Here is a 230,686-nt window from a genome sequence, read left to right as displayed (position 1 = left end):
TATGTGGCGCGGGGTGCCGCACACCCCCTATACTACAAGTGACTCCAGTCACCCTAGAATTGGATGGGATCATGATTATTCAGCGCCGCTGCTACGAAAACGACCGCTAATACCCACGGCACACGCACACCCGCGAACACTGACGACGCGGGTTCTACACGTATGCCGTCAACACCCCACAGGTATAAGCACTCGACGTTTTCAAGGAACAAACGCATGACCCCCAATACCCCCACCAGCGCGCCCAAAAACCCGCTACGGGCCAACACAGCATTTCAGCGCACCGCAGCAGCCCTCGCCCTCAACCAGCTCTCAGACGCAATGTCTCTCATCACCATCACCTTCATGGTGATAGCGATGAACGGCTCCCCCGAGCTCGCCTCCCTGGTGCTTTTCTGCTGCAGCTTCACCGCAATCACCGCCGGTATTATTTCCGGCACCATCGTGGACCGCATGACCCCGCGGCGGGCACTCATCCTCTCATGCACCACCCAAACACTGGGCTGGGTGGGCGTGCTTGCCCTCAGCATGAGCGGGTCCCGCTCTATTGTGGCGCTAACACTTATTCTGGTGCTGCTGACCGCCGCATCCCAGCTGGATTACCCCAGCGAGCAGAAAATCATTGCCGCGACCGTTCCCGTCACGGATCTGGGGCGCGCCTCAGCCATAGGGCAAGCACGCGAATCAGCCGCCAACCTATTCGGGGCACCAATCGCAGGATTCATCGCGGGGATATCGCTTCACCTGCTGCTTGCGGCGCAGGGGCTGCTCAACCTGGTGGCCCTCGCCGTGGTTCCCAGCCGCAGAAGCATCGACCAGTACCGGAAGGCGAAAAACAACAGCGACGACCCCGCGCCCGGCGGCAGCACCGTATCGGCCACCGACAGCGCGGCACCTGAAACGACCTCCGGGATACTCGCGGACTTCAAAGACGGGTGGCGGCGAGTACTCGCCGACAAAACCCTACTGGCAATAGCCGCCGTGACCGGAATCGCAAATTTTGCGACCACTGGTATTCCGCTCACTCTCATCTACTACTACCAGTCGGCTGGCTTCTCAGCACTGTGGGTGGGGGTACTCATGGGCGCCTTCGGGGCGGGCGTACTCACCGGCTCCACCCTGGTAGGTTTTCTCACCGACCGGCTGGCGCTGAGCACCCTGGGGATATGCGCCGTGGGTACGATCGCGGCAGGGCAGCTCGCCGCAGTATTCATACACCCCACATTCTGGGCGACAGCCGTTGTGTTCGCGCTCGCCGGGGTGCCGCTACCGGCGTTTAACGCCAGCATTATGGCCTACGTGAACGCCACCACCGACGAGGCCGCAATAGGCAGGGTGCACTCGGCGCTGGGCGTGCCCGTCATGGCGCTAATGCCCGCAGCAACACTCGCCGCCGGGGTGCTTTTCGGTGCCTGGGGTGCTGGCACCACCCTACTGTTCTTCGCCGTATTCATGATGCTTTCGCTGGTGCTTATGCTCGTACAGCCGGGCCTGCGCACCCTTCCCAAGCTCTCCGAACTGGAAGACGTGAACTCATAGTCCGCGCCCCTCACCGGCAGAAAAAAGGGGGGGAACAAATCGCAGCCAGCACAAAGGCGCTTTAGCGGCAGATAACGGTTTCGGGCCGTTGCCTGCCGCTAAAGCGCCTTGAGAAGGAACCAGCAGTAAATAGCTGCGGCTACTGGGCTGCGGCACCAGCAGCCGACTCAGAAGCCGCCGCGGTGCTCGGGGATGCGCCAGGCTGCGCAGGGGCAGTACCGCCGCCCTGCTGCTGGGAGGCTGGGTTGCTCAGCTGTGCAGTAAACTTCACGCCCCCATTAGCCGCCGTGCATTCGGCAGAGCTGGACTGCTCATTCCACGAACACTGAGCATCCTGAATGGTCTGGCTGGCGCGCGACGACGCCGAGGTATTCACGTACTCCTGCATCACCGTCAGCGCACGGTCACACACTACCGCACCGTTCTGTACGGTAACGACCGCACTGCCATTCTGCGCCTGAATATTGCCGCAGCTCTCGCCTGCACGGGCTATTTTCTCGGCAGGAGCCTGGGGGTTCTTGGGGTTATTGTTGGCACCGCCCTGCCCGGAGCCTGTGGCGGCGCTGGCGCTTTCGCCAGCCGCTGCGGTTGTGGGTGCCCCTGCGGCAGCCGAGCTGGTGGTGATAGTGCCCCAGGTGGGTTCGTCAGATACCGTGGCGGGGGCGGTACCAACCGTGGGCTCCTGCGCGGCGGTACTTACCTGCGGGGATGCGCTCGCCACAGAAGCACTCGCAGAGGCGCTGGCGCTTGCACTGCTTGAGGCGGCTGATGAGCTGGGGCTTTCCTGCGCTTTCTGATCTCCTGACGAGCATGCTGTTAGCGCCAGAGCGAGCGCCGCACCAACGGCGAGAACCGGGTAAGCTTTCACGGGGTTTTCTCCTTGATTTATCGGGGTGTAATAAGCCGGGTTTAATTTTACCTCTCCCCGCCGGGGACTCTTACCCCGCACCGGCTGCGCACCAGTGCATACAGCAGCAGGTTCGCCACCGCCGCACCGGTTGCCGTCGCGCCGCCGATCATGACAATAGTGCGCGCATCCCCCAGTATTCCCGGCGTACCGAGTAGGTCACCCACAAGCACCATCGAGCTGAACAGCGAGCCGATAAGAGCCCAAGACTGCCCCTGACGGTGCTCGGGCACCCACGTATACACCATGTCACGAATACCCATGTTGTGGATCGAGTTGAAGAACCCGCCTACCAGGAACCCAGCTCCCACAATCCAAGGATTCGCCACCAGCCCTTCCAGCAGAATCGCGGCACCGATAAAAAATCCGCCCCACAGAATCGCGTTCACCAGCTGCGGCTTGTACCATCCACGCCCATAGAAAACGCTGGCGATGAGCGCGCCGACAGCCCACGATAGTGACCGGATGCGGCAAAAACGCGATGACCGCCACACAGAGAGCGGAGACGGCCAGGGAGCCAGACCAGCAGGTTCGCCCCGAAAAACGATCGGCAACCCAGCCCGTGAAAGGACCGAAGAGTATGCCGGTGAAGAACCCGCCGACGGCCATGACGGTGAGCCACCAGGGCTCGGCAATGCGCGAGATATAAACGATGAGGATCAGCCCGAAGGATGCGTCCTCGAATCCATCGATCAGGGTGATGAGAAGAAGGGGAGTTTTGACGTATTGAGCTAGTTTTTTCATGTTTTCGTTTCGGTTCAACACCAGGGGTGCAAGACATCTATAGACTGTGCCCTGCCGCCTGCGCTTATTACGCTAGTAGTTCTACGCAATACTAATCTCAAACCCTTCTAGGGTTAATGAATTCAAAGTTATATTTTTCTTGTGCGTGCAGATCGTCACCTCAATAAGATTACCCAGCGCGTCTCTTTGGCATTCCACACTGTGAATGACCCCTAAATCCTCATTGGTAATATGCATTAGCGTAAAAATATCGCCCTCTTCAATGTCGAAAAGACAAGTAATCTCATCGGCCAGTTCTACTTCTATATCTCCATCATTGGAGGAAAACACCGCGAAGCCGTCCTCCAGCTCGAAAAAGAGCCACCGGTACATGGGCTGATAAAACTGCTTTCCACCGGTGTTTTCCGTATACCCTGAGACAATAACTCCATGCACTGATTTTTGTAAAATATTTTTAAACATGGCTAGTGTAGAATCCTTTATTCATGAGTTATGTCTTCTCTATTTCGGGGCCACTATTAACTATTAATCCATTCCACCGCGTGCGCCAGTATTTCCTCTAGGTTATTGATGCCACCGTAAGCAACAAAGTTATCGTTACAGGATTTTACTGACATCCATCCTCAAGGAGCTGCCAGAGGGTGTATTTGGGAACGTCACATTTTTAGCCCGCCTTGACGACGGGAGCGCCGTTGAAATTCCTAAAGATCTGGGCCTCATCTTTTCTAGGTTGATCTCGTCCCTCAATGAAGGCCGTGGCGTCACAATTGCGTTTGCTGGGGAGGAGCTTACCAGTACCGTGGCGGCACAGATCCTTGGCGTCTCACGCCCCACGCTCATCAAATGGGCAAATGACGGTCTTCTCCCGTCACATAAAGTAGGAACGCATCATAAGTTTAACCGTGCAGATGTTTTTGCTTTTCGTGATGCACGTCGAGCCGAACAAAACCAGGCATTTAATGCGTTGCGCCAGTTCGACATTGAAAATCCAGAACTTACAAACGATTAAGCCCCCATGAGAGTACTAGTTGATGCCAATATCTTCTACAGCAAAACGCTCACTGATTGGCTGTTCTTTTTGAGACGGGAAAATCCGCAAACTCTCACGATTCTGTGCATAACTAATTACTCCTCTCCAAGAGGAGCCACGCTACTGCATGTAGAAGCCCGCCTGTGAGGCGTTTACTGGGTAATGGCTGTGGCCGACCCGTGACCGAGCATTTTGTGCCCCTCCAGCATGGCGCGCTGAGACGGGTTTAGCCGTGCCAGCTGCTCGGCGGTTGAGTCCCAGAATGCCAGCACCGTAAAAGCACGCACACAGTCGGTGCCGTTGACGGGGTTAAGGATCTTATACCCCACCCGCACCGAGGCGGCTGTAATCTTCTCAATGCGCACCCGCACCGGTATGTTCTCACCGGTATACGGCAGCGGTGCCACGTAGCGGATACCGTGCTCAGCGATGAGCGCCTGCACCCCGTCGGCCATGGTCTCAAACAGCGGGATAGGCGGGGCGGGCAGGTTTTTCGGTTTCTGCCCGGACGATGGTGGCGGGCCGAATAGGGCGATACGTGCCTCTTCCATAATGGACAGGATGGCCACGTTATTTACGTGGCCATAGGCGTCCATATCTCCCCAGCGTGGGGGCACGTATACGGTGATTTCACGGTCGGTGTGGCCTGTGGTTGTTTTGTTCGTGTTTTCTTCGCTCATAGTTCAACTGTACAGCGCGGGTGTGGGAAGCACTAAAGGCTCAGCGGCGCCTTAATCCCGCAGGCGGTGTACAGAAGAGGCACGCACGCTAATTGTGTTCTAACCATAATCATATACGGTGCAACTACACGGCATACCGCACATAAAATTGCTAAAGCTTATATTAAAGGTTTTATATTTACTAAAATACTGCTCCCCGAAGGCTTCAATGCCTTCGGGGAGCAGACAACACACAGACATTTGAACGCATACAAGATCATACGGTTCACTAAATACTATATCTCTGCGGCCCTGGTAAGACCTCATTTTCGCGGGAATATTACATAAAATTCTGAAAATAATTACCACGGGTCGCCAAGCCCCGCACGCTCCTGTGCCAAGGTACGCGCATGGGGCACAGTTCCGGTGATGCAGCGGCGCGGGAATGTGCATACAATAACCGCAACCGTGCCGGAGGCAGGTAGGTTGCCCGTTGTTCGGGCGCCTGGTTTCCTGTGCTCTAGTGCCCAGCCTCAGCGGAGGTTTTAAGGGCCTCAGCTTCCTCGTCAAGGGCCGCAGTGTGCTCGGCGGAAGCCTGCTGCGCCTGGGTGAACGCGTCCTCATCCACGGTGAGCGTGTGCTTGACCCGCGCGAAGTACACAATCGTCAGAACCAGGAAGTACCCCACGCCCACAATCGCGGGGACAAGTGAGCCGCGCACCATGAACAGGGCAACCCACACGGTAAAAAGCACCATGATGCCCGCGCCCGCCGTAACGCGCCCGCCCCACAGGCGGAACGCCGAGCTTTGACCCTCAACCCGCCGGTACACAATGTACGCGAGCAGAATCAGCACCCACACGGTGAGCGCACACACCATAATCAGGAAGATCATGGAGAGGAACGCCTCTTGCGGGCTGAACAACGCCAGCAGAATAGCGATAACAACGCCGCTGGTGGAAACCCATACGGCACGCGAAGGCACCCCGGAGGCGTTCACCGCAGCCAACGCACGGGGCGCCATACGGTCGGTTGCCAGCGAATGCATCAGGCGGGCACCGGCATACAGGTTAGCGTTTGCCGAGGACAGTGCCGCAATGAGCACCACAAAGTTCACGAAATGCGCCGCGCCCGTAATGCCCAACTGGTCAAAAACCAGAACGAACGGGGAGGTTTCGACTTTCTCCCCCAGCTCACCCGCCGAACGCCACGGAATAATCGACACCACAATAAACAGCGCCAGCACGTAGAACGTTGCCAGACGAATCATCATAGCCTTCGCACTGGAACGCACCGACCGGGCGGGGTCCTTGGCTTCTGCGGCGGAGATAGAGATCATCTCAATACCGCCGAAGGAGAACATCACGACCGCCAGCGAAAGCCAGACCGAACCGAACCCGTGGGGCATGAACCCGCCGTCGTTGAAAAGGTTGGCGGTGCCAGCCGCTGCATGCCCGGGAAGCCCGAAGAACACCAGGCACAGGCCCACCAGAATAAAGGCGATCACCGAAATAACTTTAATGGATGAGAGGAAAAATTCGAGCGTACCAAAGGATTTCACGCTCGTAATGTTCAGAATAATAATTGCGACACCGAATACCGCGATGCCCGCCCACAGGGGCAGCTGCGGCCACCAGTAATTCAGGTAGGTGGCTACAGACACCAGCTCCACGCCGGTAATGACCACGGTCGCCGTCCAGTAGGCCACCCGCGTCAGAAAACCGGCGTACGGGCCAAGGTACCTGGTGGCGATGGCACCGAAACCGCCTCGCACCGGGTAACGCACCGCCATTTCGCCGGTGGCCGCGCCTATGACGGAGGCGAGCGCCGAACCGATAGCATACGCGAGAATAACGGCTGGCCCGGCCATGGCGATTGCCCGCCCGGACCCCAGGAATAGGCCGGTGCCAAGCGCTGAGCCCATGACGATCATGGTCATCTGCCCGTGTGAGAGGGAGCGCTTGAGTTCGGCACGGTCGGGGCGCTTGTGCGGGTGCTCGGCACCGGTTCTGGGTGATGCGGAGTGTTGAGGGTCGGAGTCAGTCATGGGGTTAGCCTTCCACGGAGATGCTGGGGAACTATGATGAGCGTGTTTGTGTTTCTAGGGTAGTACACCCGTCGCCATTACTACACCGGCGGGCAGAGGATGAAATATCCTCTGCCCGCAGTTATAGCTCAACAGGCTACGCGTCTTCTTTCTGTGGTTCGGTCAATGCCTCCAGGTCGGCCCGTGGGAAACCGCCGCGTTTTTTCGCCAGCACCACGTAGAAGACGGAGATAATGGCGAAGAACACCACGCCCACCTGCACGGATACTACGGCGCTCGAATCGGGAAGCATGAACAGGGCAACCAAGGTTGCAAGCACCCCGGCAAGCCCCACACCCGCCGTGATGCGCCCACCCCAGACGGTGAACCCCGAAGAGTTCCCCTGGTGCTTCTTGTACGCCTGGTAGGTCAGCAGAATCATGCTCCATACCACCAGAATGCACAGGGTGACCAGGGCCATTAGCAGCTCGAAAATATTACTGATTTCTGCCACCGCCATAACAGATGCGACCACCACACCCAGGAAGGAAAGCAGAAGCGCGGTGACGGGCACACCATTATGGTTCGTGGTGCCCGCGAACTGAGGCGCCATTTTATCGCCCGCAAGCGCGTGGAGCAGGCGGGTTGCCGCATACAGCGAGGCGTTCGCGCCCGAAAGCGCGGCGATCAGAATCACGAAGTTGGTAATGTCTGCCGCATAGGGAATACCCAGTTCAGAGAACACCATCACGAAGGGTGACTGGCCGATGTCTTTGCCGGTCTGCGCCGCCTGCTGCCAGGGCATCAGGCACAGAATGATCAGCATTGAGAGCACGTAGAAGCTGGAGAGCCGCCAGATCATGGCTTTAACACTGGTGCGCACCGAACGCGCAGGGTTCCTCGCTTCTGCGGCGGAGATGGAAAGCATTTCAACGCCGCCGAAGGAGAACATCACAATTGCCATCGAAACCCAGACGGCGCCGACTCCGTTAGGGAGCAGCCCGCCGTCGTTCACGAGATTTGCGGTGCCCGCCGCAGCGTGCCCGGGCAGGCCAACGAACATAAGAAGCAGCCCCAGCACAATAAAGACGATAACCGCAATTACTTTAATGGAGGAGAGGAAAAATTCGAGGGCGCCGAAGGATTTAACGCTCACCAGGTTCAGGATGAGAATCAGGATGCCGGAGGCCGCCACCGTCACCCACAGCGGGATATCGGGGAACCAGTACGAGAAATATTTGCCGACCGCCACGAGTTCGGCGCCGGTCAGCGGCACGGTGGTTGCCCAGTACGCCCAGCGGCCAATATACCCGGCGTAGGGGCTGAGGTATCTGGTGGCGATGGTGCCGAACCCGCCGGGAACGGGGTGGCGAACCGCCATTTCACCCGCGCACGCCGCGATAATAGCGGCGATCATGGAGCCAACAGCGTAGGCGATAATAGCACCGGGTCCCGCAATTTTGATGGCGGAACCAGAGCCCAGAAAAAGGCCGGTTCCCAGGGCGAGGCCCATCGCGATCATGGTCATCTGACCGTGCGAGAGGGAACGTTTCAGTTCGCCGTCGCCGGTTGCGGGGTTATCAGCAGGCTTCACGGGGCCCTGTTCTGCGGTGCTCATAGGTTTCTTTCGGTGGGTTCTTGGTGCGGCACCTCACGCATTGAGTGTGCGCAGGGTACTGAATAACTATTACTCTCTGCGGGGGCAGGCGCAAACCCGCTGGCAGGGGCACAGGCGGGTTTACCGGGTTTTGGGTGGGGTTTTCACGCATCCGACCCCTAAAATCTCAATATGTGAAACATGGGGTGGGGGCTTCGGCCTGCTGCCTGGCGCAGCCGCCCCGCGGCAGGGCCTCTTTGGCGGTACAGAATTTTAAAAGCAGCCGGGGCGGAGAACACGCAATCCTCCACCCCGCCATATGCTAGGCGCCCCGCATGACGTTTTAGCTCTTGTACTCGACTTCGTGGCGTTTGAACCAGCCAATCACCGGGTAGCTGATAGGCATAAGCACAATCTCAACCAAACACTTATACACGTACCCGACCAGGGTGTAGCTAATGAACTGATCCAGGGTGGTAATCCCCAGAATAGGCGAAGCAATCGCACAGAAAATAATAGTGTCCGCCAACTCACCCACAAGGGTTGAGGCGATCATACGCGCCCACATGAACCGCCCGGAGGTGGCCTTCTTCATGGCGACCATCACCCACGCGTTCAGAAGCTGACCCGTCAAATACCCCAGCAGCGACCCGGCAAAAATCTGCCATACGGGACCAAGAATAATGGCGAACGCCTCTTGGTTCGCATAGTAGCTGGCGGGCGGCAGGGCGACGGTCAGCAGGAAGCACCCAGCAGCGAACGCCGCCGCCACAAACGAGGCGATAATAGCCCGGCGAGCGCGCTTAAACCCGTACACCTCAGAGAGCACATCACCGAGCACATAGGCCAGCGGGTACAGGAAGAAACCGCCGTCACTGGGAATGAAGTTGCCGTTCGTGAACGGCGGGAACTCGAACGGCAGCGGCCCGAACTCAATACTCTTCGTGGCCGCAATATTCGAAATAATCAGAATCACGCAGGATGCGCCCAGCAGCAGGTCGAAATAGCGGCGTTTACCCGCCCAAGGGACGGGTACGTTCGTGGTATCGGGGCGCGCCTCATTGGTGGGTGTGGACATTCTTCTCCCTGGTAGGTTCTTTCCGTCACCGCACGCCGCGCCCAATATGCTGCTGCCCGTCACCTCCGCAGGTGGGCGGGGCCCGCAGCCACACGACTGGGATACACGGCGTACACGGTCTTGTGCTGTATTGCCCGTCTGCCACCCGAGCATCACCCATTTTAACCCACGCCGACGCCTCCGCAACGCCACACGCCCGGTCATACCCGGTGCACAGCCCCGGAACGGTTTTACATGGTTTTAGCGCGAGCGGTGGCCTCATCCCGTATCCGCTTCACCTGCTGGATACGCCCTGCATTCTGCTGCACCCACTCGCGGTTAGCTGATAGCACCGCCTGGTCAAGCTTCTCGAAATAGTGCAGCTTCTTATCGCACGCGTAGTCCGCGGCGGCCAGCTGCTGCTCTTTCGCATTGGTGAGAACACCTTCACCCCGGTACAGCCCGGCGATCGCCTCAGCCCGCTCAGCCACCAGCGGCGGCGCGCCCACATTATTAAAACCAGCGTCCTCCAGGCACTGCTGGTAGGCGCCCCGGTTCTCATCGTGCACTTTGCGGGCCGCCTCGGCTGAACGCGCGCCCAGCTGCCTCAGCTCGGGGTACAGTGCCTCATAGGTGGCGTAGTTCTCTAAGGAACCGAATACTTTCTGGATGGCTATACCTTTGCACCCGTACTCAGCCGGGTCGGCGGTGACCGCAATGGGGGTGAACAGGTTCGGGGCGGAGGGGGCCGTCGATTTGCCCCAGTCGTACTTTTGCGGGCGCAGGTTCCTGGAATCCAGTTGCGGGCGGGAACCGTACATGGCCTGCCGCTGCGCTGACGAGAGGTAGCTGAGGGTCGGGTAGGTTTCGGGGATCCACAGGGTGGTGGAGTAGCCGCGGAACTTCGCGTCTTCTTCACTCTCGAAACGGCCACTGATTTCGGAAATACTCTCATGCGCCCGCAGCCGCGCCTCCCACCCGCCAGAGGTGAAACCGGACTCACGCATGCACTGCGCGCCCGCCTTCTGAAGCGCCGTATTAATCTCTGCGGGGCCACTCAGGTACTCAAGCACAGCCTGCTCATCCCCTGAGGTTCCCTCCTGCTGTGTGGCACCCGCCCGCCCGCTATCTATCCCGCCGCACCCGCTCAAAGCAAGCATGAGCGCGGCAGCCGCCAGCAGTGAGCGTTTACCTGTTCGCATGGTCCTACTGTTCCTTTGACGATGTTCACCGGTAGCCACCGTGGCTACCCTCCTCACTATCGTACGTTGAGGGTACGCACCTCATTGTCTTAAAACCACTGTACCTATTCTTTATAAAAGCGGAAGCCACCCGGCGTATTGTTTCGGTGAGCTAAAACTTTTACCCTTGGGCTTTTGACTCTTCTATCAGCCCAAAGGCGGATAGGAGGAAAGGCATAGGTGTGGCTGGGGATTTGGCTAATACGTTCGGCATAGGGTTGTAGTTCCCCGTAAGATGTGCGTTCCCGCATGCTTTTTCGTACTCCTCAAAAGGAAAATCTTGAGGAATAGTTTTCTCATCTTTCTCCAAGACTCCCGATAACTGATGATAGTGCTGTTGCGCATCTTTCTGGTTTTGGTATTTTCTGACCCGTTCGTAATGAGCGTTAAGCCACACTTCAAAGCACGGTGCATTCACAACAACAGTTATCTTTTTGCGCTGACAGTCTTTGATAAAACTCTGCATCTTTTTACTGCTGTGGTCGTCCTGATCTACCACAAGCCATACCTGATCATAGTTTTTAGACGTTCTGCCTATTACTTTTTGAAGTATCCACGTGGGATCTCCCGAAATAGCTTCTACCGTTACTGAATACTTTTCACGCGGTCCGTTGACCTTATCGCGTAACCATTCAAGGTAACGATGCTCCGTCACTTTACCATTGGTTACAACTAGGATAGTGGTCTTTTTGCTGCGTTTCTTGGTGCTCTTAGCGCGACGGCTCATTGTTCCGCCTCTAAGAGAGCACGTAACTCAGACATGTAGGTGGTGGGTATAGCTCCGAAAGCACCGGTGAGATACTGTTTCTGAATATTGCTCTTGGGACGGGTATCAAACTCTTCCAGGGAAAAAATTTCGCTCGCGCCTTCGTCATTTTTCTCGGTGAACCATACTTCAGGAGAATCGAGCAATCGCATGGGGATATTTCCTAACAGTGTTGCATCATGCGAAGTAAAAATGAGCTGAGCTCCGGTACGGTTCATGTCAGGGTTCTTGAACATGCTCACCAATTCAGCCGCCAAAGTGGGGTGCAAGCTGGAGTCCAGTTCATCCACCACCAACATGCCTCCTTGTTGAAGAGCACCTACCGCCTGACTAACGAGAGCAAGCCAGCCGAGAGTACCGTCACTCTGTGCGTTAAGACCCAACCGTGCCTCTTCTGTATTCGCTCCACGATGGTATACAGAAATCGCACGTGCAACATCTAGAAGCTCTTCTTCACTATAAAGAACAGGGAAAATCCCTTTGAATACTTCCCTTGGGCCATATTCATCAATAGCTTTCGCTAATGTCTTCGATAAATCCTCCGGAAGTTCTTTACGATCTATTTCAAGACGGGCAATTCCAGTGTCAGCCACACGCGCCAGAACGCTCAAGTAACGCGACCAAACGGTGCTGATCATATGGAACGTAATTTGTATGATGTTTTCTCGGCGCGATGACATATCGCGTACAAAGTGAATACTCGCGTCAAGGGCACGTACCAGAGGGGCAAGGCTCTCGTGCCCATATTGCCGTGCAACCGCTAAAAACAGCTGATCTGGCTGCGTAATTTTATTGACTTCACGGGTGGCGCCTTTCAGCGAGGGCCCAGCCTTTACGGTAACCGTGGAGTCCTCTTGGGTGCGGCGTTCAAAGAGTAACCGTGCTGTACCTTTTGGGTAGGCGTGCATGGTCTCAAGGGCTATAGCACCACGTTTATCTGCCTGTACCCGATAGTCATAGCGCACCTGCTCGTGCGTGAAACTCAGCGTATAGGTGGTCTGCGGTTCAGGCGGGTTTTGAAGCAGATAGGGGTAGTACAGGCGCTCGCCGGGCCTACGAATAGCCTGATTCAAGCTGACGAGAGCACGAATAATGGTGCTTTTGCCGGATGCATTCGCCCCAAAAATAGCGGCCACTCGGCTCGTGGTCTCCTCCCAAGTCTGCCCATTTTTCGGTACCTGCGTTTTGAGGGAGGGAAGCACCATCGACAGGTATGCTTCATCCCTGAAACATTCATAGTTTTCAACCGAGAATTCAAGAAGCATATACCCATACTAGCAAAATAAAGGCTTTTCTAGGAAAATTTTTCCTAAATACCGCATTATTTTGGTTATATTCTGAAAAAAGACACCCTCCGCGGTGGGGCGCATGGTCCACCACCGGAAGGGCGTCTCAATATGGGGGAAGATTAAAACTTCGTGCCGGTTAGCCGCTCGTAGGCTTCAATGTAGCGGGCGCGGGTTTTCTCCACCACGGCCTCGGGCAGGTGAGGCACATTATCGGAGCCGTCCCAGCCCGCCTCCGGCGAGCGCAGCCAGTCGCGCACATACTGTTTATCGAAGCTCGGCTGGGATTTGCCTGGCTCATACTCGCTCGCGTCCCAGAACCGTGAGGAGTCGGGGGTGAGCAGCTCATCGCCGAGGGTGATTTCGCCGCGGTATGAGTCAGTGCCGAACTCAACTTTGGTATCCGCAAGGATAATGCCCTGCTCGCGGGCGATCTTTTCGGCGGTGGTGTAAATGTACAGGGTCAGCTCTTCAAGCCGCTCGGCCACGGCCTCCCCCACTTCTTCCCACAGTTCTTGGCGGGTGACCATCTCATCATGTTCACCCACCTCAGCCTTGCCAGTGGGGGTGAAGATTGGCGGCTGCAGTCGGGAGCCGTTCACCAGCCCAGCGGGAAGCTCAATCCCCGCAATGGTGCCGCTTTCGCGGTATGTCTCCAGCCCCGACCCTGTCAGGTACCCGCGGGCAATGCACTCCACCGGGAACATATTCAGCGACTTGCAGATCATGGCTCGCCCCGCCACCTCGTCCGGCACGTCCGTGGAAAGCACGTGGTTTGGCACGTCCCCCAGCTGTTTAAACCACCACAGGGAAAGCTGCGTCAGAACCGCGCCTTTGTCGGGGATTTCGGTGGGAAGGATCTTATCGAAAGCACTAATGCGGTCGGAGGCGACCACCATGACGGAGCCTGCGCGTACCTCAGCATCGTCGCTGATAGTTAGCCCGGCAGCGTCGTAACGGCTTTCTTCGGGAACATACAGGTCACGGACTTTACCGGAGTAGACGTGAGTCCAACCTGGAATCTCAATGGGGGCGGGGCGGGAGGTCATGGGCATCTCCTGAGATGTGTTCTGCGGTGGTTGAAGAGCTGTGTACTTTTTAACATACCCGATATGATGCCCCGGCGTGCAATAGTACGCCCTCACGGGTTCTGAGGGTGAGGTGGCACTCTTAAAAAATGAGGTGACCGGCGTTTGGGTGCGTTGCCGGTCACCTTCTGGCGGGCGGGGTAGCGCCCAGTCGGGGGCACCAAGTAGGATGCCGCACCAGATACCGATGCCCCCGCTGCGTTAGACGCGGAGTTCGGGCACGGTAATCGCCCCCTGCACCGCTTTGAGAGCGATATCGGTGCGGTATTGTGCGCCTTCCCAAGTAATAGCATGTACCCCCTCGTAGGCGGCATCGCGCGCCTGGGCAAGGGTATCACCAAGCGCGACGACGGCGAGCACCCGCCCGCCCGCTGTCACAATCTCTTCGCCCGCGACGGCGGTTCCGGCGTGCACCACATGCACACCGGGCACGTTGGATGCGCTCTCAAGCCCCGCTATCGCATCGCCCTTACGCGGGGTTCCCGGGTAGTTTTCTGCTGCCATGACCACGTCTACGGCGGTGCGGGGGTCCCATTCCAGGCGGGTGTCTTCGGCGATCTCGCCGCGGGATGCCGCAAGGAGCAGCTGCCCGAGCGGGGTGCGCAGGCGTGCCAGCACCGCCTGGGTTTCGGGGTCGCCAAAGCGAGCGTTGAATTCGATGACGCGCACGCCGCGGCTGGTAACGGCGAGCCCGCAGAAGAGCACGCCCACGAACGGGGTGCCGCATTCTGCCATGCGAGCGATGGTGGGGCGGGCGATCTTTTCGATCACTTCGTCCACAAATCCTTCGGGCAGCCAGTCAAGCGGGGTGTAGGCGCCCATCCCACCGGTGTTCGGGCCTTCATCGTTGTCAAAGATGCGCTTGAAATCCTGCGCCGGAGAGAGCGGGAGCACGTTCTTTCCGTCGCTGATGACGAAGAGCGATACTTCGGGACCGTCCAAGAATTCTTCGATCACCACGGAACCGCCAGCGGCAAAGCAGGCGTTCGCATGCTCTAAAGCGGCATCCCGGTTCTCGGTGACAACTACGCCCTTACCCGCGGCGAGCCCGTCGTCTTTCACCACATAGGGGGCGCCGAATTCATCAAGAGCCTGCGCCGCTTCGGCCTCGGTTGTGGCGACGAAGGCGCGGGCGGTCGGCACGTTTGCCTCCTCCATCACCTGCTTGGCGAATGCCTTGGACCCCTCAAGCTGTGCCGCAGCCGCAGAGGGCCCGAAGACCGCGAAGCCTGCCTCGCGCAGGGCATCAGAAACACCGGCGACTAGAGGTGCCTCAGGGCCAATAACCACCAGGTCTGCGGCGAGCTCACGGGCGAGCGCAACGGCCTGCTCGGGGTTATTGGCGTCGATGGCGTGTACCGGAACGTCCTGAGCGATGCCCGCGTTGCCGGGTGCGCTGTGAACTTCGGTTACCTGTGGATCGCGCGCAAGCGCACGGATAATTGCGTGTTCGCGGCCGCCGGGGCCCAGTACCAAAACCTTCATGTACATAAGGGTACCGTGTCGGATGCTACCCGGGCGGGGTTTGTAACACCCCATGACTGTGCTTTACCTAGTGATCTTCTGCCCCCATAACGTTTTTACCGTGTAACGTTTTGCCCGCCGAATAGTGCCTTGAACCGTTCATCTGTTTTCCGTGTGTTGTGGGTTCACCGCGTTCGTAGGTTAGCTGCCTCAAGAGGTGCGGCAGCGGACCTCACCCACAAACGTCTCATATGCTTTCTGCTCTGCGGGAGGGAAGATGAAAATATAGGTTTTCTCGCGGCCTTTAACGCGTGCCTGGATTTTCAGTGCCGGTCCGCGCCGCAGGTTACCAAATATCAAACCGGTACCGGGCGCCAAACGCAGCCCGATGCCTACAGTTTCATGCACCACATCGTATTCGGGGAGTACTTGTATATCTGTAACCTCGTCCCAAGCAATACGCCGCCGAAATAGTGGCATGTACAGCAGAATAAAGCCTTCATGAATGACAAGTAATCGTTGGTATGCATTCGCTAGCGAAGCTGTGATAGCGGTAATCAGCAAGGCGATCATGATGAGGTCATACCGCCCAGGGTTCAGCCACGCAACTATGACCACAGGTATCAGAGCGATACTGGTGATCAGAAGCCGAAACTTCGGCGGCAAGTATATTTTGGGATATTTACCCACGATGACGGGCCGTTGAGAGTGAGGGTTGTCCCCAAGGGCTGCAGGGTCTTCGGACATGATGCCTCCGCCGCGTTCTACTGTTCTACCAGTGTACCGGGAGTAGCCTCTCAGACACCCTAGAAGCGCCGCGTATGTACGTCTTCTACTTCCCGCAAATTATCGGCAATATCAATGGTCATAAGGGCGACTGGATTCAGCCGCTCGTCGCCGCCATTAACTGCACGCTGTGAGTGGCATACGGTATCTGGCGCGAGAAGAAAGACTGGCCCATCGTGATTGCAAATGCGCCCGGCATTATTTTTGGCGGTACTGCGGCCATCACCGCGCTCATGTAGCCGCACATCCATCCAACTCAAGCTCCCCGCGCCACGCCCGAGGCGAATAATGCGCACTGAAGCCCGCAAAACCCTTTTAATAGGGTGTATGAATAGCGCACACATCGCAGAGGCCGCCACCCCCGTACGCGACGCCGAGCTGGCGGTTGCCACCCGCGGCGGCATGATCGAATCCCGCCACCGCGGCACCGTGGTGGTGCTCTCCCCCGGCGGCGATGTTATCCTCGCCCTCGGAGACGCCCACCGCCCCATCTTCGCGCGCTCCACTCTCAAACCGTTCCAGGCCATTGGGGCGCTCAAAGCCGGGGCGCCGCTGCGCGGGGCGCAGGTGGCGATCGCGTGCGCATCGCACCGGGGCACTTTCGAGCAGATGCGCGCGGTACAGGAGGCGCTGGCGGCAGCCGGGCTCAGCGCCGACGCACTCCAGTGCCCCGCCGTGTACCCCACCGACTCGGGCACGCGCGCCACCATGCTCCAGGCGGGGCTGTCAAAAACACCACTCGCGTTCGAGTGCTCCGGCAAACACGCCGCGTTCTTGTGGGCGTGCGCGGCCAAAAGTGAACGCGGCGAGCTTGAGCCGGATGCGGCACTGTGGAGCATCGACGCTTATCTTGACCCCCAGCACCCGCTGCAGCGCATGATCGTTGAAGAGGTGGAGGCGTTCACCGGCGAGCAGGTTGCGCACGCCAGCGTCGACGGGTGCGGCGCGCCCGTGTTCGCGTTATCACCGGTGGGTTTGGCCCGCGCCTACGCAACCCTGGGCACGGCGATCCGCAATATGGAGGCGGATGCGCGCGCCTCAACCGTAGCAACCGCGATGGTGGACTACCCCGAACTGATTCAGGGCCCAGACTCCCCCGACACGGTGGTGAGCGAGCGGCTGGACGCTGTGGTGAAAAGCGGCGCGGAGGGGATGCTGTGCATTGGCCTGCGCTCGGGGGCGAGCGCTGTGGTGAAGATTTCTGACGGGTCATCCCGTGCCACGCACCTGGTGGCGCTGCGGGCGCTGCAGGCGGCAGGGTTTTTGACGCAGACGACGGTGGATAGCCTGCTGACTGCGGTGCTTCGCCCCATTACCGGTGGTGTTGAAGACGGGCAGCCGCGTACTGTGGGGGAGCTGGTGCCTGGCACGGATCTTGCGGCGGTACTGGCTGGGGTGGCGCCCGCGGTGGCGGCACGGCACGGCTCAGACGGGGCCTGCCCCACGATGCATGAGGAAAAAGCACACGAAGAGACAACGCAGCGTGAGAAAACACCGGGTGAGCCAGAAGGAGCCGACAGCACAGCCACCGGCAAGGAGGCATCCGGCGCCCAAGCATCCGGGGCCGCTGGCGGTTCTGCGGGGGCCGCACCCGGTCGGGGTGTCAACGGCAGGCCCGTGCGTCATGCGCTCAAGGGCCGCAGGAACGGTAAGAAAGGCAGGCGTTAGTGGCGGTACGGCGCAAGGTGTCGGAGGCTGATGGGGCGGCTGCGCTGGCCACTGTACGCGGTGTTTTTGAGGCGGGCACACCGCTGACGGGCGGGCAGAACCGGGAAGAAATGGAACGGTTGTTCGCGTCCCTGCCGCGTGGGGTGCGCGCCACCGCCGTGCGGTACAGCCTGGAGGAGCTAGGCACTTTAGCCCCCGGCAATAGTGTTGAGGTGCGGGTGCCCCCGTTTGGGGTGACCCAGTGCGTGGCTGGCCCACGGCATACGCGCGGCACCCCGCCGAGTGTGGTTGAGGCGTCCGCTTTCGTGTGGTGTGCGCTCGCGCTTGGGGCGCTGGGGTGGGCTGATGCGTTGGGGTCAGCCCAGCTGAGCGCAAGCGGTGAGCGGTCTGATATTTCCCGCTATTTCCCGTTATTCTAGGCGCCGGATCTAGGCACCAACTGCCTGAATAACGCAGCTTATGGTGTATCACCCACGCCTTAGGGGCAGGTAATACGCCTTAAGCTGCGTTTTCCAAGCTCCCGCCGTTGAGGGAGCCGCTAGGCAGGGCACAGCCCAAAAGCTAGACTTGAAGATATGAGTAGCGCACACACACCTTCTAATTCCCGCCCTGATTCTTCGGGGCATTCCCCCACCCCCGTGCCTGAAGCATCCCCCGAGACCGAGGTCGAGTACTCGCAGGTGCGTATCCGCCGTGCCCCGTCCATTCCGGCGTTTATGATTCTGGGCCTGGTCGTGGGGCTTATTGTGGCGTTTGTTTCGGTGTGGTTCGGCTCGGGTAATCCCTCCTACACGTTTGAGGCGGTGTTCGGGGTGATCGCCGTCATTTTTGGTGCCGTGGGTACGGCCCTGGGGGCGCTTTTGGGGCTGTGGCTTGACCGCCGGTCGGTGAAGAAAGCCCGTATTGCCCGCGTCGAGCCTGAAGACTAAGAGCAGCCAGCCTGTGAGAAATATTCGTATGCCGCACCACTTTTTTCTGTTGGAGGGGGTAGACTGGTTGTGCGTCTTAATCTGGCAATTTTCAGCATCACACGCGAAGGCTGGTTAAGGCGTTCCCACAGTCCCGACGTCGAAAAGAAGTGAATTGATTCGCCCCGACGGAAAACTCACTCACGATCTGGATCCGGTTGATCATGGACCCAAGGACGCCTGCGGCGTATTTGGCGTCTGGGCACCCGGTGAAGACGTGGCAAAGCTCACCTACTACGGCCTGTACGCGATTCAGCACCGCGGCCAGGAATCAGCCGGTATTGCAACCAGCAACGGCAAACGCATTAGCGTGTATAAGGATATGGGGCTGGTCTCCCAGGTCTTTGACGAGGCAACGCTCAGCTCCATGCCCGGCGATCACGCTATCGGCCATGCGCGCTACTCCACCACGGGTGCATCCCACTGGGCGAATGCGCAGCCCACGCTGGGCACCACCCCGCACGGCACGCTCTGCCTAGCACACAACGGCAACCTCACGAACTCGGCTGACCTCTACGACCGTCTGCTGGCGAAGAACGGCGGTAAACCTCCGGCGTTTGGCGAGCTGGCGCAGGGCAACACCACCGATACTGCCCTGGTGACCGCGCTCTTAGCTGAGCACGATTTTGCCTCATTGGAGGAGGCGGTGCTTGATCTGCTGCCCACCCTGCGCGGGGCGTTCTGCCTCACGTTCATGGACGAAACCACCCTGTACGCGGCCCGTGACCCGCAGGGTGTGCGGCCGCTGGTGCTGGGGCGTTTGGAGCGGGGCTGGGTGGTGGCCTCCGAGACGGCGGCGCTCGATATTGTGGGTGCTTCTTTCGTGCGTGAGGTAGAGCCGGGCGAGCTTATCATCATTGATGAGGACGGGCTGCGGTCGCAGCGGTTTGCACCCGCCCAGCCCGCCGGGTGCGTGTTTGAGTTTGTGTACCTGGCCCGGCCTGATACGACCATTTCGGGGCGTTCAGTGTATGAGTCCCGCGTGGAGATGGGGCGGCAGCTGGCGCGTGAGCACCCGGTCGAGGCTGACCTGGTGATGCCCACCCCCGAATCCGGTGTGCCCGCCGCGATCGGTTACGCGGAGCAGTCCGGCATCCCCTTCGGCAATGGCCTAGTGAAGAACGCCTATGTGGGGCGCACCTTCATCCAGCCCTCGCAAACTATCCGCCAGCTGGGTATTCGACTCAAGCTGAACCCGCTCAAGTCTGTGGTGGCGGGCAAACGCCTGATCGTGATTGACGATTCGATTGTGCGCGGCAACACCCAGCGGGCCCTAGTGCGGATGCTCCGTGAGGCGGGTGCGAAGGAGGTACATGTGCGTATCTCGTCCCCACCGGTGAAATGGCCTTGCTTCTACGGTATTGATTTCGCCTCCCGCGCAGAGCTGATTGCGAACGGGCTTTCGGTCAACGAGATTGCCGCGTCCCTGGGGGCTGATTCGCTTGGTTTCATTTCGCAGGATGGCATGATGGCCGCCACCGAGCAGCCCACGAGGAACATGTGCACGGCGTGCTTCACCGGCAACTACCCGATTGAGCTTCCCGCCGAGGAACGGCGCGGCAAGTCCCTGTTCGACGCCTCAGAGAGTAAGGGCGGGCCGCTGTCTGGTATGGCTGCTGAGGTGACGGTTGAGCGCCCTGTCCCCACTAAGCCTGAGCACGCTGAGGCCGTGTCGATTGAGACCCGCGCAGGCACTGATTCACTGGAGCACAAGTTTGAGAGCAGCCCGCTGCCAGCGGCACCTGCGGGCGGGGGTGAGCCTGCACCGGGTCAGCACGCACCAGCCGGTGGGATGTGCAATCCGGGACCCGATGCGGACCTTGAGGCCCTGCTGACCGACGATGATCTTGTTCCGGCATCCGCCACGAAAACTGCTACCGATAAGGACTAACCCGAATGACTGAGAATACCGCCGCCGTCACCTACGCCAGTGCGGGCGTTGATGTTGAGGCGGGCGACCGCGCCGTTGAGCTCATGAAAGACGCGATTCGCGCCACCCACTCCTCCGCCGTGGTAGGTGGTGTGGGCGGGTTCGCGGGCCTGTATGATGCCTCGCAGCTGGTGAAGTACCGCCGCCCGTACTTGGCGACCTCCACGGACGGGGTGGGTACGAAGGTCGCTATTGCGCAGGCGCTTGATGTGCATGACACGATCGGTTATGACCTGGTGGGTATGGTTGTGGACGATATTGTGGTGTGCGGTGCGAAGCCGTTGTTTATGACCGACTATATTGCCACGGGCAAGGTGGTTCCTGAGCGTATTGCCGATATTGTGCGCGGTATTGCGGGGGCGTGTTCTGCGGCGGGTACGGCCCTGGTGGGTGGCGAGACGGCTGAGCATCCGGGTTTGCTGGCCGCGAATGAGTACGATGTTGCCGGTGCCGCCACGGGCGTGGTTGAGGCTGACGAGCTGCTGGGCCCTGAGCGGGTACGTGAGGGCGATGTGCTCATTGGTATGGCTTCTTCCGGCATCCACTCAAATGGTTATTCACTGGTTCGTAAAGTTATTAATGTTGCGGGGTGGGGCCTGGAACGTCAGGTAGACGAGCTGGGGCGCACCCTGGGTGAGGAACTGCTGGAACCCACCCGCGTGTACACTGCGGACTGCCTGGATCTGGCGCAGGCATTCCCCGTCAATGGCCCCGATGGGCAGACCGGCACCGGTATTCGCGGGTTCTCACACGTGACCGGCGGCGGTTTAGCAGCGAACCTGGCGCGCGTGCTGCCGCAGGGCTTGGAGGCCCGCGTGGACCGCTCCAGCTGGCAGATTCCGGCAATTTTCTCGCTGATCGGTTCGCTCGGCAACGTGCCGCTGCCCGATTTGGAACGCACCCTGAACCTGGGTGTGGGTATGGTCGCTATTGTGGACCCGTCAGTTGCCGAGGCCGCCGCACGCCGCCTCAACGACCGGGGTGTTCCCGCCTGGGTCATGGGCGATGTGGTGGCCGCAACCGAGCCCGACACCGACAGCCCCGACTATGTGCAGGGCGCTAAAGGCGTCAATGGCGGCGCGGTGCGCCTCTTCGGCCAGTACGCATAATTATTTACTGCCCGTCGTGTAGCGGGCGCGGCAGAGCACGCGGTGTTCCCGCTTCCCCTTCCGGGGCCGTGGGAACACCGCGTGCATGTGTTTGTATACCCTATGAAGTTCTCCAGTGAGCGTATCGCTCCCGGTGCTGTTCACCGTATACGCATCACCTCCTGAGCTGGTGGGTTTCGTACCAGCCTGCCTGGGGCCACCCGCGAGTAGAGTGGATGAGTAGCAAGGTTCGGGTACCCCGCGCACGCTGTGCACCTGAAAATCTAGTAGCGTCTGCCCGTATATTCTTCTTCGGCGGATGCACCGCTGAGCTTGCTTAGTTGCAGCTCGGGTGCGGTGCGCTCTTCACGCTGGGGCGTGCGGGCGGGCAGGAACACCCAGCGGCGTTGCACCGCGAAGCTCACGGGAATCAGCACGGCCTCGGTGAGTACTTTGGCAGCCACCAGGTGCGCGCCAAGGGTCATGAGTGCCTCCAGCAGGGCCGCGTTTGCCACGAGGATACCCACCGCCAGCGTTGCGTACCGCATCAGTGAGTTCCCGGGTGAGGGCCGGGCCGCCCCGTCACGCATCATTAGCCGGTTCACGCTGAAGTTCGCCAGCGCCGAGATAATGCGTGCGGCAATGACGGCCACCAGCAGGGGCGTACCGAGTGCGACGAGTGTGAAAAGTGCCGCCGCGTCAATCAGGAACCCCGCGAACGAGGAGGCGAGAAACCCAATGAGCGGCGCGTATATAAGTGCCGAGTCACGTACGGGCCGGAAATGACTGGTGGGGTTGCCGGGCTCATACACTTTCACAATGGGCACCTGTACCAGGTTGACGCCCGCACGGGTGGCCCGCAGCAGCATGGTGAATTCGTACTCGTACTTGTCCCCCGGTATGTTCAGCGCCCATTCGATAATCTGCGGGGTGAAGCCGCGCAGCCCGGTTTGGGTGTCTGCTAGCCGGGTGCCGGTGGCGAGGGTGAAAAACCCGATGGTGAGGGCGTTGCCCACTTTTGAGCGCACGGGTACTGTGCCGCTCCCCTGGGCCGTGTTATCGGGGAGGGTGCGCACCCCCAGCACGAGTGAGTGTTTGCCGCTGTCAGCGTGGGTTGCTGTGCGTGCACCGACCCGCAGGATATCCCGCACCAGGTGTTGGCCGTCCGCGTCGGCGGTGACGACTACCTGCCGGGGCTGATAGATGCGTGCCCAGTTCAGGCCGGTGCGTATGGCTGCGCCTTTGCCCAGGTTGACGGGGTGGGTGATAACGGTTGCCCCGGTGAGCGTGAGTTCGGTGAAGATCGGCGCGTATTCGCTGCCGGATCCGTCGTCAATCACGAGCACCTGGATGCTCTCGCCCTGGGCGCTGAGCTGGTGTGTTAGCCGTATGAGTGAGTTGTCGGGTTTGTAGGCGGGAATGAGTACTATCATGCGGCGCTCCCGGCAATGTAGAGAATATCGCTGGTACCGCGTTCTTTGCTGCCCCCTAGGGGTTTATTGACGAGTTTCCCGTTGAAAACCATGACTGAGGAGCCGCCGCCGTCAAGGTTGTAGGCGGTTTCGCATCCGTGTTCTTTGAACATTTGGGCGAATTCGGGCATGGTGACCCCGCGCGAGTACCCGTCGGAGCGGCCGTCTACGACTATGAACAGCAGGTGGTTGTTTCCCAGCACGCCCACGCCGGTGCGTGGCTGGTTGCCTTGGATGGAGTGGTTACCGAAGTTGGTATCGACCTCAACCTGGTCGATGCCGCTCATAACCTCGGAGTTTTTGACGAGCGCAGGCCCGAAGGAGAGGGTGTTCAGCACGCCGGAGTCAATGAGCGCCTGTGCGCTGGTGCTGGTTTCGTCGTAGAGTTTGACGCTGCCGTCCCGGTAGAAGGCGAGCCCTTCACGGGCGGGCGAATCGCGGTAGGTGACGCCGTTGCGGATGACGATGCCGGTGTCGCGGAACCCGTAGTAGTCCCCGTTTATGGCCCAGATACCGTTGTGCTGCGCGGCAATATTGGAGGGGGTGTCGATAATGTTCTGGCCGAATTTGTTATTAGCGAAGGCGGAGCGCAGCAGCGTGGCATTATTGAGTTTCACCTCGGCGGTGAACGAGACGACGGCGTTATTGCCGCTGCCTTCGGTGTAGCTTTTGAGGGTGATAGAGCCTTCCTGCGCGGTGAGCCCGCTGTCGGTGATACTCACCCCGGTGAGCTCGGTGGGGTCTGCGGTGCCGGATGGGTTGTTTTTACTTTGCTGCGCCGCCTCGTAGGCGAGGGTGTCTTCGATTTGGGTGTGTTCGGCGAGGTACCGGTTGTAGGCCCAGCCAGCCCCAACCCCCGCGACGGCGAGGGTACCGATGCCGCCGCCGATGAGTACGCGGCGGGTCATTTTCTTTGCGGGTTTGGTGGTGCTATCCGCCGGGGCAGGGGTGTCTTCGGTGAGAGTATTTGAGCCGGTGATATTCTGTTCGTTCTTCATATTTATAGGTTGAAATACCATCCCATGCATGGGGCATGAAGAACCTTTATTTTAGCTATGCATCATAGCTCATATTTTCTTACTATTTTCTCATCTCGTACCTACCCGCCGCTCACCTTTTCCTGCTACACGCAGAGCACACCTGGGAAACGTCAGTACGCCAAACCGGCCAGCACCACCGGCCCCGTTACCCAAGCTGAAGGCACACAAAAACCGGTTCGGGCATCCCCTGGGGGATGCCCGAACCGGTTGCATAGCAGGCGACATGAGAGCCAGTGCCGCGCCTTATACCCTTAGCGATGCACCTCAGCTATGCCTCGTCGTCGTAGTTTGCATATTTCTCTGCGTACGCCGAGTAATCATCCTCATCATCGTAACGATGCTGGGACGAGTCGGAGGTTTTACTCTTCTTAGCGCTACTGAGCTCACGCTCAAGCGCGCTGTAATCGGTTTCGGGACTGAAGTACTTCATCTCCCGAGCCTGCCGTGTTGCCTTAGCCTTCTGACGGCCGCGCCCCATGGCGTGACCCCCTCTTTCATCCTGTCCGTGACTGCCGCCCGCATGGCGCGCGCAACCGACGGATCGCTTGTACAGTCTTTCCTGCCTTCTAGGGTACCTTGTTTGACCCCTTATTGTCTTCCTGACAGACACATATTCTGCTAGAAATCTCAGAAAAACCAGGGGCAAACACCGCATATTGCGGGTTTGAAGCTTACCGAACACCCTTTTTATTTTGCGCGGGTTATCGGCAGCTTTAGCACCCCAAGAGTGCGGAATAGCCCGTCCCCTCCTACCGACGTATTAGGAGAGGACGGGAAGTTGTATCCGGTACAACAGGCCGCCGGGTTAGGCGGCGGTGAAGCTGCCCAGCTCACTCGCCCCGCTTGCCGCAGTGGTGGATGCAGCATCTACACTGCCGGAGGTCACAGAGACGGTGTAGCTTTGTCCCTTGACGATATTCTTATTCGACACGACCACCAGCTGCACCCCTGACTTGGTGATCTTATAGTTCGCCACCACGGTACCTGAGGAATCGGTGACCTGAATGGTGCTGCCCTGGGTGAGGGCCGACGAATCAGTAATTTTCAAGTACCCGCTGGTCGATGCTGATGAGGGGGCTTCGAACATGTCAGCGGTGCTGCCAGCGGTGACGATTCCCCCGTTCAGCAGCAAATCACCATTGGAGTCAAGGGCGTTATTGCCCCCAGCGGTGGGGCCGTTTACGGTGACGGTGCCGCCGCTGAACGTTGCGGTACCGTTCGAGTCGATCCCATCACCCTCGGCGTTGACCACCACGGTGCCGCCGCTTATGTTAATGGCCGCGTCCACTACCTCGAAGGTGCCGCCGCCACCGCCGGGCATGGCACCGTCAGCGGGAGGCTGCCCCGTGTCGCCAGCGGGAGGCTGGGGCATATTCTGCTGGTTTTGCCCAGTGCTGCTCTGTCCATCGGTATTTTGGCCAGTACTATTTTGGGTGGTGTTAGTAGTGTTCTGCCCTGTTGAGCTGTTCTGCTGCCCGGTGTTACCCGCTTGCCCAGCATTGCCCGATTGGCCAGTGCTGCCCTGGTTGCCGCCGGGTGCGGCTCCCCCGCCCGCCGGGGCCTGCTGTGCCTGACCGTTCTGGTTCTGCTGGGTTTGCTGCCCGGCGGCGGCCGTCCCACTGGTGGTATCGGATGAGGTGTCAGAGGAGCTGTCTTTGAGGGAGGCGTTAATGCCGTCATCCGTGCTATTGACGGTCACCTCGCCGTCAAGAATATTAATGTACTGCGCCTCGATGCCTTCATTGGATTTCTCAATGTTCAGGGTGCCGCCGGAAATTTCGAGGGTGCGCGGGGCCTTGAGCCCGTCGTCCCCAGCCGAGACAGTCACCGACCCGGCGCTCAGCCGGGTGAAGCCCAGGCTTTCATCATCGGTGTTGGTGGATTTAATGCCGTCTTGTGCGGCAGTAACATTGACGATTCCACCGGTAATATCCACATAGTCCTTGCCTTTAATACCGGTGTTCGCGGCGTTGACCTCAAGGGTGCCGCTGGCAATAACCAGCCCGCCAGTCGTGTGGATGCCCTCCTCGTAGGAGCCCTTCACAGACAGGCTGCCCTCCCCGGCGAGGGTCAGGTTCGCAGTGGAGTAGATGGCAGCATCCGGGTCGTCGTCACCGGTGGCAGTGTAGTTAGCCTCATCGGCGACGGTGTTCGTGGTACCCGCAGCAGTGTAGATAATTGCTTCGGCGGCGCTCACCACGTTAATGGCTGCCCCGGTTGAGTTGGTAATCTTCGCGTTATCGAGCACCAGCCGCACCGTGTCGGTCTTGGCCGCTTCGATCTTCACTTGGCCGCTGTACTCACCGGTGAGCCGGTAGGTGCCGCCGGAGGTAATGGTGATGGTGCCGTTCTCGACACTGACCCCATCGGTGGCGGTGGGGTTCGCCAGGTCAATAGTTTTCTCACCTGAGGAGTCCCAGGTGAGGTCCTCATTGGTGTAGTGGGTTTGGGCGTCTAGTGTCTGCCCTGCGGCCGTATTGGAGGTGGACGTTCCGGCGGTGGTTCCTGAGACTGCGCTGTGCACGGTGGAGGTGCCGGAGGTGAGGGTGGTACCGCTGGCGGTGGAGCATCCGGTGAGCCCCAGCGCGGCGATCAGAGTTACGGAGGTTACGGTTTTGAGCATTGAGTTCTTCATACCTCCTATATTTCGGCAGTTAGCTAAGCCTCAGCTGTGTTCGGGCTTTTTCTGCGCAATGTCTTAGGGGCTGCCTCCAGTTGCCGCAGCAGATAACCTGAATCATTGAGAGATGAGCATAAAAAGACACGCGATGCGCCGGTTTGAGCATCGCGTGTTTTCTGATTGTGCATCTTCAGCCCCGTACCGTCACAAGCCAAAAAGATAGCGGCTTCACGCCTTTCCCGTTATTCCGCCTTGCCGCAACGGGTTTATAGGTATTATTGGGCTATTCTGCGGCGTACGTGCCCACTTCAACCGCCCCCGGAGCGAGAGTCGTGCTGCCCTCCTGCACTGGCCCAGACACCGTATATACCGTATAGTTATTGCCCTTTACGAGGGACGGGTTCGAGACGAAGAACAGCTGCACGCCGGTGGTAACCACCGTATAGTTCGCCACCACCGCGCCGGTCTTGGTATCCGTCACCTGCACTGTGCGTCCGGGGGTAAAAACGTCCAGATCAACCACTCGCAGGTACCCGTTCGTTGACTTCTCGGAGGGGACCTTAAACACTTCTGCACCACTACCGGCCGCCGCAATATTCACCCCGTTCAGCAGCAGCTCACCGTTGGCATCCACCGAGTTATTCAGGTAGGTTGGGGGGCCATTAACGATAACAGTGCCGCCGGTGTAGGTCTGGGAGCCGTTCGAGTCGATACCATCACCCTCAACATTCACCGTGACCTGCCCGCCGCTGATATTAATGGCGGCGTCAATAACCTCAGTGGTATCCCGTGCACCTCCCACACTGCCGCTGGGTTCCTGCTGGGGCTGACCGTCGGGTGTGGGGTCGTCCTCGGCTTCCTGCCCGTCAGGCAGGGGGTCTTTGAGGGAGGCGTTAATACCGTCGTCTATGCTGTTGACGGATACCGTGCCGCCGAAAATATTAATGTACTGGCCCTCCACACCTTCTCGGGCCTTTTCAATATTGAGTGTGCCGTCGGCTATTTCAACGGTGCGGATGGCTTTAAGTCCGTCATCGCCTGCGGTAACCGTCACGGTGCCGCCGGTAATACGCGCCCACCCGTACCCTTCCTCTTTGGAGTTGGTGGCTTTAATAGCATCTTTCTGAGAGTTGACAGCCACCTCACCGCCCAGAATGTCCACATAGTTTTTGCCTTTAATCCCGGTTTTTACGGAGTTCACATTCAAGGTTCCGTTGGAGATTACCAGCCCGCCAGTGGTATGCACCCCTTCTTCATGGTTCCCGTTCACCGTCAAAGTGCCTTCCCCGGCGAGGGTCAGGTTCGCGGTGGAGTAGATCGCTGCGTCCGGTTTTTTCTTACCAGCTACCGTGTACTGCTCTCCATCACTGACAGTATTGGTGGTGCCAGCCATCGTATATACGATCGTCGTGCCGCCTCCGGTGGCAGCAATAGCAGGCCCCGTAGAGTTAGTAATAGTCACATTATCTAAGATGAGCCGCACTGTCTCAGGCTCGGCGGTATTAATGCGTACCTGCCCGGTGTAGTCGCCGCTTAGATGGTAGTTCCCGGCTTTGGTAATGACTAGGGCACCATCCTCAACGCTCACCCCGTCAGCGGAAGGTTCATTCGCAAGGTCAAGGCGGATTTCAGATCCAGTATCCCAGGTGAGACTACCGTGGGTGTGGTGGGTTTCAGCATTAATTTTTTCGCCGGTTTTCGTATTCGAACTATATTTGCCCGAGGGGGCTTTTGCCTGTTGAGCGGGTGCGGCATTGGTCGGGCCTAGGGAGTCTTTCGGGGCGGCACTAGATTCATTATTACTACCTGAGCATCCGGCCAGCCCCAAACCCACAATAAGGGGTAGAGAGGCTGCCACGTTTAAAGGGGATTTCTTCACTATGCGTCTTCTTCCTGCCTGCGTATATCGGTGTCTGTATGCGCGTGTCATAACGGTAACGGGTAACCCTTGGCTCCCCATGTACCCTTACCGGTGGTTGGTGTTATTGGCGGTTATTTGCATGTTGTCTGCGCGCTGCACCCTAGAATCCCCCTGGGTGAGGGGGCTCCGTCGAATACGCGCCATGAGTTAGGTGGCGGTAAGCCACGCACTCTACCCTACCATTAGGTGGGTTTAAAAATACTAAATGGGTGACGCCTGACCCTGCGGCATAGCATTCACTGTGGTCTAAAAAGGGTACGGCACCTGCTGCGCTTATTGTGTGAGGCATTGGGCCTTATCACGTTCTGCGCGGCAGGTGCCGTCTCGTACCGGCAATTTAATGTGTTCGTTCTTGTGCCGGTTTTAGTTTAGTGTCGGTTGTGGTTGGTTATTCTCCCTTCTATACGGTGACGCGGGTTGCTTAGACGGCAACTTTAGCTGGCACCAGGTTCATCCACCGCTCAATAATGCGGTGCCACTTATTGGAGGGCAGCTGCGGGTTGAGTGCCGCCAGACCGGTACCGAACTTGGAGATCTTGACGGGCCGGATGCCCGCACGCCACAGGTGCTTGTCTGCGATTGAGGGGGCCGTGCCGGATTTCGTTTCAATAATGACGGTGCCGGGAATCGTGTACTCAATCCCCACCTTATGGCCGTGGTAGTTCTCCCGGGTTACCCCCGCATAGAGCGCATGATCCGACAGGGGCGTCCACGTGAGGTTACGGTCAATGGTCAGGCGGGAATCCACCGGGTTCTGCTCTGAGGCGGGCAGGTAAATGGTGGTGCGTCGATACCCGGTGCTAATAACCGGTTCGAACTCAATGGCCGGGGTGTCAAGAATCCCGTAGAGTGCCTCGTTGACGTACTGTCGGCCCTCTTCAGTGAGCTTGTCACGGTCATTGATGGAGTAAGGAATGCGCTCCTTCACGGTCATGGCACGTTCACCTTCGGTCTTGACCTCCAGGAAGCATGTATTGGTGTCGAGGTAGCTGCGGGTGCGCACCTTGAACCGGTCGGGGCGGTCGGTGGCAGCCGCGTAGTAGCTGACCAGGTTGGGGGTATCAAAATAGACGGAGTCGTAGGCAAATTCGCGCTGCCCCTCAATTTCGAGTACGGATGCCTCGGCGGGCAGCTCTGCCAGCACCGATGCCGCGTAGTCTGCGTCTACGATGTATTTACGGTCCATGCGGGTCTGCATGGCAGCTTTGTTATTAAGATCGTTCAGGGTAATGCTCTGCCAGTAGCTGGGAATAATTTCCATGATGCTGTTCCTTTCGGGCACCGCCCGGTGACTGTGCGGAAGCCGTGCCGGGTCGGTATTGTCGGTTAGAGCTACGAAAGTAGCAGGATATGCGCGAATCCTTTAGATATTGCGGGACGCCTCATGCAGGTGGTGGCCGTAGCCTTGCGGTGAGGAGGCATACCCTTGGGCTTGGTTGCCATAGCCCTGAGTGGCGCCTGCACCCTGCTGTGCTGGGGTGTTCTGCGCTTTGGCAGTTACCGCATAGTTGGGAGTGTTTCCCTGTTCTGCGGTGGTATCTTCTGCCGGTGGGTCAGGGTTGTAGCTAACCTCTGCCCTGGTAGTGTCGTTGACCATGTCGAGCTCCGATACTTTCGCGCTGAGCACTTCGTAGGAGAGCTTCTGGTTCAAGTATGCTTTGAGTTCTTCAGGGTCGCTAATGGCACGATCGACGGTAATGATCTGGGTCTTCTGTTTGTTGTCGAAGAAAGGCAGATCGACGACGGCCATGATAATAACGAGCATCGCCATGAGGGCGTATGCCATATATTCGGGATCCAGCCTGACACCTGCAATGAGGCCTAATGCCAATGAGACAAAATAGTAGGCGACTTCGCGTTGTGCCAGTGGCGTGGAACGCAGGCGGATAATAGATAGCACACCGAATAGCCCAAGCCCCATTCCTGCACTCGTGCCGGAGGCAAATGAGAGTGCTTCTGTGACCACAAAAACGCCGAAGTTAATGATGGTGTATGAGACCACTAGCTCACGGCGGCTGTGGCGGACGAGGTAGATGGTGCACAGAGCGGCAATTGCTATAAGGTCCGCGATTACCATACTCACTAGGTGCATAGGATTCTCCGTCTGTAGTGTAGTGATTCGGATATTTATAGATTCGCGCTTAATCCTGTGTTGTAGCTGTGTCCTACTTAGATCGCAGGTATGTCTTCCAACGGCGCTGGTCTTATCCTGTATCGCCTCTTTTCTGTTGGCGGTTCATGTACTGTGTTCCCACATATTTCATGTGGGTTTTTGAGCGGTAACTTTCAGCGGAATACATCTGTTACCTTTCCCCTCATTTTATCAATCTAAGGCTTAGGTTTTAACGCACCTTCACGTTCTGTGGCTTAAATTCAACCTATACAGATAGAGTGGTCTTGACATTTATGTGCATAAAAATCACACCCATATAACGCCTCTTGCGAACGAAATTGTTTATAGTGTGATCTGTTTTATGGTTTTTTGTGGGGATATCCCCACAAATCCAAAATCCCCCTTTGCATTCCGTGCAAAGGGGGATTTAAGTGAATATTTACGCAACGCGGCAGTATAAAGTACCGACCGGGCGATATTTTATGATTTACGCCGAATATTGAAGAAGATGATGAGCCCAGCGAGTACCACACCGCCGCCGATCAGCCCGTAGCCAAGCCACGGCATCATATTTCCATTCGAGTTATTCGAAGATGCACTGGTCACTGCGGTGGGACTGGCGCTGCTGCTGATCGGGCTTAGCGGCTTTTCATCCGCCTCTGTGGTGGCGCTGCTAGCAGCGGTGCGAGTTTCTTCTTCCTTAGCTGCCGGGCTGCTTTCTTCCTTAGCTGGAGTCTCGGTCTTAGCGCCTTTAGATGGGTCTTCCTTGGGGCTTTCAGACTTGTGCGCATCGGCTGAGGCTGACTCCGACGGTTTAGCATTGCCGGTGCCGCCGTTTTTGTCTACCACGGTCACAGAAGCGGCTATGCCGCCGCGCTTATTATCGTTGGGGTTCAAAGATCCGGTGAGCACGTTAATGGTGGCGGTCGAGCCGGCTGTGTAACGATCCTGCCAGGGAATAGAGCCGCTCACCTTACCGTCGGCGTCAGCTTCGAACTGCAAGTAGTCTGATGAGCCCACAGGCCCACCATTGAGACGCACAGCAAGTACTGAGGGGGTGCCGTCGGTAGCAAAGAAGTTAACGCCCGAAAATTCTAGAGGCTCACCCTCAGTCCAGGTTGAAGGGAAGGTAAGGGTGGCGCCGTCGGTATATTCCTTAACAATAGGCGTTGCAGATGGTTCTGGCGCTGCATAAGCGGCCGGTGCCAAAACCGAGCTGCTTAGTAGACTGCACCCAAGAGCGAGCACAGCGCCGGAAGTAGCGATTTTTTTACGGAATGTCATATCACCAGTCTATCGAAAATGATGTGTACCGTGTGGATAGTATTACCGTATTATTAAAACTCCCTCGTGTAATAATTCACTTTTTGACTGAATTCACCCTGCACTATCAACCTTTAGATCCTCAGTATTTCAATCAAGATGCCTTAAAAGGCTACATCTTGACTACACACTATAAAAGGTATAAAACATAAAAATACACATATCCCCTACAATACTAAGGGTATAGTGTTTATCTATTCATACATTATTATTTTATTGCAGGTTTATGATACGTTCAGCACATCGTCAAGAAATTTTACACTCGGCGTGGCGTATTCTTCTATGAACACTATACCCACGCATAATGCACCGTACTTTTGTACTTCAGAGCACCCTGCACCTCTTGCCGGAGAGCTTCTGCAAGTCTTCCTTCATAGCCTACCCCTCCCGCAAGCTGACAGTGTCCCCCCCCCTACACACAAGTGCAGGCCTCTGCCCCGCTATGCTGCGGTATGCAAGAGGCCTGCACTATTGTTAGTGTCGGTTGGAATACTCCACGGCAGCGCGCATTAGGTAGCGCGCCAGCCAAGGTCTAGGGAGCTAAGGCTTAGGAGCTCTGCTTGCGACGGCGCATCACCACAATTGCGGCAACACCAGCGCCCACAGCAGCCAGGCCCAAGCCCGCGATGGTAACGACACCGGCCGCGCCCGTGCTTGCCAGCCGCCCGGAGATACCGCCGCCATTATTGCTGTCGCTAGCGGCTACCCCGCCATTAGAATCCACGCGGGAGGCGCTGTTCTCATAGTCAGCGTCCTTCTCGCAGCCTTTCCCATCATGGTCGGCGTCAAACTTCTCCTGGAAGTCCGGGTGACCCTTGTGGATGGGGGCCAGACCGGCATCCTGCACCTCTTTGCAGTTCTTAAAACGCGGGGTTGGTGATGCATCTGCACCGGCATTCACCGACGCCTCAGCAGAAGCCGAAGAGGTTTCCCTGGAGGTTGCTGAGGGCTGCTGTGAAGGGGTGGTCTCGCTCGGGGTTGCCGAGGGCGACTCAGCCGGTGATTCAGAGGGTGATTCAGATGGGGTAGCAACGGGTGAGCTCGTGCTGGGAGCAGGAGCTGAAGGAGACTCCGAAGGCACGCTGCTGGGCTTCTCAGAAGGTGAAGGTATCTCAGACGGGGTGTCCTTCGGTACGGACGAATCAGACGGGGCGGAGGAATCGTCCACCACGGTCACCGTAGCCGCCACGCCGCCGCGCTGCAGGTCCTTCTTATTCAACGAGCCGGTGAGCACATTAATTTCGACGCTTTCCCCGGCCTTGAGGTTCTCCTGCCAAGGGATAGAGCCGGAAATATTGCCGTCCGCATCCGCTTTAACCTCTAGGTAGCGGGCGCCGCTGACGGGGCCACCATTGATCTTAATCGCCAAAATAGAAGGGGAACCATCGGTTGCTTTAAAACCGGTACCTGTAAAGTGCAGGGGTTGGCCTACGGTCCAGGTGCCCGGAAATTGCAGGCTCGCCCCGTCTTCGTAAACGTGAGCGGCTGCAGCTGCAGCAGGAACCGAACCAGGTGCTGCAAAAGCAGCGGGAACAGTTGCACCGACCATGCCACACCCCAGTGCGGCAACGATGCTGAACGTAGTAAATTTAGTGCGAATACTCATGACTTAATTTTATCTGTACGCACAGTATTAAATGCAGTTATTGCACGCAGAAGGCTATGGTGTTCGTCAATATGGTTAACCTTCCTTAGACGTAAAACCCACCCTTAAATCAGTGGTGCTATATCCCTGAGTTGGCAGGCTTTGAGGAACATATTACCGGTATAAGACACAGCCTCTGTGGCGGGCGGCTCATCGTATAGGTGCTCTAAATTGACCCGCAATACACTCTTGCATTCTTATAGATACGCTCTTGAATATATTGAAAATAATTCACTCACAGCGGGTTATACGCGAGAGTGGCATCACTCTTTACGCATTTTGCGCACGGCCAGGAATATTGCTCCACCAATTCCGCCCACAATCAGCACATAACCGGCAGCCAACAAAACCCCGTTTTTGCCGGGGTCCGCAAGATCTGCCGGGCTAAACCCCTGCCCGGAAGAACCCTGCTCACCCGAGGCCTCCGTAGAGGCAGAAGAATCCCCGGTCGCAGCACCCGTGGTAATTGTCACAGGCTCGTTACCGAAGTCTGCTGGCTTATCGCACCCCACACCGTCATGGTCAGAGTCAAAGCCCTCCTGAAAATCCGGGTGGTCCTTATGAATAGGGGCCAGCCCGGCGTCCTTCACTTCTTTACAGTTATGAAAACGCTTATTCCCGCTGGCAGAGGCTGAGGCTGACGCACTGGGGCTGGACTCGCTGGCACTAGCCGAAACCTTATCGGAAGGACCATCCGGTTCGGAGGAATCTATAGCACCACCGGAGGCCCCGCTACTATCCTGCTGCCCACCCTGTGGGGAGGCTGACGGGTCGCTGCCGCCGCCGCTTTGGGCACCACCAGCATTATTATTATTGCCGCCAGGGTTACTGTCACCGCTGCTACCGCCCTGGTTCTTATTGTCACCAGAGCCGCCGTTACCGTCCTTATTATTCTTATCCCCGGAATTGCTGCCGCCGCCAGAGCCCCCACCGTTCTTATTTTCACCAGACTTATCTTTTTCCGCCGGTTTCTGGGCTGCACCGGTGGTGGTCTTCGGCTGCGGGGCAGGGTTCTGCCGTGCCGGGGCGGCCACGACCCGCACATCAACCTCGCTGCCCTCGTAGAAACCACCCCGGGTCAACGCGAAAGTCTCAAACTCAATGCTCTGCCCGGCCTGTAAACTATTCGACCACGGGATAGAAGTAGTGAATTTTCCATTAGCATCCGGACGCACCTCGTGGTAAATCTCGCCCTCATCGCCACGCAATACAACAGTCACCGACCGACCGCTTCTGGTTCTAAACCCCTGCCCGGTAACAGTTAGCGGCTGTCCAGCCGTCCAGGTGGTGGGGAAATTAACGGTTGCTCCCGCTCTGAAATAACTGGTGGCGGTGGGGGCAGCCACCGGCGCGGCCGAGGCGATGGGAGTGGATGTGCCTACCATGCCGCCCGCAAGCGCGGCTATGATACCGAAAGTGGCAATCTTGGTGCGAATTGTCATGCCTTATATTCTATCGGCGAAGCAATAATATTACATGGCCTACGATTATGGTGTGGGTCAAATAGCGGCGATAGGATGCGCACTATTTTGCACCAATTTACGCCCTCATTAGGGAAAATGCTCTAACCCGGTGTTCGGCGCACTTCACGTATTTCTTTATTATTCCTCTCATCGTGTGTGGTGGCGTCTTGGGCCACGGCGCTCACAGCTGCAACCGGTCAAGCAGCTGGCCCAGCGCATCCCCCACATTAGTGCGCCACAGATAGGTGGCGCGCGCATCCGCCCGGCCCGGCCCACCGTTCAACACGGCAACCGGCTTATTGGCCCTGAGCGTATCCAACACAATCTTGTAACTGCTCATCACCGCCACCGACGAGCCAACCACCAGCAGAGCAGTCGAATCAGCCAGCATGTGCCGCAGCCGCTCCTTCCGCTCGGCGGGTACAGATTCGCCGAAGTACACCACATCCGGTTTAAGGCGCTGGGAGCCGCACGCAATGCACCCGATCATCACAAAATCACGGATGAAATCGTTATCCAGCTCAACATCGCCATCAGGGTTAACCCGCAAATTGGTGCCCGCAAGACGCGCCAAATAGCCGGGGTTTGCGGCATCCAAACGAATATCCAGGCTCGCCCGCCCCTCACGGTGCCCGCAGGTGAGGCATATGATCGTTGAGAGATCACCGTGCAGGGCCAGTATATTTCTGCTCCCCGCTTGGGCGTGAAGCCCATCAACGTTCTGGGTGATCACCCCAGAAACAGCACCGTGCTGCTCAAGCTCAACCAGCGCATAGTGGGCACGGTTAGGTTTGGCCTCCTTCATGCGCCGCCACCCCACATAGGAACGCGCCCAGTAGCGCTGGCGGGCAGCGTCATCATACCGGAATTCCTGGTAGGTCATGGGGCGGTGCTCACGCAGGGAACCGGCGGGGCCACGGTAATCAGGGATACCGGATTCGGTACTAACCCCCGCCCCGGTGAGCGCAAGCACCCGGCCTGCACGAAGCATACCAGCCACCCCTTCGAGGGCAACCTCAGGCTGGTGCGGCTGGGCGGTCTCGGCAACAACACGCTGGATAGAACGGATCGCGGCACGGTGCACGGCGGCAATCTCGTGATTATCGAAACCGGTCGTGTCAGTCCATTTATCCATTGCGTCCCAGTGTGCCGTCGTTCAAGAATGTACTGCACCCATTGTAGGATGCACCCCGCTATGCCCGTGCACACTGCGGGTATCCGTACCGAAAGTGACTGTGTGGCGGTTCGGGGCCGCACTGCTCACCCGCGCACGGAAAGAGTTTCTGGGGGTAAACCTCAACTAACAGCTTAAAGATAGGGTATCCATACTGTTGTACACCACAGTCCCGAAGCGTCTTTTCGGGCATTTTACCCTACACAGTAGCTTAGAATTTAGGTATGACTACTCATCGCAAATTCACAACTATTGGCGCCGTCGCCACGCTCAGCCTCAGCCTCGTAGGCACGACCGCCATCCCCGCCGCATTCGCGGCACCCGCAACCAACACCACCGCCGTAGCGCCCGCAGCAAACGCGAGCCACACCTACGACGACGGGGCAACCATCACCTTCCCCAGCTCCTGGACTGTGGGGCAGGGTCTAAGCTTCACCGGCACCGGGTTCAAAGCCAAAGACGGCTCACCCTCGGTACTCGCCCTCAAAATTGATGGCGGTGGCGTGAGCGGACAGCCCTACCTGCGTGTTGAGGCCGACGCAAACGGCAACGTGGCGGGCACCATCCCCTGGCAGGAGGGCTTCAAACCCGGGCAGACCGTGACCCTCACGGTGCTCACCGGGTCGATCAACAAGCAGGATCACCGTCGCGGCGGTGACGCTGCGACCGTGACAATCCAGGCGGCAGCAGCGCCGAGTGCATCCCCCACCGATACGGCTGCTGCTTCTGCTGCGCCCGCACCGACCGAAGCAGCCCCCAGCCCCTCGTCCCCCGCTGCGCAGAACACCACCGAGGCGCCCGCTGCTTCCCCAAGCACCTCCGCAGCGGTGACGAGCAAACCGCAGCCTCCGGCGCAGCCTTCCGCTGCCCCCAGCCAGAGCGAGCAGGCAGCAGATAATTCGGCGCAGGATTCTTCATCCGCCGAGCATAACGTGCCGAACGCATCCGCAAACGCGGAGCACCTGGCCGCTGCCGCTCAGGGCTCGGCCGTAGCTGGTGAGATCCCCAAGAACTGCACTGAAGCATCGGCGCGCGGGCTCAGCAATATTGATGCGAACAGCCCGCACTACGGTGAGCACCTTGACCGTGACAAGGACGGGGTGGGGTGCGAGACTAAAGCACCCGGTACCCACGGTACCGCCAGCACCACCGGAGGCAAGCAGGCAGCAGCCGCTGACACCTCCACCGATGACAAGCTTGATAACTGCACCGAGGCCCGCGCCCGCGGCCTGAACAATATTAAGGCAGGCAGCGAACACTACAGCGGCCACCTTGACCGCGACAAAGACGGGGTAGCGTGCGAGTCTAGGGTATCCGGCAGCTACTCGGGTGGCTCCGCATCGCGCGTCTCTTCCTCCGGGACTGTCGCCTCAACCGGCAGCACGGGCAGCTACTCGGCGGCTTCAACCACTCGCGGCAGGCTGGCAAGCACCGGCGCTTCGGGTGCGCTAACCATTGCCGGGGTTGGCCTATTCACCCTCGTAGCGGGTACCGCCGTCGTACTGGTGGCACGCCGCCGCAAGCAGGCATAACACCTTTCATCTACTAACAAGAATGCGCGCCGTACCGGGAAGTACCCCGGTGCGGCGCGCATTATCTGTACCAGCTGCACTACTCGTTACCACTCGGCGGTCACCGTCAGGCCGTTCATTTTTCTCGCCCGCGTCTGCGAAGTCTGCATAACACATAGCGATCCGCTTGCCCATGCGTCTAGTGTATGCCGAGGTTGCTCCCAGTTAGGGACGGGCAACCTACTCGCCTACCCAGGTTCTCTTGGTCCTAAACTCCTGTATACAAGACTACTATTAATGATAGTATTATTAGCGACAGCAATAGTGAAAGGAAGCATCATGGCAACCCCAACTATCGACGCTATGATCCTGGGGGCTCTGCATGAGCGCCCGATGAGCGCCTACGAAATGAACAAAATGATGGATCAGCGCGGAGTGCGCGGTTGGGCGCGCATCAGCTCACCCTCCGTATACCGCAACCTGGTACAGCTCTACAAGCAGGGATATGTGGAGAGCACCACCGTCAAAGACAGTGCTATGCCTGAGCGCACGGTCTACTCCATTACTCTCGAAGGCAAGGAGCGTCTTCATGAGCTTCTCTACGATATTGCCTCCAGCCCGGCGCGCGTAGACTTCAACTTCGTCTCCGTCATCGCGAATATCCGCATGGTGGATGAGAAGATGGGGCACGAGCTGTTGCAGTCTATTGCCGATACCTACAGCGAGTGGGCAGATCGGCTGGAACAGGCTGCCGCATCCATCGACGATCAGATAGAGGCGAAGGCAACCCTAGAGCTGTGCTCCGACACCTACCGACTCATTGCGGACTGGGCACGCAAATTCGAGAAGGATTTTTATCAGAATCGTAAGAAGTAAGGGCTGATTCCGCGCTCTTGAGTCGGCAATAACGGCTACCTCGCCGGCCTTGCATTTCCGGGGAGCGGTTATGTGCAAGGTAATAGTGCGTTCTCGTTTGGCGGCGGCGCATTGATCAGAGATGAGTTAGGGGGCCAGTAATATACCCTAACTAGATACCTCTATGGCGCTTTATGGCACACTGCCTCGATCTTATGCCCGTTAGGGTCAATAAGAAAGGCAGCATAGTAGTTCGGGTGATAGTCAGCATGCACACTTGGCGCGATATGATCCTGCCCTCCCGCTGCCAAGCCCGCTTCGTAGAATGCATCTACCGCCGCCCGCGATGGCGCAGCAAAAGCGAAATGCAACGGTGATGACGGCTCACCTTTACCAAGCCAAAACATTCCCGTGTGCTGCGTGCGGTCTGGGTTGCTAAAGCCCATGCCATATGGCTCTTCATCTATTGTCTTGGCGTAGCCCAGCGGCGCCAGCACTGCCTCATAAAATGCTTTGTTTACTTCGATATCTTTAACGTTGATGCCGAAATGATCGATCACTGGTCCGCCTCCTTATGGCTTTGATAATGGTTCGTTTGCCGTCATTTCATGAGTAACATATCTAGGACGTTATTCCGAGCGCATGAAGAAATAAATAGCATTCTAATTGGAGAAACTATTCCATGAAGAAAGTTGCAACGGGAGCGTAATTTACGCTCCCGCTGCAACTTAGCATTCTGTTTCGCGTCGTGATGATTTAGTCGTCACGCTTGGAGGTCACTGACAGACCGTCCATTGCAACATCCGGGTTCACATCCACCTCTACGGTATCGCCATCGTGGATAGCGCCCGAGAGGATGCCCTTCGCCAGACGGTCGCCGATCTCGCGCTGTACCAGGCGGCGCAGCGGGCGGGCACCGAAGGCCGGATCGTACCCTGCCAAGCCCAGCCACTCCAGGGCGGCGGGGGTAACATCCAGGGTCAGGCGGCGGTCGGTCAGACGCTTGCCCATGCCCTGAATCTGCAGATTCACAATCTGTCCCAGATGCTCGGAAGAGAGCGGCTCGAACATGATGATGTCGTCCAGACGGTTCAGGAACTCGGGACGGAACGCCTGGTGAACCACTTGCATCGCCTTTTCGCTGCGCTCCTCAAACGGCATCTCCTGATCGACCAGGTACTGCGAACCCAGGTTCGAGGTCAGAATCAGAATCACGTTACGGAAGTCCACGGTGCGGCCCTGACCGTCAGTCAGACGACCGTCATCAAGCACCTGCAGCAGAATATCGAAGACCTCGGGATGAGCCTTCTCAACCTCGTCCAGCAGCACCACGGAGTATGGGCGACGGCGCACGGCCTCGGTCAGTTGACCGCCCTCTTCGTGGCCCACATATCCGGGAGGCGCACCCACCAGGCGGGAAACACTGTGCTTCTCGCCGTACTCACTCATGTCGATGCGCACCAGGGCGTGCTCGTCATCAAACTGGAACTCCGCGAGAGCCTTCGCGAGCTCGGTCTTACCCACACCGGTCGGCCCCAGGAACAGGAAGGAACCAATCGGGCGGTTCGGGTCGGAAATTCCGGCGCGGGCGCGGCGAACCGCATCCGCCACAGCAACCACGGCGGCTTCCTGACCGATCAGGCGTTCGCCGATACGTTTCTCCATCTCCAGCAGCTTCTCAGATTCGCCCTGAAGCATGCGCCCGGCGGGAATGCCCGTCCAGGAAGAGATAACCTCGGCAATGTCGTCAGCCGTGACCTCTTCAGAGACCATAGCCTCGCCATGAGCCTCAGTTTCGGCGCGCTGAGCTTCTTCCAGTTCCTTCTCCTTGGCGGGAATTTCGCCGTAGAGCAGGCGGGATGCATCCGCTAGGTTGCCCTCGCGCTGTGCCACCTCGGCACGCGAGCGCAGCTCATCGATTTCACTCTTCAAATCGCCCACGCGGTTCAGACCGGCCTTTTCGGCTTCCCAGCGGGCGTTGAGCGCATCCAGCTGTTCTTTCTTGTCAGCCATGTCTTTACGCAGCGCCGCCAAGCGTTCCTTCGACGCCGGATCGGTCTCGTTCTTGAGGGCCAGTTCTTCCATAGTCAGACGGTCTACGGCACGGCGCAGCTGGTCGATTTCCTCGGGAGCCGAGTCGATCTCCATGCGCAGGCGCGATGCGGCCTCATCCACCAGGTCGATCGCCTTATCGGGCAGCTGACGTGAGGGAATGTACCTATTTGAAAGTGCTGCGGCGGCGACCAGGGCGGCGTCGGAAATCTGCACCTTGTGGTGCGCCTCGTAGCGTTCCTTGAGCCCACGCAGAATACCGATAGTGTCATCAACGCTCGGCTCACCCACATACACCTGCTGGAAGCGACGTTCCAGGGCGGGGTCTTTCTCAATATTCTCGCGGAACTCGTCAAGTGTGGTGGCACCAATCATGCGCAGCTCACCGCGTGCCAGCATGGGCTTGAGCATATTGCCCGCATCCATGGAACCTTCGGATGCGCCCGCACCAACCACGGTGTGCATCTCGTCGATAAAGGTGACGATCTGGCCTTCGGATTTCTTGATTTCTTCGAGCACGGCCTTGAGGCGTTCCTCGAATTCTCCGCGGTATTTAGCGCCCGCAACCATGGATCCAAGGTCAAGGCTGATCAGGGTTTTACCGCGCAGGGATTCGGGAACATCGCCGGAGACCATGCGCTGAGCCAGCCCTTCAACCACGGCGGTTTTGCCGACGCCGGGTTCACCAATAAGTACGGGGTTGTTCTTGGTGCGCCGTGAGAGCACCTGCACCACGCGGCGAATTTCGGAGTCTCGGCCAATCACGGGGTCGAGTTTACCTTCGCGGGCGAGCGCGGTCAGGTCGGTTCCGTACTTTTCAAGGGCCTGGAAGGTGCCTTCGGGGTCCGGGGTATCCACGGTGCGGTCTCCTCGTACTTGGGGAATGGTCTCTTCAATGACTTTGGCAGTTGCGCCCAGGTTTTCAAGTGCGCGAGCGGTATCGCTATCGCCGCTTGCGATGCCCAGCAGCAGCATTTCGGTGGAGATATAGGTATCACCGAATTTCTGGGCGTGGGTCTGCGCGCTCTGAATAGCGGCGAGGGCGCTGCGGCTGAAGTTTGCGTTCTGCACCGATGCGCCAGATGCCTTCGGCAGCTTCTTAATCTCTGCGGATGCGGCTTCCGAAATGGCATCAATGTCGAGCCCTGCGGCCTTGAGAACCGCTACGGCAACGCCTTCTCGCTGATCCATCAGTGCTTTGAGGATGTGCGCAGGTTCAATGCTGGGGTTACCCGCTGTCTGCGCGTTCATATTAGCGGCGGAGAGCGCTTCTTGGCTCTTGGTGGTGAATTTTGCGTCCATAAATCTTATCCTTTCGCGTCTTGTGCGGGGCGCATCCTGCGCCTTCTTTTTACAGCTAACTTGAGTCTACTACACTCAAGGTTTGGATGCAAGGGGCTACTGCCGATTTTCGGGACCAAAATTCAGTGCTAAAAAAGGCTCTTTATACGAATAAAGCGTAGTTTTCGCCGCTTTATTCGTATAAAGAGCCTTTTTAGGGCGCGGGTGAGAGGATCAGGCTAGGTCTCAGTCCAGGAAGTCATACGGGCTTTGTTGTCGCGCCTGCTCCTCCAAAACCTCGTCGGTAACACCCTGCTGCAGGCGCGCCCCACGTCGGTTCGCACTGTACGCCAACGCGGCGGCAGTAATAGCGGCCGAGAACGTCAGAATACCGAAGGTGTTACCAAACCCTGCCGCATATCCCACGTACTCGCCGCCCACAAGCGCACCCATTCCTGAAACCGGCATCCCGGCGCGGTAGTCCGGAATAAACATGCCGAATAAAAACGCCAGCACCCAGCAGGCAGACTGCGCAATCGCCACACCCCAGCGGCAGGCGGGGCGGGTGAGCTCTGCGGCCGCGACAGCGCGGCGCGCATCCGCAAAGGCCCAGCGGGCCGCCAGGCACAGTATGAGTGCGAGCGCCGGGCCGAATGAGATAGCAAAAATAGGTACGAGGTCACCGGCTGCACCGAAGAGGGCACGGCCTACGGTAATCCAGGCGGCAGAGACAAGCGCCATGGGATAGGCGGCGTAGAGGGCTGCGACCTGTATGACGGCAGGTGTGCGTGCAGCCAATGAGTTTACGTGCGGGTGCGATCCGGAGCGCTCTGATTTTTCGTTCACTGTGCCATCCTAAACGGTTTGCGCCCCGGGTTGGGGCAGCACTCACCATGTCAGTGGTTTTTCCGCGGTAAAACCCACATAAACCTAAGCTTTAGCCAAAAACTTTATTGTTATACTGAGCACATTGGGTGCTTGCGGGTGCCCACACCAACCACGTTAAACCCATACCAACCACACCGATAAATAATGGGAGCCTACATGAAAATACTGGTTTTAGGAGCGAGCGGTCGCACCGGAAGCCTTTTCACCCGCAAAGCGTTAGAGGAGGGACACACGGTCACCGCCTATGTGCGTAACCCCGATAAGGCGGTGGCGCTTTTGGGGGCGCACCAGAACCTCATTATTGTTCCCGGTGCCCTGAACGATTCCGAGCAGCTTGCCACGATTTCTTCCGGGCAGGATGTGATGGTTAGCATCCTGGGGCAGAAAGCTACGGTACGGGAGTTTCTATCGACCAAGTTCATGCAGAAGCGCCTGCCGCTCATTATGGAGGCGGTGGTGGGTGCGGGTGTACCGCACTGCGTTCTTATGAGCGCCTACGGGGTGGGTGACACGGTGCGGAGTGCATCTTTTTTAATGCGTGTGGCGTGCAAGACCATTATGCGCAGTATTTTTAGGGACCGTGCGAAGGCCGACGCTATGGTTGCTAAGTATCAGCCGTATATTTCGCGGGCGTTGCCGGGCAGGCTCACAGATGAGCCTGGTAAGGGCGGGGCGAAGGTGGTTGATGTGACGAGTGTTGCGCATGTTCCGGGTATCCCAACGATTGCCCGTGAGGACGTTGCCGATGCTCTGCTCGATATTGCGGGAGACCCGCTGAATGCGGGTACCGATTTTCTGGTGACGATTGAGGATGTTGTCATACGGGCGGCCTAGAAATGCCCGGTAGGCTTAATGGCATGAGCACTAATATTCAGGGGGATTTTCCTCAGGCGATTCTTTTTGATCATGATGGCACGCTGGTTGATACTGAGCCGGTGTGGGCAGCCGCGAAGGTTGAGCTGGCGGCGGAGTTTGGTGGTGTGTGGACCGCGCAGGACACCCTGGACTGCCTGGGTTATTCCATGAAGTTCACGCTGGATAGGTTACGTGAGCGCGGGGTGAACCTGCCGGATCAGCAGATTAATGATCGGCTGGTGGGTAAGGTACGTGCGGCATTGGCGGATTCTCCGGTGGAGTTCCTGCCCGGGATTGAGCGTTTTCTGGTGCAGGTGCGTGATGCGGGTATCCCGGCGGCAATAGTTACAAATGCTACGACTGCGGTGGCTCAGCGCACGGCTGATGCCGCCCCTGAGGGAACGTTCTCGGTTGTTATTGGTAATGATGAGACCACGCACCCGAAGCCAAACCCGCAGCCGTATCTTTTAGCAGCGCAGCGCTTGGGTGTGGACCCCAGCCAGTGCGTGGCGATTGAGGATTCCCCTTCCGGGGTGCGCAGCGCTACGGATGCGGGCATGAAGGTGATTGTAGTCCCCGGTGAGCTTGAGGTTCCCGCCGGCTTAGGGGATGTGCGTCTTCGGCATGAGGAGCTGGGGCTGAGCGTGTTTAAGGCGCTCGGACGCTAGTCTTGAGGTTAGCCTAGCTTTCTCAAACTCTTAGGGTTTTCAAGGCGTCATATCAAGCAATGCTTATTATGAATAAATAAGAATAATCTTGACGGGACGGTCTAAAAATGATTTACTAATATCAACGTACCGACCGGGTTTTCTCACGATAACCACCGGGCGGGCATCTACACAGCATTAAGGAGTCGTCACTATGGCATTCGCAAAATACACCGCACCCGGTCTTACCCTTGACGAGGGCAAAGAAATCTCGGAAGTTCTGCAGAGCCGCCTGCACGATCTGAACGAGCTGCACCTGTCCCTGAAGCACGCACACTGGAACGTGACCGGCCCCGGCTTCATCGCCGTGCACGAAATGATCGACCCGCAGGTTGATACTGTGCGTAACTTCGTAGACGACATCGCAGAGCGTATGGCAACCCTGGGCGCAACCCCCAACGGCCTCGCAGGTGCCCTAGTCGCAGCGCGCAGCCACGAAGACTACCCCGTAGGCCGTGCCCGCGTCACCGACCACCTGCACGCCCTGAACGAGGTGTACACCCGCGTGATCAAGGAGCAGCGCAAGGCTATCGAATTTGCGGGCAAGGTTGACCCCATCACCGAAGACCTGCTGATCGGCCAGACCGCCGAACTCGAGAAGTTCCAGTGGTTCATTCGCGCATTCCTGGAGAACAGCGCAGGTGAAATCTCCTAACAGGCAGCCTTTCTGAGCCCTATAGGCTCACCGGGTGGGTGCTCTCCCCTAGCTCTGGGAAGGCACCCACCCTTTTTGTTTTTGCTGTCCCCCTCACGTCTGCTGCCTGGGAACCACCAGCCACGGCATAACCATATGCGCCGCATATTCCGGCAGAAGTGCGGGCGCAGGTGGGTGCGACACTTAGGCGAATAAGCCCGATCAGCATGGTGACGGCTGCCCGCATTTTTTCGGCCCGGCGAACATCAGCACCCGGTCAGCTTTACCTAGATTTTCGCCCAGCGCCCGTCTATTCTAGTGTTTTGCACGCACCAGCCACCCTGAGGAAGACGCCCCATGTCACCCGAGCCCCGCAAACACACACCCGAAGCACCCGGCAGCAGCAACCACTCCCCCGCCCAGGCAACACCCGGCAGAAACCGGCGAGAACCCATCACCACACAGGCGTTCACCGCACCGGATGTCCCCGCGCGCCGCAACCCCGAACACTCAGCCCCTTCCCCAACGGCGGCACGCACAGGAGCGCTTGACCATGTACCGGCACGGCACCAGCCCGTCACCCAGCCAAGTGACGCACAGATCCGGCGGTGGCGGCGCTACCTCGCCGATGAAGAGTCGGAGGCACGCATCTACCGCTACCTGGCCCAGCGCGCCGAAGGTAAAGACCGTGAGATTCTGATGCAGGTTGCCGAGGCTGAGAAACGCCACCAACAGCACTGGCGTGACATGCTCGGTGAACACGTTGGCAAACCCGTCCGCCCGTCGCTCTCATCCGCATTTTTGCAGTTCATGGCGAAGCATTTCGGGTCGGTCTTTATTCTGGCAATGGCGCAAATGGCCGAATCCCGCTCCCCCTACGCCGAAGACCCGGACGCCACCGAAAAGATGGCGGCTGACGAGGCTATTCACGAAGAAATCATTCGCGCCCTAGCCACCAGCGGGCGCGAAAAACTCTCCGGCAACTTCCGCGCGGCGGTGTTCGGCGCGAACGACGGGCTGGTCTCGAATCTGGCGCTAACGATTGGCATCACGGCCTCGGGCGCATCCAGCTCTATGGTGCTGCTTTCGGGGATTGCCGGGCTGCTCGCGGGCGCGCTATCCATGGCGGCGGGCGAGTTCGTTTCGGTACGTTCCCAGCGCGAACTTTTGGACGCATCCCAGCCGACCCAGGTGACCCTGCGCGTGGCGGGCGACCTTGATATTGATGCGAACGAGCTTGAGCTCATTTACCGGGCACGCGGTATGGATGAGGAGGCGGCTCATCACCGCGCGCTGGAACGTTTCGGGTACCTCGACTGCGACTGTGACCCGTCGCTGTCACACCGCGCGAATGAGGACGGCGAGGAAGAGAATGTAGCACTGGGTACGGATATTGGTGCGGCAGCGGCATCGTTTAGCTTCTTCGCATCCGGGGCGCTCGTGCCGATTCTGCCCTATATTCTCGGGCTTTCCGGTGTCTGGGCGATGGCGCTTTCGCTTCTGTTCGTCACCATGGCACTGGGTTTCACCGGCGGTATTGTGGGCCTACTCTCGGGGTCTTCCCCGATGCGCCGCGGGCTGCGCCAAATCCTCATCGGACTGGGCGCGGCAGGCATCACCTACCTGCTGGGCCTAGCCTTCGGCACCACACTGGGGTAGGTCTATTCCGCTCCATACTTTCTCTACGCCAGCGGCTTTGCCCCTTTGCAATACACGAAATGCCACGCCTATGAGCGTGGCATGCGGAACTGGCGCATCCAAGCAGTCTTTCAGCTTGGCTACCTATATGCTGACTATACAGCATTGCGTAAAGAGTAATCATAATGGAGAGACTGGTTCTTTGTTTTACACTCCCTCGCAAGCCCAATAGAAAAACTCCTGCCGTTGGCACTCTCCCGATAGTGGAGGGCCGTTGACAGGAGCGAATTAGTACTTTGATTATATATGAATCCCCGGCGGCGCGAGCGTAATACTCACGCCGCCGGGGGTCTTATTGGCTGCCCGAACCGGGCAGATTGCTACTTGTTGGCGAAGATTTCGCGCATCAGATTAGCGGCTTCGGAGGGGGTCTTGCCGACCTTTACACCAGCAGCCTCCAGGGCCTCTTTCTTCGCCTGTGCGGTCCCCGAAGAACCTGAGACGATCGCACCAGCGTGGCCCATGGTCTTGCCTTCGGGAGCGGTGAAACCAGCCACGTAACCGACCACAGGCTTGGTGACATTCGCCTTGATGTACTCGGCGGCACGCTCCTCCGCGTCGCCACCAATCTCACCAATCATCACGATACCCTCGGTCTCCGGGTCAGCCTCGAAAGCCTCCAGAGCGTCAATATGGGTGGTGCCGATAATCGGGTCGCCGCCAATACCGATAGCGGTGGTGAACCCAATGTCGGCGAGCTCGAACATCATCTGGTAGGTGAGGGTACCCGACTTAGAGACAAGACCGATCTTGCCCTTTCCGGTGATATTCGCCGGAGTAATGCCAACCAGGCACTCCTCAGGGGTGATAATACCGGGGCAGTTCGGCCCGATAATGCGGGTAATCTGCTTGCCGTTCTCGTCCACCGAAGCTTTCGCGGCAGCCCAGAACTCGGCGGTATCCTGCACCGGAACGCCCTCAGTAATGACGACGACCAGACCGATCTTAGCCTCAATAGCCTCAAGCACGGCGGCTTTGGTGAAGGCGGGCGGCACGAAAACAATCGAAACGTCCGCACCGGTTTCTGAGATAGCCTCGGCAACGGTACCGAAAACCTTCAGCTCAACATCGGAGCCGTCCTTTGCCTTGTGGGTAACGGTGGTGCCAGCCTTGCGGGCATTCACGCCGCCCACAATGTTCGTGCCGGCTGCGAGCATACGAGCGGTGTGCTTGGTGCCTTCGCCGCCGGTGATGCCCTGAACGATGACCTTAGAGTCTTTGTTCACAAAGATAGACATAGTTTTTTCCTATAAATCCTTCGGTGGCGATTACGCCTTGTTAGCGAGCTCTGCTGCCTTGTCGGCGCCTGAATCCATGGTGGTTGCCTGCACCACAAGCGGGTGGTTTGCCTCAGAGAGGATGCGGCGGCCTTCCTCCACGTTGTTGCCGTCCAGCCGCACCACAAGCGGCTTAGTTGCGGAATCGCCCAGAATCTCAAGCGCCTTCACAATGCCCTCAGCCACAGCATCGCACGAGGTGATACCGCCGAAAACGTTCACGAAAACGCTCTTAACCTGCTCATCGCCCAGAATAATCTCAAGGCCCGCAGCCATAACCTCAGCGGATGCGCCGCCACCGATATCGAGGAAGTTAGCGGGCTTCACGTTGCCGTGCTTTTCGCCAGCGTATGCCACCACATCCAGGGTAGACATCACCAGACCGGCACCGTTGCCGACAACGCCAACTTCACCGTCGAGCTTCACATAGTTCAGGTCGTGCTGCTTAGCCTTAGCTTCCAGCGGGTTTTCGGCGGATTTATCGACAAGCGCCACGTGATCGGGCTGGCGGAATTCCGCGTTATCGTCGAGAGAGACCTTGCCGTCAAGAGCCAGAATATCGCCTTCGGGGGTCTGCACGAGGGGGTTAACCTCAACGAGGGTTGCGTCTTCCTTCTTGAAGACATCGCCCAGCTTCACGAGAACCTCAACCACCTTGGGCTGCAGTTCAGCGGAGAACCCGGCGGCCTCAACGATCTCCTGTGCCTTAGCGGAGTCGATACCCACCAGCGGGTCTACCTCAACCTTGGCGAGAGCCTCGGGGCGTTCAGCGGCGAGCTGCTCAATTTCCATGCCGCCCTCTACCGAGCACATGGCAAGGTACGAGCGGTTTGCACGGTCAAGCAGAATCGAGAAATAGTATTCTTCAGCAATGTCAGCACCCTGTGCGACCAGCACGCGGTGAACGGTATGACCCTTGATATCCATACCAAGAATCTGCTGAGCGTACTCGTATGCCTCATCAGGGTTTTTAGCGAGCTTCACGCCGCCAGCCTTACCGCGGCCGCCGGTCTTAACCTGAGCCTTAATGACGGTCAGGCCGCCGATTTCCTCAGCTGCTGCCTTTGCTTCTTCGGGAGTGGTCGCAACAATGCCCTTGAGCACGGGTACACCGTGCTTTGCGAAGAGATCGCGCGCCTGGTATTCGAAAAGGTCCACAGGTGTCCTTCTTCGTCGAAGTGGTGCCGCCGTTTTAGGGTGCGGCGGCTTGGTCTGGTGAGTTACTATTCGACGTGTTTTACGCCCCTGAGAGGGCGCGCTGTCACGCTCTAAATTTCTCTCGGTTCTACTCTATCGGATATTTGGTTGAGGGTGTACTTATCAGACAACACACACGCTATTTTTGTAATGGGCATCACTCTTCGGTGTGTTGGGTTTTGGCTAGACCTTCTCAACCGGTGCGTACCGTAGCAGCAGACGCTTCTCCTCAGAGGTAAAACGCACCTTCGCCACGGTCTTATCGCCGGTGCCTTCCAGAGCAAGAACCCGGCCCTCGCCGAAGGATTTATGGCGCACCGTATCGCCCACCTTCAGCTGCGGAATTTCCTTGCTTTGATGCACCCGTGAGCGGTTACGCACCGCTCCGGATGCGCTGGCTGCGGCCGCCAAACCGTAGCTTGCCGAACCATTGACCTCGGCGGTTGATGGTTCACGGTTCGCTCGGGTGCGGGATTCATCGTATCCCGTGCCATAGCCGCCCGCGCTGCGCCCGTCGAAACTGTGTCCATCAGCATTGCGCCCACCGCCGGAGCTGTATCCGCTTGCCCCGCGGTAGCCGCCCTGCCCGTAGCCTCCATACCCGCTGGCACCGTTGGCGTATGCCCCCATCCCGGAGGCGCCAAACCCGGCAAATCCGCCCAGGCGGCGCCACTCGATCAGCTCCTCGGGAATCTCTTCCAGGAAGGGTGAAGGCGGGTTGAACTGGCTCTTGCCCCACATCGTGCGGGTCTCGGAGCGGGTGATGTAGAGCCGCTGCATCGCGCGCGTGAGCCCCACATAGGCAAGGCGGCGTTCCTCGCTCATCTCACCCTCGTCGGTCAGCGCCCGCTGATGCGGAAACAGCCCGTGTTCCAGCCCGGTCAGGAAAACAACCGGGAACTCCAGGCCTTTGGCGGTGTGCAGGGTCATCAGGGTGATCATGCCCTGCGCCTTCGCTTCTGCGGCCTCGGCAGCAATCTGCGCGGCAGACGGGGTCTGCCCATCGGCGGAGGCACCTCGGGACGGAATCGAGTCGGCATCCGCCACCAGCGAGACATGCTCTAAGAACTGTTCTAAGTCCGCGCCGGGGTTCTCCGCCTCAAACTCGACCATCGCATCCAGCAGCTCCGAGAGGTTTTCCACCCGGGATTCGTCCTGAATATCCTTAGATTCGCGCAGGGCGGCGAGATAGCCGGACTGTTCGAGCACCGCCTCTAGGGTTGTGGCGGCTGATTCGGTGCGCGCAATCTGGGCGAGATCGTCCATGAGCTTGACGAACTGCGCATACTTTTTCACGGCGGCAGCGCCCAAACCCGGCACACTCCCCGGCTCGGCGGCAGCGGCACGGGCGGCGGCGAAGAAGGAAATCCGCTGTGCCGAAGCATAATCGGCAACCACAGTCTCAGATTTCGCACCGATACCGCGTTTAGGTTCGTTGAGAATACGCCGCACACTCACGTCGTCGTCCGGGTTTGAGAGGGCGCGCAGGTAGGCGAGCGCATCCTTAATTTCTTTGCGCTCGTAGAACCGGGTGCCGCCGACTACGCGGTACGGCAGTCCGGCGCGCATCAACAGTTCTTCAAGGGCGCGGGATTGGGCATTGGTGCGGTAGAAAATCGCCACATCCGAAGGCTTGATACCGTGTTCGTCGGCAAGCCGGTCTATTTCTTGGGCGATGTAGCGTGCCTCCGCATGTTCGGATTCGGCGACGTACCCCACGATTTTTGTGCCCTCCCCCGATGCCGTCCACAGCTTCTTGGGGCGGCGGTTGGGGTTGCGTTCAATCACGGCGTTCGCGGCAGAGAGAATGTTCTGCGTGGAACGGTAGTTCTGCTCCAGCAGAATAATGTGCGCATTGGGATAGTCGCTCTCGAAATCCGTAATATTGCGAATGTCAGCGCCGCGGAAGGCGTAAATCGACTGGTCTGAGTCGCCCACGACGGTCAGTTCGCCGGGCGGTGGAGCATCCGGGTACGGCCCCTGTTCACGAGTGTTTCCCTGCGGATGCGCCCCCACCAACTCCCGCACGAGCGCATACTGGGCGTGGTTGGTGTCTTGATATTCGTCCACCAGAATATGCCGGAATTTACGGCGATAATAGTTTGCGATTTCGGGGAACTTCTTGAGCAAAAACACGGTTTTGCCGATGAGGTCGTCAAAGTCGAGGGAGTTCGCGGCGCGAAGGCGCTGAGTGTAGACGGTGTAAATCTGCGCGATAGTCTTTTCCCACGGGTTATTCGCTGCCGCCGCACTGTATTCTTCGGCGCTCACCAACTCGTTTTTGAGGGCAGAAATCCTGTGCCCCACGGCCTTGGGGGCAAACTTTTTGGTGTCCAGGTTCAGCTCTTTGATAATGAGCGTGAGCAGGCGCTGCGAATCCGCCGAATCGTAGATCGTGAAGGTGGATTTGAGCCCGAGTGCCTTGGCTTCTCGGCGCAGCACGCGCACGCAGAAACTGTGGAAGGTGGAAATCCACATGTGCTGTGCGCGCGGGCCGATCAGCGCTTGGATGCGCTCACGCATTTCCGCCGCAGCCTTGTTCGTGAAGGTGATGGCGAGAATCTGCCCGGGGGTTGCCCGCCCGGTTGCAAGCAGATGGGCGATGCGGTGCGTCAGCACACGGGTTTTGCCAGACCCGGCCCCGGCGACGATCAGCAGGGGCGAGCCGGCGTGTAAAACGGCCTCGCGCTGCCGGTCGTTAAGCCCGTCGATCAGGGTTGCAGGGTCGATTGTGCTCAGCGAATAGGTGCGCTCCCCGTAAGGGTCTTCGGGGTTGTACTCACTTCCGTACCCGCCCACTCGGTAGGCGGGCGGCATGAACTCACCGAGTGCATCCTCGTGGGCGGTGACAGTTTGGGAGGTCACCGCTTCAGGGTTGAGCTCTGGCATAAAAGATTCGTGGGCGAAGGGGTCTTCTTCCGGTGCGGAACTATCTTCCGGCGGAATGTGGGCATCATATTCGGGATCGTAGGGCGGCTGCGTGTTTTCGAGATCGGCAAAGAGGGTATCTGCGGCAGGATCAACGCCGGATGCGGAGTTGGTGGGTTCGCTCATGATCTACCTCGCTGCCTAGAATACACGTTCGATATTCCATGCTACCGTATTTGCCCTCTCGCTCCCACCCATCGCGCCCGTTTGCCGCGCATAATTCGCTCTTAGCGGTACCCCGCCGCGCGGTGCGCTCATGCTACGATGACCGGATGGATCAGTTCATCACTCCCGCTATGTGGTGCGACGGCACCGCCGACGAAGCAGCACAGTTCTATACTGATGTTTTCCGCGATACATCCATTGCCGAGCAGGCGCCCGGGATTGTGACGACGGTCAGCATCCACGGTTTCAGGCTCTCGCTCATCAACGGCGGTAACCAGTACGCCCCGAACCCGTCGATCAGCTGCATCCTGAACTTTGATCCGCTCTTATTCGGCGGAGAGGAACAGGCCCGAACCTACCTTGATGAGCTCTATGAGCGGCTCAGCACCGGCGGCGTACTCATGGAGCTGGGTGAGTACCCCTTCTCCCCGCGCTACGCTTGGGTTCGTGACCGTTTCGGCATGACCTGGCAGCTCATGCTCACCGACCCGGACGGCGATCCGCGCCCCTTTGTTATCCCATCCTTCATGTTCGGCGGTACTAATCACGCTCACGCCGAGGAAGCCACCAACGCCTGGATCGCCCTGTTTGATAACTCCCGCCGCGGTGTCCTATACCGTTACGAGGAAGGCGGACCGCTGGATGCGGGTACGGTCATGTTCACCGACTTTACCCTACGCGGCACCTGGATGGCGGCCACGGACTCTGGAACCTTCCACGATTTCACTTTCACGCCCGGAGTCTCCATCATCGTCTCCTGCCACGACCAAGAAGAGATCGACCGCTACTGGGCGGGGCTCTCTGCCGTGCCCGAGGCCGAGCGCTGCGGCTGGTGCATCGACCGTTGGGGTGTCTCGTGGCAGATCGTCCCCCACAACATCGCCGAACTCATGACCGACGCCGCCACACGCGATAATATCCTGCACATGGGCAAGATCGACCTGACCACGCTATAAGGGTACTGGCATCATCTGACCCTAACTATGAGGACTCCTCAGTAAATAGTAAAGGGAATTTCCATCATGAAACCCCTTGGCGTAATCGGTGGTATAAGTTCCGAAAGTAATTCCCTGTACTATCGAATTATTACGGTTGATTCCTCCTATGTTTTATTATGTGCGCGCAGTGTTGAAGATAAGATTCATACGTTCTCGAAACACAAAATATGAGCTGAAAATAAGTTAGGAAAAACATGAACTGTGTTGTTCGTTGGGCAGATATAAAGCACGAATGGAAACCATTTGAGAATGTTTTCTGCAACAGCGATTGGCCATTCCATCTTGAACATAACGTATCGCATGAGAGCCTCATACGCCGGCTTGAAGAGCAGGAATTCTCGGAACCTAATAACCGTGTTGCCTTTATTTACAACGATGGAGAGCATGTCGGTATTGCCGTAGTGCACGGACTGCAAGATTCCACAGCAGAAATAGATATGCGTATGGCAGCGAAATATAGAAATCAAGGGATCGGGAGTATTGCGCTCATTAAGCTAGCTGACCTTATTTTTGAATCCAAAAGCTCCATTATCCGTGTTGAGGGCAGTACACGAAGCGACAATATTGCTATGCGTCGTGCTTTTAACTCTGCAGGTTGGGTTCACGAGGCGCATTATCGAGAAGCTGGAGTTACCGTTCAGGGTATCAGGTGCGATGTCATGGGATATGCGGTGATCCGTAGTGACTGGGAAAGCGGGGAGAGGACAATTGCGAGTCTGTGTGAGTAATACGCGCAAGTAAAGAAAACTAGGCATGGTATGTCAGGATACAACCGACTTTGCGGCTGTCAGTTTCCGGTAGCAAATAAGCAGTATCGCGCGACAGAAGACCAAGTTCTTCGCCCCGCGTATACTTCCATAGCACCCTTGTGGCAAAGGCCCCACGCTGACGCACCCAACCGCTCTGCGCAATAATGGAAGGTATGGGTCTATCACAAGGTCAGAAGAAACGCCGCTACGGCGCGAACACGAAAGCCGCTCACACCCCAGGGGGCGGCACCCCCGACCCGCAGCATAGCGAAACCCGTGAGCTTCGGCAGTTTATGGAGGAACGCGCCGCCCACGATCAAGCGACCGGGCGGGGTTCACGTGTTTTCCTCCACGTTGCGGTCGCTATTTCCCTGCTCATGGGCGTGTACCTTTTCGCGTGGGTGCTTCCCGGCTACGGCAGGCTGGCGGGTGCCCCCGTTCCCGAGCTGTCACTGGCCCTGAGTACGGATGCGCTGGGGTCATTCGCGCACGGGCTTTCTTCCTCCTCAGCGGGTGACGCCCTGGGGCCTTACACGTATGCGCACCGTTCAGTGGGTTTGGCGTTTGCAGTGTTTTTCGGGTTGTCTGTGGCGGGCCTGTCGTGGGCGGCGACAGCGAAAAAGCCGCTTCGGGTGTTATTGACCGCGCTTCCACTGGTGTACAGTGCGGTGTTTACGGCCACAATTTTTGCGGTGGACGCATCATTGGCTGACCCTGCGCATCAGCCGGGTGCACTTGTGGTGCTTCTGCCTCTGGGCTGGGCTCTTCTGGTGCTCTCGCTTCTGAGCCTGGCATACCGTGGTGTGCGGGCGTTCAAGCGGGCGGCTGCTGCTTTTATTGCGGGTGGGCCGCCCACCGAGTAGCGCCGCCCCTCCAGACTGCACGAGGCAGTAGAATTTACGTCCGACACGCTGCCGGAAGGCACCCGCCATCCGCGGAACAACCAATCCCCCTGCGTACCCGGTAATCGTTCGGGCCGAAGCCACATTACTCTTTGCGACGGTTATCGTGTGAGCTAATCTCCCACGCCCCGTTCACATACTGCGCGGATACCAGGCCAATAAACTCTTCTGCTACAACGGATCCTTTACCGCTCTTGGGGTAGATTACCCGGCCGTCTTCCACCTCAAACTTGCCGTATGTAATCTTGAAAGTACGGGACCACAGATACCGGTCGTCTTCTAGTAACGGTTGCGGCTCGGTAATCTCGTATTCAATGGTGACGTTATCCGGCCAGTAGTTGCCTTCACGGATTTTCTTAAGCCGCACCTTCTCAAGCCCTTTGTAGTTGTCGCGTTCCGACTCTGATAGGGCGCTCTCCTCCGCCAGGGAGTAGTCCCCAGTGTTGTAGGCGTACTGGGTGGCTGCCGCCGCAAACGCGACACTCAGGTAGAGACCTTTCAAAGATTTATCGTTGGCATCCTCCGGTTTCTTAGGCTGGGGCACGTTTCGCGCCGCATGTTCCTCCGTGGCAGGTTCGTAGGTGCCCGACTTCTTATACTCTAAAACGGACTCGAAGTTAATCTTTCCCTTATAGTCGCCGCTCATATCTATATCGGTCTGCGTGGTAGCAGACGATGCGGACGGGCTAGTCTCTGAGGGTTCGCTTGATGAGGAAGATGACCCTTTCGAAACGGAACGGTTGGCATCGCATGCCGCCAGTACAAAGGCACCAGCGCTTGCGCCTAGTACGCCCAATGCTGCACGACGGTTAAAAATGGAAGACATTATTCCTCTCCTCTCTGAGCCTAACGATAAACCATTAACTTTAAAGCTCAGCAGTAACCTTCATGTTTTCGAGGTTCTACCTGCTGTCCCGCCCAGGTCCTCAGGCGAAACCGCCCGGTGCAGCCTCCGCTATGAGAGACCACGCCGGGCGGATACCGCGCCTCAACACATGGCGGGCATTCAGCACCCGCCCCGGAAGAGAAGTCTTTGACAGACCTAAGCCACCGGCAGTATGCCCTGCTGTAGCGGTGCCGTTAAAGCTTTCCTCTTCCATGGTTGAGGAGGATACGCACCTACTGACCACCATTTTCTGGTGGCACGAGAGGCAGATCCTTGGAGAGCAGTCCGCTAATCTGCCACTGCCCGTTCACGTACTTAGCGCGAATTTCACCGTTCGTGTGGTAGCGTTTGCCCCAGTCACCCTTACCGGAGTAAGTTTCCTTGGTTACCTCGTGCACCTTGCCGTCCTTCACATAGAAGTCACCATTGAGCAGCACCAGGTTGTACGCCCACACGTACTCGCCTCCGCTGGATGCCACAGGGTGGGAGCCCACCAGTGTGTACTGCAAAATGCTGCCTGCCGCCGTCCAGTATTTTCCGTCGCGGGTATCAATCAGGTTAGTAGACTTCTTGAAATACAGCTGCTCCGATTCAACGATCGCCGACTGCTCCAGGTAGCGGGCGTTACCGGTCTGCAGCGCATAATCCAGAGAGGTCACCGCGAACGAGATGCTGCTGTACAGGCCCCGTTCCGTGCGGTCGTTAATGGTGGAGGGCTTCTTCGGCGGGTAGGTGTTCTGCTGCGGTTTCTCGCGTGTTGCATACTCCTGGGGTGGGCCGGAGCTGTCCACTTCAAGCGAGACTTCCCCAGACAGCTCAGTGTGCCCCTCACCGGGAGTATTTCCGGATTCAAGAGGGGCAGCATCCGCGGCGCCGCTCTGGGCTGCGCTACTAGATGCTGCGCCGTTCTGGGTGGTGTCGCTGGATGCGGCACTGTTCGGTCCCGCCGGCTGCTGCGTACTGGGCTCATTCACCGCAGCCGCAGAACTGCTGGCAGCACCACCAGTTTCAGGCCCGTGCGCTGGGGACGATGCACTACTTGAAGCACTCGCTGAGGATGAGGCGCCTCCTGCGTTTGAGGACGAGCTGCCGCATGCGCTGAGAAAAGCGGCTCCTGCGCCGCCGCCGAGCAGCAGCAGTGCGGCTCGACGATTAAGATGGGAAGACATCTTTAGCCTCCTTAGAATCGGTCAATACCGTCACTTTCAGACTAGCCCACATGTTATGTGTCACATCATAATTTTCAGGTGTGTCTTTAATAAAACTTAAATGTTACGTTCTATGAAATGTAGACCTTTGGCCCAAGCTTGCACAGCACACGCCCCCTAAAACTCAGGCATACAGCAGAACCCGCTTGGTGCGCCTCCGTGAGGAAGCCGCATCAAGCGGGTTCTGCAACTGTGCCCCCGAGACGATTCGAACGTCCGACACCTTCTTTAGGAGAGAAGTGCTCTATCCCCTGAGCTACGGGGGCAACGTTCTCTATTATAGCGGCAACATCACGGCAGTTTTCCACCCGGGCCTCGGCGCGTCACGCTCACTACAATAGGTAGGTGAGTATTTTCATTGACCCGCCCCTCTGGCCGGCACACGGCATTTTCTTCTCGCACCTTATCTCAGACACCAGCCTGAAGGAACTGCATGACTTCGCGGCCGCCCACGAGATCAGCCCACGCGCCTTCGACGCCGACCACTACGACGTACCGCAGCACCGCTACGCCGCCCTCGTAAACGCTGGGGCGCAGGAAGTAACCGGCACCCAACTAACTCGCATACTCATCCGCAGCGGGCTGCGGGTTCCGCTCAAAGAACGGCCCAGTAAGATCCGTCCGCGTCTTCTGCGCGCCTGGGAAGCGCTCGCACCCGGTGCTTCCGCTGTGGGCGCTGACCTGCTTGAGCGGTGGGAACAGCCGCATCGGGCCTATCACAATAGTGTTCATCTTTCAGAGATGCTCGCCGCTCTTACCCTTTTGTACTCCCCCCAACCGGTGCCGCGCACTGTGCTTTTTGCGGCGTGGTTCCATGATGCCGTGTATGAGGCGCAGCCTGGTCAGGATGAGGCCGCCAGCGCCGAATTGGTACGTACCAATCTTATGCCTCTCACCAGAACCGGTGTTCTGACCGCTGCGGAGGTTACCGCCGCCGCCCAGCTGGTGGAGTTCACCGCCTCCCACCGGGTACCTGAAGAGCTTGCCGGACTGACCGGTGGTGTGCTCACCCGCGCCGACGCCGATTTTTTCATGGATGCCGACCTTGCGATTCTCGCAGCAGAAACCGCCCGGTATGGCCGTTACATTGCGGGTGTACGCACGGAGTACAGCCACTACGGGCCGCAGGCGTTTGCGCAGGGAAGGTCAGGGTTTTTACGGGAGTTCTTAGGCAGAGACCGTATTTTTGCCTCTGCGGCGGGGCATTCGCTGTGGGATGCGGCGGCTCGGGCAAATATGGCCGCTGAGCTAGAGAGCTACACCTAAAAGCCCTCTTCTAAAGCGCTCACGTAGTGCTAGCACGGCCCATATAGATAGGAGCGCGCCCGCCTTACTGCTTTTTATCGTTGGGGTGCTGCGGGCCTTCAGAAGGGCTTTGAGGCTGGTTACTGTATTTCTTACGGTAGATGAATTTACCGGTGACCATGCCAATCACGATGCCAATCCCGCCGGTGATAGAGACCCACATGGCGGGGTTGCCAAGAGGAATAGCCAGCAGCAGGCCGATAATAATGCCTGGTATGGCGCCAGCGACCATGCCGACGGCCAGGTAGGTGAATTCCTGATCGGAGCTACTTTTGGGGCTTTGGTACTGCATGTTCATTATTCTACCGGGCGTCCGCTACCCTTCGGTACGCCCCGTGCCCCGCGTGTAGCCCCGACCAGTGTATTCGGGGTCAGCGCGTGATGCGCGGTTTAACATGGGGAAGGCACCCCGTTGGGGGTGCCTTCCTCCGAGTCTAAATATCTCTGGAGTCGAGATTAGAATGCGGTGTAGTAACCGTCAACCGACATCCAGGAAACCGGGTGCAGCTGGGTGCCCTGGCTCGGGTTCAGAGCGGAGATCATCATGCCGTTACCAACGTAGATGCCCACGTGGTTGTAGCCGTTCTGGAAGACGATGTCGCCGGGCTGGGGGTTAGCGGTTGCACGCAGTTCGTTCTTCATAGCGAAGGTGTAGGGGGTCAGCTTCACGCCGTGCTGTGCGTAAACGTAGGATACGAAGCCGGAGCAGTCCCATGCACCGAAGCTGCGGCCGCCCCAAACATAGCCGCCACCGATGCCGGTCTTAGCGGTTGCTACAACGCCCTCGTGGCCACCGGTTGCGGTCTGCACAGGAGCGGAGGGGGTGGTGGAGCTGGTGTTGGTGGTCTGCTGCTGACCGAAGCTCGGGGTGGGTGCAACGTACTCGGTCTGGTACTCAGCCTGGGGTGCAACGTAGTTGGTAGCACCGGTCTGGTAGCTGGTGTAATCAGTCTCGTAGTTGTTGTAATCGTAGCTCAGGTCTGCTGCTGCAGGAACCTGTGCGAATGCGTTAGCGGGAACGGTGGAACCCACCAGAGCTGCACCAGCGAATGCCACGATACCTGCGTTACGAACGATCTTCTTAGCCATTGTGTATGTTTCCTCCATTGCTTCACGAGGTGAGCTGTCGGACTCGGGTATGGATTCACCCGGCTACCGAAGTAGCTTAGCCCCTAGGCCCCCTATAAGGGAGCCAAAAATTGGTTCCCCCGCTCCTGCCATTATGGGTAGATGTTTCACGTTGCGGCGGCAGGACTAAGCGGATCCGCTCCGTGGTGCCCTCTTACGATTAGGATTTGGACACAGATATGAGAATACACAGAAAACTCCCAGCTGTCACATCCCAATCTGAGTTTTTTCTCAAAAAGTTACGGTTTATATACATAAATCATGGCCCGCAGCAGCCCCTCAAGCGGTCCCCACCACCCCCTGCATACCCTTCTCTGACAAGGGAATTCGATAGATTCAGGGGGCCAAGAGACAGGCAAACTGATGCGTGCATAAATTTTCTTAAGAAAAACACAGGTGTGCTTTATCTCTTAAATATTTTTCCGATAACAAACAGGCATAATCCCAGGTGAAACCACGTATCCCATAGGAAATAGGCGGCCGATAAGGACGCACCTGCTGATGAATATAAAAAAATTTGGCTTCGGGCTAAAAGGCTCAGGTGACCCTCAAGAAACGCTGCCCCTTAGGGAAGAGCTTAACAAATAATGCGGGGCGGTGCGGCCAGTTATGGCCGCACCGCCCCGCATCCGGCGGCACCGCGCTACGAACGCTTCACCACAATAGCGTTGGCAACGTCCTCATCGAGCGATAGGGAGGTCTCCTCCCCATCTGCACGCACAATCACGTCGTCGTCTTTACCGGCGATAACCGACACGCTGGCACCGAATGAGATACCGGCGTCCGCCAAAAGCTTGAGAAGCTCAATATCGGTCTGAATCGACTCTGGGAACCGGGAGACAGTAAACCGGTCTTCCGGCCCCGAGTCACGGGCCGCAATCGACATGGGCACAGTCCGTTCGTCGTTGTGCTCACTTTCCACCCCCAGCTCTTCAAGACCGGGAATCGCATTTCCGTACGGTGAGAACTTGGGGTTATTGAGCATCGCCAGGATGCGTTTTTCCACATGGTCGCTCATCACGTGTTCCCAGCGGCACGCTTCATCGTGCACATACTCAATGTCCAGCCCAATCACATCGGAGAGCAGGCGCTCCGCCAGGCGGTGCTTACGCATCACCTCGACCGCTTTCTTACGGCCAGCATCGGTGAGCGCCAAGTGGCGGTCAGGCTCAACACTGAGCAGCCCGTGCTTCTCCATACGGGCAACAGTCTGCGAAACAGTCGGCCCGGAATGCTCCAGACGTTCGGCGATGCGCGCACGCATGGGGGTAATGCCCTCTTCCTCAAGCTCAAGGATGGTGCGCAGGTACATTTCGGTAGTGTCAATAAGATCGGTCATGCCGCCTGTATCCCTTTTCCCTGCCGACTAGGAAAACCTAGCCTTAGTTATGATGCTCTTCTGAGTAACTATTATGTACCTTTTTAGCGTGTTTCGCCACGGATTGCGCGGCGCGTCGCCCGAAGCGAACGTCCCGCCAGGTGTACCTGGCGGGCCCGTATCGCCACGCAGTCTAGCCCTCAGAGTTACGTGCGGCGGAGGTTTTTGCGCGTTTGCGCCCGCCCGATCCCCGCCCGGAGCCCTTACGCCCGCCGTTCTTCTGCGGGGCGTCCTGCTGCGGAGCGGAATCCCCTTGGGATGCTTTCTGCCCGCCTGCTCGCTGCCGGTTCAGGTTCTTCCGGTTCTGTGCTTTTCGGGCGCTACGGCGCGCCTTGCGGCTCTTGCCGCCGGTTTCGGGTGGCTCAGTAGCAGCGTCGAATTGAGGCTCCTCATCCTCGTACACATCCTCAGGGTCCACAGCGAGCGCCTCGTCAAGATCGGCGGTATCAGGCAGCTCCTGAAGACGCTGCGCCCACGGAACCCAGTCGGGGGCTAGCAGTGCGTCATCGCCGGGCAGCAGACCAACCTCGCATACGGTCGCCACCTTCGAACGTGGCGCCCGCGCTAATGTGGCGAACCAGAACCACCCCCGGTAACCGGGCAGGGTGCACTCAAACAGGTGGGTGGTCAAACGATCCTCTTCACCGCGCAAATGGTGTAGCAGGCCAATGGTGTTTTTGGGGGCGATCTGCTCAATACCGGCCAACGCCACGTCTTTGGCCTGCGCCAAGACCGTGTCCACACGGCTGGTGCGGCGGCGCTTATGCGGCTGCCCAAGGGTGGGTTCACCAACCTGCTCATATGTGTGGTCGGCAAACGGGTCAAAGCTGGCGGTTTCGGTCGGGTTCTGGTCAATCACCTGTTCAGACATACCACTATTAAAGCATTCTTAAGGTTCGCTGGGAGGGCGGGGCGGCCTGCCTTGACCTCTTACGCTCACGGTTCGCGCCGGTGTGCCATTATGGCGCGGTTTTCCGCCGTTTTTCTGCCCTGATGCGGCTTCTTATTCCTCGCAGAGAATACGGTATGCGCGCTATCGGGCTGGCAAACCTCCGAAGGGAACCTGCAAAAAAGATGTGAATACCGTCCACAACGCCGCAATATTAGTATTTCCACCCCGTTAAAGGGGCCTAAACCTGCTACGGTTATGCCATGACTAGCGAACGAGAAACGCCTCTTGAAGTAGCCAATGAGCTCCCCTACACCCGCGCTATCCGCTGGTTGGGAGCCGGTGGCGGCATCCTCGCACTGCTGTGCACCCTTTCGGGGGTGGCGATGCTAGTACTCAAGTGGGTGGATGCTCATCCTCCCGCCGTTATGAGCCAGGTTCCCCTGGTGCTGTTCCCCGTCGCTTTCATCGCGCTAATGCTTGCCCTCCTCCTTGCGGTTCTTCGGCGTAAGTCAAGTTAGAGGGCCTTCCGGCCGCGCAACCACATATATACGTCAGAAAAGAGTGAACATGTCTGCTGAAGCTAAGCTGCTCGTCGTTGATGACGAGTTCAACATTCTTGAACTACTCGCCACCTCCCTGCGTTTTGCCGGGTTTGAAGTGGTGACCGCCGGAAACGGACGCGAGGCCATTGAGAAGGCCGAGCAGGAACAGCCCGACCTGATTGTGCTTGACGTGATGATGCCGGGCATGGACGGGTTTGATGTGACGCGCCGCCTGCGTGAAGGCGGACGCACCTACCCTGTGCTGTTCTTGACCGCGAAAGACGCCACCGAAGATAAAGTTGCTGGTCTCTCAGCAGGCGGTGACGACTACGTGACTAAGCCGTTCTCGCTGGATGAGGTGATCGCCCGTATCCGAGCCATCCTGCGCCGTTCACGCTCGCTGCAGGAGGAAGATACTGCTATTTTGCGGGTGGACGATCTGAGCCTGAATACCGACACCCATGAGGTGTTCCTTGGCGAGGAGGAGATTGACCTCTCCCCCACCGAGTTCAATCTGCTGCACTACCTGATGCTCAACGCAAACCGGGTGCTGTCGAAGGCGCAGATCCTCGACCACGTGTGGGAATACGATTTTAACGGCGACTCGTCCATTGTGGAGTCGTATATCTCGTACCTGCGCCGCAAGATCGATAACAACCGTGAGGGCCACGAACCCCTGATCCACACCAAACGCGGCGTAGGGTACATGGTTCGTGGTTCCCGCAGCTAGGGGCGGTACCTATTAAACTGTTCAACCGCGAACCCGCACAGCAGCCCCCGGAGGCCCCGGAGGCGGCTCAACAGAACGCCTCCACGCAGAAGCACATGGGGCGCAGACCCCTTGAGCGTATACCGTTCACGCTGTCGCTGCGCACGCAGCTGGTGCTGGTGACCTCTGCGCTGATTGCTTTGGCGATCGTTGTGACCTCCCTTGTGGCGATTTCGGCGTTGCGCGCGCAGATGGTGCATCAGCTGGACGACGAGATGAAGGCGAACTCGGCGAACCTGCTTTCCCTTGTCTCGAACAATAGCCAGCATCCCGTGCAGGAGGCCACGCTCGGTTCGTACCATGTGTACCTGCTGGATGAGCACGGCAACACCCTGTACGCGCTCAGCCCCGATACGAGCTCCCGGGACGAGCCGCAAGTAACCGGCTGGACAGCCGATAAAGTGCGCAAAAATAACGGGGTCGGCACTACTGTTAACTCGGTGGAAGGGTCGAAAGACTGGCGTCTGCTGCCGATGACGCTTAATAACGACACCAGCGTGAACGGGGTGCACGCCACCTCCATGGTGGTTGCCTTACCCCTGGAGCAAACCAACCAAGTGGTTGCTCTCGTAGGTGTGCTCACCTTCGCGTTCGGGCTGGCCACGCTCGCCTCGGCTATTGCAATGACGTGGGTGATTGTCACCCGCACTTTCGAGCCGCTGGCGCGCGTGGAGCAGACGGCGGCGAAGATCGCTAAAGGGGATCTGTCACAACGTATTGAGGACTACAACCCCGGCAATGAGATTGGCAGTCTTGCCACGTCGCTGAACACCATGCTCGCCCAAATCGAGACCTCTTTCAATGCGCAGGCAAAATCTGAGGCGAAGATGCGCCAGTTCGTGGGCGATGCATCCCATGAGCTACGCACCCCCCTGGTGAGTATTCGCGGGTACTCCGAGCTGTACCGGCAGGGGGCGTTGCCAAATGAGGACGCCGTGGCCACCGCTATGGGCCGTATTGAGGCGGAGTCTAAACGTATGGGGCAGCTGGTGGAGGATCTGCTGACGCTGGCCCGCATTGATGAGCGCCGAGAATCGAAGCTGGCCCCGTTTGATATGTTCCACCTGGCGGTGGACGCCACCAACGATGCCTTCGCCACCTCCCCCGACCGTGAGATTACCCTGGTGGGCCTGACCGACGATGTGGCGCCCTGCTCCGCACCGGTGGTTGGTGATGAGCCGCGGATGCGTCAGGTGGTGGCGAACCTGCTCACCAACGCCATGCGGTACACCCCTGAGGGTTCGCCCCTTGAAGTTGCGGTGGGTGTGCGGCAGGAGGCTCCCGGGGTGCCGCGCGCCATTATTGAGGTGCGCGACCACGGCCCCGGTATTCACGGTGAGGATCGTGAGCGCGTGTTTGAGCGTTTCTACCGCACCGACACTTCACGCTCCCGGGAGACCGGGGGCACGGGTCTGGGCCTGTCGATTGTGGCCGCAATCGTGGAGCAGCACGACGGGCATATCCGTATTGAAGAGACTGATGGAGGCGGGGCCACGTTCGTGGTGTCGCTGCCGGTTTTGGCGGGCGCTGGCTAAAAGAAGCTGCGGTACATGCGGGGCGCACGGTGACGGTGTAAGAACCGAACCGTGCGCCCCTTTCGCGTGTGCAGGGGTGTTCCACTGGCTGGTGGTCTGGGCGCCGCTAGCCCCGCAAAACTTCATATTTCTTCATACTGATGGGTCCTGTGGGGGTATTCAGGGCTGAAAATTGAGTTTTATTCTGTGGATAAGTTGGTTTTACGACCAGGTAACTTAAGTTATCCACAGATTTATTTTAATTCATGAAAATATTTTTTGATTCGTTTTAGTCTTGTAACAAGCGCTTAGGAATTAGGTGCTAGAGGCACAACCAATACATACCCTACTGAAGGAGAACCTATCATGGCACAGTTCATTGTCGATTCCGAAGTCATTGCGTCAAAGAGCGCGCAGGCAAAAGCACACGTTGCTTCTATCACCGCAGAGGTGAACGGCATGACTGCTTCCCTGCAGGATTTGCAGAGCTCTTGGACCGGCTCGGCCTCAACCAACTTCCAGGGCGTGCTCGATAAGTGGCGTGCAACCCAGCGGCAGGTGGAAGAGTCTATCGCCCAGATTAACGAAGCGCTTTCACGCGCCGGTGTTAACTACTCCGATACCGAGCAGTCGAACGCTTCGATGTTTATGGGGTAACATATTAAGCGAATTCTGCAATTTCAATTCAATAAACCGATATAAGTAACTCAAGATATGTGGTGAGTCTATCTTAACGGTTTGGGGCGGGTACATGATGTACCCGCCCCAATCTTTTAACCTGCTACCATCCCAGCGCCACAGACCCGTGCCCCACCCCTTCTAGGGCGCAGGCTCACCCGCCCGAACGTACCGGCCAGCGCCGCACTTTTGGCGGCTGCTAGCCAGCAGCACACAGCGGATCCTATGAGGCTGGGCTTGGCAGGTGAAACTAGCCGGGTATGGCGGTATCTTGCCTGAACCGCAGGCGCCAAGAGCCCGCCTGCGCCTCATAATGCCATAGGCTGGAACGGTTCACCCGACCGCGCGCGGTATCCACCACCGCCATCACCAGCACATTCGCGGTGTCTACCAGTTCCACTACGCGGTGAGTTGGTTCCCCACGTTGGGTAAACGCGCGGGCACGGTACTCGATGGTGGAGGCTCGCGAAACCGTGCGGCCAGCAGAGGTAATCCACACCAGGTTTTCATCCAGCAGCTCGGCGATTTCCTCCTCGCCCATGGCCGCGCCGTTGGCTTCAAGCTCTTCTTCTGCGGCAAGCGCCTCATCAGGGTCGGCGGCAGCCTGCTGCTGCAACTGTGTCTGCTGTGGGCTCTGAACATGAGCGGCCTGCTCGTGCCGCTCGGCTCGCTGCGCCGCCTGCGCTAATTTCTCCTTACGCTCCGCCACCGCCTGCGGGTCGGGGGCAGCAACAGCAGAGGCGGGTTTGAGCACACCGTTGAGTTTGAGGGCGTTGAATCCTTCACGGGCCTGCTGCGCCTGCTCTATCGTGAACTCTTCAACGCTCAGATGCGCATCTGCTGAGGGGCCCTGCTCAGGCTCGGCCTCCGCAGCCGCACCAAAGCCCGGGCCGGCATCTGGTGCGTTCCCCTGCTGGTACGCCTGCGCGGCGGCGTTTGCGCGCGCATCAGCGGCCTCGTTCAGTTCGTGGCCGGAGTGGCCCTTGACCCACACCAGCTGGTAGTCACGCCCAGCGGTGGCAGCATCCAGCTCTTGCAGCAGTTCACGGTTCAACACCGGCTTGCCGTCGGCTTTTTTCCAGCCGCGGCTCTTCCAGCCGGGCATCCACTTGGTGAGGGAATTAATCACATACTGGCTATCGCAGTACACCACAAGTTTACGTTCGGGCATGTGCGCGGTCGCCTCGAACAGGTCAAGGACAGCCTTCAGCTCACCCATATTGTTGGTGCCGTGCTCCCAGCCCCCAGCCGCCCAGTGATTGTCGTCAATATACCAGGCCCATCCCGCCGGGCCGGGGTTGCCCAGCGCCGAACCGTCAGCAGCCGCAATAATCTCGCTCATGCACTCGACTTTACCCTACCGGCGGGTACAAACAGTGACATGTTCGTCATGCACATATCTGCATATTTTCCTTCTGGCGGGAGTAGACTATAGAGCATGATCACCACTGTCTCTACTTCCGGCGGTGCACAGGTGGCGGTATTTGCCTTGCCCACACGCACCATGTACAGCGGCCTGCGGGTCAGCTGGCTCAGCTACCTAGGTGCGGCTGAACAACGCCGCGCCGCCGAATTACCCACCCCCGTCGGGGCGGTCAGCTACCTCTCCACCCAGGCACTCATGCGCTCTATGGCAGCATGCCGACTGGGGGTTGCCTCCAGCGCGGCGCACACGATCGAAGTGGATCGTACCTGCACCCTATGCAATAGCACCAAGCCGCACGGTAAACCCCGCATTGAGGGCATGAACTTTAATATGTCGCAGGTTTCATCCCTGGCGGTGGGCGGGTTCTGCCCCGACGATGCGCAAGTGCTCGGGGTTGATCTTGAGCCCCGTCGAGACCGTCTATTCCCCGGGTTCGCGCGGGTGGCGCTGTCACTGCGTGAACGTGAAATATATGAGGCAACCACCGGCGAGGCACGCAACCTGCTGGGGGTGGCATTATGGACCGCGAAAGAGGCAGTGCTCAAAGCCACCGGCCACGGGCTGAGCGTCTCCCCGGCGGCGGTGCGCGTATTTTTTAGCGACTCCCTAACAGACCAACTGGCGGAGGCTTTCGAGGCATCCCGTGAGCTGACCGATGAAGAGGTGACGGCTGCATCCGTCTGCTCCGCGCGCGCAGTGTTCACCGTGCCTTCACGGGATAACAGCGACACCACGGAAGAACGGTCGTTCTATATCACCTGGACGGCACTCACCCTACACCCCGAGAAGCAGCCCGCCCACAACAGCCCGCAGAACACCAACCCGGCGCACGGCAGCGACGTCGCTGCCGAACAATTCCTCCTAGCCACCGCAACTGAAGGGGTGCCCAACAGCGTGCACGTACACCCGGTGGCCACCCCCGTTGAGCTGCGCAATAACCTGGCGCCGCTCACTTTTTCCCAACTGCCCACCATGAGGATGGGGGCTGACACCGTCACCGCCTAACCGCCCCTGCCGTATGCTGGCGCACCGGGCGGTACGGGGAAAGACGATGAGGAAGCGCCCTACGCCGCCGGGGGCGCTTCAGGGAGCGTATTAATCCCCAGCGCACGCCCGAAACTGCCCAGTTTCGTGCCGGTTTCGGTGTGTTCCAGCACCGGGTCTGATTTAGCCACAATGCCCGCGCCCGCGTAGAGGATGGCGGTTTGCGTATCAACTTCAGCGCAGCGCAGCACGAGCGCCCACTGGCCACTTCCGTCCGCGTTCATATAGCCAACAAGCCCACCAAAATAGTCGCGGCTAAACGGCTCAAGCTCGGTAATCATACGCCGCGCAACCTCGGTGGGGGCGCCGCAGATCGCGGGGGTCGGGTGAATAGCGTGCGCACCGTCCAGGCAGGTCATACCCTGCTTGAGCACACCCGAGATGGGGGTGCCAAGGTGCCACAGCTGCGGGGTTTGCAGAAGTGAAGGTTCCTCAGGAATAGTGAGCTGGCGGGTAATAGGTTCCAGCTGCGCCCGGATACTGGCAATAACGGTCGCATGTTCGCCACGGTCCTTCGGCGAAGCCATAAGCCGCCGCCCAATAGCCTCATCCTCGGTGCTGCCGCGCTCGGCGATGCGCGGGGCGCTGCCCGCCAACGGGTGCGTTTTGAAGGCGCTGCCTTCCCCGGTGTCGGGCTCGGTACTGAACACCAGTTCCGGGGAAGCACCCATCAGGTACGGGTGCTCCAACCCGCGATGCCCCTGCGGCAGTTTGACGCTAAAAACAAACGTGTTGGGCTGCTGTGCGCGCAGGTTGTTGTACACCCCGGTAAGGTCGAGGGCGCCCGGCGCGTAATCGGCCCGCAGCAGGCGAGAGAGCACAATCTTATCCAGCTGATGCGCTTTCATACGCTCAACGGCGGTCGCTACCGCCTGCCGGTACCCGGGGTTCTCACGCCCTTGAACTCGTGTTGGTTCGGCGAGCGTAACCTCGTGCTCAGGCACCGGGATGTCGTCGATCTGCAGGTGCTCGGGCACGAACAGGTGCGCGGGGGCGTCGGGGTCAAAAGGAATCAGGCCAACCACGGCGGTACCGGCCTCAACGGCGGTGGCGTGCGCCTGCTGCAGGGTGACCTGACGGAGGGAACCGGCGGTGCGCATCACACGGGTGCCGGTGGCAAACATGAAATCGGGCAGGGTAGTGCTCACAGATGATACAGCCTTTCGGGCCTGCTAGAGGGTCGCGCCGCCATCGGCAACAATGTTTTGCATGGTGATATGCCGTGAGGCATCGCTAATGAGGAACGCATTCACCGCCGCAATATCGGCGGGGTCGGCGATGCGCCCGAGCGGAATTCCCAGGCGGAAGGTCTCGGGGCTGCCCGCCACCGGCAGGGCGCTGAGGTCCTCACCACCCCAGGCGTCAGTCACCATGGGGGTGCGGGTGGTGCCGGGGCAGACCGTGTTCACGCGAATACCGTGGCGCGCCAGCTGCAGCCCGAAGCTTGACGATACGCGCACCGCTGAGGCTTTCGAAGCCCCGTAAGCACCGAATTCAGCGCGGGGCACGCGGGCCGCGTTAGAGGCGACCGTCACCAGCGAACGCGTGTTCTCAGGGGTTGCCTGTGCCTGCCCAATCATAACGCGCGCAATCTCGCGCAGGCACAGGAAAACACCGTCAGCATTAACCGCGTGCAGCCGTTTCCAGTCCTCAAAGGAGGTGTCTAAGAGCGGCTGGCTGTGGGCGATCCCCGCCGCGAGTACGGCACCTTTAATGGGCTCCCCCACCTCAGCGGCGGCACCAGCAAGCGCCCGCACCGACTCTTCATCACCCACATTAACGGAGCTGTAGCGGAACGTGGTGTCACGGTAGGCGGCGAATGATTCGTGCGGGATCTCCGCCAGATCGGCGGCGTACACCGAATAGTTATTCTTCATGAGTTCGTGTACGGTTGCCGCACCAATTCCACCGTTTGCGCCGGTCACAATAACCCAGCTCATGCGATTACCTTCCCGGTTTCCGGTGCCCCGTCCGCGCCGGGGGCACCAGCGGTAATCTGTTCCAGCACCTCGGCGGTGTCTAGTACACGGGCGCATCGGCCTGAGGCGTATTCGCAGGCCATGCGGTGCTCTTCCTCGGTGAAGTCGGCGAGCGCATCCGCCACCATGAACGGCTGAATATCGCGCATGAATGCCTCAAGGGCGGTGGTGAGGCAGCCAATATGCGCGTACACTCCGCTGATGATGAGCTGGTCACGCCCAAGCTCTTTGAGCTGCTCTTCGAGCGGGGAGCGCACGAAGGCTGAGTACCGCCATTTGGTGAGCACGGTATCGGCCTCGGTGGGGGCGAGCTCGTCAAGAATCTGGGCGCTTTCATCATCCTGCAGGCCGTCGCCCCAGAAGTCGGTCAGCAGGCGCCTGTCGGCGGGGTTCTGGCGGGGCGGCTGGGCAGTGTAGTAGACCGGGATGTTCGCCGCGTGTGCCGCATCCACTAGGCGGCGAATATTGGCAATGGCAATGTTGATTTGGGCGTCTGGGAGGGTTTGACCGTTACGTTCCAGCTCAAAGGCGCGCACGAAATAGCGCTGCATATCGTGTACAAGAAGTGCGGCGCGCGCGGGATCGACCCGCCAGTTCACGCGGTTCTGGTGTTCCTGGTCTCGGTACGAATAGGGTGCAATTTTCTTGGGCAACGCCACGGATGACTCCCCCGTCTTTTGTATGGGTTGGTGAATGACGTGCCAGCGGCGTGCACGTACGATTAAATATTAGGACATCCTGACCTAACCTGCATCTTTGGGGGTGATGATTACGCCCCGGAAAGAAAACATAGCAAAGGCCCCTGACAGCGGTGGACAACTGTTCACCTCATGCCGGGGCCTTACTGCATACACCGGGCGACAACGCGGCAGCCAGCACCACGGAAACGACACAACCAGCGGGGCGTAAAACCGCCCCGACTCACAGCTCGAACGGCGGTCCCACACCCGCAGAATAGCGCTCGCGTGGGCGGGTAAGCGTACTGGCTGGGCGCGCCGCCCCACGGGTTTTAGGCTACGGGGCTAGGCCACAGGTTGGGCCACTGCCAGCACCTCATTCAACCCCTCGGTAATTGAGGGGTGAGTGTAAATTTCATCACGTAGCTGCGATGCCGTAATATTGTGGCGCATTGCCAACGCCACAAGGTTGATAACCTCCATAGACTCGACCACCAGCAGCTGAGCGCCAAGAATCTGGTCAGTCTGGGCATCAATCACAAACTTCATGATGCCGCGCGGGTTTTCCAGGGTCTTCGCGCGCGGCATGGCGGCGATAGCGGCAACAGGCTTGGCGGCAACCTTGATGGTGTGACCCGCGGCGAGCGCATCACGCTCAGTCAGGCCAACGGATGAGAGCGGCGGGTTCATGTAGATGGTCGCGGCAACCGCCTGGCGGTCCTTCGTGGAGCGGGAACCGTCACCGAGCAGCTGCGAAAGCACCACACGGTAGTCATCCAGCGAAATGTAGGTGAACTGCGGGCCGCCGTTGACGTCGCCAAGCGCAAAAATATTCGGTGCCGTGGTGCGCAGGTGCTCGTCGACAGCGATTGCGCCGTGCTCGGTGGTTTCGATGCTCGTGTTCTCAAGCCCCAGCCCCTCGGTGGCGGGTTTACGCCCGGTTGCGACCATCACGTAATCCACCTCAAGGTGCTTGGATGCGCCCTCGGAGTCCAGGTAGTTCACGGTCACGGAGTCGGCGTTATCGGTTACAGACTCTACGCGAACGCCCGCGTGAGCGGTAATGCCTTGGTCGGCGATAATCTCGCGTGCTGCCTGGGCGACGTCGTCATCGTAACGCCCGAAAAGCGTGGGGGCGCCTTCAAGCAGGGTTACTTCGGTGCCATAGGAGGAGAAAATACCGGCGAACTCGACACCAATGGGACCGCCGCCGATAATGCCCAGGCGTTTCGGGCGCGGGGTGAGCTTCTGCAGCTCGGTGGAGGTGAGCACGCGCTTCGATTCGCGGGCGCCCGGGATGGGCGGGATAGTCGCCACGGCACCGGTGTTGATAATAAAGCAGTCAGCGGTGACGACCAGTTTGTCCTCGCCCGCAGTGACCTCAACCTCGGTATCTGAGAGGAACCGCGCGTGACCGTCAATAAGTTTGGCGGTGGCATTCGATTCGAGAATTTCGCGGTTCTTCGCACGCATGGCACCAGTGAGTTTGTCACGGAAAATCACGGCACTCTCGTAGGCGGCGTTCGCAGCGTCGGCGTCGTGTTCGCCGCTGGCACGGAATTCGTCAGCCCGGTGCACAAGCGCCTTGGTGGGCACGCACCCGATATTGATGCAGGTGCCGCCGTACATATCTGAGGACTGCTCGATTAGGGCAACGTTCTTGCCGGTTTTCGCGTAGGCACCAGCAAGGGTTTTGCCGCCCTTACCGAAGCCGATAACGACCATATCGAAGTGAAGGCGCGCGGTAGTCATAGTGTTCTCCCGGTGAAGTTTGAGGTGTTTATAATTCGTGTCTGGTGTTCCGGTGAACTTCAACAGGCGGCGTATGGCATTTATTCCTGGGTTTTGCAAGAAAACATTAAGTTTTTTGACGCTGCGCTGGGGGTCGTCTACCTTATCTTATGCAGTCTAAAAAGAGCCTTGATGTGAATAAAACGGAATTTCCAACGCTTTATTCACATCAAGGCTCTTTTTAGATCCAACACCAGGGGACAAACTACCGCGACACTACGCTTACGCGCTCGCGTTGATGCTCCCCCGACTCAATAAGGTCAATCATAGCGACTCGCTGCCTCCGCATACCACCGATACCACTGCCCCCCCTGTTCGCCACGCTGCGGGCTGCCGTATTCGGTCGGAACCGTGCTTACCTATGTTTCGGAATTTGGGTATTCATCATCTCCCACCGGTTCCAGCCATTCTGCCGTACCTGCCGTGATAACAAGGTGGGAGAACCACGAGTCTGCCGTAGCGCCATGCCAGTGTTTCACGCCGTCTTTGGCGACCGCCACATCTCCAGTGCGGAGTTTGACAGGTGGCTTGCCTTCTTCCTGGTACCAGCCCTCCCCCGCCGTCGCTAGGATGATCTGGAACCCGCCATTATGCTTGTGCCAGTTATTGCGAACGCCCGGCTCGAAGCTCACATTCGCCACGGTGACAGGCACATCCGGATCATTCACCAGCGTATTCATGTAGCTGGTGCCGCTGAAATACTGGGCGAGTGCATCGTTCACACCGCCGAGCGGGAACACACCCTCGGTCACTTCAGTCTCGTATTGACTCATGGATTCCTCCGTTTGTCCTTGAAACGTCGTTCAGGCATTAGATTACCCTTAACGTTTCCTTAAACCTAGAATTTTCGGAGAGAAACACCCAAAAATTTTGTTTGTGGCGCTTTATGACGCAAAACCCGCAGCGACACGCCGGTACGCCACATCGGCGCACCACTGCCTCGCGCCCGCCACACTGCGGGCAACCCCGATAACACCGCGAGCAGATAATATTTCGGCGAGAAGATAACGGACTGTTATCTGCTCGCGCGTCTTGTGTCTTGTTTCGCCTCGGTTACAGCGTTCTTACCTGTGATAGAATCCACAGTATTATGAGACGCACCACAGACCCTTCGCCTGAGCACCCTGAATCACCTGCGCCGCGCATTCCAACAAACACACCAGACGCGACCGCAAAACCCACATCAGCAACGCCGCTGAACGCACGCGGGCAGCTCACGCTCCTGACCGCGCAGGTTTCTGATGCTCTTGCGTCCAGTATCCAAGCTATCGCCATGCCCCTGCTGACCTACGGCGCCACCGGCGACCTCGCCCACTCCGCTATCGTCATGGTCGTCGAGGCAGTCCCCGTCATCCTCTTCGCACCCTTCGCAGGCGCTATCGCCGACAAATTCAACCGCAAAACCCTCACCGTCAGCTTCAGGCTCGCCAGCGCCGCCCTACTCATCGCATCCCCAGCCCTCTACGCCGCCGCAGGACTACCCGCCTTCCTCACCATCGCATTCCTCGTCTCAACCTTCGGCACCTTCTCATCCCCCGCAGCCTCCGCCGCCATGCCCTCCCTGCTCGGCGACGACTACCAAAAATACATGGCACGCCGCGGCAGCCTCATCTTCCTCGCCCAAACCCTCGGCCCCACCATCGCAGCCGCCGTCGCATCCTTCACCACCCCAGCCCTCGCCGTCGGATTCGCAGGCACCCTCAACCTGCTCGCTGCCCTCACCGTCGCCACCATACACAACTACGACCTCACCCACGCCGAACGCACCACCACCGTGCAGGAACACCACACCGGCAGACTCCTGCGCGAAGGCGCCGCCTACACCGCACACAACCCCATCGTGCGCGGCATGCTCACCTTCTGGTTCCTCTCCATCGCCGCCGTACCCATCACCACCCTGCCCATGCTCGAATACCTCACCCGCGGCCTCGGGCACGACTACACCGCCTTCGGAATCGCAACTTCCGTCTACGCCGCCGGATGCGTGATCAGCTCCTGGCTCTCAGTCAAACTCGGCGTCGGTACAGGCGCCGGGCGGGTACGCATAACCAAACGCGGGTGGATGTGCATCTCCGGACTCGGCTACGGCGCCGTTTGTCTGAGTATGGGACTGCACCCGGCGCTGTGGGCGGTACTCGTGCTCTGGTTCATCTGGGGCATGTTCTACGGACCCGAAGAAGTGCTCGGGCAAGTCCTCTTCGCAGACGCTATCGACGAACACATGCGCGGGCGCGTCTACAGCTTCATGGGTGTGGTTTTCTCCCTAGCAGGTATGGTCGGGTACCTCATCACCGGATGGGCGGTACCAGCGTTCGGCGCGATCAACACCATTGTTGCCGGAGGGGCACTCTTCATCATCGCCACCGTATTCACGTTCATTCTCGGCCCGACCGCACGAGCGATACGGGCGCAGGAATCGCGGAATGAGGCAAAGAGCCGTGCGGGTGCATGACTTGCTCTGTGTAGCGCATCGACGTATTACCGAATCAAACCCGCCAGGATGCGAGGCACCACCGCTTATTTATAAAAACTTCTCTCCAGATACACCTCAGAATTCGGATCATAGAATCCAGACCATTCTTCTCTTGTAAGTATAAGCAATTTTGCCAGATTCGAGTTAAGGAGAGATAATTATTTTTCCTTTTGAAAGGCTCTTACCAAAACTCTCTCTGTTCTTGATGGGTAAAGATACTTTCTAAGCGCATCGCTTCCACACTTCAGGACATATAGCATTTTAAGGTTTTTATATATATCTCTCGCCAGAATAGAAGATTCGAGTCCCCGCTCCTTTTCCAACATTTCTTCAGTAACATCTCGAAATACCTTAGATCGATTTGATATATCATTAACCATTCCGCATTTTGTATAGAATAAATAATGGGCTCGATCCAGGTCTTTTAACAGAAATAGCTCCCAATAAAGTTCCCATATAGCATAACTCTTCAATGCAACCACCCGAGTGAACCTGCGTAATTTATCACTTAATAATTTATTAATTACTTCGACGAAGTCATCCACTTCAGGAAGTTCAATAAATCTATAGTTGTCAATCTGAGGCAAACTATAGTTACGACGGTATTTTAAATCATTATAATTGGAGATTCTTTTCTCTAACCTCATTTCAACAATTAATTCTTGAACGCTTATAACATATTCATAGTTTTGCGATATATTATATAAATTCTGATCAATCCAGGACATCAACTCTTTATACAGAAGGGCAGTCTCTTCGAGGTACCTATCTTCTTCCCTGTCAATAATTTTTCGAACGTCGCGCTTTCGACTGTAGAAATAGAAGCAGAGGATCGTTGGTATTAAAATCGGTATAGTAGCTAGTATGGGCAGACTGGAAAATGCATCTGGAAGATTTACATTAAATTTCAGAGCGCTAATTACCCACTCTTGAATTTCAGTAAAGCTCAATATATTTAATGAAAAACAGGACAGAATAAAAGATAAAATCACCGGAAGACTAAGCAAAATTTTAAACAGACTAACGAATTTTTGAGAAATTGATTTTTTAGATAGTAAAACCCATACACCACTCCTGTCTGTAGGCCCATAAGAAATCCACCCTAACCTTAAGAAACGATATATCATTTCCCATGAATAACCAATTCTTACTAACCGCAGAACATGTTTAACATTCTCCTTCTGAACTAATTCTTTTCCAAACTTATCCAGACGCAAGGAGACAAGATGGCCAACTTTCATAACTAGGAAATCATATACCGATAAATATAAAATTAGCAGAAATAAATATATAAGTGTAAGCAAGAACAAATTGCCTTTACCCACACTAAAAGTAAATATTTCACGCAACCGATTAATTTCTATTCGAGTTAGAATTGATATCAACAAGATTAAAAATGTTAAAAAAACTAAAGGCACCAAAAGTTTAAGGGTTCTAGAGAATCTCATTCTATCCATTATCCTCTCTCTAATACTACATATTTACTTATGTATTTAAATTTTATGTGTAGTTCCAATCTACCAGAGAAGTGCTAAATCTGAAATCTCTACCCCCGCCTCAGCAACACCATAACCTCATAGTGGTTCGTATGCGGGAACATATCGAGCACGCGCGCGGCGACCGGCTTGTAGGAAGGCATGTGCGCTAGGTCAGCGGCAAGGGTTTTTGCGTTGCAGCTCGAATAAATCACGTGCTCAATCCCGGAGTCCTCAACCCAGGCGCACAGCCTCTCGCCAATACCTCGCCTGGGCGGGTTTACCACCAGCATCTCGGGGGTTTCGCGGGCGTTCACGGCGAACTCGGTCGCGTCCCCCGCCGCAAATTTCACGCCCTCAATCCCCTGCTCGGCGACGGTACGCTGGGCGCTGCGAATCGCCTCCGCACTGATCTCGATCCCGGTGACCTCACCGTGCATCACCTGCGCCGCGTGCAGGGCAAAACCGCCCACGCCGCAATATAAATCCCAGAGCGTGCGCGGCTGAACCTGCCCCACCCACTCGCGGCCCTGCGCGTACATCGCCTGCGCAATCTGCGTGTTCGTCTGAAAGAAACTCTGCGGGCGCAGGTGCAGACTCATGCCGTTCACGCGCATCGGCAGGGTTTGCCGCTCGGTCAGAATAATCTCTTCATCGCCCTCGATCAGCGCCACATGTTCGCGCAGCAGGTTCACCGACAGCACCGCCAACTTCGGCAGACGTTCCTGCAGCCACCCCAGTTGGCGGCGAATAGGCACCAGCAGCTTCTTCGAGCGGAGCACAAACCGCACCATCAGCTCGCCCGTCTCGGATGCGGTCACCAGAATATTCTTGAGCTCACCGCGCCGTGCCGGAATGTCGTACGGGGTCAAATCGGCACGCTGTATAAGCTCGTGCAGCACCGGAATGGCGCGCTCAATCGGCTCAATATAGAGCGGGCATTCGCTTAAATCGGTGGCGCGCCCCGAACGGTAATCCACGATGCCCAGGGACGGGTTCTGCGCCGAACCGCCCACCACCATCTTCGCCTTATTCCGAAAATGCGCCTCGTCGCTGGCGACAGGTTCCAGCCAGGTCAGGTGAGGGTACGCCGCCAGAAGCCTGCGCGCGTCGGTTTGTTTCGCTGCGAGCTGGGCGGGGTACGGGGTTTCGATGTTGGTGCAGGAGCGGCAAAGACTCTCACGGTAATAGGCGCATTCCATAGCCCCACCATTCTACCCTGTAAACAGCCGAAATAGGCATGTTCCACAGCAGTGCTCTGTTTTCCCAGGAATTCCTATTTCCTACATACCACCAAGCACCGTATATGAACAAAGAAATATGAACCTATATTAATTAGGACAGAATTTCTGTTTTATGCTATACTCCTACAGCTTTCACGCTTTTACTCACAGTCCCTGGTACAAGACTTTTCAGACCCATGGCAGGGCGTTCTACATACACCCATGAGAAATAAGCAAACACTAAGGTAATAGCCGAGCATAATAATATATTTAGCAGTACTCCTAATGAGCTACTACCTAAAAGAACTAGCATCATTTGCACAGGAAAAGCGTATATATAAACCCCATACGATAAATCATTTTTGCGGCACAACGAGGTTTTTAAAATTACCCCCATGCCTAGTACTGCATATGCTACTACTAGCTGAAAAGGGGTTCTAGCATAACCTGAAAAACACCAATATAGGACCCCTGTAAAAATTACACTAGAAATCACTAGAATTTTGTTCACACGAATTTTATCGCTCCACTGATATAGACACGCCCCTGCAAGGAAACTAGGCACCAGCCGCCCGAAATGTAAATACCTGTTGGTGGTAACGTCAAGTAGTTCCATGGCAGGAGTCAAAGTCAGACTAAAAGCAAACGCTACAGTTACAACGAGCCTCTGATAGCGCTTCAAACCAGGTACGAAAGCTAAGACAAGAACTCCTAAATACGCAGTCCATTCATACCATAGCGTCCATGCGGATCCGTTCCATGCCTCACCATTGGGGCTACCCCCTAAACCATATTGAAGATTTATAAGGGTTGAGTTGTGTATAATGTACGATATTCCATCTTTTACATTCCACTGTCCTTGCACGGGATTAATCAGAAAGCTTAAAGGGGCAAATATAAAAACGACTACAAGAATTGAAACCCAGTATCCAGGAAATATCCTTAAAAATCTGCGCCACAGATACGAATACCAGTTTCCATGCCGGGTACTTGCCATAATAAGAAATCCGGAGATAGCAAAGAACAAATCCACCGCCACAACGGATAGAACTTCAAAGTTACTATTTCCACTGTGTGTTAAAGGCCAAGCATGACCAACAATAACGAATAACGCCAATAATAGACGTATAAAATTCAGGGAATTAGGGTTATGTAAAACCCCATCCCGCAAAGATATTGAGTTATATTTTTTCATAAATTGATGTTAAATGTGTGAGTGATTTATTCAATTAAATGAACCTACTCAAATGCAAAATTTGATATTTACTTACATTCAAGGATTACTCGCGGACGAGACACATAGAACTACAGATAGAAATATAGGCCAAGCCCATTACCAGTGTTGGTATCTTAGAAATAAGTAGAGAACCCTGTAGGTTAGCTTCCCTCATACTAGCAGGGTTACCTCCTCAGCAGTGGAAGGCAACTCAAGGATAACGCGTGATTTACGTTACTAATACTCCAGCGAAGGTGTGAGATACTGCGAGAAGCCTGCGCGCGTCGGTTTGTTTCGCTGCGAGCTGGGCGGGGTACGGGGTTTCAATGCTGGTGCAGGAGCGGCAAAGACTCTCACGGTAATAGGCGCATTCCATAGCCCCACCATTCTACCTTGTGGATGCGCGGGCACGGGTAACCCACCGGGTGGCACTGCCGACATGCCCCCTTCAAGGGGTGCTCCTTCGCCCCTGCCCCATCGAAAAAAGAGCCTTTATGTGAATAAAGCGGCAAAAACTACGCTTTATTCACATAAAGGCTCTTTTTTTGCAGGCAGGACTGGGGCTGGATCGGGCGGGGCGGGAAGGCTACGGTTTCTTTGCCTTCTTCTGCTGGCCCGCCTTAAGCACCGACCTGTACGACCGTGCCGAGAGCACAGATGCTTCCGATAAAACCGATAACACGCTCATGAAGCTCAGGCACGAGGCAACGGACAGCGAAGAAAAAGCCGAGCCGATAGACCCAAACGAGAAAACCGAGCCGATCGAAAACGCCGAATTTACGGAGCCAATGCTGCAGAATGAGTTCACCGACCCGATGCTCAGAAATGAATTTCGCGAGCCGATGCTCTTTGTGTTTCGGTCGGAACGGGCGGGGGCATCGGGGGCGTTTTCGGAAGATTTGGAGGTGGTGTTAGACATCATAAATCCAGCATACCGCGCGGCTCGCCCATCCCGAACGAATCACGGCGCACGTTGCGAGCAATCATGCATACGCGCGATCAGGTGGTATTGTGCCGAAAAGGTAGGATTTTCCTACCTGCTCGGGCCAAAAACCACCTGCTCGCGGCTCTGAGATAGACAAAAGCTCTCCGGGGTGGGCTCCGTACCCAGCATTGTGCCGGTCAGGAACCCACCCCGGAGAGCTTCAACATACTCCCTCAGTCGGGAAACGTTACATCATGCCGCCCATCGGGTCAGCAGCCGGTGCCGCAGCGGATGCGGGCTCAGGCTTGTTCGCCACCACAGCCTCGGTGGTCAGGAACAGGCCAGCGATCGATGCTGCGTTCTGCAGAGCGGAACGGGTCACCTTCACGGGGTCGTTAATACCCGCAGCCATAAGGTCTTCGTACTCGCCGGTTGCGGCATTCAGACCGGTGCCCTCGGGCAGGGAACGAACCTTATCGACCACCACGCCGGGCTCAAGGCCAGCGTTCGTTGCGATCTGCTTCAGCGGCGCATCGATAGCCACACGCACGATGTTCGCGCCGGTTGCCTCGTCACCCTTCAGGTCGAGCTTGTCGAAGACCTTCGCGCCCGCCTGAATCAGTGCCACGCCGCCGCCGGGGACGATACCCTCTTCAACGGCTGCCTTTGCGTTGCGCACAGCATCCTCAATGCGGTGCTTGCGTTCCTTCAGCTCAACCTCGGTTGCCGCGCCAGCCTTGAGCACAGCCACACCACCGGCGAGCTTTGCCAGGCGCTCCTGCAGCTTCTCGCGGTCGTAGTCGGAATCGGAGTTTGCGATCTCGGCGCGAATCTGTGCCACGCGGCCATCAAGTGCGGCGGCGTCGCCAGCGCCCTCAATAATGGTGGTCTCGTCCTTGGTGACAACAACCTTGCGTGCCTTACCCAGCATATCCAGGGTTGCGGTATCCAGCGCGAGGCCAACCTCTTCGGTAATAACCTGGCCGCCGGTGAGGATCGCAATATCAGCCATCATAGCCTTGCGACGGTCACCGAAACCGGGTGCCTTCACGGCAACGGACTTGATGGAGCCGCGCATCTTGTTCAGCACGAGCAGCGCCAGAGCCTCGCCCTCAACATCCTCGGCAATAATCAGCAGCGGCTTGCCGGACTGCATGACCTTCTCCAGGACGGGAACCAGATCCTTCACGTTCGAGATCTTCTGGTTGACCACCAGGATGTAGGGGTCTTCCAGCACGGCTTCCTGACGCTCGGGGTCGGTCACGAAGTAGCCGGAGAGGAAGCCCTTATCGAAACGCATACCCTCGGTGAGTTCCAGGTTCAGGCCGAAGGTGTTGGACTCCTCAACGGTAATCACGCCTTCCTTGCCGACCTTCTCCATAGCCTGAGCAATCAGCTTACCGATCTCCTGATCACCCGCAGAGATGGATGCGGTTGCCGCGATCTCTTCCTCAGTCTCAACCTCTTTCGCGGAGTCGAGCAGGGTCTTGGTGACCTCCTCAACAGCCTTCTCAATACCGCGCTTGAGGCTCAGCGGGTCAGCACCAGCAGCCACGTTGCGCAGGCCCTCACGCACGAGCGCCTGAGCGAGCACGGTTGCGGTGGTGGTACCGTCACCTGCGATATCGTCGGTCTTCTTGGCTACCTCTTTGACGAGTTCAGCGCCAATCTTTTCATAGGGGTCTTCAAGCTCGATCTCTTTGGCGATGGAAACACCGTCGTTGGTGATCGTGGGTGCGCCCCACGACTTCTCAAGCACGACGTTGCGGCCACGGGGGCCAAGAGTCACCTTAACAGCATCGGCTAGGGTGTTCAGTCCGCGCTCTAGACCGCGACGAGCTTCTTCATCAAAAGCAATAAGTTTTGCCATGTGGCGATGTCCCTCCTGGACCTATATTTCCTGATAAATGAATGTAGGAATCCCTATATCAAAAGTGTGCGGTGCACCCGAGCGGATGCGCCGCCGCAGAACGCTTCACGGCGCATGCGCACCGTGGGTGCACCGAATGCTACATCAATTTTGGCACCGACCGCACCCAGGGGCAAACATTTTCGGCCGTGGCGGGCCATCATATCGCCAACAGCGCAAGGAACACGCGCGGCACGGCAGGAAAACAGGGTACAGCCCACACAGATGCTCACGGGCACAGCACTAACGCCCGGATCATGTGCAGGGGAAAGAAGGGATGAACTAGCTCTGGAAGTCGCTGGCAAGCACCACGACTGTGTCGTTACTGCCCAGATCCTCGGCGGTGCCTTCCTGAACATTGCTAATACCCACAGCGTTAGCAACCTGCTGGGCCTGCTGCTGGGCGCCGCTCTTATAGTAGACGGTGCTGCTCTGCGGCGGGTTACCGGGCCAGTTGCCGGTCTCGCTAATGGTGTAGCTCTTAAGCTTAGCGGCGGCACGGGATGCGCTGCCCGAAGGGGCCGACGCGTTATACACGGCCACAGTCCCCGAGGTGGAGCTCTGGCTCGACGACTGCGACGGCTGGGCGCTGCCGCTCTTATTCCCGCCATCAGTTTTTGGGGCGTTACTGGAAGGGCTGGCTGCCGCCTTACCCGCATACGCTTTAGAGCCCGCAGAGTTGGGTGAACTGTAGCGGGGAGCCATCACATACATGGACGCGCCCAAGAGCAACGCAATAACCCCGGCCGTGACAAGAGGAATGGCTCCTCGCGGGTCCTTAGCGGGGTCGTCGATAGTACCGCGATAGATGCCGCGCCGGGCGGTATTCTCGTCGATATCATCGAATTCGTCGTGCGGATACTTACTCATGCATCTCTCGGGTGGGTCGTCTTTGGTGTTCTATACAGATTACAGGGATTCTCGCCTGACTCCAAGGACGGGTCTGAACAATAACACACCCATTGTAAAGTTTTCAGGAAGAGTTATTCAGCATCCTCTACCGTTTTGTGGCTAATTTATCTGCCGAACCGCAGGCGCCCTGCGGCCCTCATTGGGCGCGGTGCTCAACGCCGCCAGAACGCTACTGCTGGTCGCGGTGCTCCCGCAGGCGCGCAGTCAGAATCGGCTCCGCCGCAATGACGCGAGGGTCATCAATCATCGTGTTGAGCTTCTGATAATAGGCAATAGGTGTGATGCCCAGCGCCCCAATGGTTTTCTCCTTCGACCCCTGGTACTTCCAGCGGCGCTTCTCAATACCAATAATGGCCCGTTCCAAGGGGCTGAGTTCCTCAAATTTCTTATTCACCATGACCTCGCGGGTGTTCTCACAGACCGGGTGTGCTCTACTCTAGAGTACGTAATTTATGTTGTGTGCGCTGCACCTACGGGAGGTATCCATGTCCGAGTATCCGCCGCTGTCGTCCATTATGCACGAAGAATGGGCGCAAGCCCTCGCTCCGGTCGAACCGCAAATCCGCGCCATGGGCGATTTTTTGCGCACCGAACACGCCGCAGGGCACCGCACCTTCCCCGCCGGGGACGACATTTTCCGTGCCTTCGCCCGACCCATGAGCGAAGTCAAAGTGCTCATCCTCGGACAAGACCCGTACCCCACCCCCGGGCACGCCATGGGGATGTCATTCTCAGTGCACCGCGATGTGCGCCCCCTGCCGCGCTCGCTGAACAACATCTACCGGGAACTCAATGACGATTTAGGAATCGCCCCCGCAGAACACGGCGACCTCTCCAGCTGGGCTGACGAAGGGGTGATGCTCATGAACAGGGTGCTCAGCGTGCGAGAAGGCAAACCCGCCTCCCACCGCAATAAAGGCTGGGAACAGGTGACCCAGCAGGCCATTGAAGCCCTCGTAGCCCGCGACAAACCACTGGTGGGGCTGCTGTGGGGTGCCGATGCACGCCGCACCGCGCCCATGCTCGCACCGTACCCGTGCGTGGAGTCGGCGCACCCCTCACCGCTCTCAGCCAGCAAAGGGTTCTTCGGCTCCCGCCCGTTCTCACGCGTGAACGAGCTGCTGGCACAGCAGGGGGCCACCGGGGTAGACTGGCACGTCAAATAGGGTTTTAAACGGCGGTTGCCGTAGCCGAACGGAATCACATCCGCCCGGCTACGGCAACACCGTTTTAAGGGGGCTAGGCTAGTCCGTCTCCCCCGTGGTCGGTGCGAACCGCTGCAGCAGGTACTGCATCAGGTAGTTACCCGCCGCCGTGCCCGCCGCCATGGCAATCACAACCGAAACCGCCGTGACCATGCTGGAGAGGCCGAACACCACGTTCGTATCAACCGTGAGCAGATACATGCCCCGGAAAAATTCCAGGCCCGGCAGCAGGAACGTCAGCGCCGGAATCGAAAAGATCGCCTGCGGCGCGTGCAGCCTATACGCCATATAGGTGCTGAACAGGCCAATCACAAACGCAGCCAGCGCCGTATTTGACCGGCCCGTACTCTCCCCCGTCAGCACCCAGTACCCGTAGTACGTGATCAGGCCCGCCGTGGTAATCATCAGCAGCCAGCCGATTTTCGCCACCTTCGTGTGCGCCGCCACGGCAAACGACGCGGTCGCCGCCAACATAAACACAGAAAAAGTGGCGGTATCGGACGGGACGAACTTCGTCTGCTCAATATCGATAGTGGGCCCGCCAAAAACCGCTAAGGCGCTCACCGCGCTGGCAATACCAATCACCAGCCCCAGGAAGCTCATACCTGTAGACACGAACCGCCCCGCAGAAGTAATCGGGAACCCATTAATCGCGTCCTGCACCGCAGACACCAGGCGGGATGTTGGCAGGAACATGATCAGACCCGCCGCAACCACCAGCGGCGCCGACAGCGGCGTATCCGGCCGGTGCAGCATCGACCCCTCACCACCGAGCAGAATCGCCAGGAACGTCATAAGCCCCGCACTGGCGGCCATCCGGAAGAACGCGGGCATCCCAATCTTCCGCAGCCACTGAATCAGCAGGTACACGGGCGTAAAAATAATACCCGCCGCCACCGCAGTCGCCCAGCCGCCGCCCAGAGCAACCGTAAGCGTCGAAGCCCCAAAAATATTCGCCAACCAGATCACCGCCGGCGGGTACGGTTTAGGGCGGTGCGTAATCTCACTCAACCGCAGATCCGCCACCTCAAGGGTGATGCCACCGGCTGTAATCTCGTGAATCAGCTCGTAAATGGAGGCCAGCGCCTCGTAGTTCTCCGTAGAAGAACGCACCACCCGCACCAGGGTGTGGGTGAACCTCTCATCCAGGCCCACGCGCTTCATAATGCGCGACTCCATGTACGTGTCCGGGTCAGAGGTGTAGTTAATCGTCACCGACTGGTTGGTAATATCAACCTCAACCGAATCCAGGCCGAACGCCGAAGAAACCGCAATAATAGCGGAATCCACATCCATGGCATCCGCCCCGTAATGGAACATCGCCTCAGCAAGACGCAGAGTGTAGTTCAAGGTGTCCCGGGCGTGCTCTTTCTCGCGGCGGAACGCCTCACGCGCGGCCTGCTCCTCCTTGCGGCTCTTGAGCGCAAACTGCCGCTGAGCGATACGGGCGCTGCCGCGCAGGGCGGGGCCCTCGGCGCCCGGACGCACAAATGACCGCAGGGTACGCACGCCCCAGCGCCCGCCCCCGCCGCGGCGCACCGTCGGCAAGGTGGTGGTCGGCTCCGACTTCGGGGAGGCGTACCCCTCTGGCGGCTCGGGATCCACCCCGCCGAACCGCTGGGCCGCCTGCGAATTCGGCACACGCGGGATCATGCCCGTCATCGGAACCGGGCGTGAAGGCGGGTAGGCCGCAGCCACCTCAGAGGATTCGGGGGTGGTTTCACCCGGCATCGGCTCGGGCACCAGCTCATCGTCAATGGAGACAGTCGGCATGCCTGCCTCATCCACCGGCAGCAGCTGCGTCTGCTCGGTGCTCGTCTCAACCCCGTGCGCCTGCGCCACCTCGTACAGTGCTTTGCGGGAGCTGCGGGAAGAATGCGCAAGCGCGTCCCGTAATTGCGCGTCGTTCACCTGGTTCAGCGACACAGCTGGCATGGGGTGCGCGTGCGGCTCATACCTTGTGGGGCGCGGTGTGGTGTGTGGATTATCGTGGGGTTCTGAACCGTCGTCGGTGGGACGGTTCCGCTCATCTGCCATAGGTGTCTCCGAAGTGTTTGGGCTGCGTACCTAGTCTAGCAAGCAGCACCTGTGCGTGAAACAAAAAACGCAGCAAAATTTAGTGTAAAAATTGCTGAGCGCAGCATACCCTCAGGGGCGGTGAGCTGGGTGATTAAACGCCCCGCCGCCGGTGACATGTCCGGCGGCGGGGCGTCTGAGTCGAATAAGACGGCTACACGTTATCGTATAGTCCGTGTTTACTCGGCGTCGTGGTCGGTCTCAAGGATCTTGACCAGAGTGTCTAGAGCCTCTTCAGCGCCTTCACCTTCGGCGCGCAGAACAACGACGTCACCGTGCTTAGCGCCCAAAGACATCAAGGACAGGATGGATGCTGCATCCATAGCCTCATCGGCGGGCTCACCCTTGGCCGCGATAGTAACCTCGACGGGGAGGTCGCCTGCTGCCTCAGCGAAAATAGCTGCCGGACGGGCGTGTAGACCAACACGGCTGGCAATGGTTGCTTCGCGCTCTGCCATAGTTTTCTCCTTTATGGAATAAGTTACGTTGCTTACTATTCTAGTGCAGACGGGTGGTTTTGTACCCGTATTTAGGTGATTCTACCGTAAATTTCCGCCCACTACTTAGGTTCATGATGACCCCATCAGGGGCGCATCGGCGGCTGCGGCTCTAACGCGGCCTCAACCCCCGATGCGTCCCGCACACCAGCGGGCGCTACTACAGGCCCAGCTCGTCCAGGATCGGCAGCTCTTCACGGGCCGCGGACTTCGCCTCAGCCGAAGAGATCTGCTCCAACGCCTTATTGGCGATGTGCCGCGCCTGCTCCAAGGTCACAGACTTCAGCACCGCGGCGACCGCCGGAATAGCGGCGGCGTTCATCGACAGGGTGTCCACGCCCAACCCGATCAGCACCACGGCCAGCGCCGGGTCTGAGGCAGCCTCACCGCACACGCTCACGTACTTCTTCTTGCCCGCGTTCACGGAGGCCCGCTTGGCGCCCTTGACGGTCAGCTTAATCATCTTCAGCACCGCCGGCTGCCACGGGTTGTTCAGGTGCGCCAAATCGCCCAGCAGGCGGTCGGCGGCCATGGTGTACTGGGTCAGGTCGTTCGTGCCGATCGACACGAAATCAACCTCGCCCAGAATTGCCTCAGCGTTCACGGCGGCGGCAGGGGTTTCCACCATCACACCGTGCACCGGCAGGTCTACCTCTTTGAGCATTTTCGCGAAGTTACGCGCCTCGGAGGTGGTTGAAATCATGGGGGCCATCACCCAAATATCGGCGTCTGACTCGTCGTACGCCTTCTTAATGGCCTCCAGCTGGCGGGTGAGCACCCCGGGTACGGTCCAGTCGGTGCGGAACCCGCGCACACCCAGCGCCGGGTTCTCTTCCTCTTTCACGTTCAGGAACGGCAGGGGCTTATCGGCGCCCGCGTCCAGGGTGCGGACCACAATATGTTTGCCGGGGAATGCGTCGAAAACGGACTTGTAGGTTTGTGCCTGCGTCTCAATGCTCGGCTCGGCGTCATGACCGAGGAACCCAAATTCGGTACGCAGCAGGCCCACACCTTCGGCGTTGAGGCTCGCAGCCTTCTCAGCGGATTTGCCGTCGCCCACGTTTGCGTAGAGCTCCACCCGGGTGCCGTCGGCGAGCACGCCTTCACCGTCGAAGTCGGCGATAGGTTTGCGGTTGGCGTACTTCTCGGCGGCTTGACGGTCGGCATCGGTCGGTTCGGTGTCCACTATGCCTTCGTTAGAATCCACGTATACGACGGTGCCGTCGGGGATTTCGGTCACGCCTTTAGCCGCCACAATCGCGGGAAGGCCCAGCCCGCGTGCCAGGATCGCGGTGTGCGCCTGCGGGCCGCCGTCGGAGGTGATCAGGGCGATCACTTTCTCGGGGTCTAGGGTTGCGGTATCGGCCGGGGCCAGGTCAATGGCGGCGAGCACAAACGGCTCATCCGAGAAGGGGATGCCGGGGGCCTGCTGGCCGGTGAGGTCGGCGACAATGCGGGCGCGCACATCGTGGATGTCGGTTACACGCTCAGCCATGTACCCGCCAAGGGCAGCCATCTGGTCAGCGAAGGAGGTCGCGGCCTCCCAGATAGCGCGTTCGGGGGCCATCTCCTGGGTCTCAACCAGTTTAATGGCGCTCTTAATAAGCGCACGGTCGGTGGCCATCTGGGAGGTGGACTTCAGCACGGCCTTACCGTCACGCCCGGCGTGCTCGGCGCGGGAAAGCAGGTCTTCCTTCACGCGCTGGGAGGCGTCTTTAATGCGCTGGGATGCTGCCTCAATGGTCTCGCCGCTCAGGCGCAGCCCGTCTTTAGGTTCCTGGATAGGTTCGGGCATCTGTTTGACGGGACCAATCACGCGTCCGGCGTAAACACCAACGCCCTTATAAGTAGTCATGAGGGTATTTTCCTTAGGTTGAAGTTGTCTTCAAGTGTAGCGTGTTCTACGTCTTAAGCCGCGACCTTCTCGGCCTTTGATGTAGCGCCGATCGATTTCAGCACCAGGTACACCAGCGCCGAAAGCAGGGTTCCGGCAGCTACCGCCACCAGGAACATCAGCACGTTATTGCTCAGCAGAACAATCCAGATACCGCCGTGCGGTGCCGGGGAGGCCACATGCGCACTCATGGAGATAGCACCCGCGAGCGCACCGCCCACAACGGAGGAGGAGATCACGCGCAGCGGATCCGCCGAAGCGAACGGGATAGCCCCCTCGGAGATGAAGGACGCACCCAGCAGCCACGCGGCTTTGCCGTTTTCCCGTTCGGGTTCGGTGAAGAGTTTGGGGCGCAGGGTGGTGGCCAGCGCCATGGCCAGCGGCGGAACCATACCGGAGATGATGACGGCCGCCATGATTTCCTGGTTCACGGCACCGCCGTTTGAGAGGCCGGTAGTAGCGAATAGGTAGGCCGCCTTATTAATGGGGCCACCCAAGTCGGAGGCCATCATAGCGCCCAGGATCAAACCAAGAACAAGGGAGGAAGTGCCCGACATTGACGTCAGCCAACCCTGCAGTGCAGACATAACCCAGGCCAGGGGTGCACCCAGCAGCAGATACATGACGGCACCCGCTATGAGGGAGGTGACAAGCGGGGTGATTACCACAGGCATCATGGAGCCGAGCCAGCGCGGCAGTTTTAGTGTTCCCAGTCCGTAGGCAACCACACCGGCGAGGATACCGCCGACAATACCACCGAGGAAGCCAGCTTTCACGGTGACCGCCACGGTACCGGCGATGAAGCCCGGGGCGATACCGGGCCGCTGCGCCAGACCGTACGCAATGTAGGCGGCGAGCGCGGGCACCATCAGCTCAATACCGAAACCGCCAATAGTGTGCAGCACCACGCCCAGGTACAGGGTCCAGTGGGTGCCGTTGAGATTAAAGAGAGAGGAGTTCTCAAGAATACTCTTCCGGGCGGCCTCATTCAGGTCCCCCAGGTTTGGTGTGGTGACTGCCTCAAGCATGAAGCCCAGCGCCACAATAATACCGCCCGCAGCAACGAACGGGATCATGTACGACACACCGGTCATCACGGCCTTGTAGATGCGCGTACCCCACGAGCCTTCAACGGCGGAGGAGCTGTCCTCAGCGGTGGAGGTAGCCGCAGCCACGCGCTTACCGTTGGGGTTCTCGGCCTCGGCCAGGGCCTCATTCAGCATGGCTTCGGGCTCGTCAATACCGCGTTTAACCGGGGACTCCACGTAGGGCTTACCGGCGAAGCGGTTGCGGTCGCGCACGTTCACGGAGACCGCAAACACCACGGCGTCGGCTTCATCAATATCGGCCTGGGTGAGGGTCTCATTACCGGAGGAGCCCTGGGTTTCGACTTTGAAGTCGTAGCCGAGGTCTTCTGCCGCGTATTTGAGGGCGTCGGCGGCCATGTAGGTGTGGGCGATGCCGGTGGGGCAGGCGGTGACGGCCACGATTTTCTTTTTCGCGGCTGCCGGTGCGCTGTCCTCACCGGCGGGTTCAGCCTGTGCCGCTGCCTTTGCTTCGGTGGGCTCCGCTTTCTTGTCGCTGCCTTCAGCGGAGGTACCGCCCTGAGAGCTGGCGGTACCGGCTGCCGGTGCGGCCGCAGAGTCTTTCGTAGCAGAGTCTTTCGCTGCGGTGCTCTTTGCGTCTTTTTTCGCGTTCCCGCCGCCGAGCGCCCCGGAGACCAGTTCCACGATCTCTTCGGGGGTTTTTGCCTCGCGCAGGGATGCGGTGAATGATTTCTTCATGAGCGAGCGTGCCAGGGTGGAGAGCAGCTTCAGGTGCGCCTGGTCTGCCCCGTCGGGTGCGGCGATGAAGAAGATCAAATCGGCGGGGCCGTCTTTCGCCCCGAAGTCCACGGCCGGGTTGGGGCGGGCCATGGCTAGGGTGGGCACGGTGACTGCCGCCGAGCGGCAGTGCGGGATGGCGATACCGCCGGGGATGCCAGTGTCGGTCTTGGATTCGCGTGCCTTCGCATCAGCGTACAGCTGGTCGAAATCATTGGCGCGCTCAGCCTTCACAATGGTGTGGGCTAACCGTTCAATAACGTCAAAACGTGAGTCACCAAGGTTCTCATCCAGCAGGACGAGCTCCGGTGCGATGAGTTCAGACATGTCTACTACCCTCCTTGGGGGTATGTGTGTTGTGCGCCGGGTTGGGGTTGCATGGGGTCCGCTCCGGCTGGGTGTTGTTTGATATATAGGGTGAAAACTCTTCGTATTCTGTTATTGGAATATTCTGACGTGTGGGTTTACCTGCATTGAACGGTGTTAGACCGCCAGGGTCTGCACGGTAACCTTCTGCGGGGTGGTCGCCTCAAGGGCGGGTACGCGCGTGCCCGGAAGGGAAGCAGCCGCAGAACCGTGCGCAACCGCCTGCACCAGCGCATCCTGCGGGGAGGCCCCGCGCTCGTGAGCGATCAAAAAACCCGCCAGGGAACAGTCACCGGCACCGACCGTGCTGCGCACCGTCACGGGTTCGTGCTTAGCCCACCAGGCACCTTCAGCGCTAATAAGCACCGCGCCTTCCCCACCCAGGGTAGCCAGCACATACCGGATACCCTGATCCACCAGGTGCCGGGCGGTGCGGGCGGTCAGTTCGGGGCTGGCCTCAAGCTCACGCCAGTTATCGGATCCCGTCAGCTGCGCCAGCTCCTCAGAATTCGGCTTAATCAGGGTGGGTTTATGCTCCCCGCGCGCGGTGGCGATAAGCGGGGCCTCAGAAGTATCAACCGCGATATTGCCGGTAAACCCGGCCGAACGCAGCTTACCCACCAGCTCGGCATAATAGGAGGCGTCCAGCCCAGGCGGCAGTGAGCCGGCCAGCACCACCCAGTGCGCCTGCTGCCCGTCGTTCACCGCGCACGCGCGTTCCACCACCAGCTGGTCTAGAGCCTGGCGCAGTTCGGCGGTGAAATGGGTTCCGGGGGCGTTTAGTTTGGTGGTGGTACCATCCGGGTCTACCACGGTAATATTTGACCGGATTGGCTCACCTGTGGGCAGGCTCGCGTACTCCACGCCTACCTCGCGCAGTCCGGTCAGCACCGGGTCGGTGGCCTCACCGGGGATAACGGCAAGGGTCGGAACGTGGGATACGTGCAGGGCGCGGGAAATATTTACGCCCTTGCCGCCGGGGTCCTGTACGGCGCCGGTTGCGCGCTGCACAGCCCCGTGCGCCAAGGGCGCGCCAAGCTCAATAGTGCGGTCCAAACTGGGGTTAGCGGTCAGGGTAATAATCATGCGATAATCACCTCCACACCGGCCCCCTCCAGCGCCTGAGCCAGCTCTCCCTCGGGTGCACGGTCAGTAATCAGCGTGTCAATATCCTCAAAATCGGCGAACCGCACCAGCGACTCGTTGCCGAACTTCGCCGAATCGCACAGCAGCACCACGCGGCGGGCCGACTTGCAGATAGCGGTCTTCACAATCGCCTCGTTCATGCCGGGGGTTGAGACACCGAACTCGGAGCCAATACCGTTAGCCCCAATAAAAGCGATGTCGGGGCGCACGGTGGAGAAATAGTTCGCGGCGCGCGCACCGATGGCGGCCCACGTCATTTTGCGCAGCTGACCGCCCACCAGCTCCATGGTGATGCCCTCAGCCTCAGCGAGTTTCACCGCAATGTGCAGGGCGTGGGTAATAATAATGCGGTCACTACCGGTTTTGAGGCTAAAGTTCTCAGCCCCTATCTGATCCGCCAAAATCTCAATGGTCGAACCCGCATCCAACACAATAGAGCCCACCTCGGAGTCGCGGAGCATGTTGTACGCTTTCGTGGCGATACGCCGCTTCTCGGGGGTGTTCATGCCCTGCCGCGAGGCGATAGAGGATTCAAGGGAGGTGGACTGCTCCACCGTTACGGCACCACCGTGTACACGGCGGAGTTTGCCTGCTTCTTCGAGGGCGGCCAGATCGCGGCGCACGGTCTCCATCGTCACGTCGTAGCGGCGTGCGAGTTCCGCGCCGTTGACGCGGCGAGCCGACGCTACAAGCTTCGCGATTTCAGCGCGGCGTTCTTCAGCGAACATAGGTGTTCTTCACTTTCGGTCGGGGCGGTAAAGGTAGGTGGCAGAGGCGGCCCATTCCGGCAAGAACAGTCACGCGCTCCTGGCTGGTTTCAAGCTGTAACCCATTGCAACAGCCCTGTACTTGATTTTATGTGGGTTTCTGTGGGCACGTCAATAGAACCCACCCTAAGGCTCACATATATGACGAAATTTCGCTAGAAAAACCACATTAGGGGTGGCTTCCACCGGCACACCGCCCGGTGCACCCGGTCAGGAAACCACACCCAAGAACCAGCCAGCAGCCGCCCCGATACGCCGCTACGGCCTACCCGAAACTGCGGCCCCTTCAGGTTCAGTGGTGCGCCGCTGCAGCCGGCCCCATACGGCGGCACCGGCACGCACCGCAAGCACCCCCAGCAGGGTGCCGGTGCCGTTCATCAGCACATCCGACACATCCGCTGTACGGTTCGGCATCATATGCTGAATGCTCTCAATGCCCAACGACACCGCGTACCCGCCCACCATAATGTACGGGTACGCCCTGCGCGGCAGCAGCAGCCCCAGCAGCACCCCGGACGGGAAAAACATCACCACATTCGCGGCCCGCTCAACACTCTCATAGGTGATGAGCCCCGGCAGCCACCCCTGGGCGTGGCCGCGCTCCAAAAACTCGCGCAGGCTGCCGCCGGCCTCACCCGAATCAACGTGCACGGGCGCAAACACAATAGAACCCACCACACACAGGTAGGCCACAAACAGAACAATAAGAGCCCACCGCCACAGGCGTGCATAACGCGCAGAACGCGGCGGATAGGAAACAGCAGACGAATACGTGTGACTATCGGTGAGATGTTCAGCGCCCCGGAAGGTGACGGCGCCAAAAGCATCCCTGTTAGTCACCGAAATACCCCCGCGAATCCCAGGCAAACAGCCCCGCAATATCAACCTCAAGCGGTTGCGCGTTTGGTACCTCCTGCGTATGCTCATACCCCTGCGCCGCCGAAATAGCACGGCGAATCAGGCTGCCATGCGAAACCACCATCAGCCGCTCCCCCGGGTACTGGCGCACCACCTCACGCAGGGCACGCACCGCCCGCACATACAGGTCACGCTCCGTCTCCACCCCCGGGTAAAAACGGTCGGGGGCATCAGATTCATAGTCGGGAATGTTCTTACCCTCCGCAGCACCATACGCCCGCTCCACCAGCTCGGGGTACGTTTGGCTCACCGTGAGCCCAAAAAACTCCCCCACACGCTGCGCGGTTTCGTGGGCACGCGATAACGGGGAAGAAAGCACCCGGTCGTAGCTCAGCCCCATCTGCTGCAGCTTCGCCCCGGTCTCATGCGCCTGCTGACGCCCAGTCTCATTCAACGGAATATCGCTCACGCCCTGCATCAGCCGGTTCTTATTCCAGTCGGTCTGCCCGTGCCGAATCAGCGTGAGCGTGCCGCCAGCAAGACCCTCAGGCAGCGGCTCGGGGCCCACATCGCCCTCGCTGTGCGTGGCCACGTGCCGGTCAATCGCCGCATCCAGCAACGCCGTGGGAAGCTGCGTAATTGAGGCGTTCGGCGGGATCGGGTAAATACCGTCCACCGTCAGCGCCTCAGGGTGCTCATGTTCAAGAAGCACAGTCATGGTCACCGCAATCAGCATACCGTGCGTGGCCACCACAATATTCTTCCCCGGATGCGCCGCACGCACACGGTTAAACGCCGTCAAGGCACGCGCCACAAACTCCTCACGCGGCTCAACCGTCGGGTTCGCACCGCTGCGGGCATCCGCCACCAGCTCAGGGGTGGCCACCAGGCCCTCCAGCTCGCCGAAGCCGCGCTCCTGCAGGCCCTCATAGGCACCCAAATACGGCACCCCCAAGCCCTCAGCAATAATCTTCCCGCTCTCAACCGCGCGCACCAGCGGGGAAGACACCACCCCATCCACCGGCACACCGTCAGAGGCAAGGGCGGCGAACTCATTCAGGGCGCCGCGCACCTGCTCGCGCCCAGCATCGTTCAGCGGAATATCGGTATTGCCCTGGAAGCGGTGCTCAATATTCCAGTCAGTCAGCCCATGCCGCAGCATAAGGATACGCCCGGCAGGGTGCGTCTTAGCGCTGTGCTCTGCGGTGTTCTCCTGTCTGCTATTGTCCCGGTCGGGGGCAGCCTGCAGGTTCTGCGGAGGCTGCGCGGTTTCGGGGTGAGAGGCGCCGCTGCCGATCTGCGCGCCGTCAGAATTAGGATGTTGTAATGAGCCGTGAGTGATAGTCATGCCCTCAATTATGCATGAATTTCCTTCTAAAGCTTTGGTTTAAGTGAGAATTTGTGGGATTCTCACAGGCTGGCTTCCCCGCATACCTGTCCTACCCTGCGCGGCCCCAGCGGGCAGACACCACCGGCCAGAAGCCTTAAACCCACATCGTCAACACCTCAGTACTTCCCCACGTCATACCGTAGGGTGAGGACCCCGCCCCGGCGTCTCCACCCTAAGGATGAGATGCCGCCGAAAACCCCCGTACAGAAGGCGAAAATATCATCCCCCAGGGGCATAAAAACACCCCCTGCGCCCTGAAATACTGGGACTATGAACAACGAATACACCCCCAGCAACGGCCTAACCGCATCACCCTTTGCCCCCGCCGCCCGCGGCACAGCCCCCTCCACTACATACGCGTATGACGGGGCCCACCACAGCACGGCGCACACCGCACAGCCGAATGCGCCCCAGCATGCCCCAGCGGCCCGCCCGGGGCCACAATATGCCCCAGCACCACAAGCACCCCACGCGGGCCCCCCAGCCCCCGCCCAACCACCACACGCTTCCCCGGCTGCCCCCACCTCGGCGGCCGGGGCCGTACCGGCGCACCCCGTCCTGGACGCGCCGGTACCCACCGCTGCGGTGCCAGCTGCCTCCACCTCGGCGCCTGGCACCGCAGCACCCATTATCTCCGCACGCTCAGTCACCAAAACCTACGGCCCCAACACCGTACTGCGCGGGGTATCCCTCGACATCTACCCCGGCGAATCCGTGGCCATTATGGGACCCTCCGGCTCCGGGAAAACCACCCTGCTGCACGTGCTTTCGGGCATTATTAAGGCAGACGCTGGCACCGTGCACATCACCACTCCACACCCCGGGGCAGGCCCAAACACGGTAGATCTGAGCTCCCTCACCGAAAAACAGCGCACCGCCCTGCGGGCTGGCAGCTTCGGGTTCATCTTCCAGCAAGGGCTGCTCGTACCCGAACTCACCACCGAAGAAAACGTGGCGCTCGCCGCCATGCTCGCCGGAGGCGGCCGCGCACAGGCGCGAGTAGCCGCCGTTGACCTGCTCACCAAGCTCGGGCTCGGCGACAAACTCCAATGCCGCATCGGTGAGCTGTCCGGCGGGCAAGCCCAGCGCGTGGCTATCGCCCGCTCCCAGGTGACCGGCGCGCCCATCACCTTCGCCGACGAACCCACCGGCGCACTCGACACCACCACCGCCCACGAAGCCATGGCGCTGCTGCTGGCCCTCATCCCGCAGCAGGGCAAAACCCTGGTGATCGTCACCCACGACCCGCAGGTGGCCCAGCGGTGCTCACGAATCATCCACCTGCGCGACGGGCAGATTGTGGAAGAGGCACGCCCCGCAGACCAACCCGCCGCACACGCCACCGCACCCGGCAGCACTGAAACCGCCTAGAAAGGCCCTAGCGATGCAGACCTTCAAACTTCTCGCACGCCGCACCCTACCCACCTCACAGGCAACCCTGCCGGTGCTCGCCTTTGCCGCATCCGCAGCGCTCTTTCTGCTGATCGCCGGAGGTATTCATGCCTTCTACCTGTGGCTGGGTGGGGACGCCAGCACGGCCACCTCGGTCGAGGCAGGTTCCGGCACCAAAAACACGGCGCACACGCTGCAGCCGCTGTACCTGATGCTCGCCTGGGTCAGCGGGTTCCTGCTGCTCACCCCGCTGTTCACGCTCGGGGCCTCCGCGGCACGGCTGAGCGCGCGCCGCCGCGATGACCGCCTGGCAACCCTGCGGCTGCTGGGGGCATCCACCCGGCAGCTTACCCTCTACACCATGCTCGATTCCGTGATCTACGCTGCGGTTGGGTTCGTGCTCGGGTTTATCGTGTACCTGATTCTGGTGCTGCCCTTCGGGATGCTGCGCTTCCAGAATATTCCGCTCGGCCCCGAAAATATGCTGCTGCCGTTGCCCATCGTGCTGGTCTGCGGGCTTGTGTGCCTGATCATTGCCGCAACCAGTTCGCTCTTTGGGCTCTCGAAGGTGACCATTAGCCCGCTGGGGGTACGCACCCGTTCGGATAAGCCGTCCTTGGGCAAACGCGCCCTCATTCTGGGCGGTGTGCTCCTCGTGGTGGGCTTCATCGGGGCGATTGCGTCCCAGGTCATCATGAATCTCGCAGCCGATTCGATGGGGGCGAACGGGTTTGTGCTGGTACTGGTAATTGCCATCATGTTTGGGCTGCCGTTCCTGCTCACAATGCTCGCCGTAGACCTGATCGGCGGGTTCGTGGTGGGCCTGTACGCCCGTATTCGGGTTCGCACCGCCCGCACCCCCGCAACTCTGCTGGCCTACCGCTCCATTTTGGAGTCGCCGCGCGCCGCCTGGCGGCAGGTCTCCGGGGTGGCCATGACCACGTTCATTGCCGCATTCATGGGGCCGATTCTGGGCATGATCAATTCCGCATCGGGTGTGGAAGAAGGCTCGGCGGAATCCTATCTCATTGGGGATATGCTTCAGGGCCTGGTGCTGGTGCTGTTCCTGTCCTACCTGCTGGTGGCGCTCTCGGCCCTGCTCAACCAGTCCGCCGCCATCTATGAGCGCGGATCGCTGTACTCCTCGCTGCGAATGATGGGTACCGAGGCTGCGGTTTTGAAACGTTCAAGGCGCATTGTGGTTTTTGGGCCGCTGCTGCTGGTGAGCTGCATGTCTGCGGCGGTGGCGTTGCCCCTGTTCGTGCTGATGCTTGGTTCGGCGCTCACCGGAACGGGGCTGCTATACACCGCAGCACTGGTATTTGGTTCGATTGCGGTGGGGCTGGGGCTGGTATTCGCAGCACTGGCGGCAACCGGGCCCGTGATGGAACAGATCAGCCGCAAGCCGGTCTCGGCGGTGTAGCGACTCCCCCCCCTGACAGCGAGAAGCGGGTTTTCAATCAAAAACCCGCTTCTCGCGAAGTTAACAAATACCTCTACACTGTAGGTAGTTGTAAGTAGTTTCTGCTCCGTACGGCCCGGATGCAGCACCTCCTCCCCCGTGGATCTCACAAGTTCCCACCCCTCCAGGCGGATGGCGTCCTCACGGGTTTTCTCATCCGGAATATCCTGCCCGCCCTGAATATTTGAGCGCCCCATCGACCTCCACAACGAGGAGCTTTTTTATGAGAGCCGCATCCGCCCGATAAACCCCTTGACCGCGCTCAGCGCTTCATGGACTCTGCCGTAGCTCAGACGCTCCCCAGCCTCTTCAGAGGAAACCGCATTATATGAACCGTTATAGTGCGTTTACGGATACCCTGCGTTGTTCCGCATTATTCCGCGAGAAACGGGTTCTGGGCTAAAAACCCGCTTCTCGCGGTTAAGGAAAGAGGACGTTATACCGCCGAGACCGGTTTACGGCTCACCCGCTCCATCACGGGCCCGGTGGCTGCCAACGATGCGAACACCAGACCCATACCCAGCACAATAGCAACCACAATCATGCCCAGTGACTGGAGCAGAAACCGTGGTTCCACGCCCGACCGAGCAATGAGACCGAACAGTACCAACGCCAACAGCCCTGAGAGCGTACTCACTAACAGCAGCGGGCCGAAAACCACGATGCGCCTCGACCGTTTGAGTACTGCTGCTTCGGTGCCCATCATTCGCAGGGAGGAGTACAGCGATCCGCGCTCATAGATGGCGGCGGACTGGTTGAGCAACGCTGAGAGTGCCACCAGCAGGTAGGAGAGGAACATGAGCAGGAACAGGCCCTGCCACATATCGTTCAGCAGTGTATCATCCTGCACGTTCCTCCTAGCCTGCGACGTGGATTCACGAAACAGCTGCCCCAGCACGGGGCCTATCAGGGCCGCAATGAATGTGGTCATGGCCACCCCGGAGACTTGCCGCCAGGCGGCGCGCGGCGACTCCAGAACCGCCCGCCACGCCAGCAGAGCTGCGGGGGTGCGGGCGATACGCACCCGAATCGTCGCGTACAGCCACACGGTAAAGCCGCCGAGCAGGTCCACCGCAATCATGCCCAGCACCAGCGGGAACACCACAATGAGGGTCAGAATCAGCAGCACAAACATCACAGACATGGCTGTCCCAAAAGTCCCATCGCTCACACTTGCGCGTAGGATCTCCAACACCAGCTGCGCCCCGATGAAGCCTAAGACCAAAACCATCAGGCCAGCGATGAGGAACACAATACCCGCTTTCGGTGCATTAGCGCGGGTGCGGACCCCCAGCGGGCTAATAGTCACCTTTGAGAGGCCAAACAGCGAACTCAACGCCGCAATCACCAGGCACCCCACATAACAGGCAAATACCAGATGCGCCGGCAGGATCATATTATGCGCCCCCAGCGGGGTGTCCAGAAAATGCAGCATCCCAAACGGAATAGTCAGCACCAGATAGAGCACAAAACCGATGAAGAACCCGACGGTCGCATAAATCAGCGCCTCAGCCACAGTGTAGAGCGTAATACGCCCCGTGGACGCGCCCAGCAGCCGCAGGGTCGCCAGGCGGTCATCGCGGCGGCGTGCGCTCAGCCGTGCCGCGGAGGCCCCGAGCGTGAACAGCGGGGTGAGCAGCAGGAACCCGCTGGCCCACGCGAGCAGAATATACGCCGACTGTAAGTAGTTGCTCGGGCGGCTCTGCGCCCCACGACCGGGCAGGCTCGGGTCGCCCAGCCACAGGTGAAACGCCTGAATACCGCCCGCTACCAGCAGGGTCAACGCCGCAGATGCCGCAAAGGCGAGCACCGGCATGACCGCCTGCGTGGTGGGTAGGGTGCGGCGGGCGAGCATCGTGAAGGTCTGCATTAGTGTGTACCTTCCTGCCGGGGCTGGGCGGGGTGCTGGCTGTCGTGCACGATCTGCCCGTCAAGCAGGTGAATCGTACGGGAACACTGCGCCGCAATATTCGGGTCGTGGGTGACGATCACCAGGGTTTTGCCCTGCTGCGGGATCAGGGCCAGCAGCAGGTTCATAACCTCCTGCGCAGTGGCAGTATCAAGCGCCCCGGTGGGCTCGTCGGCGAAGGTGATGGGCGCGCCGGTCACCTGGGAACGGGCGATAGCCACGCGCTGGGCTTGTCCGCCGGACAGCTCACCGATGCGCCGCTGAAGCATCGTCCCCAGACCCAGCTGGGTCAGAAGATGCGTCGCGGCCATGCTCGCCTGCTCACGCGATGTCCCAGCGAGCATAGCGGCAAGCGCCACGTTTTCTTCGGTAGTGAGTTCGGGTACGAGCAGCCCTTGCTGGAAGATGAACCCGAAGCTGCCAGCCCGCAGGGCGGTGCGCTGTTTCTCGGTGAGGGAGCTCAGCTCAGTAGGGGCGCCAACATGCGCGGTGTTGTGCGTGCCGGTGTTAATGTGCACGGTGCCAGCGTCTGCCTTAATAATGCCCGAAAGCACGTGCAGCAGGGTGGTTTTCCCGGATCCGGAGGGGCCCATAATGGCCACGGATTCGCCGGGGTAGATGTCGAGGGATACCCCGCGCAGTACGGTGTTGGGGCCGTAGGATTTGCTGAGGCCACGTGCAGAGATGACGGCCCCGGCCACTGGCGGCGGGTACGCACCGTACCCCTGCTGGGCGGGCGGCATGTCCGGGGTGGGTGCCCCGGTGTTTGGGGCAGGGTTGGCGTGGGCTGCCCCAGGATGCGGCTGCGGGTATGCTGCGGTGTGCTCTTCGGGGGCAGGCTGCGGGGGTGTGCCTGGGGCCGGGGGGTGTGTGGTTTCCGTGGGTTCAGGCGGGCCTGAACCGTTATGTGTGGCGGCCCCGTTGGGTGGTGTTTGGCCGCCGGTTAGGGGCTGCTCGTTCGGTGGGGCCGATGCGGCCACCTGGTGGCTGGTGTCCCGGTGGGTTGGTTTTTTGTCGGCGGCGTTGTCGGTCTGTTCGTGGGGGTATTCGTTTGCCATGTTTTCTAGTATCCCCCCGCTGCACCGAGGGGAGGGCATCCTGAAGCTGGCTATTTCCCGTGAATTTCCGCTTCCTCCTACTCTCACGGCATGCACTATACGTGGAATTCGAACGGGTTGAGAATATCGAGGCCCATACCCTGAAAATCTGCAACGTTACGAGTCACCAGCATCAGATGGTGTTCCCTGGCAGTGGCGCCGATCAGCGCATCGTATTCTGATTTCTTATGCGGCACGTGGAGTTCAGCGCAGGTGAGAGCAACCTCTAAAGAAACCGGCAGGATGCGCCCCGCAAACTCCGGCGCAAGCTCATGAGAGAACCATTGCTGCAGAATCTGAGCCTGGGCCGCATCTTTACGGGCACGCCGCAGGATTCCTGTGCGAATCTCCATCATGCTAATCACGCTGATATACACGTCGTTCACGTCTACGTGTTCCACCCAACGGCGCACCGAAGGATGCATTCTGCCCGAGCGGTATTTACGCAGTTCGGAGATCACATTTGTATCGGCAAGGTACACGGATTAGTTCTCCTCGCTGCCGAAAAAGTCGCCGTCTTCTGTGAAGTCTACCTCGCGGTGCGGGTTTGGGATGCTCGGTTCGCGGTCAATCTCAAAATCAATCTCGCCCGCCTCTGCCGACATGGTGGAAAGCGCATCCGCCAAGGAACGCCGAGGCTGCGGTTGGGTCAGTCGTTGATAGTCTTCAATACTCAAAATAACGTTGGTCGGTGTGCCGCGTTTGGTAATAAAGACGGGTTCTTCTGCGGCGAGGCGCAGGGCGGCACTGGCATTCTGATTAAATTCGCGTGCTGATACTGTAGTCGTCATAGTTTTCTCTCCCCCAAAGTCCAATTGTAGTAATGTTACTATATTTCTTATTTCCGTGAGCAGAGGATCTTGGCCCGAGAAGGTGAGAGAATCTCAGCTTCTCGGGCAATACCCGCTTTTGGCGGTTTAAAAATGTTTAAAAGCGAGGCAGCTCCAAGACATGAGAAGATGGGAGCATGTTTGAACACACCGTGCCCGATAATTGGTTCCCCCAATGCGCCGTTTTTGATTGTGACGGGGTTCTTCTTGACTCCGAGACAGCCTGGAACCGCGTGCAGCGCGAGCTTTTTCAGCAGTGGGGCATCCCCTTCACCCCCGACCTTGAGGAGCGGCTCACCGGGTTATCGGCGCACGATGTTGCCGCAGCCCTAGCCGAGTTCACCTACGCCGGTGATATGACCGACACCGCCGCGTACAGCGCACATGTGCAGGCCACCCTGGGGGAGCTGCTGGAGATTGAGGCTCAGGTGATCAGTGCCGGTGTTGAGCTTATCCCCGGCGCGCAGAGGTTCCTGGGGTACCTGAGTGAGCATATGCCGGTGGCGGTCGCTTCGAACTCCACGGCGCAGATTCTTGATGTTAAGATGCGCACATACGGGTACGCCCCGCTGGTGCGCACCTGGGTCAGCAGTGAGGATGTGCCGCACGGTAAGCCCGCCCCGGACATGTATATTGAGGCCGCGCGCCGTCTAGGATGTGACCCAGCGGATGCGCTCACTATTGAGGACTCTGCGGCTGGTGCGCAGGCGGCGCGAGATGCTGGCACGAAGGTGCTGATTTACGTACCGGATGGTGATACGGCCAGCGCACCCGCCGGGTACGGGTATTTTGAGTCGTTCACAGACCCGGCCCTGTGGGATGCGGCCCGCACCTGGGTTGCTGCACTTGAGAGGGCGCGTGCTGCGGAGGGTGCGCACAGCCCTGAAGATGAGCCTCCGCTGGTGGAGGCACACGCATGAGCGAGAACAACACCCCGGGCACCGGCATGAACCGCCCCGGCACCCCGCCGCCAGCGCGTAGGGAAAACAAAACGCAGAGCCGCTACGGGTTACGTTTCGATCAGATGGACCCGGAGGAGCTTGAATACTACCGCCCCTTCTGGGATGCCCCCAAGAACACTCGGGAGCACACCGTACCCGATGAGGTGTCTGCGGTACTGGCTGTCCGTGCCCGCCGCCGCCTTCTTAATATGATGGGGCTCATGATCTTGGCGGTGGGCCTGGCGATTGCGGGTGCCGGGCTGTTTGCGTCGGCCCTGCTCGCAACGTTTGCTGGCACGCTGCTGTCTTTAGCGGGTGTGGGGTGCTGGGTGGCGGTGCGCCGCCGCCTGTTCGCGGTGCTGCGTGCCCCCGGCGAGGAGGCGGTGCAGCGGGGTGAGCATTCCCGGTGGTGGCTGCTGCCGCATCTTATCACCGTGTTCGGGGTGGGGGCTGTGGTTGCCAGTTTCACCGTTGTTCCGGTGCTGTACGCGAATACCGGTGAGGATCTGCGCCGTAACTACACGGTCATGTGGGCTGAGATTGGGATGACTGCGCTTATCTTTGCGGGGCTGACCTACGGCATGCTGGCCCTTGCCGCCTACACTCAGAAGGATGAGGACGAGCGGGTGCTGCGCCCCACCGACTATGCTGAGCGTCAAGGCACTGAACCGCAGATTCCGCGGTACCGCCCGGGGATGCTTAACCCGCGCGATGACGATGACCGGTAGCGGCCCGCCGCCGATCCATCCCCAGCAGGCGGGGCCTGTTGCAGGCAGATGTGAGGGCTAAAACTGATGGCCCGTGAAACCTCATGTTTCACGGGCCATCAGTTTTTGTGTTTACGGGCTAAGGCTTACCCTCCTGTCCGGGGAGGGGCCAGCGCCCAAGCGGCGTTTACCGGTGCAGCACCCGCTTCGCCAGGGTGTTGCCGATGAACTGCACCAGCTGCACCAGAATAATAATGACCGCCACAACCAGCCAGGTGATCTGGTCCTGGAACTTCTGGTAGCCGTCCACAATGGCGACCTTACCCAGGCCGCCGCCGCCCACGTACCCGGCCATGGCGGACATATCGACCACGCCGATCACGATGAAGGTGTAGCCCAGGATCAGCGGCCCGAGCGCTTCGGGGATCATCACTGTGAACAGAATCCGCAGCCTGGAGGCACCCATTGCGCGGGCCGCCTCAACCACGCCCGGGTCGATGGAGACCATATTCTGCTCCACAATGCGCGCAATGGCGAAGGACGCGCCGAAACTCATGGCGAAAATCGCCGCGTTTAGGCCTAAACGGGTCTGTACCACCGCACTGGTGAGCGGGCCCAAGGCGGCAATCAGAATAATGAACGGGATGGGCCGCACAATATTCACCAGCACGTTCAGCACCGCGTACACGAAACGGTTCTGGTAGATATTGCCTTCACGGGTGGTGTACAGCAGAGCGCCCAGCAGCAGCCCCAGAAAACCGGCAATCACCATCGTGATTGCGACCATGTACAGGGTGTCGAAAATGGCGGGGACGAGGGTTTTGGGGATGAAAGTATCCCAGTTAACCGGCCTGGTGGAGGCCGCCAGCGGCGCAGTCGTCAGTAGTGCGTTCATTTAGCGCACCTCCTTCACGCGGGTCACAGTTTTCAGTTCGGCCGCCACAGCGTCAATACTGGTGACCTCCCCCAGCAGTTCGAGGGTGAGCGTGCCGTAGGCTTTACCTTGCAGAGTCTCAATACCGCCCTGGACGATATTGAACCGTACCCGCCTCTCACTCAGGTATGAGAGCACCTTGCCGAGCTTCTGGTTGCCCTCAATAATTTCGACATTCACCAGGTAGCCCTTGTGGTTTTTGCGCAGTTCGGCGGCGTCTTCACCGGTGGGAACCTGTTTGACGGTGGTGGCTACGAAAAGCTTGGCGACATCGGTCTGCGGGCTTGAGAACACGTCGTAGACGGTGCCTTCTTCCACCACGCGGCCGTTCTCCATAACGGCAACCCTATTGGCGATGGAAGCCACCACATCCATCTCGTGGGTGATGACGACAACAGTGATCCCCAGCTCCTGGTTCACTTTTTTCAGCAGGGCAAGCACTTCCTGCGTGGTTTCGGGGTCAAGGGCGCTGGTCGCCTCGTCTGCCAGCAGCAGCGCCGGTTTCGTGGCCAGCGCCCGGGCAATACCTACACGCTGTTTCTGCCCACCCGACAGCTGACTGGGGTAGTAGTTAGCGCGTTCGGTAAGCCCCACAAATTCCAGCATCTCCGCGACACGTTTTTTCCGAGCGGCTTTATCCCACCCGGCAACCTTGAGGGGGAACTCAATGTTCTTGGCCACGGTACGGGAGTTCATGAGGTTGAACTGCTGAAAAATCATGCCGATATTGGTACGGACTTTTTGCAGCTCCAGGTCACGTTTACCGGAAATTTCGAAGCCGTCCACGGTGAGTGTGCCGCTGGTGGTGGTTTCCAGGCCATTAATGAGGCGCACCAGGGTTGACTTTCCCGCGCCAGAATAGCCGATAATGGCGAATATTTCGCCACGGTTAACGGTGAGGGAAACGTCATCGACTGCAGTAACGGCTTTTTTGCCTTTACCGAAAACTTTGGAGACGTGCTCGATAGTGACCATGGGTGTCAGTGCATCCCTGGGGTCTATCTGTTCGCTCAATGTACGCTCTCTTTGCTGTGATAGTGGCTGGTTCGGTCGGATGCGCCTGCCGCGGGGTGTACCGGGGCGCATCCACCCGTCTACGGCAAAATGCGGTAAGCCGGGCACCCTGCGGGGTCGTTCCGGTTTACCGCTTCCGCCGTATGCTATCTTACTGCATTACACCTATTTCTTCAGCGCCGCCTCTTCGTTTTCGAGCGCTTTTTTCAGCTCGTCCTGGGAGAGATTCACCTCAACTGCGGTGTTCTTGGAGTCTTCCTTCACGGCGTCCTGCACGGTCTTGCTGTGGAAGATTTCAACGACTTTCTTGTAGGTTTCGTCGTTGACCTTATCTTTCTGCGCCACGAACAGGTTCACGTACCGGCGGGCGTCGGGGTTGTTCGGGTCGTCCTGGGCGAGCGCATCGGAGGGGTTCAGGCCCGCGTCCGCAAGGAAGGTGTTATTAATGACGGCAGCGTCCACGGAGTCCAAGGAGACCACGGTCTGTGCCGCATCTACCGGGGTGACTTTCACCTTGGATTTGCCGGTGTCAATATCATTGTGGGTGGGGGTGTGCACCTCTGATTTGAAGGTGACCAGGTTCTGGGCCTTCAGCAGCAGCAGGGCACGGGCCTCGTTCACGCTGTCGTTCGGGATGGCGATGGTGCCGCCCTGAGGGATCTCATCTACCTTCTTGTGCTTCTTGGAGAAGATAGCCATGGGGTAAATATTGGTAGAACCCACGATCTGCAGGTCTTTGCCGGAGCTAACGTTATAGTTTGCCAGGTAGGCGATGTGCTGGAAACGGTTCATGTCGTTATCGCCTGCGTCAACAGCCGGGTTGGGCTGGGCGTAGTCGGTGAACTCACTGTACTCAATGGTGATGCCCTGTTTGGCTGCTTCGTCTTTGAGCACCTGGTTCGCGGTTTCGTTACCAACCACGCCGATGGTGATCTTCTTGCTATCACCGTTACCGTTCGAGGAAGAACCGCAGGCGGCGAGGCTGAAGACAAGAGGTACAACTGCCAGTGCAGCAACAAATTTTTTCACGGCTATGAAACTTTCTGTTGTTTGGGTTTACGATGCGCCACCACGTGCACGGTTAAATTCCTGTGCGGGTGGTTCCCGGGGTTCCGGGAGGGGTGTTTACCCATTAGAGCATGCCCGGCGTACGCTCGGGTAGTCGAGGAATCACATGGCGACACACAGTGTCACCCTCGCAATATTTCGTAACATTTCGGCGATACCACACCGGGCTTTTAGCACCCGCTCGTTAACGGCTAAATCGCCGGAAAACCGGCGATTTAGCTATTACGGGGGCGTACCTCAGCGCCCTGCGGCTCTAGTGGCTGAATTCTTCGCTGTTCAGCAGTTGCTCGCGTACCTTGCGGCGCAGAATCTTGCCGAGCATCGACCGGGGCAGGTCGTCCACCGCCACAATCCTGCGCGGCACTTTATAGCGGGTCACGCGCGCATAGCAGTGCTCGCGCAGCGCATGTTCATCAACCGCGTGCCCTTCGGCAGGAATCACGGCGGCGACCACCATCTCTCCCCCGCTGGCCTGCGGGATGCCCACGACCGCCGCATCCGCCACGGAATCGTGCTGTTTCAGGGCGGTTTCCACTTCGGTGGGTGAGACGTTGAACCCGCCGGTAATGATGACTTCCTTAATGCGATCCACGATCTGAATGAAGTAGTCTTCGTCCAGGCGCACAATATCGCCGGTGCGCAGCCAGCCGTCAGCCGTAATGGTTTTCTGCGTGTCTTCCTCGCGTTTCCAGTACCCGGCGAAACATTGCGGACCGTAAACCCACAGCTCGCCCTCTTCGCCGAGCGGCACATCCTGAAGGGTTTCGGGGTCTACCACGCGAATATCGGTCGAGGGGAAGGGGATACCGATTGACCCGGCACGGCGCGTATCGTTGAGCGGATTGCATGAGACGAGCGGCGCGCACTCGGTCAGCCCGTACCCCTCAACCATGTACCCGCCGGATGCCTCCTCCCACTCTGCCACCAGCTCGGGCGGCAGGTTCATGGCACCCGAAACCGCATAGCGAACTCCCTGCAGCGAGATGCCCTGCTCTTTGGCGACATCCATCAGGCGGCGGTAGACCGGCGGTACTGCGGGCAGAATCGTGGGGCGGGTCTTCTTCATCGCCTTAATAATCAGACCCATATCGACGGTTGGGAAGAGCACCAGCCGGGCGCGGCACAGCGCCGCAATCGTTACGCCCAGGGTCATGCCGTAGGCGTGGAAGAGCGGCAGCACCGAGTAGATGCTCTCGTTATCGCTGGGTTTAATCCAGGCTTCGCCCATGCGCCCGTTCGATTCGAGGTTGCGGTGGGTGAGCATCACGCCCTTGGGCAGTCCGGTGGTGCCGGAGGTGTACTGCAGAAGCGCTATATCGTGGGCAGTGGGCCGTTTGAAATCGGGGTCGATCGGCGGGCTCTTGAGCAGCTGCGCCCAGCTGGTGGTTCCGGGGGCGGCTCCTTCGAGTTTTTCCCGGGATTCGCGCGCCTTTTTGACCGGCAGTTTGAGCGCCGCGCGGGTGAGGGCGGGCATCGCTTTAATAAGGTTCACAGCGTAAATATGTGCCGGTCTAATATCGTCGGGAAGGCCCGTAATATGCCCGGAAATCTTATCCCACACGATGGCGGCCTTCGCGCCGTGGTCCTCAAACATGTGCCGCAGCTCGGCGCCGGTGTAGAGGGGGTTGTGTTCCACGACGATCGCACCCAGGCGCAGAATCGCGTAGAAGGCAACAATATGCTGCGGACAGTTAGGCAGAATCAGGGCGACCCGATCCCCCGCCTGCACCCCAGCCAGACGCAGCCCTTCAGCGGCACGGTCGATCTGACTGCCAAGTTCGGCGTAGGTGGTGGTGGCCCCGAAGAATTCGAGGGCAATCTTATGGGGAACCTCGCGGATAGCATCATCAATCAGGTGGCTCAGCGAGGTCTCAGACAGGTGAACATCGGCGGCGACGCCGGGTGAATAATTTTTGAGCCAAGGGCGATGCGCCAGCGGGTTCTGCCCGGGCACATCCGGGGCGGCTATAGGGTTGTGTGCGTCAGTCATGTTCTGTATTGTGCCCTCTGCCGCCGCCCGGCTCAAGCCGCAAGGCCGCAATGGCAGATCATTGCCAGCAGGTTCACTGGATTCACCCAGACTCGCCCAATCCGCAGAGGGTGGGCGTGCAGTGTATCTTCTGGGATACTTAACGGTATGAGTCAGAATTACTCAGATGAGGATTTTAAGAAGCTGCTGCGTGAAATCTCTAAACGTTTCGCCATTGCCGGGCTGGTGGTTATCGCACTAGGCGCCGCCATTATCGGCTTCATGTACCTATTCTATGGGGGTATACATCAATGAGCCGCCACCAGCAACCGGCCGAGCACGGCCCCGTTTTTAAGCGCATGGTCGCCGGCGCCCCCTACAAGCCTGACGCCGAATGCCATGCCCTTTCTGACACCATCTATGAGGCAACCAAACTCTTCGAACAGTACTATGCGCGCAGTGAGCACGCCCAGGCGATGCACGTGCTCCGTGAGCACCTTGGTGCGTTCGGCACCGGGTCGTTTATGCGTCCTTCCGTGGCGTTCGACTACGGGGTGAACACGTTCGTTGGCGAGGGCTGCTTTTTCAATTTCAACACCGTGATTCTAGATGTGGCCCCCGTACGTTTCGGCGACGGCGTGCTGGTTGGTTCAAACACCCAGTTTCTCACCCCCACCCACCCGGTGAACCCTCAAGATCGTAAAGACCTGTGGGAGGGCGGGCTGCCGATTACCGTGGGCGATAACGTGTGGATCGGCGGCGGCGCAATCATACTTGGCGGGGTGAGTATCGGCGAGAACGCCGTCATTGGGGCGGGGTCGGTAGTCACGAAAGATGTGCCCGCCAATGCGGTGGTCGTGGGCAACCCGGCGCGCGTGGCGCGCACCGTTGGCCCCGATGAGCACCCGGCGCATCCGCACCAGTACAGTGCACAAAGTATCGCTGAGGCGCAGGCGTTCTACGACTCTCTAACAGCCAGCAGCGACTAGGCACCCACCAAACACACCAACCGCATCCCACCAGCAACCGACAGGAAACCAGGTTACGTGACCCCTAACGACCCGCACTCTCCCACGGGCGCACGGCCCGGCACCAAGGCCCGCCGCGCAGCTGAACCGTATCAGCAGGGACGCGATCACGGTAACACTCAGGGCCTTGCATATGATCATGAGCCCACCGTGGCGTTCGGTGACGATTTCGAGGCACCCCAACAGGCCCGCGCACCGCAGTATGACGATGATGAGCCCACGCTCTCCCTTGGCGGCCGGTTCCCTAACGGGCATGAACCCGCACCTGAACAGTTCGGCTCTTCCGCGCAGAACGCGGCGGGGCCGGGAGTGGATGCTGCCAGCGGCGACGAGGAGCTGGCCTGGCTTAATACCCCCACCACGGGCGCCCTCCACCCGGATGCTGCGCCCGCACCAGACCCGCACAACGCAAACCGCGGTGCTCCCCACGGCGGGCCCCCGGAACCTTTAGAGGCGTGGGAACAGCCCCCGGAAGGCGTGGTTGCCATGGCTCCGCTAGAGGCGCAGCGGGAACACTTCGGGCGTTTGCAGGTGTTTCCGGGGCTCATGGGGTGGATGGTCGCACTCTCGGCTCTCAGCTTTTTCACCTGGCTGGCGGAAACCATTATGGTTCTCCCCACGGGTACGCTCACGCACCCTATAGCCGAAACCCTGCAACGCTTTTCCGAGGGTGAGGCGGATGCGCTCACCTTTTTAATCACGGTGGGGGTGATCTACCTGTTGGCGTACCTCGCGGGAGGGTACACCGCCGGACGGATGGCACGGTTTGCGGGCGCTAAACAGGGCGTGTCGGTGTGCCTGTGGCAGATTCTTGGGTGTGCGACCGCCACGATTTTCACCTACGTCATGCCTCACGCGTTCTCCCCCGGCAGCTATTCGCCGCTGGCGGCCCAGCAGTTCTTTGGGGCGGGCACCATCAGCAACGGTATCCTGGCGCTTCTTAGCGTCATTGGGGTGTCGTTTCTGGGTGCTGTCCTGGGTGGGATGTGCGGCCGTATCTACCACCGCCGCGTGGAGAAATACCCCAAATAACGCCTCCCATAAGCGTATATGCCAAACTTAGAATGGAACTGGGGTTCGTAGCCGTATCGGTTACGAACCCCAGTTTTCGCGTCCCATACGGGTGCGGGTGCCTGCGGCTAAATATCCAGCAGCATGGCCGGTTCCTCAAGGATGGCGGCAACATCCGCCATGAAACGCGCCGAGAGGTCGCCGTCCACCACGCGGTGATCGAAAGAACCGCCCAGCGTGGTGACCCAACGCGGGATCACCTCACCATCAATCACCCATGGCTTCTGTTTGATCGTGCCGAAAGCAATAATCGCCACCTCACCGGGGTTAATAATCGGGGTGCCCGTGTCAATGCCGAGTGAGCCGATGTTCGTAATCGTCAGGGTCCCGTTCGCCATCTCGGCGGGCTGAGTCTTCCCTTCCCGCGCACGGGCGGTCAGGTTGTTCAGGGCGATCGCCAGCTCACGCAGGGACAGCTCCTGCGCATCCTTAATGTTCGGCACCATCAGCCCGCGCGGGGTGGCCGCCGCAATACCAAGGTTCATGAAGTGCTTAATCTGAATCTCGCTGTCCGTCCAGGTGGCGTTCACCTGCGGGTTCCGCTCGGCAGCCCAAATCACGGCGGCGGCAAGCACCAGCAGCGGGGTCACCTTAATCCCTTCAAAATGGCGGGACTTTTTCAGCCGCTTCACAAATTCCATGGTGCGGGAGGCGTCCACATCCACGAAAATCGAAACGTGCGGGGCGCTAAACGCCGAAGACACCATAGCCTTCGCAGTGGCCTTACGCACCCCCCGTACGGGGATGCGTTCAAGACGGTCACCGGGTACGCTCGGGGACTGCCAGAACCGGCCGCCGGTTTCTTGCACATCGTTCAGGTGCGCCACATAGTCCAGCAGGTCCCGTTTCGTCACCTGCCCCCGCGAACCGGTCGCGGTCACATTCGCCAGGTCCACCCCCATTTCCTTAGCGGCCAGGCGCACCGGCGGGGCGGCAAGAGCAGGCCGATGCGGCACGGGGGCGGCAGCATCCTGCTCAAGTGCTGGGGCCTCGGCACCCTGTAGACGCTGCCGCACAGTGTTCAGAGAAGAGTTCAGCGGCGTGTTCTCCACGAATTTACTGGCCCGCTCCGCCCATTCGCTGAGCCCACCCAGCAGCCCGGCACGCGGCTCGGCGGAGGCGGGTGTGTGCCCCACCGGGGCGGGCTGCTGCGGGGCGGGGTTCACCGGCTGCGGTTGGGCGGCAGATGCGGGACGTTTACGGGCGCGGCGTTTGACCGAGTCTGTCTTGGGGCCCGAACCAACGAGCGCCTGGTTACCGGCTTCCACCTCGGGTGTTTCGGCAGCACCGGTATTAGCGCCGGGCGTGGCGGGGGTGGAGGAGCCAGCGCTTTCGCTGCTGCCCGCCACGGCGATAATGGGGGTGCCCACCTCCACCGTGTCACCTTCAGCAGCGAGCAGCTGCTCCACGGTGCCTTCATACGGTGAGGGGAGCTCAACCACAGACTTGGCGGTCTCAATCTCTACCAGCACGTCGTTAATGTGCACGGTGTCGCCGGGGGCAACTTTCCAGGCGAGAATTTCGGCTTCGGTGAGTCCTTCACCCACATCGGGTAGATTAAAAATCTGGGACATTAAACGCCTTTCACTAGTGCATATAGCCCGTAAAGAATACGCTGCGGGGTGGGTCTAGTACTCAAAGGAGCGGTCTACCGCCTCCAGGATACGGTCAATATCGGGCACGTATTCCTCCTCCGTGCGCGGTACCGGGTACGGCATATAGTAGCCGCCCACGCGCAGCACCGGGGCCTGCAGGCTGTAGAAGCAGCGCTCGGTGATCGCGGCGGCAAGTTCGCCGCCCATGCCCCCGAAGGTCGGCGCTTCGTGGGCAACGATCAGGCGCCCGGTCTTCACCACGGATGCGGCGACGGTGGGTACATCCATCGGGGAGATCGACCGCAGGTCAATGACTTCGATCGAGCGTCCGTCTTCGACGGCGGCATCTGCGGCGGCGAGCGCTACCGGCACCAGCGGACCGTATGTCACAATAGTCGCGTCTGTGCCTTCGCGCACCACCTGCGCCTGGAACGGGTCAAAGTCGGTGTCTGCAAAGTTCACCTCGCCCTTGAGCCAGTAGCGGCGTTTGGGCTCGAAAATAATTACTGGGTCGTCGCATTCAATAGATTTGCGGGTCATCCAGTAGGCGTCATGCGGTGAGGACGGTGTTACGATGCGCAGCCCGGCGGTGTGCGCGAACAGCGCCTCGGGCGATTCTGAGTGATGCTCGACCGCCCCGATCACGCCGCCGTAGGGAATACGGATCGTAACCGGAACAATATATTTTTTGTCGCTGCGGTTGTGGATTTTGGCGAGCTGGGTGGTGATCTGGTTGTAGGCGGGGAAGACGAACCCGTCGAACTGAATCTCGGGTACGGGCCGATAGCCGCGCATCGCCATGCCGATGGAGGTGCCCACAATACCGGCCTCTCCGAGGGGAGAGTCCATTACGCGCTTCTGCCCGTGCTTTGCCAGAAGCCCTTCGGTTACGCGGTATACGCCGCCGAGTTTGCCGATATCTTCGCCGATCAGCACGACTTTACGGTTATCTGCCATCGCGTCGTCGAGGCCGCGAGTGATCGCTTTCGCCAGGGTCAGGCGCTCAACCTGTGTATTCTGCTCGCTCATTCTTAGTCCTCCTCGAAACCTGCGACGTAGTTGCGGTAGAACTCGCGTTCTTCTTCTACCTGAAGGTGTTCTTCGGCGTAGGCGCGGTCGAAGAAACGGTCGAATTCATAAGGTTCGGAGGCAATCGCCGCCTCACGCACCCCGTTGGCAAGTTCTTGTGCTTCTTCGGCGAGTTTTTCGAAGAAGGAGTCATCTGCGTGCCCGTTCTCGCGCAGATATTTTTCCAGGCGAATCAGCGGGTCTGCGTTCAGACGCTGCTGGAGTTCTTCGTCGTCACGGTATTTGGTGGGGTCGTCGGCGGTGGTATGCGGGCCCAGGCGGTATGTTTCCGCCTCGATCAGCACGGGGCCTTCACCGCGGCGGATTTTATCGAGCGCGTAGCGGGTGGCGGCAAGGGTGCCGAGCACATCGTTGCCGTCAACGCGCAGTCCTTCAAAGCCGTAGCCTTGGGCGCGGGTTGAGATGGGCACACGCGACTGCACGTCGAAGGGTACCGAAATAGCCCAGCGGTTGTTTTGCACGAAGAACAGTACAGGGGCATCGTAGGATGCGGCAAAGACCATCGCCTCGTGGGCTTCGCCTTCGGTGGAGGAACCGTCGCCGAAGTAGACGCCGACGGCGGGTTTCACGGTGTCGTTATCGGGGTTGGTGGCCTGCCCTTGGCCTGTCTGCAGCTGCCCGGTTTCCGCCGCAATGTCGGCATCGAAGTTCAGGCCCATAGCGTAGCCGACCGCGTGCGGCACCTGTGCGGCAAGCACTTTGGTGTAAACATGGAAGTTATGTTTTTTAGGGTCCCACCCGTTGGTGTGGGAGCCGCGGAAAACCGTGATGAGTTCGCGGAAATCTACGCCGCGGGCGAAGGCGACCGCGTGTTCACGGTAGGAGGGAAAAATATAGTCGTTGGGGGCGAATGCCAGTGCGGAGCCGACCTGCGCCGCTTCCTGTCCTCGACTGGGCGCCCATAGAGCCATTTGCCCTTGCCTCTGAAGTGCCGTTCCTTCGTCGTCAATGCGGCGGGTAATGTACATCAGGCGGTAGGCTTCGCGAAGCTGTTCTGCGTCTACATCGTGCACATAAGAACTGAAGGTGGGGTTCTCGTGTACCTTGCCGTTCTCATCCATTAGCTGGATGCGTTCGGGTACTCCCGGATATTTTTCGTTCTCGTGCATCAATCCTCCACGCAGATACGAGCTGCCCTTCACGCCGGGCGCACGCAGAGAGTTTCGGCGCGCGGGGCGGAAGGCTTGGGCATATTTCCTCTTATTTTACTCCTCTTCACAGGAAACATCAGCGCGATGTAGCGTTTCTCAAGGTTATTCTTCCAGCATAAATGAGGCTCGGTCAGCGTGATTTTGGTTTTTCCAAGCAGCACCGCATAGGTTGAGAAATGGTGCTGCGTCGGCACGGTGAAGAGAGTGATTCACAAGCACTGTCGCCAAGGCCCCTGAGCTGAGGTTTTCCCACCCTCTTGGTGCATAGGCGCAGCGTTGCAGGGTCTAGACTCTGTGGGGAAACTGTTCACAGATGCTGATAAAACGGTCATTTGCCTCATCTTCGCCGATGCTCACCCGCACCCCTTCCCCATCGAAAGCACGCACCGAGAGGGCGTGGGAGGCGGCAAGCTTATTGAAAGCCTCGGTGTGCTCCCCCAAGGGCAGCCACACAAAGTTGGCGTAGGTTTGCGGGATGTTGTACCCCAGCTCGTGCAGCCGGGCAACCACACGTTCACGTTCAGCAACGATATGCCGCACCCCATCCATTACCGCCTCTTCATGTTCAATAGAGGCCACGGCTGCGGCTTCGGCGAGCGCGGTCACGGCGAACGGGGTGGCCGCAACCCGCAGGTACTGGGTCAGCTGCGGGTGGGAGACGGAGTAACCCACGCGCAGCCCGGCGAGCCCCTGTGCTTTGGAGAAGGTGCGCAGCACGATCACGTTCGGGTGGTCGTTGAGCAGGTTCAACCCGTTCACGGGGGCGTTTTGCCCGGCGGGCACGGTGGATGCGGTGCAGAATTCGTAGTATGCCTCATCAATGACGACCACCACGTTCTCGGGGATTTTGGTGAGAAATTCGCGCATCTGTGCCTCGGTGACGGCTGGCCCGGTGGGGTTATTCGGGGTGCACACCAGGATCACACGGGTTCTGTCGGTAACAGCCTGCGCCATGGCGTTCAAATCGTGCGCCCCATTGGGCAGGTTGGGGATTTGCACGCTTTTGGCGCCCAGCAGCCCCACCAGAATGGGGTAGGCTTCGAAGGACCGCCAGGCGTAGATTACTTCGTCTTGGGTGCCGTCGAGGCTGGCCCCGGCGAAGGCTTTGAGGATTTGGTTGAGTGCCCCCAGACTTCCCGCGCCGGTCACAATATTGTGGGCGTCCACCCCTAGGTGGTGGGCGAGGGCGGTACGCAGCTTGGTGGAGAGCGGATCCGGGTAGCGGTGGGTGGCGTCGAAGTCGGCGAGAATGCGCGCCACCTCAGGTATGGGCCCGTGAGGGTTTTCGTTGGAGGAGAGCTTGTACTGTTTCAGCCCCTCTACGGGTGTGGGAGGTTTACCGGCAGCATATTTGGGCAGAGACGAGAAGACGTGGCGCGGCTGGATAGCGGGTGTTTCGGGGGTGTTGCTGTGTTCGCTCATAGTCTCAGTATAGTGCCACACATCACGGCTGTGGTGTGGGGCTGCCCGCCGGGGCGCTCACAGTACTGGTTCTGTTCGCGCCCCGACGGGATGCCCGTTTTAGGCTGCCGCCCCTGCCAGCTCGGGGGCTGCCGCATTTTGGAGGAAGATAGGCCCGCCATTGTCGGTGTTCGGGTTGTACGGCAGGTTGGCTACTTCCCCGCTGTCGGTGGCGGGGTCATAGGGCATGTACGCGGGCCCTTGGGTCGGTTCTTCCCACTTGGCTGTCTCTAGGTCGCCAGCCATCATATCGTCAGCGCCGCCGCCAAAGGCTGTGGATGCGATCTGCTCAGCGACAGATACCTGCGGGGGCGTGTACCCGTTGTTGGGTTCCACCCGGGTGGGCATCTGCAGCGGCTCTTGCACCGAGGTATCGGCCGGGTCATACGGCATGTTGGAGGCTCCCACGTTATCGGTGGCGGGATTGTAGGGCATGGGCGTGTATTCCGGTTCCACCGTGGGCGGGGTGAACTCTCCGGCTGGTGCCCCAGTGACAGCCTCACCGGCGGGTTGGGCAACCGGCTGCCCTGCGGAGGGCACGGTGGTGGCGGGCGGATCAACTTGCGGGGGCGTATACCCGCCCTGCGGAGCTGCCGCCACCGGTTCAGGGGTCTGCACTGGCTGCGGAGCCGGGGCTGGTTCGGGTGCCTGCACCGGTTGGGGAGCTGGAGTCGGTTCGGGTGCCTGCACCGGTTCGGGAGTCGGCGGGTCCGGGAGCTTAGTATCAGGCTTGTACGGCATAGTGGCGACACCCACGTTATCGGTGGCGGGGTCATACGGCATAACGTGCGGCTCGGCAGGGGCAGTGTCTGGGTTGTAGGGCATAACGTGCGGCCCGTCCGAAGCGTCAGCACTATCAAGCTGGTCCATAAAGCTCTCCGCCCCCGCCGAATTAGCGTCCTCTGAGGAGGCGATCCCAAGGTTCTCCGCCAGCTGGCGGCCTACCCCCTCAAACGTTTGACCCGCGCTCGCACCAGGCCCAACGACCCCTGAGGATTCTACGATATCTGACCATGACAAGCCGCCCTGCGGGGCGGAAGGCGTAGCCCCTTGGGAGCTTTCCGCGAAGCTCGGTTGCCCCATCAAAACTTCCCAAGGCATGAACTTCTCTACTTGGCTGTCTGTCCTTACATTTGGTGTGGAGGCAGAAGACTCACCAGCTTCCTGGTCACGATACTGAGGGTCTTGAGTATCTGGAAGCTTCTCTCCCCCGGCAAAATCTGTGCCCGTTTGGGCAACATGAGGATTAGCCCCCTCGGCTATAGATGTGATAGTAGCTTCTCCATATCGCCCAATTTGCATCACCTTGTTTGCCAGGTCTGATGTGCCATCAGGCATTGTCGAGGCAGAGTACACGCCGATCTGCTGCGCTTCGTAGTCCCCGTTGCCGAAGAAATCTTTAAGCTGTTTAAGGTCTTTGTGCCCTTTCGGGTTGCTGTTCAGCGCCTTCTCGTATTCCACGGCGGCATGCCCATCCATACCCGAGTTAGAGGTGTTAATGACGGTGTCACGCTCATCCGGCGTCCATCCTTTCCCCTCCCTGCGGGGCCCCAAGGAATCCGGCACAGGCTCTTTACCTTCCACATATGCGACACTGAAGTCGCGTCGTTTTGCTGGCAGGCCGCTCAGCGGCGACCCCTCCGTATAGACGCCTTTAACATTGTATTTTTTGGCGAATTCTGTGCTGTTGGCGGTGTTGTAGGCGATCATACCGCCTTGGCTGTGGCCCATGAGGAAAACCTCGGAGCCGGGCTCGGCACCTGCGTCTTTCAGGGCTTGGTCTATCATTTTCTGTTGGGGGGTCAGTTCCCCGTCTTTACCTCCGCTTTCCCGCAACGCGTTATCCCACGAGTGGGGGTCACCCTTGCGGTTATTGGAGTCGGTTCCGGGTATGACAACCATGTACCGTTTCTGTCCCGTATTTTTATCCCGGTAGGGGATAACAGTGATGGCTCCCCGGTCGGCGTATTGTTTGCCTTGGTGTGTTTTGTCCACTTCGTCGGCTTCACTGCTCGTCTTGTTAATATATATGGAGGCATCGTGAGCAGACGTTGGTGTTTTTTTATTGTTATCAGGTTTAGGGGCGTCAGCGGAGTTAGGGTCAATAGTTTTAACACGTTCAAAGGAGAAAAGCTCTTTGCCATAGAATGCCCGTGCGCCAAATATTGCTGTTCCCACACCATCACGGAGCATGATTCCTGCTTTGGCCATTTCGTCTGCTGTCCAATAGCCTCCGTACGCCCCAAGCACCTTTCCAGCCATGGTTGCATATGTGCCTGAGTACGTGGCAAGTTTCGCGGAGGTTCCTGCGGCACGGGCTGCGGCGGAGCGGCCGTGTGCGCTCATTGCCAGGTGCGCAAGGATACCGGTCCCTGCGGCCCCAACCGGCATCACCATTGCCCCGCAGTCGTAACCAATATGCGCAAGCCCTTCGGCGATGCGCGGCAGCTCTTCAAGTTCAACGTCTATGGTGCGGTTACCCATGATTTTCTCCTACGTGTTTCGTGTTTTTAGTGCGGCATGAGCGAGCCGAGGCCCTGTAGCATTTTGCTGCCGTTATCCGCGAGGGCGTTAAGCGTATCCTGGGCGCTACCGATACCCGATTTTTTAATAATGTCGCCTATCTTATCGGCTGCATCTGCCGCCCCGTGGGCGAGTGAATGCAGTATGGAGTCCACCTGGTTTGCCGCATTGTTAATGAGTGCGCTTTGTGCTTCTAGGTTCTGCGCGATTTCCTCACCAGCTTGCAGTGCTTCTTGGGCGGCTGTGCGCAGTTCGTCGCGGGAATGTTCGGCGTCTTTCCGGCGGTTTTCCAGCTGTTCTCGGTATTTCTGCCCGGATTCTGATTTCCAGGATTCGTTGCGCATACTGTTGGTGCGGTTGCAGAGTTCGTCGAGAGTTCCGGCGTGTTTCATGAGCTCGTCATGGTATTCCTTCCCTTTCTGCCGGATTAGTTGCGCGCCAGCGCTGAGCCCCGCGGCAATATCTTTGGCGGCTTTGGCGCCGAATCCCATGTCGCCTGCGGCCCGCAGAATGTCGGTGGGGTTTGGTGGTGCGGGCGCTGGTGACGGGGCGGGGGCAGGGGCTACTGTTGGTGGTGCCACGGTACTCTCCTTAGTGCTACGCTCAAATCTTTAAAAACACCATATGATACTTTTTGATATATTTTGCGAAATTTAGAGTTTCTTGTGGATAAGTAGATGGCAGGGTCACCACAATAAGTTTTCCACAGGATTTTCCGACTTACCGGGCTTCTTATACACACCTAATATGAACAAATATTACGAAAATGCACTTTTGTTGCCGTTTTGACTTCTACCGACACCAGTCCCGGAAGGTACCTCACCTACCGCTCTACGCGTTGTCTTGCTAACTATTTGGCGGAGCAACGGAAGATTCTGCCCGCCCAAACACGGCGCATCCCAGCACCGCGTGTCAGAATAGAAGCATGTCTCACCTTGAAAACACCCTGCCCTCCGGGCGTACCGACCTGTCCGCCAGTAATCTTGCGCTTGGCCCTCTCGATGGGCGTTACGCCCCTGTGACCGCGCCGTTAACGAACTATCTCTCCGAAGCCGCGCTGAACCGCGACCGCATCCACGTGGAAGTCGAATGGTTCATATACCTGTGCGAGCATGCCGTTCTTCCCGGGCTCACGCCGCTCACCGATGAGCAGAAGTCCGGTTTGCGTGCTATCGTGACCGAGTTCAACGCCGATTCCGTCACCGAACTCGCCGAGATTGAGGCGGTCACTGTTCACGATGTGAAAGCCGTCGAGTACTATATCGGTCGCCGCCTCGAAGCGCTGGGGCTGGAGCATTTGGTTCCGCTCGTGCATTTTGGGTGCACCTCCGAAGACATTAATAACCTCTCCTATGCCCTGGGTATTAAGGACGCGGTCGAGAACGTATGGCTTCCTGCCGCCCGCGATCTGGTGCAGGTTTTGCTGGATCTTGCCGAGACCGGCAGGGATGTTCCGATGCTCTCGCGCACGCACGGCCAGCCCGCGACCCCCACCACGCTGGGCAAGGAAATAGCTGTGCTGGCGTACCGTTTGAAGCGCCAGATTTCCCATGTTGCCGCTACCGAATTTTTGGGCAAGATTAACGGCGCAACGGGCACCTATGCGGCGCATTACGCCTCGGTTCCGGGGGCTGACTGGCAGGCTATTTCGCGGGGTTTCGTGGAGCATCTGGGGCTTAGCTGGAACCCGCTGACCACGCAGGTCGAATCGCATGACTGGCAGGCGGAGCTGTACTCTGATGTGGCGCATTTCAACCGTGTGCTGCATAATCTGTGCACCGATGTGTGGAGCTATATTTCGATTGGTTTCTTCCGCCAGATTCCGGTGGCTGGTGCTACGGGCTCGTCGACAATGCCGCATAAGGTGAACCCGATCCGCTTCGAGAATGCGGAAGCTAATCTTGAGCTCTCAAACGCGGTCTTCGATTCACTGGCATCCACGCTGGTGACTTCGCGTTGGCAGCGTGATTTGACCGATTCTTCGGCGCAGCGCAATATTGGCGTGGCGTTTGGGCATTCGGTGCTGGCGATTTCCAACGTGGTTAAGGGTCTGCAGCGCCTCGATATTGCCGCCGACGTTATTGCCGCCGACCTGGAATCCAATTGGGAGGTTCTGGCGGAGGCCATTCAGATGGTTATGCGCGCAGAGGCAATCGCGGGCACCCCCGGCATGGAGAACCCCTATGAGCGTCTGAAGGAGCTTACGCGCGGTCATCGGGTGGATGCGGTGCGCCTCAAAGAATTTGTGGGCACTTTGGGCCTGTCGGCTGAGGCGCAGGAGCGACTGTCGAACTTGACCCCGCATACGTACAACGGCATTGCCGCGCAGCTGGTGGATCACGCGAAGGATGCGCAGGGCTAATTCGACTCCTTTCCCCCGCTCTCTACGTCCTAAAAAGGCTCTTTATTCACATAAAGCGGTTTTTCCAATGCTTTATGTGAATAAAGAGCCTTTTTACGATTCCGACAGGGGCTATAGAACACCCATTTATTCGCAAGTTTTCCCCCTCAATACAAAAAGTTGTTAGATTAAGGAGGCTCTAATCTAACAACTTTTCGCACTTTGACGGAAATTTGTTAGATTAGCACCCCGCTAATCTAACACTCTCCCGTGTATGTCTCGTGAAAACCGCGGCAAAACGGGCACTCTTACCCGCGAAATACCGGCGGGCAGAGGCGAGAGGCTAGTTTCCTCTAGCCCCCCATCGTCTTGCGATGCTGTGCACCGGGGTTCTGCAGCCCGTGCGAGTGCACATCGTGGTTTTTGGTGTCGGCCTTGTTGCGTTTGAACCGGCCGGTCAGCGCCCGCCGTGCTTTCGAGGGGCCTTTACCCTCATTTGTGTCATCAAATTTGGGGGCGCGCGGTTCGACCATGAGCTCTAAGGGGAAGAACGGCGGGGCGTCACCGAATGCTTCCCGGGTGTTCTTCACGACGTCTTTGCCAAGGCCGTAGTTCGCGCCGCCCCCAACCACAGCACCCACCCCGAACGGCAGGGCGCGGCCTAAGAACGCGCCGGTTTGGCGGGTCAGGAACCGTTTAATGAACATATTGCGGATTGCCCGCTCTACGCTGAACATTTTGCCGGAGGATTTACCGCCCAGCAGCATCCCCCAGCGGCCCGAAACACCGGTGGCTTTGCCGGTCTGCAGCAGCACGGTGTTCATCAGCTGTGAGCCTTCCTCACCAAGCATAATCGCCATAACCATTGAGCGGGCCAGGTCGGGGTCTTTCACGTGCACACCGTGCAGCTCGGCAACTGCCTGCGCGTACAGGGCGGTCCTTTCCAGGTATCCGCCCACCGCGAGCGCTGAAAGCCCCATTGAGGTGACGGTGCCGACTCCGGGCACGAACGCGGAGGCGCCGGTCACCCCGCCGATTGCGGTCACATCCCGCAGGTACTGCCTGTCGAGGCGGCGCAGTATCTGTTCGGGGGTTTCGTGCGGGTGCGCGGCACGGAGTTTCTTCACCATGGACAGCGCGAGGGGGCGCTGTAGGCGTAGCACAGTATCGAGTGCGTTGGTGAGCGCGGGACGGGGGTTGCCGTCATTGTCAAAAAGTGACTTTTTAGCGTCTAGCATGTTCACCAGTAAAGCATGTTTGGCTGAGTGTTTGATGTGGGGTGCGCGCATGGCGAACCTGTCCGGAGGTTTACCGGTGTGCGCACCCGTGTTTTTCGGGGGACGCCACGCCAGCGCCACTAGTTTACGGTCATTAGTACACTTAAAACCCGTTAGCGCGTAGAATTGAGCTAGATTACATGACGCACACAGGGTGATGCCCGCAGTTGAGCATCCCACACCCCGCGGCTGGGGCGCACCGGCCGCGGTTTTCTGAACGTAAAGGAACCTATATGTCTGCTCCCGCTTCGGCTTCAGCACCAGCGCGTTCTCCCCTGGCGACGCAGGGTTTGGGCATGGCGTATGCCATTGGTGCCATTATTTCAATGCAGTTCGGTTCGGCGCTGGCTAAAACTATGATGGGTGATTTGGGCGCATGGGGTGTGGTCACCCTGCGCCTGATTACGTCTTCACTACTGCTGTACGTGTTTTTCCGCCCGCAAGTTCGTCAATGGACGCGCCCGCAGTGGATAGCCGTGGCGGTTCTTGGCGTGGCCTTATTTGGTGCTAACGCGTTTTTCTATGTGGCTATCCAGCAGGTGCCGCTGGCAATTGCGGTCGCTATTGAGTTCATGGGCCCACTGGTGCTGGCGACTGTGCTCTCACGCCGCAAACTGGATTTGGTGTGGGTGGCACTTTCGTTCACGGGCATGGCGGTGCTGACCGCCGACTCGCAGGCCAACCCCGAGGATTTTGCGCTGGCTGGCGTGTTCTTTGCGGTGCTGACCGCTATTTCACGTGCCGCCTATATTTTGGCAACGGAGAAGGTGGGGGCGAGTATCCCTGGCATGGGCGGTATGGTGATGGGCAATATTGTCTCTACCCTGCTGGTGCTGCCGTTCCCGTTTTTCATCACCGGCAACCATCTTGAGAAGGCTATCACCGACCCGGCACTTCTGGGCTTGGGGTTTGTGATGGGCCTGCTTGCGTCGGCTCTGCCAGCACTTGGTGAGGTTTCGGCGCTGCGTATGCTCCCGTCGAATGTGTACAGTGTGGTGCTTTCGCTGGAGCCAGCGTTCGCCGCTATTGTGGGTATTTTTATGCTGGCCGAGAATACGGGGTTGATACGGTGGGCGGCGATTGCCCTGCTGATTTCGGCGAGTATCGGCATCACTCTGTCACATGCTAGGGCTGAGCGTGCGGCTCTTGCAGCGGGTAAGCGTGAGTCGATCGAACCGTACCTGCCGGGTGCTGTGGATAATATTGGTGCCGGTATAGCGCAGATGACTGGTGCGATTGAGCTGCCCACCCCCGAACAGGTTGCGGCCGATAAGGCGCGTCGGCAGGATACCCCTGGAAAAACCCATTCCCGTACCGGCGAGGAGGGCTAACGCACAGCATTCCATCTATTGAGATGTACGCCACAGGCAAGTAGAATGTGGGCGGCGGTACCGAATACTATCGGTGTGCCGTCGCCCTTTGCCTTGATTCGTGCACCCTAGCGACTGTGAGGAGCCAGCAATGACCCCAGGTACCACCAGGCACAAGCGCCCCACCGTCGGCATCATTTTTGTGATCATCTCGTGCCTTTCTCTACAGTTCGGCGCGGCTTTCGCGGTGCACCTTTTTCCGCTTTTTGGTCCGTGGCTCGTCACAGTTCTGCGCCTGCTTCTCGCCGCGATCACGGTAGGAGCGGCGGTCTGGATTGCCGGGCGCTGGCGGGCGCATCGGGCAGATGCACAAACCGCATATATGGCAGTACCCGCGACAACATCCGATAGGTTCTTAGGCTGGTCTTCCCGCCAGTGGCGTGCCATGCTCATTTTTGGTGTCACGCTTGGGCTCATGAACGGCTTCTTCTACAATGCGCTGGCGCGCATCCCGCTCGGGCTGGCGGTGGCGGTCGAGTTTACCGGTCCGCTCGTGCTGGCCTCTATCCTCACGCGGCGTAAACGCGACCTAGTGTGGGTATTCTGCGCGGCGGCAGGCATGGCGGTACTCGGCTTCGAGGCGGTACACGGGCAGGAAACAGACCTGCTGGGCGTACTATACGCCCTGATCGCGGGCGCATTCTGGGCACTCTACATTCGCTCAAGCGCCTCGGTCGGCGAACTCGTGCCCGGTGCAAGCGGACTCGCCGTAGCAATGGCCGTGGGAGCCATCTGCGTGGTCCCCGGAGCCCTGCTTTTCCCCGGCCCCGTAGCGCTCTGGAGCGTTACGCACGATACCCAACTGGTGCTCTTCATCATTGGAACCTCCCTGCTGGCATCGGTCGTACCGTACAGCAGCGAGTTGGCAGCCCTGCGGCACCTTCCCGAACAGGTCTTCAGCGTGCTTCTCAGCCTGGAACCGGCGATTGCGGCGCTCGCGGGGTGGGCGCTGTTGGGCCAGGAAACCGGCCTGATGCGCTGGGTTGCGATTATCCTGCTGATCACGGCAAGTATCGGAATTACCCAGACGACCGGGGGCTCAGCACATTCGGACGAAACTTCGGATTCTTACCGGAGGAACGAGCCTCCCGAGCACACCTCTCCCCTGCCGCTGCCGGAATAGACTGCGGGCTACTACGCTGCGTGCCGGGTCGGTTCTGCGACGGGCAGCGTGGGCGGCTATTGCTCGGCCAGGTACCCCAGAAAATCCCGCAGTTCTTCGGTACCCAGCACCTCCGCCGGATGCGGTCCCCGCGCGAACAGCGCATCGGCGGTGTCTTCGTCGAGCTCGCGTGCGGTTGCGATCAGCACTAGGTTCCCCTCGTGTTCACCGCTCAGCATGGAAGAATCGCACAGGCACCACACATGCTCGAACGTGTCTAATAGGGCGCGCGCCTGCCCCTGGAAGAAGGGCAGCCCGGCATCATCGCCCACGTTCACGGCGAGTACCCCGCGGGCGTTCAGAAGATCACGCAGCTCGGCGTAGTAGTCGGTGTTGGCAAGGTGCTCGGGCGCATCCATGCCCGTAAAAATATCAAGAATAATAGCGTCGATCCCACGAAAAACACCGCCTTCGGACGCGGCATGAGCGCCGAAAAGCGCGGGAATCTCGGGGAGTACGGCGCGCGCATCCGAAACCACGAACTTGCACCGGGTACCTGTGGGCAACGGCAGCACCTCAGTCACAAACCCCATCAGCTGTGGCTCATAATCGACGGCCACTTGCGAAGACCCCGGGCGCGTGGCCTGCACATAGCGGGCGAGCGTGAGCGCCCCGGCCCCCAGGTGAAGAGCCGTCACGGGTTCACGCGGCGGGGCAAGTACATCCAGCACATTGGCGATGCGCCGCAGATACTCGTAAAACACGACGGTCGCATCAGCAGCATCAACATGGGATTGTTCGGCACCGCCGATGTCAAGCACATAGCCGTGCTCGCTGAACCCGTCCTCAAGAATGCGGGCGCGCTGACCGCTCACACTCAGATGAACGCCCAGCGCGGCACGCTCTCGCTGTCTCTCATCCATCACGAAAGACTAGCTCAGCCCTGCGGCTTTCTTGAATTCTTTAGCCATATCCTCGGCGGAGGTTGAAGAGTCCACATTCTCAAGAGGCTTATCATTCACCACGAATTGGGGGGTGCCCTTCACTCCGATCTTATGGCCGTACTCAAAATCGCCCTTGATCAGCTCAAGAGTTTTTGGATTAACCAGATCGGTCTTGAACTTCTCTGTATCCAGCCCAAGTTCCTGAGCATAGCTGAGGAAAAGTCCCGCCAGCTCAGTCTGTTTGTCGGTAATACCTTTCCAACTGTCCTGAGTTTGAAAGAGCTTATTCGCCATCTCCAGGTGTTTACCCTGAAGTTCTGCTGCCTGCACGGCCTGAGCGGCGGGTACGGCGTTCTTATGGGAAGACAATGGCATATTGCGCACGGTCACGTTCATGGTGCCCTCAAGGTCTTTGGCGACCTTCTCGTAGGTGGGCTCAGCCTTGGCGCAGTAGGGGCACTGGTAGTCGGTGTACAGGGTCACGGTGGGCGCGCCCTGTTTGGGGGTGTTGAGGTGGTACCCGGCATCGTCACGTTCACCAGCTTTGGTGGCGGTTATTTTGGCGGAGTCACCCGAGGCTGAAGCCGAACCAGATGCGCTTGCCTCTCCCTCGGCGCTAGCACTGCCGGAAGCACCACCAGAGGGAGCGCTGCTTGCTGAGCTACTTGAGCTGGCATTAGAGCTTGAACTACCGCTTGCAGATGAGCTTGACCCGGAATTGGAAGAGCCGCTAGAGCACGCAGCAAGAGCCACCAACGCGGCGGGTGCCCCAAGAGCGAAAAGGGTGCGGCGGGTCATGGGTGATTGCGTCATTTCTGTTTCCCTTCAGGGCTATTGGTAATAATTTCTATCCTCCCACACATTGGGGCTGATTTCTTATTCTTGTGACGGTTCGCGCATCTGCGCCTCTCTCTGTTACCATTAGCGATGTGTGTTTGCCCGGTATAGAGCCGGGCATGCAGTACGCCTCCTTAGCTCAGGGGTAGAGCATTTCCCTCGTAAAGAAAAGGTCGTGGGTTCGAATCCCACAGGGGGCTCCACGAGTAAAGTCCCGTGCATCCTACACATGGTTAGGGTGCACGGGACTTTACTGTACACGGTGCGCGTCTGCCTCCGTGCTGTTTCCATGCCCAACTTCTGCTAGTAAATTCAGCCCATTACCGCTGTCTCAACGCGGTAGGGATGCGACCCCGTACAATGGGGAGCAGACACTATGTGAGAGGAGACCCGGATGCGCCCGAAGAGAAACTCGCGATTCGGCCTTGTTTTTGTCCTGCTTCTGGTGCCGTGCTGTGCACTGTGGTTCTTCTACCGCTCGGTTTTTCAGGACGATACGATTCTTGTGGTGCCGATAGTGCTGGGGCTCATCACCTCGTACCTGTGCGCTTATGCCCTCACCGGCGGGAAAGACCCCTATAACTGACCTGCCGCCTCCGCCTGGAGGCGTGATCGCCCCCGGGAAGAAAACATTAGGCTGCTTCTGGCCGCGAAGTTTTCTTTCCGGGGGCGTCGTGTTTATAGGCCCTGATAGTTAGGCGCGTTTTTCGCCCTCAAGTTTGCCCCACAGCCCGTACACTCGGGCCAGTTCCGCGACCTTTTTCGCGCGCAAGAAACGCGGCATGTATGAGCCATCTTTGGGCCCGTCCAGCGGCACGTCCAGCAGGGAATGAGCCCACTGGATTTCATCTTCACTGGGTGAGAGGGCGTGGTTAATCGTATCGGCCTGCCCCACATCTAGGGTGAGTTTTCCGGTCATGCCGTGCACGGTGCCGTGCTGGCAGGCGGTCACAAGTTCCGCCCCGCGTTTGCCGAGGGTTGGCCCGTCGATCGGCCCGGGCAGCCCGCCCAGGGTTGAGGCGATCACCAGCTGCGAGCGCACGTAGGCTAAGGCCATCGGGTCATCGGATGCGCCGGTGTCGCGGCGGTAGTCTCCCACCCCGAAGGCTAGGCGGAAAGTGCCGATAGCGCTGGCAATTTTCACGGCGTTGTGCACCCCAAGGGCTGACTCAATGAGAGCGATAATGGGGGTTCCGGTTGGTAGTGCGGCGGCGGTGCGGTCGATGTCGGTGGAGTGTTCGGTGGTTGCGAGCATTACCCCGCGCAGGCCTTTGACACCGCTAAGAGCTTTGACGTCGTTCCACCAGTGTTCGGTGGTGATGGCGTTAATGCGCACCCATGCGCGGGCTTCGGTATTGAGGATTTCGACGACCCTTTTGCGGGCTTCGTCTTTTTCGTCGGCTGGGCATCCGTCTTCGAGGTCTAAAATGACGGAATCGGCTTCGCTTTCGAAAGCGGCTTCCATAGTCGCTTCGTCTGAGTTGGCACGTACCAGTAGCCAGGATCGGGAGAGGCTGGGTCGTAGGGCCATGGCGCGTTCATTGCGATGGTAGTCGTACATGGTGTTTTCTTTCCCAGTGAATATGAAGTTCGAGATTTCAGTGTATTATTCGCCTCACCCACCTACCTACTGAGGTGAACCTTAGCCGCTGCTGGCAGCAGTGGATGCTGTGGGGTTTTTAAGGTTTTGCGTGTGTTCTTGTGGTGATGCAGCCCACCGCTGCGGGCGTCTGGCATCCGCTTAAGGTCGGTTTTTGTCAAATAGACACGAAACCTTAAATTCGGGTGAACTTTTCCCTCCGCCGGGGGCGTGGGTTTCATATTGATGGGGGCTAGCGAGCGAGTACCGGCTCATGCCGTTCGTCGCGGGCACGCGCAATCAGCCGCTCGGCCTCCTGAATGTGTTCAACAACGGTTTGCACGCGGCGTTCTACGGTCACCTGCCGTTGGCAGTGGGCGGTGCATTCTCCAAAGCAGCGTGCCATGGCGAGCGCCTCGGCACAGAGGGCCGCCGAGTTCCCTGCTTTAGAGAGCGCCCGGTGCACATCGGAGTACACTCCGGTGGGGGATGAGGGCACATCGGTGCCTTCGCTGGGGGCCAGCCGCTGTGCTTCCATGGCGATAGCGCGCACGCGTGGAATCAGGTCTGAGAGGCTGTTGGCGGCGGGTACCACCAGTTCGACCATGTCGGTGTGGGCTAGGCGCTCAAGCACTTGGTGGAAACGGTCTACACCACGGATAAAACGGTCGTGGGCGCGCCTCCAGAGCCCGCGACCAAGTTCGGCGTCATCGCGGCGTGACTGCAGGAAGTTTTTGATACCCACTTAGCCCTCCTTTCGCAGCATCTTTAAAACCCTTTAACACTTAGGTTACCCTAAATCTGTTTTGCTGACACTATGTCACACCAGTTTTGTGAAGAATCTTATGGTGCCCTGCGCTCAACAGAGAAGTTTCTGCGGCAGGACGGCCGCCAGCCCGCCCGAGTACCTAGTCTTCGCCGAGGGTGAGCACAATCTTCCCCCGGTGCTCCCCCGAATCGAAGTAGGTGTGGGCCCGAGCAGCCTGTTCCAGTGCGAAGGTGCGGTCTAGGTTTGCGCGAATAGCCCCGGATTCCACCAGCGGCAGTACCTGCTGCCGTACCCCGGCCATAATGCGTGCTTTCTCGTCGGCGCTGCGCGTTCGGAGTGAGGTGGCGTGCACCGAGAGACGGCGAGTGAGCATGAGCCCCAGGTTCACCTGGGCTTTCGCCCCGCCCTGCAGACCAATAATTGCCAGGTGTCCCCCAGTGGCGAGGGAGTGCAGGTTATCGTCTAGATACGCCCCGCCCACCACATCCAGAATGTAGTTCACCCCGACCCCGCTGGTCTTTTCGGCGATAACCTCACGGAATGACAGCTCAGAGTAGATGATCGGTTCAGCCCCGGCCGCACGCACACTATCAGCCTTCGCGCCGGTACCAACAGTGGCGAACACCCGAGCACCAACCGCCTTGGCCAGCTGAACCGCGTGCAGCCCAATACCACCCGCACCCCCATGAATAAGCACGCTGGTTCCCGACGCGCGGTGGGCGGCAGCATCAAGGCTCATACCGCAGGTGAGCACTAGGTTTGAGTAGACGGTGGCGGCAACCTCGGGCAGGCAGGCTGCCTCGGCGAAGCTCATCCCCTCAGGAACACCGAATGTGTGGCGCGCATCAACCGCCACGTATTCGGCGTACCCGCCACCGGCTAAAAGCGCTGCAACCGGCGAGCCCACCAGCTGCGGGGAAACACCCGCACCGACAGCGACAACAGTACCCGCCGCCTCAAGCCCATAAATGCTGCTGACCCCCGGTGGAGGCGGGTAATACCCCCGCCGCTGCAGGGCATCGGCACGATTCACTCCGGCGGCACGCACCCGAATGAGCACCTGCCCCGGGGCGGGTTCGGGTATGGGTTGTTCGCTAACACGCAGCACCTCGGGTGCCCCGTGTGTTTCCTCCATCATGGCGCGCATGCGCTCGCTCCTTCTGCTCTTTTTGTGCGGGGTTGTGGCTTCCACTCTACCGGCCCGCCAACCGTCCATGAGGCACCCCACCCACAAAGTTCAGCCCTTATTCGGCGGGATGCTTGCACACTACCGCAATAGGTGCCAGGCTGCTGTGCGGGGGCTTCCGAGTCTTTCACACCCGGGCTGAGGCAGGACATGTAAGGAGGGCGCAATTTACAGAAAAGCTTCCCTCGTGCGATAATCAGCTGGTGGCTTTTATCAACACCCGGCTTTGAGCCGGTATGATAGTAAAGCATCTGGATGGTTGTCCGAGCGGCCGAAGGAGCTGGTCTTGAAAACCAGTAGGCGGTAACCCCGTCTCAAGGGTTCAAATCCCTTACCATCCGCACACGCTAAAACCCCGCGAACCCGTAGAGATACGGGGCGCGGGGTTTTGCTTATTTCAAGGCGTTTTTCAGGCTATTAGAACGAGCTGGACATGTATAGGGAGAACGCCCACATGCTGATCCCAGCCACGCCAAGCAGGATGCCCGCGATCGCCAGGCCACGGCTCTCATACCCCTTATTCAAGGTGAGTGCGACGACCCCAGCACCAATAGCGGCAGCACCAATGAACCCAACATACAGGTAGAAGAAGAGGCCCAGCACACCCACAATGAGCGCGGCGGTCGAAAACAGTTTGATTTTTTTAACGGCGGCCTCAGCCTCGGGGTTGGGGATCTGGGGTACTACGGGAACGGAATAGGTGTGAGGGCCGAGCTGGGAAGAGTACCGGAAGGTCTGCTCATCGGCGGAAGAGGAGGGCGCAAGAGTCATAGTCTCAGACATTTGAATCCTTATGCGGTTGATGCGGCCTACGTGTGCTGCGGCCACGTGTATATTTATCGGTTCGGTACCACCTATTCTACCCGAGATAAAAGTTATGTGCGTCGCCACCCGTTCCCATGCATCGCGTTAAATTTCGGTTTTAACTTCCAGATGGGCTCACATCATCGGTTCATGTTCCGCTCTCTTTCCTCAACGCACAGACCACGCCCGGTGCTGCGAAGGCCCCTATGAAAAGCACAAAAAGACCGGAGGCTCCCTCCGTATCGTACGAGAGGGGGCCTCCGGTCAGAAAGTCACTGGTGCGGGACTATGAGACACCTACATTTTGCCTTAGAGAAGAGACATGAGCGGGGTGAGGGTATACGCCAGATCTAAGTGGCTCCTTGAGCTTGCTGAGGACGCGGCGAAAATTATTGTAATAATGAATGCCGCGACCGGAATCAGCATTGCCAGTGTTTCAAGACACCCCACCACAATACAGATCCATCCCATCACGCGACCGCCAGATGCCATAGCGCCCATCCGCTCGGCCTCCCCTGCCTTTTTTACAGCAAAAATACCTAAGATGAGGCTTACAGGACCACCAAAAAAGATTAAAATCAAAACCAGACCGACAACGCCAAGAGTCATGGATGTCTGCGCTGCCTGCTCACCGGCAATCTGCTGCGGAGTTTTAGGGACTACAGCCATCATTGGCTGAGCATACATGGGCTGCTGGTAGGTGGGTTGCTGGTACGTCGGCTGCTGATATGCGGGCTGTTGATTCAGGTATGCCTGCCCCGATGATGAATTATAGGAATTAGAGCCATTATCAGGCTGTGGATCATAAGGGGATTGTGACATCGGGCTGTCCTTTCGGTGACTTTTGCAAACAACCGCCGTATCGGCCATTCCTCACCGAGCGGCGCATAACCTCTATAGTCTAACCTACTCGTCTGTATAAAACACAGGCTTTGGCGCCGTGTGGGCCATCACTCAACGCCACCTGTTTCGCTGTTTCCAGCGCCTCGTATCCTCACCTTTTCTCCACCGATTTATGTCTATGTCGAGGCTCGGCGGCGCAATTATTAGTCACCCTGTGGGTGAGGCTCAGGCGCATATCAAGCAGCGTGGCAGCCGGTATTTTTAGAGCCCCTAACCGTTGGGCGCTTTCTTATGCACCCGCATAAGGTGCCGGGGAATTGACCTGTGCCAGAACGAACGATATTCTTGTAGAGATGCACTGCGGTGCATCGCTGGAGACGTGCCAGAGCGGCCGAATGGACTTCACTGCTAATGAAGGGTCGGGGTTGAACTCGACCGGGGGTTCAAATCCCCCCGTCTCCGCATTGTGAATAATAGTTGAGCCCCCCGCACCAGCACGTGCGGGGGGCTCACTTTATAACCATTACCCTATTTGCCCCTGCCAGACAGCAGCTTTAGCCCTAAAGCACGCACGCTCCCCAGCCACCATGCCCTAAAGCGTAGGCTAGAAACTTTTAAACGCAATAAGGTGCGCATCCGCCCCATCCAGAAGCGCCCACTCCCCAGGCACCTCAAACACTGCCACGGACGACGGGGGGAACCCATAAAACATCTCCATGGCTGCGTTCTGGTCAGAGTCGGGGTGGGTCAGCTGGATCGCCGCATCCTGGATGCCCGGCAAATGCGACACCACCAGTACCGAACGAACATTCTCCGAAACCCCGTTAATACGCGCAATAATGCGGGATGCGCCCACCTCATACAGCCCCTCGTCCAGGTGCGCAGTGGGGCCTTTCTCACCCAGCGCGTCCGAAACCCAGGTGGTGGTCTGGCGGGTTCGCAACGCGGCCGATGACATGATCTGCTCGGGAATATAGCCGCGTTCAGCAAGCCACGCCCCCGCCTGTGCCGCCTGCTGGTGACCGCGCTTTGTCAGCGGCCGATCAAAATCGTTCAAGCCCCAGTCCGCCTCGGCATGGCGCATCAGAATCAGGTGTTTCACATCCCGCTTCATACGGGAAGAAATCTCAGTCATACCCTCATCTTACAGGCTGCACACAACAGCGCCCCGCGCTCATGACCACAAGCACGGGGCACCGCCACAGGCTCTTCAACACATAGGGCAGCCGCTAGGGGGTTAGATGGAATATTCAGGGGCCGCCCACACCACAACTTCTGGATGCTCAAAGAACCGGTACCCCTGCCCACGCACCGTACGCACCGTACCTGAGAGGCGCCCCAGCTTTGAGCGCAGACGTCGGATGTGCACATCAATGGTGCGTTCGTGCGGGTGCTCGTCCCCGGCGCTCCACAGCGAGTCCAGCAGCTCATCACGGCCGACCGTGCGGGAGGAGTTTTCCACCAGGTGCGCCAGAAGCTCAAATTCTTTAAAAGTGAGCATAAGCGGCTCACCATCCAAGAACACCTCACGTCGCGCCAGATCAATCAGCACGCCATTGGTATGCGTGGCCTGCAACTCGGCCTCAACATGGGTGTTTGCATCCGGCTGATAGTAGACAGCCGTGGGGTCCCCCAGCGCGTTCCGCACTACCTCAAGGTCGCTCCCCTCCGCACTGGTGGGGGCCAGCGCTACCGCAGCATAAGACTCCGCTTCCGGAGCTAGGTGGTGAGCGTAATTGCGCAAATCCTGCACGATACGCACTAGGGAGGTACCGTTGGCCGCCGCAAGCTCCTCATTGAGGCCCACATACAGCACGAACCCGCGCGCCTCATTCTCGTGCGCGCCGCCCTTGGGTGAGTGGTCATTAGCAGTGAAAGTCATGGGTCGCAGAGTAGCCGCAGGCGCCTGGGGGCGACTGGGCTGGGGAGCCTGGCGCTTAGCGGCGCGTCCACGCTGGGAAATGTGAACGTACCCTGGTACTGCACCTGACATATGCATCCTTCTCTCGCAGTTCGAAGCGTAGGGGGCTGATATACGGGCGCCCATTATGTCACGTCGGATTCCCGTCTGCACTGCCGAGCCGCGAATGGGCTCAGCGATACCCACCGTACATTTAATATTTCTCTTATTTGTCACATAAATCAAGCGGGTTCAGAACGTGGAGGTATCCTCTAAAGCTACATCACCCTCATGACGATGAGGCTATGGACGGGGAAGCAAAGCAGCCCATACCACCAAATCTAGCATGAGTATTCACTTAGTTCCCTAAATATTCAATATATTTACGGATTATTATGCACCATATTGCATGTAAGGGAAGTTCCCAACGGCACCGTTGAAACACTGTCCAGCATGCAAAAAATTTTTACACCCGCCAACCTGAGACACAAATCCCCCACCAGCTGCCCCGCCAAGACACCGTCAGCGCGGAGCTCCACAACCGCCGAGCCCCGCGCCACAGCGCGCACGCGCCTAGACCTTCACGACACCGGTGAAGGCGTTAATACAGCCGCGCACCAAAAGTTATGAGCTACTCCGCCAGCCCATACAGGCGGTCGCCCGCATCACCCAAACCGGGCACAATATACGCCTTCTCATTCAGCCGCTCATCCCGCGCCGCCAAGAACAAGTCAACATTGCGCAACCCCTCAACGCCCTTCTCAAGGGCCGCAATACCCTCAGGCGCAGCAATGAGACACACACACGTAATAGACTCAGCACCGCGTTGGCGCAGAAATTTAATGGCTTCAATCAGAGTGCCGCCGGTAGCCAACATAGGATCCAACAGGTACACCTGCCGACCGGTCAAGTCCTCCGGAAGACGCTCAGCATAGGTCACAATATCCAAGGTTTGCTCGTTACGCGCCATACCCAAAAACCCAACCTCAGCGGTCGGAACCAGGCGAGTCATACCCTCCAGCATCCCCAACCCGGCACGCAGAATCGGCACCACCAGCGGCTTAGGGCTGGCAATCATGGTGCCCACGGTGCGGGCCACCGGGGTCTCAATCTCCCGCTGCTCCACCCGGATCTCACGGGTTGCCTCATAAGCAAGCAGGGTCACGAGCTCATCAACAAGCTGACGGAACGTAGGCGAAGGAGTATTTTTATCACGAAGCACACTGATTTTATGCGCCACCAGCGGGTGGTCAAGAATCTTAATACGCATGATTCAAGTCTAATCCAAACACGGGCACACACGCCGCAAGCACCAAGCGCCGCAACACTGCATACCCTCAAACACCCCGAACACGCGAACCGCGCCTGCGCACAACGGCACCAGCTGCCCCGCTAAAAACATGAAAAACAAGCCGTCTTCAGCCAGAACCAGCGGGCTTGCCTCTCATCCCCTTACCCACCACCATGCTATGATGCACATCATAAATACTCTCTCTACCCCACCAAACCTATGTACAGTACACCCGCCCCGCCACCGCGCGCCATACTCATGAGAGGCACACGCCGTATCATGGTGTTCGGGCTACTGCTGTCAACGCTGGGTAATAACACTGTCGAATATGGTTTCAACGCCCTCACTACCGCCGGAGTAGTCAGCGTTGGCGCGCTCCTCACCCTATCAGCCCTTAGACGACTCTCAGCCTTCGCGTTCCCCGCCATCGCCAAACTCATGGGCAAACACAGCCCCGATAAGGTACTCATCGCCTGCGACAGCACCGAAACCGTATTGAGCGCTTTAGCCCTCACCATCACACTCCTAGCGCCCCACCAGGCCATATGGGCAGTCTATGCTTATACGCTCATTGACCTGCTCATCTTAGCTTTCACCGACATCGCCGAAGAATTCTACGGTGCACACTTCGCACAGATTAATGAAGACACAGCAATGGCATTCAACGCCTCACTCAGCACCATCCAAGCGATCGTTAACTTCGTCGTCGCAGGGTTAGCAGGCTCACTCCTAGCGGGGGTCTCAATCCCCACACTACTAGCCGTCAACACGGCGCTCTCCCTCACGGCAGCACTCTTTCGGGCACGGGCACGGCACACCTACCCCGTGCCACCACCAACCACAATAAATGCAAGTCAATTCGCCGCCACCGGGCATAAAGAGCCGCTCCGGCAGTTTCTGCACGACCTGTTCACTTCAGGCCCTGCCTCCCCACTCGTCTCACTCGCCATAGCATTCGCTGGAACCATGAGCGGGGAACTGTTCATCCTCTGGGCCGCAAACCACGGACCCACGGTGCCTCTGCCCGGCACAGACAATACCGCCTACACAGGGATGGGGCTTGTCTTAACAGTGTTCGGACTAGGTGCCGCATTCGGCCCGCAGGCAGGAAAATGGCTACGACAGGCCGGTGAAACCGCACCGATTCTGAGAACTGCCGCGTTATTCTCTGCGGCACTCACCGGAGCACTCGCCACAGGCATACTGACAGACACAATCCTGCCACCGCTCATACCAGTGTTTGTATTCCTCAACGCGGCAGCCTCACGGGCACGGGCAGTAGTGCTAGAAACACACCGACAGGCATATTTTCGAGGTGCCCAATTCGCACGCATTATGAGCTGGTCATTCACATTCAGTGCAGCCGGTACACTCTTAGGGCTGCTAGTGGGGTACCTACTGGGTCAGGCATACAACCCGGTGCCATGCCTGCTCATCGGCACGGCACTGTGGCTCGCTATCGCCCCGATCGTCTCCAGCAGGCGGGGCGGAACCAAACCGCCGGTGGCGCAGTAGACTGAGCCTATGCAAAAAACAATTCAGCTGTTTCTTATGGATGGTGACGCAACGGGGCGGATCAAAGCGAGCCTGACGAACTGGACGGGGCTTGTCTATAGCCTTCCCCGCACACATTTAGAACAGAGTAAGCGTGAACGCAAAGAGCTACACTCCACTGGAGTTTATTTTCTTCTCGGTAAAAGTGAAGAAAATAACCAAGATATTATTTATATCGGTCAAGCTGGGGAACGCGAAAATGGTAAGGGACTCCTCGGAAGGATCGAAGAACATGAAAGGTCTAAAGAGTTCTGGAACAGAGCAATCCTCGTGTTAACATCCAACAATTCTTTTGGCGCTACTGACATCACGTATCTAGAACGTTCATTCTATGACTTGGCTCTGAAGTCCGGCCGATATTCCCTTGAAAATAATCAGGTGCCTTCTCATGGGAATGTGACAGAAGAGAAGAAGGCAGAACTCGATGAGTTTATTGAGTACGTGCGTCTCTTTGTTGGCTCTATGGGTTACCGCATGTTTGAGCCAATGCTACCCGAATCTCAACAGAAACAAAACCAAAATGATCCGGAGGCACAAAGTCTACATATACAGTTAGGGGGAGCAACTATTGCCTACGGACAGCGCAATGATGAAGGCTTTGTTTTGCATACAGGTAGTAAATTAATTGCCCCCAAGAAATCGTTCCCTCCTTCGTTGCTCAAAAAACGGGAAGAGCTCGAAAATGCTTATAAAATAGTTTCCGGGAAGACCACTGAGGATATTCTTTTTCCAGCCCCATCAACAGCCGCTACATTTGTACTCGGGCGTTCCGCTAACGGCTTGGACATGTGGAAAGACAAAAACGGCAAAACCCTCGGTGACATTATGAAGAGTGACAACAGCTAGAAGCATCCCAAACCGCATGTTTGAGAAGCTACCGCCTGCTCAGAACAGTGCTATGGGACACCACATAACATTCAGCGGGGGTTTCTCATTCTAGCCGCATGACCACTCAAAAATCACATTTGAGAAGTCGCGCGCTGCCAACTGTTCGGGCGTTATCAGCCAGTTCGCGGAGCCCGCATCGCCCCAGAGAAGTTCCGGGGTTTCTTCCTCTGACTCCCAGTCCGCCTCGGAGACAATGGTCAGCAGGTTCACCGTGTGCCCCTGCAGGTTCTCGTCGAAATCCCGCGGGTCATTCTGAATAAAGTAGGGGTAGCCGCCGATCCGGGAGTACTCATCACTCTGCTCATACGGGAGAGTAAGCTCCTCAACGGTGTGCATCCTTTGGATCCTCGCCCGTTCGTCGTCTCCCGTGGGCAGTTTATCCTCGGGATACAGCTCGTCCCACACTCGTGCAAAATCGGGATAGTAGTAGTGCGCAGTACCGGTAACTCCTTGCTCGACCACTCTGAACGAGAGCGCAAATTCCACGCTCTCCGGTTCGATAGGCCAGCCGATCGTGTCCCAGTCGACCACCGGCAGCGGCGCATCCGGGTTCGGCTCACCCACGTTCTCGTAGTAGATCACCCGCCAGTTCTCTTGAACCGCAGGCTTGTTATAGTCATACCCCCACACGGTGTCGTGAGGGTCAATCCAAAATTGAAGCATACCGCTCTTTGGGTAAATATTATTTTGCGGCAGCTGCGCACAGTTAATCTGCGCGATCATGCCTAGGGGCTGGCCGGATGCATTCGTCGGCGCGGATTCTCCCACAGGCAGGTACGGCACTCCCCCGAACTTGGAGGCGGTCTTCGGCAACGGCTGCTGCGATGGGGTTGCCGTAATCCTGATAGCCTGCTTGAGTTTTCCCTGATTCATAACGTCGAGGACTCGACGCACCTGCGCTTCGGTGTTTTTAGCTGCATTCTGCTCGGTGGTATTCATATGTTCCTCCGGGTGGTTGGTTCAATGCTACAACCATCAGAACATATTTTGCGATGCCGTGCGCCTTTTTCTGGCGGCGGCGATGTGGCATTCTGCGTTGCTGGGCGCGGTTCTTCTGGTGGTTGCCGATTATGCTGCGATGCGGGTGTTGGCGCCGTTTCAGATTCCGGTGGGGCTGGCCACCGGGGCGGTCGGTGGGGTGTACATGCTGTGGCTTCTGCGTAAAGTGCGGTAGTTTACACGCCCTCCGCGGCTGTGCGTTGGGGAAATGATGAGCTAAAAATGCTCAAAAATTTTATTTCTGGGGGCGCTGCGCCGAAAAATCTTCTTAAACCGTCAGGGGGCGGCTGTAGCGTAAGAGCATCAGATAAAGCTCCCGGAAGGAAATCACCGCCATGGTAGAGAAGAAGACTCTGTGCCTCGCCGACGAGGTTGTTAATGCCGATTTGCAGTTCCTCATGAACGCGGGCACCGTTCTCATCACCAACGTCTACAATATTGATGCTATTGGGCGCACCATTGCGGAGGTTATTACCGCCGGGCGCGCGTTTAATGTGGCTCGCCCTTCTCACGTGTATGACCGGGTAATGAGCATGCACGCCCACCCTGCGCTCGGTTCGTTTACTGAGACCCTCGCCGATATGCGCCAGGCTGCCCGCAACGCCCTGATTCTGCGGTTCCCGGCACCGAATGAGCGGGGCCTTGAGGTTGCGGTGCGCATTGAGCGGGTAATGGGCACTAAGCTTGCTGTGACGAAGGTGTGCTGCCGCCCGGCGGGCACTCGCCGCTGGTATGAGCATTGGGCGAAGGAGGTGCTGCAGATTGACGGGTATCTGATTGCGGGCGAGTCGCGCCGCACCCGCGGCATGTTTGAGATACACCGGCAGAACCTGCTGTTTGCGCTGGGAATGTTGGATGTTGCGATGCTTGGCCTAAGCGCCAGCGAAGCAGATTTTCACTGGCTCGCCTCCCCTAAGAGCGCGGTCACTAAGTTTAAGCGGCAGCGTCGCGATTTGCTGCGGCGGATTCGCCAGGATTATGCGGAAGCAGCCTAAGGAGCGCCTATTTCCTACTGGTGCTCCAAGGCGCTCTTCATGGCTGCGACTTCTCCTGCTGAGCCGAGCAGGTATACCGCCTAGAACCAGCCACGCCTCTTAAAGAAAAAGTACACCCCCACACAGGCAAGCACCATCAACAGAAGCGACGCGGGGTACCCATACTCCCATTTGAGCTCGGGCAAGTACTCAAAATTCATGCCGTAAATGGAACCAATAATAGTGGGCACCACCAGAATCGCTGCACCTGCCGAAATACGTTTCATGTCTTCGTTCTGCTGCTGCGCCACCAGCGTATCGTGCACCGTCAAAGCGTTCTGCAACGACGTGCGTAAATCCTCCAGCCGATCCCTGATCTGCATCACATGATCGTGCACATCCCGGAACTGGCGCTGCAACTCAACGCTTTCATCCTCAACCCGCCGAGGCGTAACACCCGGGCGCGGGGAGGCGTCTAGGGCACCGATGCGCAGGTCTTCAACGATGCGCACCAGCATGGAGTCCAAGGGCTTGCAGGCTCGCTGAAAATCAATCACCTGGTTCAGCAGCCCGTAGATACGCTGGGAAATACCGCGGTTTTTACCGCCATCGGTGAAAAGCGCATCCTCTATTTCGTCGCTGTCAGTCTCTAGCCCAGACAGCACCGGCATGTACCGGTCTACCGTGTTGTCGAGGATACGGTGCAGTAGCCGGGCGATACTGGCGTCGGGTTCGGCGAAGAACCCGCCCAGAACCTCACGCATACGTTCTGGGGTGCGCAGCTTATCTTGTACGATACACACCAGGTAGTTGCGGCCTACGAAAAGGTGCACCTCACCCAGGTGCACTTCTTCTTCTGCGTCTAGGTACACGGCGGGGCGTACCACCGCCAGCAGGGAGTCACCGTACCGTTCAAGTTTGGCGCGCTGGTGCCCCAGCATGGAGTCTTCGATGGCGAGCTCGTGCAGTTTGAAGATGCTTTGCAGGTGGGTGAGCTCAGTGTCGGTGGGCGAGATGTACCCTAGAGCGACCGCAGAGGCACCCGCCTGGTAGGCTTCAACAGCTGTTTCTAGCGGGGCGTTCAAGACGGTTTCGCCGTGGGTTGGGTAGATGGCTCCGGTGAGATACGACATAGGTTTAAGTATAAAGGGTAGGTGAAATGCCAACGCCAGTACGGGGATACTGGGGGCTGGGGTGTGCCTTTCTGGGAAAATTTAGGTGGCTTGCACGAAGAACAGCCCGCCGGTGAGGTCTTTTTTCACGAAGATATACCCCACGTTTTCGGTGAGGTAGAACAGATCATCAAGGGAACTGGGCAGATCTGCACCAGAAATTTGCCCCACAAATACGTAGTCATCCAGCCCATCTGGGAGAGTGTGCTGCAGGTATACGGGGCTGCCGCCTATGAAGCTCATCGCGTCCGGGTCCGCGTTGAATTCTGGGGTGAAGAATTTCTGGTGGTCAAAGTCGTGCAGATTCTTGTGGACGATTTCGACACATGTGTCTAGCAGGGCGGGCTGTAGCTCAGTGATATTACCAAGAAAATAGTCGTGTTCATCGTAGTAGGAGAACACGTACACTGCTTTGCCGTGATGCTCGGCGGGGACGGGCAGGGCGAGTTCGGGGACGAGCTTAAATAGTTCAGGGAGCGGGATATACGCAATAAGTGCCAGCGGTATCCCGTCAGGGGTGGCTACTGGTTGAGTGTATCCTGCATCGCGCCCTATGAGGATGCGCTCCCCTACTGCTGTGCGCTGCGTCGGGCTGGTTTCAGGGAGGGTGAAGCTACGGCGTGTACTCATGAGCATATCCTAGCAGCGTCTGGAATCTTCAAGACTGCATTTACCTGCGGGACGGAGTGGGTAAATCAATTAACCACTATTCCAGGGCCAAAAAGTCCTTTAGTGGCGTGTTTACTTTGTCGATTAATGCGCTGGGAGATACTATCGTGTGCAGCAAGTTCTCTGCGAACAAACTATCATATTCGAATATATCGTCGTAGCCGTCATCCACAATAATTTTTATAATTCTCTTAGTGCTGGTGTTTTTCGCAGAGAATATAGGGTTTCCATCCATCAGTGGGGTTCCGTCAGTATATGTGGTTTTATAGTAAGGAAAAACCCAATCACTCGTATGGGATGAAACTTCCTTCAGTAGATACACAAACATATTTTCAATATATTTTTCCAATACTTTATATTTATCAATATTCGTATCCCATGCTGTCCATTCATCTGTCATTGTGATTATTCCCCGAGGTTCCTACAACGTTTCGAGTGTTTGCACGTCTTCATCACACGATAAGAAATAGTCGTAGCTACTCGTCTTTAGTTCTTCATCTACATAGTGCCCGATTTTTTCAGCAGTCTCATGTGTTATTGGGTATTCATCATACATAGGGCCAGTTTCATTAAAAATTTTTTGTAGTACATCAAGGGGTGGCTCGTTTTTAAATTTTAGTACCTCAATAAAAATATCTGTGTCTTTTTCAAATTTTGAAATGTATCTTACAACGTTTTTCATAATGCACCCTTATTTTACTCCCCAAGACCCCATGGCTTCTGTTTCAGCACCTTCAATGACTGCACCTAAGTCATACTCCCTTAAATAAGGATAGAGAAAGTCTGCATACACTGACGGGTAATAAGATTCAGAAAATTTTACGAACGTGCCAACTAAAGATATAAGCTGATATATCAGATTGTTTCTGCCAATAACCTCATCCACTCCGATATCTTTATCGCTTTTTAGAGAATAACATTTAGAGTAAACAGAATTTGAAGTCGATCCGTTACCGCCCTGAAAGAATTTAATAGCCCTTTCGCTCCCCACATCATAAAACACTAATTTTGTTGGTTTATTATTTTTCAGATCAGAAATAGCGTCTAATATTTCCGGAAATATATTGTCTAAATACTTTCTATATTCTTTCCACTCTAACCCGTACCCTTGAATAGTCAGCTCACTGTTTCCTACGGGTAAGATTTCTGCGCACACAAGGTTACAAGCTTCAATAAAAGATGCACGCAGATCTTTGGGATCATAATCATCATAGAATTCTAAATTCTCGTAGAGCTCTCCCAGAAGCCGCTTTTCAGGTCTTATAGTAGGGTTTTCTGATATTGCTAATTTGAATATTGCCATTTTCTTAGCTGCCTTGAGGGTGCTTCACCATAAATGGTGTTGGGGCCCCATCATCTTCACATCTTCAGGATAGAGCGGAACGTTCCAGCAGGTGGCGCATCCACCTATAAATGTGGATGCGCCACCACAAAGAACCGAGGCAGATGCCTCTCAGAGTTACGCTGCTTTCTCCCCAGCTTTGAGCGGAGTACGCGGCTTGAGCGGAATAACACTATTACCGCCTACACCGCCGGGGGCGTATAGGACCGGTGGAACAGGAGTTGATGTGGGGGTTGACTCTTTACTAACTTCATGTTTCTCTTGGCCTGGGCGTTCTTGATAAACTTTGCCGTCGGCGGTTCCATAGTAGGTGCCGTACGAGTTCACTTCACGCCATGTCCCGTCAGCTTTCACTTCCATGCCCTGAGCACCTTTAATCAAGTCTCTCTCGGTGCTGTCACGTACCTGAACCCAGCTACCATCAGGGTTCACACGAGAGCGCTCATTTCCATGTACTTCAAAATTTTCCCAGCTGCCGTCAGCATTTAGGCTGGCTTTATCGCCGTTGTTGCCTTCCCAGTTCCACGTGCCATCAGCTTTAACATGTAACGTTCCCGAACTATTGGTGTAGTCCCAAGAACCATCCTCGTGAATCGTCGCACCCTCACTGATGCTCTCTCCGTACGTTGAGGTTGGGCGTGGCTTACCAGCTTTGTTGTCATCGGTCAGAGCCTTTGAGGTAGCGCTTGGACTTGGTGAAGAAGTGCTAGGGCTACTAGAAGTAGTTGTCAGCGGTGATGCGCTAGGCGATCCGTTATCCGCGGTAGATACGCTAGCGTTTGACTGGCTGGTTTCGGAAGACGAAGATTTCCCGCTGCTGCTCGCTGAGGAGCAGGCGCTGAGAGCCAGTATCATGGCAAGAGCAGCAGAGATCGGTACCGGAAGGTGACGTAGGGTATTCATAAAAACCTCTTTCAAAGGTGATTGCTACGCAGTGTTGATAACACTGCCTTAATCATTCTACCAGTATCTTCATCATAGATAGCGATGTTACCGCACCTTAATCTACTCAAAAAGTATTTAATTATATACTTATAGGACTAACAGATAGGAAAATAGGAAGTAACGGGCTGCATTCATGTTGAAGTTAAGCTTGGGACAAACAACCTAGCGGTCGAGCTTCACGGTAGACAGCACGGATCGTACTGTTCGTTGAAATTAAACCTGCTTTTAGCTTCAACGGCTTATCAGCGGATAATTCAGATAACTGCGGCGATACATTGTAGGATGAGCAAGAACAGAAGAATTAATATATAACTTCTAAGGTAAAAAATAGTCGAGCTTTTTAAAGGTTACTTATGCTTCTTAACTGCTCCGGCCTCAAAGTTAGTAAAGCAACTGTTGCTCCCCTATCATCACAAAATTCCACCTCGTATGCTTCATGAGGATCCATATAGGTGTCTATAACTGTACCGATAGATCCTCGAAATAGACTAAGGTTAGGGAAGTCTTGCTGTAGTTGAACAACTTCTAGAATGGAATATTGCATAGTACATTTCCTTAAACTTTTTACCTATAAAGGCCATTTAGAATTCTTTATAAATAAAATTTCGTCATGATCGTTCTCGCAGATTAACCATGTCTATTTCGTGTTCCATTATAAAATTCTCACCGTCTAGTCTCTACAAGTTCTGTTCGTTCTCACCATTGACGTTATGCATCTGCGGTATGGTCTGAAAGATGCACAGAAACACAGCCGAGAGTTTTATTGTACTCTGCCATTTTTGCTAAGCATTAAAAACAATCGTTTCCATAAGTATTGTTTTACCTTTAAAGCGCTATTCGTATATCCGTGCTGCTTCAAAAATATCTGCCAAAACGCTCCACTTTATGTTTTTATCAAAGTTTTCTTCTTTACCTACATTTTGGTAGTACCCGTCCATATCTTTAATCCAAGATCTCATAGCTTCCAAGAATCCGTTCAAAGTATTATTTTCAAACTCTCCTGCATCCATTTCATTAATAAAATTCTGTAAGAAGATTAAAAAATCATCACGGTTTTTAATTTCCATACTTAAATCCTTATCGAACGGTCCTTATCTATAAACACATAAAAATCAATGAAATATTAGTTGGGTTAAGAACATCATTCCCATCATAATAATCTATATGGAAATGGTCATATTTTTTACTCTCCTTATCGAAAAAATTATTTAGCGAATCTCCTAGTATGCTCAATGCTATGCTGTTTCCCTTAATAATAAACTTGTTATCCTTGATTTGGACAGAAACTCTATTAGTTTGGTCTTCCTGATAAATTATCTGCAAAGACTCAAAATTTCTTGGATAGAATTTATCTGAACAAGTCTGGAGATTTAGTGTTGTTGTGGTGGTAGTTTGAGTCAAAATATCTCCTAAAGTTGTCAGGGACAGAATTGTCCCTGAAATTTCAACTTGAGTTTCTTCCGCATTTCCATTAATAAATATCTCTTCCATGCCTTACCGTTTTCTTCTCTGCTAGTTAATTAGTAAAATTATACGTAGCCCTTTGCCAAACAGGTCATAGCTCCTTTTCTACCAGCTGTAATGCTCAAAAGGAGAGCTAGACGAAGCCACGTTTCTTATCGCAGAGCAGGTTGCTCTTGCATATTCATCTCGAAAACTTACAAACATCTCCTCCCGCCCTAGTAGGTTTATCGGCCCGACCTTACTTTATTTCCTTTATTACAGGACAAAAAGAAGCGGCTAGATAGCATTTTTAGTCTGCAAGGGTTTGGAAGTCTTTTCGAAAGAAAATATTTTCAAAAGCATCTTCTACCGTAGTTCCAATTCGACAAAAGTAGCTCTCAAAACCACCAAATATTTCGCCCTTAGGACTTAAGAAATATGTTAAGTGCTCAGAATATCCAACCCCTACTGGACATAAAGAAGATTTAGTGATCTCAGAATATTCTTCCCTCATAATAGGTGAATTAGCAAGTGCTAAATTAGGGCTAAATATTGAAGAGTCTTTGCCACTTCCGCGATACTTGTCATGATGAATTTCGAGGTTCCCAAAGTTACATAAAAAATTTCTTGAAAGGCTATCTAATACGTAACCATCATCAGAAGAAATGATGTTCCCAAAATGGTTTATATTAATTCTACGGTTAGGACGCCACCCATCTCGATATAGAAGCTCCCTAACCGGAGAAGAAAAATAAAAGCTTCTCATTATATAACTCCCCTAACTACTTGTTTTCCTTTTAAATAAATTTTATCATACAAATAAGGCTATAGTATTGAGAGTACAGTTTTAGCGCCTCTCTATCAGGAACATCCTGGTCTCTGGTACAGTAGCCAAGTAAATCATTACCCATAAAAAGAAAATAGATATTTATACTGTCCTTTGATTTATTTATAAATAAATACCTTGTCTGTTCCTGTACTCCCACATAGCATATTGTGCTGTAGTGTCGAATTATCCTGTGATCATATATAATATATTACAGTACTCAACAATGTTGGGAAGATACTTTATGTAGAAAAGTAAAATAAAAAGGACTGTATAAGTGAAGCAACCGTATGAAATACACTCAGATTTTTTCAAGAAAATGATTTCTTCAGGCTGGTATGAAAATAGAGATATTATTCTAGAGTCCTTGCCGCCCCATTTGGAGGAATTGCCTGATGAGGTAAAAAATTTTCTGAGAGAAATCTGGTATTTAACAGTCAGCTATGATGCCTATTATCGCAGTAATGCCCGTGTTTTTCTATCTACAGTACTGTATAGCTTTGGAGAAACTACAAATAAATTATCCGATTATTCAGTGAATGATGAAGATTTTATTTATTATCAAAAATCTGTTGGTAGAAAATTAAGAAATTTTGGTTTTGCGGGTGACCGAGAAGTTCTTATTGATGATCTGGGGAGAATTTATTTTATCCCTGATTCTGGCGACCTGTACTACCTGGGAGGAAAATTCTATGAAGGACTATATAATTTAATATTTAGAACTGGGAAATCGTATATTGTAGAAGACGATGGTGAACTATTTATGGAGTCAGACCAAGGCGTTTTACCGGGGAATATGAACATCAGGGATATTCCGTAAGCACACGCTGGATCTAAAGAAAGATGCGCAGCAAATGGAAAATAATGAATGGTTCTTTGATCATCACAGAAATGTTTAAAAACACTTGTTTTAGTTTTCTAGGAGTATTTTCTATATCATAAGGTGGTAATATGGAAGCTAGTAGCAAAAAACTGCAAGATAAGTTATCCATGCTGCATGCAACAAAAATGACAGAAAAATTGATTGGCGTTCATCTGTTGTCAGTATCAGCAGATAATCCATATAACACGGATTGGATTTCTGATTTTGATATAAACGATATATACAAAGAAAATCCACGGTTTAGGTTCCCTTATGGGGTGCATATAGATAGATTGGCAGAATCTCTATATTTTATTTGTGCGCCGCAAAACGAATTTTTGATTATTTACTATGATTATATTCCTATATACATATCATTTCAGATTACAAACTTAGCTGAGTTCTTAAAAAGCTACGTAAAAGAGCAAAAATCTTTAGATATAACACTATTTTGTTTAAATCGGCGCGAAGTGATCGATATTTTTATAGAAGAAAATGACATTGAAGTTCGGGTGATGCCAATCTTCGATTATTAAACTACATAAATATAGCCTATTTTGGACGCTTGGTTTTTTGCGGGTAATTCATGTAGGTGCGGTCAGCCCGTGCCGTCGGACGTAACCATACATAAGATTTTCTAGGGCCACCTGAACGATTCTGCTTTTCAGATATTTTCTTCGGTCTGCTTCCAGTGTAAATATGCCGAGGTAGCTTTGCATGAGCCTAGAAGCGGGCAAATTCTAGAGAAAATAACGTTGAATATGGTCGATTTTGGAGGATAGATCCGGTCTGACAGAAAGTAGGCGACACTTTCTGCTCATGTGTCCGTGATAGTTGATTACTGGTGTTGATTACTGTTCTGCTGCTCAGACATCTCATTTATCCTACCGTGTATTATGTTTTCATAGGTTATCGTCGACCGCGCCGAAAAACATTTTCAGGCAGTCTGAAACTTCCGTTTCCCGCCCTATCCTTGAAAGGACACACTATGAGTATGTTTGCCATGCTGCACGGAGTATCCCCTGAATTTCTGCGAAGCTGCCAAACCGACAGCAGTATGCTAGATACGCTGGAATACCCTGAAAAAGAAACTCCAGATTTTTTGGTTATCCACTGCTGGGGTGCGCTCACCTACTTGCTTGGCGGCGACGAAACAGGCGCCTGGAATAGCGAGATTCTCACCAGCCGCACCATTATCAGTGGAGAGTGCATTGATCCTGAACACGAGACTGGCATCACCCCAGCGTTTTACCTGGCTGTGGACGAAGTTATCCAGGTTGCTTCCGAACTCGCGCAGATTAGCGATGAAGCCCTGCTTTCGCGCTATGAGCCCGAAAATATGCATGACCTGCACCCTATAGGTGAATGGACAGACTGTCCCGAAATTCGCAGAGAGTTACTTGATGACTTCCACGCCTTGCAAGCTTTCTATGCTGTCCAAGCCAACGCTGGCAATGCTGTGATTAACTACCTTGTCTGATTTTCAGGCATCGTGAAGATATCGTTTTGTAGGGTTGCGCCCGCAGGCAAGGATTCAGCTCTTATGGTTGTCTGACAACCTTAACAACAGTGTTTTAGGGGCGATTAGGTGTTTAGCCTCTGTCCTGTACGCAATGAAGCAGCAGTCTTTCCCCTGTCAGTTCGGTGGAACCTAAACCCACAACAACAATCGCCCCATCATGTACACGCAAGCAGAAACCGTTACTGGACCCATGGGAGTTACCTCCGCGCAAGTCCGTCATCTTGCTTCTCGGTACATTAGAAGCGCAATACATTTTTGAGATTTAGAAAGAACATAAGGGGAACCGCATGCCAAATAAATTATTGTTTCAGACTTTACAAAATTCTGAACTACCCGTCTGGGACAAAGTACAGGTTATTTTAGATTTAGCTGAGCAGAAAAATAATGAAGTTTACCCAATTATCTTAAAACTAATAGAGCAGCCAGAATTTAATAATTGTAAAGGAACATTGGTGTATGCGTTAGAAAATTATCCCCCGGAGCCTCTATTCGAAAAAGCTATTGAATGGTTAATACATGGAGAATTCGAAGTCGCGCATGGGGCCTTTAATATCATTAATAAAATATCAAAATTATCAGGTGATTCAGTTGGTGATGCTTATGAATCCATAGGATTTGCTTCTAAAGATCATAAAAATGAAGAGTGGAGAACTGAACTGTTGAATGAGGTTTTAGATATGTTTGAGTAATAAATTAATCTGTGATTTAAAAGAGTTTTTAGACATGCGAAGCCATAATAATAAATATATGATTATATGAGAGAATTTTAAATATGCCCCTTCCTAATGAAAGCTACTTTATTGGTACAAAAGATGGTAAAGTTTAGGAACTTTTTGTTATAAACTTTGGTTTAAAAATCGCTTGGATTAAATATTTATAAATTGTGCAATTGGTCTGGAGCTTTATGTACTGTAATATTTGTGCGTCCGATTATGAATTTATCAATTTTTTAAATACCTTTATTGCTGAGAATGGGTTATCTGTTTACGATCCTATAAATAAATTATGGCTGCGCCGCATTGACGAAAAGGTGAATGCAAAAAGTTCATTTATATATAACATTGCTGTTTACAAGATGGAGGATACAACAAAAATTCCTGTACGTTTTGAAAGATTTTTATCAGTTCATAAATATAGTGAAACTGATTCAAAAATATATTGCGGCGTAATTTCATGTGTTAACGATCATAAACTCACGCAAAAGATGTTTTTAAAATTAAAGCGCAAGACTAGTAAAAACTTTGAAAAAGGGATGAAGTGGCTAGACGAAAATTTGAACGTTAATCCTAATAGTGTGTTGAATAGTTATTTTTGGTCTACATCTTTAGACCGCGATAAAAAGTATTACTCATCGGGTAATGGAGTTAATCAAATTACCCCTTTCTGATTTCCAAAAACAAGCCGTCCAGCATGCATGTGGTGTGGGTGCGGACTACACGCACGTAGTTTCTCCCTTTTTTGTAGTTCACCATCCTAAACCCTGTGGCTCATAAGTGAACATACTCGGTTTTACCACTTGTTAGATCAAGTTACACCCCACAATGGTTACCATTGACCAATCAAAAACTTGTAACTGTTCGTGATAAGATTTACCCATTACCTGAGTAATACATGTAGTACGGTATGGTTCCGTAAGATGTGGAAAATTACGGATCCCTCTGTAGAAATTTGATGGTAACCTCATTTGATGTCAAACTAATGTGAAGGTATAGTAATACATAGTGTATATTAATAATATATACTCTATTATTCAAGCTGAAAGAGGTACAGCTATGAAAATTTCAATAAACGCAGATGATTTAGATCAATTTAAATTTTTTCTCAACACTTTACTTCTTGGAGGGGTAACTGCCCTGCTACAAAAGAAAGCAAATATTGATGATATAGAATATTTAATGTTTGGACCTAAAAGTATTGAACTTTTGAAATTGATCCCTGTTGAATCTGTATACTCAGATCTAATTCATCAAGGAACGGAAATTGAAGATATAGCTAGTTTATTACCTGGTGAGTTAAATAATTATTTAGAATCTTTACAAGAAGCAATATTACATAACTATCAATCAATTTCTTTGTCAAAACAAGACCCAGTTAAGATTACTTTATTTTTTGATAAGACTGAATATTTGGTTAAATAAATCATGGTAAGCGTAGCGTAGTAATCGTAGGCTGGGTCGTGCGCCAACAAAACAGCCGTGTCCGTCTGCCGCCGCTACGACAATACCGGATACACCTACGACGATGCCCTAGGCACCACTCCGATTTACAGTCACCCCTCCCCCACCGACGAAAGCCAGTACTTCCAAGATGGTACCGAACTTTTTCGTACCGAAACTCAAAAGCTGACAGCACTACCAAAACCTGGGTACCTACAACCTGTTCAGATCTAGCCTCTCTGACGAGTGCCGGGATAAACCGGCTTGAACATCGGCCACAAACCGAAGCGCACTCACTTTGTTCGGGGCGGAACGAGATCACTTTAAGAGTACACTTACAAAGGCAACCACCCCTATAACTATACTGGCCACGGTCAGGAACAATACCTCTCCCTGAGCCATCTGCGCATGATTGTTGAGGACTGCTAAAAAGAAATATTAGAGTTGATAATTTATAAGGAGCTTTATGACAAAGTTATTTGATGTTTCTGCTGAAGAGGCTATCTATATTGATAACTCAGAATCTATTTTACTGAAACTTTCAAATGAATTTTCCGAGGTGAATATATATTTCCCCAAAGATAACATTCAAGATTTTAAAGATTTTATTACAGAAAAAACACAATACATAAAGCTAGGGTTTATTCTTGGATATTCAGTCATATGGAAAAGAAAAAACTCTGATATTTATCTATTGATTGGCGATGATGAAAGCACTTGGGATGTCTGTTTTATAATGAATAAATCAACAATGCTAGATATTCTAAATGAAATTGAGGGCTTGTTATAATATAAAAGCATCAAACCTTTCCTGCTCATACAGACAACATGCTGAAGAAGTAAAACATGACTAACTCCGTATCAACAGGTAGCATTTATTGGATTTCAGATGAGGAAATTAGTACTCTAGAAGAAAAGGCCCACAATGGGGATAAAAATTCATCGTTTAAGTTATACCAATATCATATGTTTGTATCTTTAAATCAAGATTTAGAATTTAAATGGCTGGAAATAGCGGCAAAAAATGGACACCCCATTGCCCAATCCAACTTAGCTGATTTACTTTTAGCACAAGGTGACAAAAAGAAATATATATTCTAGAATCAGCTATCAGAAGCAAGATATTCTCACGATGGATGCAATACAGATCTTTGTTATTTTTTGAGGGCTATGGAGATTACAATATGAACAACTTAAAAATTTTAGGATGGGATAAAAACCAAAAACTTTGTACAGGTATATCAAAGAAGGTGATATTTTTGCGTATTAAAAATCTTGGGATCCGCGACAGTAATGGAGGTTAAAATGGCTGAGGTAAATAGACCTGATGTTATAGCAGGACGAGAATTAACCAATACATTTGATATTGATGCCATGAATTATTATGATATTCAAATAATTACGCATGATTTTATCAAAAACGTACTTTTATTTAGCCCTTGTATTCATAATCAAATACCTGATACTTTAATACAATTAGCAGAAAATACGTGTTGTAAAATTCTATTGAATTTATCCAATGTCTTATCAAATGAGGAATTGAAGAAGGAACGAATAAGAGTTTGGAAAATTCATGATTCACAAACATCATCACATGAAAGAAACTTTACTCAACTTATACTAGGAGGGTTATCAGATGAAGAACAATTCACTGATACACTTGAGAACTGCGCTACAGTATCCGATATAGTACTTCCCACTTTCTTTAATGTGTATAAATTATGCGGAGAGGAACTTTGTAAAAAATACCTAGAGTTTCTAGTTAATCACCCTACTTTAAGGAAGTATCGTATTGAACATGTTTGAACCAAAAGTTGAATATACTGATTGAATTGCCCCAAAGACGATATTCAACGTGGGTTATTAAAAACTACTGGTTTAGCATACTGCTGTGGTGGCTCCTGTTTTCCGTATTTTTAGTCTACTATGGAAGGAACACTTACTTGCACATTTAATCTGCTTGGCGGACCGATGATTTCATTTTTCTGGTGATATTATTCCATTTAGCAAACGTAGGCTGGGGCAAGACCCAACAAACATCAAGGTTGTCTGAAATAAATTTTCAGACGACCTTTTTCCTATATGCAACTATCACTTGTTTCGACTACAACGAAAATGGTCAGATCTAAATCATAGCCCCAGCACCAGCGGAGAGCTTCTTTCCCGTGTGACGGAATGCTTCTATAGTGGAGGAGACTTGACGGTGAACGAACTGATGAAACAGATAGATGATTATATGGACTACTACAACTGGGAGCGATGCAGAGTTTGAAATTGAAAAAGCTGGGTTCTGTTGCATACAGAACCCAGCTTATGCGGAGCGCCTGAAGAGGTTTTTATGAGTGTCCGATCGCCCGAGTGAGGGTCAGCTCAACCCGAATCCGGATTTTCAGACGACCTCTTCTCTCTCTATCAATCAGCGTTCAGCAGGCAATTAATACAACCCTTCGCGCTCTTCGCGGGTGGAAATGTAGATGTTTTTCACCTGCGTGTAGGCGGCGAGCATCATTTTGTGGGTTTCGCGGCCGATGCCTGAAGTTTTGTAGCCGCCGAACGGCGCGCCTGCGGGCAGGCGGTTGTAGCAGTTCACCCAGACACGACCGGTTTCCAGTGCGTTGGAGACGCGCAGGCAGCGGTTGATGTCTTTGCTCCAAACTGCGCCGCCCAAGCCGTATTCGCTGTCGTTGGCCATTTTGACGACTTCTTCTTCGGTTTTGAATTTAATCACGGTGGCAACCGGGCCGAAGATTTCTTCTTGGGCAACGCGGGCGTTGTTGTTGTCAGCCTCAATCAAGGTCGGCTCGATAAATTCACCTTTGCCCAATTCGCCTTCGAGCTTTTTGCCGCCGGTGATGATGCGGCAGCCTTCCTGCTCACCGATTTTGACATATTTCAAAATGGTTTCAAGCTGGCCGGCGTTGACTTGCGAACCCATTTGGGTATCGTCTTCCCAAGGCAGTCCGACTTTGATTTTTTTGAACTCTTCCGCCAAGGCGTTGACGAATTTGTCGTAAATGCCTTCTTGTACGAAGATGCGCGAGCCGGCGCTGCACACTTGGCCTTGGTTGAACAAAATGCCTTTTTGCGCGCCTTCGAGGGCTTTGTCGAACGGCATGTCGTCAAAGAAGATGTTGGCGGATTTGCCGCCCAGCTCCAAGGTAGAGGGAATGAGCATTTCGGCGGCAGCGATGCCGATGCGGCGGCCGATTTCGGTTGAGCCGGTGAAGGCGAGTTTGTTGAAGCCTTTGTGGTGCAGCATGTATTCGCCGGATTTTGAACCGCGTCCGGTAATGATGTTCAGCACGCCTTTAGGCAGCAGGTGGGTAATTTTTTGAGCGAGCGACAACAGGCTCAGCGAAGTGCTGGAAGACGGGTGGATGACGATGGTACAGCCTGCGGCGAGCGCGGGTGCGATTTTCCAAGCCGCCATCAGGAAGGGGAAGTTCCACGGAATAATCTGACCGACGACGCCGATAGGTTCGCGCAATACGATGGACAGGTCTTCGGAGTCAAGTTGGGTTGCGGTGCCTTCTTCGCCGCGGATGACGCTGGCGAAATAACGGAAATGGTCGGAAGCCAGTGGGATGTCGGCGGCGCGGGTTTCGCGGATGGGTTTGCCGTTGTCCAGTGTTTCCTGCAGGGCGAACAATTCCAAGTTTTCGTCAATCACATCGGCGATTTTGTTGAGTATGGCGGCGCGTTCGGTTGCGGTGGTCTTGCGCCATGTTTTGAACGCTTCCTGCGCGGCGGCGACGGCGGCATCGACATCGGCGTCAGTCGCGTCGGTAAATTTCGCCAATGCTTCGCCATTGGCGGGATTGTAAGAATCCAAAAGCGTGCCGGGGCTCGTCCACGCGCCGTTAATCAAAAGGCCATACTCTTTATCGAACACATTTAAATCTTTTGCCATGATGCTGTCCCCTTAGTTGCCTTTCTTGGGTTCTGGACGTTTCTCCAACGTCACTTAAAACAGGATAGTATTTTTTCTCTTTCGGTTCAAGCATTAAAAATGAGAACGTTCTCGAAATTCCAGATATGCATAAAACAGCAGCCAGGCAAATCTTGATTACGTATGGGGACGAGGGCGGTTTATTAATAATATATTAAGTTCTCAGACAAGCCTTGTTTGGTTGAGACCAAGGAATCTATCTTAATGAACAGCACCATTCTGATCCCAAATTTTCCGGAGCTTTGGGCGACATAATTACCTGCGTCACCACCAGGGTTTGTGCCTACTCAAATTTGTTGGCATTAGGCGGGTCAAACGCGAACAAAAGAACTTGCAGCGGTTGTTAAACCTACCCTTGCGCATCGGCACAAATGAGCATTTGATGCAAACCGAAGCACAGCTGCGCGAATATTTTTTCTGGTACGCGCCGCTCTTTCGATACTGCATTGCATACGCACGAAACATCGTTTCAAAATGAAGCGTGGCAAGGATTTGCCCCAAATCCCACACGGCAAAACGGGCAGGTCAGCAGCCGAGAACAGGCAGCCCGCATGGGCAAACCGTCCGCCGTGCGCGCCGTCGCCAATGCCGAAGACGAAAGCCTCAGGAAGTGAACTACCTCCACTGCGACCACATCAACATCCCAGGGAGATGACCAATAAAGGCGGCAACCTGCTGTGGTTCGGTATCTATACCGAATGGGATCGTCTGAAAGAGGAAACCAAGGTAACGGATACTGTTTACCAGCCCTTTCGCCCGCAAAGCCAGCACTGTGACCGTGAGATGGGCGCGCTACGGCTTCTTCAGGTACTATGAACCTGATGCGGGTCGGTTTGTGAATTAGAATTCGATTAGGTTATAGGCGGAGAGGATCTGTATCAGTTTGGGTCGAATGTACAAGATTGGCGAGATACTTTAAGGTTAATAGGACAATGTGGTTGTAGAAGGGTATTTGCTGGAAATTGGACCGTGTCACCGATGTCCTTAATAACCTTAGAAATATGAATATAAAATTAGGAGTATAAAATGAAAGTATATGGAACTGGAATCTATGAGAACGATAGAGCTGATCTTGCTGGGTTGGCATATTTGTACTTCTCAATATCTCAAATCGAAGATGTTATTGAATGGATGAAAGGTACTGATGAACCTGCCCAACAATTATTAGGGTATTTAGACATGTTACTCATGATTGCTAAAAAATTTCCCGATGATACCAACTTGAAAATAAAAAACAAAGAGTTTCTGAATGGCAAATTATTTTTAATGAATGGTTTGTAAGAGCCGAAAAAAAGCTACAGAAAAAGTATCGTGATTCAATTAAAAATGATTCAGAAAAACTATTTGAAGAGATAAAAAGTACTGTCACTCAATAAGCTGGCTATAAACGTTAAATAAATAGTCTATTTTTAGATTTTAATAAGGAGTATATTTTTATGGGAGTTTGGGGATATAAATTTTACGAAAACGACGAAGCGGCAGATTGGTTACATAAATTTTGGAACACCAAAAGCTTTGACCTACTAGTTAAAGAAGTGGAGCAATTTGATCCTAGGAACGAAAAATATGACACAATAAGAGTGATCGCACATATTTTAATTTGATTTTAGTTCACCTTATACATGTCCAGAGGATTTTCTAGATCAAAGAAGCATAATCATTAAGAGGGTTTTGACAATACTTGAAAATATGATAAATCCTCCAAATAGCGATTGGGAATTCTTAGACATATGGGATAATGATCCTACAATTATCTCTGAGGTAGAAAAACAAATCATAGAACTCAAAAAAATTGTATAGGATATATGTCCTAAATAAAATTTACTAGATATTAAAAACCGTTATTGCATTGTTTATACAACTCGCTGGACGGTTCGTTGCCGTTGCGTTTTGCGCCGCTGGTAGCAGAGGACGGTTCGGATGAAGACTACTTCCTCTTCGCTAGTGGCAGCAGAAGACGCCAACAGCAGCCATCAGCGTTTCGGTTAACATCTGCTGACCGGACCAGTTTGCTGCAGTACGTTATCGACAACAACGGCCGGGTGCTCTCGCTGAGCTTCGGAAATGGGGGTAACGGCTGGCAGGAAATATGAACAACGCATCTGCTGCATTAGATTTAGTTATAGATTCTTATTGGGAAGATGCTAAAACAGGAAAATAAAAATGGGAAAAATTCTAAAAGCAAGGATTGCCATAAAGCATAGAGAGCCCAGAAATACAAAAAATATTATCTCCAAAATATAATTGTACATAACGAGAATTTTTAATATGGGTAAAATTATTTTAAATGTAATTAATTATGAAATGGTTTATGATCAATTAGATACAAGTTGTTTCAATATTATATTTGAAGGTGGATATTTTAATATTCAGTCTTCTGTATATATAGATCCTGATTTCGAGTATTCAGAGATTGCTTATTTCGAGCTATCCGGTCAGGAAAATGGAAGGTACCTAGACCCAGAAAAAATTATTTTTCAACCTAAAAGAATCATAATTATTTTTGACAAAAATGAAAAATTTCTGGACACCATTCAAGAAATACACATTATTTTTTCTAATGAAATAAAAAAGGAATTGGTTGATTTTTTTAACAATTGTTTATTTTTTGGTGAGTTTATTCAGTACTCATCTGATTTTGATAAACATAAAATTATGCGGCAAACTCTTGATCGTGAAGTTATAGATTGGGAAGAGGATATAGAGTAGCGTAGAAAGCGTAGCTCACATAGGTAATAAGTGTATTTTTACCCTTGTCGGGCGAAAATGCAAAAACTCAAATCAAGCCGCTCGGATACTGTTTCCGGCAAAGTAATCACGCATCCGGGCGTTTAATACCATCAGCAGTTTGCGCACACACGCCGTAACGGCAACGAATAAGCGGTTCAGAACCGTGTTGCCACCATGGTAGCCATATACAGCGCCTTATGTACCGCAGACCTTCCACCGAAGTAGTGGCTTTTGAATTTGGTTTCGTCGCTCTGTCTCATGTGCAGCGCGATGCCGATCAGACTCGCTATCCGATTGTTCGGCAACCGTTTCAACTCGGGCAACATCGCAAGAGGCATTAGATATAATTACAGAACACCATGATCGGCGCATGATAGGAAGATTTCCATTAGCCTGTGGTAAATGTGGTAATTCAGTAGATGGTTGATGAATATAATTGTTTAACAATTCAATTAAGGAAAATATCATGTTTTTGGAAGAAGACGACAGATTCGACAGGGTACACTTGTGGTTAGGAACTGTAACAGATTCAGAAGATCAGTATGAGCAGTATTTCGAACAAGATAGTTTGCCAGAGGGTGTGTTTTGCCCTTTTTGTAAAGATATTGGATTAGATGAAGAATACGATGAAGACTATATTGGAATTATTCCTTTATTTCCTAAAGTAGTTTCTTTGAATAAATTATTAGTTGAAGCTGCGATAGATGAATCTGAATTACCAGCCGTAAAAGCAAAATGTAAAGAGCTGGGTATTACAAAAGGTAATGCTGTCTTATGGTATTCAGACCCTGATTTAAAAATTTCTCCAGATAAAAAATATAATGGTTTAACATATATCGGTGAGTTTCGTGGAGATTAATATGCAAAAAGCGTAAGCACCAATGCCGTCTGAAAAGTTTTAGATAAAATTTTCAGGCGGCATTTTTGTTTTTAACAACATATTTTATCTAGCTGGCAACCGCCCTGAGATCTGGGCATACGCCTACGCCCCGTTCGGACGAAGGCTCTCCAAAGAACGCCAAGACAAACTGGCTTGGACGAGCAGCAAACCGAAACGCACCCCGTCTAGGATGGCAGCCGTCTATTGCAGGAGTACACCTACAAAGGCTGCTGCGACCCCCTAGCCAAAATCTTCCACAACAACCAAAACAAAGAAGAATAAATACCTCGCTTATTATTTCCGCACCGACCACATCGGTATCCCAGAGAGATGACTGCCCCCCCCCCGCAATCTCCTGTGGTACGGCGAATACACCGCCTGGGGTCGCCTGAAAGGACGAATGGGTCTATCGGAACGCACATCAGCCGTTCAGGTTGCAAAAACCAGTGTCATGATGAAGAGACTGGACTGCACTACAACCTGATGCGGTATTACGAGCCGGAGACTGGACGGTTTGTGAAATACTTTTAAAGTTTAATGTATTAAAGGAAAAGTATTATGGATAAAAAAGTATTTTTAGAAAATCTCATGAAATATATTAAAGAAAACATGAATGAAGAAAATGTGCGTTTCTTCAAGAAGTCCATTAAATTTAGAAAAGCAAACCATCTTTACGGAGAAATCTCCTTCGAATATTCAAGAGTTTCTGAAGGATATACAGCATGTATTTGGATAGAAAGTAAAACTTTAGCTAAATTTTTAAAGGAAATGTATGATTCTCAAAATCGAAAATATAATATTCATAACATTAGTTTTGAAGTAATTTGTTGTATGTACTCAGTAGCAGGTGCACATTATTATCATGCTCCCTCGCTTACTAGTTTTGAATGGGGGGACGCTATTAAGGTGCCGCCCTCTCCTGAGGAAGCTGACAAAATTTATCCTGATGTCCTGAGGCATTTGATGTCAGGTTATGTTTCTATTATTAAAGCTTTCATGGATATGAGTCCAAATGTTCTAGAATATTTAGTTAAGTACCCCCCTCATTTTGAGTTTAAATCATTGATAGCTTTTTATATTATTAAGGTAAATAAATTACCTTTTAATCACCCACTTGTTCAAAAATTGTTCGAGTTTGATGATAAAGTGAAAGAAAATAAGAATGGCCTTTTTACTGGTTTTGACTTGATTTTCGAAGATAATCCTTTTGATCAGGAAATTAAAAAGCGCATATTAAATAATGAATATTAAATTATGTGACAATATGCGTAGCAACTGTATTTTCACCTCATCGGGCAAAAATACCAAAACTCAAGTCAAGCTGTTTGGATATTGTTTTCGGTAAAGTAATCGTGCACCAGGACATTGCAACATAAAAGATGATGATAGGGTGCAATCACACCATACCATTCAATAAGAATGGGCAAGAAAGAATATAAAAAGTTACGATCCCCTAAAAGCTCCAGCAAATCTATTGCCTTCTTCGTCAAAAAGCTCATGCTACTATTTCAGCAATGCAGCGAGCCTTTAGGAAACAAAATGGATATAATACAAGTATTCGACAAGAATTTACGGAAGCAGCAAGACAATTAAAAGCTGCGGGTTTGTCGCCTAAGAAAATTAAACGAGCATTAAATCAAAACTATAAGTATTTCAAAGAATTAGAGCAATTTAAAATGAATAGATATGAATTAGAAACTTTATATACTTTAAATGACCCTACTACTAGTCAGGCAATAAAAATGTTGCCGCTGGAGTGGCATATTTCATATTCATCATATATTCAATTTTTAGAACTAAGTAATGGATTATATGGGGATGAGATAACCCTTTTAGAGGCAGAGGATATTCAACAAAGGAATATTGACTATGAGGTGCAAGAATATTTACCGAATTTTCTTATGATTGGAGATAATGGTGAGGGAGTTGCTATTCTGATGGACAATAAAGAGCAAAATATTTTTGCTGTTGGCATGGGAGTGATGATTGAAGACTCCTTAGAAAAAATATCATCTTCTTTAGAAGAATTTCTATTGGTAAAGAAAGGAATGTTTAATTATTAGAAAACTAGGTTTAACAAGCAACAAACCGTAACGTGTATAAAACTTCTAATTCCGACACAGCAAGCCGTAGCCCGCATAAAACCCCTAATCCTGAAGTGGGGTGTGTGTGGAATGCACGCGAGTAGTTTCTGATTTTTAGAAGACCTCAATACGTTTTTTGAGATCGTCTGAAATATTTGCTCTTTAACAACTTCGTCACTAGTCAACATAGAGGTCATCTGAAACACAACTTTCAGACGACCTTTGTTGTAACGTGTTCAACCACCGCTACGCCTACGACGCATTGGGCAACCTGATCTACCGCCAGCTGCCCGACGGCGAGAACCAATTGCGGATATACGGACAAAGATTGACCCACGGATTACCGAAACCCCAATGTAAAAGTTCAAAGGGTATCTTTTGATGACCTGATTGAACAGGAAGCTAAAAGACAGGGCAAATGCCAAAAACTGAAAAAATATGTTAGGAAATTAGAATGATAAATGATTCAGACATTAAAAATAAGTTATTCGAATATTATGGCCTTGTTTATTATTTTCAGCCTACCCATAAGGAACACGCAGATGAAGAATGGATTAAGCTAGTATCGGAGTTGTCGGAGTTTATATACGACAACTATCAAGAGCCGGAAACCGTATTTGCCGGTTGCAAGTTCCATTTTGAACCTGTGATGATGAGTGCTTATCTAAGGATTGCCAAGGGATTAGAGGATAACCTTTACCTGCTGCAATCTGAAAAAGTCAAAGATTTTTTAATCGAACAGCTTAAGGATAAAAAATGGCTGTCCGGACACGCTAATTTTTTACGTCCTTTAATCATGATGAATGATAGGAACCTAATCAATGATATTGCGAAAAATATGCCGCATTTGTGGGAAGCGAATTTTGCAAATACTTTCCTGATGGAGGCCGTGGCAAAAATGAAAATTCCGGGATTTCGGAAGGAGATGGAACAGTTTCTGAATAGCGGGGCAAAAATATTGGTTAGGAAAGCAGAAACTTATTTAAAGAACGAAGGCAAGTACAAGCCTGTATAACTTTCGGTTATTCGGTTTTTTCAGGCAGCCCATCGCCCCCATCAGGCTACCTGAAAGCGCAGCACCACCGCAGTTAAAAAAGTGCAGGCTGCTTTTGAGCCGTTTTGAGCTTTTAAAAGCAGCCTGCACATTCAAAGACACACCGGCCAAGGCCGTCTGAAGCCCGCCAAGGCAACCCCCATCCCGGCCCCTCGTCGAACGTCGCTACCGCTACGACAAAGCCGGCAACCTCATCAGCAGCACTGACCTCAAAAGCGGCACGACCCATTACCGCTACGACCCCCTCGACCGTATCCTCGAAGCCGCATACGTACCCAAAAATACAGCACAGAAGTTTGCCTTCGCCCCCGTAGGCAATATACTGGACGATCTGACCCAAAACGCCCGCGAAGGCGGCCTATACCGCCCCGACGGCAACAGAATCGCCGAATTCAACGGCATCGAATACACCTACGATGCACTGGGCAATCTGATCTACCGCCAGCTGCCCAATGGTGAAAACCAATATTACCAATACGATTTAGAAAACCAACTCGTCCGTGCCGAAATCAAAAAGCCCGCCGGCAATACCGAAATCTGGACATACGCCTACGACCCGTTCGGGCGAAGACTGAGTAAGGAAAGAAAAGACAAACTCGCCTGGACGAGTACCGACCCGAAACGCACCCACTTCGTCTGGGACGGCAACCGCCTATTGCAGGAGTACACCTACAAAGGCAGCTATACCTATATCTACACCGACCAAGACAGCTATGAACCCTTGGCCCAAGTCTTCTGCAACAACCAAGACGAAGGGCAATACCTCGCCTATTTCCACACCGACCACATCGGCATCCTGCGCGAGATGACCGACATCCACGGCAATCTCTTATGGTACGGAGAATACACCGCCTGGGGTCGTCTGAAAAAGGATGAGCGCGTCTATCGGAATGCGCATCAGCCGTTCAGATTGCAGAACCAATACTTCGATGAAGAGACCGGGCTGCATTACAACCTGATGCGGTATTACGAGGCGGAGACGGGGCAGTTCATTAACCAAGACCTGATTGGGCTGTTGGGCGGGGAGAATTTGTATCAGTTTGCTTTAAATTCTTTAACATGGTTTGACACTTTGGAGTTAAAAGTCAAAATATTGACTTATAATCATATCTTAAAACCAGATAAAGTTACTGATGTTAAAGAGTTAAAACGCCAAATTAGAGGGCAAATTAGGGCATTTAATAAAATTTTAAAAATAGAGGGTCTAGAAGGCTTGCAAGAAAGAATTAGGAATTTTAGAGATAACCCAACTATAGAAGCGAGAGGAAGAAGGTACACAAGTGATAAAGGATCTGCAGGAGAGGGTATAGTATGGTTACATAAACCAGATATGTGTGCAGGTGGTGCTCCCGAGAGTGCCGATAGAAAAGGGAAAAGCCGAGAAAATTCGATAATCGAGCCTAATTCAAGTAGAATTTCTGATGAAATATTGAAATTAAAACCATCTGACGAAATAACTAAATTTAGGTCTAAATTAATTTTGAAAAATAACTTTGAGGTAAAAATATGCATTATGAAGAATTTAAATCACTCTATCAAAAATTTAATAATGATAGTGATAAGGAAAATTTCTTACAGAATTATGTTGATGAGGATATGTCTGAGGAATTAGCAAACTTTCTTTTGGATATTGGCCTAAATTCAAAGGAGTCTGATCTTTCTCGGAATGAGGCATTCAAAATATTGAGAATATATATAGGTGATTTTGACTATAGTGAAATATTTAAAAAAATAATTCATTTTGTCAATAATGTTAACGAAGATATTTACCTTCGAATTGAGGCACTGAGTATTTTAAAAAGAGCACTAATAACTGTTGATGAAGCAGAGTTTGCAATGAGTATTCTCAAGAAAAATGAAAATGAGTTAATAGCTAGCGCTGCACTCCAAGTCTTAACATTTCATCGAAAATTACCTTTTGTAAAATTACTTCTTCGTCAACTAATTGAAGATAAATCTGCTTTTGCTGAAGATGCTCAAATAGCTTTAGGTTCAGATTAGCAAGCCAGAGCGTGTGTGCCTTAAAGCACGCACTCGGTTTTTTGGTTTTCAGCAAGCCGTAGACGGAAGGAATTAAAATGTTTTATATGAGAACGTTATGGTTTCATGATAACAACGATGACCCATCTATAATTTACAGTGAATTGGATCAAAACAGATATGAGGTAAGAAAAATAGAATTTTTTAAATCTGGCAACCACTTATATGCTTCCCAAGAAAAGGAAAGAGAATCATGTCTTTTAGGAGAATTGCCAATACCAAAAATAGAAGAAATTAATAAAGATAAGCAATTTTGGGCAGTTGAAATTTCAAAAGGAGAATTTGATAATGCGTGGGAGAAAGTAATACATGGCAAATCGTGGCCTAAATAAATCTTCAAATCAATGGTTGTATGTGTTGTATCTTAAAGCGCATATAATTGATTTCAAAATAAAATTCCTTAACGCCCTCCTCTCGATTTTCAGACGGCTTCACTATCTTCTTTGAGGTCGTCTGAATCATTTGTTCTTTAACAATCTCATTAACAGTTAACATAGAGGTCGTCTGAAAACCGACTTTCAGACGACCTCTGCCAAATCGCCTCCCCCGAAGGCGGCGCACCGCCTCACTTCCGTCACCTTCAACGGCAAGGAGCTGGTGCGCTACGACTATGACGGCTACGGCGATTTGACCGCCGTTTACGGGCGTGACGGCAAAAAACTGCGCGGTTTCGCCTACCGTAACCACATCATGGTCGAACACAACCAGCCCGACGGACTGGTATCCCGCTACGAATACGACCGTTACGACGCCAAGACAAACTTGCCTGGACGAGCGCCGAACCAAAAAGCACCCACTTCGTCTGGGACGGCAGCCGCCTATTGCAGGAGTATACCGACAAAGACAGCGACGAACCTTTAGCCCAAGTCTTCCACAACAACCAAGACGAAGCTTAATACCTCGCCTATTTCCACAACGATCAAATCGGCATACCGCGCGAGATGACCGATATCCACGGCAATCTCTTATGGTACGGCGAATACACCGCCTGGGGTCGTCTGAAAAAGGACGAGCGGGTTTACAAGAACGCGCACCAGCCGTTCAGATTGCAGAACCAATACTTCGATGAAGAGACCGGACTGCATTACAACCTGATGCGGTATTACGAGCCTGAGGCCGGTCGGTTTGTGAATCAGGATCCGATTGGGTTGTTGGGTGGGGAGCATCTTTATCAATTTGCAGATAACGCTTTGGTTTGGTTCGACCCGTTGGGATTGAAAAAACCTACGCGCAGCGCTTGGGTACTGCCGGCGAGCGCAGGGTAATGAAATATCTGGAAGGTACGGGATACAAAAAAGTCTTCTCTATTCAAAATGCCTCCGGAAACGGCTTGGATATTGTCGCATTGAGACCGGATGGGAAATATGACATATTTAAAGTTAAAAGTTCTAAACGTGGAAAATTTAAACTAAGCGAAAGACAGCAGAAAGGCGGTAAATGTTTTGCTGAGCAAGTGTTGACGGAAGATGTAACGGATAAGAAAAAAGGCGGATATTTTATGAAAGGCTTAGACGGCAAAAAGACGCCTCTTAATAAGAAGAAGGCGCAAGAGATATTTAATAATATAGATAAAACCGAAACTGTCTTTGTTGATATGAATCATAAATTTCAAGCAACCCGCATGACATTTAGCCCATGGTAATTAATTTAGGAGCAAAAAATGAGCAAAAAACCCACCGCCGCCATGAAGCACAATCTTGACCGTCTGGTTGAAAACATTACTACCGGTGACGACAGCGAAGACTATCAACGCGAACGCGGCTATCTGGACGAATACATCCGCCAAGGCACCACCCCGTTCACCCACCGCTGGTATGACGACTTTTTGGAGAAGGACTGTGAAGTCAGCTACACCGCCACCCAAGTCATCTACGATCTGCGCATGGAACTGTGCATCCCGCTTGCCGAATTTCTGCAAGCTCCAAGCGAAAGCCTGTTCCGCGCCATGATGGCAAAAGCCTATTTCCTTACCATGGGCTATGTACGCCACCACCTCACCGGCAGACCGCGCATTCCCTATATCAGCGTAAACAATAGCTACTTCGCCTTCCTCGCCTCCCTCTTTTTCAGCCGCGACGAGCAGAGCCTCAGCTTCGCCGCCCTGCAAACCATCATTGCCAACCCAGACGAATGCATCCGACCGCAGGAAACCGATGCCGCCCGCACCCTCATCCCCCTGTCGTTCCGCCTCGCCCAAGACCATCTTGCCCTGCCGATTGACCAAACGCAGGCAGATTTGTTCGCCTTCTCCGAACTCTACCAAACCGCCTACGCAGGCTTTGACAGCAGCGACGCCGAACAGGTGAAGCAGATTTTCAACGACCTCGCCGACTACCATATCCGGCAAAGCCGCGACGATGAAAAAGGTTACCCCGAATTCGAATACACGTTGGAACAATGGATGCCGTGGGAAATCCTCGCCCTGCTGCGCCTGCGTACGCAAAAAGGCTTGGACAACAGTATGATTAGCCACCCGCTGATTACTCCGTTTCTCCCCTTTGTCGGCTTAGAACTGGGCGGCTTTTTCGACGACGCGCAAAAAACCTGCGCCGCGCCGTGTTCAAAGAATTTGGTTACCAACCTGTTGTTGATTTATAAATATCTGTGGCAACAAGCGTGCGTTGGGTGGCTAAACTCAACCCAAAGCAGCCTGAAATCCTTGTTTCCCTGTTTTCAGGCTGCCTTTTTATCACAAAGGCCGTCTGAAACTCCGCAGCTTGGTAAGCCGTAGTCTACATGGGTAGCAACTGTATTTTTCACCCCGTCGGGCAAAAATACCAAAACTCAAATCAAGCCGTTTGGATACCGTTTTCGATGGTACCGTTTTCGGCAAAATAATCACGCATCCGGGCATTCAATATCGTCAGCAGTTTGCGCATACACGCCGTAACGGCAACCTTATCCTGTTTGTCTGCCTCGGCAACATCTGCCGCTCGCCGATGGCCGAATACGTCCTGCACCACCAAGCCGCCGAACGCGGCCTGTCGCACCTCGTCGAAACAGCCAGCGCGGGCACGTCCGGCTGGCACGACGGCGAAGACATGCACCGCGGCACCCGGGCCGAACTCAAAGCGCACGGCATTGCCGCCGACGGGTTTTCCAGCCGCAAAATCCGCCGCGAAGACCCGGCGCATTACGACCTCATCATCGCCATGGACGACGACAACCTGGCCGAACTGGAAAGGCAGTTCGGCCGCTGCCCCGGAAAACAGTTCAAGCTCACCGACCTGATTCCCGACAGCGGCTACCGGGCCGTGCCCGACCCTTGGTATACGGGCGATTTTACCGAAACCTTCCGCCTCGTCTCCGCCGCCGCAGAAGCCCTGCTCGACAGGCTGGAAACGGCGGAATAAACAAAAAAGGCCGTCTGAAAACGCATTTCCCGCTTTTCAGACGGCCTCCCGAACCACCTAACCCCGTTACCACCATGACCAAACGCCGAACCTTCCTCATCCTGACCGTCCTCTTCACCCTGCTCTTCATCGCATTGGTAACTCTGGGCGCGTACCTGCTTTCCATTCAAAGCAAACAATTCGCCGTCGCCGCCTTCCTGTTCGCCTTCGGCGCCGTCTTCGGCCAAGTCGGCAGCCTCGCCCTCTACATCCGACATAAAGCCCGCGCCCAAATCATGCGTGAGCAACAAACCGAATCCCATTAAGGCTGGGTATTGTTCGTTATCCGTTTGCCGGTTCTACAGACTTTACATAGGTAAAGTTCTGTTTGCCGCATTGCTCCCCCCCCCCCCCTTGCAATTTACACTGACACCGCATACAATTGTTCTTAAATCTTTCAATCCACGGGAGTAGACTTATGAAACAAAACATCATCGTTGCCTTATTCGACATCTCCAGCGAAGCTTATCAAGCCTTTTCTGAATTGAAAGCTTACTCGCAGACAACAGATGCTTTGGTGGCACAAGCCGTTTTGATTAAAAAGGAAAATGGTCTGATTATCCCAGCAGAAAGCACCGACTTTACCGCCAATACGGCCGAAAGCGCATGGACGGGCGGCCTCATTGGTTCGCTGGTCGGCATCCTCGGCGGTCCTATCGGTGTTCTGTTGGGTGGAGCTATTGGCGCACTCATCGGCAGTGATGCAGGCACTGCCCAAACATTGGGAGAGGGGTTGTTGCTGGAAAATACAGCCAAAAAACTGGATAACGGCAGTACTGCGATCATTATTTTGGCGCAAGAATCCAACGAAGCTGTATTGGACGCTTTCTTCCACCGTTTCAAAACCGTTATTCTCCGGCAAGATGCAGCCGTTGCCCAACAGGACGTATTGGCAGCAATAGAAGCGCAGGAAGAAGTGGCACGTCAGGCACACGAAGCTTGGAAAAAACAGCGCAAAGCCGAGCGCAAAGCCGAACGTCAAGAGAAAGTGGAAGCCTTCAAGGCCGACATCAAACAAAAATTCGACGAATTGGCAGCCAAGTTAAAATAACACTGCCACCAACCCAAGGTATGTAACCGCTCAAATTTTCCGTTTCGGATGCATGATACGGCTTACCCTTGGACAGCAGGCGCTGATAGAAATCCCGAATAAGCGGTTCAAAACGTGTCGCCACCACGGTAGCCATATACAGCGCCTTACGCACCGCAGACCTTCCGCCGAAGCAGCGGCTTTTGAATTTGGTTTCCCCGCTCTCCCTCGGGTGTGGGGCAATACCGACCAGACTCGCTATCCGTTTGTGGTTCAGCCGTCCCAATTCGGGCAGCATCGCCATCAGCGTAGCCGTCGTTATCGAACCGATGCCTTTGATTTGTTCCGCCACTTTGGCTTTGCCGTCAAAATGCGTGTGGGTGTGCTCGTCGATTTGTTTGTCCAATTCGTCAATCAGCCGGTCAAAATGAGCAATCAGTTGTTTGACGCTTTCGACTTGCGTTTCGTGAACCTGATGCAGACGGTTTTTCTCGGCAGTCCGCATATCCACCAGCTGGTTGCGGCGGTTGACCAATGCTTCCAACACTTCTTCCGCTTCGGTGGGCGGGTGGTAGAGCATGGTTTGCCAATCCTCTTTCTGCGTCATCATCTGTGCGAAGAAGGCGAGCATTTGGGCATCTTTGGCATCGGTTTTGGTCAGCGACTGCGATTGGGCAAACTGATGCGTCTGACGCGGGTTGGCGATAATCACGGCTATGCCTGAGCGGTGGATGGCTTTGGCGGCGGGAATTTCGAGACCGCCGGTGCTTTCCATCACGACGAGGGCGACCTTGTGTTTTTTAAGGTATTCGACGGTATGGGCGATTCCTTTGGGGTTGTTGGTTTCGGTTTTGGTTTTAGACAAAGACGAAACGGCGATGACGAAGTTTCGTTTGGCGATGTCGATGCCTGCGTAATTGTATTGGGTACTCATCATAAACCTGCCTTGCATTCGGTTGTGTTGTCTGGCAACTGTCCGGTTGTGTCGATCGGTTGCCCGACCGCTTCCTGAGCTACGCGACGGTTGTTTGCCTTGGGTGTGTACGGGTGGCGGCCGGGCGGTTTGTTGCTATGATACGGGTGTTCCGATATACAAGGGTGTGTGCGGTACACACGCAGTTTCTGCTTTTCAGACGACATCTACCAAATCGCCTCACCCGAAGGCAACGTCATCGCCATTACCGCCCCGGACGGCAGCAGCACCCAAATCGGCTACCACGAAACCCTCAACCTGCCGGTTGCCGTCAACGATCCCGCAGGCAGGATTACCGCCTACACCTACGACGAACGCGGCAACCTCATCAGCATCACCGACCCCGCCGGTTACACCACCCGCTACGGCTACAACGCCCAATGGCTGCCCGAAACCATAACCGACGCCTTAGGCAAAACCCGACACCTACACTACGACACCCTCGATCAGCTCGTCTGCTTTACCGACTGTACCGGCGAAACCACCCGTTTCGGTTACACCGAATACGGCGATCTCGAAACTGTTACCGATGCGCTGGGCCATACCACCCGCCACCACTACGACGCAGCAGGCAACCCCGTCCGTACCGACTACCCCGACGGCAGTCACGAAACCTTCGAATACGACCGCCTCAACCGTCTGACCGCCTACATCGACGGACTCGGTGCCAAAACCGCCTACGAACTCGCAAATGCCAAACAAATATAAAAAATTACCCGGCACCTGTACCCTGCATTTGATGCCTATAGTTTTTGGCGCGCCTCAGCCACAAGTCAGCCTTTCAATTTCAAAACCAGTAAAACCAGCAGCGCCTCATCTACAGCACCCCCCTGCAAGGGGCATCCTGCCGCTGGTATGGATCCGTTGCTCCGTTCTGAGGCCTGGTTCGTTCGGCGGATGCTGAAGCGTGACGCTGGTAGAGCATTACCTGTGATGCGGTAGGGCTGGCCTATATAAAACGATCAGGGGTGACTGTTCCCGCTACCTGAGGTGGACAAGGAGGACGAGAAGCAGGTATTGTTCGAGTGCGAAAAGAGATACGGTCATCCTCGAAAGGACATACCAATGGATGAATTGTATATATGGGTTGTTCAAGGAAGCAGCGCCAGTTTTCCGTCTGCTATCTTTTCGTCTAGAGAGAAGGCTGTTCGATGGATAGAAAAGTATAAAATCAGCGGGATACTATCGAAGTACCCTCTTGATATATCTATATATGATTGGGCTATTACACAAGGATTGTTTAAGCCCAAAAGAGATGATCAGAAAACTCCTGGTTTTATCCAGAGCTTCTCAACCGTTCATATTGAGGATTCTCAATACATTGATGGAGTTGAAGAGGGTTAGAACACCATAACCACCAATATAATCAACTAACAAGGTACGTTTAAATGGTGAAAAAGTCAGTCAGTTATTATAAGTAATCTTGGTTTCTCTAGATAAGATACCTTGCACATATCACCGACGCTCAGCATTAAACACCTTATCTAGCCCGGATTTTGCATTAATGCCCGTTGAAATAGCATCGGTTGAAGAAAACTTGGAATTATACTGAGTAATTTCCAAATAATTCTGAATCGCATATTGAAAATCTGAAGCATCACTACCAGATCCCTAACTCAGCAGTATTTATACTGGGGAATATGTCCTTTACTATAGTTAACTAGAGACGACAGCTTAGCTAAATTTTCTTCATTTAAATACGAGCATAAAAATTTACCTTCGGTAGCATTCTCAATTAGGTTATTTTCCAAGAAAATGCTGTCACAATCAATATGTTTTATATCAAAATTTCCCCATTCACTGCCAAATTGAAAAACTTCAAAAATAAATATTTTTAATAGATTTGCACAATGATATTCATCTTCTTTATCTTTAGTCAAAAATATTTTGTAGATTTCATCAAAAATATGGTTTAGTTTATTAGACTCTCTGGGAAGATGCTCTCTCATATCACTAGGAAAAATATGCACCACATAACTACTATAGAGCTCTGTGATTAGCCATAGTCCATATTCCAGGAAAATCATATAATTACTTGAATCGACATAAAGGCATTCTTCCAAGTATGAGGCAATAATAATATCTGCCGTATCAGAATCTCTGTTGTAATCATCTTCTTCATACGATCTAATATTTTCTTTTCTTACAGTTTCTCGCGAAAATCCAGTAACATTTTCTGGATTAACCCACTCAAAAGGCTCAATAAAAAAGGTTTCCTTTTCCTCTAGAACAGAGATATCAATATACGAGTTACCCATATTTCACCTATTTCCTCTTGCTATTCAGTAAAATATATTTAGCCCTGCGGGCGCACAAACCATATAATACCATGCACGACTATCACTTTATCTTCCAGATAAATTTTCTTTAAGAGACTATGCCATGGTGAGCATTCACTATTATAGGTCCTCAGAAAAAAATCACCGGGTCCGTTCGAAATACACATCATGTAGTTGCTATACCCCATGGTGTGTGCTGCCTACTGCAATAAACGCAAACCTATAGATTGAGTATGTTAATATAGAGGAAATAAAATATATCGCACAAATAATAGCACGAAGAAGGCTCGGTTAAAAATGGCATGAATCTAAATAAATATAATTATTTTTAACGCCTATCTGAAATATTATCATGAACAGAAAAGAAGCTATAAAAATACTTTCTGAACATCAGAGTAATTTAATATCTGATGCTGATAAGATGAATATATTGTTAGATTTTTGGTATTCTTATGAATCTGAACCTGAGTATTTAAATGAAGAACTTATAGATTACCTAAGCACACATGAATTTGACGACGTAGAATACTATAGTGAATTTTTCCAGCCTGTAGTTGTTTCAGGACTGGTTCATAAAAATTCGATTCTAAATAATAATTATTTATCAAAGGAACTTAGCAATGTTCTCCTCAAAAAGATAGAGGTCTTTGGGGATGAAATAGGCAGGAAGATCAAATGCCCCTGCTGTTATTTTTACACTTTGTCGGGTAGGTTAAGTTATGATATTTGTTCTATTTGTTATTGGGAAGGCCCTGGCGGTGATGAATTGTCATACTCGTCCGCAAACCACAGTACCTTATCTGAATACAGAAATGAGTTCTTCATTAACCATGATAAGGCCGAATTAGAAAAATACATCTTTAACAAGAAGGCTGATATTTTTTGATGCCCCATTCATGAATCTGAAAATCTTATTCCCCCAGGGATAAAAGCCGCGTTTTCAGTTTTATAACAGTGTATTTCATACAATAATTTTTAAAACCACTGTGTATTGACCCCTGAGCTCATGCTTCAATCTTTTAAATAAGTTATTTCCTTTATCTATAAAAGCCTGCTCTTTTTCTGTATTTTCAAATCCAGAGTTTACAGGATCGTTCATATTTAGTGTTTTATCATATTCATTTGCCCACTTTATTAATTCTTCAGCCAATATATTGGATATCGGTAGAGAATATGGGTCTATATTGCAGCAAATATCATCATCTATCCGCCATAACGGAAAGCAATGGTAGTCAGGCATCAGCTTAATTTTCTTCATTCCTCATACCGCGTCTTATTGTTCTTTCGCAAGATTCTTATCAGCGATAACCCATCGTTAACTTACTTATAGTACTTTAACAAATTCATTATATCTTTTGACTTCTTTTTACCATGATAATCTTCAGTCGCATAATGCCTAGCATTATATCCAAACTCATTTTTTATGAGCTGCCTGTATTAGATAAGGCTAGCTGGAACCGGATAGTTTTTATCTACGTAGACATCATCAACACTACAGGTTTCATAAATCCATTTATTCCAATTATCTATCACCCATTGCCTGCTTACCCCTGCTGAATGTTCCAATTCAGCTTCTTGCGGGAGCATCACCAGAATTAGCCCGGCCTTATACCCAGTAGATACCACAAAACCATATTTTCTGTCGCTACCTGGGAATTCGACCAGCATTAAATCAACATATTTTTCGTGCGGGTATGAACCGGGAAACCTAAAAACTGCACCATGCCTCAAATCACTATGATAATTAACTAGTTTTTGCACTATTACTCCTTATATTCTCTTATTGGAATATTATGTATCTATGACGGTGTTTTATATTTATATCTCCCACAAGCGGATGAAAAATTAAAACATGTGGTTCCCTTTAAAACCTTGATACATGAACCTACTCGGCACCCTCATCGGTTATGGCTATATGTTAAATTTCTCTCCATGGAAGCCAACAAGCCTATACCCTAACCCATCTTGATTTTCTAGAAGCAGCTTATCTCCGCTCAGAGTAAGACTAATCCACCGTACCAAAGTCTAGATAGTCATAGACACAGATACACCACTTTTCCTCAGTATCGATCAGATAATTTTCCCCCGGATACTCCACAAGAAAATCAAGTAGTGAACGAACACTTTGTATAGAACACTGAATCAGGTACCCGTCCTCAAAATCGTTTCCCACCACTATGAACCTGCAGAAATCGGTGGGCTGAAGAATGACCTCTATATCTTCTACAAACTCCAATGTTTCATGTAGGCGACAGCAACGGTGGTTTTTTGTTTTACTCCACGCAATTCTAGAACCCGTGAAAGGAAAACCCTTCATAGATGAGTAGCTCTTATAAGATTCCTCATCTAACGGGGCATATTCAATATTGTGCCGTTTGAAAAACCCGGTTAGCTCCTGATCATACACAGCTCAGCCATCCTGTCAGCAGCTGTTGCCGCCGCACCCAGTGCCCATTAGTCCAACCGGTAGTGCAGCATACGAGTGGAGTCCCGGAAGGCTGGGATCTGCCGCCCGATAAGGGATAGCAAGAAGCCGCTTCTCTTCCACTGCGGGAAATCAGCTGCCAGGCGCTTGACGCTCATCAGGTGCAGATTATCAGCCCACCGCTCAAACTCCAGGTCATCGTCACAGCCGAAAACGAAACGGGCACGCACATGCTTCAGAGCCTCATGCCTATCGGAGTTCTTCACCATCCACGAGTTCAGTACGTCAAAGGCTACCTCACTACGGTGAAAACGGCGCGCCAGATCGCAGAACAGGGCGCGCACAGTGTACCGGTCAAAGTACATGAGCACTCCCTCAATCACCAGCAAAAACTGGGCGTTCGGGTGCAGGCGGTTCAGCTCATCCATCCACCCGGCGTCAAAAGCAGAAGTAGCCAGCAGCGTCTCACCCCGCTGCGCAGGCAGCAGCTTCTGCCGCAGAGCAATAACATCAGGCAAATCAATATCGTAAAACGGTACGCCGTCGGCAGCAGCGCCGATACGTTCCCGGCGGCTATCCAAACCACACCCCACGTTTACGACCACAGGGTTAGGGTGGCGCTGAATGAAATCAGCGGTTAGCCGGTCGAAGTAATCCGCGCGGATCGCGGTACCAACAACAGTGTGAATAATATGGTCGTACTTCGAAAAATCGTAATCAAGCTGCCGCACCAGGCGTGTAGCCGCCTCATCGTGAATCACCGGGTTAGGCATCTGCGAGGCAAGATGCTTCATATACAGCGGAATCAGTAAGGTCTCGCTCACAGAATCTTCAAGGTGCAGCATGGCACGCTCCTTTGGCGGAGTCCACGACATACCCCCCAGTAGTTAGAGGCAGCTACGCCCCAGATGCCCACCAGCAGGGATACGCATGGAGAATGGCTAACTTTGTGTGTATTTTATCTCCATCACCCACGATTTTTAAGGGGTATGCTGTCAAAAACACAGCACAGGTATTTCAGGCCTCGTGCTGCACAGCCACAAACCTTGTTATATTGCAACCGCAGAAACGGCAAAGCGGCTCCTCCGGTCGGTAAAAGCATTGTAAACACGGCCAGATACACGCGGTGCCGCAGCTTTCAAAGCTGCGGCACCCACAACAGCGCACCGTGGTTAAGCCGCGCCGCTGCCGGTTTTCTTCACATAGAAAAACCTAATCGATCAGATCACGCACCACAATAGTCTGGTCACGGTCCGGACCCACACCAATCGCCGAGATACGACAGCCAGAAAGCTCCTCAAGCTTATGCACATACTTGCGGGCGTTCTCCGGCAGGTCAGCCAAAGACTTCGCATCCGAAATGTTCTCGCTCCAGCCGTCAAAATACTCATACACCGGCTTGGCGTGATGGAAATCGGTCTGCGTCATCGGCACCTCATCAAACCGAACACCATCCACCTCATACGCCACACACACCGGAATCTTCTCAAGCCCAGTGAGCACATCCAGCTTAGTAATGAACAAATCAGTAAACCCGTTAATGCGCACCGCCTGACGCGCAAGCACCGCATCGTACCAGCCGCAGCGGCGCGGGCGGCCCGTGTTCACGCCAAACTCGCCGCCGGTCGTGCGCAAAAACTCGCCCATCTTATCGAACAGCTCAGTGGGGAACGGGCCAGCACCCACACGGGTGGTGTACGCCTTCTGAATACCAATCACACGGGAAATGCGGGTGGGGCCAATACCCGAACCCACACAGGCGCCCCCGGCAGTCGGGTTCGAAGAGGTAACAAACGGGTAGGTGCCGTGATCGACGTCAAGGAAGGTCGCCTGGCCGCCCTCCATAAGCAGGGTTTTACCCTCATCCAAGGCATTATTGAGCAGCTGAGTGGTATCAACAATCATGGGCTTAAGCCGCTCAGCGAACGAAAGGAAATAATCCACAATCTCGTCCACCTCAACATGGCGGCGGTTATACACCTTCACCAGCAGCTCATTCTTCTGCCGCAGCGCGCCCTCAACCTTCTGCCGCAGAATCGACTCATCCAAAATATCCTGCACACGAACACCCAAACGGCCCACCTTATCCATATAGGTGGGCCCAATACCGCGCCCAGTCGTACCAATCGCGCGCTTACCCAAGAAACGCTCCGTGACCTTATCCATCGTCTGATGGTACGGGGCCACCAGGTGGGCGTTCGCAGAGATTTTAAGCTTAGAAGTATCGGCACCGCGCGCCTGCAGACCCTCAATCTCAGCGAAAAGCGCTTCCGGGTTCACCACCACGCCGTTACCAATCACAGGGGTCGCGTTCTCACTCAAAATGCCAGCGGGCAGCAGCTTCAGCTCAAACTTCTGCCCATTCACCACCACCGTGTGGCCAGCATTATTGCCGCCATTAGGCTTGACCACGTAATCCACGCGGGGGCCGAGCAAATCGGTTGCCTTGCCCTTCCCCTCATCGCCCCACTGGGCACCCACGATGACGACAGCTGACATTTCTTGCGCTCCTTGTTAAGCTTCACATTCCGCGCCGGTTACGCGCCATACAACCCGCACCCAGCCGAGGCGGGCACACAATTATTAATCATACCGCCCACCGCCCGTGCCGGCACTAGCAGCAGTCGCCAAATTTCGCGGCGGGCACGTGCATCTGCTGCGGACACAACAACGGGTGCGCACCCAAGACATTGCAGGGAGTGCGCACCCGTAATAATCGGCTGATGCCAGAACCAGAGAATATTAAAGGATCTTAATGAAAGTCAGCGGGTACTCGTACTCTTCGCCCTTATTCGCCGAGACAGCGGCAATAATGTGGAAGACAATCAGCACAATAGTCACCAGAGGCACCACGATCAGCGGGATAAAGAACAAAATACCGAGGGTAATAAGTGCCAGAATCCATGACGCCGTACTGATAACCCACAGGGTGAAGTTAAAGTTAAAGGCACGACGGGACGCTTCCTTCGTGAACCCGTAGCCCGGCTTGTCTTTATAAACAAACCAGAAAATCAGCGGCGCCAGGAAACCAATAGTGGTTGCCGAAAGGAACGTGGCGCCCGCAGAAATAAGGTTCATCAGAAACGCCATGTTCTTATCGTCTGCGCTCACCGCCCCAGGCTGCGGCTGCCCGTACGGATCCTGCTGGTACTGTGCGCCCTGCTGGTCGTACTGGTTTTGGTTCTGCTGGTACTGGTACTGTGCCCCCTGCTGCTCATAAGGATTCTGGTTCTGCGGCTGGTATCCCTGTGGCTGCTGGTTCTGCCCATTCCCAGGGTTCTTGTCGTAGGGGCCATTTTCGTAAGGATTTTGACTCATGATGCTCCTTAGGTGTGCGGTTCTCGAAGCCGCACAGTTTTTGTGAGGTAAGCACCATTTTAAGGGATGCACCTGAAAGGGCGCGAGTAGCGAATATTTGCCCACGCAGGGTTTTTAATCCTCATTCTCAAACAAATATCCTCTGCTCCCGGTAAAGCGAATAAAACATTGAGAGATAATTCACCTTCATTCATTGAATGAAATAAACCTCAATGTATTCCGTGCAACTTTTTCTCCCACACTGGTGTATTGTGGTTTTCATCTCTCAGCTTCTTCGAGGTGCGGCGATGCCGTCGCACCGCATTATCACTCATACATTCGAGGAGCATCATGCCAAAAAACACTCCGATACGGGGCCTCTCAAGAGCCTGCCTATCGGCAACCCTGGGTGTAACTATGGCCATCACAGCGGGACTGCCCGCGACGGCGGCACCCGCTGGTGATCCCGACACGCCAGTCGCCCAGGACATCGCCCGGAATTCCCGTGAGCACGCCGTACTCTCGGATTCCATGAAGAAGGCCGAAGGCAATATCCCCGTCTTCGTACAATTCAAAGGCAAAGGCGCATACGAACAAACCCAATCCCCCGCAGTACTAGCCAACAAACAAGCACCCACCAATAAACAGGCCGAAGTCCAAGCCATCAAAACCCAGGTGCAATCACAGGCACAGGCGGCAGCCCAGAGCACCGGCGCGAAAACGCTGTACACCACGCACAATATAATGCGCGGGGTGGCTTTACAGGGTGATGCGGCGCAGATCCGCACCCTCGCCAATAACCCCGAGGTGGAGCGCATCACCCCGATCGTGCCGAAAAAGAAGCAGAACGCCGGTTCCGTGGTTGATACCGGTGCGGCGGAAAACTGGGCACGTGAAAACAGCGGGTACACCGGTAAAGACGTGAAAATCGCGGTCGTAGACTCCGGTATTGACTACACGCACGCCGATTTCGGCGGGCCCGGCACGGTCGAAGCGTTCAACAAAGCAACTAAGCTCACCGAGATGCCTGCCGCAGACTCGGGGCTGTACGATGCCAAGAAGTACATAGGCGGCTATGACCTGGTGGGTGACTCGTACGACGGTACAAACCAGACCGCCCCGGATAACAACCCCATCGACTGCTCCGCTGGCGGCCACGGCACGCACGTTGCCGGCACCGCCGCCGGGTACGGCGTAAACCAGGACGGCACCACCTTCCGCGGCGACTACTCCAAACTCACCGCAGAGCAGCTGAACCAGATGAAAATCGGGCCGGGCGCGGCACCGGAAGCGCAGCTGTATAGTTTCCGCGTGTTCGGGTGCACCGGCACCACCGGTGTGGTTGTTCAGGCCCTTGACCGTACCCTCGACCCGAACGGTGACGGGGATTTCTCGGACCGGGCGAATATTGTGAACCTCTCCATCGGCGGCGAGTTCTCCCCACCGGATGATGCCGACGCATACGCCGTTGAATCCCTCAACCGTCAGGGCGTGCTCGCAGTTGTTTCAGCCGGTAACGCAACCGACTACTACGGCCGCGGCGACACATACTCCGATTCGGGCCAGCCCGCAAACGCGATTTCTGCGCTGACAGTGGCGAACTCCATCGGCTCCTCCTACGCGGTGGACTCCATGGAGATTCAGGCACCGGCAAACGTGGCCGGTAAAGTCCCCGGCGACTACACCGTCTCGTACACCTACACGGGGGCAAAACCTGAGGCGCTGACCGGGACGGTTGTGACCCCTTCCGAGTCGAATAAATTCGGGTGTGAGGCGTTCAGCGCCGAAGACGCCGCGAAGATTAAAGACAAGTGGGTGTTCCTCGAATGGGCCAACGCAGACGGTTCACTCCCCTGCGGTTCTAAGGTGCGGTTCGATAACGTCGAAAAGGCTGGCGGTAAAGGCGTAGTCCTCTCCTCAGAGGAAGAGAAACCTGCCCTGCCGATCGGCGGTAATGAGAGCATCCCCGGGTTCCGTGTGGCAAAAAGCGCCTCCGCTAAAGTGCGTGAAGCCGCCGCCACCGGTGAGCTGAAGGTACGCTTGGGCGCGGATTTGAAAGAATCCCTGCGTGTGCCCAGCAATAAGAAAGACCAGCTGACCGCCTCCAGCGCCCGCGGCTACCACGGCACTTACGGGTACACGAAACCCGACGTGGCGGCGCCGGGCAACAATATCTCTTCGGCGCGGGTAGGCACCGGAACGGACGGCATCTCGTATACGGGCACCTCCATGTCGGCCCCGTTTGCCGCCGGTGTGGCCGCCCAGGTGCTGCAGGCTAACCAGTCCTACGGCCCCACCCAGCTCAAGGCCGCGATTATGAACAGCGCCAACCATGATGTGCGCACCGCCGACGGGAACGTGTACGCGGTGGACCGCGTGGGGTCAGGGCGTATTGATGCTAAGGCTGCGGCAGAGACGAAAGTGCTGCTGTATAACGCCGACCGGCCCGCGCAGGTGTCCCAGACCTTCGGGGTACTCGAATACGCGGTGAACGAGGGCAAGCAGACCCTAACCCGCGAGATGACGGTGGAAAACTTCGACTCGCACACCCACACGTACAACATTTCGTACGCGGGCAGCACCGACATGCCGGGGGTGGAGTTCTCCCTGCCGTCGAATATTACGGTAAACCCCGGAGAGAAGAAGAACTTCACTGTCACTATCACCATTGACCCGGCTGCCATGGAGAAGACCATGGACCCGGCCATGGAGAAAACCCATAACTCCGTGGACCCGTACGGTGACGGCACAGAGCTGGTACCCGAACAGTACCGCCAGTTCATCGCCTCAGAGTCGGGGCGTATTCTGCTCACTGAGGGCGCAGCCACCCTGCGTGCGCCCATCCACGCGGCACCTAAGCCCGCATCAGCGATGAAGGTAGAGGGGAGCTCTGTTGAGATCCCCGCCGGGGAGCACCAAGCAAACCTGAAACTCACCGGTACTGAGCTGAACCAGCGCGGCTACAAGTCGCTGCTGGGGGCGTTCGAGCACGGCACATCAATTGAGCGCACCTCCCCGGTGAAGCTGGACGTGAGCAGCAACACGAAAGCGAATATGCAGCATGTGGGTGCCGCATCGACCGCACCCGCGCTGAAAGCATCCGGCGGTAACCCCAATGACGGGCTGCTTGCGTTCGGTATCTCGACGTGGGCTAACTGGGATGTGGTCTCAACAGAGAACACGTTCACCGTGAATATTGACACCGACGGGAACAACCGTGCCGACTATATGCTGGTCACCGACCGCGCGAAGGGCATCGACTTCCCGATTGTGCGCCTGTACGGGTACAAGAACGGCAACCTGGAGCAGATCGCCTACTACCCGCTCAATAACGCCTGGGGCGACACCGACACGAACATGATGGACTCCAACGCCCTCGTGATGGCGGTACCGCTGAAAGACCTGGGGCTCAGCGCCGAGAAGACGAAAGACATTAAGTACAGTGTCTCGGCCACCACCCAGTACGCCTGGACTAACGTGAGCGAGACCGGCTGGATTAACTACCGTCCGTTCGACCCGAAGCTGTGGTTCTCTGGGACCGCCGCAACGGTTCCGGGTTTCTTCGCTGATGCGCCTTCCTCCGAGCTGGTGGCGCACCGCGCCGAAGGTGCAGCTGATGTGAAGGCCCTGTTCCTGCACATGCACAACACCACCGGTGATCTGAGCGGGCTTAACGGTGCCGCAGGCAACCGCGCGCAGGTGCTGGAGGTCACCGAGCAGCAGCAGCTCGACCCGGCGCCGTCACGGTTCACGGATGTTCCGGCCGAGAACCAGTTCTACGCAGAAATCAACTGGTTGGCGCAGCGGCGCATCACCACCGGCTACCCGGATGGGACGTTCCGCCCGGGCGAGAACGTGGAGCGCGGGGCAATGGCCGCGTACTTCTACCGCCTAGCAGGCACGCCGCAGTTCACCGCGCCGGATAACCCCACGTTCAGTGACGTTCCGAAGTCTCATCCGTTCTACAAAGAGATTGAGTGGATGGCCGCCCGCGGCATCACCACCGGCTACGGTGACGGCACGTTCCGCCCCTCCGCCTCGGTGAACCGCGACGCCATGGCCGCGTTCTTCTACCGGTACGCCAACTCGCCGCAGTTCGCAGCACCGGCAGCCTCCCCCTTCAAGGACGTACCCGCCAACAGCCAGTTCTACAAGGAAATCGCGTGGCTGGCCGAGCAGGGCATCACGAAGGGCTGGGACGACGGCACCTACCGCCCCAGTGAGCCGATTCACCGCGATGCGATGGCCGCGTTCCTGTACCGCTACAGCGATAAAGTGCTGAAGTAGGTACGAGCGGATCTTAGCCGCTACTGCGTTTGGGGCGCTGGCTTCTCCTGTGCGGGTGAAGCTGGCGCCCCGCGCCATATGCGGTACCGCCCAAAAGCTACGCACCATAGGGCGGCAGGGTTTAGTCAGACCTAAAACGCCATATTTGTGAGGAGGATGAGTATTACACACCGCATATTTACGGTACACATCAAAAATATTGGGATTTTTATTGCCCCGGCAATGCTTTAAAAAACAGATAAATAGAGCACCCAGGAATTATTAAATCTCATGCTAAAGTAAATCACACTGATGTGCTATATATCACACATATCACGTTACCTATAGTCAGGAAATCATCATGAGACCACTATCCACCCCACGGCTTTTCGCCAAAAGCTGCCTGGCCGCAACAATGGGCTTAGCCCTCACCCTCAGCGCCGCAGCACCGGCCTCAGCCGTACAGCCCCATGCTGACGAAACCGGTATCGTCACCTCGGGGGATACCGCCAAGGACGTACTCAGCCCCGGCATGAAAAAAGCGGAAGGCAATATCGTCGTCTTCGTACAATTCAAAGGCAAAGGCGCATACGAACAAACCCAATCCCCCGCAGTACTAGCAAACAAACAAGCACCCATTAATAAGCAGGCCGAAGTCCAAGCCATCAAAACCCAGGTGCAATCACAGGCACAGGCGGCAGCCCGCCAGTCCAGCTCCCAGGCACTGTACACCGTGCACAACACCGCCCGCGGCGTGGTACTTCAGGGGAATGCTGCACAGATCCGTGAACTTGCGCACCGCGGCGATGTGGAGCGCATCACCCCCATTATTGCCAAGGAACGGCAGAACGCCTCCAGCGTGGTAGACACCAAAACCGTTAACACCTGGACCCGCGAAAACACCGGGTACACGGGCAAAGACGTGACCATTGCCGTGGTCGATTCGGGTGTGGACTACACGCACTCCGACTTCGGCGGCCCCGGCACGGCCGAAGCATACCAGAAAGCGAAAGACATGCCCGAGCTGCCCTCCGCAGATTCAGGGCTGATTGACCGCACCAAGATCGCTGCGGGCGTGGACTTGGTAGGAGACAGCTACAACGCCTCCTCCACGAACACCGAGCAGAACACCCCGCACCCCGACAACAACCCGCTGGACTGCCGCCCTGATGGGTTCGGGTCCGGCGGCCACGGCACGCACGTTGCGGGCACCGCCGCCGGGTACGGCGTAAACCAGGACGGCACCACCTTCCGCGGCGACTACTCCAAACTCACCGCAGAACAGCTGAACCAGATGAAAATCGGGCCCGGCACCGCCCCGGAGGCTAAAATCCTGCCGGTTCGCGTTTTTGGCTGCTACGGCACCACCCACATGGTCATTAAAGCCCTCGACACGGTCATGGACCCCAACGGCGACGGCGACTTCTCGGATAAGGCGAACGTTGTGAACCTGTCGCTAGGCGGCGAATTCGCGCCCGTGGACGACCCCGAATCGTATATTGTGAACACGATGGCGCGGCAGGGCGTATTCACGGTCGCCGCAGCCGGTAACGCCAATAACTACAACGGGGTGGGCGACACCTACTCCAACTCGGGCAGCCCCGCCAACGCCGCCGCAGGACTGTCAGTAGCGAACGCCTACGGCACCACTCAGCCGACGGATCAGATGAAAGTGCTCGCCCCCGAACAGCAGGCCGGATTCGTGAACGGCGTGTACACCTCCAGTTTCAACTACGCCGCTGCAAGCGCCGACAAGCTCACCGGTGAGGTGGTTAAAGCCCCAGCATCCAACCGGTACGGCTGCGAAGCGTTCTCCGAGCAGGACGCGGCGCAGCTTAAGGGCAAGTGGGTGTACATCGACTGGGAAGACCCGGCCACCGGAAAATTCCCGTGCGGCTCAGCGGTGCGGTTCAACCATGTGGAGGCCGCCGGCGGTCAAGGCGTCGTCCTGGGATCGATGCAGGAACGGCACGAGGTCGGTATCGCGGGTAACGCCACGATCCCCGGTTTTATGCTCTCTCAAAGCGCCACCGACAAGCTGGCCACGGCAATCAACGACGGCACCCTGCGGGTTGAGCTGAACAACGACTACAAGACTCAGGGCCGCACCTCACACAGTAAGGCACTGAGCCTGGTGTCCTCTTCGGCGCGCGGGCAGCACGGCTCGGACGGGTACATTAAACCGGATGTGGCGGCCCCCGGCGCTGAGATCGTCTCAGCTGCCGTGGGCGGCGGCACCAAGGGGGTTGCGTTCACGGGCACCTCCATGGCGGCCCCGCACGCATCCGGGGTGGCGGCGCTGGTGCTGCAGGCGCATCAGGACTACTCCCCCACCATGCTCAAGGCCGCCCTCATGAACGGGGCGAACACCGACCTGAAAGACTCCCAGGGGCACACGTACGCTGTGGACCGGGTAGGGTCCGGCATGATTAACGCCAAGGCCGCTGTTGAGGCTAAGGTGCTGGCGTACGATACGAAACAGCCCGAGCGCGTATCAACAGCGTTCGGCGTGCTGGAGTACACCCCGGACTCGGGGGTGCAGACCGTAACCCGCGACATCACCCTCGACAATACGGACTCGCGGGCACACACCTACACCCCGGAGTATGTGGCAAGCACCGACATCCCGGGGGTGAGTTTCTCCCTGCCGTCCACGGTGAGCGTGGGGGCGGGCGAGAAGAAGAACGTGACGGTGACCGTCACCATCGACCCGGCGAAACTGGAGAAAACCAGGGACCCCGCGCTGGAAAAGCGCCAGAGCTCACGCAACGTCGTGGGCGATAAGGTCGAAACCACCGCCGAGGGGGACCGCCAGTATGTTGCGAGCGCATCCGGCCGGGTAGTGTTTAAGGAGGACGGCGCCGAGGCGATGCGCGTGCCGGTGCATGTGGCCCCTAAACCGGTTTCGGCGATGCGCGCGGACACCTCAAAGATTGAGTTCGGCACCGGTGCTGAGCAGAAGGTGAAGCTTACGGGCACCACCTTGGATCAGGGCGGGTACCGGTCGATGCTGGGCGTGTTTGAGCTGGGTGCCGCCAGCGGCCGTATTCCGACGCAGAACCTCACGGTGGCGTCGGATCAGGTGGTTGATGTGCAGTATGTGGGTGCCGCCTCGGATGCCCCGGCGCTGGCTGCTGCCGGGAAGAACCCGGATGAGGGGAACCTGTATTTTGGGATTTCAACATGGTCGAACTGGGATGTGCTGCATTCTGGGCGCAGCGTGGAGGTTTCGGTTGATACGAACGGGGACGGCCAGCAGGACTATGTGCTTGAGGTTGCGCGCGAGAAGGGCCTTGATTTCCCGCTGGTGAAGGTGTGGAAGGCAACCGGGGCCAAGTGGGATTTCATTAACCAGTACCCGCTCAATAGTGCCTGGGGTGATACCGATACGAACATGATGGATTCCAATGTGATGGTGCTGGGCGTCCCGTTGAAGGATCTGGGCCTGACCTCAGCGAACGCGAAGGACATTAGCTACACCGTGTTAACGAACACCTGGTCGAATGAGGGCTCTGATTATGTGGACCGCACGGAGAAGGCCACATTCAACCCGTTCGCGCCGAAGGTGTGGTTTGAGGGCGAGTCGGCGGGTGTGCCGGGGTTCTTCGCTGACCGTGCTGGTACTGAGCTGACGGCACACCGGCAGGCGGGGGCTTTTGAGGCTAAGGCCCTGTTCCTGCATATGCATAACGGCACCGGTGATCTGAGTGGCATTGGTGCCGGGCATGGTGAGCGTGCCCAGGTGGTTGAGGTGAGTGCCGCATCTGCTAATAGCCGTGACGCCCGGTTTAAGGATGTTCCGGCCGATAACCAGTTCTATACGGAGATTAACTGGTTGGCGCAGCGGCAGATTACGCTCGGCTACCCGGATGGGACGTTCCGCCCGGGTGAGAATGTGGAGCGTGGGGCAATGGCGGCGTTCTTCTATCGTTTGAATGGTTCGCCGCAGTTTACGCCTCCGACGAAGCCGACGTTTAGTGATGTGCCCACGAACCACCCGTTCTATAAGGAGATTGAGTGGATGGCTGCCCGCGGCATCACCACCGGCTACGGTGACGGCACGTTCCGCCCCTCCGCCTCGGTGAACCGTGACGCGATGGCGGCGTTCTTCTACCGGAATGCGGGTTCCCCGCAGTTTGCGGCACCCGCCCGGGCACCTTTTGCGGATGTTCCTGCCGACAGCCAGTTCTATAAGGAGATCGCATGGCTGGCCGAGCAGGGCATCACGAAGGGCTGGGACGACGGCACCTACCGCCCCGGTGAGCCGATTCACCGCGATGCGATGGCCGCGTTCCTGTACCGGTATCACGAGAAGGTGCTGAGTAGGCGGTAGCGCCCCAGCTGCCGGGTGTCTGTGCCGTAGTCTTACGCTATTGGGCGCCCTACTATTGGCTGGACGCCTGGCGCTTTGGCTGGTTTCCCGGCCGTCAGTGGCCCCTGAGGGGGTACTGGCGGCCGGGTTTTCTGTGCGGTGTGGGTGCGGCTGCGGGTGGGGCGCTAAGGATGAGCCGCATAGTTATAGAAAACTGCAGGCGAGGCGCACCTCAAAATAAGCCTCATATACCGTGATATTGCACAAGTATTCCGAATATTTTCTAGTCTTAGTGCCAGTAAAAACAAGGAGATGCACTAATAATTATTAGTCTACTGTTGTTTTTTGTGGTTAAACCGTGAGTGCCCCTGCACAGCCGCCTGATACGTATCGAAAGTTTTCGGTACTCTTATCTCGTTCACTCTGCGCACCAACCACATATCAAGGAGCTGTCTATGGCGAGAAAGTTCATGGGGCAGGCAAGATGCACTCTTGCCACAGCGTTGAGTTTATCGTTAGTAACCACCGCCGCCTTCCCGGTTTTCGCCGCAGATACACCGGATAGCAGTGTCCAGCAGGGCGCGGAAACCAGCAGAGATCAGAATATTATTAGCCCCTCAGCCGCCAGCGCATCGGGTGAAACAGCGGTTTTTGTGCAGTTCAAAGGCACCGGCGCCTATGAGCTCACCCGCCCCGCGACCGGCCGCGCCACCCGGGAGCAGAACGCGGCTAAACGGGATGAGGTGCGTTCCATCCACGCCTGGGTAAACGAGCGGGCACGCACGGCTGCTGAGGCCACCAGCTCAAAAATACTGTACACCACCGTGAACACGGTGCGCGGGGTCGGGCTCTACGGCGATATTGAACAGATCCGTAAGCTCGCGGCCCGGCAGGATGTGGCGCGCATTAGCGTTATTACGAACGTGCGGCCGCAGAACGCGGGTACCGCCGTGCACACGGATACGCTCACCACCTGGGCGCAGAAGAACAATACCGGCGGGTACGGGTACACGGGCCGTAACGTTACGGTGGCCGTCATTGATACCGGCATCGACTACACCCACGCCGATTTGGGCGGGCCCGGCACCGATGAGGCCTACCGGCGGGCGAAGGACTCGGCCACCCTGCCGGATGGGCTGTACGATCCGCAGAAGCTTGTGGGCGGGTACGATATGGCCGGGGATGGCTATAATGCCAGCACTAAGGAGCATGCCCTGCCCATCCCGGATGCGAATCCTCTTGACTGCAGCGGGCACGGCACCCACGTGGCGGGCACTATCGCCGGGTACGGTGTGGCGGCGGATAATACTGCCTTTCACGGGGATTACTCCGCGCTCAGCGCCGATGAGCTGCACAGGATGCGCATCGCCCCCGGGGCCGCCCCGGAGGCGCGCCTGGTGGCCTTCCGTATTTTTGGGTGTGCGGGAACGTCGGCGCTCACGCTGAAGGCTCTCGATCGGGTGCTTGACCCGAACGACGATGGGGATTTCAGTGACCGGGCGGATATTGTGAACCTTTCGGTCGGAACCGACTACGGTGTATTCGATGAATCGACTAACTATGCAATAGGTGAGTTGTACCGGCAGGGTGTTCTTACGGTGACCGCCGCGGGGAATGCCGCATCCCAGAACGGTGCTGGCGACACCTACTCTATCTCCGGTGGCCCGGCAACCAGCGCGTACGCGCTCACTGTGGCGAATTCTATGGGCGCCACGCAGTCTGCCGACCGGGTGAAAGTGCTCTCCCCCGCTGGCACAAGCGAAATATACGGCCGGTACACCACAAAGTATGATTATGCACGGCACAGGGAGGGTGAGCTCACCGGCCAAGTGGTGAAAGCCCCCGCCTCGAACCTGTACGGGTGTGCCCCGTTCACCGCTGAAGAGGCCGCCAGGCTCAGAGGGAAATGGGTGTACCTTGACTGGGACAATACAAGCGGTGCCGTGCCGTGCGGTTCGGCGGTACGGTTCGCCAATGTAGAGCGGGCTGGCGGCGCTGGGGTGGTTCTTGGCACCGGGCAGCCGCTGACCGATATCGCCGGCACTGCGGCCCTGCCCGGGGTGCTGCTGCCCTCAGAGCAGGCCGAGAAGATCCGCCCGGCGCTGGCCTCAGGCACCCTCACCCTGCGACTAGACGATGCTCTCCGCACCGGTGCGCGCATCGAAACCGGGGCGGCGGATCAGCCTAACCCGGCATCGGCGCGGGGCGCTCACGGCTCGTGGGGCAGTATTAAACCCGATGTGTCTGCCCCGGGCACCGGTATCGCTTCAGCCCGGGCGGGCTCAGGCGCAGGGGCCAGTACGCTCACGGGCTCCTCCATGTCTGCCGCCTACGTCTGCGGGGTGGCCGCGCAGCTTGTGGAAGAGCACCGCAGCTACAGCCCGCAGCAGCTTAAAGCCACCCTGATGAACACTTCCGCGCACCCTGTGCATGATGCCCAAAACCGCCCCTACCCGCCGGATCGGGTGGGTTCTGGCCGCATCGACTCCGCCAAGGCTGTGAATAACCGTGTGCTCGTCTATAACGCCGCCCGCCCGGAGCAGGTTTCAGACACGTTCGGGGTACTCGAATACGCCCCAGATGCGCCGGTGTCTGTTCTCCGCCGTGAAATGGTGGTGGAAAATACTGACACTATCGCGCACACCTACCTGCTCTCGTACACTGCCAGCACCGAAATCCCGGGAGTTGCTTACTCCCTGCCTGAGAGCGTGACGGTGCCCCCGGGCGGGAGGACAACGTTCACCGTCACCCTCACCGTGGACCCCGCCGCCCTGGCGAAAACCGCTGAGGCGACGGCGAACACCACCCAGCGTTCCACCGGTGAAGACGGGCAGGTGGTTGCTTTTGGGGCGCGCCAGTATGTTGCGAGCGCATCCGGGCAGGTGGTGCTCACCGAGGGCGACACTACGTTGCGGGTGCCGGTGCACGCCGCCCCGAAGCTGGTGTCAAAGATGCGGGTGGCCGCTGCGGAGGTGCAGTTTGAGCGAGGCCAGCAGCAGGCGCAGCTGCCGCTTTCCGGTACGGGTGTGGATCAGGGCGGGTACCGGTCGCTGCTGGGGGCTTTTGAGCTGGGGGTCACGAGCGGGCATATTCCCACCGAGGACCTGTCGGTCAGCAGCGACCAGCGGGCGGATATTCAGTACGCGGGTGCCGCATCGGATGCTGCCGCACTGGCTGCCGCAGGCAAAAACCCGAACGATGGTTCGCTTTATTTTGGTATTTCAACCTGGGGCAACTGGTCCGAGGTGACCCCGCGCAGCACCTACTACGTGTTTATTGACACCGACGGGGACGGCACCAACGACTACCGCCTGCACACGATGCGCGCCGCCGGGGTGGACTACCCGCTGGTGCAGCTTTCCCGTGCCGATAACGGCCGGTGGGTTCCGGTGGACGGGGCGCTCTACCCGCTCAATAACACCTGGGGCAGCACCGACACGAACACCATGGACAGCAACACCCTCATTATGGGGGTGCCGCTGCGGCAGCTGGGGCTGAGCACCCAAAACCCGGGAGCTCTCTCTTACACGGTGGCCACCACCTCCTCGTATGCCACCACACCCATTGTTGATGCGACTGAAGCGGTAAAGTTCAACCCGTTCACACCCACCTTCTGGTTCACCGGTACCGCCTCAGGCGTGCCGGGGCTGTTTGTTGATGCACCCAACGCGTCTTTGACGGTGCACCGCACCGAAGGGGCAGAAGGTAAGCTGCTTCTGCTGCATCTGCATAATTCCACCGGTAACCTGAACGGCGCCCTAGGTGCCACAGGTGATCGGGCGCAGGTGCTGAATGTCTCTGGGGAGAACACCCACAACACGGTGCGGGCCCGGTTTACGGACGTGAACGATGCGAACACTGCCACCCCCGACATTGACTGGCTGGCCGAACGCAGAATTACACGCGGGTACCCGGGCGGCACTTTCCACCCGGGTGAAGATACCGAGCGCGGGGCGGCCGCGGCGTTCTTCTACCGGCTGGCCGGTTCCCCCGCCTACACGCCCCCGCAGCAGTCGCCGTTTACGGATGTTCCCACAAACCACCCGTTCTATAAGGAGATCGCGTGGATGCACCAGGCGGGTATTACTACCGGCTGGGCGGATGGCACGTTCCGCCCGCATGAGGCCGCCACCCGTGAGGCCATGGCCGCGTTCTTCTACCGTGCCGCAGGCTCCCCCGCCTACATGCCCCCGGAGAAAAGCCCCTTTGAGGATGTGCCCACCGGTGCGCGTTTCTACCGGGAGATCACCTGGGCGTATGAGAAGAAGATATTTACGGAGGAGACTTCCCTGCTCAAACCTGCCGCCACGGTGCGGCGTGAGGCTGCAGCAACGATGATTCACCGGTACGCCCGGCAGGTGCTTCACCGGGGATAATGCTCGCCAGTGTGCACATAAAGTTGTGGCCCGGATCTGTATAGTACAAATCCAGGCCACAGCTTCATTATTACCTGAGTGGACGGTAATTTTACTTATCCTTCAGAACCTTAAGGGTGGGAACCGGGTACTTGTAGTCCTCTCCCTTATTAGTTTTTACTGCTGCCACAATGTGGAAAATAAGAACTACAAGACCGGCAGGGATAATCAGCAAGTACATCAGGGATGCTATTCCCACCAGGGGAGAAACATTTCGAGATGTTGATGCTGCCGCGCCTGCCCCGAAGATAACGGCGCACACAATAATGTACACAATCGCCACAATGGTCCAGGTGAGCGCCAGGTTAAACGCGCGGGCGGCAGCAGCCTTGGTGCGACCATACCCGGTTTTATCTTTGTAAATGAACCAGAAGATCAGAGGCGCAAAAAGAGACAGGACCGGGGAAATGTGTGCAAACGTTGCCATGGAACGTGCATCCGGGGCTTCCTGCTCGTAGGGCTGCTGCCCCATACCCTGCTGCATATTTGGGTTGTAGTTGTAGTTCGGCTGGTTGGGGTCAAAGTTCTGTTGACTCATAATGTACTTTCGGTCGGTTGGTCGGTGAATGGTACGGTGCGGTACGTACCATATCCGCAAGACTACCAAGATTTTGATGAATAGTCTTGTAGATACGCCACCCAACACCGTATATGTGTCACCCATCACTAACAGATGGGTTGGTGGGGGCGTTTTTTGAGTATTATGAGAGACAGTTCACCTATCCGTCTTCATTCAGTATTTTTATGTGCGGGAGGGGATACCGGTACTCTTCCCCGCGGTTGGCGCGTATCGCCCCCATAATGGGGAAGATAATAGCCAGAATTAGCGTGACAGTCATGATCCCCAACACCACTATAAGACCGATCATGAATACTACTGCGGCCACCGCCGCCGCATCTTGGCTACCGGCGGTTATACCCATCAAGACCAGAAAACTCAGCAGGCTAAAAGCAATCACCGAGAGCTCAGCAATCATTACGGTCATCGTAAAGTTAAACGCGCGGGCGCAGGCTCGCTTAGTAAACCCGTACCCAGGCTTATCTTTGTACACAGCCCATAGGATGAGCGGTGTGAAACCCCACAGCAGCAGCGAAAGGTGGGCGAGCATCGCTATGGTGTGGGCATCAGCCGCCCGGTACTCAGCAGCGTAAGGATACTGGCCCGGGTAGGGTGCTGCATAGGGCGCCGGTGCGGGCGGCTGCCCAACGGCGGGACCCTGGTAGCTCTGCGGGTGGGGGTCCGGCTGAGGCCCGCTTGGGTGATCCGGCTGTTCTGTTTTGTCGAGGTTAATGCGGGGGTCGTTGGGGTTTGAAGCAGGTTCAGTCATTGTGTCCTTCCTCTGAGATTGCGTCCCTATCTCAAGGATAAAGCTAAAAGGTGGCGCACGGACAGAGTCAGTTCACATGCCACCACGTATCGGCGATGCCCACCGGAACCGTGCGTTTATGCCGACTGCGCAGGTAGATAGTCTCTAGCTTCTCGGCAACAGCGGGGTCAATTTCTTTACCCTCCAGGTAGTCGTCGATCTGCGGGTAGGTGATGCCGAGCTCGTCCTCATCGGTGCGCCCGGGGACACCGTCAAGCAGGTCGGCTGTCGGCGGCTTAGCCCACAGCCGCTCGGATGCGCCCAGAACCCTCAGAAGCAGCTGATTCTGCCGCTTATTCAGCCCGGACAGAGGCAGTATATCCGCCCCACCGTCGCCGAACTTCGTGAAGAAACCGGTCACGGATTCCGCCGCGTGGTCGGTGCCGACGACCAGCAGGGACGGGTCGCCAGCGAGCGCATACTGGGCGATCATGCGGGCACGCGCCTTAATATTTCCCTTATTGAAGTCACTGATGGGCGTGCCCACGGCAGCCGTGTAGGCGGTGTCGAAGCCATCGACCGCATCCGCAATATTGAAGGTGACGGTGCGGTCGGGGGCGATGAATTCGAGGGCTTTTTGTGCGTCTTCTTCGTCTACCTGCGTTTTATAGGGCAGGCGTACCGCCATGAACTGCGCTTGGTATCCTTCGGCGTTGAGTTTTTCGCTGGCGAGTTGGCAGAGCCTGCCTGCCAGTGTGGAATCGATGCCGCCGCTAATGCCGAGCACGAATCCGCGGGTGCCAGTAGTTTTCGCGTAGTCGCAGAGGAATTGTACGCGCCGGGTTATCTCATCGCGGGCCTGCGCCTCGGTCATGTTGGGGCGTACACCCATTTCAGCCACTATTTTTTCCTGAAGTTCACGCATATTTCTAGTGTACGCGCAGGCGTGAGCTGTTATATTCCGGCGCCAACACTCCCAGCGGCCTGCCCTCCCGGTTCTGCCGATGCGGAAGCGCCCGCATCGGGGGCTGTTGCGGGCACGCGGGTGCGGCCCGTTACCGCGAACAGCACCACGCCGAGCGCGCATGAGGCCATCTGGGTTACCGGGAACGCCCAGGTGAGCCCGTCAAACCCGAACAGTGCCTCCCCCGCCAGCACCGTGATGAAGAAGAAAACACCCACGCTCGCGGTCATCACCACCGCAGCTGTTCCTTTGCCGCACGCCTGGAACCAGGAGATCCACAGCACCACCAGTGCGTGGAACACGGTCGAGCACAGCAGGGCCGTGAGCACCTTATCGCCCACCTCAACCAGGGTGGGTCCGCCCGTCAGGTACAGCGCCCAGTCCCGGAAAAACCACACTGGGATGGAGAACACCGCCGAGGTGCCCACCGACAGCGCCACCGCCGTTCTCAGTGAGGCCCTCAGACGCTCCCGGTTCCGTGCCCCGTAGGCGTAGGCGAACAGCGGGATACCGCCCATGCAGATACCCATGCACAGGGTCTCTGGCACCATAATCAGCCGGATTGAGACACCGAATGAGGCGACTGCCGCATCCCCGTACTTGACCGCCAGGTTATTCAGCACCAGAGCCGAGGCCACCAGGAACAGGCTAGAGACCAGCTGTGAGGAGCCCACCGCCAGCACGGGTTTGAGCACGTCGGCGGAAAGCTTGAAATCGCGGGGAGATACCGAGAAGTTCTTGCTTTTAGCGGTCAGAAACAGCATGTAGTAGATAATGCACGCCAGGTTCGAGCCCATGAGCGCCCACCCGGAACCGGCTGCGCCCATGTGGAGCACACCAATGAGCAGCGCATCCAGCACCAGGTTGGCGAGCACACCCCAGGCCAGCCCGTACATGGACTGTTTAGCGTACCCTTCGGCCCGCACCAGCTGCTCTAGGGTGAACATGCACATCCAGGGCGGGGCGCCAATGAACAGGATCGTCACGAACCAGCGGGTGGGTTCGTAGGTGGCGCCTGAGGCCCCCATAAAATGGGTGAGCGGGTCAATGAAGAACACGCCGATCAGGGCCAACAGCACCCCGAACAGCAGGGACGCGTACAGTGCGAATGAGGTGACTTCGGGGATGCGGTCGGCTTTGTTCTCGCCCAGCAGCCGCGCCGTGAGAGTGGATGCGCCCACCCCGAAAAGGCCCGCCAGGGCGGTGATGACACCGATAACAGGAAAGCCGAAGATGAGGGCCGCCAGGTCTTCAACGGTGCCGAAGTGCCCCACAAAGTAGGAGTTCACCACATTGTAGATGGAGGTAATCGCCAGGCCGGTGGCCATGGGGATGCCCAGGGCCAGGAGGGCGCGCATGGGCGGGGCTGATTTGAGGTAGTAGATGTTTCTTTCGTCGCCGGATTCGAGGATTTCGGCCGCACGCGACGCAGGGGTGTTGTCGGTTGTTTCGTGCACGCGCGCCTCTTCCTTTGTGCTCGTTTCCGTGCGTGGGGTGTGGTTGTTTGCCTCGCTCATCATACCTCTATTGGCGCGGCAGTAACGAACACCGCCTAAACCTTATGGTGTTTCGCTGCTGCAGCGCCTGTTGGCGGCGGTGAGGCTAGGCTTTTGCGGGGTCTTTCACTGCAGCGGTCTCGTTCGCTGCCGTGTCCTTCACCTTAGTACTGCCGGTTGCGAAGAAGAGGATCACGCCCAGCACGCACGCCGAAATCTGGGTGAAGGGGAATGCCCAGGTGAGGCCGTCGAATCCGAACCACATATTGCCGAAGATGACTGCGGGGAAGAAAAGTAGGGCAATGCCCAGGGTCATGAGCGTGGCGGGCAAGCCTTTACCGGCGGCCTGGAACCACGAGACGAACACGATGCTCACGGCATTAAACACGGCGGCAAGCATGAGCGCGACCAGTACTTTCTCGCCGGTGGCGACCAGCGAGGAGTCGCCCACGAGCTCAAGAAGCTGGCGACGGAATATCAAAACGGGGGTGGTGAAGATAATGGAGGTTGCCACCGATACCATTGCGGCGGTTTTCAGCGCAGAACGCACGCGGTCTAGATTGCGAGCACCGTAGGCATAGGCGAAGAGCGGAATACCGCCCATGCAGATACCCATACACAGCATTTCGGGTACCATGTTCAGACGCATCGCCAGCCCAAAGGCGGCCACAGAATCGTCACCGTATCCTGCCGCAATATTGTTGAGCACCAGCACGGAAACGGTCAGGTTTGCACTCTGAATCAGTTCGGCGGCACCCACGGCGAACACGGGTTTAATAATGTCGCCGGCGATCACAAAATCGCTGGGTTTCCAGGAGAAGTTGGGGCTCTTGCGAATAAGGAACTGCAGGTAGTACACCATGGATGCGGCGTTTGCGGCGAGCATCGCCCAACCGGCACCGGCGATACCCCAGCCGAGAACCGCAATCAGCAGAACATCGAAAATTGAGTTGATGACGACGCCCCAGATAATGCCGTACATGGATTGTTTGGCGTAACCTTCAGAACGCACCAGCTGTTCCAGGGTAAACATGCCGACCGAAAACGGCGCACCCAAAAAGAGCAGGTGCACGAAGGTTTTGGTCGGCTCAAAGGATGACCCGGAGGCGCCCATCAGGCCGGTAACCGGGTCTGCGAACAGGAACCCGGCAATGGCGACCACCACACCGCAGGCGAGCGCGGAGTACAGGGCGAATGAGGTCACATTGCGAATACGTGTCTCATTGCCTTCGCCCAGCAGACGCGACGCCAGGGTTGATGAGCCCAGACCGAACACACCCGCAATCGCTATGATAATACCGAAAACAGGTACGCCGTATCCGGTAGCGGCGAGCTCTTCGACGGTGCCGTAGTGCCCCACAAAGTAGGAGTTAATGACGTTGTAAATGCTGGTGATCGCCAGCCCTGCTGCCATGGGGATACCCAGGGAAAGAAGCGCCTTGAAAACGGGGGCATCTTTGAGCAGGTATATGTTTTTGGGATCGTCCATATTGGGCATCCCGGGGCCTGTATCAGGTGTGGGCACAGCCGGGATGGCGCCAGTGGTGGAGGGTACGGTACCTGTCACCGCCGGAACTGCACCGGTGACGGGCTGGTTCGCCTCGGACGGCGCTACTGTGCCAAGTTTTGCTGCTGTGTTGGGTTTGTCTGCCGCGCCGGTATTTTCGGGCAGGGCGTGTGTAGGTTTATGCGTCATAAAGATGCGTTTCTTGGTCTGTGGAGTGCGCCCGTCTCTGGGGCGGCATGGCACAGGTAATATTGGTCAGCGCTACATGCCGATGCGGGCAGGGGACTCTATTGTACCCGTTTCCTGTTGAGAAGTAAGCCCTTCCTCCCGCTGCTTTTCCCCAGCGACCCTCTCCGGCCTCCCTCTCTCATCTCCCGCGCAAAAAGGCTCTTGATGTGAATAAAGAGAGTTTTTCAACGCTTTATTCACATCAAGAGCCTTTTTACATGCTAACGCTTTTAAAGGGGCATATTTTCTGTGTAAAGCATGCGGTAAAGTTATTAGTGCCCTCTTCCCGGAATGAGTCACCGGCACAGGTTGCAAATATACATTCCGTGATGACTCTCGGGGCTGATGAGCTGGAGCACCGCAGATTCCGAGTGCGCGAGGCACCAAATCTGCGTGCGGAAGGCGCGCAAGCGCGAGTAGACATGCCTCTCTACGAACTAGTAGAAACGGCTCAAGCGATCCTTATCAGCTATATCCTGATTGATGGATCGGCTCAAGCCGTTTCTAATGTCGTAAAAGCTATCTCAGTATTCCTTAAGCGACTGAGGTAGCATCTGCCTGACTAGAGAGGGGTTGGTAGTTAGCGCTATCAACCCCTCTTGCCCATGAAGGGCTAATAACAGTTGCAAATATGGTTCCGGCTTAGCACACCGCCTCAGTACCATCGGGCTTCTTAGTGTTCCTTATACCCAGCAATTCTTGGTTTCTTAGGCAAGGAACTCGGGCAGCTTTTGTTCAAGCTCGGCGCAGGCACGCTCAACAGCGACGTCTGGGCCAATATTTGGGTCCATGGTGCCTTCGGCACGCACAATATCGGTCGAGTCGAACCCGAGCATCCCAAATGCGGTCTGCAGGAAGGGGTACGATTGCTCCCACGGTGCCAGCGGACCGGTGCTGTATACGGAGCCGCTTGACTGCACGAGCAGCGCTTTATGCCCGCCCATGAGACCCTGCGGGCCCTCCCGAGTGTACTGGAAGGTATGCCCCGGCACGATGATGTTGTCCAGGTAGTCTTTCAGGCGTGAGGTCACCGTGAAATTGTGCATGGGCATGGCGATAATCACCCGGTCGGCCGCCTTGAACTGTTCGAGCAGCTCGGCATTGCGCGCAAGAAAATGCTGTGCGCCCTTGCTCAACTCTGCATCTTTACCATCCCCACTGTATGCGCCGTTAAAGACCGGCAGAGTCTCGGCAGTAAGTTCGGGAATATCCTCGTTGTAGAGGTTCAGCACGGTTGCATCCGGCAGTTTCTCGGTCAGGCAATCGACGAGGCGGTTGGTGCAATACGCGGTTTTATTCTGGGGATCCGGGTGGGCGTTAATGATAAGGGTCTGCATGGGGTCTCCTGATATTGAATAAGATATTGCAGAATTTACAAAAATCCGGGATGGATATTTCTATCGTAGATTGGGTGTAACGCTGGTATCAATGCTGAGTACAGGCAAAGTTATAGAATAACGCTTTATGACGCAATATTTCTTCAGGGAATGTCCCTAGTGCACGTAAAAAGAATTTAAAAATGGAAGAATCACATTTTTACGCATTCTCCAGAATCACACGAAATTTCCTTGTAAAGCATGCGGTAAAGTTATGAGTGCCCTCTTCCCGGAATGAGTCACTGGCACAGTTTGCAAATATACATTCCGTGATGACTCTCGGGGCGGATGAGCTGGAGCACCGCAGATTCCGAGTGCGCGAGGCACCAAATCTGCGTGCGGAAGGCGCGCAAGCGCAGTGGGAATGCTGTTCTACGAGATAGTAGAAACGGCTCAAGCGATCCTCATCAACTACATTCTGATTGATGGATCGGCTCAAGCCGTTTCTAATGTCGTAGAAGCTATCTCAGTATTCCTTAAGCGACTGAGGTAGCATCTGCCTGACTGGAGAGGAGTTGGCAGGTAGCGCTACCAGCTCCTCTCGCCATAAGGCGTATAACTCATAAAGATAGAACCAGCTTAGCATACCACCTCAGCGCGCCGATTAGCTGTCAGTCGTCTTAGGGGGCTCAGCATCATTCTCGGCTGTTTCCGCTTTGGTTCCGGCCGCTTGTGAGTTCCCCTCAGCACGGGCTTTCTCACGTTCCGCTGCTTCTCGTTTAGCTTTTGCCTGGGCATACAGTTCAGCTGAAGAACGATTAATGCCCGTGCCCTGCCCCAGTGACGGGTCGTTTGGGCGGTCCACCAGAATCAAGGTTGCGCACACCACCAGGGTCACGATAAACACGGCACCCCCCACACCCAAAGCCAGGCCGATATTCGGCTTATTATGGGTGCCTCCGGTTGCGAAAACAAACACCGCAAAGAATGCCGCGAGCGCAAGCGCAGCAGCAATAATCAGCGGCCCTTTCACTTGGGCTTTGAGCCCCCGCGGGCGGTCTTCAGCCACGAACCCTCCTTTTGTGTGCGTCTAAACCAGTGTACGCGTCCACGGTTCCACACCCATTATCCAGCGCCAACATTACGCCCCGGGCGTGCCTTCGGTACGTGCACCCAGGGCACCAACCAGCAGGAAAACACCCGCTATGAGCGCCCCGCCGCCGGTGACTCCCAGCACCGCTTTCGGCCCGATGTTCACCATGAATGGTACAGCGAGTGCGGCTGCGAGCATCACCGTGCCCTCCAGCACCCAGTCACGCGCCGCAGCGATAACGGAGCGGTACCGCACCCCCAGCAGGCCCTTCAGAAGGGCGCCAAGGCCAATACCGCCGCAGGTGGCCAGCAGGATTGGGGCAGGTGCATCAGGCTGGGCAATTAGTAACGCCCCAGAGGCGGCCTGCACGAGCGCAACCGAGATGAGCGTGGCACTGGTGGCCGGGCCGTAGCGTGTTCCACGTGAAACCCACCAGTGGGAGGCGCCGAGGGCAAGCAGCAACCCTCCAATGAGCAGCCTGTCGGTACCCCAGTCAGGGGTTTGAATAAAGATGGTGCTCAGACCAAAAAGCAGGTAGATGACTGCGTGCACGGCAAGTGCGCCCCGGCCCTGTGCGGTGGCGGGGGTGGGTGAGCCGGGGGTCGGTATCTGCGGTGTGTGCTGCTGCGAGGTGGCTGGCTTATTACTCACGCATACCAGCATACCGTGCACAGAACAACGGGGCACGATTACCAGTGTTTGCGTTACTCCAGCTCAACCGGGCCGAGCACACGTATCTCCTCAATATCCAGGATTTCCTGAATCGCGTGGAGCACATTCATGTCGATTGTGCGCTCATTACGCAGGCGCTTGAGCACGCTGCGTTGCTTCTCCAAATGCCGCAGACGCAGCTCTTTCTCAAGGTCGCTCGCTTCAATAATGCGGCGGGCTTCTTCCGGCGCGTTCGCACCGTTTTTACGAACGGTGTGCATGTTGCGGTACATACTCGCGTTGTACATCTGTTCTTCGGCAATGCGGTCGATAATCTCCTGCGGCGCACCAATTTCCTGGCCAATCTCAGCCACAGAGTCGAAGGACTCGGCAATTATCGTGCGCACTGCTTCATTAATCTCATCTTCTTCGGTGGTATCAACCGGGATTTTTGCCCACCTAATAACGAGCGGCAGGAGCATCCCCTGAACCACCATCGACAACAGAACCACGCCCGCAACAATAAAGATAATAAAGTCACGCCCGAAAACACCAGTCGGCACGGAGAGAGCCACCGCAAGGGAAACACCGCCGCGCAGTCCCGCAAAGGTACTCACTACACGGCCGCGGAAGGTTGTGCGCAGCCGCCTCTGCTTTTCTGAACGGTCAAGGGCACGAATAATACCAATCGTGACGTGCAGGAAAATAAAACGCGCCGCAATGGAAACGAGCCACGCCACCACAATCACGGCGAGCGCCGAAGCCCACGCATAGTTGTATTCACGAACAACATCATCCATATGCTCAGTGGCGCTGGGCAGCTGAACACCCACGAGCACGAAGAGCGCACCGTTCATGACATAGGAAACAAACGACCAGATGGGCAGACCGTAGAAACGGTTTTGGGGTTTGATGGTATCCGGTCCGCGATAGGTCAGGTAGAAAGCGGCGACCACCACAGCTACCACTCCGGAACCTTTCATGCCCTCAAAAGGCTCGATCTCTTCAGAGAGGGAGAAAGCAATAAACGGTATGGTAAACATGAACACACTGAAGTTCATGGGGTTGCCGATGTGTGCACGCAGCTTATTCGCGCCCCATCCGACGGCCAGGCCAACGAGAGTTCCAATCAGGAACGAGAAGAAGAACATTCCGGATGCGTTCCCCAGGGCAAGTTCATGACCGCCCGCAAGCTGCAGGGCGAGTGCGAAAAGAACTAGGGTGGTGCCGTCGTTAATGAGTGCTTCCGCTTTAAGGGTGGTAATGGAGGCTTTAGGGAGTTTGCCGTTGAGCGTTGCCACGGCCACGGCATCGGTGGGGGCGAGCGCCACGCCGATAATCAGCGCCACATGCCACAGGTAGACGCCCATAAATGTGTGAAGCACCCAGGCGATAACGAACGCCGTGAAAATTACGAGCACCGTGCCCGAGAGCAGAATGCCGCGCAGACGGGTGCGCACCTCACGCCAGGAGGTGTTTCGGGTCTCCCAGAACAGCATCACGGGCAGGAAGATTTCGAGAATCACGTGCGGGGGCAGCCCGGCCTCGCGCACCTCGTGCATGGCGTGAACGGGGATGAGCGCCAGCACAAGCCCCAGGAAAATGAGCATAATGGCGGGGGTTATCCGTATTTTATGGGCGAGGATATTACCCAGAAGAATTGCCAGCGATAGGGCAATGATGACTTCAAGCAAACTGGTGTGTTCCTTTGTACTTTGGATGTGGTGGCTGGTTCATGGTGTGCGGGTGAGGCGCGTATCAATAGCCCCAACCCCAGCCCCTAACCTTAGCACGGAGCACACCGCTAAAACAGATTTAGACCGGCTCTAATGTGATGCACGCAATAGTATGGGCAGTTAGGCGCATGAGGCTCAACTACCCGATGTGCAAGCACGGCAGATGGGCACTATGCAACGCCTTGCTCACTCCGCTACCGGTCGTTGGTGGGGGGTCACAGTACCCGGCCACAGCACGAAATATGACGATTCGTGTCATGCAGACACAAAGATGCGCGCGCATCCGCAGAAATTCCGTCGCAAAGTGAGCGTCCATGCATCGAACGTGAGAAAATGGGGGCATGACTGAACAGACTAACTCCCCAGTAACCGGCTCCCCGCTCGTGAAGCGCGGGCTTGCCGACATGCTCAAGGGCGGCGTCATCATGGACGTCGTCACCCCCGAACAGGCCAAGATCGCCGAAGATGCTGGCGCCGTCGCCGTCATGGCGCTTGAGCGCGTACCCGCCGATATTCGTGCGCAGGGCGGTGTGGCCCGCATGTCCGACCCCGACATGATTGAGGGCATCATTAACGCCGTCTCGATTCCCGTGATGGCGAAGGCGCGCATCGGGCATTTTGTTGAGGCGCAGATTCTTGAAAGCCTCAAGGTGGATTACATTGATGAGTCAGAGGTGCTCTCCCCCGCCGATTACGTGAACCACATTGACAAGCACCAGTTCACGGTGCCGTTCGTATGCGGCGCCACCAACCTGGGTGAGGCGCTGCGCCGTATCGCCGAGGGTGCGGCCATGATCCGCTCGAAGGGTGAGGCCGGCACCGGTGACGTCTCGGAGGCAACCAAGCATATCCGCACCATTAAACGCCAGATCGCCGAGCTGCAGGGCCTGTACAACACCATGCCCGACGAGCTGTACGTGAAGGCGAAAGAACTTGCCGCCCCCTACGACCTGGTGCTCGAAGTTGCGAAAACCGGTAAGCTGCCCGTGGTCATGTTTACCGCCGGTGGCGTGGCAACCCCCGCCGACGCCGCCATGATGATGCAGCTGGGCGCGGACGGCGTATTCGTCGGCTCCGGTATCTTCAAATCCGGCAACCCCGAGGCACGTGCCAAGGCCATCGTGAAGGCAACCGCGTTCTACAACGACCCCGAAAAGCTGGCGGATGCATCACGCGGTTTGGGCGAGGCCATGGTCGGCATCAACGTTGCCGATCTGCCCGCGCCGCATCGTCTGGCGGAGCGCGGCTGGTAAGTATAGGCCGCCACGTGGCGGATGCGCGCTCGCCGATCGGTATATTCGGATCAGGTGAGGGCGCCCGGTCAAGGCGTGCAGGGGGTGAAGCTCGATGCGGGCTTCGCCCCCGACTCTGTTCAGATACGTTATCCGCTCGGGTGAGTTTGGCGCTCTCAAACACAGCCCGAAACCCAACGTTCTACATTGTGTGAGCAACCTCGTGTTGCAGAAAGATAGGCTCATGAGCGAGACTGAGGTTCTTCCCCCGGCTGCCCTGCCCGGTACGGGCAAAACCGTGGGTGTTTTGGCGCTGCAGGGCGGCGTTGCCGAACACACGCGCATGCTCGAATCCCTGGGAGCGCAGGCGGTGCTCGTCAAAAGTGCCGAGCAGCTGGCGAACCTGGATGCGCTGGTTCTGCCCGGTGGCGAATCTTCCACAATTGACAGGCTGACCCGTATTTTTGGGCTGCGTCAGCCGTTGATTGAGGCGATTTCGGGGGGCTTGCCGACCCTGGGAACCTGTGCCGGGCTGATTATGCTCTCGACTGTGATTGACGATCCGGCTCCGGGGCAGCAGTCGCTCGGTGTTTTGGATGTTTCGGTTGGGCGTAACGCCTTCGGCTCGCAGGTCGATTCGGCGCAGGTTCATCTGCCGTGGCTTACACCCTCAGGTGAGGAAGTCGTGATCGATACGGCGTTTATTCGCGCGCCGATTGTGACCCGCACCGGTGAAGGCGTGCGGGTGGTGGCGCATCATGAGGGCAAGATTGTGGGCGTGCGCGCCGGGAACATTATCGGCATTTCTTTCCACCCGGAAGTCACGGGCGATACCACCGTGCACGAGGAACTGCTCTCGCTAATTCGATAGGCTCTCTCCCGCCTCTCCCCTAGTATAAAAAAGAGCCTTTATGTGAATAAAGCGGTGAAAAATACGCTTTATTCACATAAAGGCTCTTTTTTACGGGGAGGGAGAACAATAGTTATCGGAACCTATCGGGGGTTATCAGGATTTTTAAGATAAGTCCCGATAGGTTGAGATAACTTTGTGCAGCTACTGTGCCGACCGCTTAATGAACCGATCCATCCCTGGCACCGTAAAAGCGATCCGACCATATGCAGGGCTGTACAGTAGACCTTTCTTCACTAGAGAAGCACGCACTTTACTAAAACTTGACATATTAACAGACTGAAGTGGCTCTGCCAATGCGCTGGTCGGTACTGCTTGTCCGTTCGCTTCAACAAGCTGGGCGAGAGCCACCAGATACCTTTTCTCTCGCTGTGTTGCCCGTTCCCATCGAGTTCGGTAGAACCCTCCATCTAACGCGGCACGTCCTAACGTAACAGCGTTCATGGAATCTTCTAACGTAATATCAGGACCATCGGCTAAATCCCACAGGGTTTCACCGAGCTGTTGTACAAAGTACGGATACCCTTGAGATGCCTCTACCATGGTTGCCAGCGCGTCCTCGGCAAACTCACCGTGAGAATACCTGCGAAATGGGTCAGTGAAAGCACGACGGGTTGCCTCCTCAGGTAAAGCACCAATCTCTGTATATGTAAAAAGACGCTCAGCATATGTTTTGATATCGCCCATCCGAGCTGGAACCGAAGGCAGCCCAGCACCTATAAGATAGAGCGGTAACCCTTTCTGCCCGGCTTCATGCTGCATGGTGAGCAGAGTATCTAAGAAACCATCTTCTAAGTCTTGAACTTCATCAATAAAAATTCCTACAGCTGCTGGGCTTGTAGCTTCTAGCTGAAGTTCAGCAAGCTCAAGAAGAATATCTGGAAGGTCAAATTCCATCACCCCAGTTCCTTGAATATCCTGCCGCATATCTATTTTTAGTGCCACGCTTGCACCGGCAAATCCAAGAGTCACCGATAATGACGACACTTTCTCTGCTAGATTTTGCCACACCCCGTTACTTGTCTTATTGCGCAGCTTCAGAACAGCTTGGGTAAGTTCAGAACCAAGTTTGAGGTGTAGCTGCTTACGGCTATCTTCCTGAAGCGACCCCTCAATTTTGATGGTGGTCCAACCTGCACGGGATGCCATCGCATGCATGCGGTTCAAGAGAACTGTTTTCCCCACGCCGCGTAAACCGTAAAGCATCATGCCACGTCCTAGAAGACGGTGACGAGCCCGTTGTATAAGAACATCAAAAGCATTAATATGCTCATCTCGCCCCACCAACTCAGGCGGGACAAGACCAGCTCCCGGCTGAAAGGGGTTAAGCTGCGCTTCCATATGTTCCGCCTCTCGTGATTGGGTCTCAAAACAGTTATCCTATTATATCCCCGGTTATCCCTTTTAAGGGATATCTGGGGATAAGTTGAGATAACCTACCGCGCGGCCTTATTTTCTGAGACGGTTGCAGAAGCTGTTGCGCTTCCCAGACAAAGGCTGTATCTGAGATTCTCTTACGGAAGGACGGCCCCCGGGAGCAGGTGGTGAGCTAGGCTAAGAGCATATTTCATGATACAAACGCTCATGAACGGAAGCTCAGTAGTTACCGCTACCAAGCCCCTCCAGTGAGCAGGGTCGTTACCTCAGGTTCCTAATCCAGGTTGAGATAACGCCTACGATGTAAGAAACGGTTTGAGCTGACGTCGGTAAGTATGTACGTTACTAGGATCGCTTGAGCCGTTTCTACTATCTCGTAGAACAGCATTCCCACTGCGCTTGCGCGCCTTCCGCGCGCAGATTTGGTGCCTCGCGCGCTCGGAATCTGCGGTGCTCCAGCCGTCTCCACCCTAAGAGTCATCACGGGGGTAAATTTCATAATGCGTGCCGTGTGCTCTTACCCCGGTGAAAAGGGTTGATTCAACTTTACCGCATGTTTTACAGGTAAAACTCTCTCATTCCTAGACTTCGCGCCGCATTAGAGTTCGATCACGGTATCGTTCTGCCGGGCGGGCGCGTCCTCATCGTGGGTGCTCACCAGCACGATTGCGGTATGGGCCGCTCGCTCAATCAGTTCCCAGACACGGGCACGGGTAGGCGCATCCAGCCCGGCGGTCGGTTCATCGAGAACCATGACGGTCGCGGGGCTCAGGGCTTTCTGCTCATTCAAGGTTTCGGCCGCCGCCAAAGTACGCGCCAAGGCGATGCGCCTGCCCTCTCCCCCGGACACGCTGCCGTTCTCACCCGCGACGGTGTCATGACATCGAGCACCACTAGAGGTAAATTCGCTTAGCCCCACCGCCTGCAGGTACTGGTCGCATATATGCACCGGAATGTCGCGCCCAAACGCCACATTCTCATGCGCGGTACCAACCAGCAGCCCAGCTTCCTGCGGCAGGTAGACGAACCGAAGAGTGCCTTGCGGCGCGCTTATCGACAGGCGAGTGGGGCTATTTGTCGCACGCACCCCAAGAAGCCGTTCTAAAAGCAAACTTTTTCCCGCGCCGGATGCGCCACGCACCCAACATGGGCGTCCCGGCTTCACCGTATGCACACCATAGAATGTTTCATTCAGGTTGCGTGCATCCACGCGGAGGGAAAGCTCACCTGTGGTTACGACATAGTCGACGAGATACCCCGAATTCTCAGTAGCAGGAGTGGCTATTTTATGGTGCGCCTGCCGGTAACGCTCCGCCGAGACCGCGATGGTCGATACCCCAAAGCCGACGGCTTGGAGCGGACCAATTGCCGCCGCGCACACTCCGATGAGTGCCACCGCAGTACCCGTAATCTGCGCCGGAGAGCCTTCACCAAATAATACGGTTTTGAGCACTATTGCGAGCAGACATAGAGCCAGCATCCCACCCTGCCAGGTGTGTAACAACATGGTGTAACGGTAACTTTTGAGAGCTTTTGCTTCTACAGGCAGGCGGCCTTGGGCATATCGGTCACGCAGAAAGGGAGCCGCCCCAAGGATTCTGCTTTCACGCCACAGGCGGAGCGTGTTTTCCAGGGTGCCGAAACTGCGTATTGAGCCGTCAAAGAATTCGCCTTGAAACTTCTGATGACGCGCAATCAGCGGCATGCTTCCAGCCAGATATAGAGCTACAAACCCGCAAAATATGCCTAGCTCCGGCACGCCACCCATCACCAGAATCGAGACAGCACCGGCGATACAACCAACCCCGGCGGGCAGAATTGAGAGGTACAAGGTGGCGAGGGTTTCGCGGATGGATGCGGCCTGCGCATCGACGGCATATGCAATTTCGGAGGCACCTAGTGTAGCGCGTGCGCGGGGGTCGGCGCCGATGCTGGTGGCGAGCGCATCCGCCATATGGCGCGATTGCATTTTCTGCTCGATGAACCCGTAGGCAGGGTAGAAAAGATACCGAAAGCTCTGCCCGATTAGCCACAAAATACTGTAAAGAACCACGAGGACGGCAAGGTTTTGACGCCAAACATCGGGGTTTTCAAGGGTGCGCTGAACACCATAACCCAGCAGAATGGGGCAGGCGATCAGAGCGAGCGCAGAGATCATGACGGCGGCCAGTACGCTAAGGTTTTTTGGGGGTGAAGCTCGCCAGGCTAAAGTCGTGACGCGAGCACAAAATATAAAATATGGTTTGAGGTATTTCACCGAATTCTCTTTCTCTCCCACTGCCTAACGCGGCGGGAGAATGTGCGTGTATCGGTATGTGTGCACCTAGGCACGGTATAACAGTATATATCGTACACTTTCCCGCATATCGTACGCTTTAACCCTACAAATATGCGGAAAAATGTACGACTTATGGGCGATAGAGGCACGGCTAAAACCACCCCTTGTCGCGGGCGATACACCGTGCATGAGGAATAAAACAGTCCCGCAAAAACTTAAAAGACCCTGTTACAGGTTATGCCGAGCCAGGTTATTGGTGTGATGACAAGCTCCTGCTGTATCCCTGACGAATGTCACGGGTGCGTCGAAAAACCGCCGTTATGCTACTGGTACCGTCAGTATCCTGCAGCAGATAGGGCACCTTATGAGTACAGACACCGCGCCCGCACTCACCATCAATAACCTCACCAAAACCTTCGGTGCCACCACGGCCAATAGCAATATTAGTGTGCGCCTTGACCCCGGCGAGGTCACGGCCCTCATAGGGCACAACGGCGCCGGTAAAACAACTTTTCTCAACCAAATCGTGGGCCTGACCAAGCCGGATGCGGGCAGCATCAACTATGGCAGCACAGACCTGATAGCGCATCCGACACAGGCTCGGCAGATATGCGCGATCATGCCGCAGGTAACGTCATCCCTAGAGGGGGTGACCCCGCGCCAGGCGATAGCGACGGCGGTTCGCATTCGCGGGTTGAAGCCGAAGCAGGCGAAACGGGCGGTTCAGGAAACTCTCGATACTCTCGATTTAGGGGATTGGGCGGGCAGGCCGGGGCATAAGCTTTCGGGCGGGATCAAGCGCCTCACCTCATTCGGTATGGCGGTTACCGCGCCCGCCCCCATCTACCTCTTTGACGAGCCCACGAACGATGTTGATCCGGTGCGCCGTGAACTGCTGTGGAGGATGCTGCGGATGCGCGCCGAGCAGGGTGCCACGGTGCTGATCGTGACTCATAACCTCCTGGAGGTGGAGCGTCACGCCGATAGGTACCTGCTGTTTAATAAGGGGCTGCTAGTTCGTGATGAACCGACAAGCGCGCTGGGTTTGGAGGAAGCAAAAAGTACGCTCTCCATCACGGCTACCCCGGAGTTCCTTCAAGAACTTAGCAGCGTGCTAGATGTAAAAATATCCCCTTCACCAGGGAATATATCAGATACGGAATATATTGAGAAGCGTGCAGAGGGCGATTTCACTATCCCCCGGGAGTTTACCGTCACCCTGAGTACCGACGAGCTTGAGCTGGCCTTACCCCATGTACTTTCAGGAATCCGTGCGGGATGCGTCGAAAGCTATCGCATAGGCTCGGCGTCTTTGGCCGATAACTATGAGGAGATGATTAACCATGACTAGCACCCTCGTGCCCTCACGAATTTCGACGGTACGTGCCACGGTCGAGCTAATCCGCTGGTCACTGATTCGTAACGCCATCAACGCGCCGCTTTTTGCGGTGGTGCAGGCCCTTTTCGCCTTTGCGCTTCTTTACGGCATCTCGGTCTTCATGCCGCATCTTGACCGGAATTCTGCAGAATATCTGGCATCCGGCACGGTAACGGTGACCCTCATTTCTATGGGGTGTGTAATAGCTCCCCAGATTATCGTTACCACTAAGACGAACGGCATGTTCGACTATCAGCGGTCCCTTCCGGTTCCGCGCCTGGCGATTCTGGCGGCTGACATACTCGTTTGGGCGGTTCTCGCGATTCCCGGCATTATTGCGGGCGGTGTAGCCGCGAAACTCAAATTTGGTTTTGATGTGAACCTGAGTATCGGCGCTATTGCCGTTGTGTTCGCGCTTCAAGTTGTTATGGCGGTATTAGGGTTTATGCTTGCGTACTGGATTCCGGCGTCACTTCTGACGATCGTGACACAGACGATTGTCTTCATGGTTATACTGTTTGCGCCGATTAACTACCCGCCCGAACGGCTGCCCGAGTGGTACGCGCATGTTCATCAGTTCCTGCCATTCGCGCCTGCGGCAAACCTTATGAGGGCCACCCTCTTCAACATCGGCCCGATACAGATCCTGGACGTAATAGTCGTCGGTTTCTGGGGCCTTCTGGGATGCGCATCCGCACTGTGGGCACTGGCCCGCAGGGACTAGCAGTGGTGGTGTGGCCGCTCTTCACACACAGGGTCTACTGAAGGTATAGGTACTATTTCTGCGGCAAAAACAACATTAATCTATGAGGGTTATTCATTTGGGTGGTTTTGTATCCAGAAAAACAGTGCCCGCACCACCGAGAACACTCTCCGGTACGAGGTGAGGGGTCTGCGGAAGGTACTAGAGAGTACCCGCCAACACTTGAAGTGTGCGATCACGCGTTCGATGACGACCCGGTGGTGATTGATGTGCCGGTTCAGGTGTTTCTCGTCGTCGGTGAGTTCTCCGCCGGGTAGTTTCTTCACCGGGGTGATCAGGTCTAGTCCTTGGTAGCCCTTATCGGCCAGAGTATCGTGCGGGTCTAAGAATCTGTCCAATCCGTGCCACCGGTACGCAAACGTGTCGTGGTGTGCCCCGGGTACGGGGTAGGTGATCACCAAGGGTACACCATCTAGAGTGCAGATAATCTGGTGGTTGAATCCAGCACAGTGGTGTTTACCGCTGTATAGGCGCATTCCTGGACCATGCCAGTTGTAGGTGGGCACGAGGGTGCCGTCGACGATCACGGTCCCAGAACTCTGCAGCAGGGTTTCAGGTATGGGCGGTACTGCTGGGGCTAAGACGTGTAGCAGTGCTGTTTCTATCGTGTTCAGGATGCGGCTGATCGTTGGTTGAGAAACTCCGAAGTCTTCGGCTAAGAACTCTTCGGTCTGGTTCTGGCGTAGATACAGCAGGGTGGCTTTCAGCCCCTGGGTGAGGGTGAGTTTATGAGGTTTAGTGTTCGGAGTATTCCAGGTGAGGGTGTTGGTCAGGAGTGCTAGGAGGGTCGTGAATTGTGCTGGTCTCAGGCCGGTGGTACGGTGAGAAGGCAACGGTTCCTACCTGTGCGTGTATGGTTGGTGGTTGGTTTTGGTATTTCACCATCATACGTGGACAAGAGGTGAGGGGTCGTTGTTTTTCTGTGTGGTGAAGAGTGGTTAGGCGGTTGGGGTGTCACGCCCCTAATGAATAACCCTCATAGATGGACGGACTCAAGCAACTATTCGCAATCATTTCCTTCGGTATTCTAGACAGGTAAGAAGTCGCGTGAAAGTCATTACCATGGACATGTTTAGTCCCTACTACGATATTGCTAGAAAATTTTTTCCAAATGCTAAAATCGTTCTCGATCGCTTTCATATTGTCCAGCATCTCAGTCGAGCAATGAATCGCGTACGCATCAAAATTATGAATCAGTTTGATAGGAGAGCGCACGAATATAAAGCACTGAAACGTTACTGGAAACTCATTCAACAGGATAACTATACGCTGAGCAGTAAACGATTTTATCATCCAACATTTCGGCCGCATTTAACCAATAAAGAGATTCTCGAAAAACTTCTCTCTTACTCTCAAGATCTTAGAGATCACTATGAACTCTATCAGCTTTTACTCTTTCATTTTCAAGAGAAGCACGCTGACTATTTCTTTGAATTGATCACAGAGTCCATTTCTTCTGTGAATCCTATCTTCCAGACCATTTTTAGGACCTTTTTGAGGGATCAGGATAAGATCATTAATACACTTGAACTTCCCTACTCAAACGCAAAACTTGAGGCCACAAATAACCTCATCAAAGTCATTAAGCGAAATGCTTTTGGCTTCCGGAACTTTGAAAATTTTAAAACGAGAATTCTCATTGCTTTGAATATCAAAAAGGAGAGAACCAATTTGGTCCTCTCCAGGTTGTAACTTTTTATCAACCCACTACAGTTGACAAAAAGCCTAAAAATCTATTTTATCTATCATCTACTCCACCCCGCTGATACCAGTATAGCAAAAAAGAGGGCGATTGCCCTCTTTCGACATCTATTTTTGTTCAGCAATTTCTAAAAAGACTTGTTTGAAATCCTCATAAATCTTAAAAGCTGTTTTTAAAATATCTTCCAATTCGTCGTAGTCACTGAAATTGGGCATTTTGATACGATAGTCTGGGTCAATCATCAATCTAGAATAAATTCCCCACGGCATGCCTGCAATTGATTTTTCTTTATCTTTAACAGCCCAAATGAGCTCTACTGTTCCATTATAAAGTACAATATGCAGACCGAACCGATAATCTTCTATCTTTTCATAAAATTTAAAAAATTTCTCTTTGGGGTCAAAACCGGGAATATAGCCAGCCTCTGAAATCATATCCATAACTAACTCACCGTCAAGATATTTTAACGGTGTTTTATTTCTTAATTTCTCCGGACTATATTCTTTTGATAAGGCCTCATAGCGGTTGATGAAGTCAATATCAAGCAGAACTTGTTTAACAATCAAGTTTAGCTCCATGATTATTTATCATCTCCAAACAACTGTACATAATAGGTATGAACAGCTTCGTCTGTCAAATCAACTTCTTTCTCCTGCAAAGCAGTCGTAGCCGCCACTGACAAATCTGAAAACAGAGAAAGATTTTCCTTGTACTGAGTAAAAAACTCTGTTAAGGTCGCTTCATCCACCGCTTCAATCGTCTCGGGTAGATACTTTTCGCCACTTTCGTCGTAGCTTAATTTACAGATATAAGCCACAAAGTCTGCTATGCAGACCCAGACTGACGGAGCACTTTCTTTGTCAAGGTCAAAATAAGTAAGAATATCTTCCTCGTTTATATTTTCCAAGCGGTCATATAAAGCGTCAGGAGACACCGTTTCTTTATCCAAAAGAAAATCTTGCGTCATCTCAAGCGTCTTTTTGACAAAAACAATATCTTCCTTTTTCTTCAAATATGACGGTAAACACTCCGTCAAGATTTGCATGAAGTTTGCTAATTTATAATTTTCCATTTTTCACCTCAATCAACATATTTCCCGTTTTGAACAGTAAAGTTTGATCTTCCTGTCACTCGGACACCTTCAACTTGATTGGAAGATACTTTTATCTTTAAATTTGGGTATCTTTCACTTAGTTGTTTTATTACTCCAGATGCCTTATCGGGATTACCTAAACCACTTAAATAAGTAGGACATACTCCACTTGGATTTGATTGATACAAGTGTAAGACTCCCTTAACTTCTTCGTTTGATAAACCTGCTTTTTCCACAGCTTCAACGAACTCATTTGCCACATCTTCCTCGGCATGACGAGTCGCAGACGCAATTTTACCAGAACTTTTAATCGCTCTATCTGGTTTTAACACATCTAAATCATCTAGACCAGCTTCTTTTCTAACTCTTGGAGAGCCTCCTTTAAATACTATGTCTTCTAGACCTTCTATATCTGTTTTTGCAACAGCAAGTGTGTCAGTTTCTGGAACTCCCCAATCCTCTCGTAAACGCGAAATTTCATCTGGGCCCCAATTTGTATCTTCCTCCTCAACCTTCCCAGCCTTAGTGGCTTCGGTATCCACCTCTTCTGGCTTCTGCACTTTCTTGCCAGCGTCAGGGGTGACTTCGGGTTGTCCCGCTTTGGGGAGGTCGGGTTCTTGCGCCTTGACTTTCGGAACGGCGCTGGCACTAGCTGCCGCTGCGTCAATGTCTGGTTTGACCTTGGTTTCCATTTCTGGCTTAACCTTGGTCGGATTGACTTCGGCTGGGCGAGTCACTTCAATGTCGGGCTTCTTGGTCACATCCACTTCTTTTGGACGACTGTTTGGTGACGCCACCTCGCTCGGCTTGAGTTGTTAATCTCGGATTGGATTGTCAATGTACTTGTTTAAAATTTCCATTTTGTCCCCTACACTTTCCAGTATAACAAAAAAGAGGACTAACGTCCTCTTAAATAAAACTATGACTCCCTGATTTCAGCCAATCCACGAACAATAGCATCTTGAATTAAGTCTAAGGTTGAATTATATCCTTTTGTTTCCTTAAGAATATCTGTCACGTCTTTGACAACACCGTCAACAATGAGAGTAATGCCCTCTACTGTTTCTCCGCTATCGCCCTTTTCAAATTGTTCTGTCATCATTGTCATTTTCATTGATTTATCGGACATTCTTTTCCCCTTTCTTTCTATTTCTAGTCATAAAAAGATTATTTATCCTCAATAATAGAAATATACTCACTAGGAATTGGCTCAGAAAGCCATATATCTTCATTCCCAATATAAAATTTTACACCATTTTCCCAAGCAGACTGGGCAGCAACTTCTAAAATGATAGCTCTGTCATCTCTTCTCAAAGCTACCTGCTTTGCTGTACTCACATCAGAAGACAAATGAACATACTGCCTTTCTTTTGGAATTAGCCCAGTTTGTAAAATCTGATTTAAAAAATCTTTGAACTGTTCCATGGTATAAAACTTTCGGTGGTTTATTGGCTGTTTTAGATAATTTGTCTTTTATTGAATGTCCATAAAAAGCCCTAATCTTTTCACCTTTTATTTCATGACGCTTTTTGTCAGATAGTTCTATCATTGTTTCAAGGTCATCTCTTGTAAGTCCTTTCCATAAAGGAGTTTCTGATAATTTATGTATTAAATCATCAACTGAACACCACCCCTCCGAGTCCAGCTTTATACCATATTTATCTGGATTATGTCTTAATATATAGGATACTTCTCTACTAAGTTTTGTATAATCAAACAAGCCTTTCCACCTCAAAACTATCAGCAATTATTTGAAAGAAACCTGAGCCGTCTAGGTAAAAAGCATAATGATTAGGAGACCAAAACGCATAGTCCCTTTCATTTGTTTCTTTTAACTCCGCTAATCTTTTAGAATTTTCAATTTTAATGACTGTATCATAAGAACCCTCTGTTATTCCAAATTTTGAGGATGTCCGAGTAAATTCCAAGACTGATTGAAATTTTAGTAGAACTTCACTAAATTGTTCCTCATCATCATAACCTGAAATCCGAATTGCAACCTCCAAACCTGTTATCTGAATTTCAGGCTCTTTTTCTAAATTTGAAGAAAACATAGGTAAAACATATTCTATTTTGTATGTCATATTTATTATCCTTTTCTGTTACTTGGTCTAACTTCTTTAATACCTTCTGAAGTGAGTTTGTTTCTTTGTAGTTGTCCGTCAAGCAAAGTCTCGTGTAACTTTTCTCCCGTCCTATCAATCGTATGCCAATCACTCCTAGGAATACCTGATTGAGTTAAAGCCTGTGATGTACGAGTATTCAATATCAAAGTATTTCCATCACGATTGATATATTCAACCGGTAAGTCTTTAATATCTATTTTACCCGATTTTATTGCATCAACTAAATCATCAATTGTTTTTATAGGTTCCCCTGCTAATTCAGAATATATTTTCTGTCCTTCTTGACTGAACGAGTGACCATATGTCTTTTGTGCATAATTTGCATCTTCCGACATTCCTATACCAGCCTTAGTTGCTTCGGTATCCACCTCTTCTGGCTTCTGCACCTTCTTGCCGGCATCAGGAGTGACTTCGGGTTGTCCGGCTTTGGGGAGGTCGGGTTCTTGCGCCTTGACTTTCGGAACGGCGCTGGCACTAGCTGCCGCTGCGTCAATGTCTGGTTTGACCTTGGTTTCCATTTCTGGCTTAACCTTGGTCGGATTGACTTCGGCTGGGCGAGTCACTTCAATGTCGGGCTTCTTGGTCACATCCACTTCTTTTGGACGACTGTTTGGTGACGCCACCTCGCTCGGACGAGCTTGGCTGACCTCCGGTTTCACCGTCTTGCCTGTATCAATCTCGCTCGGCTTGCTGTTGGTCTTATCCACCGCTGGACGGCTTGGATTGTCAATCTCGGGTTTCGCCGTTTTAGTGGTATCAATTTCTGGCTTCTTATTTGGACCAGTTATCTCTGGACTGCTTGCACGGTCAATCTCAGGCTTGCTTGTCTTCATCACATCAAGCTCTGGTTTCTTGCTTGGACTTGGTATTTCTTGATGTTGGGGCGTTTGAATCTCTGGTTTTGGCTTCTTGCCTGTACCAAGCGTAGACGGATCCACATCTGTGTCCGCATGGGTCTTCAAACCTGCATTGCCCGCTGGCAGATCCACACCTTTCCCACTACTTGGCAAGTCCACATCAGCTCCACTGCCACCCTTGCCAAATCTTGCTCGAGCTTTATTTCCAAGAGCAGTAACTCCATGACCAATCGCACGCCCTATTCCAAATTGGAGTGCTGCGCCCAAGGGTCATCCTGCATCGCGGTCACCGTATGAGCGATGTCATTGGCATCGTCGGCATAATTGACAGCTTTGCCTACCGTCTGTACCGTCGTCGTTGCGGCTTTCCCTGTCTTGGCAAGCACGCTGGCATAGGTCGCAAAGCCACCGGTCGCTGCCGTCAAGACTGCGTCCACACCTGCCCAGATGCGCTCCCCGTCAGTCAGCCGTTTCCCCGAAATGGTCTCCCCGCTAACCGCCTGATAACCGCTATCTGCCACCAGGTAAGCTGTCCCTGCTCCGATAAGGATAGGAGCGAGTGTGCCTCCGCTCAGGACACTCCCCGCGATAATGGCACCCACTGCTATCAATTTCAACCCACTGCAACCAGCCCTTGTTGTTCTCCTTCCAAGTCGAGCGCGCCCGCTCATACTCGCCGACTTGCGTCGGAAACATGGCTTCCATGAGTTGTTGGTCGCTCAAACCCTTGAGCTTTTCGTACTTCTCATGGTCTTCTTTCTCAATCTTCGCCAAGCCTTCTTTTGCCAGCTTGAGTTTGGCATCGTAGAGTTCCTTGGCGGCGGGTATCGGGGTCTTGTCGCTATTGACAATATCTGAAATACTGTAGTGCTCCGTGGTGGTGTAAGTATGTGAACTAATTGGGCAAAACTAGAACGAGAAGCCAAACGGCGTAAAGAGAAAAATCGCCCCACTTATGAGTAAGTGGAGCGTCTTTTTTATTCTGTTTCCGTTTCTACCTTTTTCGCTTCTTTCTTATCTTTGCCCTTGCGGCGTGCCAAGACATCGGCGTAGTACTTGCGGCTGTTGTTGAGGACAGATAAGGTCTTTTGGTAAATAGCGTCTTCTTTCAACTGAGCTAGAATAGCTACATAGTCGCTTAGTTGTTGGTAAGGAACTGCCAAGTCCTTGCGCAGTTGCTTGGTGTCAAAGCTGACTTTAGCGAGATTTTCTTGTGAGCGGTCAGAGAAGACCTTTTCAAAAGCCGCTTGGCTTTCGGTCAAGTTATTCATAAAGCGCCCAATCCCCAAAGTCTCAATAGCGGATTGGTATTCAGCTTTTCTGAGTTTTTCTAGTAGACTGTTTAACAGCGCGCTTTCTTCTTCATAGGAAACCTTGGTCGCTTTCTTGTACTGGTCGAAAAGCAAGTCTAAAGTCTTATAAGCTGCCTTTTCGTTTTCGCGGCGACTATTGCGATAGGGTTTAATTGCTTCGCGTAGCGCTTGGAAATCTTCATCCCGCAACTGGTCGGCTTCGGTAATCGTGCTGGACTTTTCACTCACCCGAACTTGTCCTAGCGATGCTTGATAAGCAGGCAAATTAGTCTTTAGCTGCCCCAGCAAGTTAGACAAGATTTCTTCTTTCTTGACATCCAAGTTTTCCTTTTCGACATCGTCTAAGAAACGCGCGATAAACTGAGAAAACTCGGCATAGCGTAAACTGCTCGTTTGCAGATTTAATAATGTTTGTTTTGCTGGCATATATCCACCTTTTCTTTTTCATTTTTATCCGATCCCCCTCGGATATGGTCATTACTTTTGAAAAGAGCTTGTCCGACCCTCTGACAGAGTAAACTGGAACAGATTTGCCTCATCTGAGCCTCGGATTGTGCGAATGAGAACAAGGGCAAACAATCTGAGGCTCTGACGGAGTCAATCAGAACTCGGGCACTCTTTCCGAGGGTCAGATTGTCTGAATGAGAACAAATCCACACAATCAGAGGGTTGGTGTGTGCGAATGAGAACACGGACAAACAATCTGAGCCTCTGACGAAGTAAACCAAAACTAGTCGACCCCGTCCGAGGGTCGGACAGAGTGAGCAAGTATGAGATAAAAGCAAATCATGCCTCTCCCAATCTCCCTCAACACTTACTCTTCCCAAAAGTAATAAAATTAGTATAGCATAAGATGAAAAGATGTCAAGGTAAATTGTATTGAATAACAAAAATACCCCAAATGTTATACTTTTCTTGATTAACATTTAGGGTACCAACAAATTATACTCTCTGTTTTAAAAATCTAATCCAATTATAATCCATTCGTCTACCAAAGCCCAAAAGTCAGACTGCCTTTTAGGAAGTTCTCTTGACGACCATAAATAGGTGTTTCCATTTTCGATGTCTAAAACAACGTATTCCCCCATACCGTTACTGAAAAAATTATAAAGCGGGATTAAATCTATGTCTAACTGTTGCAAATATTCCCAGTCATAATCTGCCATAGAGTTCACATTTTTAAGGTTATCAATCCCCATGCTTTTACTTGTATAATCATAAAAACCGTTGTGGATATGAGTATAGAAATCTGCTATTGATTGTTTTATAGTTGGTGCGTTTTCTCCAAACTTTTGTTTCAGCACCTCAACTGTAACGGGTTGCTTCCCTTCATAATAGATTTCTTCTCCTGTTTGGTAAGTCAAAATCGTATACAAAAGCGAATATTCGCCGTCTAAACAAATCAAGTCTATATTTTTTAAATAATCGCCTAAATAAGAAATTGTGTTTCGCAAATCAGAAGAAGAATATTCTTTCCACACTGAAAGAATTTTTTCTTTTCTTTCTTCCAAACTATCTGACAAAAGTGCTTCTTTCCAAAAATTTGGAATTGGAGCCTCTACAATTTGGCTTTCATCCGTCACAATTTCTACACTTGAACTAGATAAACTATATTCGTTTAAAAAATCTATTTTATTAGTCACTTCTGTTATCCTCCATTTCCTTCTTAATTAAAAAGTACTTCGATATACACACAACACAGAATATTCTCGACGAGTGGGGGTACCACTGGCTTAGAGGAAACCCAACTGGAAATGATGCTGCACGGGTGAAGGTTAGAGAGCAGATAGGTAAATCTGTGTTCGTGTTAGAAGGTTACCCCATCTCCTCAATACATGGATACCCCGATAAGAACGACCTTCATATACATGCAGCAATGGTGAAGCACAATATTGACTACTTAGTCACCAACGACAAAGCTCTCCTGGATTACTGGGAAACGAGCGAAAATACCGACGAGCCCTTACCCTATGTAACTATCAGCACTGACGACCTTCTGATGGATTTTGTGGAACCGCATCTCGGTAGGTCAACTCAAGAATCCCTCACATTGTCGTCTACAGACCTCGCAGAAATATATTTATTCCAAGAAAGATATTTCATTAAGAAATATGGTGAAGCAGACTTATGCGGGGCACTTGAAAGAGCTGAAGCTCCTCGTTTTGCTGCTTACTTACGGCGTCATATGCTTCCCCGGTTACCATAAGTATTTAATCCTTCACCACGCACTCATATAGTGCACGGTTTCGGTTGTTTTGTAAGGATGGGAGCATTACAAAATGCCAAAACCATGCACTATGTTGTGCCGTCATTACCGCCGCCTGCGCCGTCCCGCTATGCAGCAGTCCGGTTATAGACCCTGTAACCGGTAGAAGCCTTCCACCGCGCGGGTCAGGTACGCCATGTCGTGAACGTGGCACATTTCGCGCGCCGAATGCATCGACAGCAGGCCCACACCCACATCCACGGTACGCATCCCCAACCGGGTGGCGGTGATAGGCCCGATGGTGGAACCGCACGGCATATTATTATTCGACACGAACTCCTGATACGGCACCCGTGCCGCCTTACATGCCGCCGCGAAAATACCGGCGCCCACCGAGTCTGTGGCGTACCGCTGGTTCGCGTTAATCTTCAGCAGCGGACCGGCACCGGGAACCGGCTGCACCACCGGGTCGTGGTGGCCCTGATAGTTCGGGTGCAGCAGGTGCCCCGCATCCGCCGACAGGCACACTGAGGAGGCGACAGAACGGCGGTACTGCTCCGTGTTCTCGCCGCGTGCCGCCGACAGCCTCACCAGCACATCTTCCAGGAACGGGCCAGCCGCGCCGCTGCGGGTTTCCGAGCCGACCTCCTCATGGTCGAACCCGGCGAGCATCACGGTGTGGGATGCGTGCTCGTCGGCGTTATCGGCCACATACCGCTCCAGCGCGCACAGCCCCGCGTGTACCGACGACAGGTTATCCAGTCGGCCGGAGGCAAAAAACTCGCCGTGCTGCCCAAACCGGCGCCCCGGCTGAGAATCGGCGGTCAGCAGGTCGTAGCCGACCACGGTGGCGGGGTCAACGTCGCCGCCCTCATCGACCGTGTGCCGCCCCAAGTATGCGAGCACATCGTTCTGCCCCGGGTCGATACCCCAAATCGGGTACAGGTTGAACTGTTTATCAAGAACCAGTTCGTTCCGTTTATGGTCCAGGTGCGGGGCCAGCTGGGGGATGCGCGCCAGCGGCGGCGTGCACACGTACCGGTCACGCAGGGTGCCGCCCTCGTGCACCGTCAGCCGCCCCGCCAAACGCAGCTCCCTGTCAAGGTACGAGTTCAGCAACCCCCCGCCGTAGTTCTCAACACCGATCTGGTGCCAGCCTTTAACCGTGAGCGAAGATTTCGGTTTAACTTTCAGCGCGGGCGAATCGGTGTGTGCACCCAGCACCCGGTAGCCGCTCGCCGCAGATGCCTGACGCCCGCCCGCCCACGCAATAATCGCGCCGTCACGCACCACAAAATGGCGCCCCGTCGCGGCGGAGTCGGGCCACGTCTCAGACTCGGTCAGTTCGGTAAACCCGGCCCCCTGCAGGCGCCGCGCCACGGTGCGCGCCGCCAGGTAAGAAACCGGCGAGTCCTCAACGAACTGTGCTAGGTCTTCGATGTTTTTCACTGCGTCTACACTCATGTTTTAAGCCTACCTTCACGCGAGAGTTTTGGGGTACTAAAAAGCCTCTTCACGCGAGGTAAAAGCAAGAAATGCTGCTTTACCCCACGTGAAGAGACTCTGACCGGAAACACCAGATGATGCGTGCGGTGCGCCCGCGTGGGCTCTCAACCCGCACCGGCACACCGCACCGTGAGCTTTTTTGGGGAGGTTACTTCCCCTGCTGCTTCGGCTGCTCCGGCGACTGGGGTGAGTTCCCCTGAAGGGCCTGGGCGGGCGAGATCTGCACGGGCGCGTGGCCCTGCTTCGGATCCTGCACAGTGAACGTAGCAGTGCGCAGGTAGCCGCGGTAGTGCGTGAACCAGCAGATGGCCGCCGTGTAGAGAAGCTCGGCGGCGAGCACCATCGCGAAATCGGTGGGGGTGCCGCTGCTCTGCATCTGAAGCGGGTCCGTGTTCGCGAATATACCCATCGCCATCGTTGTTATATTATTCATCACATGCATGCCGATAGCTGCCTCTAAGCCGCCCGTGTACCAGCAGAGGAACCCCGCGAGTACCGCCATAACCACTATTGAGGCTTGCCCCCACGGGTCGTAGTCGTGGGCAAGCATGAAGAGGGGGGCTGGGAGCAGGATCGCCCACGCCGGGTTCTTGAGCCACCGGCCGATGGTCTGCATCAGGTAGCCGCGGAATATCAGTTCCTCCGCGTAGCACTGCAATGGCACCAGAACAAGAAGCATCACCATGTTCAGCCAGAAGGCAATCTCGTGCGGTTGCTTGTGGTGGAAACCGATGGATGAGAAGCCATCCAGCATCAGTGTCAGCAGGGTGTACAGCCCATAGCAGAAGGCGCCCACCACCAGCGCCGTCAGCAGAAGCGACCAGCGGATCCGGCGCTGCACCGAGTGCACTAGGCCCCATGGACGGGGACCGAAAATCAGGCGTGCAACACGTATGGCGGGGAACATGAGAGCAACTGTACCGAATATGAAGAACATAGCCAGCGGATCATCCAGTACTTTGTCCCTTATGTAGGTTCCAAAGTCGGTTGTTTTATCCGCACGGATGATCAGTGAGATGCTCGTCATCACGGTAAACAGGGTAATCAGACCCACATAGATTGCCAGACCCACCAGGCCCTCCAGCAGGGGCGTGAACCAGCGGGACCGGCCGTCGGCAAAGGCCAACCGGTGGTACGGCAGGGTACGCTCAACAGAGGCCGACATATCGGAGGTGAGGCTGGGGTCGAGGTTATATACGGGCACCGCATACGAGCCGTGCGCCGGTGGGTTCTCGGGGTTCTTAGAGACCTGCTTAATAGCGTCCGTTAGCGGCGGCAGGGCAAGTAGCTGCGATACCGGCCGCGGATCATCCCCGGGGCTGACGGGGGCCGCCTGGAGGGGGCCCTGTTCACTGCCCGAATCCGAGGTGGTGCTCTCGGCGCGTTGAGCAGCGGTGTTGGAGCTGCTCCAGGGCACATCAGTAACCCCTGAGGTGGTCTCAGGGGCTGGGGAAGTAGCGGATGATTTAGGTGATTTTTGCCTCGTATCCTGCGGCCTCTGTTGGTTTGTGCCTGCGTGGTGGTTGTGCTCGGGGTGCCGTTTGGGCTCCGACGAATTAGTGCTCATAATATATGCCGCTCCTGCAACTTTTCGATGCTCACGCAACGTTGCGCCGTGGGGTTGTCTAAGTGACTGTTACAGGGTATTTTAGCGGTAAATATGACATAATTCTATGGTTACCGTATTTCTCTTGTTTAGATTGTGCGCGCCATCGCTTCCGGGTATGGGGGTGGCGCGGGCAGAAGGAAGGCTTCTCATGGCACTGATTTTTAATCCGCCGCCGAATTGGCCCAAACCCCCCAAAGGCTGGAAACCCACCCCCACTTGGCGCCCCGACCCCGCGTGGGGCCCAGTCCCGGCCGGGTGGCAGCTGTGGATTGAGGAGCCCACCGATTCCGCCGATTTCAACGACGAAGGCACGGCGTATGAGGAGCCCATGGATGAGCTTCCGGCACACGTTGGCGACGACTACACTCTAGCGGGTGACGACTCGGTTATTGCTCCCACCCCACAGGAACACGCGCAGCATAGTCCCGCAGCCCCCGCCACCGGCAGTTTTCCTATACAGGAGCAGGCGGGCACAGAGCGAACCGTCGATACCGCTGTATCTCATAACGCACCCGCACATTCCGCCCTCGAACACGACACGGTGACCGCGGAGAACAGTAACGGTACTGAACAGGGGCAAGAGCAGAAGCCGCGCACCACCTCTTTCGACCCGCTTAATGATGACTTCAGGATGGCGCAGGCCACCTCGCACCCCTCCCGTGCGGCTCATGCCGCACACTACGAGGCTGAGCGTGCCCGCCTGCAGCCAAACGGCCCGGCAAACACCACCGAGCCGCAGCCTGGCGGACACCCGCAGGTAGTGGAAGGGCAGTCAAACGGTTTTAACGGTGGGCAGGCTGTGGCGGGTATGCCCGAGAACATGCCCCAGCCGACTTCCCGCCGGGCCGCCCGCGAGCAGTTCATGGCTCAGCAGGCGGCGCAGGAGGCCGCCGAGCGTGAAGCTGCCGAGCGCGCAGCCGCCCAGCAGGCTGAGCAGAACACAGCTGATGCCAAGGACGAGCAGGCTAGCGCCGCTTCGGCAGCGCACACCCAGCCAGCTAGTGAGTCCACGAGCGGGCCGCAGGTGGCCGAGATCGCCGAGGACACGCCCCGGCACGCCCAGCCTGTTAGCGGCGAGCCTACCCTGCCGGAGCCCGCAGATTTTCAGCGTGAGAGCACTGCCGACTCCCCCGCCGCAGATGAGCTGGCGGAGTCGCAGGCCACCGCTGACGTTGAAGCGCACCGGGAAGCTGACACTCCCCCCAGCATCCCCGTTGGTGATGCAATAAAGAGCGAACTGCAGAAGGATGAGCCCGCTCAGGCTACTCCCGCAGCGGGTGCGGGCGAGCAGGAGGGCACCCATGCCGGTTCGCCCGAGCCGGTCGCCGCTGCCCCTGCATCACTCCCCGAGACCGAGGAAAACCAAACGGATACGGTTGATTCTGGTGATTCCCGGGCTGCGCGGCGTGCTGCACGGGACGAAGAGTACGCGCAATCCTCCACCGAAAAGGGTGCCGCTGAGCAGGTTTCCGCTGAACACATTTCTTCTGAGCAAACCTCCCCCAAGCAAGACACCCCCGCCGCCGAGACCCGCACCGGTGCCACCACAGCCGAAGAGCTGGAGCAGCCCGAACCCGTGAAGAACGCTCTGCGCCGGTTCGCGCAGGTGCGTGAGGCGCAGGAGATGAGTGCATCAAACGAGGGTGCACCCGGTGAGCACATCAGTATTGAGGTGAACGAAAACCTCGACACCCAGGGGCTCATTAAGATTCAGCCGAAGAAGAAACAGCCCAAAGACGACGCGAAACCCGCACAGAACACCCAGGGTGCCGCTGAGAACACCGCGCCGGCAGCTGAAGAAACCGGCGGTGCGGCACAGCACACCGCAAAACACGCCGCCACGAGCCCCGCCGCCGATGAGGTTCAGAAAGAGCAGGCAGACACGGGTGAGCGGCAGCAGCGGCAGGGGCCCACCCTCAGCGGTGCGGGCGCCGACGATATTATGCCTCTGCCCACCCCGCCTGAAGGTATTGCGGTGCAGGAGCAGAAGTCGGATGCGGCAACCCGCACCTCCGCCGATGACATTATGGGCGGTGACGAGCCTCCCAAGCGCCGCCGCAGGGCAGCCGAGGCGGCTGAGGACGATAACGCCCAACCGTTCGTGTATGAGGGTGAGCGGATGCTCGGCGCGAGCGTTGAGGCACCGGACATTACCACCGCCTCGTCGGTGGATACCGCAGCGAATATTCCCGCAGACGCGGCGACTATTGCGCTTTCGCCCCTCGACGATGATGAGCCGTTCGAGCCGAAGGAAACACCCTCGGTCCAGGATGCTGAAAGTACCGCGTCTGAGGATGAGGATGCGCTGCCTTCGCCGGTGAACTCGCCCCTGATTGAGTTCCACGACACCTCCGCCGCGGCCCAGCACACCGCCCAGGATGATGAGGCCCGCACCGAGGGTGATGAGCCCTCCACCGAGCAGCCGTCCCAGGTAAAGCCGCGGCACGCCGCGAAAGATACCGCAGAAGAGGCTGAGGGTGCGCCCCGTACGTCCCGCCGCGCTGAGGAATACAGCGTTAAAGACCACAGCGTTGAGGCACGCGGTACCGAAAACACCGGCACCGAAACCGATGGTGCCCAAGAATATGGTGCCCAGGAGTATGGTGTCGAGGCTCGTGACGCTAAAGCTCACGATGCTGGGAAACACCAGCAGGAGGCCGTGTCTCACACCCCCGAACCTGAACCGGGACCCCAGCAGGAGCCTTACGGGCTAACTGACGCTGCGCAGCAGACATCGGGCGCGGATGAGGCCGCTAAACCGGCCTCTATTCTGCCCGCAGCGACCTTCCCCGAGGGTACCGGTGCGGCACAGTCGCATGTGGCAGCTAGCGAAACCGGCAAGCAGCCATACACGGCGGACCCTTCGGGGTACGGGCTCTCAGAAGAGCCCACCGACCAGCCCGCGGCACCGGCTGCTGCACCCGCAGCATCCGCTGGGGCAGGTTCCGATCAGGCCCCTGAGGCCGCAGCACCGGCTGTTCCTCCGATCCTGCCGGAGCCGATTAACCCCGAGCTGGCGGATCACACCTCGCAGATTCCGCTGCCAAACCAGCAGAGTGCCGCTCCCGTGAATTCCGCGAACCAGGGCGGCGCATCAGCGCAGGGCGCCTCGTACGGCACCGACCCCGGCGCGGTGCAGTCACCCGGCTACGGGCAGGATGGTGCGCAGAACTACGGCCAGGATTACGGTGTCTCCGGCTACGGTCAGGACGCCGCCCAGGGGTACGGACAGGATACGGCAGGCACCGGCTACGGGTATGACCCGCAAAGCCAACCCGGTGCCCAGCCGGAGAACCCGCAGGCGGGGCAGGCCCAGGCAGGCCAGCAGCCCCCAGCCGATCAGTCCCAGCCGAGCCAGACGCAAGGTACCGGACTGACAGCCCGCGACGTGCAGGCCACCCCGGCTGACGGTACGCAGGGCAACGCCAGCGGCCCGGTCGCGAACGCGCCAGCACCCGGCACCGTGACCCCCGCATCGTTCGCGGCTGAGAATGCCCGAAACACCCAGAATAACGCGCAGTTTAACCCCGCAAACGCTGCCGCACCTGCGGCGGCTGCGGCTGGTGGCACGGCAGCCAAGAAAGCCTCCGGAGGGGCAGCCGGGGCCGTAAATACGCTGCGTGAAAAACTCACCGCAAATAACGGGAACCAGAACTTCTTCTCCACCCCGCTGGGTTTGGCGAGTATCGCGGGCGTTATTCTGCTGGTGGTGCTGCTGATCCTGGCGCTGGTGCTGTTCATACCGCGCGGTAGCGACAATACGAACAACGCGGAGCCTGCCGCAAGCAGTTCCAGCAGCTCCTCGTCCGCGAGCAGCAGCTCATCCTCCGATTCGGATGACTCCACCGAACTGAAGAAGCCCTCGGGCGACTTTAAGGAGTACACGGGTGAGGGTAAGAAGACCATCGACATCGAAAAGCCCAACGGCAACGACTCGAAGGCGCTGGTCTACTACGAGTTCACTCCCGCGTCCGTGCCCGCAAACGAGAATAACCGGGGTGTGCTGAACGTGGCGGGTAAAACCGACAAAGACCAGTCCAGTGGTTTTGAGGTGCGTGATTCCGGCAGCGTGAGCTCCACGATCACCGGCTCCGCCTGGATGGACACCACCAGCAAAACCACCCGCAAGCTGCAGATTGAGGGCGAAGGCAAGTGGACGGTGCGCGTGTACGATGCCTCCTCCGCACCGAAGTACGGCAAAGGTGAGAGCATTGAGGGCCGGGCACGTAACTACGCCTTCACCTACACCGGCGGCACCAGCTCGTTTGAGGTGAACAGCGAAAGCACCGACAATAACGGCTACTACCACTTCAGGCTGGATGCGGTCGGTAAAGGCTCGGTGATTGGCACCAGCATGGCTTCGTCGAAGAGCACCACCGAGTGGGAAGACAGCAGCAGCGAGGTGTACATGTTCGTTGAGGCGCCCTACGCCCGGTGGCGCATGAACACCAAGTAGCCCGCACCCGGTCGCCTCACCGGAAGGTGCCCTGATTACTAAGGCCCGTCGTGATGCACGACGGGCCTTAGCTGTGCCCTCTTGGGCGCGGGCGTGTGGAGGGCTACGGTGCGGGGCGTTCGGGCGCACGGAACCGGCCCGAGTCCACCCGCGCATCAATTGCTGCCCGGTGCGCCCAATAGGTGAGGAACACCAACACCACCACCAGGTACATGGCGGCGTACGGGGCTGAACTGGCCACCAGCCCGGCGCCGCCCTGCGGCAGGTAGATCATCTCGTGCGAAGAGTACTTGGGGGAGAACAGCACCGCCAGCCAGAACGGGGAAATATACATGCCCACCAGTGCGATCACGCTCGCGAACGCACTCAGCACGTACACTACCGGGCGTGCCGCAGGCATAATAAGCGGGAAAATCTCCAGGCACAACGCAACCAGCAGAACCGGGTACCAGGTGTTGTGGTGCGACCAGCTAATCGGGGAGATCTGGAGCATTAAAAACGCGTTCAACGCCACCTGGGAAAACACCATGTTCGCGCGGATGAACAGGCGCATCAGGGCGGCGGTGGCCACCAGCAGGAATAGGGACAGCGCCACCACCAGCACCGTGGCGATAGGCTCAGGCACGCCCTGGTGCGCGAAGATACCGGTCAGAGACACGTTATCGTAGAACGCGGTCACCCCAATGCGGGAGGTGTTACGCACCGCCACACCCCAGTAGTAGGCGGCCTCACCCGGCACCGCCAAAAACCCGAGGGCGATGGTGCCCACGAAACCACCCGCCACGGAGGCAACACCGCGCCAGTCTTTGCGCATCAGCAGAATAAGCCCGAACGCGAGCGGGGTGAGCTTAATACCGCCAGCAATACCGATCAGCACCCCGCGGGGGATGCGCGTGGCCGGGCGCAGGAAGTCAGCCAGCACCAGCAGCAGAATGACCGCGTTAATCTGCCCAAAGTGGGTGGTTAGCCGCCACGGTCCGCTCGCCCAGATCAGCAGCGCCAGTGTTGAGGCACACCCGGCGGTTCCCAGGTGTTCGTACAGGGGGATGCGCACCCCGCGCCTGCTCACGTACTTGGTGATGACCCACCCCAGCCACCAGGCGATACCGGCGGTGATGAGCATCATCAGGGCCATCCCGACTTCTTTGGGCATGAGCGCGAACGGCACAAAGAGCAGCGCGGCGAACGGCGGGTAGGTGAACGGGTAGTTGTCGAGGCTCACCTCGTACAGCCCGGGCCCGCCGGGCCCATCAGTGATGGTTTCGGCCCCTAGACGGTAAATGTACAGGTCGTTGCCGCCGTCGTTAATGACGTACTGCACCATGTAGATGACCGTGAGCACGAACAGGGCATGCGGAATAAGCGCTGCGGGGTGTTTTTTCAACGGCTACCCCTTTTTGGCCTCGGGTGCCGCACCGGGGGGCGGGGCGATAAACAGGTCGTCTTCGTCTGCGGTGCGCACGGCGGGTGTTAGGGCCGCCACCGCCCAGGTGATCATGACCAGGTACAGGCACAGGATCGGCACGGTGGAGAACAGCAGGGCGTGCTGGTAGATATTGTCGAGGTCGCTGAAGCTGCCCCACAGGGAGGCACCCAGCCACATGGGCGAAATGTACAGGCCGATGAGGGCCACCCAGGTGAGGATGCGCGCCGCCCGGTTGGCCCAGGCGGGCAGGTGCGCGTAGAACCGGGGGAACGCATCAACGATGAGCGCCATGAGGATCAGGGGGAACATGACGTTGTGGTGCGACCAGCTGATGGGTGAGATGCTGACCATCAGGAACCCGCCGACCGCCACCTGCGAGAGTACAAGTTTACGGCGATTCAGCTGGTGCAGCAGCGCGGCGAAGAGGACGATGGTAGCGAGCACCAGCCCGTAGTATGCGGGCTTCAGCAGCGGGTCACGCAACCCCAGGTGCATGAGCCAGCCCTGGATGGAGATATTGTCAAGGAAGTTAATGTTGCCCACGCGGGAGGGGTCCGAGACGGCGCTTGTCCAGAAGGTGAGGGCCTCATGGGGCAGGAAGATGAACCCGATAATGACAGTCGCCGCGAAGGAGGCGCCGAGGGTGAAAATACCGCGCCAGTCTTTGCGCATCAGCAGGATAAGCCCGAACGCGAGCGGGGTGAGCTTAATACCGCCAGCAATACCGATCAGCGCCCCGCGGGGGATACGCTTGGCTGGGCGCAGGAAGTCAGCCAGCACCAGGATGAGGATAATGGGGTTCACCTGCACCAGCGCAAGCCCGCGCCGCCACGGCCCGGAGAGGATGATGATGAAGGTGAGCACGGCAATAGTACCGTATCTGCCGAGCTTGTCCTGGAAGGGGATGTGGTAGCCGCGGCTGGTGGCGTAGTCGTAGATGAGGGTGGCCATCCACCAGGCCACACCAATGCTGATGGTGTACATGATGCCCACGCCCACCCCGAACGGCAGGAACGCGAACGGCACAAAAAGCAACGCGGCGAACGGCGGGTAGGTGAAGGGCAGTTTAAGCGCGCCGTAGTCGAGCAGGTCACGGGCGTAGAGGTCTTTGTGCATGCCTTCGTTGTCGAAGATGGTCATGGCCCCGAGCCGGTAGACGTTAAAGTCCAGGCCGCCGGTGAATTCGATGTAGATGAGCCAGCCGACGACGGTCAGGGCGAGTGCCGCGAGCGCTATTTTGCCTGCCACGGTGGTGTTTGGCGTGGGGTTTTGCACGGGTGGCGCTGTGGTCATGGTGGGTCTTTCTGCTCGGGGGTGTTTCGCGTGGTGTCGGTTGTGGCCCGCCGGGCGCGGCGGTTGTGGCTGGTTTTCTGTTGCCTGTTTGTCCCAGTCTATCGTGTGGGCGTGTGGGCGTGGGTGTTCCCCGGTGGTGCGGGGGTCTTGTGGTGGGGCTCTGCCCTGCTGCTGGGCGGGGTGCGGCTGGTTGCGGCGAGGGTGTGTGCAGCGGCGGGGCGGCAGGGGCCTGTTAGTCCGTGTCTGTGGTGGGCTTGTCTGATTTTTTTGTGGTGGCTATGAGGCGGTTGCCGCGGCGTACGGGTGCTTTGCGGTTGAGCCCGGCGCGCATCCCGGTGCGGGTGGTTTTTTGGGAATCGGCAGGTTTTGCCGCAGCGGGTTTTGCGGTGTTGGGGTCGTCGTGGCCGCCCGCTGCGGTGTTGTCCGTGTCTTCCTCGGTGGGGCGGGTCGCCGTGCTGTTGCTGTCTAGTGCGGTTTCGTCCGGGTCGTGCTCGCCCGTGCTGTCGTGTTCTTGTTCCGCTGCGGGACTGTCAGTTTCGGGGGTGTCGTTGCCGTCGGCGGAAGCCTTGGCGCGTTTGGGGGTATCGGCGATGCGCGCAGCCACCTCAAGCGCGAGCGCGGCCAGGGCCACATAGTACACGATGATGGAGGGGTATAGTGCGGCGATTTTCTGGCTTGACCCGACGAAGGTGAGGGCCGAAATGACCAGCTCGATCGCCATCACCAGTGTGAGTTTCGCTGATCCTCCGGGGTTTTTGAGCATCAGGTACAGCGCCATGAGGGTGAAGAGGACGGGGAAGAAAATCTGCCCTGCCACCGCCATGGCGTCTTGGTCGTAGGAGTAGATTGTGATCGCCTGCATGATGGCTGCGAGTGCGGCAAAGGGGGCGAGGGACAGGTACTTCATAGGGGCTATTCTACCGTTCCTCTACGTCATGTAGCACAGGTCACCGACACTAAAATTCGTATAGGTGGCGCAATATAATGGGGGTAATTGGACACAGCGAATGAAAGAGCGGTAGCGTGAGCGAGAAACTCAACGGGCCTTCCGCCGACGAGCCTGAACGCGGCGGTGCACAGGGTAAGAACACCCACTATGACGATTCCCAGCGTGCGGGGTCTGCGGGCGCTGGCGCTGCTGGTGCGGACGGTCGGGGTGCGGCCGGGCCTAAGCCGGGGTCTGCGCCTTTGGGTTCTTCCGGCAGCAGCGGGCTGCAGATCGGCGCCCGCCCGGAGGGTGTCCCTGGTGCGAATCTGACGGCTGAGGAGATCGCGCGGCGCGCATCGGGGCGCGGCACGTGGCACCGGCGTGCTTCTAAACCTGTGTCATACTGGATGTTCGGGATTATTGCCGCCCTGCTGGCGCACCGGTTTATTCCTAATGGCGGCTGGCTGATCGTGCACATGGTCACCCTGGGCTTGATTACGAACTCTATCCTGATTTGGAGTCAGCATTTCACTGAAGCGCTGATGAAAATCAAAATCCCGGATGAGGCGCGCGGGGTGCAGGTCACGCGTATTTTCACGCTTAACGCTGGCATCGTGGTGCTCATGCTGGGCATGGTGTTTCAGGAGCAGCTGCCGACGCTGTACATACTCACGCTGGCCGGGGCGAGCGTGGTGGGGGCGATGGTCACCTGGCACGGTGTTGCACTGCTGAAGCAGGTGAAGCAGGCGCTGCCGTCCCGGTTTGGTGCAACTATCCGCTTCTATATTGCGGCCGCGTTCATGCTGCCGTTCGGCGCGGCCTTGGGGGCGATGACTGCGTTCCCGGGCCTTGAGAAAACTCTTCACGCCCAGTTTTTGCTTGCTCACGAGGCGGTGAACGTGCTCGGGTTTGTGGGTGTGACCGTGGTCGGCACTCTCATTACGTTCTGGCCGACGATGCTGCGCACCAAAATGGTGGAGAACGCCCTGGGTATTAGTGTGCGGGCGCTGCAGCTAATGATCGCGGGTGTGCTGGTGACGGCGCTCAGCGCGATTTTTGGGGGCGTACCGGGGGCGCGATTTGCCGCCGGGGCGGGCCTGCTCGTCTACTGTGCGGGTCTGCTGATGGTGGCGGTGGTTATGGTGCGCACTATGCGCACGAAACGGCCCAGCGAGTTCCCTCCCATGTCGGTGGGGGCGGGGTTCATCTGGCTGGTGCTGGGGGTGCTCGCCACCGCGTTCATGGTGCTCAGCACCCCGTTCGCTGAGCTTGATATGCGCGCCGTCACCCCCGTGTTTGTGGCGGGGTTCCTGCTGCAGGTGCTGCTGGGGGCTATGAGCTACCTGCTGCCGCAGCGTATGGGCGGCGGCCCGGCGGTGGTACGCGCCTCCAATAAGGAGTTCAGCCGGTTCGCGGCCGCGCGCGTGACAGTGGTTAACCTGAGCCTGATTGTTTTTATGCTTCCGACTACGCTCACCGGTTCGTGGGTGAAGGTTACGGTCTCGGCGATGGGGGCGCTGGGGTTGGCGTCGTTCCTGCCGTGTATGGTGCGCGGGGTGAAGGCGTCGGTGAATACCCGCAAAGAGATGATGGCTGCACGCGCCCGCGGTGAGAAGCCCTCTTTCGACGGGTCTGGGATTCAGCCTGAGCCGGTGAACCACACCCGGCATTCCCTGTTCGGGGTGCTGGCGGTGGTGCTGGCGCTGACCCTGGGTATTGCGGTGGATCCGAGCTCGGTGGGCTTTAACCTTATGGGCGGCTCAACCGCGACCGGCACAGGGCAGACCACCACGGTGAAGGTGAAGGCCACCTCAAACTACCGTTTCACCCCGGATACTGCGCAGGTGCCGGTGGGTAACCGCCTGGTGGTTGAGGTGACGAACGAGGATCAGGGCATGACCCACGATTTGACGTTCAATAACGGCGCTAAGACCGGCACGATTAACCCGGGTGAGACGAAAAGCGTGGATGTTGGCGTGATCACTGCCGACTCTGAGGGCTGGTGCTCTGTTGCCGGGCACCGGCAGCAGGGCATGCTGTTCCATGTGAAAGCCACCGGCTCTAACCTGCAGGCGAATGGGCACCACGGGGGCGGCGCCTCCGGCGGTGGCGCGGGGTCGAACGGTTCGGGGTCGAACGTGATGACGGCCCAGAACGGGAACGTTGATTTGCACGCTTCCCCCGGGGAGGGCTATGAGCGGCGTGACCCGGTGCTGCAGCCCGTACCTGCGGGTGAGAAGCGTGACGGGAAGACCGTGCACAAAATAACTATGGACGTGCAGGAGCTTAACCGCGAAGTCGCCCCCGGGGTGGACGTGAAGGCGTGGACGTTCAACGGCTCATATATGGGCCCGATTCTGCACGGCAAACTGGGTGACGTTTTTGAGATTACCCTTGAAAATAACGGGTCGATGGGGCATTCGCTTGATTTCCACGCGGGCATGGTCTCCCCCGATAATACGATGAAAACCATCGCCCCGGGTGAGAAACTGGTGTACCGTTTTGAGGCGACCGGCACCGGCATCTGGCTGTACCACTGCTCGACTACGCCCATGAGCCTGCACATGGCCTCGGGCATGTACGGGGCGGTGGTGATCGACCCGCAGGATATGGACCCGGTGGACCACGAGTATGTGCTGGTGCAGAACGAGACGTACCTGAGCGACACGGGCCAGACTGCGGAGAACGGCAATAAGCTCACTGAGGTTTCGTCCGAGGGCATCGCGGCGGGCACCCCCACGTTCACCATGTTTAACGGGCACGCCACCCAGTACATCAACCAGCCGTTGGAGGCAAAGAAGGGTGAGCGGGTGCGTATCTGGCTGATGGCGGCGGGGCCGTCAAAGGGCATGAGCTTCCACGTGGTCGGTTCGCAGTTCGACACGGTGTATAAAGAGGGCGGCTACCTGCTGCGGCGCGGTAAAGACCCGTACGGGGTTACCGGCGGGCATTCGCAGGCGCTCGATCTTGACTCGGCGCAGGGCGGGTTCGTTGAGATGCAGTTCCGCGAACCCGGCACCTACACGTTCGTGAATCACCGGTTCGCCGAGATGGAACGCGGTGCGATGGGCAAGATTAAGGTAACAGACAAGTAGCCTCTCCCCTGCCGCCGCCCCTATAACAGGGGGTGGCGGGGCGCCCCCGTTCGTATGTGACTTCTACGTGAGGACGAAGTTTTTGGCCCACGTGAAATCTCCCGAGGCGCTCTGCCTACTCCGAAACTCCGGCCCGAACTCAGGACCCCCAGCAGGACAATACTCTTTCCCGTACCCACCATGAGCTAACCCCG

General features: G+C 55.8%; 210 protein-coding genes, 4 tRNA genes, 5 pseudogenes and 1 riboswitch. Of the genes and pseudogenes, 88 read left to right on the top strand and 131 right to left on the bottom strand.

Features of this window, described 5'->3' with window-relative positions:
- Nucleotides 1-216 precede the first annotated feature (216 nt).
- Nucleotides 217-1,539, top strand: coding sequence for an MFS transporter (locus D8M41_RS08855; protein WP_161970778.1), 1,323 nt, complete (start codon nt 217-219; stop codon nt 1,537-1,539).
- Between the two features lie 139 nt (nt 1,540-1,678).
- On the opposite strand, the gene D8M41_RS08850 is transcribed toward D8M41_RS08855, so the two are convergent.
- Together D8M41_RS08850 and D8M41_RS12005 are read right to left on the bottom strand one after the other, a co-directional pair.
- The gene (locus D8M41_RS08850) at nt 1,679-2,407 is read right to left on the bottom strand and encodes a hypothetical protein (protein ID WP_126926825.1); all 729 of its coding nucleotides are present in this window, start codon (nt 2,405-2,407) and stop codon (nt 1,679-1,681) included.
- A gap of 47 nt (nt 2,408-2,454) precedes the next feature.
- Nucleotides 2,455-2,835 (bottom strand): hypothetical protein, encoded by a 381-nt coding sequence (locus tag D8M41_RS12005; RefSeq protein ID WP_238693508.1) that lies wholly within the window; start codon nt 2,833-2,835, stop codon nt 2,455-2,457.
- Nucleotides 2,836-2,878: 43 nt separating this feature from the next.
- On the opposite strand from D8M41_RS12005, the gene D8M41_RS12000 reads away from it, so the two are divergent.
- Nucleotides 2,879-3,181: a hypothetical protein gene (locus tag D8M41_RS12000; protein WP_238693507.1), complete on the top strand. Its 303-nt coding sequence runs from the start codon at nt 2,879-2,881 to the stop codon at nt 3,179-3,181.
- Nucleotides 3,182-3,271: 90 nt separating this feature from the next.
- Here D8M41_RS12000 and D8M41_RS08840 read toward each other — a convergent pair whose 3' ends face one another.
- Complete coding sequence (locus tag D8M41_RS08840; RefSeq protein ID WP_006887642.1) at nt 3,272-3,652, bottom strand: hypothetical protein; 381 nt, start codon at nt 3,650-3,652, stop codon at nt 3,272-3,274.
- A 337-nt stretch (nt 3,653-3,989) separates the two neighbouring features.
- Here D8M41_RS08840 and D8M41_RS11655 point away from each other — a divergent pair, with 337 nt between their 5' ends.
- The gene (locus D8M41_RS11655) at nt 3,990-4,199 is read left to right on the top strand and encodes a helix-turn-helix domain-containing protein (protein ID WP_006887633.1); all 210 of its coding nucleotides are present in this window, start codon (nt 3,990-3,992) and stop codon (nt 4,197-4,199) included.
- Nucleotides 4,200-4,372: 173 nt separating this feature from the next.
- Here the strand turns inward: D8M41_RS11655 and D8M41_RS08830 are convergent, their stop codons facing one another.
- From D8M41_RS08830 to D8M41_RS08785, 10 genes are all read right to left on the bottom strand, one after another.
- A complete protein-coding gene (locus D8M41_RS08830) occupies nt 4,373-4,900 on the bottom strand; it encodes an acyl-CoA thioesterase (RefSeq protein ID WP_006887670.1) in 528 nt (175 codons plus the stop codon).
- A gap of 499 nt (nt 4,901-5,399) precedes the next feature.
- Nucleotides 5,400-6,926, bottom strand: a complete 1,527-nt coding sequence (locus tag D8M41_RS08825; RefSeq protein WP_006887655.1) for an amino acid permease — start codon at nt 6,924-6,926, stop codon at nt 5,400-5,402.
- A 136-nt stretch (nt 6,927-7,062) separates the two neighbouring features.
- Nucleotides 7,063-8,523: an amino acid permease gene (locus tag D8M41_RS08820; protein WP_238693506.1), complete on the bottom strand. Its 1,461-nt coding sequence runs from the start codon at nt 8,521-8,523 to the stop codon at nt 7,063-7,065.
- A 322-nt stretch (nt 8,524-8,845) separates the two neighbouring features.
- Nucleotides 8,846-9,580, bottom strand: coding sequence for a queuosine precursor transporter (locus D8M41_RS08815; RefSeq protein WP_037236931.1), 735 nt, complete (start codon nt 9,578-9,580; stop codon nt 8,846-8,848).
- Between the two features lie 230 nt (nt 9,581-9,810).
- A complete protein-coding gene (locus D8M41_RS08810) occupies nt 9,811-10,761 on the bottom strand; it encodes a hypothetical protein (protein ID WP_126926824.1) in 951 nt (316 codons plus the stop codon).
- A 160-nt stretch (nt 10,762-10,921) separates the two neighbouring features.
- On the bottom strand, nt 10,922-11,527 hold the full coding sequence (locus tag D8M41_RS08805; RefSeq protein ID WP_126926823.1) for an RloB family protein: 606 nt from the start codon (nt 11,525-11,527) through the stop codon (nt 10,922-10,924).
- A complete protein-coding gene (locus D8M41_RS08800) occupies nt 11,524-12,831 on the bottom strand; it encodes an AAA family ATPase (RefSeq protein ID WP_126926822.1) in 1,308 nt (435 codons plus the stop codon). Before D8M41_RS08800 ends, D8M41_RS08805 begins: the two co-directional genes overlap by 4 nt.
- Nucleotides 12,832-12,974: 143 nt before the next feature.
- Nucleotides 12,975-13,901: a phosphoribosylaminoimidazolesuccinocarboxamide synthase gene (locus tag D8M41_RS08795; RefSeq protein ID WP_126926821.1), complete on the bottom strand. Its 927-nt coding sequence runs from the start codon at nt 13,899-13,901 to the stop codon at nt 12,975-12,977.
- A 240-nt stretch (nt 13,902-14,141) separates the two neighbouring features.
- Nucleotides 14,142-15,425: a phosphoribosylamine--glycine ligase gene (purD, locus tag D8M41_RS08790; RefSeq protein ID WP_126926820.1), complete on the bottom strand. Its 1,284-nt coding sequence runs from the start codon at nt 15,423-15,425 to the stop codon at nt 14,142-14,144.
- Nucleotides 15,426-15,614: 189 nt separating this feature from the next.
- Complete coding sequence (locus tag D8M41_RS08785) at nt 15,615-16,151, bottom strand: hypothetical protein (RefSeq protein ID WP_126926819.1); 537 nt, start codon at nt 16,149-16,151, stop codon at nt 15,615-15,617.
- Between the two features lie 366 nt (nt 16,152-16,517).
- Here D8M41_RS08785 and D8M41_RS08775 point away from each other — a divergent pair, with 366 nt between their 5' ends.
- The 5 genes from D8M41_RS08775 (at nt 16,518) to purM (ending at nt 21,865) form a co-directional block, all read left to right on the top strand.
- Nucleotides 16,518-17,858, top strand: a complete 1,341-nt coding sequence (locus D8M41_RS08775; protein WP_126926818.1) for an asparaginase — start codon at nt 16,518-16,520, stop codon at nt 17,856-17,858.
- Entirely contained in the window at nt 17,858-18,277 is a 420-nt protein-coding gene (locus D8M41_RS08770) for a sterol carrier family protein (protein ID WP_006887664.1), read from the top strand. The genes D8M41_RS08775 and D8M41_RS08770 overlap by 1 nt, the downstream gene beginning before the upstream one ends.
- A 156-nt stretch (nt 18,278-18,433) precedes the next feature.
- Nucleotides 18,434-18,787, top strand: a complete 354-nt coding sequence (locus D8M41_RS08765; protein ID WP_126926817.1) for a hypothetical protein — start codon at nt 18,434-18,436, stop codon at nt 18,785-18,787.
- A 154-nt stretch (nt 18,788-18,941) separates the two neighbouring features.
- A complete protein-coding gene (gene purF, locus D8M41_RS08760; RefSeq protein WP_006887660.1) occupies nt 18,942-20,717 on the top strand; it encodes an amidophosphoribosyltransferase in 1,776 nt (591 codons plus the stop codon).
- A 5-nt stretch (nt 20,718-20,722) separates the two neighbouring features.
- Nucleotides 20,723-21,865 carry a phosphoribosylformylglycinamidine cyclo-ligase gene (gene purM, locus D8M41_RS08755; protein WP_006887658.1) on the top strand — a complete coding sequence of 381 codons (1,143 nt, stop codon included), beginning with the start codon at nt 20,723-20,725 and terminating at the stop codon, nt 21,863-21,865.
- Between the two features lie 263 nt (nt 21,866-22,128).
- Here purM and D8M41_RS08750 read toward each other — a convergent pair whose 3' ends face one another.
- From D8M41_RS08750 to D8M41_RS08700, 11 genes are all read right to left on the bottom strand, one after another.
- Nucleotides 22,129-23,277: a bifunctional glycosyltransferase family 2/GtrA family protein gene (locus D8M41_RS08750; protein ID WP_126926816.1), complete on the bottom strand. Its 1,149-nt coding sequence runs from the start codon at nt 23,275-23,277 to the stop codon at nt 22,129-22,131.
- Nucleotides 23,274-24,314, bottom strand: a complete 1,041-nt coding sequence (locus D8M41_RS08745) for a phosphodiester glycosidase family protein (protein WP_126926815.1) — start codon at nt 24,312-24,314, stop codon at nt 23,274-23,276. The genes D8M41_RS08750 and D8M41_RS08745 overlap by 4 nt, the downstream gene beginning before the upstream one ends.
- A gap of 310 nt (nt 24,315-24,624) precedes the next feature.
- Nucleotides 24,625-24,834: a DUF3073 domain-containing protein gene (locus D8M41_RS08740; protein ID WP_006887634.1), complete on the bottom strand. Its 210-nt coding sequence runs from the start codon at nt 24,832-24,834 to the stop codon at nt 24,625-24,627.
- Between the two features lie 327 nt (nt 24,835-25,161).
- Complete coding sequence (locus D8M41_RS08735; RefSeq protein ID WP_174232423.1) at nt 25,162-26,991, bottom strand: carbohydrate-binding domain-containing protein; 1,830 nt, start codon at nt 26,989-26,991, stop codon at nt 25,162-25,164.
- Nucleotides 26,992-27,259: 268 nt separating this feature from the next.
- Nucleotides 27,260-28,855, bottom strand: a complete 1,596-nt coding sequence (locus D8M41_RS08730) for a carbohydrate-binding domain-containing protein (protein WP_006887684.1) — start codon at nt 28,853-28,855, stop codon at nt 27,260-27,262.
- Between the two features lie 463 nt (nt 28,856-29,318).
- Nucleotides 29,319-30,158, bottom strand: a complete 840-nt coding sequence (locus D8M41_RS08725) for a polyphosphate polymerase domain-containing protein (RefSeq protein WP_006887682.1) — start codon at nt 30,156-30,158, stop codon at nt 29,319-29,321.
- Between the two features lie 102 nt (nt 30,159-30,260).
- The gene (locus D8M41_RS08720; RefSeq protein WP_006887619.1) at nt 30,261-30,989 is read right to left on the bottom strand and encodes a DUF4956 domain-containing protein; all 729 of its coding nucleotides are present in this window, start codon (nt 30,987-30,989) and stop codon (nt 30,261-30,263) included.
- A 501-nt stretch (nt 30,990-31,490) separates the two neighbouring features.
- On the bottom strand, nt 31,491-32,294 hold the full coding sequence (locus D8M41_RS08715; protein WP_006887630.1) for a hypothetical protein: 804 nt from the start codon (nt 32,292-32,294) through the stop codon (nt 31,491-31,493).
- A gap of 586 nt (nt 32,295-32,880) precedes the next feature.
- The gene (locus tag D8M41_RS08710; protein ID WP_126926814.1) at nt 32,881-33,939 is read right to left on the bottom strand and encodes an excalibur calcium-binding domain-containing protein; all 1,059 of its coding nucleotides are present in this window, start codon (nt 33,937-33,939) and stop codon (nt 32,881-32,883) included.
- 302 nt (nt 33,940-34,241) lie between these two features.
- The gene (locus D8M41_RS08705; protein WP_006887614.1) at nt 34,242-35,420 is read right to left on the bottom strand and encodes an excalibur calcium-binding domain-containing protein; all 1,179 of its coding nucleotides are present in this window, start codon (nt 35,418-35,420) and stop codon (nt 34,242-34,244) included.
- Nucleotides 35,421-35,622: 202 nt separating this feature from the next.
- On the bottom strand, nt 35,623-36,576 hold the full coding sequence (locus D8M41_RS08700) for a Sir2 family NAD-dependent protein deacetylase (RefSeq protein WP_006887598.1): 954 nt from the start codon (nt 36,574-36,576) through the stop codon (nt 35,623-35,625).
- A 263-nt stretch (nt 36,577-36,839) separates the two neighbouring features.
- Between D8M41_RS08700 and D8M41_RS08695 the strand changes: the two genes are divergently transcribed.
- Together D8M41_RS08695 and D8M41_RS08690 are read left to right on the top strand one after the other, a co-directional pair.
- Nucleotides 36,840-38,147 carry an excalibur calcium-binding domain-containing protein gene (locus D8M41_RS08695; protein ID WP_006887601.1) on the top strand — a complete coding sequence of 436 codons (1,308 nt, stop codon included), beginning with the start codon at nt 36,840-36,842 and terminating at the stop codon, nt 38,145-38,147.
- A gap of 318 nt (nt 38,148-38,465) precedes the next feature.
- Entirely contained in the window at nt 38,466-39,002 is a 537-nt protein-coding gene (locus D8M41_RS08690) for a PadR family transcriptional regulator (protein WP_006887622.1), read from the top strand.
- 161 nt (nt 39,003-39,163) lie between these two features.
- Here the strand turns inward: D8M41_RS08690 and D8M41_RS08685 are convergent, their stop codons facing one another.
- The 3 genes from D8M41_RS08685 to D8M41_RS08675 form a co-directional block, all read right to left on the bottom strand.
- Entirely contained in the window at nt 39,164-39,541 is a 378-nt protein-coding gene (locus tag D8M41_RS08685) for a VOC family protein (protein ID WP_006887613.1), read from the bottom strand.
- A 196-nt stretch (nt 39,542-39,737) separates the two neighbouring features.
- Nucleotides 39,738-42,335, bottom strand: a complete 2,598-nt coding sequence (gene clpB, locus D8M41_RS08680; RefSeq protein ID WP_004005544.1) for an ATP-dependent chaperone ClpB — start codon at nt 42,333-42,335, stop codon at nt 39,738-39,740.
- A 225-nt stretch (nt 42,336-42,560) separates the two neighbouring features.
- The gene (locus tag D8M41_RS08675; protein WP_126926813.1) at nt 42,561-43,160 is read right to left on the bottom strand and encodes a hypothetical protein; all 600 of its coding nucleotides are present in this window, start codon (nt 43,158-43,160) and stop codon (nt 42,561-42,563) included.
- A 198-nt stretch (nt 43,161-43,358) separates the two neighbouring features.
- Here D8M41_RS08675 and D8M41_RS08670 point away from each other — a divergent pair, with 198 nt between their 5' ends.
- The 4 genes from D8M41_RS08670 (at nt 43,359) to D8M41_RS08655 (ending at nt 47,057) form a co-directional block, all read left to right on the top strand.
- Nucleotides 43,359-44,036: an NAD(P)-dependent oxidoreductase gene (locus D8M41_RS08670; protein ID WP_006887612.1), complete on the top strand. Its 678-nt coding sequence runs from the start codon at nt 43,359-43,361 to the stop codon at nt 44,034-44,036.
- A gap of 23 nt (nt 44,037-44,059) precedes the next feature.
- Nucleotides 44,060-44,725, top strand: coding sequence for an HAD family hydrolase (locus tag D8M41_RS08665; RefSeq protein WP_126926812.1), 666 nt, complete (start codon nt 44,060-44,062; stop codon nt 44,723-44,725).
- Nucleotides 44,726-44,918: 193 nt separating this feature from the next.
- Nucleotides 44,919-45,419, top strand: a complete 501-nt coding sequence (locus D8M41_RS08660; RefSeq protein ID WP_006887621.1) for a Dps family protein — start codon at nt 44,919-44,921, stop codon at nt 45,417-45,419.
- Between the two features lie 336 nt (nt 45,420-45,755).
- Nucleotides 45,756-47,057 carry a VIT1/CCC1 transporter family protein gene (locus D8M41_RS08655; RefSeq protein WP_126926811.1) on the top strand — a complete coding sequence of 434 codons (1,302 nt, stop codon included), beginning with the start codon at nt 45,756-45,758 and terminating at the stop codon, nt 47,055-47,057.
- Nucleotides 47,058-47,416: 359 nt separating this feature from the next.
- Here the strand turns inward: D8M41_RS08655 and sucD are convergent, their stop codons facing one another.
- The 3 genes from sucD to D8M41_RS08640 form a co-directional block, all read right to left on the bottom strand.
- Nucleotides 47,417-48,334 carry a succinate--CoA ligase subunit alpha gene (gene sucD, locus D8M41_RS08650; RefSeq protein ID WP_006887608.1) on the bottom strand — a complete coding sequence of 306 codons (918 nt, stop codon included), beginning with the start codon at nt 48,332-48,334 and terminating at the stop codon, nt 47,417-47,419.
- Between the two features lie 30 nt (nt 48,335-48,364).
- Entirely contained in the window at nt 48,365-49,531 is a 1,167-nt protein-coding gene (sucC, locus tag D8M41_RS08645) for an ADP-forming succinate--CoA ligase subunit beta (RefSeq protein ID WP_023134562.1), read from the bottom strand.
- A gap of 222 nt (nt 49,532-49,753) precedes the next feature.
- Nucleotides 49,754-52,624: an ATP-dependent helicase gene (locus D8M41_RS08640; RefSeq protein WP_126926810.1), complete on the bottom strand. Its 2,871-nt coding sequence runs from the start codon at nt 52,622-52,624 to the stop codon at nt 49,754-49,756.
- 146 nt (nt 52,625-52,770) lie between these two features.
- On the opposite strand from D8M41_RS08640, the gene D8M41_RS08635 reads away from it, so the two are divergent.
- From D8M41_RS08635 to D8M41_RS08625, 3 genes are all read left to right on the top strand, one after another.
- Complete coding sequence (locus D8M41_RS08635) at nt 52,771-53,619, top strand: VOC family protein (protein WP_126926851.1); 849 nt, start codon at nt 52,771-52,773, stop codon at nt 53,617-53,619.
- Between the two features lie 236 nt (nt 53,620-53,855).
- Nucleotides 53,856-54,389, top strand: coding sequence for a GNAT family N-acetyltransferase (locus D8M41_RS08630; protein WP_094758423.1), 534 nt, complete (start codon nt 53,856-53,858; stop codon nt 54,387-54,389).
- Between the two features lie 194 nt (nt 54,390-54,583).
- Nucleotides 54,584-55,273 (top strand): TANK-binding kinase 1-binding protein (TBK1-binding protein 1), encoded by a 690-nt coding sequence (locus D8M41_RS08625; RefSeq protein ID WP_233129319.1) that lies wholly within the window; start codon nt 54,584-54,586, stop codon nt 55,271-55,273.
- 124 nt (nt 55,274-55,397) lie between these two features.
- Here D8M41_RS08625 and D8M41_RS08620 read toward each other — a convergent pair whose 3' ends face one another.
- The 3 genes from D8M41_RS08620 to D8M41_RS08610 all read right to left on the bottom strand — a co-directional run bounded on the left by D8M41_RS08620 (nt 55,398) and on the right by D8M41_RS08610 (nt 57,672).
- On the bottom strand, nt 55,398-56,138 hold the full coding sequence (locus tag D8M41_RS08620) for a DUF6318 family protein (protein ID WP_037287062.1): 741 nt from the start codon (nt 56,136-56,138) through the stop codon (nt 55,398-55,400).
- A 293-nt stretch (nt 56,139-56,431) separates the two neighbouring features.
- A complete protein-coding gene (locus D8M41_RS08615; protein ID WP_051344458.1) occupies nt 56,432-57,367 on the bottom strand; it encodes a DUF6318 family protein in 936 nt (311 codons plus the stop codon).
- Between the two features lie 232 nt (nt 57,368-57,599).
- Nucleotides 57,600-57,672 (bottom strand) — tRNA-Arg (locus tag D8M41_RS08610).
- Nucleotides 57,673-57,751: 79 nt separating this feature from the next.
- Between D8M41_RS08610 and D8M41_RS08605 the strand changes: the two genes are divergently transcribed.
- Entirely contained in the window at nt 57,752-58,672 is a 921-nt protein-coding gene (locus tag D8M41_RS08605; protein WP_023134569.1) for a DUF4031 domain-containing protein, read from the top strand.
- Nucleotides 58,673-58,736: 64 nt separating this feature from the next.
- Here D8M41_RS08605 and D8M41_RS08600 read toward each other — a convergent pair whose 3' ends face one another.
- The 4 genes from D8M41_RS08600 to D8M41_RS08585 form a co-directional block, all read right to left on the bottom strand.
- On the bottom strand, nt 58,737-59,003 hold the full coding sequence (locus tag D8M41_RS08600) for a hypothetical protein (protein WP_006887677.1): 267 nt from the start codon (nt 59,001-59,003) through the stop codon (nt 58,737-58,739).
- Nucleotides 59,004-59,167: 164 nt separating this feature from the next.
- A complete protein-coding gene (locus tag D8M41_RS08595) occupies nt 59,168-59,800 on the bottom strand; it encodes a C40 family peptidase (protein ID WP_006887606.1) in 633 nt (210 codons plus the stop codon).
- A 5-nt stretch (nt 59,801-59,805) separates the two neighbouring features.
- Nucleotides 59,806-59,954, bottom strand: a riboswitch (cyclic di-AMP (ydaO/yuaA leader).
- Nucleotides 59,955-60,482: 528 nt separating this feature from the next.
- A complete protein-coding gene (locus D8M41_RS08590) occupies nt 60,483-61,178 on the bottom strand; it encodes a metal-dependent transcriptional regulator (RefSeq protein WP_006887075.1) in 696 nt (231 codons plus the stop codon).
- A gap of 172 nt (nt 61,179-61,350) precedes the next feature.
- Complete coding sequence (locus tag D8M41_RS08585; RefSeq protein ID WP_006887093.1) at nt 61,351-62,088, bottom strand: DUF3027 domain-containing protein; 738 nt, start codon at nt 62,086-62,088, stop codon at nt 61,351-61,353.
- A gap of 281 nt (nt 62,089-62,369) precedes the next feature.
- On the opposite strand from D8M41_RS08585, the gene D8M41_RS08580 reads away from it, so the two are divergent.
- The 4 genes from D8M41_RS08580 to D8M41_RS08565 all read left to right on the top strand — a co-directional run bounded on the left by D8M41_RS08580 (nt 62,370) and on the right by D8M41_RS08565 (nt 65,591).
- Nucleotides 62,370-62,627, top strand: coding sequence for a hypothetical protein (locus D8M41_RS08580; protein ID WP_006887013.1), 258 nt, complete (start codon nt 62,370-62,372; stop codon nt 62,625-62,627).
- 49 nt (nt 62,628-62,676) lie between these two features.
- On the top strand, nt 62,677-63,381 hold the full coding sequence (locus tag D8M41_RS08575) for a response regulator transcription factor (protein ID WP_006887005.1): 705 nt from the start codon (nt 62,677-62,679) through the stop codon (nt 63,379-63,381).
- Between the two features lie 95 nt (nt 63,382-63,476).
- Nucleotides 63,477-64,955 carry a sensor histidine kinase gene (locus D8M41_RS08570; protein ID WP_006887004.1) on the top strand — a complete coding sequence of 493 codons (1,479 nt, stop codon included), beginning with the start codon at nt 63,477-63,479 and terminating at the stop codon, nt 64,953-64,955.
- A 345-nt stretch (nt 64,956-65,300) separates the two neighbouring features.
- Nucleotides 65,301-65,591 (top strand): WXG100 family type VII secretion target, encoded by a 291-nt coding sequence (locus D8M41_RS08565; protein WP_006887070.1) that lies wholly within the window; start codon nt 65,301-65,303, stop codon nt 65,589-65,591.
- A gap of 271 nt (nt 65,592-65,862) precedes the next feature.
- Here the strand turns inward: D8M41_RS08565 and D8M41_RS08560 are convergent, their stop codons facing one another.
- The gene (locus tag D8M41_RS08560) at nt 65,863-66,954 is read right to left on the bottom strand and encodes an RNase H family protein (RefSeq protein WP_126926809.1); all 1,092 of its coding nucleotides are present in this window, start codon (nt 66,952-66,954) and stop codon (nt 65,863-65,865) included.
- Between the two features lie 96 nt (nt 66,955-67,050).
- Between D8M41_RS08560 and D8M41_RS08555 the strand changes: the two genes are divergently transcribed.
- Nucleotides 67,051-68,043, top strand: a complete 993-nt coding sequence (locus D8M41_RS08555) for a 4'-phosphopantetheinyl transferase family protein (RefSeq protein ID WP_126926808.1) — start codon at nt 67,051-67,053, stop codon at nt 68,041-68,043.
- Between the two features lie 59 nt (nt 68,044-68,102).
- Here D8M41_RS08555 and D8M41_RS08550 read toward each other — a convergent pair whose 3' ends face one another.
- The 5 genes from D8M41_RS08550 to D8M41_RS08525 all read right to left on the bottom strand — a co-directional run bounded on the left by D8M41_RS08550 (nt 68,103) and on the right by D8M41_RS08525 (nt 73,302).
- The gene (locus D8M41_RS08550; protein ID WP_126926807.1) at nt 68,103-69,230 is read right to left on the bottom strand and encodes an isochorismate synthase; all 1,128 of its coding nucleotides are present in this window, start codon (nt 69,228-69,230) and stop codon (nt 68,103-68,105) included.
- A gap of 24 nt (nt 69,231-69,254) precedes the next feature.
- On the bottom strand, nt 69,255-70,022 hold the full coding sequence (locus D8M41_RS08545; RefSeq protein WP_126926806.1) for an SDR family oxidoreductase: 768 nt from the start codon (nt 70,020-70,022) through the stop codon (nt 69,255-69,257).
- Complete coding sequence (locus D8M41_RS08540) at nt 70,019-70,720, bottom strand: isochorismatase family protein (protein WP_126926805.1); 702 nt, start codon at nt 70,718-70,720, stop codon at nt 70,019-70,021. Before D8M41_RS08540 ends, D8M41_RS08545 begins: the two co-directional genes overlap by 4 nt.
- A gap of 363 nt (nt 70,721-71,083) precedes the next feature.
- Nucleotides 71,084-72,490, bottom strand: a complete 1,407-nt coding sequence (locus tag D8M41_RS08535) for an FAD-dependent oxidoreductase (protein WP_126926804.1) — start codon at nt 72,488-72,490, stop codon at nt 71,084-71,086.
- Between the two features lie 398 nt (nt 72,491-72,888).
- Nucleotides 72,889-73,302, bottom strand: a complete 414-nt coding sequence (locus tag D8M41_RS08525; protein WP_126926803.1) for a cupin domain-containing protein — start codon at nt 73,300-73,302, stop codon at nt 72,889-72,891.
- A gap of 317 nt (nt 73,303-73,619) precedes the next feature.
- Here D8M41_RS08525 and D8M41_RS08520 point away from each other — a divergent pair, with 317 nt between their 5' ends.
- Nucleotides 73,620-74,981 (top strand): MFS transporter, encoded by a 1,362-nt coding sequence (locus D8M41_RS08520; RefSeq protein WP_238693504.1) that lies wholly within the window; start codon nt 73,620-73,622, stop codon nt 74,979-74,981.
- A 179-nt stretch (nt 74,982-75,160) separates the two neighbouring features.
- Here D8M41_RS08520 and D8M41_RS08515 read toward each other — a convergent pair whose 3' ends face one another.
- The 3 genes from D8M41_RS08515 to D8M41_RS08505 form a co-directional block, all read right to left on the bottom strand.
- On the bottom strand, nt 75,161-76,243 hold the full coding sequence (locus tag D8M41_RS08515) for a hypothetical protein (RefSeq protein WP_126926801.1): 1,083 nt from the start codon (nt 76,241-76,243) through the stop codon (nt 75,161-75,163).
- A 305-nt stretch (nt 76,244-76,548) separates the two neighbouring features.
- Nucleotides 76,549-77,679 carry a 23S rRNA (uracil(747)-C(5))-methyltransferase RlmC gene (gene rlmC / locus D8M41_RS08510; RefSeq protein ID WP_126926800.1) on the bottom strand — a complete coding sequence of 377 codons (1,131 nt, stop codon included), beginning with the start codon at nt 77,677-77,679 and terminating at the stop codon, nt 76,549-76,551.
- 157 nt (nt 77,680-77,836) lie between these two features.
- Nucleotides 77,837-78,895, bottom strand: coding sequence for an acyltransferase family protein (locus D8M41_RS08505; RefSeq protein ID WP_126926799.1), 1,059 nt, complete (start codon nt 78,893-78,895; stop codon nt 77,837-77,839).
- A gap of 566 nt (nt 78,896-79,461) precedes the next feature.
- On the opposite strand from D8M41_RS08505, the gene D8M41_RS11995 reads away from it, so the two are divergent.
- Nucleotides 79,462-79,989, top strand: a complete 528-nt coding sequence (locus D8M41_RS11995) for a hypothetical protein (protein ID WP_238693503.1) — start codon at nt 79,462-79,464, stop codon at nt 79,987-79,989.
- Nucleotides 79,990-80,088: 99 nt separating this feature from the next.
- On the opposite strand, the gene groL is transcribed toward D8M41_RS11995, so the two are convergent.
- From groL to D8M41_RS08485, 3 genes are all read right to left on the bottom strand, one after another.
- Complete coding sequence (groL, locus tag D8M41_RS08495) at nt 80,089-81,711, bottom strand: chaperonin GroEL (protein ID WP_126926798.1); 1,623 nt, start codon at nt 81,709-81,711, stop codon at nt 80,089-80,091.
- Between the two features lie 321 nt (nt 81,712-82,032).
- Nucleotides 82,033-82,620 carry a LytR C-terminal domain-containing protein gene (locus D8M41_RS08490; protein ID WP_006887015.1) on the bottom strand — a complete coding sequence of 196 codons (588 nt, stop codon included), beginning with the start codon at nt 82,618-82,620 and terminating at the stop codon, nt 82,033-82,035.
- A 211-nt stretch (nt 82,621-82,831) separates the two neighbouring features.
- Nucleotides 82,832-83,059 carry a DUF3263 domain-containing protein gene (locus D8M41_RS08485; RefSeq protein ID WP_023134332.1) on the bottom strand — a complete coding sequence of 76 codons (228 nt, stop codon included), beginning with the start codon at nt 83,057-83,059 and terminating at the stop codon, nt 82,832-82,834.
- 88 nt (nt 83,060-83,147) lie between these two features.
- Here D8M41_RS08485 and D8M41_RS08480 point away from each other — a divergent pair, with 88 nt between their 5' ends.
- The gene (locus D8M41_RS08480; RefSeq protein ID WP_006887052.1) at nt 83,148-83,828 is read left to right on the top strand and encodes a uracil-DNA glycosylase; all 681 of its coding nucleotides are present in this window, start codon (nt 83,148-83,150) and stop codon (nt 83,826-83,828) included.
- Between the two features lie 78 nt (nt 83,829-83,906).
- Here the strand turns inward: D8M41_RS08480 and D8M41_RS08475 are convergent, their stop codons facing one another.
- The 8 genes from D8M41_RS08475 to D8M41_RS08440 all read right to left on the bottom strand — a co-directional run bounded on the left by D8M41_RS08475 (nt 83,907) and on the right by D8M41_RS08440 (nt 94,642).
- Nucleotides 83,907-85,904 (bottom strand): threonine/serine ThrE exporter family protein, encoded by a 1,998-nt coding sequence (locus D8M41_RS08475; RefSeq protein ID WP_037286827.1) that lies wholly within the window; start codon nt 85,902-85,904, stop codon nt 83,907-83,909.
- A gap of 218 nt (nt 85,905-86,122) precedes the next feature.
- Complete coding sequence (locus D8M41_RS08470; RefSeq protein ID WP_006887010.1) at nt 86,123-86,401, bottom strand: HPr family phosphocarrier protein; 279 nt, start codon at nt 86,399-86,401, stop codon at nt 86,123-86,125.
- Nucleotides 86,402-86,600: 199 nt separating this feature from the next.
- Nucleotides 86,601-88,295: a phosphoenolpyruvate--protein phosphotransferase gene (ptsP, locus tag D8M41_RS08465; RefSeq protein ID WP_023134334.1), complete on the bottom strand. Its 1,695-nt coding sequence runs from the start codon at nt 88,293-88,295 to the stop codon at nt 86,601-86,603.
- A 53-nt stretch (nt 88,296-88,348) separates the two neighbouring features.
- Nucleotides 88,349-90,484 carry a PTS fructose transporter subunit IIABC gene (locus tag D8M41_RS08460; RefSeq protein WP_023134335.1) on the bottom strand — a complete coding sequence of 712 codons (2,136 nt, stop codon included), beginning with the start codon at nt 90,482-90,484 and terminating at the stop codon, nt 88,349-88,351.
- A gap of 156 nt (nt 90,485-90,640) precedes the next feature.
- Nucleotides 90,641-91,609, bottom strand: a complete 969-nt coding sequence (locus tag D8M41_RS08455) for a 1-phosphofructokinase family hexose kinase (RefSeq protein ID WP_023134336.1) — start codon at nt 91,607-91,609, stop codon at nt 90,641-90,643.
- Entirely contained in the window at nt 91,606-92,397 is a 792-nt protein-coding gene (locus D8M41_RS08450) for a DeoR/GlpR family DNA-binding transcription regulator (protein ID WP_023134337.1), read from the bottom strand. The genes D8M41_RS08455 and D8M41_RS08450 overlap by 4 nt, the downstream gene beginning before the upstream one ends.
- Nucleotides 92,398-92,694: 297 nt before the next feature.
- Nucleotides 92,695-93,276 carry a VanZ family protein gene (locus D8M41_RS08445; RefSeq protein ID WP_231375470.1) on the bottom strand — a complete coding sequence of 194 codons (582 nt, stop codon included), beginning with the start codon at nt 93,274-93,276 and terminating at the stop codon, nt 92,695-92,697.
- The gene (locus D8M41_RS08440) at nt 93,269-94,642 is read right to left on the bottom strand and encodes a histidine phosphatase family protein (RefSeq protein WP_174232422.1); all 1,374 of its coding nucleotides are present in this window, start codon (nt 94,640-94,642) and stop codon (nt 93,269-93,271) included. Before D8M41_RS08440 ends, D8M41_RS08445 begins: the two co-directional genes overlap by 8 nt.
- A gap of 312 nt (nt 94,643-94,954) precedes the next feature.
- Here D8M41_RS08440 and D8M41_RS08435 point away from each other — a divergent pair, with 312 nt between their 5' ends.
- Both D8M41_RS08435 and D8M41_RS08430 read left to right on the top strand, forming a co-directional pair.
- The gene (locus D8M41_RS08435; protein WP_126926797.1) at nt 94,955-96,055 is read left to right on the top strand and encodes an ABC transporter ATP-binding protein; all 1,101 of its coding nucleotides are present in this window, start codon (nt 94,955-94,957) and stop codon (nt 96,053-96,055) included.
- A gap of 13 nt (nt 96,056-96,068) precedes the next feature.
- A complete protein-coding gene (locus D8M41_RS08430; protein ID WP_126926796.1) occupies nt 96,069-97,499 on the top strand; it encodes an FtsX-like permease family protein in 1,431 nt (476 codons plus the stop codon).
- Between the two features lie 475 nt (nt 97,500-97,974).
- On the opposite strand, the gene D8M41_RS08425 is transcribed toward D8M41_RS08430, so the two are convergent.
- The 4 genes from D8M41_RS08425 to D8M41_RS08410 form a co-directional block, all read right to left on the bottom strand.
- The gene (locus D8M41_RS08425; protein WP_006887007.1) at nt 97,975-99,408 is read right to left on the bottom strand and encodes an FtsX-like permease family protein; all 1,434 of its coding nucleotides are present in this window, start codon (nt 99,406-99,408) and stop codon (nt 97,975-97,977) included.
- Nucleotides 99,408-100,505, bottom strand: coding sequence for an ABC transporter ATP-binding protein (locus D8M41_RS08420; RefSeq protein WP_006887017.1), 1,098 nt, complete (start codon nt 100,503-100,505; stop codon nt 99,408-99,410). Before D8M41_RS08420 ends, D8M41_RS08425 begins: the two co-directional genes overlap by 1 nt.
- A 95-nt stretch (nt 100,506-100,600) precedes the next feature.
- Nucleotides 100,601-101,026 carry a type II toxin-antitoxin system VapC family toxin gene (locus D8M41_RS08415; protein WP_006887047.1) on the bottom strand — a complete coding sequence of 142 codons (426 nt, stop codon included), beginning with the start codon at nt 101,024-101,026 and terminating at the stop codon, nt 100,601-100,603.
- A gap of 3 nt (nt 101,027-101,029) precedes the next feature.
- Complete coding sequence (locus D8M41_RS08410) at nt 101,030-101,335, bottom strand: type II toxin-antitoxin system Phd/YefM family antitoxin (protein WP_006887068.1); 306 nt, start codon at nt 101,333-101,335, stop codon at nt 101,030-101,032.
- Nucleotides 101,336-101,511: 176 nt separating this feature from the next.
- On the opposite strand from D8M41_RS08410, the gene D8M41_RS08405 reads away from it, so the two are divergent.
- Both D8M41_RS08405 and D8M41_RS08400 read left to right on the top strand, forming a co-directional pair.
- Entirely contained in the window at nt 101,512-102,294 is a 783-nt protein-coding gene (locus tag D8M41_RS08405) for an HAD family hydrolase (RefSeq protein WP_006887002.1), read from the top strand.
- Nucleotides 102,291-103,043, top strand: a complete 753-nt coding sequence (locus D8M41_RS08400) for a Bax inhibitor-1/YccA family protein (RefSeq protein WP_006887062.1) — start codon at nt 102,291-102,293, stop codon at nt 103,041-103,043. Before D8M41_RS08405 ends, D8M41_RS08400 begins: the two co-directional genes overlap by 4 nt.
- Before the next feature lie 166 nt (nt 103,044-103,209).
- Here the strand turns inward: D8M41_RS08400 and D8M41_RS08395 are convergent, their stop codons facing one another.
- The 4 genes from D8M41_RS08395 to D8M41_RS08380 form a co-directional block, all read right to left on the bottom strand.
- Nucleotides 103,210-103,917, bottom strand: coding sequence for a methionine ABC transporter permease (locus tag D8M41_RS08395; RefSeq protein WP_006887028.1), 708 nt, complete (start codon nt 103,915-103,917; stop codon nt 103,210-103,212).
- Nucleotides 103,918-104,931, bottom strand: coding sequence for a methionine ABC transporter ATP-binding protein (locus D8M41_RS08390; RefSeq protein WP_126926849.1), 1,014 nt, complete (start codon nt 104,929-104,931; stop codon nt 103,918-103,920).
- Between the two features lie 204 nt (nt 104,932-105,135).
- On the bottom strand, nt 105,136-105,999 hold the full coding sequence (locus D8M41_RS08385) for a MetQ/NlpA family ABC transporter substrate-binding protein (protein ID WP_006887089.1): 864 nt from the start codon (nt 105,997-105,999) through the stop codon (nt 105,136-105,138).
- A gap of 292 nt (nt 106,000-106,291) precedes the next feature.
- Nucleotides 106,292-108,028, bottom strand: coding sequence for a long-chain-fatty-acid--CoA ligase (locus D8M41_RS08380; RefSeq protein ID WP_006887025.1), 1,737 nt, complete (start codon nt 108,026-108,028; stop codon nt 106,292-106,294).
- Nucleotides 108,029-108,175: 147 nt separating this feature from the next.
- Between D8M41_RS08380 and D8M41_RS11695 the strand changes: the two genes are divergently transcribed.
- Genes D8M41_RS11695 through D8M41_RS08370 form a run of 3 tightly spaced genes read left to right on the top strand, consistent with a single transcriptional unit; the run spans nt 108,176 to nt 110,067 of the window.
- Nucleotides 108,176-108,322 carry a hypothetical protein gene (locus D8M41_RS11695; RefSeq protein WP_006887003.1) on the top strand — a complete coding sequence of 49 codons (147 nt, stop codon included), beginning with the start codon at nt 108,176-108,178 and terminating at the stop codon, nt 108,320-108,322.
- The gene (locus D8M41_RS08375; RefSeq protein WP_006887011.1) at nt 108,319-108,996 is read left to right on the top strand and encodes a sugar O-acetyltransferase; all 678 of its coding nucleotides are present in this window, start codon (nt 108,319-108,321) and stop codon (nt 108,994-108,996) included. The genes D8M41_RS11695 and D8M41_RS08375 overlap by 4 nt, the downstream gene beginning before the upstream one ends.
- A gap of 57 nt (nt 108,997-109,053) precedes the next feature.
- Nucleotides 109,054-110,067 carry a YrzE family protein gene (locus D8M41_RS08370; RefSeq protein WP_006887096.1) on the top strand — a complete coding sequence of 338 codons (1,014 nt, stop codon included), beginning with the start codon at nt 109,054-109,056 and terminating at the stop codon, nt 110,065-110,067.
- 107 nt (nt 110,068-110,174) lie between these two features.
- On the opposite strand, the gene D8M41_RS08365 is transcribed toward D8M41_RS08370, so the two are convergent.
- From D8M41_RS08365 to D8M41_RS08340, 6 genes are all read right to left on the bottom strand, one after another.
- Nucleotides 110,175-111,680: a dihydrolipoamide acetyltransferase family protein gene (locus tag D8M41_RS08365; RefSeq protein WP_006887071.1), complete on the bottom strand. Its 1,506-nt coding sequence runs from the start codon at nt 111,678-111,680 to the stop codon at nt 110,175-110,177.
- 54 nt (nt 111,681-111,734) lie between these two features.
- Nucleotides 111,735-112,730 carry an alpha-ketoacid dehydrogenase subunit beta gene (locus D8M41_RS08360; RefSeq protein WP_006887008.1) on the bottom strand — a complete coding sequence of 332 codons (996 nt, stop codon included), beginning with the start codon at nt 112,728-112,730 and terminating at the stop codon, nt 111,735-111,737.
- 2 nt (nt 112,731-112,732) lie between these two features.
- Nucleotides 112,733-113,899, bottom strand: coding sequence for a thiamine pyrophosphate-dependent enzyme (locus tag D8M41_RS08355; RefSeq protein WP_006887098.1), 1,167 nt, complete (start codon nt 113,897-113,899; stop codon nt 112,733-112,735).
- A 327-nt stretch (nt 113,900-114,226) separates the two neighbouring features.
- On the bottom strand, nt 114,227-115,363 hold the full coding sequence (locus tag D8M41_RS08350; RefSeq protein ID WP_006886999.1) for a histidinol-phosphate transaminase: 1,137 nt from the start codon (nt 115,361-115,363) through the stop codon (nt 114,227-114,229).
- A gap of 99 nt (nt 115,364-115,462) precedes the next feature.
- The gene (locus D8M41_RS08345; protein WP_006887043.1) at nt 115,463-117,886 is read right to left on the bottom strand and encodes an alpha/beta hydrolase; all 2,424 of its coding nucleotides are present in this window, start codon (nt 117,884-117,886) and stop codon (nt 115,463-115,465) included.
- 26 nt (nt 117,887-117,912) lie between these two features.
- Nucleotides 117,913-118,506 (bottom strand): glycoside hydrolase family 9 protein, encoded by a 594-nt coding sequence (locus D8M41_RS08340; RefSeq protein ID WP_006887036.1) that lies wholly within the window; start codon nt 118,504-118,506, stop codon nt 117,913-117,915.
- Between the two features lie 344 nt (nt 118,507-118,850).
- Between D8M41_RS08340 and purB the strand changes: the two genes are divergently transcribed.
- Complete coding sequence (gene purB / locus D8M41_RS08335; protein WP_006887066.1) at nt 118,851-120,287, top strand: adenylosuccinate lyase; 1,437 nt, start codon at nt 118,851-118,853, stop codon at nt 120,285-120,287.
- A 332-nt stretch (nt 120,288-120,619) separates the two neighbouring features.
- On the opposite strand, the gene D8M41_RS08330 is transcribed toward purB, so the two are convergent.
- Nucleotides 120,620-121,504, bottom strand: a complete 885-nt coding sequence (locus D8M41_RS08330; RefSeq protein WP_037286904.1) for a hypothetical protein — start codon at nt 121,502-121,504, stop codon at nt 120,620-120,622.
- A 272-nt stretch (nt 121,505-121,776) separates the two neighbouring features.
- Here D8M41_RS08330 and D8M41_RS08325 point away from each other — a divergent pair, with 272 nt between their 5' ends.
- Both D8M41_RS08325 and D8M41_RS08320 read left to right on the top strand, forming a co-directional pair.
- Nucleotides 121,777-122,874 (top strand): EamA family transporter, encoded by a 1,098-nt coding sequence (locus D8M41_RS08325; protein ID WP_006887077.1) that lies wholly within the window; start codon nt 121,777-121,779, stop codon nt 122,872-122,874.
- A 130-nt stretch (nt 122,875-123,004) separates the two neighbouring features.
- Nucleotides 123,005-124,036: an EamA family transporter gene (locus D8M41_RS08320; RefSeq protein ID WP_126926795.1), complete on the top strand. Its 1,032-nt coding sequence runs from the start codon at nt 123,005-123,007 to the stop codon at nt 124,034-124,036.
- Between the two features lie 56 nt (nt 124,037-124,092).
- Here the strand turns inward: D8M41_RS08320 and D8M41_RS08315 are convergent, their stop codons facing one another.
- Together D8M41_RS08315 and D8M41_RS08310 are read right to left on the bottom strand one after the other, a co-directional pair.
- On the bottom strand, nt 124,093-124,938 hold the full coding sequence (locus tag D8M41_RS08315) for a spermidine synthase (RefSeq protein WP_126926848.1): 846 nt from the start codon (nt 124,936-124,938) through the stop codon (nt 124,093-124,095).
- Nucleotides 124,939-124,947: 9 nt separating this feature from the next.
- Nucleotides 124,948-125,772, bottom strand: coding sequence for a DsbA family protein (locus tag D8M41_RS08310; RefSeq protein WP_037288490.1), 825 nt, complete (start codon nt 125,770-125,772; stop codon nt 124,948-124,950).
- A 152-nt stretch (nt 125,773-125,924) separates the two neighbouring features.
- On the opposite strand from D8M41_RS08310, the gene D8M41_RS08305 reads away from it, so the two are divergent.
- Both D8M41_RS08305 and D8M41_RS08300 read left to right on the top strand, forming a co-directional pair.
- A tRNA-Thr gene (locus tag D8M41_RS08305) sits at nt 125,925-125,999 on the top strand.
- A 191-nt stretch (nt 126,000-126,190) separates the two neighbouring features.
- A complete protein-coding gene (locus D8M41_RS08300) occupies nt 126,191-126,382 on the top strand; it encodes a hypothetical protein (protein WP_006887042.1) in 192 nt (63 codons plus the stop codon).
- Between the two features lie 108 nt (nt 126,383-126,490).
- Here the strand turns inward: D8M41_RS08300 and D8M41_RS08295 are convergent, their stop codons facing one another.
- From D8M41_RS08295 to D8M41_RS08285, 3 genes are all read right to left on the bottom strand, one after another.
- On the bottom strand, nt 126,491-127,357 hold the full coding sequence (locus D8M41_RS08295) for an HpcH/HpaI aldolase/citrate lyase family protein (RefSeq protein ID WP_006887079.1): 867 nt from the start codon (nt 127,355-127,357) through the stop codon (nt 126,491-126,493).
- 271 nt (nt 127,358-127,628) lie between these two features.
- Nucleotides 127,629-128,120, bottom strand: coding sequence for a hypothetical protein (locus D8M41_RS08290; protein ID WP_006887032.1), 492 nt, complete (start codon nt 128,118-128,120; stop codon nt 127,629-127,631).
- A gap of 163 nt (nt 128,121-128,283) precedes the next feature.
- Nucleotides 128,284-129,291, bottom strand: coding sequence for an NAD(P)H-quinone oxidoreductase (locus tag D8M41_RS08285; protein ID WP_126926794.1), 1,008 nt, complete (start codon nt 129,289-129,291; stop codon nt 128,284-128,286).
- Nucleotides 129,292-129,583: 292 nt separating this feature from the next.
- On the opposite strand from D8M41_RS08285, the gene D8M41_RS08280 reads away from it, so the two are divergent.
- Nucleotides 129,584-129,671 (top strand) — tRNA-Ser (locus tag D8M41_RS08280).
- Between the two features lie 76 nt (nt 129,672-129,747).
- Here D8M41_RS08280 and D8M41_RS08275 read toward each other — a convergent pair.
- Entirely contained in the window at nt 129,748-130,113 is a 366-nt protein-coding gene (locus D8M41_RS08275) for a hypothetical protein (RefSeq protein ID WP_126926793.1), read from the bottom strand.
- A gap of 330 nt (nt 130,114-130,443) precedes the next feature.
- Nucleotides 130,444-130,956: a hypothetical protein gene (locus D8M41_RS08270; RefSeq protein ID WP_126926792.1), complete on the bottom strand. Its 513-nt coding sequence runs from the start codon at nt 130,954-130,956 to the stop codon at nt 130,444-130,446.
- Between the two features lie 394 nt (nt 130,957-131,350).
- Here D8M41_RS08270 and D8M41_RS08265 point away from each other — a divergent pair.
- Nucleotides 131,351-131,439: transfer RNA gene (locus tag D8M41_RS08265), tRNA-Ser, on the top strand.
- 142 nt (nt 131,440-131,581) lie between these two features.
- Here D8M41_RS08265 and D8M41_RS08260 read toward each other — a convergent pair.
- From D8M41_RS08260 to upp, 3 genes are all read right to left on the bottom strand, one after another.
- A complete protein-coding gene (locus tag D8M41_RS08260) occupies nt 131,582-132,112 on the bottom strand; it encodes a SixA phosphatase family protein (RefSeq protein WP_037236285.1) in 531 nt (176 codons plus the stop codon).
- Nucleotides 132,113-132,214: 102 nt separating this feature from the next.
- Nucleotides 132,215-132,970 carry a winged helix-turn-helix domain-containing protein gene (locus D8M41_RS08255; protein ID WP_126926791.1) on the bottom strand — a complete coding sequence of 252 codons (756 nt, stop codon included), beginning with the start codon at nt 132,968-132,970 and terminating at the stop codon, nt 132,215-132,217.
- Nucleotides 132,971-133,508: 538 nt separating this feature from the next.
- Complete coding sequence (gene upp / locus D8M41_RS08250) at nt 133,509-134,147, bottom strand: uracil phosphoribosyltransferase (RefSeq protein ID WP_006887073.1); 639 nt, start codon at nt 134,145-134,147, stop codon at nt 133,509-133,511.
- 300 nt (nt 134,148-134,447) lie between these two features.
- On the opposite strand from upp, the gene D8M41_RS08245 reads away from it, so the two are divergent.
- Nucleotides 134,448-135,683: an MFS transporter gene (locus D8M41_RS08245; protein ID WP_126926790.1), complete on the top strand. Its 1,236-nt coding sequence runs from the start codon at nt 134,448-134,450 to the stop codon at nt 135,681-135,683.
- A 9-nt stretch (nt 135,684-135,692) separates the two neighbouring features.
- Complete coding sequence (locus D8M41_RS08240) at nt 135,693-136,568, top strand: GIY-YIG nuclease family protein (RefSeq protein WP_126926789.1); 876 nt, start codon at nt 135,693-135,695, stop codon at nt 136,566-136,568.
- Nucleotides 136,569-136,658: 90 nt separating this feature from the next.
- Here the strand turns inward: D8M41_RS08240 and D8M41_RS08235 are convergent, their stop codons facing one another.
- Nucleotides 136,659-137,549, bottom strand: coding sequence for a YwqG family protein (locus tag D8M41_RS08235; protein ID WP_126926788.1), 891 nt, complete (start codon nt 137,547-137,549; stop codon nt 136,659-136,661).
- Between the two features lie 58 nt (nt 137,550-137,607).
- Here D8M41_RS08235 and D8M41_RS08230 point away from each other — a divergent pair, with 58 nt between their 5' ends.
- Complete coding sequence (locus D8M41_RS08230; RefSeq protein ID WP_232018564.1) at nt 137,608-137,784, top strand: iron chelate uptake ABC transporter family permease subunit; 177 nt, start codon at nt 137,608-137,610, stop codon at nt 137,782-137,784.
- 160 nt (nt 137,785-137,944) lie between these two features.
- Nucleotides 137,945-138,604 (top strand): hypothetical protein, encoded by a 660-nt coding sequence (locus tag D8M41_RS08225; RefSeq protein WP_126926787.1) that lies wholly within the window; start codon nt 137,945-137,947, stop codon nt 138,602-138,604.
- An 80-nt stretch (nt 138,605-138,684) separates the two neighbouring features.
- On the opposite strand, the gene D8M41_RS08220 is transcribed toward D8M41_RS08225, so the two are convergent.
- The 10 genes from D8M41_RS08220 to D8M41_RS08175 form a co-directional block, all read right to left on the bottom strand.
- On the bottom strand, nt 138,685-139,716 hold the full coding sequence (locus D8M41_RS08220) for a magnesium and cobalt transport protein CorA (RefSeq protein WP_126926786.1): 1,032 nt from the start codon (nt 139,714-139,716) through the stop codon (nt 138,685-138,687).
- Nucleotides 139,717-139,797: 81 nt separating this feature from the next.
- Nucleotides 139,798-140,385 carry a hypothetical protein gene (locus D8M41_RS08215; protein ID WP_202975997.1) on the bottom strand — a complete coding sequence of 196 codons (588 nt, stop codon included), beginning with the start codon at nt 140,383-140,385 and terminating at the stop codon, nt 139,798-139,800.
- Between the two features lie 76 nt (nt 140,386-140,461).
- Complete coding sequence (locus tag D8M41_RS08210; protein WP_126926785.1) at nt 140,462-140,824, bottom strand: hypothetical protein; 363 nt, start codon at nt 140,822-140,824, stop codon at nt 140,462-140,464.
- 21 nt (nt 140,825-140,845) lie between these two features.
- On the bottom strand, nt 140,846-141,106 hold the full coding sequence (locus D8M41_RS08205; RefSeq protein ID WP_126926784.1) for a DUF7683 domain-containing protein: 261 nt from the start codon (nt 141,104-141,106) through the stop codon (nt 140,846-140,848).
- Between the two features lie 9 nt (nt 141,107-141,115).
- Nucleotides 141,116-141,727 carry a hypothetical protein gene (locus D8M41_RS08200; RefSeq protein WP_126926783.1) on the bottom strand — a complete coding sequence of 204 codons (612 nt, stop codon included), beginning with the start codon at nt 141,725-141,727 and terminating at the stop codon, nt 141,116-141,118.
- A gap of 156 nt (nt 141,728-141,883) precedes the next feature.
- Nucleotides 141,884-142,669 carry a hypothetical protein gene (locus D8M41_RS08195; RefSeq protein ID WP_006887044.1) on the bottom strand — a complete coding sequence of 262 codons (786 nt, stop codon included), beginning with the start codon at nt 142,667-142,669 and terminating at the stop codon, nt 141,884-141,886.
- Nucleotides 142,670-143,051: 382 nt separating this feature from the next.
- Entirely contained in the window at nt 143,052-143,255 is a 204-nt protein-coding gene (locus D8M41_RS12165) for a DUF4926 domain-containing protein (protein ID WP_039954748.1), read from the bottom strand.
- A 289-nt stretch (nt 143,256-143,544) separates the two neighbouring features.
- The gene (locus tag D8M41_RS08185) at nt 143,545-143,778 is read right to left on the bottom strand and encodes a DUF7660 family protein (protein WP_006887034.1); all 234 of its coding nucleotides are present in this window, start codon (nt 143,776-143,778) and stop codon (nt 143,545-143,547) included.
- 28 nt (nt 143,779-143,806) lie between these two features.
- On the bottom strand, nt 143,807-144,202 hold the full coding sequence (locus D8M41_RS08180; RefSeq protein ID WP_006887086.1) for an Imm32 family immunity protein: 396 nt from the start codon (nt 144,200-144,202) through the stop codon (nt 143,807-143,809).
- A gap of 262 nt (nt 144,203-144,464) precedes the next feature.
- Nucleotides 144,465-144,920, bottom strand: a complete 456-nt coding sequence (locus tag D8M41_RS08175) for an SUKH-3 domain-containing protein (RefSeq protein ID WP_081481229.1) — start codon at nt 144,918-144,920, stop codon at nt 144,465-144,467.
- A 337-nt stretch (nt 144,921-145,257) separates the two neighbouring features.
- Here D8M41_RS08175 and D8M41_RS08170 point away from each other — a divergent pair, with 337 nt between their 5' ends.
- From D8M41_RS08170 to D8M41_RS12160, 11 genes are all read left to right on the top strand, one after another.
- Complete coding sequence (locus D8M41_RS08170; RefSeq protein ID WP_006887063.1) at nt 145,258-145,800, top strand: SUKH-3 domain-containing protein; 543 nt, start codon at nt 145,258-145,260, stop codon at nt 145,798-145,800.
- Between the two features lie 131 nt (nt 145,801-145,931).
- Nucleotides 145,932-146,378 (top strand): hypothetical protein, encoded by a 447-nt coding sequence (locus D8M41_RS08165; RefSeq protein WP_126926782.1) that lies wholly within the window; start codon nt 145,932-145,934, stop codon nt 146,376-146,378.
- A gap of 452 nt (nt 146,379-146,830) precedes the next feature.
- Nucleotides 146,831-147,322, top strand: coding sequence for a DUF1877 family protein (locus D8M41_RS08160; protein WP_006887074.1), 492 nt, complete (start codon nt 146,831-146,833; stop codon nt 147,320-147,322).
- 329 nt (nt 147,323-147,651) lie between these two features.
- Nucleotides 147,652-148,053, top strand: coding sequence for a hypothetical protein (locus tag D8M41_RS08155; protein ID WP_006887048.1), 402 nt, complete (start codon nt 147,652-147,654; stop codon nt 148,051-148,053).
- A gap of 215 nt (nt 148,054-148,268) precedes the next feature.
- Complete coding sequence (locus D8M41_RS08150; RefSeq protein WP_126926781.1) at nt 148,269-148,751, top strand: hypothetical protein; 483 nt, start codon at nt 148,269-148,271, stop codon at nt 148,749-148,751.
- Between the two features lie 334 nt (nt 148,752-149,085).
- Nucleotides 149,086-149,502 (top strand): DUF3969 family protein, encoded by a 417-nt coding sequence (locus D8M41_RS08145; protein WP_198429993.1) that lies wholly within the window; start codon nt 149,086-149,088, stop codon nt 149,500-149,502.
- Nucleotides 149,503-149,559: 57 nt separating this feature from the next.
- Nucleotides 149,560-149,754 (top strand): hypothetical protein, encoded by a 195-nt coding sequence (locus tag D8M41_RS08140; protein ID WP_023134387.1) that lies wholly within the window; start codon nt 149,560-149,562, stop codon nt 149,752-149,754.
- A 232-nt stretch (nt 149,755-149,986) separates the two neighbouring features.
- Nucleotides 149,987-150,310 (top strand): hypothetical protein, encoded by a 324-nt coding sequence (locus D8M41_RS08135; RefSeq protein WP_006887095.1) that lies wholly within the window; start codon nt 149,987-149,989, stop codon nt 150,308-150,310.
- A 56-nt stretch (nt 150,311-150,366) separates the two neighbouring features.
- The gene (locus tag D8M41_RS08130; protein ID WP_037286915.1) at nt 150,367-150,621 is read left to right on the top strand and encodes a hypothetical protein; all 255 of its coding nucleotides are present in this window, start codon (nt 150,367-150,369) and stop codon (nt 150,619-150,621) included.
- A gap of 204 nt (nt 150,622-150,825) precedes the next feature.
- Nucleotides 150,826-151,326, top strand: a complete 501-nt coding sequence (locus D8M41_RS08125; protein WP_126926780.1) for a hypothetical protein — start codon at nt 150,826-150,828, stop codon at nt 151,324-151,326.
- A gap of 361 nt (nt 151,327-151,687) precedes the next feature.
- A complete protein-coding gene (locus tag D8M41_RS12160; protein WP_371873039.1) occupies nt 151,688-151,792 on the top strand; it encodes an IS3 family transposase in 105 nt (34 codons plus the stop codon).
- A 162-nt stretch (nt 151,793-151,954) separates the two neighbouring features.
- Here the strand turns inward: D8M41_RS12160 and D8M41_RS08115 are convergent, their stop codons facing one another.
- On the bottom strand, nt 151,955-153,430 hold the full coding sequence (locus D8M41_RS08115) for an aldehyde dehydrogenase family protein (RefSeq protein WP_023134391.1): 1,476 nt from the start codon (nt 153,428-153,430) through the stop codon (nt 151,955-151,957).
- Between the two features lie 690 nt (nt 153,431-154,120).
- Between D8M41_RS08115 and D8M41_RS08110 the strand changes: the two genes are divergently transcribed.
- The 5 genes from D8M41_RS08110 (at nt 154,121) to D8M41_RS08090 (ending at nt 156,178) form a co-directional block, all read left to right on the top strand.
- Nucleotides 154,121-154,285 carry a hypothetical protein gene (locus tag D8M41_RS08110; protein WP_023134393.1) on the top strand — a complete coding sequence of 55 codons (165 nt, stop codon included), beginning with the start codon at nt 154,121-154,123 and terminating at the stop codon, nt 154,283-154,285.
- A gap of 210 nt (nt 154,286-154,495) precedes the next feature.
- On the top strand, nt 154,496-154,750 hold the full coding sequence (locus D8M41_RS08105) for a hypothetical protein (protein WP_023134394.1): 255 nt from the start codon (nt 154,496-154,498) through the stop codon (nt 154,748-154,750).
- A 155-nt stretch (nt 154,751-154,905) separates the two neighbouring features.
- Nucleotides 154,906-155,073, top strand: coding sequence for a DUF4259 domain-containing protein (locus tag D8M41_RS12155; RefSeq protein WP_023134395.1), 168 nt, complete (start codon nt 154,906-154,908; stop codon nt 155,071-155,073).
- A gap of 240 nt (nt 155,074-155,313) precedes the next feature.
- Entirely contained in the window at nt 155,314-155,562 is a 249-nt protein-coding gene (locus tag D8M41_RS08095; protein ID WP_196806346.1) for a hypothetical protein, read from the top strand.
- Nucleotides 155,563-155,737: 175 nt separating this feature from the next.
- Nucleotides 155,738-156,178: a hypothetical protein gene (locus D8M41_RS08090; protein WP_023134397.1), complete on the top strand. Its 441-nt coding sequence runs from the start codon at nt 155,738-155,740 to the stop codon at nt 156,176-156,178.
- A 72-nt stretch (nt 156,179-156,250) separates the two neighbouring features.
- On the opposite strand, the pseudogene D8M41_RS08085 reads toward D8M41_RS08090, so the two are convergent.
- Nucleotides 156,251-156,531, bottom strand: a pseudogene (locus D8M41_RS08085) (transposase); the annotation flags it as partial.
- A gap of 134 nt (nt 156,532-156,665) precedes the next feature.
- Between D8M41_RS08085 and D8M41_RS08080 the strand changes: the two are divergent.
- The 11 genes and pseudogenes from D8M41_RS08080 (at nt 156,666) to D8M41_RS08015 (ending at nt 164,988) form a co-directional block, all read left to right on the top strand.
- Nucleotides 156,666-157,058: an immunity 22 family protein gene (locus tag D8M41_RS08080; RefSeq protein ID WP_023134399.1), complete on the top strand. Its 393-nt coding sequence runs from the start codon at nt 156,666-156,668 to the stop codon at nt 157,056-157,058.
- A gap of 579 nt (nt 157,059-157,637) precedes the next feature.
- Nucleotides 157,638-158,330, top strand: a complete 693-nt coding sequence (locus D8M41_RS08070; RefSeq protein ID WP_023134401.1) for a hypothetical protein — start codon at nt 157,638-157,640, stop codon at nt 158,328-158,330.
- Between the two features lie 218 nt (nt 158,331-158,548).
- Nucleotides 158,549-159,142 (top strand): SMI1/KNR4 family protein, encoded by a 594-nt coding sequence (locus D8M41_RS08065; RefSeq protein WP_255406323.1) that lies wholly within the window; start codon nt 158,549-158,551, stop codon nt 159,140-159,142.
- Between the two features lie 475 nt (nt 159,143-159,617).
- Nucleotides 159,618-160,178, top strand: a complete 561-nt coding sequence (locus D8M41_RS08050; RefSeq protein ID WP_126926778.1) for a hypothetical protein — start codon at nt 159,618-159,620, stop codon at nt 160,176-160,178.
- Nucleotides 160,179-160,872: 694 nt separating this feature from the next.
- Entirely contained in the window at nt 160,873-161,829 is a 957-nt protein-coding gene (locus tag D8M41_RS11815; protein WP_023134408.1) for an RHS repeat domain-containing protein, read from the top strand.
- A complete protein-coding gene (locus D8M41_RS08040; protein ID WP_023134409.1) occupies nt 161,814-162,218 on the top strand; it encodes a hypothetical protein in 405 nt (134 codons plus the stop codon). Before D8M41_RS11815 ends, D8M41_RS08040 begins: the two co-directional genes overlap by 16 nt.
- Nucleotides 162,219-162,295: 77 nt before the next feature.
- The gene (locus D8M41_RS08035) at nt 162,296-162,589 is read left to right on the top strand and encodes a DUF6881 domain-containing protein (RefSeq protein ID WP_023134410.1); all 294 of its coding nucleotides are present in this window, start codon (nt 162,296-162,298) and stop codon (nt 162,587-162,589) included.
- Between the two features lie 265 nt (nt 162,590-162,854).
- On the top strand, nt 162,855-163,118 hold the full coding sequence (locus D8M41_RS11810) for a hypothetical protein (RefSeq protein WP_231375482.1): 264 nt from the start codon (nt 162,855-162,857) through the stop codon (nt 163,116-163,118).
- A gap of 53 nt (nt 163,119-163,171) precedes the next feature.
- Nucleotides 163,172-163,522 (top strand): annotated as a pseudogene (locus tag D8M41_RS08025) (RHS repeat domain-containing protein); the annotation flags it as partial.
- On the top strand, nt 163,522-163,899 hold the full coding sequence (locus tag D8M41_RS08020; protein WP_126926777.1) for a hypothetical protein: 378 nt from the start codon (nt 163,522-163,524) through the stop codon (nt 163,897-163,899). The pseudogene D8M41_RS08025 and the gene D8M41_RS08020, both read left to right, overlap by 1 nt.
- A gap of 18 nt (nt 163,900-163,917) precedes the next feature.
- A complete protein-coding gene (locus tag D8M41_RS08015; RefSeq protein WP_126926776.1) occupies nt 163,918-164,988 on the top strand; it encodes a hypothetical protein in 1,071 nt (356 codons plus the stop codon).
- Nucleotides 164,989-165,046: 58 nt separating this feature from the next.
- On the opposite strand, the pseudogene D8M41_RS08010 reads toward D8M41_RS08015, so the two are convergent.
- Nucleotides 165,047-165,166, bottom strand: a pseudogene (locus D8M41_RS08010) (IS110 family transposase); the annotation flags it as partial.
- Between the two features lie 30 nt (nt 165,167-165,196).
- Here D8M41_RS08010 and D8M41_RS08005 point away from each other — a divergent pair.
- The 3 genes from D8M41_RS08005 to D8M41_RS07995 all read left to right on the top strand — a co-directional run bounded on the left by D8M41_RS08005 (nt 165,197) and on the right by D8M41_RS07995 (nt 166,700).
- On the top strand, nt 165,197-165,610 hold the full coding sequence (locus tag D8M41_RS08005) for a low molecular weight protein-tyrosine-phosphatase (protein ID WP_126926775.1): 414 nt from the start codon (nt 165,197-165,199) through the stop codon (nt 165,608-165,610).
- A 74-nt stretch (nt 165,611-165,684) separates the two neighbouring features.
- On the top strand, nt 165,685-165,915 hold the full coding sequence (locus D8M41_RS08000; protein WP_023134418.1) for an NGO_0222 family membrane protein: 231 nt from the start codon (nt 165,685-165,687) through the stop codon (nt 165,913-165,915).
- Between the two features lie 152 nt (nt 165,916-166,067).
- On the top strand, nt 166,068-166,700 hold the full coding sequence (locus tag D8M41_RS07995) for a DUF1269 domain-containing protein (RefSeq protein ID WP_126926774.1): 633 nt from the start codon (nt 166,068-166,070) through the stop codon (nt 166,698-166,700).
- A 40-nt stretch (nt 166,701-166,740) separates the two neighbouring features.
- Here the strand turns inward: D8M41_RS07995 and D8M41_RS07990 are convergent.
- A pseudogene (locus D8M41_RS07990) lies at nt 166,741-167,613 on the bottom strand (IS110 family transposase); the annotation flags it as partial.
- A gap of 168 nt (nt 167,614-167,781) precedes the next feature.
- Between D8M41_RS07990 and D8M41_RS07985 the strand changes: the two are divergent.
- Together D8M41_RS07985 and D8M41_RS07980 are read left to right on the top strand one after the other, a co-directional pair.
- Nucleotides 167,782-168,360 (top strand): RHS repeat domain-containing protein, encoded by a 579-nt coding sequence (locus tag D8M41_RS07985; protein WP_197702324.1) that lies wholly within the window; start codon nt 167,782-167,784, stop codon nt 168,358-168,360.
- A gap of 357 nt (nt 168,361-168,717) precedes the next feature.
- The gene (locus D8M41_RS07980) at nt 168,718-168,996 is read left to right on the top strand and encodes a DUF7710 domain-containing protein (RefSeq protein ID WP_037233477.1); all 279 of its coding nucleotides are present in this window, start codon (nt 168,718-168,720) and stop codon (nt 168,994-168,996) included.
- 272 nt (nt 168,997-169,268) lie between these two features.
- On the opposite strand, the gene D8M41_RS07975 is transcribed toward D8M41_RS07980, so the two are convergent.
- Nucleotides 169,269-169,910: a hypothetical protein gene (locus tag D8M41_RS07975; protein WP_023134424.1), complete on the bottom strand. Its 642-nt coding sequence runs from the start codon at nt 169,908-169,910 to the stop codon at nt 169,269-169,271.
- Between the two features lie 373 nt (nt 169,911-170,283).
- Between D8M41_RS07975 and D8M41_RS07970 the strand changes: the two genes are divergently transcribed.
- Entirely contained in the window at nt 170,284-170,817 is a 534-nt protein-coding gene (locus D8M41_RS07970; RefSeq protein WP_023134425.1) for a CPCC family cysteine-rich protein, read from the top strand.
- 75 nt (nt 170,818-170,892) lie between these two features.
- Here D8M41_RS07970 and D8M41_RS07965 read toward each other — a convergent pair whose 3' ends face one another.
- The 5 genes from D8M41_RS07965 to D8M41_RS07940 form a co-directional block, all read right to left on the bottom strand.
- The gene (locus D8M41_RS07965; protein WP_023134426.1) at nt 170,893-171,189 is read right to left on the bottom strand and encodes a hypothetical protein; all 297 of its coding nucleotides are present in this window, start codon (nt 171,187-171,189) and stop codon (nt 170,893-170,895) included.
- 179 nt (nt 171,190-171,368) lie between these two features.
- On the bottom strand, nt 171,369-171,692 hold the full coding sequence (gene imm45, locus D8M41_RS07955) for an Imm45 family immunity protein (RefSeq protein WP_037286858.1): 324 nt from the start codon (nt 171,690-171,692) through the stop codon (nt 171,369-171,371).
- Nucleotides 171,693-172,385: 693 nt separating this feature from the next.
- Nucleotides 172,386-173,201 carry a class I SAM-dependent methyltransferase gene (locus D8M41_RS07950; protein WP_126926845.1) on the bottom strand — a complete coding sequence of 272 codons (816 nt, stop codon included), beginning with the start codon at nt 173,199-173,201 and terminating at the stop codon, nt 172,386-172,388.
- Nucleotides 173,202-173,568: 367 nt separating this feature from the next.
- Complete coding sequence (locus D8M41_RS07945) at nt 173,569-174,855, bottom strand: adenylosuccinate synthase (protein ID WP_126926773.1); 1,287 nt, start codon at nt 174,853-174,855, stop codon at nt 173,569-173,571.
- A gap of 243 nt (nt 174,856-175,098) precedes the next feature.
- A complete protein-coding gene (locus D8M41_RS07940) occupies nt 175,099-175,674 on the bottom strand; it encodes a DUF4870 domain-containing protein (protein WP_126926772.1) in 576 nt (191 codons plus the stop codon).
- Nucleotides 175,675-176,004: 330 nt separating this feature from the next.
- Here D8M41_RS07940 and D8M41_RS07935 point away from each other — a divergent pair, with 330 nt between their 5' ends.
- The 3 genes from D8M41_RS07935 to D8M41_RS12095 all read left to right on the top strand — a co-directional run bounded on the left by D8M41_RS07935 (nt 176,005) and on the right by D8M41_RS12095 (nt 188,607).
- Nucleotides 176,005-179,940, top strand: a complete 3,936-nt coding sequence (locus D8M41_RS07935; RefSeq protein ID WP_257604670.1) for a S8 family serine peptidase — start codon at nt 176,005-176,007, stop codon at nt 179,938-179,940.
- A 340-nt stretch (nt 179,941-180,280) separates the two neighbouring features.
- Nucleotides 180,281-184,252, top strand: coding sequence for a S8 family serine peptidase (locus D8M41_RS07930; protein ID WP_126926770.1), 3,972 nt, complete (start codon nt 180,281-180,283; stop codon nt 184,250-184,252).
- Between the two features lie 434 nt (nt 184,253-184,686).
- On the top strand, nt 184,687-188,607 hold the full coding sequence (locus tag D8M41_RS12095; RefSeq protein ID WP_274542624.1) for a S8 family serine peptidase: 3,921 nt from the start codon (nt 184,687-184,689) through the stop codon (nt 188,605-188,607).
- A gap of 91 nt (nt 188,608-188,698) precedes the next feature.
- Here D8M41_RS12095 and D8M41_RS07920 read toward each other — a convergent pair whose 3' ends face one another.
- From D8M41_RS07920 to D8M41_RS07900, 5 genes are all read right to left on the bottom strand, one after another.
- On the bottom strand, nt 188,699-189,184 hold the full coding sequence (locus D8M41_RS07920) for a DUF4870 domain-containing protein (protein WP_006888032.1): 486 nt from the start codon (nt 189,182-189,184) through the stop codon (nt 188,699-188,701).
- Nucleotides 189,185-189,365: 181 nt separating this feature from the next.
- On the bottom strand, nt 189,366-189,974 hold the full coding sequence (locus D8M41_RS07915; protein ID WP_126926769.1) for a DUF4870 domain-containing protein: 609 nt from the start codon (nt 189,972-189,974) through the stop codon (nt 189,366-189,368).
- A gap of 67 nt (nt 189,975-190,041) precedes the next feature.
- A complete protein-coding gene (gene nadE / locus D8M41_RS07910) occupies nt 190,042-190,878 on the bottom strand; it encodes an ammonia-dependent NAD(+) synthetase (protein ID WP_126926768.1) in 837 nt (278 codons plus the stop codon).
- A 29-nt stretch (nt 190,879-190,907) separates the two neighbouring features.
- The gene (locus D8M41_RS07905) at nt 190,908-192,434 is read right to left on the bottom strand and encodes an MATE family efflux transporter (protein ID WP_238693502.1); all 1,527 of its coding nucleotides are present in this window, start codon (nt 192,432-192,434) and stop codon (nt 190,908-190,910) included.
- Nucleotides 192,435-192,519: 85 nt separating this feature from the next.
- A complete protein-coding gene (locus D8M41_RS07900; protein WP_126926766.1) occupies nt 192,520-194,109 on the bottom strand; it encodes an MATE family efflux transporter in 1,590 nt (529 codons plus the stop codon).
- Between the two features lie 206 nt (nt 194,110-194,315).
- Between D8M41_RS07900 and D8M41_RS11980 the strand changes: the two genes are divergently transcribed.
- Complete coding sequence (locus D8M41_RS11980; RefSeq protein WP_238693501.1) at nt 194,316-194,699, top strand: hypothetical protein; 384 nt, start codon at nt 194,316-194,318, stop codon at nt 194,697-194,699.
- 156 nt (nt 194,700-194,855) lie between these two features.
- Here D8M41_RS11980 and D8M41_RS07890 read toward each other — a convergent pair whose 3' ends face one another.
- From D8M41_RS07890 to D8M41_RS07870, 4 genes are all read right to left on the bottom strand, one after another.
- Nucleotides 194,856-195,485: an FMN-dependent NADH-azoreductase gene (locus D8M41_RS07890; protein WP_126926765.1), complete on the bottom strand. Its 630-nt coding sequence runs from the start codon at nt 195,483-195,485 to the stop codon at nt 194,856-194,858.
- A gap of 643 nt (nt 195,486-196,128) precedes the next feature.
- Nucleotides 196,129-196,533, bottom strand: coding sequence for a hypothetical protein (locus tag D8M41_RS07880; RefSeq protein ID WP_126854635.1), 405 nt, complete (start codon nt 196,531-196,533; stop codon nt 196,129-196,131).
- Nucleotides 196,534-196,605: 72 nt separating this feature from the next.
- On the bottom strand, nt 196,606-197,208 hold the full coding sequence (locus tag D8M41_RS07875) for a hypothetical protein (protein ID WP_238693500.1): 603 nt from the start codon (nt 197,206-197,208) through the stop codon (nt 196,606-196,608).
- Nucleotides 197,209-197,261: 53 nt separating this feature from the next.
- A complete protein-coding gene (locus D8M41_RS07870) occupies nt 197,262-198,902 on the bottom strand; it encodes a Na+/H+ antiporter (protein WP_126926763.1) in 1,641 nt (546 codons plus the stop codon).
- Between the two features lie 383 nt (nt 198,903-199,285).
- Between D8M41_RS07870 and pdxS the strand changes: the two genes are divergently transcribed.
- Both pdxS and pdxT read left to right on the top strand, forming a co-directional pair.
- Complete coding sequence (pdxS, locus tag D8M41_RS07865; RefSeq protein WP_004006448.1) at nt 199,286-200,197, top strand: pyridoxal 5'-phosphate synthase lyase subunit PdxS; 912 nt, start codon at nt 199,286-199,288, stop codon at nt 200,195-200,197.
- 223 nt (nt 200,198-200,420) lie between these two features.
- Nucleotides 200,421-201,047: a pyridoxal 5'-phosphate synthase glutaminase subunit PdxT gene (gene pdxT / locus D8M41_RS07860; protein ID WP_126926762.1), complete on the top strand. Its 627-nt coding sequence runs from the start codon at nt 200,421-200,423 to the stop codon at nt 201,045-201,047.
- Nucleotides 201,048-201,230: 183 nt separating this feature from the next.
- Here the strand turns inward: pdxT and D8M41_RS07855 are convergent, their stop codons facing one another.
- Nucleotides 201,231-202,427, bottom strand: a complete 1,197-nt coding sequence (locus tag D8M41_RS07855) for an ATP-binding protein (RefSeq protein WP_126926761.1) — start codon at nt 202,425-202,427, stop codon at nt 201,231-201,233.
- Nucleotides 202,428-203,061: 634 nt separating this feature from the next.
- A complete protein-coding gene (locus D8M41_RS07845; protein WP_126926760.1) occupies nt 203,062-204,720 on the bottom strand; it encodes an ATP-binding cassette domain-containing protein in 1,659 nt (552 codons plus the stop codon).
- A 385-nt stretch (nt 204,721-205,105) separates the two neighbouring features.
- Between D8M41_RS07845 and D8M41_RS07840 the strand changes: the two genes are divergently transcribed.
- A complete protein-coding gene (locus tag D8M41_RS07840; RefSeq protein ID WP_126500695.1) occupies nt 205,106-206,092 on the top strand; it encodes an ABC transporter ATP-binding protein in 987 nt (328 codons plus the stop codon).
- The gene (locus tag D8M41_RS07835) at nt 206,085-206,843 is read left to right on the top strand and encodes an ABC transporter permease (protein ID WP_126500696.1); all 759 of its coding nucleotides are present in this window, start codon (nt 206,085-206,087) and stop codon (nt 206,841-206,843) included. The genes D8M41_RS07840 and D8M41_RS07835 overlap by 8 nt, the downstream gene beginning before the upstream one ends.
- A gap of 89 nt (nt 206,844-206,932) precedes the next feature.
- On the opposite strand, the gene D8M41_RS07830 is transcribed toward D8M41_RS07835, so the two are convergent.
- A complete protein-coding gene (locus D8M41_RS07830; protein WP_094758338.1) occupies nt 206,933-207,715 on the bottom strand; it encodes a transposase family protein in 783 nt (260 codons plus the stop codon).
- 136 nt (nt 207,716-207,851) lie between these two features.
- On the opposite strand from D8M41_RS07830, the pseudogene D8M41_RS07825 reads away from it, so the two are divergent.
- Nucleotides 207,852-208,574: pseudogene (locus D8M41_RS07825) on the top strand (ISL3 family transposase); the annotation flags it as partial.
- Nucleotides 208,575-208,691: 117 nt separating this feature from the next.
- On the opposite strand, the gene D8M41_RS07820 reads toward D8M41_RS07825, so the two are convergent.
- The 13 genes from D8M41_RS07820 to D8M41_RS07755 all read right to left on the bottom strand — a co-directional run bounded on the left by D8M41_RS07820 (nt 208,692) and on the right by D8M41_RS07755 (nt 219,252).
- The gene (locus tag D8M41_RS07820; protein WP_233129311.1) at nt 208,692-209,150 is read right to left on the bottom strand and encodes a hypothetical protein; all 459 of its coding nucleotides are present in this window, start codon (nt 209,148-209,150) and stop codon (nt 208,692-208,694) included.
- Nucleotides 209,151-209,164: 14 nt separating this feature from the next.
- Nucleotides 209,165-209,656, bottom strand: coding sequence for an Imm6 family immunity protein (locus D8M41_RS07815; protein ID WP_004190956.1), 492 nt, complete (start codon nt 209,654-209,656; stop codon nt 209,165-209,167).
- 8 nt (nt 209,657-209,664) lie between these two features.
- Entirely contained in the window at nt 209,665-210,438 is a 774-nt protein-coding gene (locus D8M41_RS11805) for a hypothetical protein (protein WP_198949093.1), read from the bottom strand.
- A 158-nt stretch (nt 210,439-210,596) separates the two neighbouring features.
- Complete coding sequence (locus D8M41_RS07800; RefSeq protein WP_002924190.1) at nt 210,597-210,806, bottom strand: hypothetical protein; 210 nt, start codon at nt 210,804-210,806, stop codon at nt 210,597-210,599.
- 38 nt (nt 210,807-210,844) lie between these two features.
- Nucleotides 210,845-211,102, bottom strand: a complete 258-nt coding sequence (locus tag D8M41_RS12090; protein ID WP_257604678.1) for an RNA 2'-phosphotransferase — start codon at nt 211,100-211,102, stop codon at nt 210,845-210,847.
- Nucleotides 211,017-211,397 (bottom strand): RNA 2'-phosphotransferase, encoded by a 381-nt coding sequence (locus D8M41_RS07795; protein ID WP_257604679.1) that lies wholly within the window; start codon nt 211,395-211,397, stop codon nt 211,017-211,019. The genes D8M41_RS12090 and D8M41_RS07795 overlap by 86 nt, the downstream gene beginning before the upstream one ends.
- A complete protein-coding gene (locus D8M41_RS07790; RefSeq protein WP_126926759.1) occupies nt 211,390-211,761 on the bottom strand; it encodes a hypothetical protein in 372 nt (123 codons plus the stop codon). Before D8M41_RS07790 ends, D8M41_RS07795 begins: the two co-directional genes overlap by 8 nt.
- A gap of 5 nt (nt 211,762-211,766) precedes the next feature.
- Nucleotides 211,767-212,927, bottom strand: coding sequence for a hypothetical protein (locus tag D8M41_RS11800; protein WP_202975996.1), 1,161 nt, complete (start codon nt 212,925-212,927; stop codon nt 211,767-211,769).
- Nucleotides 212,900-213,271 (bottom strand): hypothetical protein, encoded by a 372-nt coding sequence (locus D8M41_RS07775; RefSeq protein WP_126926758.1) that lies wholly within the window; start codon nt 213,269-213,271, stop codon nt 212,900-212,902. The genes D8M41_RS11800 and D8M41_RS07775 overlap by 28 nt, the downstream gene beginning before the upstream one ends.
- A gap of 366 nt (nt 213,272-213,637) precedes the next feature.
- The gene (locus D8M41_RS07770; protein WP_023132781.1) at nt 213,638-214,399 is read right to left on the bottom strand and encodes a DUF6261 family protein; all 762 of its coding nucleotides are present in this window, start codon (nt 214,397-214,399) and stop codon (nt 213,638-213,640) included.
- A gap of 530 nt (nt 214,400-214,929) precedes the next feature.
- Complete coding sequence (locus D8M41_RS07765) at nt 214,930-215,616, bottom strand: hypothetical protein (protein WP_002933171.1); 687 nt, start codon at nt 215,614-215,616, stop codon at nt 214,930-214,932.
- Nucleotides 215,617-216,323: 707 nt separating this feature from the next.
- Nucleotides 216,324-217,643, bottom strand: a complete 1,320-nt coding sequence (locus tag D8M41_RS07760) for a M18 family aminopeptidase (RefSeq protein WP_094758792.1) — start codon at nt 217,641-217,643, stop codon at nt 216,324-216,326.
- Between the two features lie 190 nt (nt 217,644-217,833).
- Complete coding sequence (locus D8M41_RS07755; RefSeq protein WP_126926757.1) at nt 217,834-219,252, bottom strand: CPBP family intramembrane glutamic endopeptidase; 1,419 nt, start codon at nt 219,250-219,252, stop codon at nt 217,834-217,836.
- Nucleotides 219,253-219,442: 190 nt separating this feature from the next.
- Between D8M41_RS07755 and D8M41_RS07750 the strand changes: the two genes are divergently transcribed.
- Nucleotides 219,443-223,750 carry a hypothetical protein gene (locus D8M41_RS07750; RefSeq protein WP_126926756.1) on the top strand — a complete coding sequence of 1,436 codons (4,308 nt, stop codon included), beginning with the start codon at nt 219,443-219,445 and terminating at the stop codon, nt 223,748-223,750.
- Between the two features lie 103 nt (nt 223,751-223,853).
- Here D8M41_RS07750 and D8M41_RS07745 read toward each other — a convergent pair whose 3' ends face one another.
- From D8M41_RS07745 to D8M41_RS07735, 3 genes are all read right to left on the bottom strand, one after another.
- On the bottom strand, nt 223,854-225,134 hold the full coding sequence (locus D8M41_RS07745) for a glycosyltransferase family 87 protein (protein ID WP_126926755.1): 1,281 nt from the start codon (nt 225,132-225,134) through the stop codon (nt 223,854-223,856).
- 3 nt (nt 225,135-225,137) lie between these two features.
- Nucleotides 225,138-226,469, bottom strand: coding sequence for a glycosyltransferase 87 family protein (locus tag D8M41_RS07740; RefSeq protein WP_126854647.1), 1,332 nt, complete (start codon nt 226,467-226,469; stop codon nt 225,138-225,140).
- Between the two features lie 232 nt (nt 226,470-226,701).
- Nucleotides 226,702-227,376 carry a hypothetical protein gene (locus D8M41_RS07735; protein ID WP_126926754.1) on the bottom strand — a complete coding sequence of 225 codons (675 nt, stop codon included), beginning with the start codon at nt 227,374-227,376 and terminating at the stop codon, nt 226,702-226,704.
- Between the two features lie 116 nt (nt 227,377-227,492).
- On the opposite strand from D8M41_RS07735, the gene D8M41_RS07730 reads away from it, so the two are divergent.
- Nucleotides 227,493-230,492 (top strand): multicopper oxidase domain-containing protein, encoded by a 3,000-nt coding sequence (locus tag D8M41_RS07730; RefSeq protein WP_126926753.1) that lies wholly within the window; start codon nt 227,493-227,495, stop codon nt 230,490-230,492.
- Nucleotides 230,493-230,686 lie beyond the last annotated feature (194 nt).

It is taken from the genome of Rothia sp. HSID18069, from assembly GCF_003989155.1.
GTDB lineage: Bacteria > Actinomycetota > Actinomycetes > Actinomycetales > Micrococcaceae > Rothia > Rothia aeria.
Note: the sequence above shows the minus strand (reverse complement) of the source record. Positions and strands in the feature narration are given on the sequence as shown.

What these genes read in the sequence shown, in the direction of transcription:
- D8M41_RS08855 (WP_161970778.1), top strand. Translation starts at nt 217, where the DNA reads ATGACCCCCAATACCCCCACCAGCGCGCCCAAAAACCCGCTACGGGCC.
- D8M41_RS12000 (WP_238693507.1), top strand. Translation starts at nt 2,879, where the DNA reads ATGAGCGCGCCGACAGCCCACGATAGTGACCGGATGCGGCAAAAACGC.
- D8M41_RS08840 (WP_006887642.1), bottom strand. Translation starts at nt 3,652, where the DNA reads ATGTTTAAAAATATTTTACAAAAATCAGTGCATGGAGTTATTGTCTCA.
- D8M41_RS08830 (WP_006887670.1), bottom strand. Translation starts at nt 4,900, where the DNA reads ATGAGCGAAGAAAACACGAACAAAACAACCACAGGCCACACCGACCGT.
- D8M41_RS08825 (WP_006887655.1), bottom strand. Translation starts at nt 6,926, where the DNA reads ATGACTGACTCCGACCCTCAACACTCCGCATCACCCAGAACCGGTGCC.
- D8M41_RS08820 (WP_238693506.1), bottom strand. Translation starts at nt 8,523, where the DNA reads ATGAGCACCGCAGAACAGGGCCCCGTGAAGCCTGCTGATAACCCCGCA.
- D8M41_RS08815 (WP_037236931.1), bottom strand. Translation starts at nt 9,580, where the DNA reads ATGTCCACACCCACCAATGAGGCGCGCCCCGATACCACGAACGTACCC.
- D8M41_RS08810 (WP_126926824.1), bottom strand. Translation starts at nt 10,761, where the DNA reads ATGCGAACAGGTAAACGCTCACTGCTGGCGGCTGCCGCGCTCATGCTT.
- D8M41_RS08805 (WP_126926823.1), bottom strand. Translation starts at nt 11,527, where the DNA reads ATGAGCCGTCGCGCTAAGAGCACCAAGAAACGCAGCAAAAAGACCACT.
- D8M41_RS08800 (WP_126926822.1), bottom strand. Translation starts at nt 12,831, where the DNA reads ATGCTTCTTGAATTCTCGGTTGAAAACTATGAATGTTTCAGGGATGAA.
- D8M41_RS08795 (WP_126926821.1), bottom strand. Translation starts at nt 13,901, where the DNA reads ATGACCTCCCGCCCCGCCCCCATTGAGATTCCAGGTTGGACTCACGTC.
- purD (WP_126926820.1), bottom strand. Translation starts at nt 15,425, where the DNA reads ATGAAGGTTTTGGTACTGGGCCCCGGCGGCCGCGAACACGCAATTATC.
- D8M41_RS08785 (WP_126926819.1), bottom strand. Translation starts at nt 16,151, where the DNA reads ATGTCCGAAGACCCTGCAGCCCTTGGGGACAACCCTCACTCTCAACGG.
- D8M41_RS08775 (WP_126926818.1), top strand. Translation starts at nt 16,518, where the DNA reads ATGAATAGCGCACACATCGCAGAGGCCGCCACCCCCGTACGCGACGCC.
- D8M41_RS08765 (WP_126926817.1), top strand. Translation starts at nt 18,434, where the DNA reads ATGAGTAGCGCACACACACCTTCTAATTCCCGCCCTGATTCTTCGGGG.
- purM (WP_006887658.1), top strand. Translation starts at nt 20,723, where the DNA reads ATGACTGAGAATACCGCCGCCGTCACCTACGCCAGTGCGGGCGTTGAT.
- D8M41_RS08750 (WP_126926816.1), bottom strand. Translation starts at nt 23,277, where the DNA reads ATGATAGTACTCATTCCCGCCTACAAACCCGACAACTCACTCATACGG.
- D8M41_RS08745 (WP_126926815.1), bottom strand. Translation starts at nt 24,314, where the DNA reads ATGAAGAACGAACAGAATATCACCGGCTCAAATACTCTCACCGAAGAC.
- D8M41_RS08740 (WP_006887634.1), bottom strand. Translation starts at nt 24,834, where the DNA reads ATGGGGCGCGGCCGTCAGAAGGCTAAGGCAACACGGCAGGCTCGGGAG.
- D8M41_RS08735 (WP_174232423.1), bottom strand. Translation starts at nt 26,991, where the DNA reads ATGAAGAACTCAATGCTCAAAACCGTAACCTCCGTAACTCTGATCGCC.
- D8M41_RS08725 (WP_006887682.1), bottom strand. Translation starts at nt 30,158, where the DNA reads ATGGAAATTATTCCCAGCTACTGGCAGAGCATTACCCTGAACGATCTT.
- D8M41_RS08720 (WP_006887619.1), bottom strand. Translation starts at nt 30,989, where the DNA reads ATGCACCTAGTGAGTATGGTAATCGCGGACCTTATAGCAATTGCCGCT.
- D8M41_RS08715 (WP_006887630.1), bottom strand. Translation starts at nt 32,294, where the DNA reads ATGACATTCCGTAAAAAAATCGCTACTTCCGGCGCTGTGCTCGCTCTT.
- D8M41_RS08710 (WP_126926814.1), bottom strand. Translation starts at nt 33,939, where the DNA reads ATGAGTATTCGCACTAAATTTACTACGTTCAGCATCGTTGCCGCACTG.
- D8M41_RS08705 (WP_006887614.1), bottom strand. Translation starts at nt 35,420, where the DNA reads ATGACAATTCGCACCAAGATTGCCACTTTCGGTATCATAGCCGCGCTT.
- D8M41_RS08700 (WP_006887598.1), bottom strand. Translation starts at nt 36,576, where the DNA reads ATGGATAAATGGACTGACACGACCGGTTTCGATAATCACGAGATTGCC.
- D8M41_RS08695 (WP_006887601.1), top strand. Translation starts at nt 36,840, where the DNA reads ATGACTACTCATCGCAAATTCACAACTATTGGCGCCGTCGCCACGCTC.
- D8M41_RS08690 (WP_006887622.1), top strand. Translation starts at nt 38,466, where the DNA reads ATGGCAACCCCAACTATCGACGCTATGATCCTGGGGGCTCTGCATGAG.
- clpB (WP_004005544.1), bottom strand. Translation starts at nt 42,335, where the DNA reads ATGGACGCAAAATTCACCACCAAGAGCCAAGAAGCGCTCTCCGCCGCT.
- D8M41_RS08670 (WP_006887612.1), top strand. Translation starts at nt 43,359, where the DNA reads ATGAAAATACTGGTTTTAGGAGCGAGCGGTCGCACCGGAAGCCTTTTC.
- D8M41_RS08665 (WP_126926812.1), top strand. Translation starts at nt 44,060, where the DNA reads ATGAGCACTAATATTCAGGGGGATTTTCCTCAGGCGATTCTTTTTGAT.
- D8M41_RS08660 (WP_006887621.1), top strand. Translation starts at nt 44,919, where the DNA reads ATGGCATTCGCAAAATACACCGCACCCGGTCTTACCCTTGACGAGGGC.
- D8M41_RS08655 (WP_126926811.1), top strand. Translation starts at nt 45,756, where the DNA reads ATGTCACCCGAGCCCCGCAAACACACACCCGAAGCACCCGGCAGCAGC.
- sucD (WP_006887608.1), bottom strand. Translation starts at nt 48,334, where the DNA reads ATGTCTATCTTTGTGAACAAAGACTCTAAGGTCATCGTTCAGGGCATC.
- D8M41_RS08640 (WP_126926810.1), bottom strand. Translation starts at nt 52,624, where the DNA reads ATGAGCGAACCCACCAACTCCGCATCCGGCGTTGATCCTGCCGCAGAT.
- D8M41_RS08635 (WP_126926851.1), top strand. Translation starts at nt 52,771, where the DNA reads ATGGATCAGTTCATCACTCCCGCTATGTGGTGCGACGGCACCGCCGAC.
- D8M41_RS08630 (WP_094758423.1), top strand. Translation starts at nt 53,856, where the DNA reads ATGAACTGTGTTGTTCGTTGGGCAGATATAAAGCACGAATGGAAACCA.
- D8M41_RS08625 (WP_233129319.1), top strand. Translation starts at nt 54,584, where the DNA reads ATGGGTCTATCACAAGGTCAGAAGAAACGCCGCTACGGCGCGAACACG.
- D8M41_RS08620 (WP_037287062.1), bottom strand. Translation starts at nt 56,138, where the DNA reads ATGTCTTCCATTTTTAACCGTCGTGCAGCATTGGGCGTACTAGGCGCA.
- D8M41_RS08615 (WP_051344458.1), bottom strand. Translation starts at nt 57,367, where the DNA reads ATGTCTTCCCATCTTAATCGTCGAGCCGCACTGCTGCTGCTCGGCGGC.
- D8M41_RS08600 (WP_006887677.1), bottom strand. Translation starts at nt 59,003, where the DNA reads ATGCAGTACCAAAGCCCCAAAAGTAGCTCCGATCAGGAATTCACCTAC.
- D8M41_RS08595 (WP_006887606.1), bottom strand. Translation starts at nt 59,800, where the DNA reads ATGGCTAAGAAGATCGTTCGTAACGCAGGTATCGTGGCATTCGCTGGT.
- D8M41_RS08590 (WP_006887075.1), bottom strand. Translation starts at nt 61,178, where the DNA reads ATGACCGATCTTATTGACACTACCGAAATGTACCTGCGCACCATCCTT.
- D8M41_RS08585 (WP_006887093.1), bottom strand. Translation starts at nt 62,088, where the DNA reads ATGTCTGAACAGGTGATTGACCAGAACCCGACCGAAACCGCCAGCTTT.
- D8M41_RS08580 (WP_006887013.1), top strand. Translation starts at nt 62,370, where the DNA reads ATGACTAGCGAACGAGAAACGCCTCTTGAAGTAGCCAATGAGCTCCCC.
- D8M41_RS08575 (WP_006887005.1), top strand. Translation starts at nt 62,677, where the DNA reads ATGTCTGCTGAAGCTAAGCTGCTCGTCGTTGATGACGAGTTCAACATT.
- D8M41_RS08570 (WP_006887004.1), top strand. Translation starts at nt 63,477, where the DNA reads ATGGGGCGCAGACCCCTTGAGCGTATACCGTTCACGCTGTCGCTGCGC.
- D8M41_RS08565 (WP_006887070.1), top strand. Translation starts at nt 65,301, where the DNA reads ATGGCACAGTTCATTGTCGATTCCGAAGTCATTGCGTCAAAGAGCGCG.
- D8M41_RS08560 (WP_126926809.1), bottom strand. Translation starts at nt 66,954, where the DNA reads ATGAGCGAGATTATTGCGGCTGCTGACGGTTCGGCGCTGGGCAACCCC.
- D8M41_RS08555 (WP_126926808.1), top strand. Translation starts at nt 67,051, where the DNA reads ATGATCACCACTGTCTCTACTTCCGGCGGTGCACAGGTGGCGGTATTT.
- D8M41_RS08545 (WP_126926806.1), bottom strand. Translation starts at nt 70,022, where the DNA reads ATGAGCTGGGTTATTGTGACCGGCGCAAACGGTGGAATTGGTGCGGCA.
- D8M41_RS08535 (WP_126926804.1), bottom strand. Translation starts at nt 72,490, where the DNA reads ATGACTACCGCGCGCCTTCACTTCGATATGGTCGTTATCGGCTTCGGT.
- D8M41_RS08525 (WP_126926803.1), bottom strand. Translation starts at nt 73,302, where the DNA reads ATGAGTCAATACGAGACTGAAGTGACCGAGGGTGTGTTCCCGCTCGGC.
- D8M41_RS08520 (WP_238693504.1), top strand. Translation starts at nt 73,620, where the DNA reads ATGAGACGCACCACAGACCCTTCGCCTGAGCACCCTGAATCACCTGCG.
- D8M41_RS08515 (WP_126926801.1), bottom strand. Translation starts at nt 76,243, where the DNA reads ATGAAAGTTGGCCATCTTGTCTCCTTGCGTCTGGATAAGTTTGGAAAA.
- rlmC (WP_126926800.1), bottom strand. Translation starts at nt 77,679, where the DNA reads ATGGAATGCGCCTATTACCGTGAGAGTCTTTGCCGCTCCTGCACCAAC.
- D8M41_RS08505 (WP_126926799.1), bottom strand. Translation starts at nt 78,895, where the DNA reads ATGAAAAAATATAACTCAATATCTTTGCGGGATGGGGTTTTACATAAC.
- groL (WP_126926798.1), bottom strand. Translation starts at nt 81,711, where the DNA reads ATGGCAAAACTTATTGCTTTTGATGAAGAAGCTCGTCGCGGTCTAGAG.
- D8M41_RS08490 (WP_006887015.1), bottom strand. Translation starts at nt 82,620, where the DNA reads ATGAGTAAGTATCCGCACGACGAATTCGATGATATCGACGAGAATACC.
- D8M41_RS08485 (WP_023134332.1), bottom strand. Translation starts at nt 83,059, where the DNA reads ATGGTGAATAAGAAATTTGAGGAACTCAGCCCCTTGGAACGGGCCATT.
- D8M41_RS08480 (WP_006887052.1), top strand. Translation starts at nt 83,148, where the DNA reads ATGTCCGAGTATCCGCCGCTGTCGTCCATTATGCACGAAGAATGGGCG.
- D8M41_RS08475 (WP_037286827.1), bottom strand. Translation starts at nt 85,904, where the DNA reads ATGGCAGATGAGCGGAACCGTCCCACCGACGACGGTTCAGAACCCCAC.
- D8M41_RS08470 (WP_006887010.1), bottom strand. Translation starts at nt 86,401, where the DNA reads ATGGCAGAGCGCGAAGCAACCATTGCCAGCCGTGTTGGTCTACACGCC.
- ptsP (WP_023134334.1), bottom strand. Translation starts at nt 88,295, where the DNA reads ATGACTACTTATAAGGGCGTTGGTGTTTACGCCGGACGCGTGATTGGT.
- D8M41_RS08460 (WP_023134335.1), bottom strand. Translation starts at nt 90,484, where the DNA reads ATGTCTGAACTCATCGCACCGGAGCTCGTCCTGCTGGATGAGAACCTT.
- D8M41_RS08455 (WP_023134336.1), bottom strand. Translation starts at nt 91,609, where the DNA reads ATGATTATTACCCTGACCGCTAACCCCAGTTTGGACCGCACTATTGAG.
- D8M41_RS08450 (WP_023134337.1), bottom strand. Translation starts at nt 92,397, where the DNA reads ATGTTCGCTGAAGAACGCCGCGCTGAAATCGCGAAGCTTGTAGCGTCG.
- D8M41_RS08440 (WP_174232422.1), bottom strand. Translation starts at nt 94,642, where the DNA reads ATGACTATCACTCACGGCTCATTACAACATCCTAATTCTGACGGCGCG.
- D8M41_RS08435 (WP_126926797.1), top strand. Translation starts at nt 94,955, where the DNA reads ATGAACAACGAATACACCCCCAGCAACGGCCTAACCGCATCACCCTTT.
- D8M41_RS08430 (WP_126926796.1), top strand. Translation starts at nt 96,069, where the DNA reads ATGCAGACCTTCAAACTTCTCGCACGCCGCACCCTACCCACCTCACAG.
- D8M41_RS08425 (WP_006887007.1), bottom strand. Translation starts at nt 99,408, where the DNA reads ATGCAGACCTTCACGATGCTCGCCCGCCGCACCCTACCCACCACGCAG.
- D8M41_RS08420 (WP_006887017.1), bottom strand. Translation starts at nt 100,505, where the DNA reads ATGGCAAACGAATACCCCCACGAACAGACCGACAACGCCGCCGACAAA.
- D8M41_RS08410 (WP_006887068.1), bottom strand. Translation starts at nt 101,335, where the DNA reads ATGACGACTACAGTATCAGCACGCGAATTTAATCAGAATGCCAGTGCC.
- D8M41_RS08405 (WP_006887002.1), top strand. Translation starts at nt 101,512, where the DNA reads ATGTTTGAACACACCGTGCCCGATAATTGGTTCCCCCAATGCGCCGTT.
- D8M41_RS08400 (WP_006887062.1), top strand. Translation starts at nt 102,291, where the DNA reads ATGAGCGAGAACAACACCCCGGGCACCGGCATGAACCGCCCCGGCACC.
- D8M41_RS08395 (WP_006887028.1), bottom strand. Translation starts at nt 103,917, where the DNA reads ATGAACGCACTACTGACGACTGCGCCGCTGGCGGCCTCCACCAGGCCG.
- D8M41_RS08390 (WP_126926849.1), bottom strand. Translation starts at nt 104,931, where the DNA reads ATGGTCACTATCGAGCACGTCTCCAAAGTTTTCGGTAAAGGCAAAAAA.
- D8M41_RS08380 (WP_006887025.1), bottom strand. Translation starts at nt 108,028, where the DNA reads ATGACTGACGCACACAACCCTATAGCCGCCCCGGATGTGCCCGGGCAG.
- D8M41_RS11695 (WP_006887003.1), top strand. Translation starts at nt 108,176, where the DNA reads ATGAGTCAGAATTACTCAGATGAGGATTTTAAGAAGCTGCTGCGTGAA.
- D8M41_RS08375 (WP_006887011.1), top strand. Translation starts at nt 108,319, where the DNA reads ATGAGCCGCCACCAGCAACCGGCCGAGCACGGCCCCGTTTTTAAGCGC.
- D8M41_RS08365 (WP_006887071.1), bottom strand. Translation starts at nt 111,680, where the DNA reads ATGTCCCAGATTTTTAATCTACCCGATGTGGGTGAAGGACTCACCGAA.
- D8M41_RS08360 (WP_006887008.1), bottom strand. Translation starts at nt 112,730, where the DNA reads ATGAGCGAGCAGAATACACAGGTTGAGCGCCTGACCCTGGCGAAAGCG.
- D8M41_RS08355 (WP_006887098.1), bottom strand. Translation starts at nt 113,899, where the DNA reads ATGCACGAGAACGAAAAATATCCGGGAGTACCCGAACGCATCCAGCTA.
- D8M41_RS08350 (WP_006886999.1), bottom strand. Translation starts at nt 115,363, where the DNA reads ATGAGCGAACACAGCAACACCCCCGAAACACCCGCTATCCAGCCGCGC.
- D8M41_RS08345 (WP_006887043.1), bottom strand. Translation starts at nt 117,886, where the DNA reads ATGGGTAACCGCACCATAGACGTTGAACTTGAAGAGCTGCCGCGCATC.
- purB (WP_006887066.1), top strand. Translation starts at nt 118,851, where the DNA reads ATGTCTCACCTTGAAAACACCCTGCCCTCCGGGCGTACCGACCTGTCC.
- D8M41_RS08330 (WP_037286904.1), bottom strand. Translation starts at nt 121,504, where the DNA reads ATGCTAGACGCTAAAAAGTCACTTTTTGACAATGACGGCAACCCCCGT.
- D8M41_RS08325 (WP_006887077.1), top strand. Translation starts at nt 121,777, where the DNA reads ATGTCTGCTCCCGCTTCGGCTTCAGCACCAGCGCGTTCTCCCCTGGCG.
- D8M41_RS08320 (WP_126926795.1), top strand. Translation starts at nt 123,005, where the DNA reads ATGACCCCAGGTACCACCAGGCACAAGCGCCCCACCGTCGGCATCATT.
- D8M41_RS08315 (WP_126926848.1), bottom strand. Translation starts at nt 124,938, where the DNA reads ATGGATGAGAGACAGCGAGAGCGTGCCGCGCTGGGCGTTCATCTGAGT.
- D8M41_RS08310 (WP_037288490.1), bottom strand. Translation starts at nt 125,772, where the DNA reads ATGACGCAATCACCCATGACCCGCCGCACCCTTTTCGCTCTTGGGGCA.
- D8M41_RS08300 (WP_006887042.1), top strand. Translation starts at nt 126,191, where the DNA reads ATGCGCCCGAAGAGAAACTCGCGATTCGGCCTTGTTTTTGTCCTGCTT.
- D8M41_RS08295 (WP_006887079.1), bottom strand. Translation starts at nt 127,357, where the DNA reads ATGTACGACTACCATCGCAATGAACGCGCCATGGCCCTACGACCCAGC.
- D8M41_RS08285 (WP_126926794.1), bottom strand. Translation starts at nt 129,291, where the DNA reads ATGCGCGCCATGATGGAGGAAACACACGGGGCACCCGAGGTGCTGCGT.
- D8M41_RS08275 (WP_126926793.1), bottom strand. Translation starts at nt 130,113, where the DNA reads ATGTCTGAGACTATGACTCTTGCGCCCTCCTCTTCCGCCGATGAGCAG.
- D8M41_RS08270 (WP_126926792.1), bottom strand. Translation starts at nt 130,956, where the DNA reads ATGTCACAATCCCCTTATGATCCACAGCCTGATAATGGCTCTAATTCC.
- D8M41_RS08260 (WP_037236285.1), bottom strand. Translation starts at nt 132,112, where the DNA reads ATGACTGAGATTTCTTCCCGTATGAAGCGGGATGTGAAACACCTGATT.
- D8M41_RS08255 (WP_126926791.1), bottom strand. Translation starts at nt 132,970, where the DNA reads ATGTCAGGTGCAGTACCAGGGTACGTTCACATTTCCCAGCGTGGACGC.
- upp (WP_006887073.1), bottom strand. Translation starts at nt 134,147, where the DNA reads ATGCGTATTAAGATTCTTGACCACCCGCTGGTGGCGCATAAAATCAGT.
- D8M41_RS08245 (WP_126926790.1), top strand. Translation starts at nt 134,448, where the DNA reads ATGGTGTTCGGGCTACTGCTGTCAACGCTGGGTAATAACACTGTCGAA.
- D8M41_RS08240 (WP_126926789.1), top strand. Translation starts at nt 135,693, where the DNA reads ATGCAAAAAACAATTCAGCTGTTTCTTATGGATGGTGACGCAACGGGG.
- D8M41_RS08235 (WP_126926788.1), bottom strand. Translation starts at nt 137,549, where the DNA reads ATGAATACCACCGAGCAGAATGCAGCTAAAAACACCGAAGCGCAGGTG.
- D8M41_RS08225 (WP_126926787.1), top strand. Translation starts at nt 137,945, where the DNA reads ATGGTAGAGAAGAAGACTCTGTGCCTCGCCGACGAGGTTGTTAATGCC.
- D8M41_RS08220 (WP_126926786.1), bottom strand. Translation starts at nt 139,716, where the DNA reads ATGTCGTATCTCACCGGAGCCATCTACCCAACCCACGGCGAAACCGTC.
- D8M41_RS08215 (WP_202975997.1), bottom strand. Translation starts at nt 140,385, where the DNA reads ATGAGTACACGCCGTAGCTTCACCCTCCCTGAAACCAGCCCGACGCAG.
- D8M41_RS08210 (WP_126926785.1), bottom strand. Translation starts at nt 140,824, where the DNA reads ATGACAGATGAATGGACAGCATGGGATACGAATATTGATAAATATAAA.
- D8M41_RS08205 (WP_126926784.1), bottom strand. Translation starts at nt 141,106, where the DNA reads ATGAAAAACGTTGTAAGATACATTTCAAAATTTGAAAAAGACACAGAT.
- D8M41_RS08200 (WP_126926783.1), bottom strand. Translation starts at nt 141,727, where the DNA reads ATGGCAATATTCAAATTAGCAATATCAGAAAACCCTACTATAAGACCT.
- D8M41_RS08195 (WP_006887044.1), bottom strand. Translation starts at nt 142,669, where the DNA reads ATGAATACCCTACGTCACCTTCCGGTACCGATCTCTGCTGCTCTTGCC.
- D8M41_RS12165 (WP_039954748.1), bottom strand. Translation starts at nt 143,255, where the DNA reads ATGCAATATTCCATTCTAGAAGTTGTTCAACTACAGCAAGACTTCCCT.
- D8M41_RS08185 (WP_006887034.1), bottom strand. Translation starts at nt 143,778, where the DNA reads ATGGAAATTAAAAACCGTGATGATTTTTTAATCTTCTTACAGAATTTT.
- D8M41_RS08180 (WP_006887086.1), bottom strand. Translation starts at nt 144,202, where the DNA reads ATGGAAGAGATATTTATTAATGGAAATGCGGAAGAAACTCAAGTTGAA.
- D8M41_RS08175 (WP_081481229.1), bottom strand. Translation starts at nt 144,920, where the DNA reads ATGAGAAGCTTTTATTTTTCTTCTCCGGTTAGGGAGCTTCTATATCGA.
- D8M41_RS08165 (WP_126926782.1), top strand. Translation starts at nt 145,932, where the DNA reads ATGGAAGCTAGTAGCAAAAAACTGCAAGATAAGTTATCCATGCTGCAT.
- D8M41_RS08160 (WP_006887074.1), top strand. Translation starts at nt 146,831, where the DNA reads ATGAGTATGTTTGCCATGCTGCACGGAGTATCCCCTGAATTTCTGCGA.
- D8M41_RS08155 (WP_006887048.1), top strand. Translation starts at nt 147,652, where the DNA reads ATGCCAAATAAATTATTGTTTCAGACTTTACAAAATTCTGAACTACCC.
- D8M41_RS08150 (WP_126926781.1), top strand. Translation starts at nt 148,269, where the DNA reads ATGTACTGTAATATTTGTGCGTCCGATTATGAATTTATCAATTTTTTA.
- D8M41_RS08135 (WP_006887095.1), top strand. Translation starts at nt 149,987, where the DNA reads ATGACAAAGTTATTTGATGTTTCTGCTGAAGAGGCTATCTATATTGAT.
- D8M41_RS08130 (WP_037286915.1), top strand. Translation starts at nt 150,367, where the DNA reads ATGACTAACTCCGTATCAACAGGTAGCATTTATTGGATTTCAGATGAG.
- D8M41_RS08125 (WP_126926780.1), top strand. Translation starts at nt 150,826, where the DNA reads ATGGCTGAGGTAAATAGACCTGATGTTATAGCAGGACGAGAATTAACC.
- D8M41_RS08115 (WP_023134391.1), bottom strand. Translation starts at nt 153,430, where the DNA reads ATGGCAAAAGATTTAAATGTGTTCGATAAAGAGTATGGCCTTTTGATT.
- D8M41_RS08110 (WP_023134393.1), top strand. Translation starts at nt 154,121, where the DNA reads ATGACCAATAAAGGCGGCAACCTGCTGTGGTTCGGTATCTATACCGAA.
- D8M41_RS08105 (WP_023134394.1), top strand. Translation starts at nt 154,496, where the DNA reads ATGAAAGTATATGGAACTGGAATCTATGAGAACGATAGAGCTGATCTT.
- D8M41_RS12155 (WP_023134395.1), top strand. Translation starts at nt 154,906, where the DNA reads ATGGGAGTTTGGGGATATAAATTTTACGAAAACGACGAAGCGGCAGAT.
- D8M41_RS08090 (WP_023134397.1), top strand. Translation starts at nt 155,738, where the DNA reads ATGGGTAAAATTATTTTAAATGTAATTAATTATGAAATGGTTTATGAT.
- D8M41_RS08080 (WP_023134399.1), top strand. Translation starts at nt 156,666, where the DNA reads ATGTTTTTGGAAGAAGACGACAGATTCGACAGGGTACACTTGTGGTTA.
- D8M41_RS08070 (WP_023134401.1), top strand. Translation starts at nt 157,638, where the DNA reads ATGGATAAAAAAGTATTTTTAGAAAATCTCATGAAATATATTAAAGAA.
- D8M41_RS08050 (WP_126926778.1), top strand. Translation starts at nt 159,618, where the DNA reads ATGATAAATGATTCAGACATTAAAAATAAGTTATTCGAATATTATGGC.
- D8M41_RS08040 (WP_023134409.1), top strand. Translation starts at nt 161,814, where the DNA reads ATGTCTGAGGAATTAGCAAACTTTCTTTTGGATATTGGCCTAAATTCA.
- D8M41_RS08035 (WP_023134410.1), top strand. Translation starts at nt 162,296, where the DNA reads ATGTTTTATATGAGAACGTTATGGTTTCATGATAACAACGATGACCCA.
- D8M41_RS08020 (WP_126926777.1), top strand. Translation starts at nt 163,522, where the DNA reads ATGAAATATCTGGAAGGTACGGGATACAAAAAAGTCTTCTCTATTCAA.
- D8M41_RS08015 (WP_126926776.1), top strand. Translation starts at nt 163,918, where the DNA reads ATGAGCAAAAAACCCACCGCCGCCATGAAGCACAATCTTGACCGTCTG.
- D8M41_RS08005 (WP_126926775.1), top strand. Translation starts at nt 165,197, where the DNA reads ATGGCCGAATACGTCCTGCACCACCAAGCCGCCGAACGCGGCCTGTCG.
- D8M41_RS08000 (WP_023134418.1), top strand. Translation starts at nt 165,685, where the DNA reads ATGACCAAACGCCGAACCTTCCTCATCCTGACCGTCCTCTTCACCCTG.
- D8M41_RS07995 (WP_126926774.1), top strand. Translation starts at nt 166,068, where the DNA reads ATGAAACAAAACATCATCGTTGCCTTATTCGACATCTCCAGCGAAGCT.
- D8M41_RS07980 (WP_037233477.1), top strand. Translation starts at nt 168,718, where the DNA reads ATGGATGAATTGTATATATGGGTTGTTCAAGGAAGCAGCGCCAGTTTT.
- D8M41_RS07975 (WP_023134424.1), bottom strand. Translation starts at nt 169,910, where the DNA reads ATGGGTAACTCGTATATTGATATCTCTGTTCTAGAGGAAAAGGAAACC.
- D8M41_RS07970 (WP_023134425.1), top strand. Translation starts at nt 170,284, where the DNA reads ATGAACAGAAAAGAAGCTATAAAAATACTTTCTGAACATCAGAGTAAT.
- D8M41_RS07965 (WP_023134426.1), bottom strand. Translation starts at nt 171,189, where the DNA reads ATGAAGAAAATTAAGCTGATGCCTGACTACCATTGCTTTCCGTTATGG.
- D8M41_RS07950 (WP_126926845.1), bottom strand. Translation starts at nt 173,201, where the DNA reads ATGCTGCACCTTGAAGATTCTGTGAGCGAGACCTTACTGATTCCGCTG.
- D8M41_RS07945 (WP_126926773.1), bottom strand. Translation starts at nt 174,855, where the DNA reads ATGTCAGCTGTCGTCATCGTGGGTGCCCAGTGGGGCGATGAGGGGAAG.
- D8M41_RS07940 (WP_126926772.1), bottom strand. Translation starts at nt 175,674, where the DNA reads ATGAGTCAAAATCCTTACGAAAATGGCCCCTACGACAAGAACCCTGGG.
- D8M41_RS07935 (WP_257604670.1), top strand. Translation starts at nt 176,005, where the DNA reads ATGCCAAAAAACACTCCGATACGGGGCCTCTCAAGAGCCTGCCTATCG.
- D8M41_RS07930 (WP_126926770.1), top strand. Translation starts at nt 180,281, where the DNA reads ATGAGACCACTATCCACCCCACGGCTTTTCGCCAAAAGCTGCCTGGCC.
- D8M41_RS12095 (WP_274542624.1), top strand. Translation starts at nt 184,687, where the DNA reads ATGGCGAGAAAGTTCATGGGGCAGGCAAGATGCACTCTTGCCACAGCG.
- D8M41_RS07920 (WP_006888032.1), bottom strand. Translation starts at nt 189,184, where the DNA reads ATGAGTCAACAGAACTTTGACCCCAACCAGCCGAACTACAACTACAAC.
- D8M41_RS07915 (WP_126926769.1), bottom strand. Translation starts at nt 189,974, where the DNA reads ATGACTGAACCTGCTTCAAACCCCAACGACCCCCGCATTAACCTCGAC.
- nadE (WP_126926768.1), bottom strand. Translation starts at nt 190,878, where the DNA reads ATGCGTGAACTTCAGGAAAAAATAGTGGCTGAAATGGGTGTACGCCCC.
- D8M41_RS07905 (WP_238693502.1), bottom strand. Translation starts at nt 192,434, where the DNA reads ATGAGCGAGGCAAACAACCACACCCCACGCACGGAAACGAGCACAAAG.
- D8M41_RS07900 (WP_126926766.1), bottom strand. Translation starts at nt 194,109, where the DNA reads ATGACGCATAAACCTACACACGCCCTGCCCGAAAATACCGGCGCGGCA.
- D8M41_RS07890 (WP_126926765.1), bottom strand. Translation starts at nt 195,485, where the DNA reads ATGCAGACCCTTATCATTAACGCCCACCCGGATCCCCAGAATAAAACC.
- pdxS (WP_004006448.1), top strand. Translation starts at nt 199,286, where the DNA reads ATGACTGAACAGACTAACTCCCCAGTAACCGGCTCCCCGCTCGTGAAG.
- pdxT (WP_126926762.1), top strand. Translation starts at nt 200,421, where the DNA reads ATGAGCGAGACTGAGGTTCTTCCCCCGGCTGCCCTGCCCGGTACGGGC.
- D8M41_RS07855 (WP_126926761.1), bottom strand. Translation starts at nt 202,427, where the DNA reads ATGGAAGCGCAGCTTAACCCCTTTCAGCCGGGAGCTGGTCTTGTCCCG.
- D8M41_RS07840 (WP_126500695.1), top strand. Translation starts at nt 205,106, where the DNA reads ATGAGTACAGACACCGCGCCCGCACTCACCATCAATAACCTCACCAAA.
- D8M41_RS07835 (WP_126500696.1), top strand. Translation starts at nt 206,085, where the DNA reads ATGACTAGCACCCTCGTGCCCTCACGAATTTCGACGGTACGTGCCACG.
- D8M41_RS07815 (WP_004190956.1), bottom strand. Translation starts at nt 209,656, where the DNA reads ATGGAAAATTATAAATTAGCAAACTTCATGCAAATCTTGACGGAGTGT.
- D8M41_RS07800 (WP_002924190.1), bottom strand. Translation starts at nt 210,806, where the DNA reads ATGTCCGATAAATCAATGAAAATGACAATGATGACAGAACAATTTGAA.
- D8M41_RS12090 (WP_257604678.1), bottom strand. Translation starts at nt 211,102, where the DNA reads ATGGAACAGTTCAAAGATTTTTTAAATCAGATTTTACAAACTGGGCTA.
- D8M41_RS07790 (WP_126926759.1), bottom strand. Translation starts at nt 211,761, where the DNA reads ATGACATACAAAATAGAATATGTTTTACCTATGTTTTCTTCAAATTTA.
- D8M41_RS07770 (WP_023132781.1), bottom strand. Translation starts at nt 214,399, where the DNA reads ATGCCAGCAAAACAAACATTATTAAATCTGCAAACGAGCAGTTTACGC.
- D8M41_RS07760 (WP_094758792.1), bottom strand. Translation starts at nt 217,643, where the DNA reads ATGAGTGTAGACGCAGTGAAAAACATCGAAGACCTAGCACAGTTCGTT.
- D8M41_RS07755 (WP_126926757.1), bottom strand. Translation starts at nt 219,252, where the DNA reads ATGAGCACTAATTCGTCGGAGCCCAAACGGCACCCCGAGCACAACCAC.
- D8M41_RS07750 (WP_126926756.1), top strand. Translation starts at nt 219,443, where the DNA reads ATGGCACTGATTTTTAATCCGCCGCCGAATTGGCCCAAACCCCCCAAA.
- D8M41_RS07740 (WP_126854647.1), bottom strand. Translation starts at nt 226,469, where the DNA reads ATGACCACAGCGCCACCCGTGCAAAACCCCACGCCAAACACCACCGTG.
- D8M41_RS07735 (WP_126926754.1), bottom strand. Translation starts at nt 227,376, where the DNA reads ATGAAGTACCTGTCCCTCGCCCCCTTTGCCGCACTCGCAGCCATCATG.